This is a genomic window from Pseudomonas mendocina (genome assembly GCF_003008615.1).
GTDB lineage: Bacteria > Pseudomonadota > Gammaproteobacteria > Pseudomonadales > Pseudomonadaceae > Aquipseudomonas > Aquipseudomonas mendocina_C.
The window spans coordinates 4,532,644-4,763,329 of the sequence record NZ_CP027657.1 but is presented as its reverse complement, the minus strand read 5'-3'; the positions used below and the strand labels follow the sequence as shown (position 1 = coordinate 4,763,329).

The 230,686-nt window shown below is 61.2% G+C and carries 202 protein-coding genes and 7 tRNA genes (2 of these 209 running past the window's edge); 84 read left to right on the top strand and 125 right to left on the bottom strand.

Annotated features, from left to right (window positions below; translation table 11 throughout):
* Positions 1-497 carry the 5' portion of a 3-hydroxyacyl-CoA dehydrogenase gene (locus C7A17_RS22020; protein ID WP_106740528.1) on the bottom strand. It extends 271 nt beyond the left edge of the window, so only the first 497 of its 768 coding nucleotides appear in the window; the start codon lies at positions 495-497; its stop codon lies beyond the left edge, outside the window.
* Positions 498-584: 87 nt separating this feature from the next.
* Here C7A17_RS22020 and C7A17_RS22015 point away from each other — a divergent pair, with 87 nt between their 5' ends.
* The 8 genes from C7A17_RS22015 (at position 585) to C7A17_RS21980 (ending at position 10,834) form a co-directional block, all read left to right on the top strand.
* Positions 585-965: a MerR family transcriptional regulator gene (locus C7A17_RS22015; protein ID WP_106740525.1), complete on the top strand. Its 381-nt coding sequence runs from the start codon at positions 585-587 to the stop codon at positions 963-965.
* 49 nt (positions 966-1,014) lie between these two features.
* Positions 1,015-2,178 carry an isovaleryl-CoA dehydrogenase gene (locus C7A17_RS22010; RefSeq protein WP_106740523.1) on the top strand — a complete coding sequence of 388 codons (1,164 nt, stop codon included), beginning with the start codon at positions 1,015-1,017 and terminating at the stop codon, positions 2,176-2,178.
* Positions 2,179-2,279: 101 nt separating this feature from the next.
* Positions 2,280-3,887: a carboxyl transferase domain-containing protein gene (locus C7A17_RS22005; RefSeq protein WP_106740521.1), complete on the top strand. Its 1,608-nt coding sequence runs from the start codon at positions 2,280-2,282 to the stop codon at positions 3,885-3,887.
* Positions 3,888-3,981: 94 nt separating this feature from the next.
* Entirely contained in the window at positions 3,982-4,776 is a 795-nt protein-coding gene (locus C7A17_RS22000) for a gamma-carboxygeranoyl-CoA hydratase (protein ID WP_106740518.1), read from the top strand.
* A gap of 2 nt (positions 4,777-4,778) precedes the next feature.
* The gene (locus C7A17_RS21995) at positions 4,779-6,719 is read left to right on the top strand and encodes an acetyl/propionyl/methylcrotonyl-CoA carboxylase subunit alpha (RefSeq protein WP_106740516.1); all 1,941 of its coding nucleotides are present in this window, start codon (positions 4,779-4,781) and stop codon (positions 6,717-6,719) included.
* A gap of 224 nt (positions 6,720-6,943) precedes the next feature.
* Complete coding sequence (locus tag C7A17_RS21990) at positions 6,944-7,846, top strand: hydroxymethylglutaryl-CoA lyase (RefSeq protein ID WP_106740513.1); 903 nt, start codon at positions 6,944-6,946, stop codon at positions 7,844-7,846.
* Positions 7,847-8,059: 213 nt separating this feature from the next.
* Positions 8,060-10,015 (top strand): acetoacetate--CoA ligase, encoded by a 1,956-nt coding sequence (locus C7A17_RS21985; protein WP_106740510.1) that lies wholly within the window; start codon positions 8,060-8,062, stop codon positions 10,013-10,015.
* Between the two features lie 69 nt (positions 10,016-10,084).
* Positions 10,085-10,834 (top strand): substrate-binding periplasmic protein, encoded by a 750-nt coding sequence (locus C7A17_RS21980; RefSeq protein ID WP_106740507.1) that lies wholly within the window; start codon positions 10,085-10,087, stop codon positions 10,832-10,834.
* Here C7A17_RS21980 and C7A17_RS21975 read toward each other — a convergent pair.
* Positions 10,831-12,054 (bottom strand): PilT/PilU family type 4a pilus ATPase, encoded by a 1,224-nt coding sequence (locus C7A17_RS21975; RefSeq protein WP_199796356.1) that lies wholly within the window; start codon positions 12,052-12,054, stop codon positions 10,831-10,833. The two genes, C7A17_RS21980 and C7A17_RS21975, sit on opposite strands and share 4 nt — an antisense overlap.
* Positions 12,055-12,271: 217 nt before the next feature.
* Here C7A17_RS21975 and C7A17_RS21970 point away from each other — a divergent pair, with 217 nt between their 5' ends.
* On the top strand, positions 12,272-12,550 hold the full coding sequence (locus tag C7A17_RS21970; protein ID WP_031302901.1) for a peptidylprolyl isomerase: 279 nt from the start codon (positions 12,272-12,274) through the stop codon (positions 12,548-12,550).
* Between the two features lie 6 nt (positions 12,551-12,556).
* Here C7A17_RS21970 and C7A17_RS21965 read toward each other — a convergent pair whose 3' ends face one another.
* From C7A17_RS21965 to C7A17_RS21930, 8 genes are all read right to left on the bottom strand, one after another.
* A complete protein-coding gene (locus C7A17_RS21965; RefSeq protein ID WP_106740502.1) occupies positions 12,557-13,468 on the bottom strand; it encodes a LysR family transcriptional regulator in 912 nt (303 codons plus the stop codon).
* A gap of 68 nt (positions 13,469-13,536) precedes the next feature.
* Positions 13,537-14,016, bottom strand: coding sequence for a nuclear transport factor 2 family protein (locus tag C7A17_RS21960; RefSeq protein ID WP_106740500.1), 480 nt, complete (start codon positions 14,014-14,016; stop codon positions 13,537-13,539).
* Positions 14,017-14,025: 9 nt separating this feature from the next.
* Entirely contained in the window at positions 14,026-14,616 is a 591-nt protein-coding gene (locus C7A17_RS21955; RefSeq protein ID WP_106743102.1) for a TetR/AcrR family transcriptional regulator, read from the bottom strand.
* 150 nt (positions 14,617-14,766) lie between these two features.
* The gene (locus tag C7A17_RS21950) at positions 14,767-15,666 is read right to left on the bottom strand and encodes a bile acid:sodium symporter family protein (RefSeq protein WP_106740497.1); all 900 of its coding nucleotides are present in this window, start codon (positions 15,664-15,666) and stop codon (positions 14,767-14,769) included.
* A 170-nt stretch (positions 15,667-15,836) separates the two neighbouring features.
* Positions 15,837-16,598, bottom strand: coding sequence for an SDR family oxidoreductase (locus tag C7A17_RS21945; protein WP_106740491.1), 762 nt, complete (start codon positions 16,596-16,598; stop codon positions 15,837-15,839).
* A gap of 351 nt (positions 16,599-16,949) precedes the next feature.
* Complete coding sequence (pyrF, locus tag C7A17_RS21940; RefSeq protein ID WP_199796355.1) at positions 16,950-17,651, bottom strand: orotidine-5'-phosphate decarboxylase; 702 nt, start codon at positions 17,649-17,651, stop codon at positions 16,950-16,952.
* Between the two features lie 151 nt (positions 17,652-17,802).
* Complete coding sequence (locus tag C7A17_RS21935) at positions 17,803-18,717, bottom strand: response regulator (protein WP_106740486.1); 915 nt, start codon at positions 18,715-18,717, stop codon at positions 17,803-17,805.
* 1 nt (position 18,718) lies between these two features.
* Positions 18,719-20,020: a sensor histidine kinase gene (locus C7A17_RS21930; RefSeq protein WP_106740484.1), complete on the bottom strand. Its 1,302-nt coding sequence runs from the start codon at positions 20,018-20,020 to the stop codon at positions 18,719-18,721.
* 243 nt (positions 20,021-20,263) lie between these two features.
* On the opposite strand from C7A17_RS21930, the gene C7A17_RS21925 reads away from it, so the two are divergent.
* The 4 genes from C7A17_RS21925 (at position 20,264) to C7A17_RS21910 (ending at position 23,472) form a co-directional block, all read left to right on the top strand.
* On the top strand, positions 20,264-21,658 hold the full coding sequence (locus tag C7A17_RS21925) for an ethanolamine ammonia-lyase subunit EutB (RefSeq protein ID WP_106740481.1): 1,395 nt from the start codon (positions 20,264-20,266) through the stop codon (positions 21,656-21,658).
* On the top strand, positions 21,658-22,422 hold the full coding sequence (gene eutC / locus C7A17_RS21920) for an ethanolamine ammonia-lyase subunit EutC (RefSeq protein ID WP_106740478.1): 765 nt from the start codon (positions 21,658-21,660) through the stop codon (positions 22,420-22,422). Before C7A17_RS21925 ends, eutC begins: the two co-directional genes overlap by 1 nt.
* Before the next feature lie 55 nt (positions 22,423-22,477).
* Complete coding sequence (locus tag C7A17_RS21915) at positions 22,478-22,645, top strand: DUF2897 family protein (protein WP_106740475.1); 168 nt, start codon at positions 22,478-22,480, stop codon at positions 22,643-22,645.
* Between the two features lie 68 nt (positions 22,646-22,713).
* Positions 22,714-23,472 (top strand): CPBP family intramembrane glutamic endopeptidase, encoded by a 759-nt coding sequence (locus tag C7A17_RS21910; RefSeq protein ID WP_106740472.1) that lies wholly within the window; start codon positions 22,714-22,716, stop codon positions 23,470-23,472.
* On the opposite strand, the gene C7A17_RS21905 is transcribed toward C7A17_RS21910, so the two are convergent.
* Together C7A17_RS21905 and C7A17_RS21900 are read right to left on the bottom strand one after the other, a co-directional pair.
* On the bottom strand, positions 23,423-24,241 hold the full coding sequence (locus C7A17_RS21905; RefSeq protein WP_199796354.1) for a type 2 periplasmic-binding domain-containing protein: 819 nt from the start codon (positions 24,239-24,241) through the stop codon (positions 23,423-23,425). The two genes, C7A17_RS21910 and C7A17_RS21905, sit on opposite strands and share 50 nt — an antisense overlap.
* Before the next feature lie 187 nt (positions 24,242-24,428).
* Positions 24,429-25,052 (bottom strand): TetR/AcrR family transcriptional regulator, encoded by a 624-nt coding sequence (locus C7A17_RS21900; protein ID WP_106740470.1) that lies wholly within the window; start codon positions 25,050-25,052, stop codon positions 24,429-24,431.
* A 221-nt stretch (positions 25,053-25,273) separates the two neighbouring features.
* On the opposite strand from C7A17_RS21900, the gene C7A17_RS21895 reads away from it, so the two are divergent.
* From C7A17_RS21895 to C7A17_RS21860, 8 genes are all read left to right on the top strand, one after another.
* The gene (locus tag C7A17_RS21895) at positions 25,274-27,061 is read left to right on the top strand and encodes an acyclic terpene utilization AtuA family protein (protein WP_106740468.1); all 1,788 of its coding nucleotides are present in this window, start codon (positions 25,274-25,276) and stop codon (positions 27,059-27,061) included.
* Positions 27,062-27,247: 186 nt separating this feature from the next.
* Complete coding sequence (locus tag C7A17_RS21890; RefSeq protein WP_106740465.1) at positions 27,248-28,117, top strand: SDR family oxidoreductase; 870 nt, start codon at positions 27,248-27,250, stop codon at positions 28,115-28,117.
* Between the two features lie 4 nt (positions 28,118-28,121).
* The gene (gene atuC, locus C7A17_RS21885; RefSeq protein ID WP_106740462.1) at positions 28,122-29,738 is read left to right on the top strand and encodes a geranyl-CoA carboxylase subunit beta; all 1,617 of its coding nucleotides are present in this window, start codon (positions 28,122-28,124) and stop codon (positions 29,736-29,738) included.
* A gap of 25 nt (positions 29,739-29,763) precedes the next feature.
* A complete protein-coding gene (atuD, locus tag C7A17_RS21880) occupies positions 29,764-30,924 on the top strand; it encodes a citronellyl-CoA dehydrogenase (protein WP_106740460.1) in 1,161 nt (386 codons plus the stop codon).
* A 55-nt stretch (positions 30,925-30,979) separates the two neighbouring features.
* Positions 30,980-31,777, top strand: coding sequence for an isohexenylglutaconyl-CoA hydratase (gene atuE, locus C7A17_RS21875; RefSeq protein ID WP_106740457.1), 798 nt, complete (start codon positions 30,980-30,982; stop codon positions 31,775-31,777).
* Positions 31,778-31,862: 85 nt separating this feature from the next.
* Positions 31,863-33,851 carry an acetyl/propionyl/methylcrotonyl-CoA carboxylase subunit alpha gene (locus tag C7A17_RS21870; protein WP_106740454.1) on the top strand — a complete coding sequence of 663 codons (1,989 nt, stop codon included), beginning with the start codon at positions 31,863-31,865 and terminating at the stop codon, positions 33,849-33,851.
* A gap of 88 nt (positions 33,852-33,939) precedes the next feature.
* Positions 33,940-34,764: an SDR family oxidoreductase gene (locus C7A17_RS21865; protein WP_106740451.1), complete on the top strand. Its 825-nt coding sequence runs from the start codon at positions 33,940-33,942 to the stop codon at positions 34,762-34,764.
* 290 nt (positions 34,765-35,054) lie between these two features.
* Entirely contained in the window at positions 35,055-36,881 is a 1,827-nt protein-coding gene (locus C7A17_RS21860) for a long-chain-acyl-CoA synthetase (RefSeq protein ID WP_106740449.1), read from the top strand.
* A gap of 41 nt (positions 36,882-36,922) precedes the next feature.
* Here the strand turns inward: C7A17_RS21860 and C7A17_RS21855 are convergent, their stop codons facing one another.
* The 8 genes from C7A17_RS21855 to C7A17_RS21820 all read right to left on the bottom strand — a co-directional run bounded on the left by C7A17_RS21855 (position 36,923) and on the right by C7A17_RS21820 (position 44,153).
* Entirely contained in the window at positions 36,923-37,423 is a 501-nt protein-coding gene (locus tag C7A17_RS21855; protein WP_106740447.1) for a hypothetical protein, read from the bottom strand.
* Positions 37,424-37,501: 78 nt separating this feature from the next.
* Positions 37,502-38,176 (bottom strand): hypothetical protein, encoded by a 675-nt coding sequence (locus tag C7A17_RS21850; protein WP_106740445.1) that lies wholly within the window; start codon positions 38,174-38,176, stop codon positions 37,502-37,504.
* Entirely contained in the window at positions 38,173-38,745 is a 573-nt protein-coding gene (locus C7A17_RS21845; RefSeq protein WP_106740442.1) for an RNA polymerase sigma factor, read from the bottom strand. The genes C7A17_RS21850 and C7A17_RS21845 overlap by 4 nt, the downstream gene beginning before the upstream one ends.
* Positions 38,742-40,442, bottom strand: a complete 1,701-nt coding sequence (locus C7A17_RS21840) for a vWA domain-containing protein (protein ID WP_106740440.1) — start codon at positions 40,440-40,442, stop codon at positions 38,742-38,744. Before C7A17_RS21840 ends, C7A17_RS21845 begins: the two co-directional genes overlap by 4 nt.
* An 85-nt stretch (positions 40,443-40,527) precedes the next feature.
* Complete coding sequence (locus tag C7A17_RS21835) at positions 40,528-41,973, bottom strand: aminotransferase-like domain-containing protein (protein ID WP_106740437.1); 1,446 nt, start codon at positions 41,971-41,973, stop codon at positions 40,528-40,530.
* Positions 41,974-42,150: 177 nt separating this feature from the next.
* Positions 42,151-42,963, bottom strand: a complete 813-nt coding sequence (locus C7A17_RS21830; RefSeq protein ID WP_106740435.1) for an OmpA family protein — start codon at positions 42,961-42,963, stop codon at positions 42,151-42,153.
* Positions 42,963-43,316 carry a DUF4398 domain-containing protein gene (locus C7A17_RS21825; protein WP_394337074.1) on the bottom strand — a complete coding sequence of 118 codons (354 nt, stop codon included), beginning with the start codon at positions 43,314-43,316 and terminating at the stop codon, positions 42,963-42,965. The genes C7A17_RS21830 and C7A17_RS21825 overlap by 1 nt, the downstream gene beginning before the upstream one ends.
* A gap of 3 nt (positions 43,317-43,319) precedes the next feature.
* On the bottom strand, positions 43,320-44,153 hold the full coding sequence (locus C7A17_RS21820; protein WP_106740430.1) for a substrate-binding periplasmic protein: 834 nt from the start codon (positions 44,151-44,153) through the stop codon (positions 43,320-43,322).
* A gap of 112 nt (positions 44,154-44,265) precedes the next feature.
* Between C7A17_RS21820 and C7A17_RS21815 the strand changes: the two genes are divergently transcribed.
* Positions 44,266-45,192, top strand: coding sequence for an alpha/beta fold hydrolase (locus tag C7A17_RS21815; RefSeq protein ID WP_106740428.1), 927 nt, complete (start codon positions 44,266-44,268; stop codon positions 45,190-45,192).
* Between the two features lie 60 nt (positions 45,193-45,252).
* Here C7A17_RS21815 and C7A17_RS21810 read toward each other — a convergent pair whose 3' ends face one another.
* Positions 45,253-46,182: an electron transfer flavoprotein subunit alpha/FixB family protein gene (locus C7A17_RS21810; RefSeq protein ID WP_106740426.1), complete on the bottom strand. Its 930-nt coding sequence runs from the start codon at positions 46,180-46,182 to the stop codon at positions 45,253-45,255.
* Positions 46,183-46,932, bottom strand: coding sequence for an electron transfer flavoprotein subunit beta/FixA family protein (locus tag C7A17_RS21805; RefSeq protein ID WP_012018936.1), 750 nt, complete (start codon positions 46,930-46,932; stop codon positions 46,183-46,185).
* A 323-nt stretch (positions 46,933-47,255) separates the two neighbouring features.
* Here C7A17_RS21805 and C7A17_RS21800 point away from each other — a divergent pair, with 323 nt between their 5' ends.
* Positions 47,256-48,920 carry an electron transfer flavoprotein-ubiquinone oxidoreductase gene (locus C7A17_RS21800; RefSeq protein ID WP_106740424.1) on the top strand — a complete coding sequence of 555 codons (1,665 nt, stop codon included), beginning with the start codon at positions 47,256-47,258 and terminating at the stop codon, positions 48,918-48,920.
* Positions 48,921-49,015: 95 nt separating this feature from the next.
* On the opposite strand, the gene C7A17_RS21795 is transcribed toward C7A17_RS21800, so the two are convergent.
* The 15 genes from C7A17_RS21795 to leuC all read right to left on the bottom strand — a co-directional run bounded on the left by C7A17_RS21795 (position 49,016) and on the right by leuC (position 66,440).
* Positions 49,016-49,792, bottom strand: coding sequence for an SDR family oxidoreductase (locus C7A17_RS21795; RefSeq protein ID WP_106740421.1), 777 nt, complete (start codon positions 49,790-49,792; stop codon positions 49,016-49,018).
* A gap of 2 nt (positions 49,793-49,794) precedes the next feature.
* Positions 49,795-51,006, bottom strand: a complete 1,212-nt coding sequence (locus C7A17_RS21790; RefSeq protein WP_106740419.1) for an O-succinylhomoserine sulfhydrylase — start codon at positions 51,004-51,006, stop codon at positions 49,795-49,797.
* Positions 51,007-51,146: 140 nt separating this feature from the next.
* Positions 51,147-52,655 (bottom strand): amidophosphoribosyltransferase, encoded by a 1,509-nt coding sequence (gene purF, locus C7A17_RS21785; RefSeq protein WP_106740416.1) that lies wholly within the window; start codon positions 52,653-52,655, stop codon positions 51,147-51,149.
* 75 nt (positions 52,656-52,730) lie between these two features.
* A complete protein-coding gene (locus C7A17_RS21780; protein WP_106740414.1) occupies positions 52,731-53,252 on the bottom strand; it encodes a CvpA family protein in 522 nt (173 codons plus the stop codon).
* 85 nt (positions 53,253-53,337) lie between these two features.
* Positions 53,338-53,955: an SPOR domain-containing protein gene (locus C7A17_RS21775; protein WP_106740411.1), complete on the bottom strand. Its 618-nt coding sequence runs from the start codon at positions 53,953-53,955 to the stop codon at positions 53,338-53,340.
* A gap of 80 nt (positions 53,956-54,035) precedes the next feature.
* Positions 54,036-55,313, bottom strand: coding sequence for a bifunctional tetrahydrofolate synthase/dihydrofolate synthase (gene folC, locus C7A17_RS21770; protein WP_106740408.1), 1,278 nt, complete (start codon positions 55,311-55,313; stop codon positions 54,036-54,038).
* On the bottom strand, positions 55,310-56,194 hold the full coding sequence (gene accD, locus C7A17_RS21765) for an acetyl-CoA carboxylase, carboxyltransferase subunit beta (RefSeq protein ID WP_106740405.1): 885 nt from the start codon (positions 56,192-56,194) through the stop codon (positions 55,310-55,312). Before accD ends, folC begins: the two co-directional genes overlap by 4 nt.
* A 122-nt stretch (positions 56,195-56,316) precedes the next feature.
* Positions 56,317-56,970 carry a phosphoribosylanthranilate isomerase gene (locus C7A17_RS21760; RefSeq protein ID WP_234035830.1) on the bottom strand — a complete coding sequence of 218 codons (654 nt, stop codon included), beginning with the start codon at positions 56,968-56,970 and terminating at the stop codon, positions 56,317-56,319.
* Positions 56,971-57,012: 42 nt separating this feature from the next.
* A complete protein-coding gene (gene truA / locus C7A17_RS21755; RefSeq protein ID WP_106740401.1) occupies positions 57,013-57,876 on the bottom strand; it encodes a tRNA pseudouridine(38-40) synthase TruA in 864 nt (287 codons plus the stop codon).
* Between the two features lie 7 nt (positions 57,877-57,883).
* On the bottom strand, positions 57,884-60,706 hold the full coding sequence (locus C7A17_RS21750) for a motility hub landmark protein FimV (RefSeq protein ID WP_106740398.1): 2,823 nt from the start codon (positions 60,704-60,706) through the stop codon (positions 57,884-57,886).
* 155 nt (positions 60,707-60,861) lie between these two features.
* Positions 60,862-61,872: an aspartate-semialdehyde dehydrogenase gene (locus tag C7A17_RS21745; protein ID WP_106740395.1), complete on the bottom strand. Its 1,011-nt coding sequence runs from the start codon at positions 61,870-61,872 to the stop codon at positions 60,862-60,864.
* A 143-nt stretch (positions 61,873-62,015) separates the two neighbouring features.
* A complete protein-coding gene (gene asd, locus C7A17_RS21740; RefSeq protein WP_106740393.1) occupies positions 62,016-63,128 on the bottom strand; it encodes an aspartate-semialdehyde dehydrogenase in 1,113 nt (370 codons plus the stop codon).
* 56 nt (positions 63,129-63,184) lie between these two features.
* Entirely contained in the window at positions 63,185-64,267 is a 1,083-nt protein-coding gene (leuB, locus tag C7A17_RS21735; RefSeq protein ID WP_106740391.1) for a 3-isopropylmalate dehydrogenase, read from the bottom strand.
* A gap of 86 nt (positions 64,268-64,353) precedes the next feature.
* Positions 64,354-65,001: a 3-isopropylmalate dehydratase small subunit gene (gene leuD / locus C7A17_RS21730; protein WP_106740388.1), complete on the bottom strand. Its 648-nt coding sequence runs from the start codon at positions 64,999-65,001 to the stop codon at positions 64,354-64,356.
* Positions 65,002-65,012: 11 nt separating this feature from the next.
* On the bottom strand, positions 65,013-66,440 hold the full coding sequence (gene leuC / locus C7A17_RS21725) for a 3-isopropylmalate dehydratase large subunit (RefSeq protein WP_106740386.1): 1,428 nt from the start codon (positions 66,438-66,440) through the stop codon (positions 65,013-65,015).
* A 220-nt stretch (positions 66,441-66,660) separates the two neighbouring features.
* Here leuC and C7A17_RS21720 point away from each other — a divergent pair, with 220 nt between their 5' ends.
* Both C7A17_RS21720 and C7A17_RS21715 read left to right on the top strand, forming a co-directional pair.
* The gene (locus tag C7A17_RS21720; RefSeq protein WP_003461102.1) at positions 66,661-67,542 is read left to right on the top strand and encodes a LysR family transcriptional regulator; all 882 of its coding nucleotides are present in this window, start codon (positions 66,661-66,663) and stop codon (positions 67,540-67,542) included.
* A gap of 103 nt (positions 67,543-67,645) precedes the next feature.
* Positions 67,646-70,945 carry a sensor domain-containing protein gene (locus tag C7A17_RS21715; protein WP_106740383.1) on the top strand — a complete coding sequence of 1,100 codons (3,300 nt, stop codon included), beginning with the start codon at positions 67,646-67,648 and terminating at the stop codon, positions 70,943-70,945.
* Positions 70,946-71,021: 76 nt separating this feature from the next.
* On the opposite strand, the gene C7A17_RS21710 is transcribed toward C7A17_RS21715, so the two are convergent.
* A complete protein-coding gene (locus tag C7A17_RS21710) occupies positions 71,022-71,477 on the bottom strand; it encodes an Hsp20 family protein (protein ID WP_106740380.1) in 456 nt (151 codons plus the stop codon).
* Between the two features lie 159 nt (positions 71,478-71,636).
* The gene (locus C7A17_RS21705; protein ID WP_106740377.1) at positions 71,637-72,584 is read right to left on the bottom strand and encodes a tRNA dihydrouridine synthase; all 948 of its coding nucleotides are present in this window, start codon (positions 72,582-72,584) and stop codon (positions 71,637-71,639) included.
* Positions 72,585-72,681: 97 nt separating this feature from the next.
* On the opposite strand from C7A17_RS21705, the gene C7A17_RS21700 reads away from it, so the two are divergent.
* Positions 72,682-73,077: a hypothetical protein gene (locus C7A17_RS21700; protein ID WP_106740374.1), complete on the top strand. Its 396-nt coding sequence runs from the start codon at positions 72,682-72,684 to the stop codon at positions 73,075-73,077.
* Positions 73,078-73,083: 6 nt separating this feature from the next.
* Here C7A17_RS21700 and C7A17_RS21695 read toward each other — a convergent pair whose 3' ends face one another.
* Positions 73,084-73,524 (bottom strand): acyl-CoA thioesterase, encoded by a 441-nt coding sequence (locus C7A17_RS21695; protein WP_106740372.1) that lies wholly within the window; start codon positions 73,522-73,524, stop codon positions 73,084-73,086.
* A complete protein-coding gene (locus C7A17_RS21690; protein ID WP_106740370.1) occupies positions 73,521-74,171 on the bottom strand; it encodes a bifunctional 4-hydroxy-2-oxoglutarate aldolase/2-dehydro-3-deoxy-phosphogluconate aldolase in 651 nt (216 codons plus the stop codon). The genes C7A17_RS21695 and C7A17_RS21690 overlap by 4 nt, the downstream gene beginning before the upstream one ends.
* A 147-nt stretch (positions 74,172-74,318) precedes the next feature.
* Between C7A17_RS21690 and C7A17_RS21685 the strand changes: the two genes are divergently transcribed.
* Positions 74,319-76,196 (top strand): sensor domain-containing diguanylate cyclase, encoded by a 1,878-nt coding sequence (locus C7A17_RS21685; protein WP_234035829.1) that lies wholly within the window; start codon positions 74,319-74,321, stop codon positions 76,194-76,196.
* Here the strand turns inward: C7A17_RS21685 and C7A17_RS21680 are convergent.
* The 10 genes from C7A17_RS21680 to C7A17_RS21635 form a co-directional block, all read right to left on the bottom strand.
* Positions 76,166-77,005 carry an alpha/beta hydrolase gene (locus C7A17_RS21680; protein ID WP_106740367.1) on the bottom strand — a complete coding sequence of 280 codons (840 nt, stop codon included), beginning with the start codon at positions 77,003-77,005 and terminating at the stop codon, positions 76,166-76,168. The genes C7A17_RS21685 and C7A17_RS21680 overlap by 31 nt on opposite strands.
* Before the next feature lie 23 nt (positions 77,006-77,028).
* Positions 77,029-77,568 carry a TetR/AcrR family transcriptional regulator gene (locus C7A17_RS21675; protein WP_106740364.1) on the bottom strand — a complete coding sequence of 180 codons (540 nt, stop codon included), beginning with the start codon at positions 77,566-77,568 and terminating at the stop codon, positions 77,029-77,031.
* Between the two features lie 244 nt (positions 77,569-77,812).
* Positions 77,813-77,888 (bottom strand) — tRNA-Glu (locus C7A17_RS21670).
* A 48-nt stretch (positions 77,889-77,936) separates the two neighbouring features.
* Positions 77,937-78,012, bottom strand: a tRNA-Ala gene (locus C7A17_RS21665).
* A gap of 47 nt (positions 78,013-78,059) precedes the next feature.
* A tRNA-Glu gene (locus C7A17_RS21660) sits at positions 78,060-78,135 on the bottom strand.
* Between the two features lie 48 nt (positions 78,136-78,183).
* Positions 78,184-78,259 (bottom strand) — tRNA-Ala (locus tag C7A17_RS21655).
* Positions 78,260-78,307: 48 nt separating this feature from the next.
* Positions 78,308-78,383: transfer RNA gene (locus C7A17_RS21650), tRNA-Glu, on the bottom strand.
* A gap of 60 nt (positions 78,384-78,443) precedes the next feature.
* Positions 78,444-78,519 (bottom strand) — tRNA-Ala (locus C7A17_RS21645).
* A 201-nt stretch (positions 78,520-78,720) separates the two neighbouring features.
* Entirely contained in the window at positions 78,721-80,202 is a 1,482-nt protein-coding gene (gene gltX, locus C7A17_RS21640) for a glutamate--tRNA ligase (protein WP_106740361.1), read from the bottom strand.
* 33 nt (positions 80,203-80,235) lie between these two features.
* On the bottom strand, positions 80,236-81,156 hold the full coding sequence (locus tag C7A17_RS21635; RefSeq protein ID WP_106740358.1) for a LysR family transcriptional regulator: 921 nt from the start codon (positions 81,154-81,156) through the stop codon (positions 80,236-80,238).
* Between the two features lie 107 nt (positions 81,157-81,263).
* Here C7A17_RS21635 and C7A17_RS21630 point away from each other — a divergent pair, with 107 nt between their 5' ends.
* Positions 81,264-82,313 (top strand): HlyD family secretion protein, encoded by a 1,050-nt coding sequence (locus C7A17_RS21630; RefSeq protein WP_106740356.1) that lies wholly within the window; start codon positions 81,264-81,266, stop codon positions 82,311-82,313.
* Positions 82,303-83,856: an MDR family MFS transporter gene (locus C7A17_RS21625; protein WP_106740353.1), complete on the top strand. Its 1,554-nt coding sequence runs from the start codon at positions 82,303-82,305 to the stop codon at positions 83,854-83,856. The genes C7A17_RS21630 and C7A17_RS21625 overlap by 11 nt, the downstream gene beginning before the upstream one ends.
* A 350-nt stretch (positions 83,857-84,206) precedes the next feature.
* Here C7A17_RS21625 and uvrB read toward each other — a convergent pair whose 3' ends face one another.
* Entirely contained in the window at positions 84,207-86,222 is a 2,016-nt protein-coding gene (uvrB, locus tag C7A17_RS21620; RefSeq protein WP_106740351.1) for an excinuclease ABC subunit UvrB, read from the bottom strand.
* Positions 86,223-86,468: 246 nt separating this feature from the next.
* Between uvrB and C7A17_RS21615 the strand changes: the two genes are divergently transcribed.
* Positions 86,469-87,665, top strand: coding sequence for an amino acid aminotransferase (locus C7A17_RS21615; RefSeq protein WP_106740348.1), 1,197 nt, complete (start codon positions 86,469-86,471; stop codon positions 87,663-87,665).
* A gap of 333 nt (positions 87,666-87,998) precedes the next feature.
* Positions 87,999-88,074 (top strand) — tRNA-Asn (locus C7A17_RS21610).
* A 310-nt stretch (positions 88,075-88,384) separates the two neighbouring features.
* On the opposite strand, the gene C7A17_RS21605 is transcribed toward C7A17_RS21610, so the two are convergent.
* The 32 genes from C7A17_RS21605 to mtnA all read right to left on the bottom strand — a co-directional run bounded on the left by C7A17_RS21605 (position 88,385) and on the right by mtnA (position 125,078).
* On the bottom strand, positions 88,385-88,708 hold the full coding sequence (locus tag C7A17_RS21605; RefSeq protein ID WP_106740346.1) for a ComEA family DNA-binding protein: 324 nt from the start codon (positions 88,706-88,708) through the stop codon (positions 88,385-88,387).
* An 89-nt stretch (positions 88,709-88,797) separates the two neighbouring features.
* Positions 88,798-90,783 carry a polysaccharide biosynthesis protein gene (locus C7A17_RS21600; protein WP_106743095.1) on the bottom strand — a complete coding sequence of 662 codons (1,986 nt, stop codon included), beginning with the start codon at positions 90,781-90,783 and terminating at the stop codon, positions 88,798-88,800.
* A gap of 96 nt (positions 90,784-90,879) precedes the next feature.
* On the bottom strand, positions 90,880-91,431 hold the full coding sequence (locus C7A17_RS21595) for a sugar transferase (protein ID WP_106740343.1): 552 nt from the start codon (positions 91,429-91,431) through the stop codon (positions 90,880-90,882).
* 22 nt (positions 91,432-91,453) lie between these two features.
* The gene (locus tag C7A17_RS21590; protein WP_106740340.1) at positions 91,454-92,389 is read right to left on the bottom strand and encodes a UDP-glucose 4-epimerase family protein; all 936 of its coding nucleotides are present in this window, start codon (positions 92,387-92,389) and stop codon (positions 91,454-91,456) included.
* A 2-nt stretch (positions 92,390-92,391) separates the two neighbouring features.
* Positions 92,392-93,534, bottom strand: a complete 1,143-nt coding sequence (locus tag C7A17_RS21585; RefSeq protein WP_234035828.1) for a glycosyltransferase family 4 protein — start codon at positions 93,532-93,534, stop codon at positions 92,392-92,394.
* The gene (locus tag C7A17_RS21580) at positions 93,527-94,423 is read right to left on the bottom strand and encodes a glycosyltransferase family protein (RefSeq protein WP_106740335.1); all 897 of its coding nucleotides are present in this window, start codon (positions 94,421-94,423) and stop codon (positions 93,527-93,529) included. The genes C7A17_RS21585 and C7A17_RS21580 overlap by 8 nt, the downstream gene beginning before the upstream one ends.
* A 29-nt stretch (positions 94,424-94,452) precedes the next feature.
* Positions 94,453-95,205: a glycosyltransferase gene (locus C7A17_RS21575; RefSeq protein WP_106740333.1), complete on the bottom strand. Its 753-nt coding sequence runs from the start codon at positions 95,203-95,205 to the stop codon at positions 94,453-94,455.
* Positions 95,198-96,166 (bottom strand): GDP-L-fucose synthase, encoded by a 969-nt coding sequence (gene fcl / locus C7A17_RS21570; RefSeq protein WP_106740330.1) that lies wholly within the window; start codon positions 96,164-96,166, stop codon positions 95,198-95,200. Before fcl ends, C7A17_RS21575 begins: the two co-directional genes overlap by 8 nt.
* A gap of 2 nt (positions 96,167-96,168) precedes the next feature.
* The gene (gene gmd, locus C7A17_RS21565; RefSeq protein WP_106740327.1) at positions 96,169-97,287 is read right to left on the bottom strand and encodes a GDP-mannose 4,6-dehydratase; all 1,119 of its coding nucleotides are present in this window, start codon (positions 97,285-97,287) and stop codon (positions 96,169-96,171) included.
* Between the two features lie 109 nt (positions 97,288-97,396).
* Positions 97,397-98,497: a glycosyltransferase family 4 protein gene (locus C7A17_RS21560; protein WP_106740325.1), complete on the bottom strand. Its 1,101-nt coding sequence runs from the start codon at positions 98,495-98,497 to the stop codon at positions 97,397-97,399.
* Positions 98,494-99,306 (bottom strand): class I SAM-dependent methyltransferase, encoded by an 813-nt coding sequence (locus C7A17_RS21555; protein WP_199796353.1) that lies wholly within the window; start codon positions 99,304-99,306, stop codon positions 98,494-98,496. Before C7A17_RS21555 ends, C7A17_RS21560 begins: the two co-directional genes overlap by 4 nt.
* Positions 99,296-100,270, bottom strand: a complete 975-nt coding sequence (locus C7A17_RS21550) for a glycosyltransferase (protein WP_106740320.1) — start codon at positions 100,268-100,270, stop codon at positions 99,296-99,298. Before C7A17_RS21550 ends, C7A17_RS21555 begins: the two co-directional genes overlap by 11 nt.
* A 25-nt stretch (positions 100,271-100,295) precedes the next feature.
* Entirely contained in the window at positions 100,296-101,225 is a 930-nt protein-coding gene (locus tag C7A17_RS21545; protein ID WP_234035827.1) for a UDP-glucuronic acid decarboxylase family protein, read from the bottom strand.
* A 103-nt stretch (positions 101,226-101,328) separates the two neighbouring features.
* On the bottom strand, positions 101,329-102,576 hold the full coding sequence (locus C7A17_RS21540) for a glycosyltransferase family 2 protein (protein ID WP_158704696.1): 1,248 nt from the start codon (positions 102,574-102,576) through the stop codon (positions 101,329-101,331).
* Positions 102,566-103,369: a class I SAM-dependent methyltransferase gene (locus C7A17_RS21535; RefSeq protein ID WP_158704695.1), complete on the bottom strand. Its 804-nt coding sequence runs from the start codon at positions 103,367-103,369 to the stop codon at positions 102,566-102,568. The genes C7A17_RS21540 and C7A17_RS21535 overlap by 11 nt, the downstream gene beginning before the upstream one ends.
* Positions 103,370-103,433: 64 nt before the next feature.
* Complete coding sequence (locus C7A17_RS21530; protein WP_106740310.1) at positions 103,434-104,087, bottom strand: CatB-related O-acetyltransferase; 654 nt, start codon at positions 104,085-104,087, stop codon at positions 103,434-103,436.
* A gap of 117 nt (positions 104,088-104,204) precedes the next feature.
* Positions 104,205-105,044 carry a glycosyltransferase gene (locus tag C7A17_RS21525; RefSeq protein WP_106740307.1) on the bottom strand — a complete coding sequence of 280 codons (840 nt, stop codon included), beginning with the start codon at positions 105,042-105,044 and terminating at the stop codon, positions 104,205-104,207.
* Positions 105,041-105,829, bottom strand: a complete 789-nt coding sequence (locus C7A17_RS21520) for an FkbM family methyltransferase (protein ID WP_158704694.1) — start codon at positions 105,827-105,829, stop codon at positions 105,041-105,043. The genes C7A17_RS21525 and C7A17_RS21520 overlap by 4 nt, the downstream gene beginning before the upstream one ends.
* Positions 105,826-107,121, bottom strand: coding sequence for a flippase (locus C7A17_RS21515; RefSeq protein WP_106740303.1), 1,296 nt, complete (start codon positions 107,119-107,121; stop codon positions 105,826-105,828). Before C7A17_RS21515 ends, C7A17_RS21520 begins: the two co-directional genes overlap by 4 nt.
* Positions 107,118-108,287 carry a nucleotide sugar dehydrogenase gene (locus C7A17_RS21510; protein WP_106740300.1) on the bottom strand — a complete coding sequence of 390 codons (1,170 nt, stop codon included), beginning with the start codon at positions 108,285-108,287 and terminating at the stop codon, positions 107,118-107,120. The genes C7A17_RS21515 and C7A17_RS21510 overlap by 4 nt, the downstream gene beginning before the upstream one ends.
* Entirely contained in the window at positions 108,284-109,732 is a 1,449-nt protein-coding gene (locus C7A17_RS21505) for a mannose-1-phosphate guanylyltransferase/mannose-6-phosphate isomerase (RefSeq protein ID WP_106740297.1), read from the bottom strand. The genes C7A17_RS21510 and C7A17_RS21505 overlap by 4 nt, the downstream gene beginning before the upstream one ends.
* Positions 109,733-109,862: 130 nt before the next feature.
* Entirely contained in the window at positions 109,863-111,356 is a 1,494-nt protein-coding gene (locus C7A17_RS21500; RefSeq protein ID WP_106740295.1) for an MBL fold metallo-hydrolase RNA specificity domain-containing protein, read from the bottom strand.
* Between the two features lie 228 nt (positions 111,357-111,584).
* Positions 111,585-111,869 carry an integration host factor subunit beta gene (gene ihfB, locus C7A17_RS21495; RefSeq protein WP_003243558.1) on the bottom strand — a complete coding sequence of 95 codons (285 nt, stop codon included), beginning with the start codon at positions 111,867-111,869 and terminating at the stop codon, positions 111,585-111,587.
* A 337-nt stretch (positions 111,870-112,206) separates the two neighbouring features.
* Positions 112,207-113,889 carry a 30S ribosomal protein S1 gene (gene rpsA, locus C7A17_RS21490; protein WP_106740292.1) on the bottom strand — a complete coding sequence of 561 codons (1,683 nt, stop codon included), beginning with the start codon at positions 113,887-113,889 and terminating at the stop codon, positions 112,207-112,209.
* A gap of 149 nt (positions 113,890-114,038) precedes the next feature.
* Positions 114,039-114,704, bottom strand: a complete 666-nt coding sequence (cmk, locus tag C7A17_RS21485) for a (d)CMP kinase (protein ID WP_106740290.1) — start codon at positions 114,702-114,704, stop codon at positions 114,039-114,041.
* Positions 114,701-116,941 (bottom strand): bifunctional prephenate dehydrogenase/3-phosphoshikimate 1-carboxyvinyltransferase, encoded by a 2,241-nt coding sequence (locus tag C7A17_RS21480; protein WP_106740288.1) that lies wholly within the window; start codon positions 116,939-116,941, stop codon positions 114,701-114,703. The genes cmk and C7A17_RS21480 overlap by 4 nt, the downstream gene beginning before the upstream one ends.
* Positions 116,938-118,047: a histidinol-phosphate transaminase gene (gene hisC, locus C7A17_RS21475; RefSeq protein WP_106740285.1), complete on the bottom strand. Its 1,110-nt coding sequence runs from the start codon at positions 118,045-118,047 to the stop codon at positions 116,938-116,940. Before hisC ends, C7A17_RS21480 begins: the two co-directional genes overlap by 4 nt.
* Before the next feature lie 39 nt (positions 118,048-118,086).
* Positions 118,087-118,623 (bottom strand): adenylyl-sulfate kinase, encoded by a 537-nt coding sequence (cysC, locus tag C7A17_RS21470; RefSeq protein ID WP_394337073.1) that lies wholly within the window; start codon positions 118,621-118,623, stop codon positions 118,087-118,089.
* Between the two features lie 60 nt (positions 118,624-118,683).
* Complete coding sequence (pheA, locus tag C7A17_RS21465; protein ID WP_106740281.1) at positions 118,684-119,778, bottom strand: prephenate dehydratase; 1,095 nt, start codon at positions 119,776-119,778, stop codon at positions 118,684-118,686.
* A gap of 1 nt (position 119,779) precedes the next feature.
* Positions 119,780-120,865 carry a 3-phosphoserine/phosphohydroxythreonine transaminase gene (gene serC, locus C7A17_RS21460; RefSeq protein WP_106740278.1) on the bottom strand — a complete coding sequence of 362 codons (1,086 nt, stop codon included), beginning with the start codon at positions 120,863-120,865 and terminating at the stop codon, positions 119,780-119,782.
* A 143-nt stretch (positions 120,866-121,008) separates the two neighbouring features.
* Positions 121,009-123,777, bottom strand: coding sequence for a DNA gyrase subunit A (gene gyrA, locus C7A17_RS21455; RefSeq protein WP_106740276.1), 2,769 nt, complete (start codon positions 123,775-123,777; stop codon positions 121,009-121,011).
* Positions 123,778-124,001: 224 nt separating this feature from the next.
* Positions 124,002-125,078 carry an S-methyl-5-thioribose-1-phosphate isomerase gene (gene mtnA / locus C7A17_RS21450; RefSeq protein ID WP_106740273.1) on the bottom strand — a complete coding sequence of 359 codons (1,077 nt, stop codon included), beginning with the start codon at positions 125,076-125,078 and terminating at the stop codon, positions 124,002-124,004.
* A gap of 160 nt (positions 125,079-125,238) precedes the next feature.
* Between mtnA and C7A17_RS21445 the strand changes: the two genes are divergently transcribed.
* The 5 genes from C7A17_RS21445 (at position 125,239) to C7A17_RS21425 (ending at position 130,197) form a co-directional block, all read left to right on the top strand.
* Positions 125,239-126,558 carry a TRZ/ATZ family hydrolase gene (locus C7A17_RS21445; RefSeq protein WP_106740271.1) on the top strand — a complete coding sequence of 440 codons (1,320 nt, stop codon included), beginning with the start codon at positions 125,239-125,241 and terminating at the stop codon, positions 126,556-126,558.
* Positions 126,559-126,832: 274 nt separating this feature from the next.
* Positions 126,833-127,531 carry a bifunctional 2-polyprenyl-6-hydroxyphenol methylase/3-demethylubiquinol 3-O-methyltransferase UbiG gene (gene ubiG / locus C7A17_RS21440; protein WP_106740268.1) on the top strand — a complete coding sequence of 233 codons (699 nt, stop codon included), beginning with the start codon at positions 126,833-126,835 and terminating at the stop codon, positions 127,529-127,531.
* Between the two features lie 5 nt (positions 127,532-127,536).
* Positions 127,537-128,208, top strand: a complete 672-nt coding sequence (gene mupP / locus C7A17_RS21435) for an N-acetylmuramic acid 6-phosphate phosphatase MupP (protein WP_106740266.1) — start codon at positions 127,537-127,539, stop codon at positions 128,206-128,208.
* Positions 128,209-128,293: 85 nt separating this feature from the next.
* Positions 128,294-129,034 (top strand): YciK family oxidoreductase, encoded by a 741-nt coding sequence (locus tag C7A17_RS21430; RefSeq protein ID WP_106740263.1) that lies wholly within the window; start codon positions 128,294-128,296, stop codon positions 129,032-129,034.
* A gap of 236 nt (positions 129,035-129,270) precedes the next feature.
* Positions 129,271-130,197 carry a GGDEF domain-containing protein gene (locus C7A17_RS21425; RefSeq protein ID WP_106740261.1) on the top strand — a complete coding sequence of 309 codons (927 nt, stop codon included), beginning with the start codon at positions 129,271-129,273 and terminating at the stop codon, positions 130,195-130,197.
* A 77-nt stretch (positions 130,198-130,274) separates the two neighbouring features.
* Here the strand turns inward: C7A17_RS21425 and rluB are convergent, their stop codons facing one another.
* The 6 genes from rluB to C7A17_RS21395 form a co-directional block, all read right to left on the bottom strand.
* The gene (rluB, locus tag C7A17_RS21420; protein ID WP_106740258.1) at positions 130,275-131,432 is read right to left on the bottom strand and encodes a 23S rRNA pseudouridine(2605) synthase RluB; all 1,158 of its coding nucleotides are present in this window, start codon (positions 131,430-131,432) and stop codon (positions 130,275-130,277) included.
* A 217-nt stretch (positions 131,433-131,649) separates the two neighbouring features.
* Positions 131,650-131,832, bottom strand: a complete 183-nt coding sequence (locus C7A17_RS21415; RefSeq protein WP_106740255.1) for a DUF1289 domain-containing protein — start codon at positions 131,830-131,832, stop codon at positions 131,650-131,652.
* A gap of 96 nt (positions 131,833-131,928) precedes the next feature.
* Positions 131,929-132,720, bottom strand: a complete 792-nt coding sequence (scpB, locus tag C7A17_RS21410) for an SMC-Scp complex subunit ScpB (RefSeq protein ID WP_106740253.1) — start codon at positions 132,718-132,720, stop codon at positions 131,929-131,931.
* The gene (locus C7A17_RS21405) at positions 132,717-133,541 is read right to left on the bottom strand and encodes a segregation and condensation protein A (RefSeq protein ID WP_106740250.1); all 825 of its coding nucleotides are present in this window, start codon (positions 133,539-133,541) and stop codon (positions 132,717-132,719) included. The genes scpB and C7A17_RS21405 overlap by 4 nt, the downstream gene beginning before the upstream one ends.
* A 31-nt stretch (positions 133,542-133,572) precedes the next feature.
* A complete protein-coding gene (locus tag C7A17_RS21400) occupies positions 133,573-134,202 on the bottom strand; it encodes an L-threonylcarbamoyladenylate synthase (protein ID WP_106740248.1) in 630 nt (209 codons plus the stop codon).
* A gap of 13 nt (positions 134,203-134,215) precedes the next feature.
* The gene (locus tag C7A17_RS21395; RefSeq protein ID WP_106740245.1) at positions 134,216-135,082 is read right to left on the bottom strand and encodes a PHP domain-containing protein; all 867 of its coding nucleotides are present in this window, start codon (positions 135,080-135,082) and stop codon (positions 134,216-134,218) included.
* 119 nt (positions 135,083-135,201) lie between these two features.
* On the opposite strand from C7A17_RS21395, the gene C7A17_RS21390 reads away from it, so the two are divergent.
* The 5 genes from C7A17_RS21390 to C7A17_RS21370 all read left to right on the top strand — a co-directional run bounded on the left by C7A17_RS21390 (position 135,202) and on the right by C7A17_RS21370 (position 138,538).
* A complete protein-coding gene (locus tag C7A17_RS21390) occupies positions 135,202-135,501 on the top strand; it encodes a YciI family protein (RefSeq protein WP_106740243.1) in 300 nt (99 codons plus the stop codon).
* A 37-nt stretch (positions 135,502-135,538) separates the two neighbouring features.
* Entirely contained in the window at positions 135,539-135,919 is a 381-nt protein-coding gene (locus tag C7A17_RS21385) for an SH3 domain-containing protein (protein ID WP_106740240.1), read from the top strand.
* A 4-nt stretch (positions 135,920-135,923) separates the two neighbouring features.
* Positions 135,924-136,601 carry a response regulator transcription factor gene (locus C7A17_RS21380; protein ID WP_106740237.1) on the top strand — a complete coding sequence of 226 codons (678 nt, stop codon included), beginning with the start codon at positions 135,924-135,926 and terminating at the stop codon, positions 136,599-136,601.
* 131 nt (positions 136,602-136,732) lie between these two features.
* Entirely contained in the window at positions 136,733-137,146 is a 414-nt protein-coding gene (locus C7A17_RS21375) for a Spy/CpxP family protein refolding chaperone (RefSeq protein WP_106740235.1), read from the top strand.
* A gap of 63 nt (positions 137,147-137,209) precedes the next feature.
* On the top strand, positions 137,210-138,538 hold the full coding sequence (locus tag C7A17_RS21370) for a sensor histidine kinase (RefSeq protein WP_106740233.1): 1,329 nt from the start codon (positions 137,210-137,212) through the stop codon (positions 138,536-138,538).
* A gap of 82 nt (positions 138,539-138,620) precedes the next feature.
* Here C7A17_RS21370 and C7A17_RS21365 read toward each other — a convergent pair whose 3' ends face one another.
* Together C7A17_RS21365 and C7A17_RS21360 are read right to left on the bottom strand one after the other, a co-directional pair.
* Complete coding sequence (locus tag C7A17_RS21365; protein ID WP_106740230.1) at positions 138,621-139,181, bottom strand: nitroreductase family protein; 561 nt, start codon at positions 139,179-139,181, stop codon at positions 138,621-138,623.
* A 251-nt stretch (positions 139,182-139,432) separates the two neighbouring features.
* Positions 139,433-139,804, bottom strand: a complete 372-nt coding sequence (locus C7A17_RS21360; RefSeq protein WP_106740227.1) for a YkgJ family cysteine cluster protein — start codon at positions 139,802-139,804, stop codon at positions 139,433-139,435.
* A 152-nt stretch (positions 139,805-139,956) separates the two neighbouring features.
* Here C7A17_RS21360 and C7A17_RS21355 point away from each other — a divergent pair, with 152 nt between their 5' ends.
* Positions 139,957-141,411, top strand: coding sequence for a TrkH family potassium uptake protein (locus C7A17_RS21355; protein ID WP_106740225.1), 1,455 nt, complete (start codon positions 139,957-139,959; stop codon positions 141,409-141,411).
* A 3-nt stretch (positions 141,412-141,414) separates the two neighbouring features.
* On the top strand, positions 141,415-142,869 hold the full coding sequence (locus C7A17_RS21350) for a TrkH family potassium uptake protein (RefSeq protein WP_106740222.1): 1,455 nt from the start codon (positions 141,415-141,417) through the stop codon (positions 142,867-142,869).
* Between the two features lie 4 nt (positions 142,870-142,873).
* Here C7A17_RS21350 and C7A17_RS21345 read toward each other — a convergent pair whose 3' ends face one another.
* Positions 142,874-143,887, bottom strand: a complete 1,014-nt coding sequence (locus C7A17_RS21345) for an AraC family transcriptional regulator (protein ID WP_106740219.1) — start codon at positions 143,885-143,887, stop codon at positions 142,874-142,876.
* Positions 143,888-144,022: 135 nt separating this feature from the next.
* Here C7A17_RS21345 and C7A17_RS21340 point away from each other — a divergent pair, with 135 nt between their 5' ends.
* The 3 genes from C7A17_RS21340 (at position 144,023) to C7A17_RS21330 (ending at position 146,606) form a co-directional block, all read left to right on the top strand.
* The gene (locus tag C7A17_RS21340; RefSeq protein WP_106740217.1) at positions 144,023-144,340 is read left to right on the top strand and encodes an Mpo1-like protein; all 318 of its coding nucleotides are present in this window, start codon (positions 144,023-144,025) and stop codon (positions 144,338-144,340) included.
* A gap of 131 nt (positions 144,341-144,471) precedes the next feature.
* Positions 144,472-145,059 carry an HD domain-containing protein gene (locus tag C7A17_RS21335; protein ID WP_106740215.1) on the top strand — a complete coding sequence of 196 codons (588 nt, stop codon included), beginning with the start codon at positions 144,472-144,474 and terminating at the stop codon, positions 145,057-145,059.
* 158 nt (positions 145,060-145,217) lie between these two features.
* Positions 145,218-146,606, top strand: a complete 1,389-nt coding sequence (locus C7A17_RS21330; protein ID WP_106740212.1) for an adenylate/guanylate cyclase domain-containing protein — start codon at positions 145,218-145,220, stop codon at positions 146,604-146,606.
* A gap of 59 nt (positions 146,607-146,665) precedes the next feature.
* On the opposite strand, the gene C7A17_RS21325 is transcribed toward C7A17_RS21330, so the two are convergent.
* Complete coding sequence (locus C7A17_RS21325; protein ID WP_106740209.1) at positions 146,666-147,694, bottom strand: glycosyltransferase family 4 protein; 1,029 nt, start codon at positions 147,692-147,694, stop codon at positions 146,666-146,668.
* Entirely contained in the window at positions 147,691-148,509 is an 819-nt protein-coding gene (locus tag C7A17_RS21320) for a UDP-2,3-diacylglucosamine diphosphatase (protein WP_106740207.1), read from the bottom strand. Before C7A17_RS21320 ends, C7A17_RS21325 begins: the two co-directional genes overlap by 4 nt.
* Positions 148,510-148,643: 134 nt before the next feature.
* On the opposite strand from C7A17_RS21320, the gene C7A17_RS21315 reads away from it, so the two are divergent.
* The 3 genes from C7A17_RS21315 to C7A17_RS21305 all read left to right on the top strand — a co-directional run bounded on the left by C7A17_RS21315 (position 148,644) and on the right by C7A17_RS21305 (position 150,776).
* Entirely contained in the window at positions 148,644-149,390 is a 747-nt protein-coding gene (locus tag C7A17_RS21315) for a helix-turn-helix transcriptional regulator (protein WP_106740204.1), read from the top strand.
* A gap of 202 nt (positions 149,391-149,592) precedes the next feature.
* The gene (locus tag C7A17_RS21310; protein WP_106740202.1) at positions 149,593-149,928 is read left to right on the top strand and encodes a tRNA-binding protein; all 336 of its coding nucleotides are present in this window, start codon (positions 149,593-149,595) and stop codon (positions 149,926-149,928) included.
* Complete coding sequence (locus tag C7A17_RS21305; RefSeq protein WP_106740201.1) at positions 149,925-150,776, top strand: DMT family transporter; 852 nt, start codon at positions 149,925-149,927, stop codon at positions 150,774-150,776. The genes C7A17_RS21310 and C7A17_RS21305 overlap by 4 nt, the downstream gene beginning before the upstream one ends.
* A 77-nt stretch (positions 150,777-150,853) precedes the next feature.
* Here C7A17_RS21305 and C7A17_RS21300 read toward each other — a convergent pair whose 3' ends face one another.
* Together C7A17_RS21300 and C7A17_RS21295 are read right to left on the bottom strand one after the other, a co-directional pair.
* Positions 150,854-151,342, bottom strand: a complete 489-nt coding sequence (locus C7A17_RS21300; protein ID WP_106740200.1) for a hypothetical protein — start codon at positions 151,340-151,342, stop codon at positions 150,854-150,856.
* A 114-nt stretch (positions 151,343-151,456) separates the two neighbouring features.
* Entirely contained in the window at positions 151,457-151,741 is a 285-nt protein-coding gene (locus C7A17_RS21295) for an Rdx family protein (protein ID WP_106740199.1), read from the bottom strand.
* A gap of 71 nt (positions 151,742-151,812) precedes the next feature.
* On the opposite strand from C7A17_RS21295, the gene C7A17_RS21290 reads away from it, so the two are divergent.
* A complete protein-coding gene (locus C7A17_RS21290) occupies positions 151,813-153,999 on the top strand; it encodes a patatin-like phospholipase family protein (protein ID WP_106740197.1) in 2,187 nt (728 codons plus the stop codon).
* A 51-nt stretch (positions 154,000-154,050) separates the two neighbouring features.
* Here C7A17_RS21290 and C7A17_RS21285 read toward each other — a convergent pair whose 3' ends face one another.
* From C7A17_RS21285 to recQ, 4 genes are all read right to left on the bottom strand, one after another.
* Entirely contained in the window at positions 154,051-156,135 is a 2,085-nt protein-coding gene (locus tag C7A17_RS21285) for a FimV/HubP family polar landmark protein (RefSeq protein WP_463604505.1), read from the bottom strand.
* Between the two features lie 282 nt (positions 156,136-156,417).
* A complete protein-coding gene (locus C7A17_RS21275) occupies positions 156,418-156,849 on the bottom strand; it encodes a MarR family transcriptional regulator (protein ID WP_106740192.1) in 432 nt (143 codons plus the stop codon).
* Between the two features lie 132 nt (positions 156,850-156,981).
* Positions 156,982-158,142, bottom strand: a complete 1,161-nt coding sequence (locus C7A17_RS21270) for a GGDEF domain-containing protein (RefSeq protein ID WP_106740189.1) — start codon at positions 158,140-158,142, stop codon at positions 156,982-156,984.
* 101 nt (positions 158,143-158,243) lie between these two features.
* The gene (recQ, locus tag C7A17_RS21265) at positions 158,244-160,376 is read right to left on the bottom strand and encodes a DNA helicase RecQ (protein ID WP_106743089.1); all 2,133 of its coding nucleotides are present in this window, start codon (positions 160,374-160,376) and stop codon (positions 158,244-158,246) included.
* A gap of 172 nt (positions 160,377-160,548) precedes the next feature.
* Between recQ and C7A17_RS21260 the strand changes: the two genes are divergently transcribed.
* From C7A17_RS21260 to lapD, 4 genes are all read left to right on the top strand, one after another.
* Positions 160,549-161,133 carry a UPF0149 family protein gene (locus C7A17_RS21260; RefSeq protein ID WP_106740186.1) on the top strand — a complete coding sequence of 195 codons (585 nt, stop codon included), beginning with the start codon at positions 160,549-160,551 and terminating at the stop codon, positions 161,131-161,133.
* 15 nt (positions 161,134-161,148) lie between these two features.
* Positions 161,149-161,547 carry a YbaN family protein gene (locus tag C7A17_RS21255; protein ID WP_106740183.1) on the top strand — a complete coding sequence of 133 codons (399 nt, stop codon included), beginning with the start codon at positions 161,149-161,151 and terminating at the stop codon, positions 161,545-161,547.
* 164 nt (positions 161,548-161,711) lie between these two features.
* Positions 161,712-162,392, top strand: coding sequence for a cysteine protease LapG (gene lapG / locus C7A17_RS21250; protein WP_106740181.1), 681 nt, complete (start codon positions 161,712-161,714; stop codon positions 162,390-162,392).
* 10 nt (positions 162,393-162,402) lie between these two features.
* Positions 162,403-164,343 carry a cyclic di-GMP receptor LapD gene (gene lapD, locus C7A17_RS21245; RefSeq protein WP_106740178.1) on the top strand — a complete coding sequence of 647 codons (1,941 nt, stop codon included), beginning with the start codon at positions 162,403-162,405 and terminating at the stop codon, positions 164,341-164,343.
* A 99-nt stretch (positions 164,344-164,442) separates the two neighbouring features.
* On the opposite strand, the gene C7A17_RS21240 is transcribed toward lapD, so the two are convergent.
* Both C7A17_RS21240 and C7A17_RS21235 read right to left on the bottom strand, forming a co-directional pair.
* Positions 164,443-164,784, bottom strand: coding sequence for a tryptophan synthase subunit beta (locus C7A17_RS21240; RefSeq protein ID WP_106740175.1), 342 nt, complete (start codon positions 164,782-164,784; stop codon positions 164,443-164,445).
* Between the two features lie 152 nt (positions 164,785-164,936).
* Positions 164,937-175,997, bottom strand: a complete 11,061-nt coding sequence (locus C7A17_RS21235; RefSeq protein WP_106740173.1) for a retention module-containing protein — start codon at positions 175,995-175,997, stop codon at positions 164,937-164,939.
* Between the two features lie 447 nt (positions 175,998-176,444).
* On the opposite strand from C7A17_RS21235, the gene C7A17_RS21230 reads away from it, so the two are divergent.
* The 3 genes from C7A17_RS21230 (at position 176,445) to C7A17_RS21220 (ending at position 181,553) form a co-directional block, all read left to right on the top strand.
* Entirely contained in the window at positions 176,445-177,800 is a 1,356-nt protein-coding gene (locus C7A17_RS21230) for a TolC family outer membrane protein (RefSeq protein WP_106740170.1), read from the top strand.
* Positions 177,801-178,031: 231 nt separating this feature from the next.
* Positions 178,032-180,182 carry a type I secretion system permease/ATPase gene (locus tag C7A17_RS21225; RefSeq protein ID WP_106743086.1) on the top strand — a complete coding sequence of 717 codons (2,151 nt, stop codon included), beginning with the start codon at positions 178,032-178,034 and terminating at the stop codon, positions 180,180-180,182.
* A gap of 12 nt (positions 180,183-180,194) precedes the next feature.
* Positions 180,195-181,553 (top strand): HlyD family type I secretion periplasmic adaptor subunit, encoded by a 1,359-nt coding sequence (locus tag C7A17_RS21220; protein WP_106740167.1) that lies wholly within the window; start codon positions 180,195-180,197, stop codon positions 181,551-181,553.
* Positions 181,554-181,693: 140 nt separating this feature from the next.
* Here the strand turns inward: C7A17_RS21220 and C7A17_RS21215 are convergent, their stop codons facing one another.
* The 3 genes from C7A17_RS21215 to C7A17_RS21205 form a co-directional block, all read right to left on the bottom strand.
* Entirely contained in the window at positions 181,694-182,287 is a 594-nt protein-coding gene (locus C7A17_RS21215) for a tRNA-uridine aminocarboxypropyltransferase (RefSeq protein ID WP_106743084.1), read from the bottom strand.
* An 85-nt stretch (positions 182,288-182,372) separates the two neighbouring features.
* Positions 182,373-183,938 (bottom strand): methyl-accepting chemotaxis protein, encoded by a 1,566-nt coding sequence (locus C7A17_RS21210; RefSeq protein ID WP_106740165.1) that lies wholly within the window; start codon positions 183,936-183,938, stop codon positions 182,373-182,375.
* A gap of 121 nt (positions 183,939-184,059) precedes the next feature.
* A complete protein-coding gene (locus tag C7A17_RS21205) occupies positions 184,060-184,953 on the bottom strand; it encodes a LysR family transcriptional regulator (RefSeq protein WP_106740162.1) in 894 nt (297 codons plus the stop codon).
* A 425-nt stretch (positions 184,954-185,378) separates the two neighbouring features.
* On the opposite strand from C7A17_RS21205, the gene C7A17_RS21200 reads away from it, so the two are divergent.
* The 8 genes from C7A17_RS21200 to C7A17_RS21165 all read left to right on the top strand — a co-directional run bounded on the left by C7A17_RS21200 (position 185,379) and on the right by C7A17_RS21165 (position 194,768).
* The gene (locus C7A17_RS21200; RefSeq protein ID WP_106740160.1) at positions 185,379-186,221 is read left to right on the top strand and encodes a sugar phosphate isomerase/epimerase family protein; all 843 of its coding nucleotides are present in this window, start codon (positions 185,379-185,381) and stop codon (positions 186,219-186,221) included.
* A gap of 9 nt (positions 186,222-186,230) precedes the next feature.
* The gene (locus C7A17_RS21195; RefSeq protein ID WP_106740157.1) at positions 186,231-187,271 is read left to right on the top strand and encodes an isopenicillin N synthase family dioxygenase; all 1,041 of its coding nucleotides are present in this window, start codon (positions 186,231-186,233) and stop codon (positions 187,269-187,271) included.
* Positions 187,272-187,316: 45 nt separating this feature from the next.
* On the top strand, positions 187,317-188,123 hold the full coding sequence (locus C7A17_RS21190; RefSeq protein WP_106740155.1) for an ABC transporter substrate-binding protein: 807 nt from the start codon (positions 187,317-187,319) through the stop codon (positions 188,121-188,123).
* Positions 188,124-188,232: 109 nt separating this feature from the next.
* A complete protein-coding gene (locus C7A17_RS21185; protein WP_106740153.1) occupies positions 188,233-189,747 on the top strand; it encodes an amino acid ABC transporter permease/ATP-binding protein in 1,515 nt (504 codons plus the stop codon).
* Positions 189,744-190,466 carry a class II aldolase/adducin family protein gene (locus tag C7A17_RS21180; RefSeq protein WP_106740150.1) on the top strand — a complete coding sequence of 241 codons (723 nt, stop codon included), beginning with the start codon at positions 189,744-189,746 and terminating at the stop codon, positions 190,464-190,466. Before C7A17_RS21185 ends, C7A17_RS21180 begins: the two co-directional genes overlap by 4 nt.
* Positions 190,467-190,636: 170 nt before the next feature.
* Positions 190,637-191,596, top strand: coding sequence for an agmatinase (speB, locus tag C7A17_RS21175; RefSeq protein ID WP_106740148.1), 960 nt, complete (start codon positions 190,637-190,639; stop codon positions 191,594-191,596).
* A gap of 91 nt (positions 191,597-191,687) precedes the next feature.
* Complete coding sequence (locus C7A17_RS21170; RefSeq protein ID WP_106740145.1) at positions 191,688-193,070, top strand: sodium:solute symporter family protein; 1,383 nt, start codon at positions 191,688-191,690, stop codon at positions 193,068-193,070.
* A 96-nt stretch (positions 193,071-193,166) separates the two neighbouring features.
* Positions 193,167-194,768, top strand: coding sequence for a 5-guanidino-2-oxopentanoate decarboxylase (locus tag C7A17_RS21165; RefSeq protein ID WP_106740143.1), 1,602 nt, complete (start codon positions 193,167-193,169; stop codon positions 194,766-194,768).
* A gap of 168 nt (positions 194,769-194,936) precedes the next feature.
* Here C7A17_RS21165 and C7A17_RS27215 read toward each other — a convergent pair whose 3' ends face one another.
* Together C7A17_RS27215 and aceK are read right to left on the bottom strand one after the other, a co-directional pair.
* Complete coding sequence (locus C7A17_RS27215) at positions 194,937-195,068, bottom strand: PA1414 family protein (protein ID WP_267895731.1); 132 nt, start codon at positions 195,066-195,068, stop codon at positions 194,937-194,939.
* A 93-nt stretch (positions 195,069-195,161) separates the two neighbouring features.
* A complete protein-coding gene (gene aceK, locus C7A17_RS21160) occupies positions 195,162-196,880 on the bottom strand; it encodes a bifunctional isocitrate dehydrogenase kinase/phosphatase (protein ID WP_106740140.1) in 1,719 nt (572 codons plus the stop codon).
* 225 nt (positions 196,881-197,105) lie between these two features.
* On the opposite strand from aceK, the gene C7A17_RS21155 reads away from it, so the two are divergent.
* Positions 197,106-197,996 carry a DMT family transporter gene (locus C7A17_RS21155; protein ID WP_106740138.1) on the top strand — a complete coding sequence of 297 codons (891 nt, stop codon included), beginning with the start codon at positions 197,106-197,108 and terminating at the stop codon, positions 197,994-197,996.
* 12 nt (positions 197,997-198,008) lie between these two features.
* Here the strand turns inward: C7A17_RS21155 and C7A17_RS21150 are convergent, their stop codons facing one another.
* A complete protein-coding gene (locus tag C7A17_RS21150) occupies positions 198,009-198,491 on the bottom strand; it encodes a GAF domain-containing protein (RefSeq protein ID WP_106740135.1) in 483 nt (160 codons plus the stop codon).
* A complete protein-coding gene (locus tag C7A17_RS21145) occupies positions 198,488-199,378 on the bottom strand; it encodes an ATP-binding protein (protein WP_106740133.1) in 891 nt (296 codons plus the stop codon). The genes C7A17_RS21150 and C7A17_RS21145 overlap by 4 nt, the downstream gene beginning before the upstream one ends.
* Positions 199,379-199,488: 110 nt before the next feature.
* Here C7A17_RS21145 and C7A17_RS21140 point away from each other — a divergent pair, with 110 nt between their 5' ends.
* A complete protein-coding gene (locus C7A17_RS21140) occupies positions 199,489-201,810 on the top strand; it encodes a response regulator (protein WP_106740130.1) in 2,322 nt (773 codons plus the stop codon).
* Here the strand turns inward: C7A17_RS21140 and C7A17_RS21135 are convergent.
* The 3 genes from C7A17_RS21135 to pdxB form a co-directional block, all read right to left on the bottom strand.
* Positions 201,800-202,258, bottom strand: a complete 459-nt coding sequence (locus tag C7A17_RS21135) for a MarR family winged helix-turn-helix transcriptional regulator (RefSeq protein WP_106740128.1) — start codon at positions 202,256-202,258, stop codon at positions 201,800-201,802. The genes C7A17_RS21140 and C7A17_RS21135 overlap by 11 nt on opposite strands.
* Entirely contained in the window at positions 202,255-202,740 is a 486-nt protein-coding gene (locus C7A17_RS21130) for a glutathione peroxidase (protein WP_106740126.1), read from the bottom strand. The genes C7A17_RS21135 and C7A17_RS21130 overlap by 4 nt, the downstream gene beginning before the upstream one ends.
* Before the next feature lie 265 nt (positions 202,741-203,005).
* Complete coding sequence (pdxB, locus tag C7A17_RS21125) at positions 203,006-204,136, bottom strand: 4-phosphoerythronate dehydrogenase PdxB (protein WP_106740123.1); 1,131 nt, start codon at positions 204,134-204,136, stop codon at positions 203,006-203,008.
* Between the two features lie 130 nt (positions 204,137-204,266).
* Here pdxB and C7A17_RS21120 point away from each other — a divergent pair, with 130 nt between their 5' ends.
* On the top strand, positions 204,267-205,634 hold the full coding sequence (locus C7A17_RS21120) for an MATE family efflux transporter (protein WP_106740121.1): 1,368 nt from the start codon (positions 204,267-204,269) through the stop codon (positions 205,632-205,634).
* 105 nt (positions 205,635-205,739) lie between these two features.
* Here C7A17_RS21120 and tusA read toward each other — a convergent pair whose 3' ends face one another.
* Entirely contained in the window at positions 205,740-205,991 is a 252-nt protein-coding gene (tusA, locus tag C7A17_RS21115; protein WP_106740119.1) for a sulfurtransferase TusA, read from the bottom strand.
* Positions 205,992-206,204: 213 nt separating this feature from the next.
* Positions 206,205-207,260: a 23S rRNA (cytidine(2498)-2'-O)-methyltransferase RlmM gene (gene rlmM, locus C7A17_RS21110; RefSeq protein ID WP_106740116.1), complete on the bottom strand. Its 1,056-nt coding sequence runs from the start codon at positions 207,258-207,260 to the stop codon at positions 206,205-206,207.
* A gap of 269 nt (positions 207,261-207,529) precedes the next feature.
* Between rlmM and acnA the strand changes: the two genes are divergently transcribed.
* The 10 genes from acnA (at position 207,530) to C7A17_RS21060 (ending at position 216,378) form a co-directional block, all read left to right on the top strand.
* Positions 207,530-210,280, top strand: a complete 2,751-nt coding sequence (gene acnA / locus C7A17_RS21105; protein WP_106740113.1) for an aconitate hydratase AcnA — start codon at positions 207,530-207,532, stop codon at positions 210,278-210,280.
* Between the two features lie 178 nt (positions 210,281-210,458).
* Positions 210,459-212,024, top strand: coding sequence for a methyl-accepting chemotaxis protein (locus C7A17_RS21100; RefSeq protein WP_106740111.1), 1,566 nt, complete (start codon positions 210,459-210,461; stop codon positions 212,022-212,024).
* A 250-nt stretch (positions 212,025-212,274) separates the two neighbouring features.
* Positions 212,275-212,544, top strand: coding sequence for a hypothetical protein (locus C7A17_RS21095; protein WP_106740109.1), 270 nt, complete (start codon positions 212,275-212,277; stop codon positions 212,542-212,544).
* Between the two features lie 90 nt (positions 212,545-212,634).
* Complete coding sequence (locus C7A17_RS21090; RefSeq protein ID WP_106740107.1) at positions 212,635-213,201, top strand: hypothetical protein; 567 nt, start codon at positions 212,635-212,637, stop codon at positions 213,199-213,201.
* Positions 213,202-213,290: 89 nt separating this feature from the next.
* Positions 213,291-213,527 (top strand): helix-hairpin-helix domain-containing protein, encoded by a 237-nt coding sequence (locus tag C7A17_RS21085; RefSeq protein ID WP_079783468.1) that lies wholly within the window; start codon positions 213,291-213,293, stop codon positions 213,525-213,527.
* 31 nt (positions 213,528-213,558) lie between these two features.
* The gene (locus tag C7A17_RS21080; protein ID WP_106740105.1) at positions 213,559-213,921 is read left to right on the top strand and encodes a VOC family protein; all 363 of its coding nucleotides are present in this window, start codon (positions 213,559-213,561) and stop codon (positions 213,919-213,921) included.
* Between the two features lie 257 nt (positions 213,922-214,178).
* Positions 214,179-214,880 carry an SDR family oxidoreductase gene (locus tag C7A17_RS21075; RefSeq protein ID WP_106740102.1) on the top strand — a complete coding sequence of 234 codons (702 nt, stop codon included), beginning with the start codon at positions 214,179-214,181 and terminating at the stop codon, positions 214,878-214,880.
* Positions 214,881-214,894: 14 nt separating this feature from the next.
* On the top strand, positions 214,895-215,458 hold the full coding sequence (locus tag C7A17_RS21070) for a GNAT family N-acetyltransferase (protein WP_106740100.1): 564 nt from the start codon (positions 214,895-214,897) through the stop codon (positions 215,456-215,458).
* Positions 215,459-215,480: 22 nt separating this feature from the next.
* On the top strand, positions 215,481-216,017 hold the full coding sequence (locus C7A17_RS21065; RefSeq protein ID WP_106740098.1) for a DinB family protein: 537 nt from the start codon (positions 215,481-215,483) through the stop codon (positions 216,015-216,017).
* A gap of 25 nt (positions 216,018-216,042) precedes the next feature.
* Positions 216,043-216,378 (top strand): hypothetical protein, encoded by a 336-nt coding sequence (locus C7A17_RS21060; protein ID WP_199796352.1) that lies wholly within the window; start codon positions 216,043-216,045, stop codon positions 216,376-216,378.
* A gap of 105 nt (positions 216,379-216,483) precedes the next feature.
* On the opposite strand, the gene C7A17_RS21055 is transcribed toward C7A17_RS21060, so the two are convergent.
* The 5 genes from C7A17_RS21055 to C7A17_RS21035 all read right to left on the bottom strand — a co-directional run bounded on the left by C7A17_RS21055 (position 216,484) and on the right by C7A17_RS21035 (position 221,241).
* Positions 216,484-217,191 (bottom strand): type 1 glutamine amidotransferase, encoded by a 708-nt coding sequence (locus tag C7A17_RS21055; RefSeq protein WP_106740093.1) that lies wholly within the window; start codon positions 217,189-217,191, stop codon positions 216,484-216,486.
* Positions 217,192-217,427: 236 nt separating this feature from the next.
* Complete coding sequence (locus C7A17_RS21050) at positions 217,428-217,772, bottom strand: ribonuclease E inhibitor RraB (RefSeq protein ID WP_061242478.1); 345 nt, start codon at positions 217,770-217,772, stop codon at positions 217,428-217,430.
* Positions 217,773-218,091: 319 nt separating this feature from the next.
* The gene (locus tag C7A17_RS21045; protein ID WP_106740091.1) at positions 218,092-218,853 is read right to left on the bottom strand and encodes an SDR family oxidoreductase; all 762 of its coding nucleotides are present in this window, start codon (positions 218,851-218,853) and stop codon (positions 218,092-218,094) included.
* On the bottom strand, positions 218,853-219,782 hold the full coding sequence (locus C7A17_RS21040; protein ID WP_106740088.1) for an alpha/beta hydrolase: 930 nt from the start codon (positions 219,780-219,782) through the stop codon (positions 218,853-218,855). Before C7A17_RS21040 ends, C7A17_RS21045 begins: the two co-directional genes overlap by 1 nt.
* Complete coding sequence (locus C7A17_RS21035; protein ID WP_199796351.1) at positions 219,766-221,241, bottom strand: flavin-containing monooxygenase; 1,476 nt, start codon at positions 221,239-221,241, stop codon at positions 219,766-219,768. The genes C7A17_RS21040 and C7A17_RS21035 overlap by 17 nt, the downstream gene beginning before the upstream one ends.
* A gap of 98 nt (positions 221,242-221,339) precedes the next feature.
* Here C7A17_RS21035 and C7A17_RS21030 point away from each other — a divergent pair, with 98 nt between their 5' ends.
* The 3 genes from C7A17_RS21030 to C7A17_RS21020 all read left to right on the top strand — a co-directional run bounded on the left by C7A17_RS21030 (position 221,340) and on the right by C7A17_RS21020 (position 223,976).
* Positions 221,340-222,359, top strand: coding sequence for an AraC family transcriptional regulator (locus tag C7A17_RS21030; RefSeq protein ID WP_199796350.1), 1,020 nt, complete (start codon positions 221,340-221,342; stop codon positions 222,357-222,359).
* 237 nt (positions 222,360-222,596) lie between these two features.
* A complete protein-coding gene (locus tag C7A17_RS21025; protein WP_106740083.1) occupies positions 222,597-223,475 on the top strand; it encodes a DNA-3-methyladenine glycosylase family protein in 879 nt (292 codons plus the stop codon).
* A 3-nt stretch (positions 223,476-223,478) separates the two neighbouring features.
* Positions 223,479-223,976, top strand: coding sequence for a methylated-DNA--[protein]-cysteine S-methyltransferase (locus tag C7A17_RS21020; RefSeq protein WP_106740081.1), 498 nt, complete (start codon positions 223,479-223,481; stop codon positions 223,974-223,976).
* A 35-nt stretch (positions 223,977-224,011) separates the two neighbouring features.
* Here the strand turns inward: C7A17_RS21020 and C7A17_RS21015 are convergent, their stop codons facing one another.
* From C7A17_RS21015 to aroC, 4 genes are all read right to left on the bottom strand, one after another.
* Complete coding sequence (locus C7A17_RS21015) at positions 224,012-224,203, bottom strand: PLDc N-terminal domain-containing protein (protein ID WP_106740079.1); 192 nt, start codon at positions 224,201-224,203, stop codon at positions 224,012-224,014.
* A gap of 67 nt (positions 224,204-224,270) precedes the next feature.
* Positions 224,271-224,810 carry a cupin domain-containing protein gene (locus tag C7A17_RS21010; protein WP_106740077.1) on the bottom strand — a complete coding sequence of 180 codons (540 nt, stop codon included), beginning with the start codon at positions 224,808-224,810 and terminating at the stop codon, positions 224,271-224,273.
* 16 nt (positions 224,811-224,826) lie between these two features.
* The gene (locus C7A17_RS21005) at positions 224,827-225,987 is read right to left on the bottom strand and encodes an MFS transporter (protein WP_106740075.1); all 1,161 of its coding nucleotides are present in this window, start codon (positions 225,985-225,987) and stop codon (positions 224,827-224,829) included.
* Positions 225,984-227,075, bottom strand: coding sequence for a chorismate synthase (gene aroC / locus C7A17_RS21000; protein WP_106740072.1), 1,092 nt, complete (start codon positions 227,073-227,075; stop codon positions 225,984-225,986). Before aroC ends, C7A17_RS21005 begins: the two co-directional genes overlap by 4 nt.
* Positions 227,076-227,373: 298 nt before the next feature.
* On the opposite strand from aroC, the gene C7A17_RS20995 reads away from it, so the two are divergent.
* Positions 227,374-228,366 (top strand): alpha/beta hydrolase, encoded by a 993-nt coding sequence (locus C7A17_RS20995; protein WP_106740070.1) that lies wholly within the window; start codon positions 227,374-227,376, stop codon positions 228,364-228,366.
* A gap of 35 nt (positions 228,367-228,401) precedes the next feature.
* A complete protein-coding gene (locus C7A17_RS20990; RefSeq protein ID WP_106740067.1) occupies positions 228,402-229,202 on the top strand; it encodes a hypothetical protein in 801 nt (266 codons plus the stop codon).
* A 74-nt stretch (positions 229,203-229,276) separates the two neighbouring features.
* On the opposite strand, the gene prmB is transcribed toward C7A17_RS20990, so the two are convergent.
* Positions 229,277-230,197, bottom strand: coding sequence for a 50S ribosomal protein L3 N(5)-glutamine methyltransferase (gene prmB / locus C7A17_RS20985; RefSeq protein ID WP_106740065.1), 921 nt, complete (start codon positions 230,195-230,197; stop codon positions 229,277-229,279).
* 355 nt (positions 230,198-230,552) lie between these two features.
* Here prmB and C7A17_RS20980 point away from each other — a divergent pair, with 355 nt between their 5' ends.
* A protein-coding gene (locus tag C7A17_RS20980) for a cysteine hydrolase family protein (RefSeq protein ID WP_106740063.1) crosses the window boundary here: on the top strand, positions 230,553-230,686 show its start. The gene runs 463 nt beyond the window's last position; only the first 134 of its 597 coding nucleotides appear in the window; the start codon lies at positions 230,553-230,555; its stop codon lies off the right edge, out of view.

Genomic DNA, 230,686 nt, shown 5'->3' with positions numbered 1-230,686 from the left:
CCCTTGGAAGCCGCATAGGCAGCCTGCCCCATCTGTCCGTCGAACGCCGCCACCGAGGCGGTATTGATAATGACGCCGCGCTCACCACCAGCGTTCGGCGTGTTCTGCGCCATGGCCTCGGCGGCCAGGCGCAACAGATTGAACGTGCCGATCAGGTTGACCTCGACGGTACGCCGAAAGCTGTCCAGGCCATGAGCGCCATTACGCCCCAACACCTTCTCGGCCGGCGCGATACCGGCGCAATTGACCAACCCATGCAGGGCGCCGAAAGCCGTCAACGCCTGGGCCACGGCGGCGTGACCATCCTCTTCGCGAGTGATATCGGCGCGCACGAAGCGCGCAGCGTCGCCCAGCTCGGCGAGGGCCTGCTGGCCCGCTTGCGCGTTGATGTCCAGCAGCAGCACCTTGCCGCCCTGCCCGACCAGCTCACGGGCAGTGGCCAGGCCCAGGCCGGAGGCGCCGCCACTGATCAGGAATACCGATTCGTCGATACGCATGCTCAACCTCTGTGATTGTTGTGCGGTGAGATTGACAGGCAGATTTGCACAGGTTTACGTTAACGTAAAGGTAAACGAGCAATGACCATGGCAACCACCTACTCCATCTCCGACCTGGCCCGCGAACTGGACATCACCACGCGTGCCATCCGCTTCTACGAGGAGCAAGGCATGCTCGCGCCGGAGCGGCGCGGCCAGGAGCGCATCTACAGCGCCAAGGACAAGGTGACGCTGAAACTCATCCTGCGTGGCAAGCGCATCGGCTTCTCGCTGGCCGAATGCCGCGAGCTGATCGAGCTGTACGACCCGGAAACCGGCAGCCGCAAGCAGCTGGAGACCTTCATGGGCAAGATCGCCGAACGCCGCCTGCAGCTTGAACAGCAGTTGCTGGATATCCAGCAGATGCAGCTGGAACTGGATACCGCCGAGGAGCGCTGCCTGGCTGCCTTGGCCGAAACTCAAGCGTAGGGTGCGCCATGCGCACCGCCCCACAACAAGAACAACAGCAGGTGACCCCATGAGCTACCCCACCCTCAACTTCGGCCTCGGCGAAACCCTCGACATGCTGCGCGATTCGGTGCACCAGTTCGCCCAGAACGAGCTGGCGCCGCGCGCCGCGCAGATCGACCGCGACAACGAATTCCCCATGGACATGTGGCGCAAGTTCGGCGACATGGGCCTGCTCGGCATGACGGTCAAGGAGGAATACGGCGGCACCGACATGGGCTACCTGGCGCATGTGCTGGCCATGGAGGAGATCAGCCGTGCCTCGGCCTCGGTGGGTCTGTCCTACGGCGCGCACTCCAACCTCTGCGTCAACCAGATCCACAAGAATGGCAGCGAGGCGCAGAAGCAGAAATACCTGCCCAAGCTGTGCTCCGGCGAGCACATCGGTGCACTGGCCATGAGCGAGCCCAACGCCGGCTCCGACGTGGTGTCGATGAAACTGCGCGCGGAAAAACGCGGCGACCGCTACATCCTCAACGGCAACAAGATGTGGATCACCAACGGCCCGGATGCCCACACCTACGTGATCTACGCCAAGACCGACATCAACGCCGGCTCGCGCGGCATGACCGCCTTCATCGTCGAGCGCGACTTCAAGGGTTTCTCCCGTCACCAGAAGCTGGACAAGCTGGGCATGCGCGGCTCCAACACCTGCGAGCTGCTGTTCGAGGGCTGCGAAGTGCCGGAAGAGAACATCTTAGGCAGCGAGGGCGGTGGCGTGCGCGTGCTGATGAGCGGCCTGGATTTTGAGCGCACCGTGCTCTCCGGCGGCCCGACCGGGATCATGAGCGCCTGCATGGACGTGGTGCTCCCCTACGTGCACGAGCGCCAGCAGTTCAAGCAGTCCATCGGCGAGTTCCAGCTGGTGCAGGGCAAGCTCGCCGACATGTACGCCGGCATGAACGCCTCCAAGTCCTACCTGTACAACGTGGCCAAGGCCTGCGACCGCGGCGAGGAATCGCGCAAGGACGCCGCCGCGGTGATTCTCTACACCGCCGAGATGGCCACCAAGATGGCGCTCGACACCATCCAGCTGCTGGGCGGCAACGGCTACACCAACGAATACCCGGCTGGACGCCTGCTGCGTGATGCCAAGCTCTACGAGATCGGCGCCGGCACCAGCGAAATCCGCCGCATGCTGATCGGCCGCGAGCTGTTCAACGAAACGAAATAACAACGGCCACTGACCCGTAGGGTGCGCCACGCGCACCACCCACAACGACTTGGTGCGCACGGCGCACCCTACAGGCGGTAGCCAGAAACGGAGCGCGCCAGATGGCCATCCTGCATACCCAGATCAACACCCGCTCACCGGAGTTCGCCGCCAATCAAGCGTCCATGCTCACCCAGGTGGACGAACTGCGCGCCCTGCTCGCCCGCGTCCACGAAGGCGGCGGCGCCAAGGCACAGGAGCGCCATACATCACGTGGCAAGTTACTGCCGCGCGAACGCATCAACCGCCTGCTCGATGCCGGCTCGCCCTTTCTCGAGATCGGCCAACTCGCCGCCCATGAGGTCTACGGCGAAGACGTGCCCGCCGCCGGGGTGATCGCCGGTATCGGCCGCGTCGAAGGCGTCGAATGCATGATCGTGGCCAACGATGCCACGGTTAAGGGCGGCTCCTACTACCCGCTGACGGTGAAGAAGCACCTGCGCGCCCAGGCCATCGCCCGCGAGAACCGCCTGCCGTGCATCTACCTGGTGGATTCCGGCGGCGCCAACCTGCCGCGTCAGGACGAGGTGTTCCCGGATCGCGAACACTTCGGCCGGATCTTCTTCAACCAGGCCAATATGAGCGCGCTGGGCATCCCGCAGATCGCCGTAGTGATGGGCTCGTGCACCGCAGGCGGCGCCTACGTTCCGGCCATGTCTGATGAAACCATCATGGTGCGCGAGCAGGCCACCATCTTCCTCGCCGGCCCGCCGCTGGTGAAGGCCGCCACCGGCGAAGTGGTGACCGCCGAAGAACTGGGCGGCGCCGACGTGCACTGCAAGACCAGCGGCGTGGCCGACCACTACGCCGAGAACGACGAACACGCCCTGGCCCTGGCCCGGCGCTGCATCGCCAACCTCAATTGGCGCAAGCTCGGCCAGCTCGACAGCCGCGCGCCCATTGCCCCGCGCTACCCGGCCGAAGAGCTGTACGGGGTGATCCCGGCCGACGCCAAGCAACCTTTCGATGTGCGCGAGGTGATCGCACGGATCGTCGACGACTCGCAACTGGATGAATTCAAGGCACTGTTCGGCACTACCCTGGTTTGCGGTTTCGCCCGCATCAACGGCTATCCGGTGGCAATCCTGGCCAACAACGGCATCTTGTTTGCCGAGGCGGCGCAGAAAGGCGCGCATTTCGTCGAACTGGCCTGCCAGCGCGGCATTCCGCTGCTGTTCCTGCAGAACATCACAGGCTTCATGGTCGGCAAGAAGTACGAGGAAGGCGGTATCGCCAAGCACGGCGCCAAGCTGGTCACCGCCGTGGCCTGCGCCCAGGTACCGAAATTCACCGTGATCATCGGCGGCAGCTTCGGCGCCGGCAACTACGGCATGTGTGGCCGTGCCTATGACCCGCGCTTTCTGTGGATGTGGCCCAACGCGCGTATCGGCGTGATGGGCGCGCAGCAGGCTGCCGGCGTGCTGGTGCAGGTCAAGCGCGAACAGGCCGCACGCGCCGGCCAGCCCTACTCCGACGAGGACGAACAGCGTTTGAAGCAACCCATCGTCGAGCAATACGAGCAGCAGGCACACGCCTTCTACTCCAGCGCCCGACTGTGGGACGACGGCGTAATCGACCCGGCGCAGACCCGCCAGGTGCTGGCCCTGGCCCTGTCCGCCAGCCTCAACGCCCCCATCGAGCCGACTCGTTTCGGGGTGTTCCGCATGTAATCCGTGGGAGGGGCTTTAGCCGCGACAGCCACAGCAAAGCTCGCGGCTAAAGCCCCCTCCCACCAGAGCCAGCGCATATTTCGAGCCTGACACCATGACCGACTTCACCACCGTACAGCTTGAGAAAGATCCACGCGGCTTCGCCACCCTGTGGCTGAACCGCCCGGAGAAGAACAACGCCTTCAACGCCGAGATGATCCGCGAGCTGATCCTCGCCCTCGACGCCGTCGGTGAAGACAAGAGCCTGCGTTTTCTCCTGCTGCGTGGCCGTGGCAAGCACTTCTCCGCAGGCGCCGACCTGGCCTGGATGCAGCACGCCGCGACTCTCGACTACAACGCCAACCTGAGTGATGCCCGCGAACTGGCCGAGCTGATGTACAACCTGCACGGCCTGAAGATCCCCACACTGGCCGTCATCCAGGGCGCGGCCTTCGGCGGTGCGGTGGGCCTGGCCAGTTGCTGCGACATGGCCATTGGCGCCGAAGATGCGCTGTTTTCCCTATCCGAGGTACGCATCGGCCTGGCCCCGGCGGTGATCAGCCCCTTCGTCGTGCAGGCCATCGGCGAGCGCGCCGCCAAACGCTACGCGCTCACCGCCGAGCGTTTCGACGGCAAGCGCGCCCGCGAACTGGGTCTGCTCGCCGAGTGCTTCCCGGCCGATGAGCTGAAGGCGCAGGTCGAGGCCTGGGTCGCCAACCTGCTGCACAACAGCCCGCAAGCCATGCGCGCCAGCAAGGATCTGCTGCGCGAAGTCGGCAGCGGCGAGCTGACCCCGGCCCTGCGCCGCTATACCGAAAACGCAATCGCCCGCCTGCGCGTCAGCGCCGAGGGTCAGGAAGGCCTGCGCGCCTTCCTGGAAAAACGCCAACCAAGCTGGCAGGAGCAATGACCATGATCGATACCCTGCTGGTCGCCAATCGTGGCGAGATCGCCTGCCGCGTGATGCGCACGGCCAAGGCCATGGGCATTCGCACTGTCGCCGTGCACAGCACCATCGATGCCCATGCACGGCATGTGCGCGAAGCTGACATCGCGGTGAACCTTGGCGGCGCCAAACCCGGCGAAAGCTACCTGCTGATCGACAAGATCATCGCCGCCGCCAAGGCCAGCGGCGCGCAAGCCATTCACCCCGGCTACGGTTTTCTCTCGGAGAACGCCGGCTTCGCCCGCGCCATCGAGCAGGCCGGTTTGATCTTCCTCGGCCCTCCCGCCTCGGCCATCGATGCCATGGGCAGTAAGTCGGCGGCCAAGTCGCTAATGGAGGCTGCCGGCGTGCCGCTGGTGCCGGGCTATCACGGTGACAAGCAGGATCTCGACACCTTCCGCGAGGCCGCCGCACGTATCGGCTACCCGGTGCTGCTCAAGGCTGCTGCTGGCGGCGGTGGCAAGGGCATGAAGGTCGCCGAGTCCGAGGCGCAGCTCGCCGAAACGCTGGAGTCGGCGCAGCGCGAAGCGCAATCGGCCTTCGGCGACTCGCGCATGCTGGTGGAAAAATACGTACTCAAGCCGCGCCATGTGGAGATCCAGGTATTCGCCGACCAGCACGGTAACTGCCTGTATCTGAATGAGCGCGACTGCTCGATCCAGCGCCGCCACCAGAAGGTGGTGGAAGAAGCGCCAGCGCCGGGCCTCAGCCCCGAACTGCGCCGCGCCATGGGCGAAGCGGCGGTCAAGGCCGCGCAGGCCATCGGCTATGTCGGTGCCGGCACCGTGGAGTTTCTGCTCGATGAGCGTGGCGACTTCTTCTTCATGGAGATGAATACCCGCCTGCAGGTGGAGCACCCGGTTACCGAAGCCATCACCGGGCTCGATCTGGTGGCCTGGCAGATTCGTGTCGCCCGTGGCGAGGCGCTGCCGATCAGCCAGGCACAGGTACCGCTGAACGGCCACGCCATCGAGGTGCGGCTGTACGCCGAAGACCCGGATCACGATTTCCTCCCTGCCACCGGCACCCTGGCGCTGTACCGCGAGGCCGCCAGCGACAATGGCCGGCGTATCGACAGCGGCGTGACCGAGGACGACAGCGTGTCGCCCTTCTACGACCCCATGCTGGGCAAACTGATCGCCTGGGGCGAGAACCGCGAGCAGGCACGCCTGCGCCTGCTGGCGATGCTCGACGACACCCTGGTCGGCGGCGTGAAGACCAACTTGGCCTTCCTGCGCCGCATCCTCGCCCACCCGGCGTTCGCCGCGTGCGAGCTGGATACCGGCTTTATCCCGCGTCATCAGCAGCAGTTGCTGCCTGCACCCAGCGAGTTGCCGGAAACCTTCTGGCAACTCGCGGCCGATGCCTGGGCGCAGAGCGAAACGCCCCTGCAGCGCGACGATGACCCGCATTCGCCCTGGTCAGCCCGCAGTGGTTGGCGCGCCGGCGGCGCAGCGGAAATCGAGCTGCACCTGAGCTGCCAGGGCGAGAGCCACAAGGTGCGCGCGAGCAACCAGGCCCGCTTGCAGGGCGAAGAGCTGCTGGCGGAAATCGACGGCACGCGCCAGCGTCTACGCGCCATTCGCCGTGGCGAAACCCTCTACCTGCAATGGCAAAGCGAACTGCACGCCATCAGCCGCTTCGACCCCATCGCCGCCGCCGAAGCCAGCCATGCCCAGCAGGGCGGACTGAGCGCCCCCATGAACGGCAGCATCGTCCGTGTACTGGTCGAGCCCGGCCAGGCGGTCGAGGCCGGCACCGCGCTGGTGGTGCTCGAAGCGATGAAGATGGAGCACAGTATCCGCGCGCCCGAAGCCGGCACGGTCAAGGCGCTGTATTGCCGCGAAGGGGAAATGGTCAGCGAAGGCGCAGTGCTGGTTGAGCTCGAGATACAAGGGCAGACGTAGGGCGGTCTCGCGAGCGAAGCGAGCAGCCAGCCGGTTTATGTCGAGTCGCACGCCCTCCAACGGCGTGCTGCTTCGCGACGACTGCATGGATGCAGGAGGTAGAGCGACGCAGGAAGCCAAAGCCGAGTACGCCCTACCGCACTGCAATCACCGCTCCCCCGTCTTGCCTCTGGCGGTGCGCACGGCGCACCCTACGCTCAACCGGATAAATACGAGGAAACCTGATGACCCTGCCCCACTCCGTACGTTTGGTCGAAGTCGGCCCGCGCGACGGCCTGCAGAACGAGAAACAGCCGATCAGCGTCGCCGACAAGGTGCGCCTTACCGATGACCTCACCGCCGCCGGCCTGAGCTACGTGGAGGTGGGCAGCTTCGTCTCGCCCAAGTGGGTGCCGCAGATGGCTGGCTCCGCCGAGGTGTTCGCCGGCATCCAGCGCAAACCTGGAGTCACCTACGCCGCACTGGCGCCCAATATGCGCGGCCTTGAGGCAGCGCTTGAAGCCAAGGTCGAGGAAGTCGCAGTCTTCGCCGCCGCCAGCGAGGCCTTCTCGCAGAAGAATATCAACTGCTCCATCGCCGAAAGCCTGCAGCGTTTCGTGCCGTTGATGGAGGCGGCCAAAGCGGCAAACGTGCGCGTGCGCGGTTATGTGTCCTGCGTGCTCGGCTGCCCCTACGATGGCGAGGTCGATGCCGCCCAGGTCGCCAGCGTCGCCCGCGAGCTGTACGCCATGGGCTGCTACGAGGTTTCGCTGGGCGACACCATCGGCACCGGCACCGCGGGGCAGACCCGCCACCTGATCAACGTGGTCGGCCGCGAGGTGCCATGTCACCTGCTCGCCGGGCACTTTCATGACACCTACGGCCAGGCACTGACCAACGTCTACGCCAGCCTGCTCGAAGGCATCAGCGTGTTCGACAGCTCGGTCGCCGGCCTGGGCGGCTGCCCCTACGCCAAGGGTGCCACCGGTAACGTCGCCACCGAAGACGTGCTCTACCTGCTGCAGGGGCTGGGTATCGAAACCGGCGTGGATATGGACAAGCTGATCGACGCTGGCACACGCATCTGTGAAGTGCTGGGCAAGGCCAATGGCTCGCGCGTAGCACGTGCCCGACTGGCGAATCGCTGAGCGCCCACCTGCATGTAGGAGCGGCTTTAGCCGCGAAAATCGCGGATGAATACGCTCCTACAGGTAGATGCTCTGTATCGAATCACTGCTTGCAACTTGCCCCGAGCGCATGAAAAGGTCGGCGCAATGGCAACAAAGGTCGCCTGGGTTATAGGCCTGACACCCCGCGACCACTAAGCTGAAGCATACGAACAAGAACGACGAGGATTCAGCATGTCGCAACCTCTGTGGACACCTTCCGCCGAGCGTATCGCCGCCAGCCGAATGGATGCCTTCCGCCGCTTCGTCAACCAGCGCCATGCCTTGCAATTGACTGACTACCCGGCCTTGCACGCCTGGAGCGTCGAGCAGCGCGAAGCCTTCTGGCAGGCCGTCGCCGATTTCTTCGACATTCGCTTCCACACCCACGCCAAATGCGTGCTGCACGAAGGCCCGGCAATGCCGGATGCGCAGTGGTTTCCCGGTGCCACGCTGAATTTCGCCGAGCACCTGTTGCGCCGCCACGACGGTCACCCGGCGCTGGTTGCCATTGGCGAAGGTGGCAGCCGTGAACAGCTCAGCTACGCGCAACTGGCAGCGCATGTCGCCGGTCTGCAACGCGCCCTGCGCGAAGCTGGTGTCGGTGTCGGCGACCGTGTCGCCGCGTTCATGCCCAACACCTGGCAGACCGTGGTCGGCATGCTCGCCACCACCAGCCTCGGCGCCACCTGGTCGAGCTGTTCGCCGGACTTCGGTACCCAGGGCGTGATCGACCGCTTCGGCCAGATCGAACCCAAGGTGCTGATCGCTGCCGCCGGTTATCGCTATGCCGGCAAGCGAATCGACCTGACCGACAAGCTAAACGAAATCCTCCCGCAACTGCCCAGCCTGGAGCGGTTGGTTATCGTGCCCTACTCACGCGACGAGGCCAGCCCTACTGATTACAAGTCAGTTGCTCTAGCGACCCTCTGGCAGGATTTCTACCAACCCGGCGGTACCCCCCAGTTCACGCCAGTCGCCTTCGGCCAGCCGCTGTATATCCTCTACTCCAGCGGCACCACCGGGGTACCCAAGTGCATCGTCCATGGCGTCGGCGGCACCCTGCTGCAGCACGTCAAGGAGTTGGGACTGCACACCGATCTGGGCGCCAGCGACACCCTGTTCTACTACACCACCTGCGGCTGGATGATGTGGAACTGGCTGGTCGCCGGTCTGGCCCTGGGCGCAACCCTTGTGCTCTACGACGGCTCGCCCTTCCATCCTGAGCCAGCCCGATTGATCGACCTGATCGACGCCGAGGACATCTCCATCTTCGGTACTAGCGCCAAGTTCATCGCCGCCCTGGAGAAGGCAGGCGTCAAGCCGCGTGAAAGCCATAAGCTGACGCAGCTGAAGGCCATCCTCTCCACCGGCTCGCCACTGGCCCACGAGAGCTTCGAGTACGTTTACCGCGACGTGAAGCGTGACCTGTGCCTGTCATCGATCTCCGGCGGTACCGACATCGTCTCCTGCTTCGCCCTGGGTAACCCAACGCTGCCCGTCTGGCCTGGCGAACTGCAGTGCAAGGGCCTGGGTATGGACGTGCAGGTGTGGAGCGACAACGGCCAGCCGGTAACGGTCGACAAAGGTGAACTGGTCTGCGCCCACCACTTCCCCTCCATGCCGGTGGGATTCTGGAACGACGCGGACGGCGCGAAATTCCGCGCCGCCTATTTCGACACCTTCCCCGGTGTTTGGGCCCATGGCGACTATGCCGAGGAAACCGCGCATGGCGGCCTGATCATCCACGGCCGTTCCGACGCCGTGCTCAACCCCGGTGGCGTACGCATCGGCACCGCGGAAATCTACCGTCAGGTGGAAAAGGTACCGCAGGTGTTGGAATCCATCGCCATCGGCCAGGATTGGCAGGGCGACGTGCGCGTAGTGCTGTTCGTGCGCCTGCGTGAGGGGGTAACGCTGGACGACGCACTACGTCGTGAAATCTGCCAGGTGATCCGCGCCAACACCACCCCGCGCCACGTACCGGCGAAAGTCGTTCAGGTCGCCGATATCCCGCGCACCATCAGCGGCAAGATCGTCGAACTGGCAGTGCGCAATGTCGTCCATGGCCGTCCAGTGAGAAATACCGATGCCCTGGCCAACCCGCAGGCGCTGGAACTGTATCGCAACCTGCCGGAACTGCAGCAATAGCCCGACAGCGATTGCCTGGTAAACACCTGAGCCATACGGGCTCTATACTGCCTCGACCAGAGCAACAGGATGTTCGCCGTGCTCAAGCTTGTCTGCCTGCTTTTCGCCTTGCTGTTCATGGGCGCCGCTTCAGCCAGGGAACCACTGAAGCTCTACATGCCGGATGCACCGCCGCTGACTCTGCATCATTACGCGGGTGGCCACGGCATGGTCGGCGACGTGGTGCTGACAGCGCTGGCACGTCTGGGCAGGCTCACTCAGATCGTCGCCGAGCCATGGCCACGGGCTCAGCTTCGGGTTACCAACGGCAAGAACCTGTTGATCATCCCGCTTTCACGCACCCCAGAGCGTGAAGATCAGTACACCTGGGTCACGTCGATCATGGTGCTGGAGCGCGCCTTTTTCACCCTGGACGAACCGGTCAACAGCTTCGCCGAAGCGCGCCAGCGCTATAAGCGCATCGGCGTGGGGATGGGCACGGCGCAGGTGGCCATCCTGCAGCGCGAAGGCTTCGACGATAGTCAGATCGTTCAGCTGAAACTTGGCGAGAACCCGGCTCGACTGCTGACGCTGGGGCGGATCGACGCCTGGTTCACTGGTGTGCCGGAGGCCCTGTACATCTGGGAAGGATCGGAGCATCGCCGGCAGAACCTGCGCAAGAGCGCGACACTCGCCAGCACCGGCCTCTATCTCGCCTGCTCGAAGGACTGCGATGCGCAACTGGTCGAGGAGCTACGCACCGCCATCGGTGAACTGGAGCAGGAAGGCGTCAGCCAGCGCTTGCGCGAGGCCTACATGCCCTTGCAGCCTGATCCTTAGATACCCTGCCGCCCCGGATCCTCTGGTGGCTGCTCCTCTTCGATATCCTCCAGCTTCAGCTCCAACCCCCAATCCACGGAGGCAGCGACTTTCGGGGCTGCTGCCGGGGTCGTGACGGGCGCAGCAGGCGCCGCTGGCGCAGGCCTGGCATTGGCTGGATTGTCGCGATGCAACTTGAGTTTCAGACGCACGTTGTTTGCCGAGTCGGCGTTCTTCACCGCTTCCTCTTCGTCGATAGCGCCTTCGTGTACCAGATCGATCAGCGCCTGATCGAAGGTCTGCATACCGAGATTCTTCGACTTTTCCATGATTTCCTTGATCTCGGAAAACTCGTTGCGCTTGATCAAGTCACGAATGGTCGGCGTGCCCAGCAGCACCTCCACCGCAGCGCGGCGCTTACCGTCCACGGTCTTGACCAGGCGCTGGGAGACGAAGGCCTTGAGGTTGTTGCCCAGGTCGTTGAGCAACTGTGGGCGACGATCTTCGGGAAAGAAGTTGATGATGCGATCCAGCGCCTGATTGGCATTGTTGGCGTGCAACGTGGAAATCGCCAGGTGCCCGGTGTCGGCGAAAGCCAGGGCATGCTCCATGGTTTCACGGTCACGGATCTCGCCGATCAGGATCACGTCCGGCGCCTGGCGCAGGGTGTTCTTCAACGCAGCATGGAAGCTGCGGGTGTCGACGCCCACCTCACGCTGGTTGATGATCGACTTCTTGTGCCGGTGCACGTACTCCACCGGGTCTTCGATGGTGATGATATGGCCGCCGCTGTTGCGGTTGCGGTAGTCGATCAGTGCCGCCAGCGAGGTCGACTTGCCCGAACCGGTGCCGCCGACGAACAACACCAGGCCGCGTTTTTCCATCACCGTACTGAGCAGCACCTCGGGCAGCTTGAGGTCTTCGAAGCGCGGGATATCCAGCTTGATGTTGCGCGCCACGATGGAAACCTCGTTGCGCTGCTTGAAGATATTGATGCGAAAGCGCCCGACGCCAGACAGGGAAATCGCCAGGTTCATTTCCAGCTCGCGCTCGAACTCCTCGCGCTGCGCGCTATCCATGATCGAGTCGGCGATGGCGGCCACCTCACCGGACTTCAGGGGCTCCTGGCTGAGCGCCTTGAGCATGCCATTGAACTTGGCGCAGGGCGGCGCCCCGGTGGACAGGTAAAGGTCGGAGCCGTCCTGGCTGGACAGCACTTTCAGCATTGCGTGGAGATCCATGACGGCGTTTCCGTGGGCGCGATTGAAATACCATAGGCCATGTTCTGTTGCCTGCCATCCCGAGCGACCCCGAGGGGTCGCTGCAGACGAGTCGAGAATCGCTCCCGACCGTTTCTGCCGACATCGCAGGCAATGCATAACCGTAAATTTGGCGCCATTCTGCTGGCGCAACGATTGCTGGCACAATAGCGCCCCAGCAAAAATGAGGAATCCATCAATGGCAAAGGCAATGGCCCGCCACATCCTGGTCAAGACCGAAGCGGAGGCCGCTGCGCTGAAGAAGCGCATTGCCGCTGGCGAGGCCTTCGACGTCCTGGCGCGCAAGTACTCCACCTGCCCCTCCGGCAAGAAAGGCGGCGACCTCGGTGAAGTGCGTCCCGGCCAAATGGTGCGGGCGGTCGATCAGGTAATTTTCAAGAAGCCACTGCGTGAAGTGCATGGCCCGGTGAAGACCCAGTTCGGCTATCACCTGATCCAGGTGTTCTACCGCGACTGAACGGCCTCAGACGCCTGGCTCGCCCATGTGCTCGACGATCTTGCCCCGTAGCCAACGCTCGGCAGGATCGTTGTCGGTCACCCCACTCCAGACCATCGACAGATCCGAGTTGACCAACTCGAATGGCGGGTCGTCCGCACGCAGACGGGTGCCTTCGATCAACGCTGCCGCCGCGAAATCCGGAACCGTGGCAAGCATTTCGGTACCGGCGATGATCGAGCGCAAGCCACTGAACTGCGGCACCGCCAACACCACGCGACGCGAACGGTTCAGACGCGCCAGGTCGTTGTCGATGTTGCCGCACAGATCGCCCGAGAACGACACCAGCGCATGGGGACGCGAGCAGTACTCATCCAGTGTCAACGGCCCAGGCCGGTCGTCGCCGCGCAGCACCTTGACCTTCATCTCGCGCAGCTTGCGGCGCTTGGCATTGGCCGGCAGCTCGGTGGTATAGCTGACGCCGACGGAGATTTCCCCCGAGGCCAGCATCGACGACATCAGCAGGAAATTGACCCGCCGCACGACGATCACCACCTCCGGTGCTTCTTCGCGAATCTGGTTGAGCAGTGCCGGGAACAGGCCAAACTCGGCATCGTCCGAGAGGCCGATGCGGAAGGTGTCGCGGTTGGTCGCCGGGTTGAACTCACGCGCCCGGCTGACAGCGCCGGAGATGGTATCCATCGCCGGCTGCAGTTCCTTGAGAATCGCCAGCGCTCGCGCCGTCGGTTCGAACGTCCGGCCATTGCGCACCAGCAGCGGGTCATCGAACAGATCACGCAAACGAGCCAACGCCGCACTGACCGCGGGCTGACCGAGAAACAGCTTCTCGGCCGCACGGGTCAGGTTCTTCTCGAACATCAGCGTCTCGAAGATCACCAGCAGGTTCAGATCGACGCGGCGCAGGTCGTTGCGATTCATCCAGAGGCCTCGGAGCACAGATTGGTTGGCGCATTAAAGCAGCAACGTCCGTGCCCATATAGCCCGGATCAGAGCCCGAGGTCGGACAAGCCCGGATGATCGTCAGGACGGCGCCCCAGCGGCCAGCGGAACTTGCGCTCGGACTCCTTGATGGGCAGGTCGTTGATGCAGGCGTAGCGATTGACCATCAGACCATCGGCGCCGAACTCCCAATTCTCGTTGCCGTAGGAACGGAACCAGTTGCCGGAGTCGTCGCGCCACTCGTAGGCATAGCGCACGGCGATGCGGTTGTCGGTGAACGCCCAGAGTTCCTTGATCAGGCGGTACTCCAGCTCCTTGGCCCATTTGCGCTCGAGGAACCCACGCGCCTGATCACGGCCGTTGGCGAACTCGGCACGGTTGCGCCAGCGCGTGTCCAGGCTGTAGGCCAGGGCGACCTTGGCGGCATCACGGCTGTTCCAGCCATCTTCGGCCAGGCGGACTTTCTCGATGGCACTCTCACGCGTGAACGGCGGCAGTGGGGGGCGGATTTCAGGATTGAACGACATGACGACACCTCAGGCTTGCGGGGGATTGAGCCCATCATTGGGCGACAGGGTTTGCAGGAGCAGTTGTGCGGTTCGGGCAGCGCTATCGGCCGCCTCGACCTGGCCAGTGACCATGGCCACGGCCGTGGCGCCATCGATCAGCAGGAGAAACTGCGCGGCCATTTGTTCAGGCTCGGCAAAGCCGCAGGCAGCGGTCAGTTCCTGCAGATAGGCCAGCAAGCGTTGCTTGTGCAGCAGGGAGACCGCGCGGATTTCGCTGTCGGGATCACCGATCTCGCCTGCCGCATTGATGAAGGCGCAGCCGTGGAAATCAGGCGAAGCGAACCACCTGCGCAGCAGTGGAAACACCGCCAGCAGGCGCTCACCTGGCGCGCCCTCGCCGGTTCCGTCGATGAACCAGTTCATCCAGCGTTCATCGCGGGCACGCAGCGCAGCCGCTACCAGAGCCTCCTTGGTCGGATAGAGACGGTAGATGCTCTTTCGCGCCACACCCGAGGCCTTGACGATGGCATCCATACCAGTGGCATTGATGCCTCCGGCGTACACCAGGCTCTCGGTGGCCTGCAGCAGTCTGAGTTCGGTGGATTGATCGTCGAACATGAGCATCGCCCTTGAGAATGATCGTTCTCAATAAGGTAGAACGATCATTCTCCAGTGGCAAATCTTTTTTGCGGATCATGACGAGCGGTAGAAAAAAATAGCCCGGATCAAGTCCGGGCCATTCGTGCAGCTTGGAATGTCGCGAGCGCCTCAGCCCTGCTCGGCCGCCTCTTCACGGGCCAGCGAAGCACCATGCACACGATTCACCCACCAGCCAAAGATGCCTGCGGTGAAGAACATGATGATGCTGTAGATCGCCGCCGGAATGGCCATGGTCGGGTTGTTCAGCAGCATCGGGCTCAGCGCCAGGGCGATGGCCAGGGTGCCGTTGTGGATGCCGATCTCCATGCCGATGGCCACCGCCTGGCGTTGCGAGAGCTTGAGCAGGCGCGGCACGAAATAACCGACGCCCAGGCTGAGCAGATTGAAGCTCAGCGCTGCCAGGCCCACCAGTGGCGCGTAATCGACGAAGGTCTGCCAATCCTTGACCACCGCCAACAGCACGATCAGCGCCAGGAACAACGCGGAGATGATCTTCACCGGCTTCTCCATGCGTGCCGCGAAGCTGGAGAAGCGGCTGCGAATCCACATGCCGATGGCCACCGGCCCCAGCACGATGGCGAACACCTGGACGACCTTGGCGAACTGCAGCGGAATGGCCTGATCGCCGTCCATGAAGTACATCAGCGACAGGTTGACGATCAGCGGCATGGTGAGGATGGCAATCACCGAATTGACCGCCGTCAGGGTGATGTTCAGCGCCACGTCGCCATGCGCCAGGTGGCTGTAGAGGTTGGCCGTGGTGCCGCCCGGCGAGGCTGCCAGCAGCATCATGCCGACGGCCAGCGCCGCCTCCAGCTGGAACCCCTTGACCAGGAAGAAGCAGGCCAGCGGCAGCAGCAGGATCTGGCAGCCGAGACCAATCATCACCGGTTTGGGGTATTTCACCACGCGGGTGAAATCCGCCAGGGTCAGGGAAAGCCCGAGACCGAGCATGATGATGCCCAGCGCCAGGGGAAGGAAAACGGTGCTCAGAAGGCTTGCGGTCATCTTGTTGTTCTCTGTCTAGGTAGGGACCTGCAGCCGATTCTGCGTAACCCGTCACGCTAGCGATAGTGGCTTCGCGCGCCAGAATCGGGACACACTTGTAACAAAATGCGAGTGACCGAGAGGTCACGAAAACCGCAAGCTAGAGCCCTGCAGCACCCAGCTACAAGCGTTTATATCGCGGTGGCGCCACCGTCCACCGCCAATGCCTGGCCAGTGGTAAAGGCCGCGTGATCGCTGCACAGGTACAACACGGCGGCGGCGATTTCCTCGACCTTGCCGATACGCCCGACCGGGTGCATGGCGGCGGCGAATTCAGCCTTCTTCGGATCGGCCTCATAGGCGCGGCGGAACATATCGGTGTCGATCACCGCCGGGCACACCGCGTTGACCCGTACCTTCTTCTTGGCGTATTCGATTGCCGCCGACTTGGTCAGGCCGATCACTGCGTGCTTGGAGGCCGCGTAGATGCTCATTTTCGGCGCCGCGCCGAGGCCGGCCACCGAGGCGGTATTGACGATGGCGCCGCCACCCTGAGCCAGCAGCAACGGGATCTGGTGCTTCATGCACAGCCAGACGCCTTTGACGTTGACGCCCATGATGGCGTCGAACTCGGCTTCGCTGCCGTCTGCCAGCTTGCCCTTCTCGATCTCGATACCGGCGTTGTTGAAGGCGTAGTCCAGGCGACCATAGGCAGCCATGGTGCCGGCCATCAGCGCCTGCACATCGGCGTCACGGGTCACGTCGCAGCGCACGAAATGCGCATCACCGCCAGCAGCGCGAATCAGCTCGACGGTGCCTTCACCGCCAGCGCTGTCGACATCGGACACCACGACCTTGAGCCCTTCTGCTGCGAAAGCCAGAGCCGCAGCACGACCAATACCGGCAGCACCGCCAGTGACCAGGGCGACCTGCCCGGAAAACGTCAAACTCATGTCTGCTTCCTCGCAGTGATTCTTATTGAAGTTGCGAGGAGTCTAGCCAGCCGTGCAGCCGGCGAGCAGCACTATCAGGGTTTGGAGTGCGAGGTCATGCGAATTGGTGATGAAACGGAGCTGAATATCTACCGCGGCCAACATCTGTAGGGTGCGCCGTGCGCACCAACGACGGCGTCTCAGGGATACGCGAGGGCTTCAAGCAACCAGGCAAGCTACAGCCTACGGGGACGCCGTAGCGGGTAACGCCAGCCGCTTGCCACGGTGAAAAGCGACTAACCCACCCTGCGAAAAATCGTCAGTTGACTGCCGATCCCACCAGCGACGCATCCTGCCCTTACCCCGCCCGTTTCAGCCGCGCAGTTCGGCGACCACGGCAGCCAGCGCCTGGGCCGGGTCGGCAGCCTGGCTGATCGGGCGACCGATCACCAAATAATCGGAGCCCGCATCCAGCGCCTGGCGTGGGGTGAGGATGCGCTTCTGATCGTCCGCGCTGCTGCCGGTCGGACGAATACCTGGCGTCACCAGTTGCAGGCGCGGCTGGGCAACCTTCAGTGCCTGAGCCTCCTGTGCGGAGCAGACCAGGCCATCGAGCCCGGCATCCGCAGCCAGGCCGGCCAGGCGCAGCACCTGCTCCTGCGGCGGCACTTCCAGGCCGATGCCGGCCAGATCCTGCTGCTCCATGCTGGTCAGCACCGTCACGCCGATCAACAGCGGTTTGGCGCCTGCGAGCTTGTCCAGTTCGTTACGGCACGCCGCCATCATCCGCAGGCCGCCGGAACAGTGCACGTTGACCATCCACACGCCCAGCTCGGCAGCAGCCTTGACCGCCATGGCGGTGGTATTGGGAATGTCGTGAAATTTCAGGTCGAGAAACAGCTCGAAACCCTTGGTCTGCAACGCTTCGACCACTTGCGGGCCGCTACGGGTGAACAGCTCCTTGCCGACCTTGACCCGACACAGCGCCGGATCGAGCTGGTCGGCCAGGCGCAGAGCGGCTTCGCGGCTGGGAAAGTCGAGGGCAACGATGATCGGGGTCTGGCAGGCGGACATTGGGCGGGTCTCAAACAGGATAAAAACGCCGCGCATTGTAACGCAAAGCCACCCGGCGCTGGGATGAACCGCCCGCCTGTAGCCCGGATGAAATCCGCGGCAGTTTCGCGGCAGATGATCCCGGACTTCATCCGGGCTACCTCGCTGACTCTCAGGCGATCAACCGCTCACGCAACCGCCCGAGCATCCCCAGCAGGCTGCCGACCTTCTCCTGCTCGCGCTCATCTCGCGGCACCTCGGCCAGGCGGGTCACGACCTGTTGCGGCTGTGCACGCCAGATCAGCGCCTGTTCGGCAGCGGCCTTCAGGCCCTTCTCGAACAGGCCGCGACGCACCGGTTTGGGCAGGTAGCGAAAGATCTGCGCCTCGTTGACCAGACGCAGCAAGGCCTGGGTGTCGCGGAACGGCGTCACCACCAGGCTGAGCAGGCGCGGATGAGCTTGCGCCAGGCTCTTGAGCAACGGCGCGGTGTCTTCGCCTGCGAGCTTCAGGTCACTGACCAGAATATCCACCGCCTCATTGTTGAGCTGCAGCATGGCTTCGGCCAGATTGCGCGCACGCAGCAACTGGTGCCCGCCAGCCACGCAGAACTCGTCGACCACTGCCTGGGTGTCCGCGTCGTCGTCGAGCAACAATACGGACAACGGTGCGGCCAATGCGCTGCTCATCAGAGCGCTGGCCTGGGGCGTATGCCGCGCGGCCATTTCGGCAGCCTGGCGCAGGGTGAACGCCATCTCCTGCTGATCCCAGGGCTTGGTCAGATAACGGAAGATGCCACCGCTATTGAGCGCGTCCACGGCAGCATCCAGATCGGAATAGCCGGTCAACAGAATGCGCAGAGTATCCGGAGCGATTTCCCGGGCCTGGGCGAGCAACTGCGATCCGCTCATCAGGGGCATACGCTGGTCGCTGACGAGGATATGCACCGGCTCCTCGCGCAGTCTTTGCAACGCACGCAGCGGGTCACTCTCGGTCAGCACCTGGTACTGGCGACGAAACTGCATGGCAAGGCTGCGCAGAATGCGCTCCTCGTCATCGACGAACAGAATGCGGATGGGGGCAGTCATTTCAGGCGCTCCTTTTCATGATGGCGGCAGGCAACGGCAGGCTGACGAGAAAGCGCGTACCGCGGCCAGGCTCGGAGGCGACGCGGATCTGGCCGCCGTGGTCGCGAACGATCCTGTAGCTGATGGACAGGCCCAGACCGGTGCCCTGCCCGACTGGCTTGGTGGTGAAGAACGGATCGAAGATCTTCGCCATGACCTGTGCGGGCATGCCACGACCGTTGTCCTGCAAAGAGATGTGAATGCCCTGCTCGTCCGCCCAGCTGCGGATCTGAATCCGCCCGGCCACATCGATGGCCTGCGCCGCGTTGGTCAACAGATTGAGCAACACCTGATTGATCTGCGACGGCGCGCAGGCGATGCGCGGCAGCTCACCGAGTTGTTGGATCACCTCGACCTTATCCTTGAGGTGGTTGCGGGCGATCAACAAGGCGCTGCGAATGCAGTCGTTGAGGTCGATCTCCTCGCTCAGGGCGCGGTCGACCCGGGCAAAATCCTTGAGCCCCACGACCAGCTCGGCGATCTGCTCGAGGCCATACAGGGTGTCACCGTAGAGCTGCTGCAGGTCTTCGGCCAGCAACTCCGGAGCGGCTTGCTGACGCGCCAGCTCGGCGGCCTGCAGGGCTTCGCCGAGACGCGCTTGATCACAGACCGGGTCGTTCAGGCACTGCCCCAACCGGGCCTGCGCCGCCGCCAGGTCGAACAGTGGCTCGCTCAACTCTCGCAGTAACTGCACGTTGTTCTTCACGTACCCCAGTGGCGTGTTCAGCTCGTGGGCGACACCGGCGACCATCTGCCCCAGGGAGGCCATCTTCTCGGACTGCAGCAACTGCGTCTGCGACTCCTTGAGATCCACCAGCGCCTGGCGCAGCACGCGATTGCGCTGGGCGATGCGCGCTTCCATGGCCTTGAGCAGGTCGAGTACAGTGCCCAGGCCGCAATAGCGACCCTGCCCGTCGACCAGGATGAAGTCCTCGGTGATGGGGTATTGCAGCTGTCCGGTGACCTGCTTGGCCGCTGCTTCCAGGTCGGCCTCCAGGCTGACGATAAGCGGCTCGCTGTTCATCACTTCACTGACCGGATGGCGGCCCCGCAGGTCGCGGCCGAAACGCTGCATGAAGATGTCCTGCAAACGTGTACGGCTGACCAGACCGAGAGGCTGGCCACCGGCATCCACCACCGGCAGCGACAGAAAGGCCTTATGTTCGGGTGTGAGCAAACGATCCGCCACTTCGCTGATGCTCATTTGCGGCGTCAGCGGCGTGACCGCTCGAAGCAGGGACTGCAGAGCGCTGGCACGGCTCATGGGGCGGTCTCTCCCTGTGATCGGAAAGTCGCCATTCAAACAGTGCCAGGTTGCCATCATGTGACAACCCTCCCCGCGCGAATCAGCCCGGTGCAACTCAGCGCATCGCGCACCAGCGTGGATCGACTTCTATACTGCCGTTGTCGCTGAACGCCCATACAGACGCCACTTGCCCAGCCTGGCATGGGCGCTGCACGGAAAAGGACGTCGCCAAACTCATCCTTCTCAACATGGGCTGCAGCCATGTCCTACCAGACCACCATCGGTGATCTCATCTACCGTTTCGCCGACCTCAAGACGCTGCTGGCCAAGGCCAGTCCTGCTCGCTCCGGTGACTATCTGGCCGGACTCGCCGCCGCTACCTATGAAGAACGTATGGCCGCCAAACTGGCCCTGGCCGAGGTGCCGCTCAAGCGTTTTCTCGAAGAGGCGCTGATCCCTTACGAGCAGGACGAAGTCACCCGCCTGATCATCGATCGTCATGACGCTGCCGCTTTCGCCCCGATCAGTCACCTGACCGTGGGCGACCTGCGCGACTGGCTGCTGCTGGAAAAGACCGATAGCGCCCGGCTTACTGCCGTTGCCGCTGGCCTGATACCGGAAATGGTCGCCGCGGTGAGCAAGCTGATGCGCAATCAGGATCTGATTCTGGTGGCGCGCAAATGTCAGGTAGTCAGCCGTTTCCGCAACACCCTGGGCCTGCCCGGCCACCTCGCCGTGCGCCTGCAGCCCAACCACCCCACCGACGACGTGCGCGGCATCGCCGCGAGCATGCTCGACGGCCTGCTTTACGGCTCCGGCGACGCCGTGGTGGGCATCAACCCGGCCAGCGACTCGCTGCCGACGCTGATGCGTCTGTGGCAGATGATGGACGAGGTACGCCAGCACTTCGAAATCCCCATGCAGAGCTGCGTGCTGACTCATGTCACCACGCAGATCCAGGCCATCGAAGCCGGCGCACCAATCGATCTGGTGTTCCAGTCCATCGCTGGCACCGAGGCTACCAATACCGGTTTCGGCGTATCCCTGGCGATCCTTCGCGAGGCGCACGAGGCGGCGCTATCACTGAGCCGTGGCACGCTCGGCGACAACGTCATGTACTTCGAAACCGGCCAGGGCAGCGCACTCTCGGCCGGCGGTCACCATGGCGTCGACCAGCAGACCTGCGAAGCTCGCGCCTACGCCGTGGCCCGCGAATTCCGACCGCTGCTGGTCAATACCGTGGTCGGCTTCATCGGACCGGAATATCTCTACGACGGCAAGCAGATCACTCGCGCCGGGCTGGAGGATCACTTCTGCGCCAAGTTGCTCGGTCTGCCGATGGGCTGCGACGTCTGCTACACCAACCACGCCGAAGCCGATCAGGACGACATGGACAACCTGCTCACCCTGCTCGGTGCGGCGGGCATCAACTTCATCATGGGCATCCCCGGTGCCGACGACATCATGCTCAACTACCAGAGCACCTCGTTCCACGACGCGCTGTACCTGCGCAGCGTGCTGGGCCTCAAACGCGCACCGGAATTCGACGCCTGGCTGGCGCGCATGGCCATCACCGAGCCGGGAGGCCGACTGCGCGATATCGGTCGTGGTCACCACCTGCTCAAGCAGTTGCCACATATCTCGGGAGCCGCCTGATGGCCAACGACCTGATCCAGCACAATCCCTGGGACGAACTGCGCGCGCATACGTCGGCACGCATCGCCCTTGGTCGGGTCGGCTGCAGCCTGCCTACCACCGAGGTGCTGAAATTCGGCCTGGCCCATGCTCAGGCACGCGACGCCGTGCACCGCCCGCTGGACTTCGCCGAGCTGCAGACCCAGTTGCAGAATGCTGGTTTTCGCTCCCTGCAGGTGCGCAGCAACGCCGAGGATCGTCAGGCCTACCTGCTACGCCCGGATCATGGTCGGCAACTGCACGAAGAATGTCGCCAGCGGCTGCTGCAGGAAGCACCGGCGCCGGAACTGGTGATCGTGCTGGCCGACGGCCTCTCGGCCATTGCCGTGCAACGTCATGCCCTGCCCCTGCTGCAAGCCTTCCGGGCGCACTTCGACACCGACTGGGCCAACACCCCGGTAGTACTCGCCGAACAGGGCCGTGTCGCCATCGGCGACGGCATCGCCGAGGCGCTACGCGCACGCCTGGTGATCGTGATGATCGGCGAACGCCCAGGCCTGACCTCACCGGACAGTCTCGGCCTGTACCTGACCTACGCGCCGCGGATCGCCTGCCCGGACAGCGCGCGCAACTGCATCTCCAACGTGCGCCCCGAGGGGCTGCCCTACGCGCTGGCGGCGCACAAGCTCGACTACCTCACCCGCCAGGCGTTGCGCCTGCAACTCAGCTGCGTGTCGCTCAAGGACGACAGCAACCTGCAGCCGGTGCGCTCGCAACCGGCCTGACAAGCCGGTTGCGAGCGGGTATGGTGGAAGTCCCTACCCGCAAGAGGAATCGATCATGCCCTGGTACGCCTGGCTCATCCTGATCCTGGCCTTGGGCTCCATCCTCGGCAGCCTGCTGATGCTGCGCGATACAGCCAAGAAACTGCCGCTGACCGAGGAACAGCTCAAGCGTATCCACGAGCGCAACGTCGAACAGGACGCTAAGGACAGCCAAGAACGCTGATTCGTCCTGTGCGTCATCTCTACTCTGACAGCCTGCTAGACTGCGCCTCCTTCTCCTGAGGAGGCGCCATGCCCCTGCATCTGCGACTGCTGCTACCGGCCTTCACCCTGGCGCTGGGTCATGCCTTGGGTTTTATCCAGCCAATCGGTCTGTTGCTTGGTACAGGTGCCTGCGTCCTGATCCTGTTTGGCGAACAGCGCCTGCCGACCTGGCTGTGGCAAGCGCTGGTGCTTGTAGCTGGCGTCACACTGGTGGCCCACTTGCTACCTGGCTTCAGCCCCTGGACTCTATGGCAACCACGCCAGATCAGCCCTGACGCACCGCCCTATGCGTTGCGTCTGTCCTGGGACAAGTTGCTGCTCGGCACGGCGCTGCTGGCCTGGTGGCTGGGGCAGCCCTCCAGACCGGTCATTTCTCCAGCACGTGCATTGTGGGTCTGCTTACTGACCTTGCTGGCGGTGCCGGTGCTGGCAATCGCAGTAGGGCTGGTGGCCTGGCAACCGAAATGGCCGGAAGGCCTGCTGCTGTGGTTGCTGGTGAATCTGGGCGTGGCCGTGCTGGCCGAGGAACTTCTGTTTCGCGGCGTATTGCAGCCGGCTCTGGTGCAGCGCTTAGGGTCTTGGCCAGGGCTGTTGCTGACGGCTGCAATCTTCGGTGCGGTACACCTGCCCTTCAGCCCATTGTTCGCCATGCTGGCGACCCTCGCAGGCCTGGGTTATGGCCTGGTCTTTCACTACAGCGGCTGCCTGAGCCTGGCGGTCGCGTTGCATGGCGCGGTCAATCTTCTACATCTATCGCTGTTGAGTTATCCGCTACGACTGGCATGACTGCGATGCGATAAGGCGAAAAAATTCGCGCCAGCTCGCCTTTGAGCCGAAGGTCTTCTAGCAGCTCGGCGAAACGCTCGGGAGTGATCGGCGCACCGGTACGAATCATCGCGTGATGACGATAGACCTGGTCGGCCCGCTCGGAAATCAGCAACGCGCGAGCATGCTCACGATTGCGCTTGATGAAGTCATAGAGATTGGAGCGCGTGACCAGAGCGACATCGGCACGCCCGCGCAGCACCATCAGCAGATTGCTGTCATGCGAATGGCCAAGGTTGGCATTGAAGGTTTGGGTCAGGTATTCGGGGTCACTGTTGAAACCCGCAAACCCGTAGTGATAACCGCGGTACAGTGCCAGGCGCTTACCCTGTACCCGTTCGAAATAGCCCTGGTCGCGCCCTTGCTCGTCACGCGCGACGAACAACTCGGCGTCCTCCAGGCCCATGTCGACAGCGGCTACGTCGATTCCCTGCCAGCCCCATTTCGGGTTTTCGAAGATGGCCATGTCGATGCGCCCACGTTGCAGATCGCTGAAGCGACGCACTATAGCGGTGGGCAACATGGTGAAGTGGTAGTCGTCTTGCGCCTGATTGAGTGAATCGAGCAACTGCGGCAGCAGTCCACTGGACTCGTTCAGATTGGACTTGATCACATAGGGCGGAAAGTGTGCACCGCCAACTCGGACAACTTCTGCGGCATACAGCAAGCCGGTCGACAGCAAGCAGATAGCGGCCAGCCATCCATGATTCCAGCACCCCCAATGCCGCATCTCGCACCCCCAAAAAATCCTTCTTCTAGTGCGAAGCAGCCTACTCCAGTCTTACCCTGACCGACTAGATGGTTTTTCAGTCTCATGTCGCTTTCCAGACCGCGTCTGACGACAACCCACGCCATTACCATGGTGCCCGAAAAATGGCGTCATCCAAGCGCCACGGAACCGCTGGCGACTCGCTTGCTCAAGCGCCCTTGCACACCAGCGACAACGCTTCCTCGGCCAGTTGATCCAGGCTCATCGGCCCTTCCGGACGGAACCAGGTAGTGCTCCAGCTCAGAGCGCCGGTAAGGAAACGGCGCTGAATGAACGGATCGCCCTTGAAGTACCCCGCATCACGGGCTTCGGCCAGCACCTGCAGCCAGATCTGCTCGTAAGTGTCTCGCAACGCCAATACCTGAGCTTGGCCCTGTGTCGACAGCGATCGCCATTCGTAAACCAACACCGCCATGGCCTCACCGGTACCGCCCATGATCGATTGCAGCTCGCAGCGAATCAACGCCAGCAGGCGCTCACGCGTGCCCTTGGCTGCAGCAAGATCAGCGCGCATCAGCGCGGTGTTATAGACGATGGTTTCCTCCATCACCGCACGCAGGATCTCGTCCTTGCTCTTGAAGTGGTGAAAGATGCTGCCCGACTGGATGCCGATGGCGCTGGCCAGGTCACGCACCGTGGTGCGCTCGTAGCCCTTGCTGCGGAACAGGTGGGCCGCCATCTGCAGCAGCTTGCCGCGTGCGCTCTCCGGGTCGGTGAGCTGGCCGCTGCCGACCAGCGCCTGCATCACCGCCTGGGCATTTTGTTCATCCACGCTGGCTTCTCCCCATTTCTTGGCCTTGCCCGCAGTTACCCGTAATTCGAGCAACTGCCAGCAAGTGCTTGTCGTTGTTGGTGAAATTTATGCCTGGCGGATGAACCAAGCAAGCGCTTGGCCGCACTTTTGGCCAGTTTGTCGTGTTTTGCCACTTTTCAACCAAGCGCTTGCTTGGTAGTGTGAGCTCACCTTCTCAAATGTGTGACGGGCCAATTCCAATGACCAAAACCGTACGCATCGGCTGCGCCTCCGCTTTCTGGGGCGACACCTCCACCGCTGCCGCTCAACTGGTTCGCGGCGCCGAACTGGATTACCTGGTGTTCGACTACCTGGCCGAGATCACCATGTCGATCATGGCCGGCGCCCGCATGAAGAAGCCGGATGATGGCTATGCCCGCGACTTCGTCGAAGTGCTCGCGCCTCTGCTCGGCGAACTGGCGGCGAAGAAAACCCGCGTCATCAGCAACGCCGGCGGGGTTAATCCGATGGCCTGCGCTGCGGCTCTGAGCGCCGCCTGCGAGCAGGCCGGGGTGAACCTGAAGATCGCCGTGCTGCACGGTGACAACCTGCAACCCAAGCTCGGCGAGCTGGTCAAGGCCGGCACCCGCGAGATGTTCACTGGCGCCGCATTGCCGCCCTTCTGCGTCTCGGTCAACGCTTACCTGGGCGCGCCGGGCATCGTCGCCGCGCTGGAACAGGGCGCCGACATCGTCATCACCGGCCGCGTGGTCGACAGCGCCGTAGTCAGCGCCGCTCTGGTGCACGAGTTCGGCTGGGCCTGGAGCGACTACGACAAGCTGGCCCAGGCCGCGCTGGCCGGACACATCATCGAATGCGGCGCGCAGTGCACCGGTGGCAACTTCACCGACTGGCGCGACGTGCCGGACTACGAGCACATCGGCTTCCCCATCGTCGAAGTCGAAGACGATGGCCGTTTCGTCGTGACCAAGCCGGATGGTTCCGGCGGCTTGGTCACGCCTTTTACCGTTGGCGAGCAGATGCTCTACGAGATCGGCGATCCGCGCGCCTATCTGCTGCCGGACGTGATCTGCGACTTCACCCAGGTCGAGCTGAGCCAGGCCGGCGACAACCGCGTGCAGCTGCAGGGCGCACGCGGCCTGCCGCCCACCGACCAGTACAAGGTCAGTGCCACCCATCCGGACGGTTTCCGCTGCACCGCCAGCTTCCTGCTCGCCGGTATCGATGCCGTGGCCAAGGCCGAACGGGTCAGCGAGGCGATCATCAAGAAGACCGAAGAGCTGTTCGCCGAGCGCGGCTGGGGCCGTTACCAGGAAGTCAGCGTCGAGCTGCTCGGCAGCGAAGCCACTTATGGCGTCCATGCTCACCGCAAATACAGCCGCGAAGTGGTGGTGAAGATCGCCGCACGGCATGCCAAGAAGGAGGCGCTGATCCTGTTCTCCCGCGAGATCGCCCAGGCCGCCACCGGCATGGCTCCGGGCCTGACCGGCATTGTCGGCGGCCGCCCCACCGTCTACCCGGTGATCCGCCTGTTCAGCTTCCTGGTGGACAAGAGTGCCTGCGCCCTGAGCGTCGAAATCAACGGTGAGCGCCAGCCGGTCGCCCTGCCCCAGATCGATACCTTCGACCCAGCCCAGCTTCGTGCACCGGCCGCTCTGCCCGTGCCAATGGGTGAAGCCGACTCCGCCGTACCCCTGATCCGCCTGGCCGTGGCCCGCTCCGGCGACAAGGGCAACCACAGCAACATCGGTGTGATGGCCAGAAAGCCCGAATACCTGGCATGGATCGCTGCTGCGCTGACGCCCGAAGCCGTGGCCAACTGGATGGCGCATACCCTGGATGCCGAGCAGGGCCGCGTCAGCCGCTGGTATCTGCCGGGCAGCCACAGCCTCAACTTCCTGCTGGAAAACGCGCTGGGCGGCGGCGGCGTCGCCAGCCTGCGCATCGACCCGCAGGGCAAGGCTTTCGCTCAGCAGTTGCTGGAATTTCCAGTGCCAGTACCAAGAGCGCTGGCTGAAGCGCTGTAGATGCTAATCGTAGGGTGGATGACGCTTCATCCATCCACCGGCTTCTGGTGGAAAACGCTCCACGGTTTTCCACCCTACATCTTGTAGGAGCGGCTTCAGCCGCGATTGGGCTTAGACAAAAGCATCGCGGCTAAAGCGGAATGCCGCCCAGCCGCTCCAACGGAACCGAGAAGGACAACAAGAACAATGAGCTACGACTCCGTATTCAAACCTGGCCTGTTCAATGAACAGACCATCCTGGTCACCGGTGGTGGCAGCGGCATCGGTCGCTGCGTGGCCCACGAACTGGCCCACCTCGGCGCCCATGTGGTGCTGGTCGGGCGCAAGCAGGAAAAGCTGGAGAAGACCTGCACCGAGATCACCGAGGACGGCGGCAGCGCCAGCTTCCAGGTTTGCGACATCCGTGACGAAGAAGCCGTGAAGGCCATGGTCGGCGCGGTGATCAGGGAGCACGGGCGCATCCATCAGCTTGTGAACAACGCCGGCGGCCAGTTCCCCGCACCGCTGATCGGCATCAACCAGAAAGGCTTCGAGGCCGTGGTACGCACCAACCTGGTGGGCGGATTTCTGGTGGCCAAGGAAGTCTTCCTGCAGAGCATGAGCAAGCACGGCGGCAGCATCGTCAACATGCTCGCCGACATGTGGGGCGGCATGCCCGGCATGGGCCATTCGGGGGCGGCGCGGGCCGGCATGGAGAACTTCACCAAGACCGCCGCCTACGAGTGGGGCCACGCCGGTGTGCGGGTCAATGCCGTAGCGCCGGGCTGGATCGCCTCCAGCGGCATGGACACCTACCCCGAGTCGATGAAGAACATGATCCGCAACCTCAAGGATCACGTGCCGTTGCAACGCATCGGCACCGAGTCCGAGGTGGCTGCGGCGATCGTCTTCCTGCTCAGTCCCGGCGCCAACTTCATCAGCGGCAACTCCATTCGCATCGATGGTGCCGCCAGCCAGGGCACCCGCGCCTGGACGCTGGGCAAGGCGAAAAACAGCGAGTCCTACAACGGTTTCCACCGGGCCTACGTGCCCAACGTACTGAAAGATCAGGAGTAAGGCGATGCCCGTGATCCAATCGGAAATCGATGTCCATGGCGAAGCCTTCGCGCAGAACCGCGAAGCCATGCTGGCAGCCATCGCGACCTTCCGCGACGTCGAACAAAAGGTGCTCGACAAGGCGCAGGAAGCCAAGGCCAAGTTCGAGAAGCGTGGCCAGTTGCTACCGCGTGAACGCATCAACCTGTTGCTCGATGCCGGCGCGCCCTTCCTCGAGCTGTCCTCGCTGGCCGGCTACAAGCTGCACGACGACAAGGATGGCAGCCAAGCCGGTGGTGGAATCATCGCCGGCATCGGCTACATCGCCGGCATTCGCTGCCTGGTGCTCGCCAACAACAGCGCGATCAAGGGCGGCACCATCTCCCCCACCGGACTGAAGAAGTCCCTGCGCCTGCAGCAGATCGCCGTCGAGAACAAGCTGCCGGTGGTGACCCTGGCCGAGAGCGGCGGCGCCAACCTCAACTATGCCGCCGACATCTTCGTCGAAGGTGCACGCGGCTTCGCCAACCAGGCACGCATGTCCGCCATGGGCCTGCCGCAGGTCACCGTGGTGCATGGTTCCAGCACCGCTGGCGGGGCCTACCAGCCTGGCCTGTCGGACTACGTGGTAGTGGTACGCGGCAAGGCCAAGATGTTCCTCGCCGGCCCGCCTCTGCTGAAAGCCGCCACCGGCGAGATCGCCACCGACGAGCAACTCGGCGGCGCCGAGATGCACGCTCAGGTCGCCGGCACCGCCGAGTACCTGGCCGAGAACGACGCCGACGGTGTACGCCTGGCGCGCGAGATCCTGGGCATGCTGCCATGGAATCAACAGTTGCCGGCGCGCCCGGCGAAAAGCTGGCGCGAGCCGCTGTACCCGGCCGAGGAGCTGCTCGGCCTGGTGCCAGCCGACGCCAAGAAGCCCTACGACGTACGCGAGATCATCGCGCGCATCGCCGATGGCTCGGAGTTCCTCGACTTCAAGAACGAGTTCGACAGCCAGACCGTCTGCGGCCACCTGCAGATCGAAGGTCAGGCCTGCGGTTTCATCGGCAACAACGGCCCGATCACCCCGCAGGGTGCGGCCAAGGCGGCGCAGTTCATCCAGCTGTGCGAGCAGAGCAACACACCGATCCTGTTCTTCCACAACACCACCGGCTTTATGGTCGGGACGGAATCGGAACAGAACGGCGTGATCAAGCACGGCTCGAAGATGATCCAGGCCGTGGCCAACGCCACCGTGCCCAAGCTCACCATCGTCGTTGGTGGCTCCTACGGCGCCGGCAACTACGCCATGTGCGGCCGTGGCCTCGACCCACGCTTCATCTTCGCCTGGCCCAACAGCCGCACCGCCGTGATGGGCGGTGCCCAGGCCGGCAAGGTGCTGCGCATCGTCACCGAGGACAAGCACGCCAAGGAAGGCAAGGAAGCCGATCCGAAAATGCTCGACATGCTCGAGCAAGTCACTGCGCAGAAACTCGACAGCCAGTCCACCGCCCTCTATGGCACCGCCAGCCTGTGGGATGACGGCCTGATCGACCCACGTGATACGCGCAAGCTGCTGGGCTTTTTGCTGGACATCTGCGCCGAAGCCAATCTGCGGCCTCTGAAATCCAACCGTTTCGGCGTCGCCCGTTTCTGACCCTCATCATCGGAGCACAACAACAATGATCTTCACCCAGGAACACGAAGAACTCCGCCGCACCGTCCGCAACTTCGTCGACAAGGAAATCAACCCGCACGTCGATGAGTGGGAAAAGGAAGGCCGCTTCCCCATCCATGACATTTTCAAGAAAGCCGGCGAACTGGGCCTGCTGGGCATCTCCAAGCCGGAGAAATTCGGCGGCATGGGCCTGGACTACAGCTACTCCATCGTCGCAGCCGAAGAGTTCGGCACCATCCATTGCGGCGGCATCCCGATGTCCATCGGCGTGCAGACCGACATGTGCACCCCTGCCCTGGCCCGCTTCGGCTCCGATGAGCTGCGCGAAGAATTTCTGCGCCCGGCCATCAGCGGCGAGATGGTTGGCTGCATCGGCGTCTCCGAAGTTGGCGCCGGCTCCGACGTGGCGGGCCTGAAGACCACTGCGCGCAAGGACGGCGACGACTACGTGATCAACGGTAGCAAGATGTGGATCACCAACTCGCCGTCGGCCGACTTCATCTGCCTGCTGGCCAACACCAGCGACGACAAGCCGCACGTCAACAAGTCGCTGATCGTGGTGCCGATGAAGACCCCAGGCGTCAGCGTCAGCCCGCACCTGGACAAGCTAGGCATGCGCAGCTCCGAGACCGCCCAGGTGTTCTTCGACAACGTACGCGTGCCGCAGCGCTATCGCATCGGCCACGAAGGCGCCGGTTTCATGATGCAGATGCTGCAGTTCCAGGAAGAACGCCTGTTCGGCGCGGCCAACATGATCAAGGGCCTGGAGCATTGCGTCGACACCACCATCGACTACTGCAAGCAGCGCCACACCTTCGGCCAACCGCTGATCGACAACCAGGTCATCCACTTCCGCCTGGCCGAACTGCAGACCGAGATCGAGTGCCTGCGCGCACTGGTCTACCAGGCAACCGAGCAGTACGTGAAAGGCCGCGACGTGACCAAGCTGGCGTCAATGGCCAAGCTCAAGGCCGGGCGCCTGGGTCGCGAGGTGTCCGACGCCTGCCTGCAGTACTGGGGCGGCATGGGCTTCATGTGGGACAACCCGGTGTCGCGCGCCTACCGCGACGTGCGCCTGGTCAGCATCGGCGGCGGCGCCGACGAAATCATGCTCGGCATCATCTGCAAGCTGATGGGCATTCTCCCAGGGAAAAAGAAAGGCTGACCCGCCACTCATACCGTTGCGGCGGGTTTCACCCGCCCTACATCGAGGCTATGCGATGAACGATCTGCCCCACTGCGAAACCCTGCTGCTGAACGTCGTCGGTGGCGTGCTGCACATCACCCTCAACCGACCGGACAGCCGCAACGCCATGAGCCTGGCCATGGTCGGCGAGCTGCGCGCCACCCTGGAGGCCGTGCGCCATGATCCGAGCGTGCGTGCCCTCGTTCTGCGCGGAGCCGGCGGCCACTTCTGCGCCGGCGGCGATATCAAGGACATGGCCGGTGCGCGTGTCAAGGGTGGCGATGCTTACCGCGAGCTGAACCGCGCCTTCGGTGCGCTGCTGGAAGAAGCCCAGGCCGCGCCGCAGGTACTGGTGGCCGTGCTGGAAGGTGCCGTACTGGGTGGCGGCTTCGGCCTGGCCTGCGTATCCGACGTGGCCATCGCTGCCAGCGGCGCCAAGTTCGGCCTGCCGGAAACCACGCTGGGCATCCTCCCGGCGCAGATCGCCCCCTTCGTCGTGCACCGCATCGGTCTGACCCAGGCACGCCGCCTGGCCCTGACCGCTGCCCGTTTCGACGGTACCGAGGCCCTGCGCCTGGGTCTGGTGCACTACTGCGAGCACGATGAAGCTGCACTGCAGCAGCGCCTGGACGAAACCCTGGAGCAGATTCGCCAATGTGCGCCACAGGCTAACGCGCAGACCAAGGCACTGCTGCTGGCCAGCGAACGCGAAGCACTCGGCCCGCTGCTCGACCGCGCGGCTGAGCAGTTCGCCGCCGCCGTGACCGGTGCAGAGGGCGCCGAGGGCACCATGGCTTTCGTGCAGAAACGCAAGCCCAAGTGGGCCCAGTAGTAGCTCCCCTCTCCCGCTGCGGGAGAGGGAACAAATAGACCGTAGCCCGGATGCAATCCGGGGAGCGCCCCACAGGAGCACAAAGATGCCCGCATTCAACAAGATCCTGATCGCCAACCGCGGCGAGATCGCCTGCCGGGTGATGCGCACCGCCATCGAGCTCGGCTACCGCACCGTGGCCGTGTACTCCGAGGCCGATGCCGACGCCCGCCATGTGCAGATCGCCGACGAAGCCATGTGCATCGGCCCGGCCCAGGTCAACCAGTCCTACCTGCGCATCGACGCCATCATCGAAGCCGCACGCAAGACCGGCGCCGACGCCATCCACCCCGGCTATGGTTTTCTCTCCGAGAACGCCGATTTCGCCCGCGCCTGTGAAGCCGCCGGCATCGTCTTTATCGGCCCGACCGTGGAAGCCATCCACCTGATGGGCAGCAAGCGCCTGTCGAAGATAGCCATGCTCGAAGCCGGCGTGCCCTGCATTCCCGGCTTTGAGGGCGCCGCCCAGGATGACGAAACCCTGGCCAGCGAAGCCGAACGCATCGGCTATCCGCTGATGATCAAGGCCAGCGCCGGTGGCGGTGGTCGCGGCATGCGTCTGGTGCATGAGTCCTCCGAGCTGCTGGGGCAGATCCGCACCGCCCGTTCCGAAGCGCAGAACGCCTTCGGCTCCGGCGAGCTGATCCTCGAACGCGCGGTGATCCGCCCTCGCCACGTGGAAATCCAGGTCTTTGGCGATCAGCACGGCACTATCGTCTACCTCGGCGAGCGCGACTGCTCGGTGCAGCGTCGTCACCAGAAGGTGGTCGAGGAAGCGCCCTGCCCGGTGATGACGCCCGAGCTGCGCCGCGCAATGGGCGAGGCGGCGGTCAAGGCTGCAGCCTCGGTGAGCTACGTCGGCGCCGGCACCGTGGAATTTCTGCTCGACGCCAGCGGCGAGTTCTTCTTCCTGGAAATGAACACGCGCCTGCAGGTCGAGCATCCGGTCACCGAGCTGATCACCGGGCAGGATCTGGTGGCCTGGCAGATTCGCGTTGCCGAGGGCCAGCCCCTGCCGCTGCAGCAGGACGACATTCGCCTCACCGGCCACGCCATGGAGGTGCGCCTGTACGCCGAGGACTCAGCCGCCGGTTTCCTGCCGCAAACCGGCCAGGTGCTTCGTTGGGAGCCCGAACTGCTGGCCGGCGTGCGCATCGACCACGGCCTGGTCGAAGGCCAGGCCGTCACCCCCTTCTACGATCCGATGCTGGCCAAGGTCATCGCCTACGGCGAAACCCGCGACGAAGCCCGGCGCAAGCTGGTACGCGCCGTCGAGCAATGCGTGCTGCTCGGCGTCAACGGCAACCAGCGCTTCCTCGCCAACCTGCTCAAGAACCCGGAGTTCGCTGCCGGCAACGCCACCACGGCGTTCATCGCCGAGCATTTCGCAGATGACCCCAGCCTGCATCCGCATACCGCCAGCCTGGCCGAGCTGGCCATGGCCGCTGCCCTGCTCTACCAGGTTTCGGCCGACGCCCGTGCGCACCAGCCCGGCCTGTCCGGCTGGCGCAGCGCTGGCAGTGCGCCTTGGCGTTTCGTCCTCAAGCAGGGCGAACACAAGCACGCCGTGGAGCTGGACGTGCTCGCCAGCGGCGCCCAAGCGCACCTTTGCGTGCGTCGGGGCGAAGAACAGCTGTCCCTACGCCTGCTGGCCAGCGACGGTCGTTGGCTGACCCTGGAACTAGACGGCGTGCGCCGCCGCCAGGCCTACCACATCGAAGGCGAGCACCTGTGGCTGTATGGTGAGCACGGTAACCTGGAACTGGTCGATGTCACCCACGAGCCGGCCGGCGGCCAGAACGCCGCCAGCAGCGGCGCGGTGAAGGCACCGATGGATGGCGCCATCGTCGACGTACTGATCGCCGAGGGTGCCAGCGTGAGCAAGGGACAACTGCTGGTGGTGCTGGAAGCGATGAAGATGGAGCACCCGCTCAAGGCTGGCGTCGACGGCATCGTTCGCCGCGTCGGCGTAAGCCAGGGCGACCAGGTGAAGAATCGCCAGTTGCTGGTGGAAATCGAAGCTGTAGGGGCCTGAAATATCGCTGTGGGAGGGGCTTTAGCCGCGACGGAAACTCACAATTAGAGTCCCTCTTCCCTCATAACAACAATACCGGAGCACGCCCATGTCACTTTCCGGCAAGACCCTGTTCATCACTGGCGCCAGCCGTGGCATCGGCCGCGAGATCGCCCTCAAGGCCGCCGCCGATGGCGCCAACATCGTAATCGCAGCCAAGAGCGCCGAGCCCCACCCGAAACTGGAAGGCACCATCTTCAGCGTCGCCGCCGAGGTCGAAGCCGCAGGCGGCAAGGCCCTGGCCCTGCAACTGGACGTGCGCGACGAACAGGCTGTGGCAGCCGCCATGGCCCAGGCCGCCGAGCATTTCGGCGGCATCGACGCGCTGGTCAACAACGCAGGCGCGATCAAGCTGGTAGGTGTGGAGAAGCTCGAACCCAAGCGTTTCGACCTGATGTACCAGATCAACACCCGCGCGGTGATGGTCTGCAGCCAGGCGGCCCTGCCCTATCTGAAGAAGAGCGCGGGCGGGCATATCCTCAACCTCTCCCCACCGCTCAACCTAGACGCCAAGTGGTTCGCCCAGCACGGCCCCTACACCGTCACCAAGTACGGCATGAGCATGCTCACCCTGGGCATGAGCGAGGAGTTCAAGAAGTACGGCATCAGCGTCAACTCGCTGTGGCCGAAGACCATGATCGCCACCGCCGCCATCGAGTTCGAGCTGGGCAGCCGCGACGCCTTCAAGCGCGCGCGCATCCCGGCGATCATGGCCGACGCAGCCCATGCGATCCTCGCCAGCCAGGGCCGCAGCATCACCGGGCGCCTGCTGATCGACGAGGACATCCTGCGTGAACAGGGCGTCACTGACTTCGAGCAATACCGCTTCGATCCCGCCGGCGGCAGCCTGGTGCCTGATCTGTTCGTCGATTGAAGTCTCGGATGCATTGGCTTCATAGCCCGGATGCAATCCGGGGATCCCATGCGCGGATCTCCCCGGATTTCATGCGGGCTACGGGGCGCCTTGACCCGTAGGGTGCGCGGCGCGTACCGAGACAACATTGGGATTTGTGCCTGGTTCGGTGCGCACAGCGCCCCCTACGAGCGGCAAGGCTATTTGCCGATCTGCCCGCCGAGGAGCGCACCAGAGCCATGGCTGGTGCGCGCTGGGCTGACTACAGTCATGACTCGCCTCCAATTCATAACAGCCCACGTGCGAGCCCTATGAGCCAAGCCGATCTGATTTCGCCCTTCCGCTTCCTGGCCCACCTGCCGCAACACCTGCCGCGTGTGCCGCGCATGCTGCGTGGCCTTTACTACGCCGGCATCCGCAACCGCGAGAAGAATCTGTCACTGGCCTGGGCGCTGCAGCGCACCGCCGAACGCCACCCCGAGCGTCCGGCGCTGATGGATGAACACCGCCAGCTCAGTTATCGCACGTTCAATGCCTGGGCCAACCGACTGGCCTGGACGTTCAAGGCCGAAGGTGTCGGCCATGGCGACGTGGTCGCGGTAATGCTGGAGAACCGCCTGGAACTGCTGACGATCCTCGCCGCGCTGAGTAAGCTCGGTGCGGTCGGCGCCCTGATCAACACCACCCAGCGCGGCAAGGTACTGGCGCATAGCTTCAATCTGGTAAAGCCCGGCTTTCTGGTCATCGGTGACGAACTGCGCGACGCCTTCGACGAAATCGCGGCACAACTTCACAACCCGCAGGCGTGCCGCTACTGGATCGCCGACCAGGATTGCCTGCGTGATCCCGGCCAGGCGCCAGATGGCTGGCTCAACCTCATGCAGATCGCCAGCGGCCAGGCCGAGGACAACCCGCCGGACAGCCTGAGCGTGCGCATGAAGGACGCTTGTTTTCTGATCTACACCTCCGGCACCACCGGCCTGCCCAAGGCCTCGATCATGAGCCATGGCAAGTGGATCAAGGCCTATGGCGGCTTCGGTCATTCCGGCCTGACGCTGAACGAACGCGACGTGCTCTACCTCACCCTGCCCTGCTACCACAACAACGCCGTCACTGTGTGCTGGAGCGCGGTGCTGGCCGGCGGCGCGGCCATCGCCCTACGCCGCAAGTTCTCTGCCAGCGCCTTCTGGAGCGACGTGGCGCGCTACCAGGCCACTTGCTTCGGCTACATCGGCGAACTGTGCCGCTATCTGCTCAACCAGCCCGTACATCCAGCAGAACGAGGTAACAGCCTGCGCTGCATGATCGGCAACGGGCTGCGCCCCTCGATCTGGGCCGAGTTCAAGCAACGCTTCGGCGTCGAGCAGATCACCGAGTTCTATGCCTCCAGCGAAGGCAACATCGGCTTCACCAACGTCTTCAACTTCGACAATACCGTCGGCTACACCCCAGCCACCTACGCCATCGTCCGCTACGACCTGGAGAACGACCGCCCCGTGCGTGGCAGCAACGGCTTCCTGCAGAAGGCCGACAAGGGCGAAGCCGGCCTGCTGATCAGCGAGATCAGCGCCAAATGGCCGTTCGATGGCTACACCGATCCGGCCAAGAGCGAGGCGGCGATCCTGCGTGACGTGTTCAAGAAGGGCGACGCCTGGTTCAACACCGGCGACCTGATGCGCGACATCGGCTGCAAGCATGCGCAGTTCGTCGACCGCCTCGGCGATACCTTCCGCTGGAAAGGCGAGAACGTCTCCACTACCGAAGTGGAAAACGTGCTCGGCGCCTTCCCCGGTGTGGAGGATGCCGTGGTCTACGGCGTGGAGATTCCCGGCACCAATGGCCGCTGCGGCATGGCCGCGCTACGCCTGGCGTCAGGTTGCGTGCTGGATGGCGCAGCGCTGGCCGCCCACCTCGATGCCGAACTGCCCGCCTACGCCGCGCCGTTATTCGTTCGTCTGCTCGGCGAAGTCGAGACCACCGGCACCTTCAAATACAAGAAGACCGATCTGAAGCAGGCCAGCTATGACCCGAGCCAGGTCGATGGCCCGCTCTACGTGCGCCTGCCCGGCGCGGACAGCTTCCAGCCGCTGAGTCACGAAACCCATGCAGCCATCGAGCAGCAACACTACCGATTCTAAGCAGCCTGGGGCCACGCCCTGGTCAGGGTGCGCCGCTCCGGCTACTGCTTGAACTCGAACTGCAGCTCAGCACCTTCGATGGAATCCCAGTAGTCGTCCACACGCTCGTTGCTGATCAGCCGACCGCTGATCTGGAACGGGCTCTGGACTTCGGGTTTCTCACCAAACAGCGGCGGCAACACCGGCGCCAGATCCTCGCGGGTTTCGCTTTCCAGCGCCTGCTCGAACAACTCCTGCGGCACGCTCAAATCCAGCGCCAGTTTCGGTTCGGGCTCCGCTGGCTTGGGCTGTGGCACTGCAGCAGGCTTGGGCTTGGCGGCGACAGGCGGTTTGGCGGGGGGCACGGGTTTGCTTTCGACCACCTTGGCAGGCGGCGCGGGTTCGACAGGCTCAGGCTTGGCGACCTCGGCAACGGGTGCAGGCTCAGGTGCTGCAGCCACTGCCGGCTTTGCCTCAGGTTGCTGCGCAACGGGCTCTGGCTCACGCTCACAGGCGCTCAGCCAACCCAGGCACAGCAAGAGGAGAATGGACTTACGTATCATGGGACAAGGGTAGCTCGATCAGTAACGCGCCCATGCTCCTCCGCCTGGGCGCGCCTGACAAGCCGACTTACATGACTTTTACTTCGGTGGCTCCGCGGCCAGGTGTGCAAGTTCGGCCTCGATATCCAGTTGCGGATAATCGGCCTTGAGCTGCTCCAGCAACTGCTGCGCCTGTTTCTGCTCGCCCGCCTTACGCAGCGCCAGCAACTGCAGCAGTGCCTCACGCGGCTCACTCTGGATCACCAGCTCGGCCATGGGGGCAATCACCGCTGAACTGGCCATCGGCGCATCCGCCATCGCGGCCGGTGGCGCCGAGCGAGCCATGGCCTCGGCTTTCATCTGCTCCTGAGGTACGGCCATGCGCGCCACCGACTCGCCCTCGGTAGCACGCTTGGCCGCCATCGGCGCGGGGGCTGGCGCTGCAGGGCTCATCGCCACGCTGGGCGGCACGGCATCGAAGGCATCCGGCGTCTGCTCCAGCGTACGCCAGGTCAGGCTGACACCAATCCCGACACAGGCCAGCCCGGCCACGGCCACCGACCAGCGCTGGCGGCCGCTGCCGAACAGCCATTGGTACAGGCGCTGCGCCCAGCCAGCTTCAACCTTGGCAGCCTGATGCGTTTGGCGAGCCGCCGCACTGGCCGCCGCCAGAATACGCGCATCCAGCTCGGCCGAGGGCTCGCCGCTAGCATGGGCACGGAAATGCGCCAGCAGCGCCTGTTCGTGATCCAGCGGTTCTCGTTCATGGGTCATGCGGACAACTCCTCGGTGGCCAGCAGCCGGCGCAGTTTCTGCAGGGCATAGCGCAGACGGCTCTTGACCGTCTCGGCCGGCGTGCGGGTCAACTCGGCAATCTCGTTCAGTTCCAGGTCGCCATGGGCGCGCAGCAGGAACACCTCGCGCTGGTCTTCCGGCAGGTCGGCCAGCGCCGCCTGCAGCCGCTCGCTATCGCGGCTCAGGCTCCACTGCTGCTCGGGGCCCGGCTGCGGGTCGGCCTGGGCGTGCTGGCCTTCGTCATATTCGTCATGCCCTGTCTGATGACGGCCCGTCTTGCGCCAGTGGTCGATCAAACGGTTGCGGGCGATCTGGTACAGCCAGGTCTTGAACAGCACCGCCTCGCGCTGCTCGCTCTGGCTGCGGATCAGACTCATCCAGGTTTCCTGGAACACTTCCTCGGCCAGGGCATGGTCGCCACACAGGCCGAGCAGAAAGCGGAACAGCCCCAGCCGATGGCGCTGGTACAGCACGTTGAAGGCCGCGGCATCGCCGCGGCGGTAACGCCGCAGCAAGGCGGCGTCGTCATCCGTGAGAGGTGCGTTCACTGCTGAACTCGTTCAGGGGTGGAACCGGAAGTGTGCAGGCTCTGGGCAATTTCGGCCAGTTGGATGAATTCGCCGCGCAGGCCGAAGCGATCCTCGCCCTTGGCCGAGCGCGCCAGCGAGATGCTCTGCGCCAGATCGAAGTCGCCGGTGTAGCGACCGTCCTTGAGCTGTTGGGCGAAGGCCGCGACCGCAGCGGCGAACCTCAGATCCTCGCTGGCAGCCGCTACCGGCGTCGCCTCGGCACGCGCAATGGGCCGCTCCAGCATCCGGCTGGACGCCTCCCCCGGCGTCTTGTAGCGAATCCGCAACCAGGCCAGTTCGCCACTATTGCTCGCGGGCTGGGCACTGGTCTGATAACGCAGCGGCTCCAGCCAGCCCTTGGCACCGGCCGGGACGATCTCGTACAGCGCGGTAACGGTATGCCCTGCGCCGATATCGCCGGCATCGACCTTGTCATTGCTGAAATCCTCACGCTTGAGTGCGCGGTTCTCGTAGCCCAGCAAGCGGTACTCGCTAACCTCGCTCGGGTTGAATTCCAGTTGCAGCTTCACATCGCTAGCCACAGTGGCCAGGGTCGAGCCGAGCTGATCCACCAACACCTTGCGCGCCTCGCGCAGGTTGTCGATATAGGCGTAATTGCCATTGCCGGCGTCGGCCAACTGCTCCATCAGTCGTTCGTTGTAGTTGTCCACGCCGAAACCCAGGGTAGTCAGCGAGACGCCGCTCTTGCGCTTGTCGGCGGCCAGTTGCTTGAGGCTGTCGAAGTCGCTGATGCCGACGTTGAAGTCGCCATCGGTGGCCAGCAGGATGCGGTTGATACCGCCGTCGATCAGGTGCTTGCTCGCCTGCTGATAGGCCAGCTGAATGCCCGACTCGCCTGCCGTCGAGCCACTGGCAGTGAGTTGATCGATAGCCGCACGGATCTTCGCCTTGTCACTGCCGGGTGTGGAGTCCAGCACCACCTGACTGTCACCGGCATAGGTGACCAGCGAGACACGATCCTGCGGGCGCAACTGATCGACCAGCAACTTCAGCGTGCCCTGCACCATCGGCAGGCCTTCGCGGCGATGCATCGAACCAGACACGTCGACCAGAAACACCAGGTTGGCTGGCGGCAGTTCATCAACGCTGCGATCCGATGCCTTGATGGCGATGCGCAGCAGACGCGTCTGCGGGTTCCACGGCGTCACCGCCAGTTCGGTGCTGACGCCGAAAGGCACATCCCCCTGCGGCAACGGATAGGCATAGGGGAAGTAGTTGACCAGTTCCTCCAGGCGCACGGCATCCTTCGGTGGCAGTTGCCCGTCATTGAGGAAGCGACGCACGTTGGCATAGCTGCCAGTATCAACGTCGATGCTGAAGGTGGACACCGGCGTCTCGGCAACGGCGAACACCGGGTTGTCGGCATAGGCCTGGTACTGCTCGCGCGACTCGTCACGGTAGCTCGGCGGCAGGATATCGGCGATGGGGGCCGGCGCGTAGGCCATCGGCGCCATGCGCTTCTGACTGGCCTCGGCATGCATCTCGGCAGCCGCAGGCGCAGCCAGCCGCTCGTGGACGAGTGACGCCGCCGGCTCCGAGTTTGCCTGGGCTTCCGGCTCCGGGCCAGAGGCGCTACAGGCGGCGAGCAGAAGCAATGTGCCCGCCGAAAAACCGACGGTGAACGGACGAATTAGCAGCGAGGAATAAACGGACATAGTGCATCTCCTGAGTAATGGCACGAGACCTTCGCTCAGGTAGACGCAGACCTTCGATGAACCGGGTTAAGCCAGGAAGGTTATTTCAATCTTCCCAGGAACCGCCCGCCTCCTGGCATAGCTGCGTCGCCAGCATGCCCAACGTCATCAGCGCACGCTCCGCCTCGCGGTTCCACGGGATGCCGCAGTTGAGCCGTACGCAATGGTTGAACTGCTCGGTATTGCTGAAGATCAGCCCCGGCGCGATGGAAATGCCCTGCTGCAGCGCGCGCACGTGCAGATCCTTGGTGTTGACCCGCGCCGGCAGGCTGACCCAGAGGATGAAGCCGCCCTTGGGCCGGGTTATCTGCGTACCAGTCGGGAAGTACTGCTGTACCGCCAATTGGAAGGCACTGAGGTTCTTGCGGTACTCCTGACGGATATGTCGCAGATGACGGTCATAACCACCATTTTCCAGATAAGCCGCCACTGCCATCTGGGTGACGCTGCACGCCGAATGAGTGGAAAAGGTCTGCAACCGCTGAATCTCGTCCTGATACTTGCCGGCGACGATCCAACCAATGCGCACACCGGGCGAAAGCGTCTTGGAGAAACTAGAGCAATAGATCACCCGACTGTCGCGATCATGCGACTTAAGCGCCTTGGGCGGCCCCTGCTCGAACATCAGTTCACCATAGATATCGTCCTCGACGATCTGGAAATCGTAATCGCCGGCCAGACGCAGCAACTGACGCTGACGTTCCTCGGGAATGGTGCCGCCGAGCGGGTTGGATAGCCGAGCGGTCAGCACCAATGCCTTGATCGGCCACTGGTTGGCCGCCAGTTGCAGTGCTTCGAGGCTGATGCCGGTTGTCGGGTCGCAGGGAATCTCGATGACCTTGAGGCCGAGCAGATCGGCCAGTTGCAGCAGGCCGTAGTAGGTCGGCGACTCCACCGCGATCAGATCGCCCGGCTTGGTCAGCACGCGCAGGCTCATCTGCAGCGCATCGACGCAGCCGTGGGTGATCACCACCTCGGATGGATCGACCACCACGCCGGCATCACGCATGCGGATCGCCACCTGGCGACGCAGCGGCTCGAAACCAGGGCTGAACATGTAGCTGAAGGCACGCGGGCTGTGGAAACGAGTGACCTTGGCCAACTGCTGGTGCAGTGCACGAACCGGCAGGTAGTCCACATGCGGCACTGCAGCACCCAGTGGGAACACACCCTCGCGGCGCGACTCGGTGAGCACCTGATTGATGATGCTGGAACGGGTGACCAGACCCGGACGCTCGACCTTGGCGATATCCGGCGTCGGTGCCGTCAGCGCTGGCGTCTGGTGCACATAGAAGCCGGATTGCGGGCGGGCACGAATCAAGCCCTGGTCTTCGAGATTGGCGTAGGCCTGCAAAACCGTGGCATGGCTGACGTTGAGCTGCGCACTCATCTTGCGCACCGAGGGCACGCGCTCACCCGGCTGATAGACGCCACGACGAATATCCTCGGCCAACTGCCCGGCGATACGTTGATAAAGCAACAGATTGGTCATGGCGGCCTCCTCCGGATCACTGAACCATAACAGTAACCTATTGCTACAAAATTGTACCGGCACAGATCGCAACAGTCTTCGCCATACAGCCCTTAGCCAGCAGCTGTATTCCCGATACGACTATCGAGTAGACATAAAAAACCCCGGACAAAGCCGGGGTTAGGGGTTACACCAAAATCAGCGCTCAGCGCCGAGCTGGCCTCGCTCATCGGAGAAGACGATCTCCACTCGACGGTTCTGCGCACGCCCCCGCGCCGAAGCATTCTCTGCCACGGGGAAGTCGACACCGTAGCCGACCACCTGAATACGCTTGGGGTCGACGCCAAGGTCGACCAGCAAGTCAGCCACCGCCTGCGCACGGGCGCGTGACAGCTCGAGGTTTTCCTCAGCACTGCCGGTGTTATCGGTATAACCCTCTATACGCACACGGCGCTGCGGGTTGATCTGCAGGAATTGCACGAGCTTGAGTACCGTACGATTGGCCGCTGGCTGCAACTCGGCACGACCTGCATCGAACAGCATGTCGCCCAGGGTCATGACCAGCCCGCGCTCGGTCTCGCTGGTGGCGAGGCTGACCATCTGTTCTTCGAGCCATCCACTGTGCTGCTGCACGCTGAGCAACTTGGCTTCGCGCAAGGTCAGTTGCAGACGTTGGCGCTCCAGCTCCAGCTTGGCAGCACGCTCTTGATTGAGACTGATCTCGCTGTGCTGCCGGGCGATTTCGGCATAGCGCTGGCTGAGGTAGGCGTAATGCCGTACATCCTCCGCACTGCCCCAATAGCTCGACAGTCGCTCGGCACGCCCCAGGGATTCGCCAGCGCGAATCACATCCTTGGGTGCAGCGCGCAGTACATTGGGATCTTCCTTGACCGACTGGAAGCTGATGCGAGCCGCCTCCAATGCCTGCTCGCTTGCCGGCTGGTGAGCCGCACAACCGCCAAGCACGGCACTGGCCAGCAACAGGCTAGAGATTGCTTTCAAGCCACCCATCACATGGCCCCCAGTTGCTGACGCAGGCGGCTGATACGATGATTCAGTTCCGCCAGTTGTTCACGCCCCTTGCCATTGAGGTGCTCGGCCTCAGCCAAGCGCACATCCAGTTCAGCCTGCTCGGCCAGCAAACGCGCCTCCTTGTTCTGCCCGTCCTGCAGTGCAGCTTGCGCTCGCACGAACTTGTCTTCGGCCAGACGCAGCGACTCCGATTGTTCGCCGTCCACACCGAGCGCCTTCGCCTGGGTCAGTGCCTGCTCGGTCAGACGCAGCTGTTCATTGGGGGCCGGGTCGCTGGCGCAGGCGGTCAGGCCCAATGCCAGCAGCACGAGAAGAAATCGATTCACAAAAATATCCTACTGATTGATGTCGCCGACCGGATCGGGCTGCATCTGCTGGGCTTTCCACAGTTCCAGATTGCGCTGTAGCAATTGCTCGGGCAGCCCGGCGGCGACCAATTCTGTCATTTTCCGCGCCAGCTGTCCGCGCAGCCAGGGCTCGTTGCAAGCCGAGTTGTGCGACAGGGTCAGATAAAGACCCTCACTGGAAATCGGCGGATCCAACACTTCGAGGTCATCTTCCATGCCCAGGGTTTCGGCCAGGGCCAGGCCGGGATAGCGCTCGTAAAGCACATAGTCGGTGCGCCCGAGCATGAGCTTCTGGAACGCCTGGGTCAGGCTGGACACTCCTTCCAGGGTGAGATTCTGCTTGGCGAAAGCATCGAATTGCTGACCAAAGCTGTTGCCCACCAGGGTGTCGCCGGTATGCCCCTGCAGATCGATCCAGCTGCCGTAGGGAAATGCCTCACCCTTGCGCACCCAGACCACGCTGGGCGTGAAGAAGAACGCCGGGTGCACGTAATCCATGCTATCCAGGCGCGGCAGCGTCAAGAAGGCGCCAGCGATCAGGTCGACCCGGCCGGTGCGCACCTCGTCCTGCGCACGAGACCAGGGGCCGGTATAGATCACATCCACCACGACACCCAACTCTTTGGCCAGGTGCTTGAGCAGATCGGCATTCGCGCCAATCAGCTGCTGCGGATTCTGCGGATCGCGCCATAGGTAGGGTGGATACTCGGGGTTACCGGTCGCCACCAGGCGCTCGCATTTACCCACGGCCAAGGCAGTTGCCGGCATCAGCGCCAGGGCACACCACAGCAACAGTGACTTAAACAGACAACGCTCGGGCATTGGCTACTCTCGGTTCGTGCGGTGATCGGTAAGGTTGGGACAGCTCCGGAAAGCTTCCGTGTTCATGCTAGCTTAATGGCGCCGCAATAATAATTCGCGATAAGGACGCGCCATGAAAAAACTGCTCTTTGGTCTACTCGTACTGCTCATCGGCATCGCGACAATACTGTACTGCTTCCCGGCGACTCAGTTGGCCAGCCTGCGACTGATCGAACAACAGCGCGCAGGTCTCAGCCCTCAACAGCTACATGTCCGCGATCTTAACATCCATTACTACGAGGGAGGATCGGCAAACGGCGAAACCCTGGTGCTGCTTCACGGCTTTGCTGCTGACAAGGATAACTGGCTACGCTTTTCCCGCCACCTGACCGACGGCTATCGAGTCATCGCTCTCGATCTGCCGGGCTTCGGTGAGAGTGATCGTCCAGCCGGCAGTTACGATGTCGGCACCCAGGCCGAACGCCTGGCCGACATTCTCGACGCCTTGGGAATCGAGCAGGCGCATCTGCTGGGTAATTCCATGGGCGGGCATATTGCCGCGCTCTTTGCCGCGCGCTATCCAGATCGCGTGCGCTCACTGGCGTTATTTGCCAATGCCGGGATCGACACGCCAAACAAGAGCGAGCTTTTCAAGCTGGTGGAGCGCGGCGCTCCAAACCCGCTGGTGGTCAGACGGCCGGAGGATTTTCAGCGCTTGCTGCAGTTCGTCTTCGTCGAGCCACCCTATCTGCCAGCGTCGCTCAAGGGGTATATGGCCGAGCGCGCCATGGCCAACGCAGCGCATTACGAGCAGGTGTTCCAGCAACTGATCGAGCGCTATATCCCCCTGGAGCCCGAACTGCCCAAGATTCAGGCACCCACTCTCTTGTTATGGGGCAAACAGGATCGTGTGCTGGATGTCTCGAGCATCGAGGTTATGTACCCGCTGCTGCAAAAGCCCAGCGTGACGATCATGGAAGGTGTCGGTCATGCCCCGATGCTCGAGCGCCCCGAGGAAAGCGCCCTGCTCTACCGACGTTTTCTACAGGCGCTGGACTGATTGCAGGCAACAAAAAACCCGCTCTCAGGAGCGGGTTTTTCGTAGCGAAGAAAGCGGTTTTTACACCAGTTTCTCCAGCTCCGGTACAGCTTCGAACAGGTCGGCAACCAGACCATAGTCGGCAACCTGGAAGATCGGCGCCTCTTCGTCCTTGTTGATCGCGACGATCACCTTGGAGTCTTTCATACCGGCCAGGTGCTGGATCGCGCCGGAGATACCGACGGCGATGTACAACTGCGGCGCAACGATCTTGCCGGTCTGACCGACCTGCATGTCGTTCGGCACGAAGCCGGCGTCGACCGCAGCGCGGGAAGCACCAACGGCAGCACCCAGCTTGTCGGCCAGCGCGTACAGATGCTTGAAGTTGTCACCATTGCCCATGCCACGACCGCCGGAAACGACGATCTTGGCAGCGGTCAGCTCCGGACGGTCGGACTTGGCCAGCTCTTCGCCAACGAAGGCGGACTTGCCGGCATCGGCCGGGCCGGAAACGGCCTCAACGGCAGCGGAGCCGCCTTCGGCAGCAGCGGCATCGAAACCGGTGCTACGCACGGTGATCACCTTGATGGCAGCCGAGGACTGCACGGTCGCGATGGCGTTACCGGCATAGATCGGGCGCTTGAAGGTGTCAGCGCTCTCAACGGCGATGATCTCGGAGATCTGATCGACGTCCAGCGCGGCAGCGACGCGCGGTAGGATGTTCTTGCCGTTGCTGGTGGCGGCAGCCAGGATGTGGCTGTAGCCCTTGCCCAGCTCGGCTACCAGCGGAGCGACGTTCTCCGGCAGTTGGTTGGCATAGGCAGCGTTGTCTGCAACCAGAACCTTGGCCACGCCAGCGATCTTGGCAGCAGCTTCGGCAGCAGCGCCAGCGTTGGCACCGGCTACCAGAACGTGAATGTCGCCACCGATCTTCTGCGCAGCTGCAACGGTGTTCAGGGTAGCGGCAGCCAGAGCGGCATTGGTGTGTTCAGCGATAACCAGGATAGTCATTTAGATTACCTTCGCCTCGTTCTTCAGTTTCTCGACCAGTTCAGCCACGGACTTGACCTTGATGCCAGCGCTGCGAGCAGCCGGCGCTTCGACTTTCAGGGTCTTGACGGTGGAAGCGGTGGAAACGCCCAGTGCGTCCGGGGTAACGGTTTCCAGCGGCTTCTTCTTGGCCTTCATGATGTTCGGCAGCGACGCGTAGCGCGGCTCGTTCAGGCGCAGGTCGGTGGTGACGATCGCCGGCAGATTCAGCGCAACGGTCTGCAGACCGCCATCGATCTCACGGGTGACGTTGACCTTGTCGCCAGCCACTTCGACCTTGGAGGCGAAGGTGCCTTGGCCGAAGCCAGTCAGGGCGCCCAGCATCTGGCCGGTCTGGTTGTTGTCGCTGTCGATGGCTTGCTTACCCATGATGACCAGCTGCGGCTGCTCCTTGTCGACCACTGCCTTGAGCAGCTTGGCCACGGCCAGGGAGTTCAGCTCGTCATTGGACTCGACCAGGATGGCACGGTCGGCACCGAGGGCCAGCGCGGTGCGCAGTTGCTCCTGGGCAGTGGCCGGGCCGATGGAGACGACGACGATTTCGCTCGCCACGCCTTTCTCCTTCAGGCGTACGGCTTCTTCCACGGCGATTTCGCAGAAGGGGTTCATGGACATCTTGACGTTGGCGAGGTCGACGCCGCTGTTGTCCGCCTTGACGCGAACCTTGACGTTGTAGTCAACCACTCGTTTGACAGCTACAAGAACCTTCATGGATTCCTCGTTACTCTCCGGTGAATAAGAATGTCGCCAAGGCGAGCCTGGCCGGTGATGCAAAATCGGCCGCATCCAACCTTTCAGCTCAGACGGCGAGCGCAAAACCGCCCGTATCTTGACCCCGCGGCATGGCCCGGTCAATACAGCGAACTGGCCGGTCATCCGCGATGTAGTACGATTCTAACAGGCCTACAGAAAATTCAAACAAACGTTTGTATTGGCCCGTTGAGAGGGTGTAGATATAATGCGCACGCCGTGCTTAGGGAGCGAGCCGCGTCCTCCCACATAAAACATCGAAGAGCCTGAGTAGGAGATAGCCTGTGGAACGCGAATTTATGGAGTTCGACGTCGTCATCGTCGGCGCCGGCCCGTCTGGCCTGTCCGCCGCCTGCCGACTGAAGCAGAAAGCCGCTGAGGCGGGCCAGGAGATCAGCGTCTGCGTGGTCGAAAAAGGCTCCGAAGTCGGTGCTCACATCCTCTCTGGTGCGGTATTCGAGCCGCGCGCCCTGAACGAACTCTTCCCCGACTGGAAAGAACTCGGCGCTCCGCTCAACACCCCGGTCAAGCGCGATGACATCTACCTGCTGCGCGACGCCGACAAGGCTACCCGAATTCCCGACTTCTTTGTGCCGAAAACCATGCACAACGAAGGAAATTACATCATTTCCCTGGGCAACCTGTGCCGCTGGCTGGCCCAGCAGGCCGAGAACCTGGGCGTCGAGATCTATCCGGGCTTCGCCGCTCAGGAAGCGCTGATCGACGAGAGTGGTGTCGTACGCGGCATCGTCACCGGTGACCTGGGTGTCGACCGTGAAGGCCATCCGAAGGAAGGCTACTACACCCCCGGCATGGAACTGCGTGCCAAGTACACCCTGTTCGCCGAAGGCTGCCGTGGCCACATCGGCAAACAACTGATCCAGAAGTACAACCTCGACAGCGAAGCCGACGCCCAGCACTACGGTATCGGCATCAAGGAAATCTGGGACATCGACCCGGCCAAACACGAACAAGGCCTGGTGGTTCACACTGCCGGCTGGCCGATGGATATCATGGGCACCGAAAACACCGGCGGCTCCTTCCTTTATCACCTGGAAAACAACCAGGTCGTGGTCGGCCTGATCATCGACCTGTCCTACGCCAACCCGCACCTGTCGCCGTTCGATGAATTCCAGCGCTACAAGCATCACCCGGTGATCGCCAAGTACCTGGAAGGCGGCAAGCGCGTTGCCTACGGTGCACGTGCCATTGCCAAGGGCGGCATCAACTCGCTGCCGAAGATGGTATTCCCCGGCGGCGCGCTGATCGGTTGCGATCTCGGCACCCTGAACTTCGCCAAGATCAAGGGCAGCCATACTGCCATGAAGTCCGGCATGCTCGCCGCCGACGCCATCGCCGAAGCCCTGGCTGCCGGCCGCGAGGGTGGCGATGAACTGACCAACTACGTCGATGGCTTCAAGGCCAGCTGGCTGTACGACGAGCTGTTCCGCAGCCGCAACTTCGGCGCAGCCATCCACAAGTACGGCGCCATCGTTGGCGGTGGTATCAACTGGCTGGATCAGAACATCTTCGGCGGCAAGATTCCCTTCACCCTGCACGACAACAAGCCGGATTACGCCTGCCTGAAACCGGCCGCAGAGAGCAAGAAGATCGCCTACCCGAAACCGGACGGCAAACTGAGCTTCGACAAACTGAGCTCGGTGTTCCTGTCCAACACCAACCACGAAGAAGAGCAGCCCTGCCACCTGAAGCTCACCGACCCGAGCATCCCACTAGCGAAGAACCTGCCGCTCTACGACGAACCGGCACAGCGCTACTGCCCGGCCGGCGTATACGAGGTAGTGACCCAGGAAGACGGCGAGAAGAAGTTCCAGATCAACGCGCAGAACTGCGTGCACTGCAAGACCTGCGACATCAAGGATCCGGCTCAGAACATCACCTGGATCGCACCGGAAGGCACTGGCGGCCCGAATTACCCCAACATGTAATTCGCCTCAGACGAAAAAGGCTCCCTAGGGAGCCTTTTTCGTTTTTGCCAAATCTGCAACAGCATCCAGCCACAGCCTGGCAAGGGGCAGGATACTCAGTCCTGGTAGATCATCTTGCGGCTCATGCCGCCATCAATCACGAACTCTTGCCCGGTGACGAAACCAGCCCCATCGGAGAGTAGCCAGGCGACCTGCGCCGCGACATCTTCCACCGTACCGACGCGGCCGACAGGATGCTGCGCGTGATCGAACACCGACAATGGCTCCAGACGTTGTTGCGAAGGGTCACGGGCATCGATCCAGCCAGGGCTGACGCAGTTCACCCGCACCTCCGGCCCCAGGCTGACCGACAGCGCATGAGTCAGCGCCACCAGCCCGCCCTTGCTCGCAGCGTAAGCTTCGCAATCGGCTTCAGACTGGTTGGCCCGGGTCGAGGCAATGTTGACGATGGCGCCACGATGGCCGCGCAGATAAGGCGCGCAATGCTTGGCCAGCAGCATGGGCCCGGTCAGGTTCACCGCCAGCATGCGATTCCAGCGCCGCAGATCGAGCGATTCCAGCGGCGGTGTATAAGGATCGGAAATGGCCGCGTTGCACACCAATGCATCGAGGCGGCCGAACTGACCGAGTATCTCGGCAACGCCGACACTGACCTGATCCTCCTTGGCTACGTCCATGGCGACGAACCAGGCGTTGTCACCCAGCGCACGCGCTACCTTGGAGCCCCGCTCACGGTCGACGTCCGCCAGCACCACCTGCCAACCCTCGGTGATCAACCAGGCACTGATGCCCAGACCGATGCCGCGCGCGGCACCGGTGACCAACGCGACACGCCCGTTGTTGGGCGTGCCATTCGTCCCCCACTCCAGCATGCTCAGAGCGAGGCCAAGCCGCGCGCCAGATCCGCCTTGAGGTCTTCGAGCTCTTCCAGGCCTACGGCAACGCGGATCAGGCTGTCGCTGATGCCAGCGTTGGCACGCTCCTGGGGCGTCAAACGGCCGTGCGAAGTGGTGGCCGGATGAGCGATGGTGGTCTTGGTGTCACCCAGGTTGGTGGTGATCGAAATGACGCGAGTGCCATCGATTACCTTCCAGGCAGCATCACGCCCGCCCTTGACCTCGAAACTGACCACCGCGCCGAAGGCGCTCTGCTGCTTCTTCGCCAACTCGTGCTGAGGGTGGCTGGGCAGGCCAGCGTAGTACACGCGTTCGACCTGAGGCTGCTGCTCCAGCCACAGCGCCAGCTGCAGGGCACTGTCGCTTTGCGCACGCATGCGAATACGCAGGGTTTCCAGCCCCTTGATGAACAGCCAGGCGTTGAATGGGCTGAGCGTCGGGCCAGCAGTACGCAAGAAGCCGACTACAAGCTCCATCTGCGCCTTGCGGCCAGCGACCACACCACCCAACCCACGACCCTGACCATCGATGTACTTGGTCGCCGAATGCATGACGATATCAGCACCAAGCTTGAGCGGCTGTTGCAGGGCTGGGGTGCAGAAGCAGTTGTCCACCGCCAGCAGCGCACCACGCGCATGAGCGATTTCGGCCAGTGCCGCGATATCCACCAACTCGGCCAAGGGGTTCGACGGAGACTCGACGAACAACAGCTTGGTGTTTGCCTTGAAGGCCGCCTGCCAGGCATCGAGATCAGCCAGCGGCACGTAATCGACAGAGATACCGAAACGCTTGAGGTACTTCTCGAACAGGCTGATGGTCGAACCGAACACGCTACGCGACACCAGCACATGATCACCGGCGCTGCACAGGCTCATGACGATGGCGAGAATGGCCGACATGCCGGAAGCAGTGGCCACCGCCTGCTCGGCCCCTTCCAGGGCGGCGATACGCTCCTCGAAGGTGCGCACGGTGGGGTTGGTGTAACGCGAATAGACGTTGCCCGGCACTTCACCAGCAAAACGAGCGGCCGCATCGGCTGCGGTACGGAACACATAGCTGGAGGTCAGGAACAGCGCCTCGCCATGCTCGCCCTCGGGCGAACGGTGTTGGCCAGCACGCACCGCCAGGGTATCGAAACCTACGCCATCCAGGTCGCTGTCGAGCCGACCGGCATCCCATTCCTGGGTCATATCGCTACCTCACGAAAAGTAGCCCGGATGCAATCCGGGAAATTCAATGTGATATTCCCCCGGATTGCATCCGGGCTACGGACTTTAGGGGGCGCCATGCGCGCCCTCGAAACGGACAGGGTCACCCCTGCCCGCCTGCGTCAATTGTTGTACAGGTCGATGATCGCGCTGACCGCTTGCGACTTGACCTTGCTCGCATCGTTGCGCGCTTGCTCGATACGGTTCAGGTAGGCCTCGTCGACATCACCGGTCACGTACTTGCCATCGAACACCGCACAGTCGAAGTTGTCGATCTTGATCTTCTTGCTGCCACTGACCGCCTCGATCAGATCCGGCAGATCCTGGTAGACCAGCCAGTCGGCGCCAATCAGTTCACAGACCTCTTCAGTGGTACGGCCGTGAGCGATCAGCTCATGAGCGCTGGGCATGTCGATACCGTAGACGTTCGGGTAGCGCACTGCTGGCGCCGCCGAGCAGAAGTAGACGTTCTTCGCGCCGGCTTCGCGCGCCATCTGGATGATCTGTTTGCAGGTGGTACCGCGAACGATGGAGTCATCCACCAGCATCACGTTCTTGCCACGGAACTCCAGTTCGATGGCATTGAGCTTCTGTCGCACGGATTTCTTGCGCGCCGCCTGGCCGGGCATGATGAAGGTACGGCCGATGTAGCGGTTCTTGACGAAGCCTTCGCGGAACTTCACACCCAGGTGGTTGGCCAGTTCCAGCGCCGCGGTGCGGCTGGTATCAGGGATCGGGATGACCACGTCGATGTCGTGCTGCGGACGCTCGCGCAGAATCTTGTCGGCCAGTTTCTCGCCCATGCGCAGGCGTGCCTTGTAGACCGAGATGCCGTCCATGATCGAGTCCGGACGCGCCAGATAGACGTGTTCGAAGATGCACGGAGCGTATTTCGGATTCGTCGCACACTGACGGGTGAACAGCTTGCCGTCTTCAGTGATGTACACCGCTTCGCCCGGCGCCAGATCGCGGATCAGGGTGAAGCCGAGCACGTCCAGCGACACGCTCTCGGAGGCGATCATGTACTCGACGCCCTCGTCGGTGTGGCGCTGACCGAATACGATCGGACGGATGCCGTTGGGGTCGCGGAAACCGACGATGCCATAGCCGGTGATCATCGCCACCACGGCGTAACCACCCAGGCAGCGCTCATGCACATGCGTGACGGCGGCGAACACGTCCTCCTCGGTGGGCTGCAGTTTGCCGCGCTGGGCCAGCTCATGAGCGAACACGTTGAGCAGCACTTCCGAGTCGGAATTGGTGTTCACGTGGCGCAGGTCGGACTCGTAGATTTCCTTGGCCAACTGCTCGACGTTGGTCAGGTTGCCGTTGTGCGCCAGGGTGATGCCGTACGGTGAGTTGACATAGAACGGCTGCGCTTCGGCCGAGCTGGAGCTGCCAGCAGTCGGGTAGCGCACGTGGCCAATGCCCATGTGACCGACCAGACGCTGCATGTGACGCTGCTGAAACACGTCACGCACCAGGCCATTGTCCTTGCGCAGGAACAGGCGGCCATCATGGCTGGTGACAATACCGGCAGCATCCTGGCCGCGGTGCTGGAGGACGGTCAGCCCGTCATACAGCGCCTGATTGACGTTCGATTTACCGACGATACCGACGATGCCACACATGTGCCACGACCCCTGCTAGATAGTTCAGGCTAATTCAGCGACCGATGCAGCGGTTACTCCGCACCGGTCACTCTTTTAAAGCAGATCAGCTGGGTGAGCCGACCTACCGGTAAACCACTGATCGGACCACCCCAGAATGAGGTTCTTCGACCAGTCGGCAACCATCAGAAAATGCGGCACCAGTTGCGACTGCTGCCACCACGTATCCTGCTCCACCGGCGCCAGGCTGATCAGCCCCACCAGCAGCACCACCAACAAACCACCACGTGCGGCGCCGAATACCATGCCGAGAAAACGGTCGGTACCGGACAGGCCAGTCACGCGAATCAGCTCACCGATGAGGAAATTGACCAGAGCGCCCACCAGCAAGGTGGCGATGAAGAGAATGGCACAGGCCGCGATCACCCGCGCAGAAGGCGTTTCGATAAATTCGACGAGGTGCTGAGCCAGAGCACCGCCGAACATCCAGGCGACCACACCTGCAATGATCCAGGTCAGCAGCGACAGGGCTTCCTTGACGAAACCGCGCTTAAGGCTGATCAAACTAGAAATGGCGATGATGGCGATGATCGCCCAATCGACCCAGGTGAATACCACGGTGCGGCCTACCAGCGGAAAAGGCGGAGCATTTTAGCAGAGCCCGGCGAATCGGGTAACCGGGCTTTGCATGCCAACGACGGGTTCAGCCCGCCTCAGGCTGGAAGCGCACCACGAAACCGCTGAGCTTGTGCTGGCGATTGAGCTGGTCACGCAGACGCTCGGCCTCGGCCCGCTCGATCAGTGGCCCAACAAACACTCGGTTCATGCCGTCGAACGTACGGATGTAGGCGTTGTAGCCCTGGCTGCGCAGGGTTTTCTGCAGGTTTTCTGCTCCGACGCGACTGGACAGGCTGGCCAACTGCACGGACCAACTGATTGGCAGGTTGTTGGCATCCAGGCGATTATCAGGCTTGGCTGGTGCGCTCGTAGCCACCTGTTCGGTCTTGGCTGGCTCGGGCTTGCTCGGCTCGGCAACAGGCGGCGAAGTCGGCTTGGGCTGCTCCGGCACTTCGACAATCTGCGGATTCACCTCTTCGACGGGAACCGGCTCCTGCGGTAATTCCTCAGGCTCAACGACCTCTGCAGGCTGCACGATGATCTCGGCAGTAGCCGGCGCTTGCGGCATCGCCGGCGCATCCACCACTACGCGACGCATCTCGTCTTCGCGCGACAGCAGCATGGGCAGGAAAATCACCGCCAGCGCCACCAGCACCAGAGCACCGACCATGCGCTGCTTGAGCCCCTTGTCCAACAATGCCATCCCCTACTCCACAGTATCAAAGCCCGAGGCTGCGATACTGCCATCGCAATGCCGTATGGCGCCAGACCCGACAGCCAAACTCAGCCCTGTCCGGCCAACCAATCCAGCGCTTCGGCCACACAGAAGAACGAACCGAACACCAGGATTTCGTCCCCGCTCGCAGCCTTGTCACACTGCCCTACCAGCGCGGCATGTACACTCGGATACTGCACGACGCGAGTGGCAAAACCCTGCAGGTGAACAGCGAGTTCTGCAGCCGGGCGTGAACGCGGCGTATTCAGCGGGGTAACACCCCACTGAGACACCTGGGCCAGCAGCGGCGCTACGACACCCGGTAAATCCTTGTCCGCAAGCAGACCGAACACCGCCAAGCGTTGCCCAGCAGGTGGCCGGGCCTCCAGGCGCTGGGCAAGGTAGTTCGCGGCGTGAGGGTTATGACCGACATCCAGCAGCAAGGTCAGGGATTTGCCCTGCCATGTCAGCACACGCCGATCCAGACGGCCCGCTACGCGCGTCGCCAACAACCCACGGGCGATGGCCTGCTCATCCCAGGGCAGATTCAGCAAGGCATAAGCCTGCAGTGCCAGTGCCGCATTTTCCATCGGCAAATCCAGCAGCGGCAGGCCCTGAAGCCTCAGCACCTGGCCGGCGGCATTCAGGCCGAACCAGCTCCACTCCGTCTCCGAGAGGGCCATATCGTAATCCCGCCCGCGCAGGAACAACGGCGAATCCAGCGCCACGACCTGCTCGAGCAAGGGCGACGGCGGATCGAGATCTCCACACAAGGCTGGTTTACCCGCCCGCATGATGCCGGCCTTCTCGAAGGCTACCGACTCCCGGGTATTGCCCAGCCAGTCGGCATGATCCAGGCCGATGCTGGTAATCAGCGCGAGATCGGCATCGATCAGATTCACCGCATCCAGGCGTCCGCCCAACCCGACTTCGAGCACCACAGCATCAAGACCGGCACGCTCGAACAACCAGAAGGCTGCCAAGGTACCCATCTCGAAGTAGGTCAGGGAAATCTCGCCTCGCGCCGCCTCGACCGCCGCGAAGGCCTGGCACAGCTCAGCGTCGCTCGCCTCGCGACCATCGAGCACGACACGCTCGTTGTAGCGCAGCAGATGCGGGGAGCTGTAGAGCCCGACACGCTGGCCCTGCTCATGCAGGAGGCTGGCGAGAAAGGCGCAGGTCGAGCCCTTGCCGTTGGTACCGGTCACGGTGACCGCCAACGGCGCGGGCTTGCCCAGGCCGAGGCGCTTCGCGACTTCGCGCGAGCGCTCCAGGCCCATGTCGATGGCCGAGGGATGCAGCTGTTCGAGGTAGGCGAGCCACTCGCCCAGACTGCGCTCGGTCATGCAGTGGCCGGCAGGGAAACCGGAGACGGACGATTCATCAGTTGCGCCAGCAGGCGCGCCAGACGCGGGCGCAGCTCGTTACGCGGGATGATCATGTCGATGGCGCCGTGTTCCAGCAGGAACTCGCTGCGCTGGAAGCCTTCCGGCAGTTTCTCGCGCACGGTCTGCTCGATCACGCGCGGGCCGGCGAAACCGATCAACGCCTTCGGCTCGGCCACGATCACATCACCGAGCATCGCCAGGCTGGCGGAAACGCCGCCGTAGACCGGGTCGGTCAGCACGGAAATGAATGGCAGGCCCTCTTCACGCAGGCGCGCCAGTGCGGCGGAAGTCTTGGCCATCTGCATCAGAGAGATCAGCGCTTCCTGCATGCGCGCACCGCCGGAGGCGGAGAAGCACACCAGCGGGCAACGTTTTTCCAGTGCGACATTGGCCGCCTGCACGAAACGCTCGCCGACAATGGCGCCCATGGAGCCGCCCATGAAGGAGAACTCGAACGCGCAAACAGCGATCGGCATGCCTTCGAGGGTGCCGCTCATGGCGATCAACGCGTCCTTCTCGCCGGTCTGCTTCTGCGCAGCGCTCAGGCGATCCTTGTACTTCTTGCTGTCGCGGAATTTCAGACGGTCGACTGGCTCCAGGTCAGCGCCCAGCTCCTCGCGGCCATCGACATCAAGGAACAGATCGATACGGGCACGGGCGCCGATACGCATGTGATGGTTGCACTTGGGGCAGACATCGAGCGTCTTTTCCAGCTCGGGACGATAAAGCACGGCCTCACAGGACGGGCACTTGTGCCACAGGCCTTCGGGTACCGAGCTTTTCTTCACCTCGGAACGCATGATCGAGGGAATGAGTTTGTCTACCAACCAGTTGCTCATGCTGTCATTTCTCCATAACCGTTGGTTCGGGTGAGCGACTCACGATGGACGCCCACCTCCAGCAATTCTTGTCCGCCGTATCGGCAGGTCAGTTCAGGACTACCTGCTGGCGGTGTGACAGGCTAATTGACGGCCCCGCTCGAGTCGCCGTCACATCGCAGATCATGCACGGCCTGAATGAACGCGCGAATCTTGCCTGCATCCTTTATGCCTTTACTGACCTCCACCCCACCGCTGACATCAACGGCATAGGGGCGCACCTGGCTAATCGCCACGGCGACATTGCCTGCATCGAGGCCGCCGGCCAGGATGATCGGCTTGCCAGCATTTTCCGGCACCAGCGACCAGTCGAATGAAGCGCCTGTGCCACCCGGAACACCCTCGACGAAGGTATCCAGCAAAATGCCTCGCGCACCGCTGTAGGGCGCCATGGCTGCCGATACGTCCTCACCGGGGCGAACCCGCAGCGCCTTGATGTAGGGGCGGCCATGGCCCTCACAATCGGCCGGCGACTCATCGCCGTGGAACTGCAACAGATCCAGCGGCAGACGTTGCAACAACTGCTGCAACTCATCGCGCGGCATGTCGACGAACAGCCCGACAGTAGTCACGAACGGCGGCAACGCCTGCAAGATTGCGGCGGCCTGCTCGATGCTGACTGCTCGTGGGCTTTTCGCATAGAACACCAGACCGATAGCGTCGGCCCCCGCCTCCACCGCAGCCAGGGCATCCTCAATGCGGGTGATCCCACAAATCTTGCTGCGTACGACCGTCACGTTCACACCTCTCGCCATGCGGGTTCGGATGGTAGCAAAGGGTTATGGCTGCCGCACGTCCGGAAGGCCGGAGAGAAAATGCGGCCCAAGATAGCGCGGCGGCAATTCGAACTCTTCCGGGTAGTCGACCTGTACCAGATACAGACCATAAGGATGCGCAGTCACCCCACCGCTGTGCCTGTCACCACGTTCGAGCACCTCGCGCGCCCACTCCGGCGGCCGCTCACCCGCACCGATGGTCATCAACACGCCGGCGATGTTACGCACCATGTGGTGGAGAAAAGCATTGGCGCGAATGTCCAGAACGATGAAGCGGCCATGCTCGATCAACTGCAGATGATGCACGGTCTTGACCGGCGATTTGGCCTGACAACGCGTCGCCCGGAAAGCACTGAAATCATGCGTACCGACCAGCGCCTGGGCGGCTTCGCGCATGCGCGCTACATCCAGTGGACGATGGTTCCAGGTCACTTCCTCAGCCATGTGCGCCGGGCGAATCGGGTCGTTGTAGATCACGTAGCGGTAACGCCGCGCCATGGCGGAGAAGCGCGCATGAAAATGCGCCGGCATCACCTTCGCCCAGGTCACACTGATGTCATTGGGCAGGTTCATGTTGGCGCCCATGATCCAGGCATGCAACGAGCGCTCGACAGTGGTATCGAAGTGCACCACCTGACCACTGGAATGTACGGAGGCATCGGTGCGCCCTGCGCAGAGAATGCTCACTGGCGCACCCCCGGCGACCTTGGACAAGGCCGCTTCCAGGTACCCCTGGATCGACGGAACATTCGCGCTCTGGCGCTGGAAACCACGATAGCGTGCGCCCTTGTATTCGAGGCCCAGGGCGATTCTGGAAAAGCCAGCGGCCGCCATTTCGGCGGCCGCTACAGGTACTGCGTCAGACATGTATCAATCAAACCATCTTGGTAATCATCTCGCGAGCTTCCTGCTGCTGGGCATCGCTGCCCTCGGCAATCACTTCATCAAGAATGTCGCGTGCACCTTCGGTGTCACCCATATCGATGTAGGCCCGCGCCAGATCCAGCTTGGTCGCAGTTTCATCGGTACCGGACAGGAAGTCGAAGTCGTCGTCACCATCCAGATCACTGGACAGGCTGTCGAACGACTGCGGCACCGCTTCCGGCTGCCCAAGGTCACCTGACAGCTGATCAAGCTCTGCCGTCACTTCATCCAGCTGTGCTGCGAAGCTATCGGCATTGGCAACAGGTTGAACTGGCGCCTCATCCTCCAGAGACAGGTCGAAGTCTGTTGGCAGATCAAGGTCGACAGCAGGGGTTTCGTCCGGTAGATCCAGTCCCAGATCACCCAGCTCGTCCACAGGCTGGACAGTTGCAGCGACATCATCATCGAGGCTCAGCAGGAAGTCATCAGCCTCGTCGCTCGCGGCCGGAGCAGGCTCGTCCAGATCGAGGCTGAATTCAGAAAGATCGCTCGCAGACTGGGACAGCTCGACCTTGTCGTCATCCAGCGACAGATCGAAGTCCAGATCATCGCTGGCAGCTGCCGGCGATGCAGTCGGCTCGTCGACTAGCCCGAAGTCCAGGTCATCGTCCAGCGACAGGGCCGCGGCGCCATCCTGAGCCGACGACGCGTCACGCCCAAGATCGGACTCAAGATCATCCAGGCTCAGATCGAAGGCATCGTCCATATTGTCGGCGGCAACCGGAGCATCTTTGCTCGGCTCGTCCAGCGTCAGGTCATCGAGGCTGAACTCACCGAGGTCATCATCAGCTGCGGCAACCGCAGCGACAGTGCCGGCGCCCACGAAAGCAGCCATAGCCGGGTACTTGGACTTCAGCTGCTCGGCTTCGGCATTGACGCCACCAATTTCACGCAGTTCGTTGTCCTGACGGGCAAAGCCCTCGCGATCACCCAGCTCGGCATAGACCTCCATCAGCTTCAGACGCAGGTCGCTGCGCTGCGGCTCGTCATTGATGGCGTTCTGCAGCAGCTCTGCCGCCTGGTTGAAGCGACCATAGGCAATGTAGATATCCGCCTCACCCAAGGCATCGCCGGTTTGCGCCGTGACGCGCTCTTCGCCAGCGAGCGGGCTTGCCTGCGGAGCATCATCGACCAGGTCGGCAAAGCTGTCTTCCGGCATATCGAGGTCAGAAGCGAAAGCGTCTTTCTCGGCCAGATCGTCGGCCAGCTCTTCATGCAGCTCGGCCTCTTTCATGGCATTGCGACGCGAAAGCGCCATCAACGCAACCAGCAACAGCAGCAACGCGCCACCACCAGCCAGACCCAGGGTCATGGGGTTGGCCATCAGGTCATCGACGAAGCTCTGCGGTGCTGGAGCGGGTGCCGGCGCTACCGGAGTGGCGGGCTTGGCAGGTTCCTCGGCAGGTGCCGCCGGAGCGACCGGCGCAACGGCATCAGCCGGCTCACTGGCCGGCTGTTCGGTGGCAGCGCTGTCTTCGACTGGCGCTGCTGGCTCCTCGGAGTAGTTATAGTCTGGCGCCGCCTCCTCGGGCGGCGAAGCAGGCGGAGTCGCAGCCTCCACAACGGGCGGCGCAGCTTCGGACGCCGCAGCGGCGGGTTCTTCAGCGGCAACTGGCGCTGCCGGAGCGGCGGGAGCGCCAGCCATTTCGGCCTGCATCTTGGCCAGCTGACTGTCCTTCAGCTCGATCAGACGCTGCAGCTTGTCCAGCTGGCTCTGTAGATCGCCAACACGGCTCTGCAGTTCGGCATTCTCACGACGGGTCGAATCGAGGCTTTCCTGGGTAACCGCCAGCTTGTCGGTCAGTGCCTTGCTATCGGCAGAACCCGCTTCACTGCCACGGGTAGAACGACCGGAGTCGCCAGCCACCAGCTTCAGGCTATCGCCACTTTCAGCGGTTGCCGGTGCCGAGCCGGCTGTGGTGCGACGGGTGGCGTCGAGCTGACGCGAAGCCACTGCACGGCCTTCACGCCAGGCCGCAGTCTGTTCCGCGACCTGAGCGATGGCCTCGGCATTGCTGCGACGGCGAATCTGCTGCTCATCGGGCAGACGCAGTACCTGGCCACTCTTCATGCGGTTGATGTTGCCGCCAATGAACGCATCAGGGTTCAGATCCTGAATGGCCAGCATGGTCTGATTGACCGAACCACCACCGACACGCTGGGCGATTTCCCATAACGTATCATTGGCAGTGGTTCTGTATTCGTTGCCGGAAATGGCGCGCGAAGAAGGTGCTGCCGGTGCGGGTGCGAGCGGACGCGGAGCCGGTGCAGGCGCTGCATTGCTGGGTGCGGGAGCGACAGACGGGCGAGGAGTTGGCGCCGGAGCCGCGATCGGCAGTTGCGGGGCAGCAGCGACCGTGGTTTGCGGGGAATACAGCGGCGGGTCGAGCAACAGGGTGTATTCACGCAGCAACCGACCATTCGGCCAGAGCACTTCCACCAGGAAGTTCAGATAAGGTTCGCGTACTGCCTTGCTGGAAGTGACGCGAATCACACTCTTGCCGTTGGGTTTGAGTACCGGCGTAAACTTAAGGTCGGTCAGGAAATACTGACGATCAACGCCAGCCTTAATGAATTCTTCAGGGGTCGCGAGGCTGGGAATCACTTCATTGGAGGCCAGGTCACGCACCTCCAGCAGTTCAATTTCCGCTACCAACGGCTGATTCAGCGAGGATTGCAGGGTGACTTCACCCAACCCCAACGCATGCGCCATACCGGAAGACAGCGCCGAAGCAGCCGCAATTGCCAGCACCAGTTTGCGAACCCGAACCATAGCGTTATCCCTTGTTTTATCTTTTTTCTCGGCGCGCGAGAAGGTCTTGAGAATTGCTGCCTGCCTCCGTTCCAAGAACGGTTCCCCATTCAGCAATCAACTCAGCCAGTATTGCCAAGCTAGAAAGATTCTTCAAATTTCTTGGTAAGTATCTTTTACAGATAGTGTTTTATCAATAACTCCGCTATTTGCACAGCATTCAGGGCGGCGCCTTTTCTTACGTTATCAGACGCAATCCACAAATTGAGTTGCCGCGGATCACTTACTCCGGCACGAACGCGACCGACATATACCTGATCCTGACCCACCGCATCCCCCACGGCAGTCGGATAATCGCCCGCCTCTACCAGTTCTATACCTGTCGCGGCCTCCAGCGCCTGCTGCGCTGCCGTCACGTCAACTGGCGAATCGCATTGCACGCTGAGCGCCAGACTGTCACCGAAAAATACCGGCACCAGAGCGCAAGTTGCTGACACTGGCAAGTCTGGCAATGCAAGCAGTTGCGGCAATTCAGCAGCCAGGCGTTTCTCGAGTTCAGCGTGTCCTTGTTCGTCAACACCACCAACCTGCGCCAGCAGATTGAAGGCGACCTGGCGATCGACACCCTTGGGCTCCAAGGGGCGGCCATTCAGCAACTCGGCGGTTTGTCGCGCCAACTCCTGCACACCGCTACGACCAAGGGTGGACATCGACAACATGGCCGTGAGCTGCAATTGACGTGGTTGCACGACCGGACGAAGCGCAGCTAGCACCAGAGCACATGCCACTGCAGAGGGCGTCGGCGCACTGACCTGAAAAGGCGCTTTCAGCACCGGCAAGCCTTCGTATCCCAGTTCGGGCAACACACAAGGCGCCTGCGCCAGTGGTAAGGCTGCACTCATATCGATCAAGGAACAGCCAGCTGCCAGGACGCGCTCACGGCATGCCTTCGTCACTTCGCTGCCAGCAGCGAAAAAAGCCAGCTGCACCTGAGAGAAATCGAAAGTATCGAGCGAGCGAACCCGCACCTGACGCCCACGAAATGACAAGCTCTGCCCCACCGACTCACTACTGGCCAGCAGGTGCAGATCCTTGAGGGGAAAATCGCGCTCTTCTAGCAACTCGACCAGCGCCTCACCGACGCTACCGGTGGCGCCAATCAGGGCAATATTGATGGACTGGCTCATGGAGTGGACCTGTGACGCAGAGGGAGCGGCACTGTACCCGCGCCCTTGCGCCCAAGCAATCAGGTTCGCCTCCCAGAAAAGACAAAGCCCTTCTGCTGTTGCAGAAGGGCTTTGTCTTGACGCTCGACGCCGGTTTTGCGCGCTTAGCGCTCCAGCAGAATCCGCAGCATGCGGCGCAGCGGCTCGGCAGCGCCCCACAGCAGTTGGTCGCCAACAGTGAAGGCACCCAGATACTGCGAGCCCATGTTCAGCTTGCGCAGACGACCGACCGGAACACTCAGGGTGCCAGTGACGGCAGTCGGGCCGAGATCGCGAATGGAGTCTTCACGATGATTCGGCACCAGCTTGACCCAGGGGTTGTGCTGACTGATCAGGCCTTCGATATCGGCCATCGGCACGTCTTTGTTCAGCTTGATGGTCAGCGCCTGGCTGTGGCAACGCATGGCACCGATGCGCACGCAAATGCCATCGACCGGGATCGGGTTCTTGAAACGACCGAGAATCTTGTTGGTTTCGGCCTGCGCCTTCCACTCTTCACGGCTCTGCCCGTTCGGCAGTTCCTTGTCGATGTACGGGATCAGGCTACCGGCCAGAGGCACGCCGAAGTTGTCGACCGGGAAGCCTTCGCCACGCATGGCTTCAGCGACCTTGCGATCAATGTCCAGAATGGCGCTGGCCGGATCAGCCAGGTCATCGGCAACAGCGCCATTGATCGCGCCCATCTGCTTGATCAGCTCGCGCATGTTCTGTGCACCGGCGCCCGAAGCAGCCTGATAGGTCATGGCGCTCATCCACTCGACCAGGCCGGCCTCGTACAGACCACCCAACGCCATCAGCATCAGACTGACGGTGCAGTTGCCGCCAATGTAGTTCTTGCCACCGGCATCCAGCGCCTGGTCGATCACCTTGCGGTTGACCGGGTCGAGCACGATCACCGAGCTATCGTCCATGCGCAGGCTGGAGGCAGCATCGATCCAGTAGCCCTGCCAGCCCGCTTCGCGCAGTTTGGGGAAGACTTCGTTGGTGTAGTCGCCACCCTGGCAGGTCAGGATCACGTCCAGGCCTTTGAGGTCGTCAATGCTGTAGGCATCTTTCAGCGCAGCGATGTCCTTGCCAATGGCAGGGCCTTGGCCACCGACATTGGAAGTGGTGAAGAACACCGGCTCGATCAGGTCGAAGTCCCGCTCTTCCAGCATGCGCTGCATGAGCACGGAACCGACCATGCCACGCCAACCGATCAGACCTACACGTTTCATAACGACTACACCTATATAAACAGCCCACCGGAACCACCCCGGCGGGGCTGGGAAGATTACAGACTACGCAGCGCTTCGACTACTGCATCACCCATCGCAGCGGTACCGACCTTGGTCTTGCCCTCGGACCAGATGTCACCGGTACGCAGGCCTTGATCCAGCACCAGGCTCACCGCTTGCTCGATGGCGTCAGCAGCAGCGACCTGGCCGAAGCTGTAACGCAACATCATGGACACTGAAAGAATGGTGGCCAGCGGGTTGGCGATGCCCTTGCCGGCGATGTCCGGCGCGGAGCCGTGGCACGGCTCGTACATGCCCTTGTTGTTGGCGTCCAAGGATGCCGACGGCAGCATGCCAATGGAACCGGTCAGCATCGAAGCCTCGTCGGACAAAATGTCACCAAACATGTTGTCGGTGACCATTACGTCGAATTGCTTGGGCGCACGCACCAGCTGCATCGCGGCGTTGTCGACGTACATGTGGCTCAGCTCGACGTCCGGGTAGTCCTTGGCCACTTCCTCGACCACGGCGCGCCACAGCTGGCTGGAAGCCAGGACGTTGGCCTTGTCCACCGAGCACAGCTTCTTGCCACGCACACGCGCCATGTCGAAACCGACCTTGGCGATACGACGAATTTCGCTTTCGCTGTACGGCAGCGTGTCGTAAGCCATGCGCTCGCCGTTCTCCAGTACCTTGCTCTCGCGCGGCTGGCCGAAGTAGATGCCACCGGTCAGCTCACGCACGATGAGGATATCCAGGCCAGCGACCACTTCCGGCTTGAGACTGGAAGCCTCGGCCAGTTGCGGGTAGAGGATGGCCGGACGCAGGTTGCCGAACAGGCCGAGTTGCGAGCGAATCTTCAGCAGGCCACGCTCCGGGCGGATGGCCGGGTCGATACCGTCCCACTTCGGCCCGCCAACGGCGCCGAGCAGCACGGCATCGGCAGCGCGAGCACGCGCCAGGGTCTCGTCGGCCAGCGGCACACCGTAACGGTCGATAGCCGCACCACCCAGATCATCGAAGCTCAATTCAAAGCCCAGGGAGAACTTGTCATTGGCCAGGTTCAGCACCTTCACGGCCTCGGCCATGATTTCCGGACCGATACCGTCGCCAGGGAGAACCAGAATCTGCTTGCTCATCACATCCTCATCGAACCGTAGGGTGCGCCATGCGCACCGCTTAAATAGTGATTTATCGGGTGCGCACAGCGCCCCCACTGCGCGCGTTACTTGATCGCGCCGAACAGCCAGGGACTGCTCTGCTGATATTTGCCTTCGAACGACTTGATCGCATCCTGATCCTGCAGGGTCAGGCCGATGTCATCCAGGCCATTGAGCAGGCAGTGCTTGCGGAAGGCATCGATTTCGAAGCTGTACTGCACGCCATCCGGACGAGTCACGGTCTGCGCCTGCAGATCGACGGTCAATTGATAACCTTCGGTCGCCTCGGCCTGTTCGAACAGCGCATCGACCTCCTCATCCTTGAGGACGATCGGCAGCAGGCCGTTCTTGAAGCTGTTATTGAAGAAGATGTCGGCGAAGCTCGGCGCGATCACCGTGCGGAAGCCATACTCGTCCAGCGCCCACGGCGCATGCTCGCGGCTAGAACCGCAACCGAAGTTCTCGCGCGCCAGCAGCACGCTGGCGCCCTGATAACGCGGGAAGTTGAGCACGAACTCCTTGTTGATCGGGCGATTGGAATTGTCCTGGTTCGGCTGACCGATATCCAGGTAACGCCACTCGTCGAACAGGTTCGGGCCGAAACCGGTGCGCTTGATCGACTTGAGAAACTGCTTGGGAATGATCTGGTCGGTGTCGACGTTGGCACGATCCAGCGGGCAGACCAGGCCGGTGTGTTGGGTAAAGGCTTTCATCTGTTTACTCCTCAGGCCTGGATCAATTCGCGCACATCGATGAAGCGACCAGTCACCGCGGCAGCGGCAGCCATGGCCGGGCTGACCAAGTGGGTACGACCGCCCGCGCCCTGGCGGCCTTCGAAGTTGCGGTTGGAGGTCGAGGCGCAATGCTCGCCGCTACCGAGTTTGTCAGGGTTCATCGCCAGGCACATGGAGCAGCCCGGCTCACGCCACTCGAAACCAGCCTCGATGAAGATCTTGTCCAGCCCTTCGGCCTCGGCTTGCGCCTTGACCAGACCGGAACCCGGCACCACCAGCGCCTGCTTGACGGTGCTGGCGACCTTGCGGCCCTTGGCCACCTCGGCGGCGGCGCGCAGGTCTTCGATGCGCGAGTTGGTGCACGAGCCGATGAACACGCGATCGAGCTGGATATCGGTGATCGGCTGGTTGGCGGTCAGACCCATGTATTTCAGCGCGCGGGAGATGGAATCCTTCTTCACCGGGTCAGCTTCGACGGCCGGATCCGGCACGTTCTGGTCGACGGCCAGCACCATTTCCGGCGAAGTGCCCCAGCTGACCTGCGGCTTGATATCTTCGGCCTTCAGCTCGACCACGGTGTCGAACACCGCGTCGGCGTCGGAGACCAGATTCTGCCACTGCGCCACGGCCTTGTCCCAGTCGCTGCCCTTGGGCGCGAACGGACGATCCTTGACGTAGGCGATAGTTTTCTCGTCCACCGCCACCAGGCCCACACGGGCGCCGGCTTCGATGGACATGTTGCAGATGGTCATGCGTCCTTCCAGCGACAGGTCGCGAATCGCGCTGCCGGCGAACTCCAGGGCATGACCATTGCCGCCAGCGGTGCCGATCTTGCCGATCACGGCCAACACGATGTCCTTGGCGGTAACACCGAACGGCAGCTTGCCTTCGACGCGCACCTGCATGTTCTTCATCTTCTTGGCCACCAGACACTGGGTGGCGAGCACGTGCTCGACCTCAGAGGTGCCGATGCCGTGGGCCAGGGCACCGAAGGCGCCATGGGTGGAGGTGTGCGAGTCGCCGCAAACGACGGTCATGCCCGGCAAGGTAGCCCCCTGCTCCGGGCCGACGACGTGGACGATGCCCTGGCGCACATCGTTCATCTTGAACTCGAGGATGCCGAAGTCATCGCAGTTCTCGTCCAGGGTCTGTACCTGGATGCGCGAAACTTCGTCGGCGATGGCTTCGAGGCCACCCTGACGCTCGGCCTTGGTGGTCGGCACGTTGTGATCCGGGGTGGCGATGTTGGCGTCGATGCGCCACGGCTTGCGCCCAGCCAGACGCAGGCCTTCGAAAGCCTGCGGCGAGGTCACTTCGTGAAGAATGTGACGATCGATGTAGATCAGCGAGGAACCGTCGTCACGACGTTTCACTTCGTGCATTTCCCAGAGCTTGTCGTAGAGCGTCTTGCCAGTCATCAGCCTTACCTCATCAGCGCTTTTCGGACACATCCGGAACTGCCTGGTTATCACCGCCCGGCGCCGGAAGTGTCCTTTCTATGCCAGGGCGCAAATGGCCCTTCGGCTTATGGGGAGAATGCTATGGCCAGGCACGAAATAACTCAAATTCATATTTTTTATTCAAAGGATTCCGCAATGGAATGTATGCTCAAATCATCCTTCCACCCCGGAGCACTTCATGGATCTGGCCAACCTCAATGCCTTTATCGCCATCGCCGAAACCGGCAGCTTTTCCGAAGCTGGCGAACGCCTGCACCTGACCCAGCCAGCCGTTAGCAAGCGCATCGCCGGCCTGGAACAGCAGCTGGGCGTGCGCCTGTTCGACCGACTCGGTCGTGAAATCGGCCTCACTCAGGCCGGCCGTGCCCTGCTGCCACGCGCCTACCAGATCCTCAACGTACTGGACGACACCCGTCGCGCGCTGACCAACCTGTCGGGTGAAGTCAGCGGCCGCCTGACCCTCGCCACCAGCCACCATATCGGCCTGCATCGCCTCCCTGCCTTGCTGCGCGCCTTTACTCGCGCTCACCCGCAGGTGGCATTGGACATCCAGTTCCTCGACTCGGAAGTGGCGTATGAGGAAGTCCTGCATGGCCGTGCCGAACTGGCAGTGATCACCCTCGCCCCGGAAACCCGTGAACCGATTCGCGCCGTCGCCGTGTGGGACGACCCCCTGGACTTCGTCGCCGCGCCAGAACACCCGCTGGCCCGCAGCCAGGTGATCAGCCTGGCCGATGTCGCGCAGCACCCGGCGGTATTCCCTGGCGGCAACACTTTCACCCATCACATTGTCCAGCGCCTGTTCGAGGCTCAGGGCCTGACACCCAATATCGCCATGAGCACCAACTACCTGGAAACCATCAAGATGATGGTGTCCATCGGCCTGGCCTGGAGCGTACTGCCACGCACCATGCTCGACGATCAGGTGGCACGCCTGCCGATACCGGGCATACAGCTGACCCGGCAACTAGGCTACATCCTGCATACCGAGCGAACCCTGTCGAATGCCGCGCGCGCCTTCATGGATCTGCTCGACAGCCAACGGGACGACCTTGCATAGGCAATCGACCTGACGCTAACGTGGCGCTACAACGATAAGAAAGTCCCCTGCATGCCTCTAACGCCCGTAACGCGCATCGCGCCTATCAGAGGAAGGTCAGGACATGGCCAGATCGACTGACCAGACTCCGCCCCTGCCACACATACCAGCGATGGATCCCGCCGAATTCGAGCAAACCTGGCAAGACGCACCGCGCCTGCTGGCTGCGCTCAACGGCGCACATCTGGGCACCTGGTACTGGGACATTCGCAGCGGCCAGGTGAACTGGTCGCGCGGCGCTCAGGCGCTGTTCGGCCTCGACCCCAACCGCCCGGTCACCCGCGAGCTGAATTACATCGAGCTGATTCCCGAAGAGGAGCGCGCGGAAGTCCTGGCAACCTTCCACGCCATTCTCCAGGGCGAACAGATCACCAATGCGCTGCGTCATCGCATCCGCTGGCCCGACGGCAGCCTGCACTGGCTGGAGATCACCGGCAGCCTGCAGTACGAAGCCGACGGGCGGCCGCGCATGTTCGGCGTTATCCGCGATATCAGCGCCCAACAGGAACGCGCCGAGGCGCTGCGCGCATCGGAGGAGCGCTTCGTCAGTCTGTTCCGCCTGAGCCCGGACATCATGATGCTGGCGCGCTATGACAACAGCGAAATCATCGAGGTCAATCAGCACTTCACTCAGGCCTTTGGCTGGACTGCCAGCGACATTCTCGGCCGCCCCACTCATGAACTGAATCTCTGGGTACACGCCCAGCAACGCGATCACCTGCGCCAGCAGGCGCCGCTGAGCCAGGAGCCGGTGATTCAGGAAGTGCAGTTGCGCACGCGCAGCGGCGACATCCTCGACGGGGTACTGTCGAGCCAGTACATCGAGCTGCAGGGCGATCGCCTGATGCTCTGCACCTTCCTCGACACCAGCGCGCGCAAACGTGCCGAGAATGCCCTGCGCTTCAGCGAGGAGAAGTTCGCCAAGGCCTTCATGCATACCCCCGACGCGGTCTCCATCACCGAGCGCGCCACGGGCCGGTTCATCGAGGTCAATCCCAGCTTCGAGCAGCAGTTCGGCTGGAGCTGCGCCGAAGCCGTCGGCCGCACCTCGCTGGAGCTGGGCATCTGGGCCGATCCCGAAGACCGCCAGCGCATGCTCGAAGCCCTGCGCACCGGCCATCTGAACAACCTTGAAGTACGCCTGTTCAGCCGCGACGGCAAAGCCAGCATCAACCTCCTGTTCGGCGGCGAGATCGAACTCGACGGCAAAACCTGCCTGGTACTCACCGTGCGCAACATCACCGAACAACGCACGCAGGAACTGGCGTTGCAGGAGAGCAAGCAGCGCCTGAAACTGGCACTGGAGTCCGCCGATCTCGGCACCTGGGACTGGCACATTCCCAGCCGCCGACTGTTCGCCAGCACCCGCGCATCGCAACTGCAGGGGCTGGAGCCGGCACCGTTCGAGGGTGATTTCCTGGCGTTCTTCCGCCAGGTGCCCATGGAGGATCGCCAGAGCCTGCGCCGGAGCTACCTGCAACTGGTCGAACAAGGCAAAACCCATTACCAGGTGACCTACCGGGTACAGCAGGGCAAGGGCGACCTGCGCTTTCTGGAAAGCACCGCCAAACTGCAGTTGGACGACGCCGGCCAACCGCTGCGCATGGTCGGCACCCTGGTGGACATCAGCGAACGCGTGGAGCGCGAGCAACGCCTGAAAGGCTCCGAGGAAAAGTTCGCCAAGGCGTTCCACTCCAGCCCGGACGCCATCACCATCACCGAGCGCGACACCGGCCGCTACATCGAGGTCAACGAAGGCTTCACCCGCATTACCGGCTACCAGGCCTGGGAAGTGGTAGGCCGCAGCGTGCATGAACTGAACATCTGGGCCTACCCCGAAGAGCGCACGCAGATGATCGAACACCTGCTGCAGCACGGTCAGGTTCTGCGCATGGAGATGCATGGGCGACACCGCGAAGGCGAAGTGCGCCTGGTGGACGTCTCCGTCCAGCCGATCGAACTCAACGGCGTGCCCTGCCTGCTGCTCACCGCGCGCGATATCAGCGAACTGAAGCAGGCGCAGGCCCAGGTGCAGCACCTGGCTTATCACGACGCCCTGACCAACCTGCCCAATCGCGCCCTGCTGATGGATCGCCTGACCCAGCAGATTTCCCTGCTCAAACGCCATGAGCTGCGCGGCGCCCTGCTGTTTCTCGACCTCGACCACTTCAAGCACATCAACGACTCGCTCGGCCATCCGGTCGGCGATAGCGTGCTGCGCCTGGTCACCGCACGCCTGGAGGCCAGCGTGCGCCTGGAGGACACCGTGGCGCGTCTCGGCGGCGATGAATTCGTCGTGCTGCTGTCCGGCCTGGAAGGTAAACGCTCGGAAGTGACCCGCCATGTCCGCCAGGTCGCCGACAAGCTCCGCCAGTTGCTGGCCGAGCCAATGCTGCTGGACGGCCACCGGCTACAGGTCACGCCCAGTATCGGCGTCGCGCTGATTCCCGATCACGGTAACACCCCGGCGGATCTGCTCAAGCGCGCCGATATCGCCCTCTATCGGGCCAAGGACTCCGGCCGCAACGCCATCCAGCTGTTTCGCACCACCATGCAGGACGCCGCAAGCGCACGCTTGCGCCTGGAGAACGACCTGCGCCTGGCCCTGGCCCGCGGCGAATTCGAACTGCATTTCCAGCCCCAGGTCGATGCTCGCGATGGCCAGGTAGTCGGCGCCGAGGCCCTGTTGCGCTGGCAACATCCGCAGCTGGGCGCGCAATCGCCCGCCCAGTTCATCCAGGTACTCGAAGAAAGCGGCCTGATCGTCGAAGTCGGCGGCTGGGTACTGGTCGAAGCCTGCCATTTCTGCTCGCGCCTGATGGCCGATGGATTGATCGACGGCGAGCGCTTCAGCCTGTGCGTCAACATCAGCCCGCGACAATTTCGCCAACATGACTTCGTCGACCGAGTCGCCAGCAGCCTGCGCAACAGCCAGCTACCCAACGCCATGCTCAAGCTGGAGATCACCGAAGGCATCGTCATCCAGAACATCGACGACACCGTCGGCAAGATGCTGCGCCTGAAGAAGCATGGCGTGAGCTTCGCCATGGACGACTTCGGTACCGGCTACAGCTCGCTGACCTACCTCAAGCGCCTGCCGGTGGACATGCTGAAGATCGACCAGTCGTTCGTGCGCGACGCGACCTGCGACCCCAACGACGCCGAGATCATCCGCGCCATCGTCGCCATGGCACGCAGTCTGGGGCTGGCACTGATCGCCGAGGGCGTGGAACAGCAGGATCAACTGGACTTTCTACAAGCGCAGGGTTGCCACCTCTATCAGGGCTACCTGTTCAGCAGGCCGCTGCCGCAGGAGGCATTTCGCGAGCTGCTGGACAAGCAGCGCCGAAAACCGGCCAGTTGAACGCTCCAGAGCGAATGAAAGCGCACGGGTGAAACGAAGAAGGCGCCCCGCAGGGCGCCTTCTGGTCATGCATCCATCACTGCCCGCTTTCCAACGCTGGGCGCTGGTTGCCGATGGGGATGCGCTTGGCCTTGGCCTCTTCCGGCACGATACGCTCCAGCTCGACATGGAGCAGACCGTTGGCCAGGTTGGCGCCTTTGACCTCGATATGATCCGCCAGGCGGAACGACAGCTTGAACGCACGCTGGGCGATACCCTGATGCAGGTAACTGATGCTCTCGGCACTGCGGTCACGCTTGTTGCCCACCACGGTCAATACGTCGCGCTCGACCTGCAACTCCAGGTCATCTTCCTGGAAACCGGCAGCCGCCACCACGATGCGGTAGTGATCCTCGCCATGTTTCTCGACGTTGTAGGGTGGGTAGGAGCTGCCAGCATCGTTGCTACGCAGGGCAGACTCGAAAAGATCATTGAAACGGTCGAAACCGACGGACTGGCGGAACAGAGGGGCCAGAGACAGTACGTTGCTCATGAATATTCTCCTGAAATTTCAGCAAGTGTCATATTGCGGAACCCGACTTCGGCATCCCGCAGTCACTTATCTGAGGTCGGTCGGAAATTTTTCAAGTGCAAAAAACAGTAAGGTGCGCCGTGCGCACCAACGTTTGGCAGGCGGTGCGCACAGCGCACCCTACACGGAGAACGCCAGCAACTGGTCAATGCGCGCGCAATCCTGCTCACGCCGCACCTCGGCGAACAGCGCCACGGCCTCCGGATAGGTGCGCGTAAGCATCGCCAGCCACTGCTTCAAACGCCCCGGTGCGTAACGCGGCGCCAGCTTGCGCCGCGCCTGCTGCCAGAAATCGAACAACAGGGGCTGAAGTTCTGCCCAGCTCATTTCCTGCGGTTCTTCACCATCCCTGACCGCCGCAATCTGTCGCGCCAGACCAGGGCGAGACACCAATCCGCGGCCCAGCATGATGTCGTCCACACCACTGACCTCGCGGCAGCGGCGCCAATCCTCCAGCGTCCACACCTCGCCATTGGCGAATACCGGCACGCCAACCACATCCTGCACCCGCGCCACCCACTCCCAATGCGCCGGTGGTTTGTAGCCCTCCACCTTGGTGCGCGCATGCACGACGATCTGGCTGGCCCCGCCCTCGGCGAGTGCGCGCGCACAATCCAGCGCGCCCTCCTTGCCTTCGAAGCCCAGACGCATCTTGGCCGTGACAGGAATCTCGGCCGGTACCGTGCGCCGCACTTCGCGGACGATGGCATGCAATAACTCCGGCTCCTTGAGCAGCACGGCACCGCCGCGCGACTTGTTCACCGTCTTGGCCGGGCAACCGAAGTTGAGGTCGATCACCGGCGCGCCAAGGCTGCAGGCAAAAGCGGCGTTGTCGGCCAGGCATTGCGGATCGGAGCCGAGAAACTGCACGCGCATCGGCGTGCCGGCTTGCGTGCGAGCGTCCGTGAAGAGTTCAGGGGCGAGCTTGTGATAGGTGGCAGCCGGCAACAAACGCTCGCTGACGCGAATGAACTCGGTCACGCACCAGTCGATGCCACCAATGCGGGTCAGTACGTCGCGCAGAATCTCGTCGACCAACCCCTCCATGGGCGCCAGGGCGATTTGCATGAGCTTGTCCGGAAAAATGGGGCGCACAGTTTAAGGGCTCGCACGCGCCGCGCAAGATGGGCCACACTGGCCACATCGCCAAAATAGGAGACGCGCCATGCGCCATCTCGCGCTGATTGCTCTCGGCCTGTGCTGCATGAACCTACAAGCCAGCGACGGGCTGTCTGCTGCTATCGAACCGGCGCCCGCAGATCCCGTGGCCGACGCCCCGGCCCGGCTGATCTTCAGTCGGGACAACAACGCGCCGAACGCCTGCGACGTGGAGCTTTACGTCAACCAGCAGGTAGTGGCGAAACTGGGGCCCGGCGAACACACCAGTCTGGATCTGCCCAGCGGCGAACTGAGCGTCGCCGTGGCCATGTCACCAGACGGCTATTGCGGTGGTCGCGGGCCGGATGTCGCGCAGTCGGTCATCCTGCGCCCCGGTGAAACCCGTCAGTTCGCCATCACGGTCGAACCTGAGCAGGTATTTCTCGCGCCAGTGCTCGACTGATCGCCGTTACAGCTCCGGCGGCAACAACGCCTTGCCGTAGCCCTCTACGAATTCCGCAGGCATGCGCTTGGGACGCCCACTGGAAAGCTCGATGCAGACGAAGGAGGTCTTGGCCCGCAGCAGCGTTGCCCCGTCCTCGGGGCGTACCAGTTGAAAGCGTCGATCCATCTTCAGGCGCTGATCGGACTCGACGATCCAGGTCGCCATCTGCAGATCCTGCCCCTCATAAGCACTGGACAGGTAATCAATCTCGTGGCGCACCACGGCCATGGCGCGATCCAGGCGCCGGTACTCGACCAGATCCAGCCCAAGAAACTGCGAATGACGCCAGGCACAACGCTCCAACCAACTGACATATACCGCGTTGTTGGCGTGACCGAGCCCATCGATATCATCAGCGCCGACCTGGATGTCGATGACGAAGGGACTTGGCAGATCCCAGTTCATGGCTGCGCCTCCAGGCTACCAGCCAATGCCCGGGCCTCAGCGGCAAGCTGGGTAATCTGATCCCAGGCACGCGCACGCACCAGATTGCTCGGCGCCACCCAGGTACCGCCAACGCAGGCGACATTGGGCAAACGCAGGAAACTCAGCAGGTTGTCAGCAGTGACGCCGCCCGTTGGGCAGAAACGAATGCCCGTGAATGGCCCCTTGAAGCTCTTGAGCATCTTCACGCTGGAGGCTCCATCGGCCGGAAACAGCTTGAGCGAGCGATAGCCATGCTCCAGCGCCAGCAATACCTCGGAAGGCGTCATCACTCCCGGCAAATAGGGCAGTGCCGCGTCCTCCGCAGCCAACGCCAAGCGCTCGGTGAAACCCGGACTCACGGCGAACTGCGCCCCGGCATCGCGCGCCTCCTGAAACTGCTCGGTGTGGATCAGCGTGCCGGCGCCCACCAGCAACTGCGGCAGCTCACGGCGGATGGCAGCCAGCGCATCCAGCGCCCGTGGCGTACGCAGGGTCACTTCCAGCACGGTTATCCCTCCGTCCTGCAGCGCCCGAGCGAGATCCAGCGCCAGCTCGATTTCCTCGATCACCAGAACGGGCATTACCGGGCGGGCCTGGCGCAGCACCTCATCCATCGTCAGCTTCATTTCTCAACTCCCAGGTCGGCATCACATCGACGGGCGGACTCCCCCGCCAATGCCGCGCATGATACGCCGCTGTTTTTTTCTCTGCAGCGCCGCCCTTTCATCGCATCTGGTCGGCGCGCCATAATTGCACCGCGCTCGCCCGAGCACATGAGAACCGAGCAATTGATTGCCACCTTGCGCTTACTGATGCTTCTGCTGCTACCCGTTCTCGCCTGGGCGGACAGCCTGCCGTTGCCGGCTGGACAGGCCCAGGTTCTGCCCGGCCCTTACATGCAGCTCTGGAAAGACCCGCAAGGCGATACCGATTTCCACACGGTGCGCGCCCTACCCGATGCAGCCTGGCAGGCGGTGGGCCGACGCGACGCCAGCTTTGGCTACGACAGCAGCACCTACTGGCTGCGCCTGGATGTGCACAATCCTCACGCACGCGCCTTGAGCTGGGTACTGCTGATCGGCAACCCATTGCTGGATCAGCTGGATGCTTATGGCCTGGACGGTGAGCGCGTGTATCGATCCGGCGACCAGCGCCCGTTCGACTGGCGCTGGGTCGACAATCGTCAGATGGTGCTACCGCTGAACATCGCGCCGGGCGAACAACGACGGATCTGGCTACGCATGCAGACCAACGGCTCGGCCAACCTCAGCGCCAGCCTGATGACCCACGAGGCCTTCGACCATCAGGAGCAGCGCAGCTTGCTGTTTCAAGGGCTGTTCTTCGGCGCGCTGCTGGCGATGTTCGTCTACAACCTGTCGATCTTCTGCATCACCCGCGACCGCAACTACCTCTGGTATTGCCTGTTCGTCGCCAGCTTCAGCCTCTATGAATTCATCCAGCTTGGTTTTGCCTTCCAATGGCTGTGGCCCAACGCCCTGGCCTGGCAGCAGCTGAGTTTCCCCCTCAGCTCGGCGCTGGCCACCTTGTTCGGTATCCAGTTCACCTATGGCGTGCTGGCGCTACGTGAAGCGCCCGCCGCCTATCGCTGGGTCGCTCACAGCCTGAAAGCCTGCGCCTGGCTGGTACTGGTCATGGCCCTGCTCGGCCCCTACCAGCCGGCACTGATCGCCAGCTTCGTCCTCATCGTCGCCTGTGCCCTCGCTGCCTTCATCATCACCCTGCTGCGCTGGCGCGCCGGTTACACCGCAGCACGTCTGTTCGCTCTGGGCTGGTTCGTGCTGATTAGCGCCAGCCTGGCCAGCATCCTCACCGGAACGGGCGTGCTGCCCTATTCGCTGCTGACGCTACATGCCCAACAGATCGGCGGCGTGATCGAGATGACGGTCTTCTCCATCGCCCTGGCTGCCCGTATCCGCCAGGTGCAGGAGGCCGAGCGCATAGCCCAGGCCAAACTGATCACCCAGGCGCGCCAGCTCAGCAACGAGCAGGCCAAACACCTGGAGCTGCAAACGCAGATCAGCGAGAACCTGGAACAACGCGTGAAGGAGCGCACGGCAACACTGGAGGAAACGCTGCAACAGCTGTCCAGCGCCAACCTGCGCCTGGCCGAACTGAATCGCCGTGACGGCCTGACCAATCTGTTCAATCGCCAGACGCTGAGTGAGGAGCTGGCGCGCGCCTGCGCCCGTGCCGAACGCAGCCGCCAATCGCTAGCCGTACTGATGCTGGATCTGGATCACTTCAAGCAGGTCAATGACCGCTATGGCCACCTCGCCGGAGACGCCTGCCTGCGCCACGCCGCCCAACGCATCCAGCAACGCCTGCGCAGCAGCGACCTGCTGGCGCGATTCGGCGGAGAGGAATTCGTCGCCCTGCTCGACAGCACCGACCTGACTGGCGCGCTCGACCTGGCCGAGCAACTGCGTGACGACCTGGCCCGCCATCCCTGCCTCTATCAGCAACAGTCGATCCCGTTGAGTATCAGCATCGGACTGCATGCGGGAATCCCCGACACCCCGGACTGCGGCGAAAGCTGGCTCGACTTCGCCGACAGAGCCCTATACCGCGCCAAGGCGGCAGGCCGCAACCGGGTTGCCAGCTACGAAGCCAGCGCCCTCGACGACGCCTGACGCACCTCGCCGAGCAGAGCGAGCACCGCCTGCAGAACCTGAGCGTCACCGAGTAGACGCTGATGACCACCTGTGGGCAGGCGTAACAGCTGGCTATCGAGCCAGGCCCGGTGAATCAGCTCCGCCTCGCCCACCGGCACCAGCGGATCATCTTCGGCATGTACGATCAAACCCGGCAACTGCAGTTGATAGCGCTGCACGTCGAGATGTGCGGCCGGAATTCCTGCCGTGCGCTCCACCTGGCTGATGAAATGCGCACGCGCCCGATCCGGCAACCCCATGAAACGGGCGAAACCGCGCAGCATGGTGAGAATCCTGCTCGGTGCTGAAATACATACCAATGTTTCAGTACGCAGCCCCATCTGCGTCGCCAGCAATGCACTGGCTCCGCCCATGGAGTGACCGATGACCGCATGCAACGGCGGCAACTCGCTAGCAGCTTCCAGCAGCGCCCTGGCGAACAACACCACATTCGCCTCTCGCCCCGGCGATCGACCATGCGCTGGCGCATCCAGTGCGACCACGCCATAGCCGGCCTCCACCAGGCCACTGATCAGCCTTGCGAATTGCGTCGGCCGCCCCTCCCAGCCATGCATCAACAACACGGTGGGGCCACTCCCCCAACGCAGCGCCGACAGGCCGAAGCGCAACGTAATACGCTCGGCACTGGCCAGCAGCGGCAGCTCCCAGTCCCGAGGTGGCAAGCTGCGCGGCGTCATGAAGCGCTCACGCAAACGGCCCGCCAACATTTGCGGGGCCAGTCGCCCCAATGCCGCATTGACACCACGCACCCAGATCATCTGGTTCATCGCACTCTCCTACGCGCCTGATTTCACTTGATCGCCGACTTGGCAGAACGCAGCAGGCGATCGGACAGCTCACCTGGCCCCAACGCCCTGGCCAAAGCCAGGCCACCCACCATCAAAGCCAGATCAGCCAACGCGATGTCAGCCTCCTCCGGTGCCTCACTCATTTGTGCAGCCAGCAACTGAACATGTTCTGCAAGCGCCTGGCGAAAGCCCTCCGGCAAGCGCTCGATCTCACCTATAGAGCTGGGTACGGGGCAGCGCTCATCGAGTGCATCGCGGTGTTTGCGCGACAGATAGAACGCCGCCAGCAACGCCCGGCGCTCCACACCATTGAGACCTGCGTCGACCGCGGCAAGGCGATCACGGCGGCGCCCCAATAGCTGGCGGAAGGCCTCCAGCATCAGGGCATCCTTGCTGGCAAAGTGTGCATAGAAGCCACCGACCGTCAGTCCAGCGGCAGCCATCACCTCCGCTACAGCCGGATCAGCGGGCCCGCGCTCCACAAGCAGGCCACTAGCAGCCTCAAGAATGCGTTGACGAGTTTCAGCCTTGCGCTCACTCATGGCATTGCCCCTTCATATGATGAATACAATATTACATTCATCATATTAAAAGACAAGACGACTCCCAAGCGTCAGCCAGCCCCGAATAAAGCCAGCACTTCAATATGAAAGCGGCGGCTACATGCCACGAACGACACAGAAGCAGCACTGGCATCATCGGCAGCAGCCAGCAGAAACGACGGGCAATAAAAAAGGGCCACTTCCGAAGAAGCAGCCCCTGGTTCCGCAAATGCGGCAAGAAAAATGGCGTCCCCTAGGGGACTCGAACCCCTGTTACCGCCGTGAAAGGGCGGTGTCCTAGGCCACTAGACGAAGGGGACGAAACCTTCGAACGACAAGGCCAGCGCTAGGCTGGCCTTGTGTGTGATTGGTGGAGCTAAACGGGATCGAACCGTTGACCTCTTGCATGCCATGCAAGCGCTCTCCCAGCTGAGCTATAGCCCCGAAACCTTGCGGTCGGCTCGCAACGCCTGCGCGCTGCGACTGGAATATGGCGTCCCCTAGGGGACTCGAACCCCTGTTACCGCCGTGAAAGGGCGGTGTCCTAGGCCACTAGACGAAGGGGACAAAACCTTCGAAGAACAAGGCCAGCACTAAGCTGGCCTTGTCAGTGTTTGGTGGAGCTAAACGGGATCGAACCGTTGACCTCTTGCATGCCATGCAAGCGCTCTCCCAGCTGAGCTATAGCCCCGAAACCTTGCGGTCGGCTGCAACGCCTGAGCGCTGCGGCTGGAAATAGTGGCGTCCCCTAGGGGACTCGAACCCCTGTTACCGCCGTGAAAGGGCGGTGTCCTAGGCCACTAGACGAAGGGGACGCAAGACCCTGATCGTGAATCGACTCACATCGATTCTGGCACTCCCGAAGGAGCCGAGATTGGTGGAGCTAAACGGGATCGAACCGTTGACCTCTTGCATGCCATGCAAGCGCTCTCCCAGCTGAGCTATAGCCCCATCTCGAGGACGGGGCGCATGTTAAGAGCGCCCCGATTGGCTGTCAACAACATTTTTCCTGTCAGCCCAAATTTTTTGCCACTAGAACAATTACTTAGAGTCTCACCCGTGGAGAGTTAGCTGCAACCGTGGGAGGCGCTTCAGCGGCGACAAAATCAAATCATCGCGGCTAAAGCCCCTCCCACAGTTGCACGCCTCGACTTAGCCGATGCTCGCCAGCAGCTTCTCCCACTCCTTGGCCTCTTTCTTCGAGGTGCCGCCGAGCAGCTCAAGCGCCTGGCGTAGGCGGAAGCGGGTCAGATCCGGGCCAAGGATTTCCATGGCATCGAGTACCGATACCGAGCTGGCCTGGCCGGTGATGGCGGCAAACATCAGCGGCATGGCATCACGCAGTTTCAGCTCCAGATGCTCGACCACGGCCTGAATGCAACCGGTGATGCGCTCCTTTTCCCACTGACGCAACGATTCGAGTTTCCACAGAATCAGCTGCATCAACTGGCGCACCTGATCAGCAGAGAGCTTCTTGTGCTCGAACAGCTTGGCGTCCAGGTTGAGGCCACCAGAGAAGAAGAAACCGGCCAGCGGTGCGATCTGGCTGAAGGTTTCCACCCTGCCCTGCACGTGCGGTGCGATCTTCATCAGGTATTCAGGATTGAGCGCCCACTTCTGCACTTCGGCAGCGAAGGTTTCCACAGGCAGCTCACGCAGCCACTGGCCATTGAGCCAGGACAGCTTCTCCAGATCGAAAATCGGCCCGCCCAGCGACACACGGTTGATGTCGAAGTGTTCGATCATCTCGGCCAGCGAAAACTTCTCGCGCTCGTCCGGCATCGACCAGCCCATGCGCCCCAGGTAGTTGAGCATGGCCTGCGGCAGGTAGCCCATACGCTCGTAGAAGGTGATGCTGGTGGGGTTCTTGCGCTTGGACAGTTTGCTCTTGTCCGGATTGCGCAACAGCGGCATGTAGCACAGCGCCGGCTGCTCCCAACCGAAGTATTCGTAGAGCTTGATCAGCTTGGGCGCCGACGGCAGCCATTCCTCACCGCGCAGCACATGGGTGATGCCCATCAGGTGATCGTCAACCACGTTGGCCAGGAAGTAGGTCGGCAGGCCGTCGGCCTTCATCAGCACCTGCATGTCCATGCGATCCCACGGGATCTCGACATCGCCACGCAGCATGTCCGGCACCACGCAGACGCCCTCGCCCGGCACCTTCATGCGCACCACGTGCGATTCGCCAGCGGCGATGCGGCGCTGCGCCTCGGCCGGCTCCAGATGCATGCAATGGCCGTCGTAACGCGGGGTTTCCTTGTTGGCCATCTGCTGCGCGCGCACCTCATCGAGGCGCTCGGCGGAACAGAAGCACGGGAAGGCATGGCCCTTGCCGACCAGCTCATCGGAGTACTTCTTGTAGATCTCGCCACGCTCACTCTGCCGGTACGGGCCGTGCGGGCCGCCAACGTCCGGGCCTTCGTCCCATTCGATACCCAGCCAACGCAGCGCGTCGAAAATCTGCTGTTCGGACTCACGCGTGGAACGAACCTGGTCGGTGTCCTCGATGCGCAGGATGAACTGGCCACCATGCTGACGGGCAAAACACAGGTTGAACAACGCGATATAGGCGGTGCCGACATGGGGGTCGCCGGTTGGCGATGGCGCGATACGGGTACGAACGGTGGTCATGAATGCTCTCGGATGGAAGACACGAGGTTTGAATCAAGCGGGCGATGTTAGCAGGCCGGCGGCCCCTGGCTCCAGCAACCCGCCACGGGTGATCGGCAAGCTGGCGATGAGGAAGTCGAGGAAAGTCTTGACCTTCATCGCCTGGAAGCGCCGCGACGGGTAGATGGCATACACCTCGCCTACCGGCAAGCGTGCCTCGGGCAACAGCTCGACCAGGCGGCCGCTGCGCACCGCCTCTTCGCTGATCATCACCGGCAACCCGGAAATCCCGGCGCCCGCCAGCGTCGCCTCACGGGCAAAGGTGATGTTGTTGCAGGTCATCACCCGCTGACACGGCAGGTGCTCGCCCAGCAACGGCCAGTAGCGCGGCGCGTCGTGCTGCAACAGTATCGCCCGATGCCCCTCCAGTTCGGCGACGCTACGCGGCGTACCGTGCGCCGCGAGGTACGCAGGGCTTGCACACAATCGTCGACCGCTTTCGAACAGCTTGCGCGCGATCAGGGTGGAATCTTGCGGTTGGCCGACCTGGATGGCGATATCCACGCCCTCCTCCAGCGGATCCACCAAGCGCGAGGTCAACTCCACCTCGGCGTCGATCTGCGGGTACTGGCGCATGAACTCACCCAGCACACGCCCGAGAAACAACTGACCGAACTCGATCGGCGAAGTAATGCGCAGCAGCCCGGAGGGTTCGCGTTGCAGCTGCATCACCGCCTGCTCGGCCTCGGCGAAGTCGAGCATGATCTGCCGGCAGCGCTCGTAATAAGCCTGGCCGACTTCGGTGAGGCGCAACTTGCGCGTGGTGCGATTGAGCAGACGCACGCCCAGGCGCTCCTCAAGCAGTGCGATACGCCGACTCACCGTCGACTTCTGCATACCCAGGCTGGTCGCGGCCTGCGTGAAACTGTGGCAATCCACTACCCGGGTAAAAATCAAAGCATCATCCAGCCCCATGATTGTTCCTCATACGCAACAAAGCATGCCAGGCCTAGAGTCTACTAGCGCAAAGGGAACACTGTTAAATTTACTTACATTTCCTTGCCGCATCTCGAGCCTCAAGCATGCCTGCCAAACTGCAACGTCGCCTTTTCGTCTTCGTGATCCTGCTGGTGCTGATTGCCGGCGCCCTGCTCGCCCATTGGCTGCTGGTCGGTCGCTACCATGAAAGTACCGACAACGCTTATGTGCAGGGCGAGATCACTCGGGTCTCCAGCCAGTTGAATGCGCGCATCGAAAAAGTGCTGGTGCGCGACAACCAGCATGTAGAAGCCGGCCAGCTCCTGGCAGTACTGGAAGACGCCGATTTCCGCCTGGCCCGCCAACGCGCCCTCGCCGCACTGGAAACCCATCAGGCCGAGCGCACACAAGCGCAGAGCAAGCTTGACCAGCAGGCCAGCCTGATCGCCGCCAGCCAGGCCGACGTTTCTGCCAGCCAGGCCACCCTCGAGCGCGCCAAGCTCGACCTGGGCCGCGCCCAGACCCTGCGCAAGCCGGGTTATGTCTCCGAGGAGCGCGTCACCACCCTGGCCGCCGACAACCGCGTGGCCCGCTCGCAGGTAGCCAAGGCGCAGGCCGACCTGCAGGCGCAACGCCAACAAGTCGCCAGCCTTGAAGCCGAACTCAAGCGCCTGGACGCGCTGATCCTCTCCTCCCAGGCCGACCTGGAACAAGCCGACCTCAACCTCTCGCGCACGCAGATTCATGCGCCGATCAGCGGCCTAGTCGGCCAGCGCTCGGCACGCGAAGGCCAGGTGGTACAGAGCGGCGCCTACCTGCTGTCGCTGGTGCCGGATCAGGACATCTGGATCCAGGCCAACTTCAAGGAAACCCAGATCGGCCGCATGCGCCCGGGGCAGAAAGCCGAGCTGCTGTTCGACAGCTATCCGGACACGCCTATCGAAGGCCGCATCGACAGCCTGTTCGCCGCCTCCGGCGCGCAGTTCAGCCTGCTGCCGCCAGACAACGCCACCGGCAACTTCACCAAGGTGGTGCAGCGCATCCCGGTCAAGCTGACCTTCGCCGCTGACAACCCGTTGCGCGGGCTGATCCGCCCCGGCATGTCGGTGGAGGTCACCGTGGATCTGCGCAGCGACGATAGCCATGGTGGGTGATGCGCTGATCCGCCCGACGGCGGAACCCAGCCGCCGCGACTGGATCGCCGTGATGAGCGCCATGCTCGGCGCCTTCATGGCGGTGCTGGATATCCAGATCACCAACTCCTCGCTGAAGGACATCCAGGGCGCGCTGTCCGCAACGCTTGAGGAAGGCTCGTGGATTTCCACGTCCTACCTGGTGGCCGAGATCATCATGATCCCGCTGACCGCCTGGCTGGTGCAGTTGCTCTCGGCACGCCGCCTGGCCGTATGGGTGTCGGTGGGCTTTCTGATCGCCTCGCTGCTGTGCTCCCTCGCCTGGAGCCTGGAAAGCATGATCGTGTTCCGCGCGCTGCAGGGCTTCACCGGCGGCGCGCTGATCCCGCTGGCGTTCACCATGACGCTGATCAAGCTCCCCGAGCACCACCGGGCCAAGGGCATGGCACTGTTCGCCATCACCGCCACCTTCGCCCCCTCCATCGGCCCAACACTCGGTGGCTGGCTGACCGAGAACTGGGGCTGGGAGTACATTTTCTACATCAACGTGCCGCCTGGCCTGCTGATGATCGCCGGTCTGCTCTATGGCCTGGAGAAGAAGGCGCCGCACTGGGAGCTGCTGAAGACCACCGATTACGCAGGCATCGTCACTCTGGGTATGGGCTTGGGTTGTCTGCAGGTTTTTCTCGAAGAAGGTCATCGCAAGGACTGGCTGGAATCGCAACTGATCGTCGGGCTGGGCAGCGTGGCATTGGTCAGCCTGATCCTGTTCGTCATCCTGCAGATATCCCGCCCCAACCCGCTGATCAACCTCGGCGTACTGCGTGAGCGCAACTTCGGCCTGGCCAGCATTTCCAGCCTGGGCCTCGGCGTCGGGCTGTACGGTTCGATCTATGTGCTGCCGCTGTACCTGGCACAGATCCAGGGCTACAACGCGATGCAGATCGGTGAAGTGATCATGTGGATGGGCGTGCCGCAGCTGTTCCTGATCCCGCTGGTGCCCAAGCTGATGAAGATCATCTCGCCAAAATGGCTGTGCGCCCTGGGCTTCGCCCTGTTCGGCGCGGCGAGTTTCTTCTCCGGCGTGCTCAACCCGGACTTCGCCGGCCCGCAGTTCAACCATATCCAGATCGTGCGAGCACTCGGCCAGCCGCTGGTGATGGTCACCGTGTCGCTGATCGCCACGGCCTACATCCTGCCGCAGGATGCCGGCTCGGCCTCCAGCCTGTTCAACATCCTGCGCAACCTGGGTGGAGCCATCGGTATCGCCCTGCTGGCCACCCTGCTGGATGCCCGCGCCAAGGTCTATTTCGACTATCTGCGCGAATCCATCGTGCCAACCAACCCGCAGGTAGAGGAACGCCTGCACCTGCTGACGCAGACACTGGGCAGCGAGCAGGCGGCCCTGGCCAAGCTCAGCCAGATCGTCCATGAGCAAGCGATCATCATGGCTTACAACGATGCCTTCCACTTCATCGGCATCGCCCTGGCGGTGAGCATGCTGGCGATCCTGCTGACGCGAAAGCTGCCGCAGAACATGGCGGGCGGTGGCGCGGCGCATTGAGTCCTGACAGAGATACGCCGCCCTGTCGTAGGGTGGATGCCGTTTTCGCCTCCACCGAGGCGATGGATCGATGAGGCGTGATCCACCCTACGCCGGCGCCTCATCCGTAGGAGCGGCTTCAGCCGCGAATTCAGTCGCAGAGTGGTTGCCGTTTTACATCCGCCGCGGCAATGGATCGATGAGGCTTGATCCACGCACGGGAACACGTAGAACCGTGGGAGGGGCTTCAGCCGCGACCATCGCCGCTACGGCTGCATGGATGCAGGAGGCAGAACGAAGCAGGATGCCAGAGTCGAAAGCGCCTCCCACAATAGTCCGGATGCATCCGGTAATCGGCTTCCTACCGCTAGTTACACCTGCAACAACCGATCCCGCAGTTTCTGGATCTCGTCGCGCAGTTGCGCCGCGGCCTCGAACTCCAGGTCGCGCGCCAGGGCGTACATCTTCTCTTCCAGCTGACGAATACGCTTGGTGATCTCGCTCGGCGAGCGCAGTTCGTTCTCGTAGCGAGCACTCTCCTCCGCTGCCTTGGCCATGCCCTTGCGCTTGTTGCTGCGCGCGCCCGGCACCACGGCGCCTTCGAGAATGTCCTTGACGTCTTTCTGCACGCCCTTGGGCACGATGCCGTTGGCTTCGTTGAAGGCGATCTGCTTGGCACGGCGGCGCTCGGTCTCGCCGATGGCACGCTGCATCGAGCCAGTCATATTGTCGGCGTAGAGAATCGCCTTGCCATTGAGGTTGCGCGCCGCGCGGCCAATGGTCTGGATCAGCGAACGCTCACTGCGCAAGAAACCCTCCTTGTCCGCATCGAGGATCGCCACCAGCGATACCTCGGGCATGTCCAGGCCCTCACGCAGCAGGTTGATACCCACCAGCACATCAAAGGCGCCGAGACGAAGATCACGGATGATCTCGACCCGCTCCACCGTATCGATGTCCGAATGCAGGTAACGCACCTTGACGTCATGGTCACCCAGGTAATCGGTCAGATCCTCGGCCATGCGCTTGGTCAGGGTGGTGACCAGCACGCGATCCCCCACCGCCACGCGCAAGCGAATCTCCGAGAGCAGATCATCGACCTGGGTACGCGCCGGGCGCACCTCCAGATCAGGATCGACCAGGCCAGTCGGCCGCACCACCTGCTCGACGACGCGACCGGCATGCTCGCCCTCGTATGGCCCGGGCGTGGCGGAAACGAAAATGGTCTGCGGGCAAGCCGCCTCCCACTCCTCGAAACGCATTGGCCGGTTATCCAGCGCCGACGGCAGGCGGAAGCCGTACTCCACCAGCGTTTCCTTGCGCGAGCGGTCGCCCTTGTACATGGCCCCGACCTGCGGCACCGAGACGTGGGACTCGTCGATCACCAGCAGCGCTTCATCCGGCAGGTAGTCGTACAGAGTGGGCGGCGGCGCCCCCGCAGGGCGGCCGGACAGGTAGCGCGAGTAGTTTTCGATGCCGTTGCAGTAGCCCAGCTCGAGGATCATCTCCAGATCGAAGCGTGTGCGCTGCTCCAGGCGCTGCGCCTCCACCAGCTTGTTCGCCCCACGCAGGTACTCCAGACGCTGCTGCAGCTCGACCTTGATGTGCTCCACCGCCTCCAGCAGGGTTTCGCGCGGGGTGACGTAGTGGCTCTTGGGGTAGAAGGTGAAACGCGGCAACTTCTGGATCACCTCGCCGGTCAGAGGATCGAAGGCGCTGATGCTCTCCACTTCGTCATCGAACAGTTCGACGCGAATGGCCTCCAGATCCGACTCTGCCGGAAATACATCGATCACATCGCCGCGCACACGAAACGTCGCGCGGGCAAAATCCATATCGTTGCGCGTGTACTGCAGCTCGGCCAGGCGCCGCAGCAGCGCACGCTGATCCATCTTGTCGCCGCGGTCGAGGTGCAGCACCATTTTCAGGTACTCCTCGGGGCTACCCAGGCCGTAGATCGACGACACCGTGCACACCACGATCACGTCCTTGCGCTCGATCAGCGCCTTGGTCGCCGAAAGGCGCATCTGCTCGATGTGGTCATTGATCGAGGCATCCTTCTCAATGAAGGTGTCGGACGACGGCACGTAGGCTTCGGGCTGGTAGTAATCGTAGTAGGAGACGAAATACTCCACGGCGTTGTTAGGGAAGAACGCCTTGAACTCACCGTAGAGCTGAGCGGCCAGGGTCTTGTTCGGCGCCAGCACCAGGGTCGGGCGCTGCACTTGGGCAATCACGTTGGCAATGGAAAAGGTCTTGCCCGAGCCGGTCACGCCGAGCAGGGTCTGGTGCGAAAGACCGGCCTCCAGCCCCTCGACCATCAGGCGGATCGCCTCGGGCTGATCGCCGGCAGGTTTGAAGCGGGTCACCAACTGAAACTCGGACATGCAGCACCTCGACAAAATGGCTGTGACGCATCCGTTCGGACTGCGTCAAAAGCCATGAATTGCGGGGCGATCTGGCGATAGGTCCAAGTAGAGTCGAATTACCTGGCAACAGGCCTTAATTCAGGGCTTTGCGCTGTCGCCCCCTGGATTCAGGGTCGTTATACTAACGCCCCGTTTACGCGCCCCCTAGCGCTTTTGTCGGGGACGCCTGGCCACCCACCCCTCACTCGAGTTGCCGCATCCATCATGAGTCTCTTCTCTGCCGTCGAAATGGCTCCGCGCGATCCCATCCTGGGCCTCAACGAAGCATTCAACGCGGACACCCGCACCACCAAGGTCAACCTTGGCGTGGGCGTCTACTACAACGAGGAGGGGCGAATTCCGCTGCTGCGCGCCGTCGCAGAAGCCGAAAAAGCGCGCATTGAGGCGCACGCTCCGCGTGGCTACCTGCCGATCGAAGGCATCGCCGCTTACGACAAGGCCGTGCAGGAACTGTTGTTCGGCAAGGGCGCGGCGCTGATCGACGCCGGCCGCGTAATCACCACCCAAGCCCTCGGCGGCACCGGCGCGCTGAAGATCGGCGCTGACTTCCTCAAGCGCCTGCTGCCGGACGCCACCGTGGCCATCAGCGACCCAAGCTGGGAAAACCACCGTGCCCTGTTCGAGTCCGCCGGTTTCCCGGTGCATAACTACCGCTACTACGATCCGTTCAGCAACGGCGTAAACCGCGGCGGCATGCTCGAAGACCTGCGCAACCTGCCGGCGCGCTCCATCGTCGTGCTGCATGCCTGCTGCCACAACCCCACCGGCGTCGACCTGCAGCTGGAAGACTGGAAAGCCGTACTGGAAGTGCTGCGCGAGCGCGAGCATGTGCCGTTCCTCGATATCGCCTACCAGGGTTTCGGTGACGGCATCGACCAGGACGCCGAAGCCGTGCGCCTGTTCGCCGAGTCAGGCCTGGAATTCTTCGTCTCCAGCTCCTTCTCCAAGTCGTTCTCGCTGTACGGCGAGCGCGTCGGCGCCCTGTCGCTGGTCACCGCTAGCCGCGAAGAGTCGACTCGCGTGCTGTCGCAGCTCAAGCGTGTGATCCGCACAAACTACTCCAACCCGCCGACCCACGGCGCTACCGTGGTCGCCAGCGTGCTCAACAGCACCGAACTGCGCGCCATGTGGGAAGCCGAACTGGGCGAAATGCGCGACCGCATCCGCAGCATGCGCCTGGCCATGGTCGAGCAACTGGCCGCATTGGGCGCCAAGCGTGACTTCAGCTTCGTCGCCGAGCAGCGCGGCATGTTCTCCTACTCCGGCCTAACCGTGGAGCAAGTGGAACGCCTGAAGGAAGAGTTCGGCATCTACGCCGTCGGCACCGGCCGCATCTGTGTCGCCGCGCTGAACAACGGCAACCTGGATAGCGTCACACGCGCCATCCACGCCGTGCTTTAAGCCTCTGTGATAGACAAAAACGCCGGCCCTTGGGCCGGCGTTTTTGTATGCGCCAACAGTCACTGTAGGAGCGGCTTCAGCCGCGAATCGTTCGGTAGAACACCGCAAAAGCTAAAGCCACGCCCTGCGACAAGGCCCCATACCCAGGCACCGCCGACCTTGGAACGATTAGGAGGCCATCTGCCTCAACCTCGATCCGTCCCGATCTGGCTGCTGTCGCGGCCAAAGCCCCCTCCCACAATAGCGCCGCCGAATCTGCCGAATCCCAGTCGAGCAGAAGTCACGGCAAAGTATTGACTTCTCTTTTTTAATCAGTAACATACGCGCCGTTGTTCCGCGATAGCTCAGTCGGTAGAGCAAATGACTGTTAATCATTGGGTCCCTGGTTCGAGTCCAGGTCGCGGAGCCAAATTCAAAGCCTCGGTTCATACCGGGGCTTTTTCGTTTTCGGCGGACTCTCACCAGGGACTGCGTCCCAGGTTATTCGCTTCGCTCCCCCCTTTGGGGCCGCGCTGAAGCGCGTTCAGCTGCGCTGTCGAGTCCAGGTCACGGAGCCAAATTCAAGAAACCCAACCTAAGAGCTGGGTTTTTTATTGCCTGAAGAAGGCTTTTCGTGGGGCGCACCATGCGCACCGACTCCTCCACACAGCAATGCCTTGCACGCCAAAAACGCAAAAGGCCGGTCAAAAGACCGGCCCATATGGAAACGCCGCCCGGCGTCAGTTAACACTCAACTTATCGCGATTTTTCTCTAGCGTCGCCTCACCGATACCCTTGACCTCAAGCAACTCATCGACCGAGGCAAAGTTACCGTGCTCTTCCCGGTAAGCCACAATCGCTTGCGCCTTTGTCGCTCCAATACCCAAAAGCTCGCGCTGCAAGGTTGCAGCATCAGCGGTATTCAGATTGACCACAGCAACCTGCGCCACCTGAACAGCAGCCGGTTTGGCACTTTCGGTTTTCGGAGTTTCAGCTGCGGTTGCAGCCAGAGAGAAGAAAGCAAGAACAGCGAACAGCAGAGAGGAAAGACGGACTTTCAGCATGGGAAACACTCCTTTGTTTGTAAAAAGCAAGGCAGCCATGGCCTCGCTTTTTAAACTAGACGCTATCTCCCGACTGTCAAATCCCTGATTCAACGCTCCCGGTTTCTGAGATGAATCCAGTCGACAATCTCACCCTCCGGCACATAACCATGCACTGTTTCACGCAGCAGCATACGCACGCGCGCATAATCATCTTCATCGACTGCTGCCACTAACTCCTGCAGGCGCACCTTGAGCTCCTCCCAAGGCAACATGTCTTCTTCGGCGCGCATGATCATCGGATGCTCAGTCGGCTTCACATCCTCGCCAATCAATAGCTCCTCATAAAGCTTCTCCCCAGGGCGCAACCCAGTGAACTCGATAGCGATATCCCCATGAGGATTACGCTCGTCACGCACACTCAAGCCGGACAGCCGAATCATCTTCTCAGCAAGATCAGCGATCTTCACCGGCTCCCCCATATCCAGCACGAACACATCACCACCCAGCCCTAACGAACCGGCCTGAATGACCAGCTGCGCCGCCTCAGGGATCGTCATGAAATAGCGCGTGATATTCGGGTGAGTCACCGTCACCGGCCCGCCTTGCTTGATCTGCTCCCTGAACAGCGGAATAACCGACCCAGAAGAACCAAGCACATTACCGAAGCGCACCATAGTAAAACGGGTCTTGTTGACGTGATGAACACCTGATTCATCACCGAACAGCAACGGCGCAGACTCACGACTCAGCGCCTGCAGCACCATCTCAGCCAAGCGCTTGGTACTGCCCATGACATTAGTGGGTCGTACTGCCTTGTCGGTTGAGATCAGCACAAAATTGGCAACACCCGCCTTGATCGAAGCCTGCGCCGCATTGAGTGTGCCGACCAGATTATTAAGCACACCCTCAGCGACGTTATGCTCAACCATCGGCACATGCTTGTACGCAGCGGCGTGATAAACGGTATTAACGCGCCAAGTCTGCAGGATGTCGAACAACCGCTCAAAGTGACGGATAGACCCCAAAATCGGCACTAGCTTGATCGGTAGCGACTCCCGCTCGATTCGCTGCTGCAACTCGCCATGGATGTTGTAAAGATTGAACTCGCTGTGCTCGAAAAGCAGCAAGGTTCGAGCCCCGCTCACCAGAATTTGCCGACATAGCTCCGAACCAATTGAGCCACCAGCGCCGGTGACCAGAACCACCTGATTCTTGATACAGCGCTCGAACAATTCTTGCTGAGGCGGCACAGCATCGCGACCCAAAAGATCAGCTATATCGACCTCCTGAATATCCTCGACCTTCACTCGCCCACTGGCCAGATCGGTGAACCCAGGCACGCTGCGGACATGCAATGCATAAGGTTCTAACGCATCAAGGATCTCGCGCCGTCGCGCTCGCGAAATAGACGGCATCGCAAGCAGAATCTCGTCAGCCCCCGTCTCGTCGATCATCTGCTGAATATGCTTGGGTGTATAAACTCGCAACCCGGCAATAACTCGATTGGCAACTCCAGCATCGTCGTCCACGAATGCTACCGCCCGCATCGCACGCCCCAACCGTAAAGCGGCGACCAACTGATTGCCGGCCGTTCCAGCGCCGTAAATAGCAACCCGGGATATGCCTGCTACAGCATCACGTTGTCGGGCAAAAGGCTCAAGCCAATCGCCAGTGAAGAATTGGCGCATCCCAAGACGCAGACCGCCCAATAGCAACAGACTGAGCCACCAGTAATTGAAAACCATAGAGCGCGGCACAATCGCCGTGGGCCCCCTGTACCAGTAAACCGCAAGCGCCAACACCAGCGCCGAGAGAGATACGGCTTTTGCGATAGTAATGAGCGCATCACTACCCACATAACGCATCACAGCCCGATACATGCCCAACCTGATGAAAATAGGCAGAGCAATCAGCGGAGCGACAATGAACAACCAGCTATGCCCAGAAAAGGGCTTGGCCGCATCGATTTCCCCTAAACGAACGGCAAACGACAGCCAAAGCGCAACCCAGACGAGAATGATATCGGCCAATAACTGCAACAAACGCTTCTGACGCCTGGGCAAACTCACCAGAAACTGGCGCAAACCGTTCATCTTCATCCCTCTGGCTACCTCGTTAGCATTTAAATGGAGCTGCCTGCTCCAGACACATCAAACATCACCTCTCCTGTCGCAACAGACACGCCAGGTTCAATGCACCACTCGGTCGCCAGCACCTTTTCCCAAGGCTGTTTGCATAATCAGGCTGAAATAGAGAGAGATCGACATTGACCGGATCATCTGCTGGTCAGTTTCGGCAAGCAAAGCCGGCGTAGACATATCGATCCCCTGCACTTGGGCCAACCCCGTTATGCCAGGGCGAACATCATACACAGCGCGCAATTCGCGCTCGGCAATCAGCTCTTCCTGATTGAATAGATTAGGCCTAGGCCCAACCAGACTCATTTCCCCCCTGAGCACATTCCAGAGCTGCGGTAGCTCGTCCAGCTTGGTCTTGCGCAGAAAAGCGCCCAAGCGCGTGATCGACGCGCTGGAGGCCAAGTGGCTTGCCACAGAGGCCGTATCAACCGCCATCGTTCGAAACTTGACTAACGTAAACGGCCGCTTACCACGCCCCACACGCGCCTGACGAAACAGGGGCGCACCTGTATCCAACAAGCCAAGAACATAGATTAAGATCAATACTGGAAAGCCGAAGAGCAACCCCAGCAAGGACAGAACAACATCAAAAACACGTATCACAGACCCAACCTCTGAAAGCCAGTCAATCCGAAGACAGGAAACAACGCTTTAACCCCTCTTCAACCGTGAAAGGCGGCTGCCAATCCAGTGTCTCGCATGTTTGCGAGATATCTACCTGCAAAGACCCCAGCAAGCGCTGCGCCATAGCCTTCCGCCCCAACAATGCCGCGCTCAGCTTCAGAACGCCAGCAGGCACAGGAATCAACCGTGCAGGCCGCCCCATTGCATCTCCCACTAAACGCAACAGCTCCGTAGTCGATAGATCGCGACCATCACCCGCAAGAAAGACTTGATTGGCAGCAGCAGGATGATCGATGCAGCGAACGATCAAATCGACAAGATTGTCGATGCCAATTAGTGAACGCTTGTTATGGATTGACCCGAGCGGTAGTGGAATCCCTTTACCAATCCAGCGAACCAGACTCCCAAAGTTACCCGGAGCCTCGGGGCCATATACCAAGGGAGGACGAATGATCACCAGTTCCATCCCTGCCTCCTGCTGGATGCGCCAAAGCCCCTGCTCAGCCTCCCATTTGGACTGGGCATAGGGCTCCAATGGGAGCGGAGCGTCGCCGGCATTAAACGGGCGAGTATTAATATTCCCGTTAACGCCGATAGAGCTGATGAAAACGAAACGCTTCACCCCGGATATCGCGGCTTGCCGGGCAAGATTCAACGTACCCTCCACGTTGACCCCCCGATACTCAGCCAGCGGGTCACTACTTACCTCCTGAGAAATATGGGCTCGGGCAGCGGTATGTACTACTACGGTAATACCCTCTAGAGCGGAGGCCCACTGCGTGTCTGCACTTATATCTCCCACCTCAAATACATGCTCAGAAAACCTCCTAGTTCCGCCTGAACGCACAGCGGCCACCACACACGCACCTGCAGTAGATAGATAACGCAACAAAGCATCACCAACGAAACCGGTGGCCCCAGTCAGCAAAACTTGCATAATTAAAGAAGTGCCTCTTCATAAACCGCGATGGTTTTATTCAGCATTAGAGAAAACGTAAAATCGGATTCATATCGAAGCCGTCCTGCCTCGCCCATTCGCCGCCTCATCTCAGCGTCCGCAAGCAGTAGACCAAGGCGTTCTACTAGTAGGCCTGTAGCGTCACGCTTGATCAGATAGCCCGTCTCACCGTCCTGTACAGCTTCGGCGACGCCTCCTACATCGGATGCGATAACTGGCAGGCCAGCACGCATTGCCTCAAGAATAGTCAGCGGCAATCCTTCCCAGCGAGAGATCAAGATAAACACGTCTGCTGCTGCAAGCCGTGAAGAAACATCGATGCAAGCTCCCGAAAAAATGACGTTGTCAGCCAAGCCAAGGCTTGTCGCAAGATCGATCGCAGCTTGCATCTGCGGCCCATCACCAATCAGCTCAAGGCACCAACGCTCTGAGGGAAGCGCTGCGAAGGCGCGTAACAATGACAACTGATCTTTAGGCGCCTCAAAACGAGCGACCATGACAAAGCGTACGATATCTCCCACTGCACCCCGCTGAGCCCGCATCTCGGCAGGAATATCTGGCATGCCGTTATGCACCACGACGAGCTGGCCTGGTGGCGCAACCCACTCCGCCAAGGCGAGGCTCCTGTCATAGTCAGAGACAGTAATGATCCGTTTTGCCAACGGGGCAATGAGCCGTTCGATAAATCGATATAGGAAGCGGCGACTTGGAGATACGCCTTCGGTAAATGCCCAGCCATGGGCCGTAAATATGCAAGGAACAGTCAATCCTATAGCGCAGATACGCCCGATAATTCCGGCCTTAGAAGAATGCAAGTGAATCAGATCTGGCTTCAAGCGCTTTAGCACGCCACGCAGCTCGGATATCGCTTTAACGTCAATAATCAGGTCAATCTCTCTGACCAAATACTTCAGAGAAATACAACTTAATGATCGATTCCGCGCATGCTGCAGAAACACGCCCTGCCCACCGACCAAAATAGTTATGTCATAACCACAAGACTGAAGGCCCGCAGCAAGATCAAGAAGGTGGACACTGGCCCCCCCCATCACGTCAGAACGGGTTATGACAAAAACCACTTTCATAGAAAAGCCAAAAAATCCATTAAAAGCACCATCACTCACGCAAACTGGAGATAAAACTTAAAAATCCTGATCGCTCGAGCATGCTATCCCACATAAATTCAGATGCATCGAAAAAACAATCATCGCCGATACAACCGGAGGAAATATCGATATAACGCTGCAATTCATCAAGCCATAAAAAACGCACACCGTAATCGCTGGAAAACCTCGAAGCCCAATGATATTTATTACTAAAAACAACCAACCCACTCGCCAAGTACTCTAGCGTTTTCGTACTAGTCTGGACATTAAATGGATATAAATCCGGCGTATAATTCAACCCAGCCCACGCTCGGCTGTATAATCTGGGCAGGTCATCGCGAGAAACCCTCCCCACAAACTCGACTTTTGTATTTTCACGAAACAAATCACGTACTGAAGCAGCGACTTCACCAACAATAAGAAGCTTATATCCAAGCGCCGACAAACGCTGGAATTCTTCAAGCAGCCCATTACGCCCAGCAATAGAACCTGAATAGACTATGTCGAAGTCTGGACAAGCATTTGGCTTCTGAAAAAGTGCAGCATCTACGCCCATATCTCGCAATATATAGGGAACGCCTGACGCAAACCCCATACCCTCTCGAACGACTTCATTCAAGAAAATGCGCCCATTAGGCTGGCCGTTAACAATCTTTTTCACGGTGTCCTTCAATACCGGGTACGGAGCCACGGAAAGACTTTGATACTCATGCACCTCAGCGGCACCAGAGGCCTTTCTCCGCCAAAAAGGGCGTAAGCCCATAAAGTAAATATTTACCTCGTTATCAGGACAGAGCTCTTCCTCCGGCGCCAGCTGAACCTCGACATTGGATTGCTCGAGAAATTTCTTGTACGCATAAGCCTCAGGAGTATAAGCATGCTTTTTTAACCCAATACCAACCTTCATCAAACACCTTCTCCTGACGGCGCGAACAATTATCTAGCGACCGGTCGGCCTCGAGCACGAAGCAACTTTAGCGAATACCACCCCAAACGAGCACAGCACAAAATTGTTTGACCTATGACATCATGTCCAACCTGGACCTGAACTCGGTAAAGCTCCGTAATAGACCCAAGCAGATCATAAGAACTTAATCCACCAGTACCAAAGTAGCCAACCACCTTGCGGCTAACAGTGATTGTCGCCCCACCTTTTACAGCGGCCAGCAAAAACAATTGATCTGCCGCTATAGGGTAGCGCCTGGAATAGAATCCAAATTTATCATGCAGCGCTCTCTTGATAAGCACACCGACGGCATGACTGGAAAAATAAGCAAACTGCCCTACGCGCCATGCACTGCCTCGTCCCGCGGCCTTCACATGGCCATCAAAACTGACAGAAGCGGTTACGAAATCGGTATTCTCTTTCAAAGACTCTCTGTAGATGCTTATTGCTTCCGGGTACAGCCCATCATCGGCCCCCACGACCAGATAATAATCACCAGAACTTGCTTTAACACCACGATTCAATGCATCGTAAATACCAAAATCTTCTTGAGAAACAATTTTAAGATTCAAGTCTTTAATCGAACGAAGCAGTTCCAAGGTTCCATCGGTCGATGCCCCATCCGCAACTACCCACTCAAAATCCTGGTCTATCTGCGCACGCAAAGAGGCTACAAGCTCAGGCAAAACATCGGCAGCATTGTAGGTGGCGGTGATTATACTAATCGTAGCTCGTTCATTCATAAGCGTGAGACTTCAAAAAATCGTTGTAGGCTTTGCCAAGCCCCTCCTCCAACTGAACCAGCGGCTGCCAAGCAAGCGACAACAGCTTGGCGCTACTCATCAGTTTGCGCGGAGCGCCATCAGGCTTGGAGGTATCGAAGTGGAGGGTTCCGGAGTAGCCAACTACCGCAGCAACCAACTCAGCTACTTCGCGAATACTATGGTCGCACCCAGATCCCACATTAATGTGCGAACACATAGGCGTTACGCACTGCTGCCATTTATCAGCCGGCAGTTTCATGACATGAACACTCGCAGCAGCCATATCATCGACATACAGAAACTCGCGACGTGGCTCACCGGTTCCCCAAACAACTACCTGTGCATCTCCACGCAGCTTAGCCTCGTGAAAACGCCGGATAAGCGAGGGAATAACGTGACTATTTTCAGAGTGATAGTTATCACCGGGGCCATAAAGATTGGTGGGCATTACACTGCGGTAATCACGACCATACTGCCGATTGTAGCTTTCGCAAAGTTTGATACCTGCAATTTTTGCGATTGCGTAGGGTTCATTCGTCGGCTCAAGCAACCCAGTAAGCAACGCATCCTCAGACATTGGCTGAGGAGCAAATTTTGGATAAATGCAGGACGATCCCAAGAAAAGCAATTTATTCACATCGGCCAAATGCGCGCTATGAATAACATTAGCTTCGATTATCAAGTTCTCATAGATAAACTCAGCGGGGTAGGTATTATTGGCATGAATACCGCCTACTTTAGCAGCGGCCAAATAGACGTGTTTTATGCGGTTAGCCTGAAAGTAACGCTGCACGGCGGCTTGATCAAGCAGGTTTAATTCATCACGAGTAGCGGTGAGGATATTCTCGTAACCCAGCGTTTTGAGATGTCTGACAATCGCCGAACCAACCATTCCCCGATGGCCGGCAACGAAAATCGTCTGGTTCAGATCATGCGCCACGCTCAATTCTCCACCGACACCGGCACATCGTGGCCATGGGTCTTAAGCAAAGAATGGCGTTGCGCGACCTTGAGATCTTCACTGACCATCTCAGCACACATTTCCTGCACCGTAATTTCTGGAACCCAGCCGAGCGTCTGCTTGGCTTTGGTAGGATCACCCAACAGCGTTTCTACCTCGGCAGGGCGGAAATAGCGAGGGTCAACACGCACCACGACGTCGCCCACGTTGAGCGCCGGAGCCTTATTGCCCTCAACGGCCTCTACGATTGCAACCTCTTCAACACCTTGCCCTTCAAAACGAAGCGTAATGCCGAGCTCCGCTGCAGACCACTCAATGAACTGACGCACCGAATATTGAACGCCGGTCGCAATAACAAAATCTTCCGGCTGATCCTGCTGCAGCATCATCCACTGCATCCGCACGTAGTCCTTGGCATGGCCCCAATCGCGCAAAGCATCCATATTACCCATATACAGGCAACGCTCCAGGCCTTGACCTATATTTGCAAGGCCTCGAGTGATCTTACGGGTCACGAAGGTTTCACCGCGACGCGGCGACTCATGATTGAAGAGAATTCCGTTGCAGGCATACATACCGTACGCCTCACGATAATTAACGGTGATCCAATAGGCGTATAGCTTGGCTACGGCGTAAGGCGAACGCGGATAGAAAGGCGTCGTTTCCTTTTGCGGAACTTCCTGCACCAAACCATACAGCTCAGATGTGGAAGCCTGGTAGAAACGTGTCTTTTTCTCCAACCCTAACAGGCGAATAGCCTCCAGCAGCCGCAACGTCCCCATGGCATCGACATCTGCCGTATATTCCGGAGACTCGAAACTGACTGCGACGTGCGATTGAGCGCCCAGGTTATAAACCTCGTCCGGCTGAACCTCTTGCAGAATGCGAGTGAGGTTGGACGAATCGGTTAGATCGCCATAATGAAGTACGAAATTCTGATGTTCTACGTGGGGGTCTTGATAGATATGGTCCACACGCTGAGTATTGAAAGACGAAGCGCGCCGTTTGACGCCATGCACCTCATAACCCTTTTCTAACAAAAGCTCGGCGAGATAAGAACCGTCCTGACCGGTTATTCCAGTGATAAGAGCTTTTTTCATTTTTTATTTCCTGGCCATCTAATGAACGTTCCAGAAGAATAGCCTCTAGGCACATAGCACATATGAAGTGATCCGTTTTTTTGACCACTGATGGCAAAAACTTGCACAGTCATGATAGGACTCGCTGATAGATAGCGTGAGTTTCTAAAGCGCAGCGATGCCAAGAAAACTCATTCACCCGCAATAGTCCGAGCCGCCTTAGTTCTTGACATGCTTCTGGCCTCTGCAAGACCTCTAACAAAACGACAGCCAAAGACTCTGTCGAACTAGGATCAAACATTCTAGCGGCAGCACCCACGACCTCAGGAATGGAACTGGTATTGCTACAAACGACAGGACAGCCATAACTCATAGCCTCCAACGGAGGAATACCAAAACCTTCGTAGAGAGAGGGATAGACAAAAAGAGCAGCCTGCTTGTAACGCGCAGCCAAAACCTGATCGCTTCCACCCTGCTGATGAACTTTGGCAACAATACCCAGTCTCGCGATCAAAGCACGTTCATATGCAGTGAAGCCCCCTCCTCCAAACGCCACAAGATCAAAATTCTCTTTCAGCCATGGCTGGCTGGCATATGCCTGAAGCAATGTCTCAAAGTTTTTATAGCCACCGCGCATTCCGACATAGAGCAAATAAGGACGTGCTGGCACGTCCACTGCCTCAATGTCAGAAGTAGTGAGAGAGAAACCATGGTGAACAACCGATGTTTTATCAAGCGGCACATCAAGCAGACGAACCAAATCCTGTCGCGTCTGCTCGGAGACACAGATCACATGATCAGCCCTCTTGACAGCCTGGCGCTTGAGCTCCCACGTTTTATCCTGCTCTGGAAAAGACTGCGGAAATAGCTCGTGAATCATATCATGTACGGTAATAACGGTACGACTGGAACGAGGAGCCGAGGGGCGACTGGAATAATACGTCTCGTGCACGATATCAGGCCTCAGCGCCCCCATAATCACAGGCGAAAGCACTGTGTTAGCTGCGCAACAAATTCTTTCCGCCCCACGGAACACAGGCAAATGATGCCCAAGTACTCCTAAAGAAGAAGATGCACCAGATAAATAACCATTCACATAGAGAGGACTATTAACATTAACCGTAGCATCAGCAGCAACCTCCGCCACCCCCTTAGCCAACTCAAAAAAATAACGAGAAATACCGCCATAACGTTGAACAGAAAAAATTTGGTGATCGTAGACAACTTTCATGACTTTGAAACCGAGTCCAAAATCTTACGATGATCATCCATTGTTTTTGACCTCAAAAGACGCCGCAGCAAAGGAGCAGTAATTTTTGAAAAATAAGAGCTTGTAATAACGCGCAGCCACTTTGCATTCAAGCTTCGTCTTGTCAGTATATGGATACCATTGGCAGTATAGAAATTAACGCCCAATTTTTTAGCCAGCGCCTGCAGCGTCCGATGTTGGAAAAAACCAATATGCTGCCCAGTTGGAAACGAATAATACCACCATTCATCTGGCTTCGGCGGTACGCCTTCATAAAGTTCAGTGGTAAAAATCAAAGTATCTGTTGTAGGAGAATTTAAAATGTCCTCCACGTGGCCGACAGGGTCAATCAGGTGCTCTAGGACTTCCATTGCCGTAACAGCAAGACACCCACCATTTTCAGCTCTAAACTCAAAGCCGCGCGCCAAAAAATTCTCACAGTACTTATCGGCCCAATAAAAGTCGAAGCCATAGTCCCTCATAAGTCTAGTTAGCATTCCATAGCCACCAGCAGAGTCTAGATAACGCCCGTTACCACGCTCTGCCATTCCCCAGAACAATAACGAGGAAAGCTTTTCGGCAATCCGCATATTTCGTGCTACCAAACCAGTATCTGCATCGGCAATCGCGGAAGAATATGCCTCTTCAAGCCAGTGGGGACTAGCAACTCGCAGATATCCACAAGAATCGCAAGCCTCGTACCTAGCCTCGTATTTTCGTAAAACCTCAGCGGAAAATACATAAGACATTCGACTGGCGCATATTGGACAAATCGACGAATCATCCTGCACGAAGAACCCTCCGTTTCACATAATTCATGGCTCGTAGCGGTAGCCGCAATAAGTTATACGGAAAACGCAAGCGCGCGCCCTCTAGATGGTAATCGAATGTATAACGGTCAGCTAATACATCTCTCTCTACATTCACTGGATGGGTCATGCTCCCTAGACCCTGCACCTCCATCTCAGCAAATTGGCTAGCATCCGAGATCGTATGAGTAGCCCCGGTGCCAAAACCAATGTTACTAACCAAATTAACATTTGGCGTTGCAACAAGACCGGCATAACGCCAAATGCAAGCGGTCCACTGATAATCCCAGGTATTAATTTGGCCTTCATGGGTTTTATTAAAAATATTTTTCCAAAAAGCGCGCTCAACACTGTCCGGCGCGTTCTCAATCCAGTCGGCTGAGCGAGACCACTCAGGCCAGTAAGAAAGTGATACGTCATAGTTTCGCCAGGCGCGCCGCCAGGAAGCCCAGCCCCAGCAGTGAAAATATTTTGAGAAATAGTAAGAACCGCTACCGCGGACCATCCCATTCTGAAAGTTGTTACCTGTTATTCCCCAAACACGCTCGTCATTAGCATAACGCTGCAATAACTCCTGACAATAGGAGAAGAACTCCGGGTGCGGCAAACAATCGTCCTCTAAAACGATACCGCACTCCTCGTTCTCAAAAAACCAAGTGATTGCCTGACTTACCGCTTTCCTACATCCTAAGTTATCATTTCGGAAAAGGGTCTTTACCTCGCACCCCCAATCGACATGTTTGATAATTTCTCGAACCTCAGCCACCACCTCAGCCTCGCCCAAACGGTCGGGTCTCGGACCGTCTGCCGCTACATACAAGCGAGGCGGTTTAGCCTGCCTAATGGCCTCAAATACTTGCCGAGTAGTGTCCGGACGATTAAAGACAAGGAAAAGCACTGCAGTATCTAAGGTCTGAATTATTGGTAAATTTTCAGTAGCGGACATTGAGCGAAACCCTACAAAGCCATAGTTAATCAGCTAGTAACTTCTTGAAATAGCAAACAGTCTCAGAAAGACCATCGTCCAATGAAACTTTAGGTGTCCAGTTAAGCTGTTCCTTGGCAATAGATATGTCCGGTTGACGCTGCCTGGGGTCATCCGCAGGCAGCGGGTGAAAGCTCAGCTTCGACTTCCCACCGACTAATTTAATAACCTTCTCCGCCAACTCGAGCATTGTGAACTCACCAGGATTCCCCAGATTCATTGGGCCGGTAAAACTTGCATCGGAATTCATGAAACGTACGAAGGCCTCGATTAAATCATCTACATAACAGAACGAGCGCGTTTGCTGGCCATTTCCGTATATAGTAATATCTTCGCCCTTAAGCGCTTGGACAATAAAATTACTCACCACCCGACCATCATTAGGATGCATTCGTGGGCCATAAGTATTGAAAATACGTGCAACCTTAATCTCTAGATGATGCTGACGCCAGTAATCAAAGAACAGGGTTTCTGCACAACGCTTTCCCTCATCGTAGCAAGAGCGAATGCCAATTGGATTAACACGCCCCCAGTAATCCTCGGTTTGCGGATGAATCTCAGGATCACCATATACCTCACTAGTTGATGCCTGAAAGATTCTGGCCTTAGTTCGCTTAGCTAAACCAAGCATATTAATAGCGCCATGGACACTAGTTTTGGTAGTTTGTACAGGGTCATGCTGATAGTGTACTGGGGATGCAGGACAAGCCAGATTGTAAATCTGGTCTACCTCCACATAAAGCGGAAATGTCACATCATGCCTCATCAGCTCGAAAGCTGAGTTACTCAATAAATGTTCAATATTGCGCTTTGAACCAGTAAAAAAATTGTCCGCACAGATTACATCAGCACCACCGTTCAAAAGTTTCTCACAAAGATGGGAACCGAGAAATCCTGCACCACCAGTAACCAACACACGTGAACTCAAACTAGACCTTGACATTATAGACATCCCGCGAGCGATGTAAAAATTAGATCATATTATACTAACGACAATTTCAGTACAAAATATATTCAAATTAAACATTCAAATATCGCAAGTATGGAGAAATTATTTTTGAGACTTTTTTAGAAGCATCTTCAGGCAAAATATCTGGAAATTCGCTTCTGTTTATTCGCAAGGAAACCACCTTTCTGCCAAACAAAATAGAGCATAGCTTCCTAAATACTCTGTAAACTAAAAATCCACCCTTACATATAAGAACCAAAAAAACCATTAAAATGCAAACTGGAATTAATGCTTTTGGATTTAGGCCATTTGCATAAATTATCCCCGCAAGCATTTTTTTCTTTTTGCTTTTCGGCCTCCAGGTACGAATCAACAATAATGAGAAAAAAATCATCCCAAAAACACGTGAGTTTAGAACTTTGTTTATCCATTGGCTGCGCAAGCTCGATGTTTCTATTAGTGCCTGCCAAAAATAAATTGGTAAATCAGAAAGACCAAAATCACCTGCACGAGAATTATATCTTAGCTTACTTTTTTTAATTTTTTCCTCGTAGTCTACCTTCAGCTCCTTTAGCACCGAAGCACCCTCAAGAGTGTCATCGGTAGCCGCAACAGCCATGCCTGCACTTTTGGGGGACGACCCTACCCAACCCAGAGGGATATAGGACTTTAAAAATCTTGGCTCTAAGCTACAAGCAATAGCAGCTAAATTCGCATCTTGCGGATGGCACGAGAACACTTTTCCATTTTGCTTTTTTTTAGCCTCTTCTAGCAAATCTCTATGAAATAGCGAGGTTGTATACATTTGAGGAAGCTCGAAATAATCCACCACTCCTAATAGTGCTTTAGCTGACTCCAACGCTGAATTTAAGACCCTAACCTTGGGAGAGGCAATATAAGAAACTGATACGTCGCCATATATAACCTGACAGCCATCCCAAAAGAAATACGCTCTTTCAGACATGATCGATCTAATACCTTGATCACTGGCAAAATTGGTCAAATTTTCTGCCAAACTGAAAAAATATGGCTGCAAAGCATCATCCTGCCCAACAAAAATCAGCCACTCTCCCGCAGCATGAGATAATGCCCATTCCCAGTGCTCAGCCATGCTCAAGCGTTCACTTGGAGATATAATTCTAATTTTTGAATTACTGGAAATTGTTTGCAGGTATGATACGGTAGAGTCTACAGAATGATCATCACTAATGATCAATTCGTAATTCTCATAATCTTGAGAAATGATGGAGGATACGCATGATTTTAAGTATTCCCCTCCATTATAAGAGGGGAGAATTATAGAATATTTAACTTTCACGCCTCTTTCCTCTAAGTACACGAATAATCTCTCCAGCCAATCTCCGCCTACGAGTTCCTGCAGGAAAGAGAAGATTCAGCATATCATTACCTTTGATCACCCTTAATGGCTGATCTACACTCTCCCATCCAAGATCCATAGCAAGGATGTTTTTAGAACGTAAATTCGGCTCATGGGTTAAACTCGGCCTAGCGATAAAAATATACTGAAATATATAAGACCGAGGATTTTTCTTTATGTATTTTTTCACACTATAAGGTAAGTCAAATAAAAACTTATCAATCAAACCGACTGTCGCGCTGCAATCAGTAACTTTAAGCGCGGCACTGGAAAACAAATTAGCTATGGTATTAAATGTATAAAAACGAATGTGTGTTTTGTCTAAAACCCCAACCTCTGTGTATTCGAAGTTATCATGCAACAACTTACCCTTCACCTCTCCGAAAGAGGCATTAGGCAACGAAACTACAAACACCCCTTCCGGTTTAAGAAAAAATTTCAAACTTTCAATTACTGCTTCGGGACTGATCGTATGTTCCAATACGTCGATCAATGCCACTACGTCAAATTTTCCGTGAAGGTCTGAATAGGCATGCGCATCAAAGAAATTCAAATCAACTTGCGACAGGGATTTATATATCCCTTTTGACGCCGCTTGTTCTAGGCTTTTTCTGTCATATTCAAACCCATGGATTTGAACATTCTTTACTTTGTGCAAAAATTCACCAAAGTCACCACATGCACATCCTACATCAAGAACCAGTGAACCAGGCTCAATCCATTTGCTTGCCATGACCCTGGCGTCATTAAACATGTCCGACTGGAGCTCGACTTTATACACATAGGATCTTCCCTCATTATTCATTTTTGACACCGCCCAAACCAAATCTTCCCTCTAGAGACAAAATCGTTTTTTCAGTAAGAGGCTCATATAATAGGTCAATATTTTCTATCAATGCAGCTTTATTAAATCCAGATAAGTCAATCTTCACCAATCTACTAATTATTTCTTCATCAAATCTTTTCTTAACTACTCTAGCAGGTACACCAGCAACTACACTGTAAGGCGGAACATCTTGCACAACGACAGATCCAGTCGCAATTATCGCACCTTTCCCAATTACAACCCCAGACAATATCGTAACTCTTTGACCAATCCAGACTTCATCCCCAACACATATATTCCCTTTGGATACAGCATCCGCCGAGAATTGTCTTTTATGTAAAATTGATTTAAATGGGAATGTGCTATACGTTTTTGTTTGGTGATTTTCGTCAAGAAGGAATCTAACGTCATCTGAAATAGAAACAAAATTACCTATTATTACTTTATCTTTGCACTCTTCATTATAGGTGACGATATCAAGTTTTCCGTAGGAGTAACGCCCCACTTCCACCCGTTCCACGGGGAACACTCTTTGCGGCACCGTAGCATTGTGCTCATTTGAGACTCGCCATTTCCGCTGAAATTTTTCCAACTCATTGCCAAATATAAGCTGTAGAATTTTCACTTCAGCCCTCCATTTTAGTTATCTCGCAATAACTCACGCCAATACAAAAAACTTCACACAAAACATAACTGCATAAATTATTTACTCATCAGAATGGGTTGTCATTAAATGCAATTTCTACTGAATAAAACTTTTAATTTTCTGTTTTATTTTCTGAAAAATATTTGGGCCTAGATAAGGACTTCCACCCATACCAACCCAAGCAGCGTAGTTATCCTCCCATTGCTCGTTGCGAAGACCATTCCAAAACTTTGGCTGTCCATATGCATGAATAATTTTTGCATCTTTCGCATATATACTATCTGTCGGGTGCGGGGCGAAGACTCTGCGATCCATAGGCTCCACCTCCACACTAAATTCCTGCAACATGAAGTCGAAAATCGCCTGTTCCGGTAAATATAAAAGCTCTGCATACTCATCTAACTTCTTGTAGCAGAATTTATACATCTCATAAAAATCTTTTAAGTTATCCTGAAAAACAAAAGTACCGGCACTCATTCCTTCAGCGCTCATATTATATTCCTGAACATCAGAATACAGTTGCTCTCTAACTTTCACGCCAGTTGGCATCATTTTCACGCCAACCTTAGAGGGCGCAAGAAGATCATCAAGGTTTTTTTGGATCACAATATCGTAATCCAACCATACGACATTCTTATATTCGCCAAGCAATTTGAGGCATTCAAATTTTGTAAACACCATCTTCGTAAACTGCTTAACTGCACTAGACGTCAACACACGGTCACTTTCATTCAATGGAAAATCATACTCAACAAAACGAACAGGGAGGATAGACGAAAGTAGCTCTTTATCTTTCTCAGCAATGCCATCATGAATAATCACCACATCATCGGCTAATCTTGGAGATAGTCGCTTGAGGTCCATCATCACACAAGCAACCGCGAAAACGTGATCGGCGGTAAGCCCAAAGACCACCGCATTTTTTTTATCATTCATGTTTTTTTAAAACCAGAAAGATATTGTTTTTGCACCCAGAAAGAGTCCGACTGAATACCATCATCAGAAAGAGAAAAATACACCAATTCAAAATCGTTCTTTTTAAGAAGCAGTGCCATATCCCAATAAAGCTTTTGGCCTTCCCAGTACTCCTTGTACTCGCCCTCTACCTGCACCGCCTTTACCTTAGAAAGTTCTTCACCAAATCCGTCGATAACCTCAAAATTTGCCCCTTCGACATCAATCTTAAGAAAGTCAATTGATCCTATCCCCTCCCTGTGCATGAAAGTATCCATTCTGATTACATCAACTTCAGTATCAACGAAATTTCTTTTATCTGTAAAAAGCCCCTCCTTAAGAGACGATATACCGCTATTTTTATATTCATTATTTTCAACATCTATAGCATGAAAAACAGCCTTGCCATCATAATTTGAAATAGCGATGTCATAACTATTAAACCCATACATACTATTCACCTCCCGAATAATCGAAGGGTGCGGCTCAAATATATATATATCTTTATCCTCAAGCCCAAACCGTTTTCTCAGATACTCAGCGTCCTGGGCATAATTCGCTCCGACTTCAAAGACATTAGATGGGCTGAACGTACAAAATTTTTCTACTAAGTCGGCGTAAAGAGCCATTGACTGACCATTAGTCACCGCATTTTTATGAAGTTTTACATTCACTATTGGGCGAAGAGTTATGAAGATCTCTTTTCCAATTAGCCTACTGATAACCACTCGAGCCTTTTCCAAAAACCATTTTGTACTTTTTTTCAATTTTTTCTCCTTCCAAAGAATATTCCAACTTTCACATTCAAAATGAACAATGAAAGTAGAGTGGAGCATATGGTTGTAATTAAGGTGGCAAGAGCCGCCCCCTCTCCGCCAAATAAAGGAATCAACAACGAATTCAGTAAAATATTTGAAAAAAGAGAAAACACAGAAACCGCAAAGGCTATTTTTAACAAACCTTCAATATAAAACATTTGATTAACAACAAAAAAAATAAGATATGGCACGCCGGTCCATATATATAAGCTTAGATAGCTTCCTGCAGAGGAGTACTGCCCACCAAAAACAAGAAGAATTATTTCATCAGAGAAAATAGAAATAACTGTTGCCACGGGAACAACAAGCGCGGCCATCACACCGGTTATTAACAATAATCTATAACGATACAATTGCTCACTTATACCTTTTGCTTCAATGATAGCCGGATATACCGACGCACCTATAACACTAGGAATCATCAGCCAAACCTCTGCAAGACGCACGGCCGCAGAGTAGTTTCCAACAACATGGCTACTCACCATCGACCCTAGCATGGCCTGATCCATACGCATGTTGATCATTGAGGCGACTGCACTAAGAATTAGAGGCCAGCTTTCTAACAAGAGCGCTTTTGCTCGAAGAAAATTAAATCTCCAGTCAATTATTGGCCCGCTGTTACGCTTGTAGATAAGTAGGAGTCCGCCAGCAACCAATACGGCTTCTATCAATGTAATCCAGACAAAACTCATCAGGGAGGCTTGGACCAAAATTAAATATATTCGGGCAGCGGCCATTACAAGAAAAATGCCATTCTCTACCAGTACTGAATATTTAGATTTAACCTGTGATTCAAACCAGTACTTAACTACGTCTGCGGATTTAAATATGATCGCAAACCCGAGAACCGCAACTATCAGTCTAATCTGATCATCTGCAGGCCGAACAATTGAAATCACTACGACGGTAAGAATAAAAGCTAGAAGACCTCCTAACGATTGCAGTACAAAAGCCGTCCCAAGAGTAGTATATGTATCTGCTGGCCGCTGCACTAAATCTCGAACAATAATCCCATACAGCCCCAGGCCAGCTATTGATCCGCACATAGCGACAATCGCCATTGCATAACTTACTAGCCCAAATTGATCTGGACCTAAATAGCGCGCAACCCAAGCGCCTACAAATAGGCCGATCCCCATGCGTAGAATTTTGTCAAAAAACAACCAGCCAATATTATCGATAATTTTCCGAAGACTTGAGTTTCGTTTTAGACGGTCACGATTTAAGAGAAGAAGGCTCATGCGTCGCAGCCGAACAAATCACGTGTATACACTTTATCGACAACATCCGCCAAGGCTTCGGAGTAACGATTAGCAATGATTACACACGCTTCCTTTTTGAAAGAGGCTAGATCCTCAACCACACGAGAACGGTAAAACTCTGTATTATTGAGAACCGGTTCGAATACAATCACCTCAATACCTTTAGCTTTAAGTCTCTTCATGATGCCTTGAATAGCAGAGGCTCGAAAATTATCGCTGCCGGCTTTCATAACAAGCCTATAAATCCCTACAGTTTTTGGATTACGCTTCAAAATATCCTGTGCAATGAAATCCTTCCGCGTGGTATTCGCCTCTACAATTGCATGAATCAAATTTTGGGGCACATCTTGATAATTCGCTAAAAGCTGCTTTGTATCCTTGGGCAGACAATAACCTCCATAGCCGAAACTTGGATTATTGTAATGACCGCCAATGCGCGAGTCCAAACACACGCCATCGATAATTTGACGCGTATCCAAATCATGTGTTAGTGCGTATGTATCTAGCTCGTTAAAAAACGCGACACGCATCGCCAGATAGGTGTTAGCAAATAATTTAATTGCTTCCGCCTCGGTACTATCAGTGAATAGTACCGGGATACCCTGCTTAACCGCGCCCTGCTGCAGGAGCCCTGCAAATACCTCAGCCCTGGTTGATCGCTCGCCCACAACGATTCGCCCTGGATAGAGATTGTCATAGAGCGCCCTGCCCTCACGAAGAAACTCGGGAGAGAAAATGAGGTTTTCCGTGTTGAACTCCTGTCGAGTTCTTGCCGTATACCCCACCGGTACTGTCGACTTGATGACCATCAACGCCTCGGGGTTGATGGCAACGACATCACGGATAACAGCCTCAATGGACTGCGTATTGAAGTAATTGGTCTTCGGGTCGTAGTCGGTCGGCGTCGCAATGATGACGAAATCAGCTCCCTCATATGCATCGCTCTTATTGAGAGTCGCGCGAAAATTGAGTGGTTTGTTATCCAGGAACTCCTGAATCTCCGCATCTTCGATGGGTGATTGGCGGAGGTTCAGTAGGTCAACCTTTTCTGGGACTAGATCTACAGCCACGACTTCGTTGTACTGTGCCAACAGAACGGCATTGGCCAGGCCGACGTAACCAAGGCCAGCGATGGCGATTTTCAATGATTTCTCCCGTACTGGTCATCAAAACGTACGATGTCGTCCTCGCCCAGGTAGCTGCCAGACTGCACTTCAATGATCTCCAACGGGATGTTGCCTGGATTAGAAAGGCGATGAAGGTCGCCCAAGGGAATGTAGGTGCTCTGATTTTCGCTGAGTAACAGCGTTTCACTGCCCCGGGTGATTTCTGCTGTGCCTTGCACCACGACCCAGTGTTCGGCGCGATGATGATGTTTCTGCAGACTCAAGCTGGCTTTAGGGTTGACCTGTATGCGCTTGACCTTGAAGCGCCCACCCTCGTCGATACTGTCATACCAGCCCCAGGGGCGATGGACTTTACGGTGGAGCGTGTGCTCTTCACGAGACTGCTGGTTAAGCTGGTTCACAATCTGCTTAACCTCTTGGCAGCGGCTCCTGTCCGCGACCAGAACCGCGTCTGCTGTTTCAATCACCACGAGGTTCTCAACGCCGGCCAGTGCTACAAGACGGCTGCTAGCATGTACAAACGAATTACTGCTTTCAGTTATCAGCACATCGCCATAAAGGGCATTACCTTTTTCATCCTTGGGCGACACGCTCCATACGGCATCCCAGGCACCCAGGTCACTCCAACCGGCATCCAGCGCTAGCATCTTGATGGGTAAGGCACTTCCTGGGCATTTCTCCATGACGGCGTAATCGATCGATTCACTAGGGATCGCCGTAAAAGCCTCTTTATCGGGTCGAATGAAAGCGCCATCGATTCGCTTGCCCATCCAGCTCGTCAAGGCCGCCTGAAGAATGTCGGGTCGAAAGCTCTCCAGGGCCGCTAGCCATACCGAGGCCCTGAGTACGAATAAGCCGGCATTCCAGTAGTAGCCGCCCTCATCCAGGTAGGCTTGAGCCGTGTCCAGATCGGGCTTTTCTACAAAACGCTCAACGGTAGCAACTGCCTCTTTGTCAGAGGCCACCTTGATATAGCCATAGCCCGTTTCAGGCCTGTCAGGCGTAATGCCAAGGATGACAATGTTTCCTTCAACCGCAGATTCAACCGCCCGATACATCGCAACACGAAAAGCCTTGTCGTCAGTGATAGCCTGATCCGCCGGGGTAACCACCAGTATTGGATCTGTGCCTGCATCGCGCGCAGCTAAAGCAGCCAGGGTCAGCGCCGGGGCAGTATTATGGCCGACGGGTTCTAGCAGGAATGTTGCATTGTCAACCCCAATCTCCCTGAGTTGCTCTTGTGCCAAAAAGCGGTGTTCTTCATTGCACACGATGTAGGGCGAAGAAGGCACATCGTTTGACTCACTACCACCCAAAAGACGCTTGATGGACTGCTGGAACAAACTTTCGTTGCCTACCAAGCAAAGGAACTGCTTTGGAAAACCTGACCGCGATAACGGCCACAGTCGCGTACCTGATCCGCCGCACAGTACTACTGGTTGAATAGGGTTAGTTGACGTCATGAAACATTGAACCTGTGTGGTGGGTACTGATCAAGGCAATGGCAAGCCAATTTTCCGGCCCAACCAAACTCTAGGTAGAGCGACAAAGCCGCAAATTTACTGGGCGTCTCCGCAAAGGAATGGCAAAGGCTCACCCCATCCCTGTCTCCTCATCAATGCCCGGCAACAGGATATTCACATCACTACCCTGTTCTATATAGCGCTCTCGCAATGCATCAGCCAAAGCACGTCGAGCCGGTTTATCGCCATGCACCAGACGAATCTCATTTGGCCACGCGCTCATGCGGGTGACAAACCTTACCAGCCCTAACTGATCCGCATGAGCTGAATAACCACCCATGGTATGCACCTGAGCCCGAATGTCATAGCGCTGCCCGTCAAATTCCACATAGCCACTACGCGAACCAAAGCGCTGAATCTGTCTCCCGGGCGTGCCGTCCGCCTGGTAGCCAACAAAGAGAACGTCGTGCCGCTCATCACCGAGCATAGTTTTGAGGTAGTTGACGATACGCCCACTGGAACACATGCCGTTACCCGCGATGACGATGGCTGGTTGAGCGGTTTGGGCCAGACGATTGACCATAGCCAGGTGAGCCTGGTGGCTGTCGACCGTGAGCAAGTTACGAAAAGCCAGTGGGTTACGGCCTTTGGCCAGGCGCACCCTCGCCTCTGCATCCCAAAAGTGATTAAGCTCGCGATACACAGCCGTAAAACGACTGGCCAGCGGGGAGTCGAGGATGATGGGCAAATTCGTCCAGTCGAGCGCTGTCGCTTTGCTGGAGCGAGTCTTTGCAGCAGCGGGCTGTACCTTGCCAGCCTCTTTGAGCGCTCTGCGATGGATGATGTCTTCGAGTTCGTAGAGCAGCTCTTGAGTGCGCCCAATGCTGAACGCCGGAATCAGAACTGTGCCCTGGTTGCTCAGCGCATGCTCGAGCACCTTCTCCAGACGCGTACGACGACTGCGGCGATCTTCATGCAGGCGGTTGCCGTAAGTGCTTTCGATGACCAGGATATCGGCTTTGTATGGGGCTTTCGGCGTCGGGAGAATTGGCGCATGAGATGCGCCCAGGTCGCCAGAGAACACGATGCGTTTCTTCTCGCCCGTCTCGGGGTACTGCAGGTCTACTTCGACATAGACCGAGCCGAGGATACGACCAGCGCGCTGTAGACGAATGCGTGCAATGAGCTGAGGTGTGTCGATCAGAGTGAACCACTGCTTGTAGGGCAAGGCGACGATGCGCTGCCCGATCAATTTGAGGTAGCGTTCGACTTGTTTCTGACCGCGGCTAAAACCGAGTTTGAAGGCATCTTCGAGGACGATGGGGAGTAGCCTGGCCGACGGTTCACTACAGAGGATCGGGCCTTTGAAGCCGGCTGCTAGCAGATAGGGGATGCGGCCAACGTGGTCGATATGAACATGGGTCGCAACCAGTGCCTTGATGCCGTCTAGGGAGAAGTCGATTGCGAGGTTGCCAGCGTCTGCCCGACCTTCAGGAGAGGTTTCGGCGCCTTGAAAAAGGCCGCAGTCAATCAGCAGTGCATGCCCATCATCCATCTGTAGTTGATGACAGGAGCCCGTAACGCCTGTTACGGCACCGTGATGAACAATCGAGGGGTACCGCACGAGTCAATCCTTTAACACTGGCAAATCTAAAGGGGCTCAGCCCAGTAGTGCGGAAGACGGCTCAGAAAATCGCAACTATCTGAACCAACTGGAAATCTGGCAAGGGCACGCCTTGTGAAAGCCCGCACATTTTGCCGATTTTCCATGATTTCGCAAGCATGACAAAAGCGTGACGCCAGGCCATCGCCTAATCAGGAGAATTCCACCAGCGAGAAGGACGAAGCGCAGTCACTCGTCTTCATTGACCCGATCACGCAGCTCTTTACCCGGCTTGAAATGCGGCACGAACTTGCCATCCAGACGCACCGACTGCCCGGTTTTTGGGTTACGCCCTACCCGCGGCGCGCGATAGTGCAGCGAGAAGCTCCCAAAGCCGCGAATCTCGATACGATCCCCCGTGGCCAATGCCTGGGACATTTGCTCTAGCATGGTCTTGATGGCCAATTCAACATCCTTGGAGGACAGCTGACCTTGATGAGTGACAATTCTTTCGATCAACTCCGACTTGGTCATGGTTTTCCCTTCTTTTTCAAGCGGCTAGAAGACTCGACGGTTCGGTTTTAGCACGCTGATCAGCTTTTGAACAGCCCAAAAAACAAGGTGTTAGCGCAACATCGGGAGTAACCGCCCATATAGCGATTTCTTCAGCGCAGAAACAGGCAGATGCCAAGCAGATATTTAGCGTTACGGCACAGCCAGAATCACACAGCGCAGTGACACTCAGACGATCTCTTCTAGACAGAAGCCGGACTCTAGAAGAGAGGTCTGTGAGCGATTTCAATACGCCAAGAACAGCAAAAACAAAAAAGGCGACCCGAAGGTCGCCTTTTCTTGGATGAATTACCCGAACTTAGTTCTGGTTTTCCATCTGAGCACGGATCAGATCACCAATGGTGGTCGGGCCGGTGCTTTCAACGTCTTGCTTGTTACGCAGTTCCTTCATCGCGTCCTTCTCGTCTTCAACGTCTTTCGACTTGACGGACAGGCTGATGACGCGGGACTTGCGGTCGACGCTGATGATCTTCGCTTCTACTTCGTCGCCTTCTTTCAGGACGTTGCGCGCGTCTTCAACGCGATCACGGCTGATTTCGGAGGCTTTCAGAGTAGCTTCGATCTCGTTACCCAGGTCGATGATGGCGCCCTTGGCGTCTACTTCTTTCACAACGCCACGGACGATGGTGCCCTTGTCGTTGATGGAGACGTAGTTGCTGAACGGATCGTCTTCCAGCTGCTTGATGCCCAGGGAGATGCGCTCGCGCTCCGGGTCAACCGACAGGATGACAGTTTCCAGCTCGTCGCCCTTCTTGAAGCGACGCACGGCTTCTTCGCCGGCTTCGTTCCAGGAGATGTCGGACAGGTGAACCAGGCCGTCGATGCCACCGTCCAGACCAATGAAGATACCGAAATCGGTGATCGACTTGATGGTGCCGGAGATCTTGTCACCCTTGTTGAACTGGCCGGAGAAGTCTTCCCACGGGTTGGTCTTGCACTGCTTGATACCCAGGGAGATACGACGACGCTCTTCGTCGATGTCCAGAACCATGACTTCCACTTCGTCGCCGACGTTAACGACTTTCGACGGGTGGATGTTCTTGTTGGTCCAGTCCATTTCGGAAACGTGCACCAGGCCTTCCACACCCTCTTCCAGCTCGGCGAAGCAGCCGTAGTCGGTGAGGTTGGTGACGCGGGCAACAACGCGGGTGTTTTCCGGGTAACGAGCCTTGATGGCAACCCATGGGTCTTCGCCCAGTTGCTTCAGGCCCAGAGATACGCGGTTACGCTCGCGATCGTACTTCAGAACCTTGACGTCGATCTCGTCGCCAACGTTGACGATCTCGGACGGGTGCTTGATGCGCTTCCAAGCCATGTCGGTGATGTGCAGCAGGCCATCTACGCCGCCCAGGTCAACGAACGCACCGTAGTCGGTGAGGTTCTTGACGATACCTTTGACTTGCTGGCCTTCCTGCAGGGATTCCAGCAGAGCTTCGCGCTCGGCGCTGTTCTCGGCTTCCAGGACGCTGCGACGGGAAACGACAACGTTGTTGCGCTTCTGGTCGAGCTTGATGACCTTGAATTCCAGCTCTTTGCCTTCCAGGTGAGTGGTATCACGCACCGGACGGACGTCAACCAGGGAACCCGGCAGGAACGCGCGGATGCCGTTGACGTCAACAGTGAAGCCGCCTTTGACTTTACCGTTGATAACGCCCTTGACCACTTCTTCAGCGTTGAACGCAGCTTCCAGAACCAGCCAGGATTCAGCGCGCTTGGCTTTCTCGCGGGACAGCTTGGTTTCACCGAAGCCATCTTCAACCGCGTCCAGCGCGACGTGGACTTCGTCACCGACCTTGATGGTCAGCTCGCCTTGTTCGTTGAAGAACTGGTCGAGCGGGATGACGCCCTCGGACTTCAGACCGGCGTGAACGGTAACCCAGTCACCGTCGATGTCGACCACGATACCGGTGATGATGGAACCCGGCTGCATGTCGAGGGATTTCAGGCTTTCTTCAAATAGTTCTGCAAAGCTTTCGCTCATGTTGATTCCTGTTGATCAAGGGCGGGGATTCGCCCAAACCACATTCCAGACCATGTGGGTTCGTTCATGTAAAAAGAGGCCTACGGGACAAGGACTGGTCTCCCGTATGCCTCCTTGCGAGTTCATCGATTTAAGGCAACCGAGAACCCTTAACCGGCAAGATCGCGATCAGCGACCTCGCGCAGAATTCGTTCTAACACTTGCTCGATGGAAAGCTCGGTGGAATCCAGCAGGATTGCGTCGGCTGCCGGCTTGAGCGGCGCCACCGCGCGCTGGGTATCACGCTCGTCGCGCGCCCGTATCTCGTCGAGAAGACTCGCGAGATTAACATCATCACCCTTCGACTTCAACTGCAAGTAGCGGCGACGGGCACGTTCCTCGGCACTGGCGGTGAGGAAAATCTTCAGCGGGGCATCGCTAAACACCACCGTGCCCATGTCGCGCCCGTCGGCCACCAGACCCGGCATTTCCTGAAATGCACGCTGACGCTGCAACAGCGCCTCACGCACCGCCGGCAAGGACGCGACCATCGAAGCCCCCGCCCCTACCTGCTCATTACGAATGGCATCGGTCACTTCCTCGCCCTCGAGGATGATGCGCTTTTCGATGAACTGCACATCCAGATGCGCAGCCAACTGCTTGAGCGCTTCTTCATTGGTCAGGTCGATACCGTGATTACCCGCAGCGAAGGCCAGCAGACGATAGAGCGCGCCGGAATCGAGCAGATTCCAGCCCAGTTGCTTGGCCAGCAGGGCGCAGAGCGTGCCCTTGCCAGAGCCGCTCGGCCCGTCGACGGTGATTACCGGGGCGCTCATGCCTTGCCCTCTTCGGCCACCTGGATGCCGACTTCAGCGGCCAGGGAGAGGAAGTTGGGGAAGGATGTGGCGACGTTGGCGCAGTCATGGATGCGGATCGGCGCGCTGGCACGCAGCGAGGCGACGCTGAAGGACATGGCGATACGGTGGTCGCCGTGCGCCCAGACCTCACCACCACCCATGGCGCCGCCTTCGATGACGATACCGTCCGGCGTCGGCTCAGCCTTGACGCCCAGAGCGATCAGACCATCGGCCATGACTTGGATACGGTCAGACTCCTTCACGCGCAGCTCCTCGGCGCCGCGCAGCACTGTACGGCCCTCGGCACACGCCGCCGCCACGAACAGCACCGGGAATTCGTCGATAGCCAGTGGCACCAGGTTTTCCGGAATTTCGATGCCTTTGAGCTTCGCCGCGCGCACACGAATGTCAGCGACCGGCTCACCGCCGACTTCACGCTGGTTCTCCAGGGTGATGTCGCCGCCCATCAGCTTGAGGATATCGATGACGCCGGTACGGGTCGGGTTGATGCCGACATGTTCGAGCACCAGCTCCGAACCCTCGGCGATGCTCGCCGCCACCAGGAAGAAGGCCGCCGATGAGATATCGGCCGGCACTTCGATACGGGTGGCACTGAGTTTGTGACCGGACTCGACAGTGGCGGTACTGCCCTCGACATCGACTGGGTAGCCGAAGCCGCGCAGCATGCGTTCGGTATGGTCACGAGTCGGAGCCGGCTCGGTCACCGAGGTCTTGCCCTCGGCATAAATACCGGCGAGCAGCAGGCAGGATTTGACCTGGGCACTGGCCATCGGCATTTGATAGTCCATGCCCGTCAGGCGCTGACCGCCCTTGATGGTCAGCGGCGGACGCCCCTCCGGGCCGGTCTCGATCACTGCGCCCATCTCGCGCAGCGGCTTGGCAACGCGATTCATCGGGCGCTTGGACAGCGAAGCGTCGCCAGTCAGGGTGGTGTCGAACGACTGCGCAGCCAGCAGGCCAGAAAGCAACCGCATCGAAGTACCGGAGTTACCCATGTACAAAGGGCCAGCCGGCGCTTTAAGTCCATGGAGACCGACGCCATGAATGGTCACACGACCGTGATGCGGCCCTTCGATCACCACACCCATGTCGCGAAACGCCTGCAGTGTAGCCAGCGCATCTTCACCCTCGAGGAAGCCTTCTACCTCGGTAGTGCCTTCGGCCAGTGAACCTAACATGATCGAACGGTGCGAGATGGATTTGTCACCGGGTACGCGGATACGTCCGGACAGGCTGCTACCGGGTTTTGCCAGGAAAATCAGATCGGTCGAGTGCATAGCGTCCACATAGGCCCTGCGGGCCAGAATTTTGCTGAAATGTTCTCGGGCAACGCGAGCGCGGGTAAACACGCCCAGCAGTTGATGCCCATCCCCGGCGTCGACCGCGTCGCGTAGGGCGTCGAGGTCGTCGCGAAACGTATCCAGTGTGCGCAGCACAGCCTCGCGGTTGGCGAGGAAGATATCGTGCCACATCACCGGATCACTGCCGGCGATCCGCGTGAAGTCGCGGAAACCGCCAGCGGCATAGCGGAAAATTTCCAGGTTCTCGCTGCGCTTGGCCAGCGAGTCGACCAGGGTAAAAGCCAGCAGGTGAGGCAGGTGGCTGGTGGCAGCCAGCACTTGGTCATGGTGCTCCACCTCCATCACCTCGACATCCGCACCCAACTCGCGCCACAGGCCTTCCACCAACGCCAAGGCCGCGTCATCACTGTGCTCGCAAGGCGTGAGAATGACCTTGTGACGACGAAACAGCTCGGCGTTCGCAGCCTCAACCCCACTCTGTTCGGAGCCGGCAATCGGGTGGCCAGGCACCAGACGCACGGACTTGCCGGTAAACGCCTGGCGCGCGGCGCGCACTACATTGCCCTTGGCGCTGCCAACATCAGTGAGCACGGCATTGCCGAGATCGAGTTTAGCCAGCTCGGCAAGCAGCCTCTCCATGGCCAGGATAGGGACTGCCAGCTGGATGACATCCGCCCCCTGACAGGCGGCACCCAGGTCGCTCTCGCAACGATCCACGACGCCCAACTGAACGGCCAGGCGACGCGACTCGGCATCCAGATCGACGCCCACGATCTCACGACACAGGCCTCGCTCGCGCAAGCCTTTGGCGAAGGAGCCGCCGATAAGCCCGAGACCGACCACCACCAGGCGGCCGATCTTAGGGGCTTTCGATTGCACTGCAGTGACAGTCACGCCGACAGCACCTTGGCCAGCGCCTCGAGGAAGCGAGCATTCTCTTTCGGCAAACCGATGGAAACCCGCAGGAAATTAGGCATGCGATAACCGGCCATCGGCCGCACTATCACCCCTTCACGCAGCAGCGCCTGATTGATCGCGGCAGTGTCGCGCCCAAAATCGACAGCGATGAAATTGCCTTTGGAGGGAATCCAGCTCAGCCCCAACTCACGCAGGCCGTCCTGCAACTGCTGCATGCCGACGTCATTGAGGCGGCGCCCTTCTGCCAGGTACTCGGTATCCGCCAGCGCTGCACAGGCAGCCGCCAGAGCCAGGCTATTGACGTTGAAGGGCTGGCGTACGCGATTGAGCACATCGGCAATGGCTGGCGAGCTGATGGCGTAACCCACACGCAGCGAAGCCAGGCCGTAGGCCTTGGAGAAGGTGCGCGAAACCAGCAGGTTGGAATGACGCGCCAGGTAGTCCAGCCCATCCGGTAATTCATCGCCTTCGGCGTATTCGATATAGGCCTCGTCCAGCACCACCAGCACCGACTCCGGCACCCTGGCCAGGAAGGCTTCAAGCGCCTCAGGGCCAAACCAGGTGCCCGTCGGGTTGTTGGGGTTGGCGATGAATACCACACGAGTGTGGTCATCGATGGCCGCCAGCATCGCGTCCAGATCGTGACCGTAATCCTTGGCAGGCACGATCTTGCCTTGCGCACCAACGGCCTGAGTGGCGATGGGATAGACGGCGAAGGCATAGTCGCTGAACACGGCATTGAGGCCGGGCGCCAGATAAGCACGGGCGACCAGCTCGAGAATGTCGTTGGAACCGTTGCCCAGCGTGACTTGCGCCGCCTGCACGCCATAGCGCGCAGCCAGGGCAGCCTTGAGGGTGAAACCGTTACCGTCGGGATAGCGGGTCAACTCGTCCAGCTCGGCACGAATTGCAGCAAGCACCTTGGCGCTGGGACCAAGCGGGTTCTCGTTACTGGCCAGCTTGACGATGCCGGCAGGGTCGAGCCCCAGCTCGCGAGCCAGCTCATCGACTGGCTTGCCAGGTACGTAGGGGGACAGTTTTTGCACGCCTGGCTGAGCCAGGGCTAGGAAATCGCAACTCATGACAGGAGGCTCTTCTCTAACGCAATACGATTGACGAACTCACAGGGCATGATGGCTCCTGAGGTAGTCGTGGATCTGCTGCACGGCCTCTTCAACCGAACAGCTGCTGGTGTCGAAACGCAACTCGGCAGCCTGCGGTGCCTCGAATGGAGAATCAAGCCCCGTGAAGTTCTGGATCAGACCGGCTCGCGCCCGCCGGTACAGTCCTTTCGGATCACGGGCCTCGCAAACGTGCAGAGGCGTATCAATGAAGACCTCGACGAATCGGCCGGGCAACAATTGACGCACAGCATCGCGATCAGCGCGAAAAGGCGAAATGAACGCGGCCAGCACGATCAATCCTGCCTCGGCCATCAATGCGGCCACCTCACCAGCACGGCGAATATTCTCCTGCCGATCTTGCTCGGAGAAACCCAGATCACGATTCAGACCGAGGCGCAGGCGATCTCCATCGAGCAGATAAGTATGCAGGCCCGCGGCTTGCAGGCTGCGCTCCAGCGCCTCGGCCAGGGTCGACTTACCCGCACCGCTGAGCCCTGAGAACCAGACGACGCAGGGTTTCTGCCGCGTACTCAGTGTCCGTTGGTTGCACTCTAGGAGCGAGGAGCCCTGCGGCACCTGAAGCTCAGGCTCCACTCAAAGCACCGCCTTCGGATAAGACCCCAGCACCTTCAGCGCTACGGCTTCCTGGGCGAGCTTCTCCAGCACGTCCTTGATCAATGGGTCGCGATGATGGCCGACGAAATCAATGAAGAACACGTAGGTCCACTTGCCGCTGCGCGAGGGGCGCGTTTCGATGCGCGTCAGGTCGATACCGTTGTTGTGGAAAGGCACCAGCAGCTCATGCAGCGCGCCCGGCTTGTTGCGCATCGAGACGATGATCGAGGTCTTGTCATCGCCGGTCGGCGGCACTTCCTGGCTGCCAATGATGAGGAAACGCGTAGAGTTGTCCGGGCGATCCTCGATCTTCTCTGCCAGCTTGGTCAGCCCATACAGATTGGCCGCCATGTCGCCGGCGATGGCCGCGCTGTTCCACTCGCTCTTGACCCGTTTGGCCGCGTCGGCGTTGCTGGAAACCGCCACACGCTCGACATTCGGATAATGCGCATCCAGCCACTTGCGGCACTGGGCCAGCGACTGGGCATGGGAGTAGATGCGGGTGATCTTGTTGGTCTGGGTCGTTTCGCCCACCAGCAGGTGATGGTGAATTCGCAGTTCGACTTCACCGCAGATCACCATGTCGTGCTCGAGGAAGCTGTCCAGCGTGTGGTTGATCGCGCCCTCGGTGGAATTCTCCACCGGCACCACGCCAAAGTTCACCGCACCGGCAGCCACTTCGCGGAACACTTCGTCGATGGCTGCCATCGGCACGCTGATCACCGCATGACCGAAGTGCTTCATCGCCGCAGCCTGGCTGAAGGTACCCTCAGGGCCGAGATAAGCGACTTTCAGCGGGTTTTCCAGCGCCAGGCAGGAGGACATGATTTCCCGGAACAACCGCGCCATTTCCTCGTTGCCCAGCGGCCCCTGGTTGCGTTCCATGACGCGCTTGAGCACCTGGGCCTCGCGTTCGGGGCGGTAGAAGACCGGCGACTCGCCTTCCTTCAGCTCCTTCATCTTCACCCGCGCCACTTCTTCGGCGCAGCGCGCGCGGTCGCTGATCAGCTCGAGGATGCGTTCGTCGAGGTTGTCGATGCGCACCCGCAGCGCTTGCAGTTCCTGCTCGGACATATCAGCCGTGCTCCTTCTCGAACTCAGCCATGTAGGCTACCAGCGCCTCGACCGCATCCAGGCCAACGGCGTTGTAGATGGAGGCACGCATGCCGCCGACCGAACGATGCCCCTTGAGGTTGAGCAGTCCGCGCTCATCGGCACCCGCCAGGAAAGCCTTGTCCAGCTTTTCATCGGCCAGACGGAACGGCACGTTCATCCAGGAGCGCGCGTTGTGGGCAATGGGGTTGCTGTAGAAGTCGCTGTTGTCGATGGTCTTGTACAACAGATCCTTCTTGGCACGATTGACCCGCTCCATGGCCTCGACACCGCCCTGCTCCTTCAGCCACTGGAAAACCAGGCCGGACAGGTACCAGGAATAGGTCGCCGGAGTGTTGTACATCGAGCCGTTATCAGCGGAGATCTTGTAATCAAGCATGGTCGGGCAGGCGCTGCGGGCGCGACCGAGCAGGTCTTCACGCACGATCACCACCACCAGGCCGCTGGGGCCGATGTTCTTCTGCGCGCCGGCGTAGATCAGGCCGAACTGCGACACGTCCATAGGCCGCGACAGGATGTCCGAGGACATGTCCACCACCAGCGGGGTATCACCGGTCTGCGGCACCCAGTCGAACTGCAGACCGCCGATGGTCTCGTTGCTGCAGTAGTGCACGTAAGCGGCATTCTTCGACAGTTGCCAGTCGTTCTGCCCGGGAATGGCGAAGTAGTCGTGCGCCTTGGCACTGGCAGCCACATTGACGGCGCCATAGCGACGCGCTTCTTCGATAGCCTTCTTCGACCAGATGCCGGTCTCGACATAGTCAGCCACACCATCTTCCGGCAACAGGTTCAGCGGAATCTCGGCAAACTGCTGACTGGCACCGCCCTGCAGGAACAGCACCTTGTAGTCATTGGGCACCGCGAGCAGATCACGCAAATCCTGCTCTGCCTGGCTGGCAATCGCTACGTATTCATCGCTGCGATGGCTCATTTCCATGACCGACAGACCTCGACCTTGCCAGTCGAGCATTTCGGCCTGGGCACGCTCCAGTACGGCAGTTGGCAGGGCGGCAGGGCCGGCGCAGAAGTTAAAAGCTCGCTTGCTCACGTCTGTCTCTCTCAGATTCACAGAACGCCACCACCAGGCGATGGCATGTCCAAACTGTCATGCCGTGCTTGTGAGAGGGGCCTTAACGACGCCATTCGCAACCGATGCGGAACGTCGCCCGACCCCTCCTACAATCTTCGGCTTTACTCTTCGCTGCCTTCCTCGGCATCGGCGACCGGCGCTTCGGCGTTTTCGGCGACTTCAGCCCCCTCTTCACCTTCCACCAGTTCGTCATCTTCTACCGGAGTCGGCTCCTGTACACGCTCCAGGCCGACCAGCGTCTCGTCCTTGGCCAGCTTGATCAGGGTCACACCCTGAGTGTTACGGCCGGAACTGGAGACTTCGTCGACACGGGTACGCACCAGGGTGCCCTGGTCGGAAATCAGCATGATTTCCTCGCCGTCCTGCACCTGGATGGCACCGACCAACTTACCGTTGCGTTCACTGGTGACCATGGCGATCACGCCCTGGCCACCACGACCGCGGCGCGGGAACTTGCCAAGGCCGGTGCGCTTGCCGAAGCCGCGTTCGGAGGCGGTAAGGATCTGCGCACCGGACTCCGGAATCAGCATGGAGATCAGTTGCTGATCCTTGCCCAGGCGCATGCCACGTACACCGCGAGCAGTACGACCCATGGTGCGCACCTTGCTCTCGGCAAAGCGCAGCACCTTGCCGGCACTGGAGAACAGCATGACTTCCTTGGCGCCATCAGTGATGGCGGCCGCGATCAGGGTGTCGCCCTCTTCCAGCTTCAGCGCGATCAGGCCGGCGCTGCGCGGGCGGCTGAACTGCACCAGCGGAGTCTTCTTCACGGTACCGAAGGCAGTGGCCATGAAGATGAATGCGCCAGTCGGCTCAGCGACCAGTTCGGGAGTTTCACCCTCGACTTCTTCGACTTCCTCGACCTCGACCACCTCGGTGACTTCGCCCTCGATCACTACGCCTTCGTCGTCCAGGTCTTCGTCGGCGCCGGCGCTCTGCTGCAGGGCTTCGAGGTCGATCTGCAGCATCGCGGTGATGCGCTCGCCCTCGTCCAGTGGCAGCAGGTTGACCAGCGGACGACCACGCGCAGCACGCGAAGCCTCGGGAATCTCGAAAGTACGCAGCCAGTACACCTTGCCCTTGCTGGAGAACAGCAGCAGGGTCGCGTGGCTGTTGGCGACCAGCAAGTGCTCGACGTAGTCCTCGTCCTTCACCCCGGTGGCAGACTTGCCCTTACCACCGCGACGCTGCGCCTCGTAGGCGGCCAGCGGCTGGCTCTTGGCATAGCCTCCGTGGGAGATGGTGACGACACGCTCTTCCTCGGTGATCAGGTCAGCGATGGTCAGATCCTGACGCGACGCGGTGATTTCGGTACGACGAGCATCACCGAACTCGGCCTTGATCTTCTCCAGCTCCTCGCGGATGACTGCCATCAAGCGTTCGGGGCTGGTCAGGATGTGAATCAGCTCGCCGATCAGGTTGAGGATTTCCTGGTACTCGGACAGCAGCTTCTCGTGTTCCAGGCCGGTCAGGCGGTGCAGGCGCAGCTCGAGGATGGCCTGAGCCTGTTCCGGCGAGAGGAAGTACTTGCCATCACGCAGGCCGTACTGCGGATCGAGGCCCTCAGGACGGCAGGAATCAGCACCCGCGCGCTCGACCATGGCCTCGACCGCACTGGATTCCCAGGCAGCAGCGATCAGGCGCTCCTTGGCCTCGGCCGGCGTCGGCGAGTTCTTGATCAGCTCGATCACCGGGTCGATATTCGACAGCGCGACAGCCTGACCTTCGAGGATGTGACCACGCTCGCGAGCCTTGCGCAGCTCGTAGACGGTACGCCGGGTCACCACTTCACGGCGGTGACGGACGAACACCTCGAGCATGTCCTTGAGGTTCATGATCTTCGGCTGACCATCGACCAGCGCCACGACGTTGATACCGAACACGCTCTGCATCTGGGTCTGAGCATAGAGGTTGTTCAGCACGACATCCGGCACTTCACCACGACGCAGCTCGATCACCACGCGCATGCCGTCCTTGTCGGATTCGTCACGCAGCTCGGTGATGCCTTCGATCTTCTTCTCTTTGACCAGCTCGGCGATCTTCTCGATCAGACGCGCCTTGTTCAGCTGGTAGGGCAACTCGGTAACGACCAGTTGCTGGCGGTTGCCCGCCTTGTCGATGTCCTCGACCTCGACTCGGGCACGCACATAAATGCGACCACGGCCGGTGCGGTAGGCCTCGATGATGCCGGCACGACCGTTGATGATGCCCGCGGTCGGGAAGTCCGGGCCGGGGATGTATTGCATAAGGTCATCGACGGTCAGCTCGGCGTTGTCGATGAGCGCCAGGCAACCGTCGATCACCTCGGAAAGGTTGTGCGGCGGGATGTTGGTGGCCATACCCACGGCAATACCGGAAGAGCCGTTGACGAGCAGGTTCGGCACCTTGGTCGGCATGACCGCCGGAATCTGCTCGGTGCCGTCGTAGTTGGGCACCCAGTCGACGGTTTCCTTGTCCAGGTCGGCCAGCAGCTCGTGCGCCAGCTTGGTCATGCGCACTTCGGTGTATCGCATGGCTGCGGCGTTGTCGCCGTCCACCGAACCGAAGTTACCCTGGCCGTCGACCAGCAGGTAGCGCAGAGAGAAGTCCTGAGCCATCCGCACGATGGTGTCGTACACCGCGGTGTCGCCGTGCGGGTGGTATTTACCGATCACGTCACCGACCACACGGGCGGATTTCTTGTACGGCTTGTTCCAGTCGTTGTTCAGCTCGCTCATGGCGTACAGCACACGGCGATGCACCGGCTTCAAGCCATCGCGCGCATCCGGCAGCGCACGCCCGACGATCACGCTCATCGCGTAGTCGAGGTAGGACTGTTTCAGCTCGTCTTCGATATTGACCGGGAGAATTTCTTTGGCCAGTTCGCCCATGAGAAGCCTGGTTCCTTTTTCTGGTGAAACTCCGCGCCATTCTTCCTGAACGCTACGGAGCTCGTCGCTATGGCCTCAGGCCACTAACGACTCACGACAAATCAACGAGTTATGCCACGATTCGATGCTGTGAAGGTGGCTGTAGTCAGCCCCCTTGGAAACTGGCGGAGATTACCACAAAGCGTGCCACACACCTACCCCGCGACCACCTTCGAATCGGCTGATCAGTGCAGGCGCTTGCGGCACATCAGTTGCGCCAGCTTGGCTGCATCCGGCCTCTCGACCACGCCCTTTTCGGTCACGATGTAATCGACCAGATCTGCCGGCGTCACATCGAACACCGGATTGACCACCGGCACATCAACCGCAACCCGCTGCCCGGCGATCTCCAACAGCTCATCGCTGCTGCGCTCCTCCAGGAGGATGTCCTCGCCGCTTTCCAGGCTCATGTCGATGCTCGAACTGGGCGCCACCACCATGAAGCGTACGCCGTGGTGCATGGCGTTGACCGCCAGCTGATAGGTACCAATCTTGTTGGCCACGTCGCCATTGGCGGCAATCCGCTCGGCACCGACGATTACCCAGGTGATGCCCTTGGTCTTCATCAGGTGAGCCGCCGCCGCATCGGCATTGAGGCTCACCGGCACCCCATCGCCCGCCAATTCCCAGGCGGTGAGGCGCGCCCCCTGCAACCAGGGTCGTGTTTCATCGACATAAACGAGTTCGATCAATCCCTCCAGATGCGCCGCACGAATCACTCCCAGGGCGGTACCAAAACCGCCCGTAGCCAGCGCACCGGCATTGCAGTGGGTCAGCACGACCTGCGAATTGCCCTGATGCTTGCGGATCAGCTCCATGCCCAGCTGCGCCATGGTCAGGTTGGCCTCGCGGTCACTGACATGAATGCCAATGGCTTCGGCTTCCAGCAGCGCCAGAATGTCATCACCATCCTTGAGCCGCGCCAGACGCTCGCGCATGCGTTGCAAGGCCCAGAACAGGTTTACTGCGGTGGGGCGCGATTGTTCGAGGCGGGCGAAATCCGCATCCAGCGACTCACGCCAGTCGCCACCGGCCTGCAGCCTGGTACGCGCCGCCAGCACCAGGCCATAAGCAGCAGCGATACCGATGGCCGGAGCACCGCGCACAACCATGTCACGAATCGCCTCGGCCACCGCCGCAGCCGACTCGAAGCGCAGCCAGGTCTGCCGGTGCGGCAACAGGCGCTGATCGAGCAAATACAGGGCGCCATCACGCCAGTCGATCGCCTGAACCTTCTCCACCGCCAGCAATTGCTCGCGCATCGCGCACTCCATCCTTCACGGCCAAAAAATCGCGGATTATACGCAGAGAAGCAGGCGCAGACCGAACAATCCAGCAGAGCCCACGACTTCAAGCAGCGGACGTTCATCTATACACTGACGCACTTCTTATGCAGCCTTCACGCCATACGGACACTCGATCATGCCCGAAGCCCCTCTCGACCTCCTGCTCCTGCCCACCTGGCTGGTGCCCGTGGAGCCGGCTGGCGTGGTGCTGCGCGAGCATGGCCTGGGCATTCGTGACGGCCAAATCGCCCTGATTGCGCCGCGCAGCGAGGCGCTGCGCCACCCGACGACAGAGATACGAGAGCTGCCGGACTGCCTGCTTGCCCCCGGCCTGATCAACGCGCATGGACACGCAGCCATGACCCTGCTGCGCGGCATCGCCGACGACCTGCCGCTGATGACCTGGCTGCACGAGCATATCTGGCCCGCCGAGGGCAAATGGGTCGACGAGGATTTCGTCCGCGACGGCACGGAGCTGGCCATCGCCGAACAGGTCAAGGGTGGCATCAGTTGCTTCTCCGACATGTATTTCTACCCGCAGACAGCCGCCGAGTGCGTGCACAACGCTGGCGTTCGCGCACAGATCACCGTGCCCGTTCTGGATTTCCCGGTGCCCGGCGCACTCAATGCCGCCGAGGCACTGCGCAAGGGCCTGCAGCTGTTCGATGACCTCAAACAGCATCCACGCATTCGTATCGCCTTCGGCCCGCACGCCCCCTACACGGTCAGCGACGACAAGCTCGAGCAGATCCGCGTCCTGGCCGACGAGCTGGACGCCGGCATCCACATGCACGTGCATGAAACCGCTCAGGAAGTGGCCGAGGCCGTCGCCAAGCACGGCGAGCGCCCACTGGCACGCCTGGCCCGTCTCGGCCTGCTCGGCCCACGTTTCCAAGCCGTGCACATGACCCAGATCGACGACGACGATCTGGCCCTGCTGGTCGAACATAACTGCAGCATCGTCCACTGCCCGGAGTCCAACCTGAAACTGGCCAGCGGCTTCTGCCCGGTCGAACGCCTGTGGCAGGCCGGCGTCAACGTCGCCATCGGCACTGACGGCGCCGCAAGCAACAACGATCTCGACTTGCTCGGTGAAACCCGCACTGCTGCACTGCTGGCCAAGGCAGTTGCCGGCTCGGCCACCGCCCTGCATGCCCACAGCGCGCTGCGCATGGCCACGCTCAATGGCGCCCGCGCCTTGGGCCTGGAGAGCCAGGTCGGCTCGCTGGAGCTGGGCAAGTTGGCCGACCTGGTCGCGTTCGATCTTTCCGCCCTGGCCCAGCAACCGGTCTATGATCCGGTTTCACAACTGATCTACGCCAGCAGCCGCGACTGCGTGAAACACCTGTGGGTAGGCGGCAAGCAACTGCTGGATGATGGCCGCCTGACCCGTATGGACGAAAACGATCTGATCGCCAAGGCCAAGGACTGGGGAACCAGGATCGCCAGCAAGTAATACCGCTTATTCTCCCCTCTCCCGCTTGCGGGATAGGGGCCGGGGGAAAGGGCTGCCAGGCAGGCCCTCTCCCCAACCCTCGCCCATAAATGGGAGAGGGAGCAGACCGAGTATCAACGAAGTAGATGAGCCGCCGATAACCCTTGGGCGCTACAACATTCCCAAGCCACTGCGACAAACTGACATACATTGAACGAATCCACGCCGCCCCACGCCGAGTCTTAAACTGGCAACATGGCGGCGATACGCTTTCCATGCTTTCAAAGAGATGCTTATGAGCAACGTCGACCGCGCCGAAATCGCCAAATTCGAGGCACTGGCACACCGCTGGTGGGATCTTCAGAGCGAGTTCAAACCTCTGCACGACATCAACCCGCTACGGGTGAACTGGATCGACGAGCGCGTCGGCCTGGCCGGCAAACGCGTGCTCGACGTCGGTTGCGGCGGCGGCATCCTCAGCGAGGCAATGGCCCAGCGTGGCGCCACTGTCACCGGCATCGACATGGGCGAAGCACCGCTGTCCGTGGCCCAACTGCATCAACTGGAGTCCGGCGTCGAAGTCGAATACCGGCAGATCACCGCCGAAGCCATCGCCGAGGAAATGCCGGGCCAGTTCGATGTAGTCACCTGCCTGGAGATGCTCGAGCACGTACCCGATCCGTCCTCGGTGATCCGCGCCTGCCACAAACTGGTCAAACCCGGCGGTCAGGTGTTCTTCTCCACCATCAACCGCAACCCCAAGGCCTATCTATTCGCGGTGATCGGCGCCGAGTACATCCTGCGCCTACTGCCACGCGGCACCCATGACTTCAAGAAATTCATTCGCCCCTCAGAACTCGGCGCCTGGAGTCGCGCGGCAGGACTGGAGGTCAAGGACATCATCGGCCTGACCTACAACCCCCTGACCAAGCACTACAAACTGGAAGCTGACGTGGACGTCAACTACATGATCCAGACGCTGCGCAAGGAGTGACACGCATGCGTTTGAAAGCGGTTCTTTTCGACATGGACGGCACCCTGCTCGACTCGGCGCCGGACTTCATCGCCATCACCCAGGCCATGCGCACCGCGCGTGGTCTGCCGCCCCTGGCGGACAAGGTGATTCGTGACCAGGTCTCCGGTGGCGCGCGCGCCATGGTCAGCTGTGCGTTCGACGAAGCCCCGGACTCGCCCGCCTTCGAGGCGCTGCGCCAGGAGTTTCTCGAGCGCTACCAGGAACATTGCGCAGTGCTGACCCGTCCGTTCGACGGTATCGAAGAGCTGCTCAGCGATATCGAGCAGGCGCGCCTGCTGTGGGGCGTTGCCACCAACAAGCCGCTGCGCTATGCCGAGCCGATCATGCAACGCCTGAAGCTGGCAGAACGCTCTGCGGTACTGGTCTGCCCTGACCATGTCGAGCAGAGCAAACCGGCCCCGGACATGTTGCTGCTCGCCTGCCAGCAGATGGGCGTCAAACCGGAGGAAGTGCTGTTCATCGGCGATGATGCGCGCGATATCGAATCTGGCCGAGCCGCTGGCTGCCGCACTGCTGCAGTGACATACGGCTATATCCACCCCGAAGACAACCCACGCAACTGGGGCGCCGATGTGGTCGTGGATCACCCTCAGGAACTGCGTGCCGTCCTCGACCGCGCCATTTGCAGCTGTTGATCTCACAGGGCGTGTGAAACCCGCCACTCCCCCATTTGGCGGGCGTCCCCCGCCCTACCCTTAGAGCTCTCCGAAGGATTCTCACATGTTCGACTACACCGCCCGCCCCGATCTGCTCAAGGATCGGGTCATCCTGATCACCGGCGCAGGTCGCGGCATCGGCGCGGCAGCCGCCAAGAGCTTCGCCGCACACGGCGCCACCGTGCTGCTGCTGGGCAAGACCGAGGCCAACCTGAGCCAGGTCTACGACGAGATCGAGGCCGCCGGCCATCCGCAGCCAGTGGTGATCCCCTTCAACCTGGAAACCGCCCTGCCGCATCAGTACGACGAACTGGCGGTGATGATCGAGAACGAATTCGGTCGCCTCGACGGCCTGCTGCACAACGCCTCGATCCTCGGCCCACGGACACCGCTGGAACAGCTGTCCGGTGACAACTTCATGCGCGTGATGCATGTCAACGTCAACGCCATGTTCATGCTCAGCAGCACCCTGTTGCCGCTGCTCAAGCTGTCCCAGGATGCCTCGGTGGTCTTCACCTCCAGCAGCGTCGGCCGCAAGGGCCGCGCCTATTGGGGCGCCTATGCCGTCTCCAAGTTCGCCACCGAAGGCCTGATGCAAGTCATGGCCGACGAACTCGATGGCATCAGCAACGTACGCGCCAACAGCATCAACCCTGGCGCCACACGCACCGACATGCGCGCCCAGGCCTATCCGGGGGAAAATCCGGCGACTCGCCCGCTGCCGCAAGACATCATGCCGGTCTATCTCTACCTGATGGGATCGGACAGCGCCGGCGTCAATGGCCAGGCTTTCGACGCCCAGTAACACCACCCGCCCGGCGCCAGGCGCCGGGTGGCCCGCGACAGAAATCCGCCACGCCCATCACCAAGCGGCAGCACATTGCCAGTATTGCCGTCAGACAACCGGCAAAAGCCTGCCACTTGCCAGCCAAAGAAACACCCAAGCCACTGAAATAAAAGGATTTTCATCAATCCTGAACCAGCTGGCATGAAATTCGCTCTAACCCTCTCGTCGCACCATCGCGCCAGAGGTTCAGCTCCATGGTTCCCCCCAGCCAATCCAACACCATCGATTTCGACGCCGCCAAACTGCAGCGCCTTGGCTTTACTGGCAGTCGCAGTCTGCCGCTAAAGCCGGCTAGTCTGGTGGAGCTGCGTCATCAACTGAGCCTGCAATTGCAAACCAGCCTGGATGTCGAACGCATTCTCGGTCTGTTCTTCCGCGAGGTGCAGCGCCTGGTGCCTCTCGATGCCCTGGCCTTCCAGCACCCGTCCCACGACCTGCGCCTGGAACTGGGCGATCGGGCACCACACTCGGCCGGCTACCGTCTGAGCCACGAAGGAGAATACCTGGGCGAACTGATCTTCCGTCGCAAGCAGCGCTTTGCCGAAGAAGAGCTGATGCAGCTGGAGTCGCTGCTGGCCAGCCTGCTGTTTCCACTGCGCAACGCCCTGCTCTACCGCACCGCCCTGCAAAGCGCCCTGCGCGACCCACTGACCGACACCGGCAACCGCATCGCCATGGATCAGGTGTTGCAACGCGAGGTGGATCTGGCCCGCCGCAACTTGCAACCGCTATCCATGCTGATGCTGGACATCGATCACTTCAAGACGATCAATGACAACCACGGCCATGCACTGGGCGATGAAGTGCTGAAAGCCGTCGCTCAGACCCTCAAGAGCCAGTTGCGCAACATCGACATGGTGTTCCGCTATGGCGGTGAGGAGTTTCTGGTGATCCTCTCCGGCACCAATCGCGAAGGCGCCGCCCTGGTAGGCGAACGCCTGCGTTTTGCCGTGATGGAACTGCAATGCCTGGATGCCGGCCGCCCAATCGATGTTTCGATCAGCCTCGGCTGCTCCAGCCTGCTGCCGGGTGAATCCGCCGAAAGCCTGCTACGCCGCGCCGATAGCGCCTTGTATGTCGCCAAGCGCGAGGGCCGCAACCGCCTGTCCATGGCGGGCTGAGAGACGGCTTTTCGTCTGCCGAATGAAATCCGGGCCAGAATGAAAAAGGGACTCCGCAGAGTCCCTTTTTTCGTCGATCAGCGTTTACGTCCGAAACCCGGACGCTGGCCGTCACCAGCAGGCGGACGCTTGCTTGGCGAGGCCGGACGCGGTTTGCGGGCCGGACGGTCAGCCAGCTCGACCGCCGGACGCGGCTGACGCTTCTTCACATCACTCGGACGCTCGGCGACCGGCGTGCCACGGCCATTTTCCCGACGCTCGCCACCCTCTTTGCGCGGTGCACGCGGCGTGCGCTGCTCACCCTCGTCACGACGTGGCGCACGACTCGGACGGGAGCCCTCTGCAGCCGCCTCATCCTTTGCCGGACGCAGTACGCGCTTGCCACGCACTTCCACCGGCTTGGCCGACTTGCGCTGCAAGCGGTCGAGCTTCTCGCGGGTCTTTTCCTTCATCGCTGGCAGTGCCTGCGGCGTCAGGCCGACTTCAGCACTGAGAATGTCCACTTCGCGCTGATCCATCTCACGCCAGCGGCCCATGGTCAGATCGGAGGTCAGGAATACCGGACCGAAGCGCACGCGCTTCAGGCGGCTGACAACCAGCCCCTGGGACTCCCACAGACGACGAACTTCGCGGTTACGCCCTTCCATCACCACGCAGTGGTACCAGTGGTTGAAGCCTTCACCGCCTGGTGCTTCCTTGATGTCGGTGAACTTGGCCGGACCGTCTTCGAGCATGACCCCGGTCTTGAGGTTCTCCAGCATTTCTTCGGTGACTTCACCGCGCACACGCACGGCGTACTCACGATCCATCTGGTAGGACGGGTGCATCAGGCGGTTGGCCAACTCACCATCGGTGGTGAACAGCAGCAAGCCGGTGGTGTTGATGTCGAGGCGGCCGATATTGATCCAGCGTCCTTCTTTAGGGCGCGGCAAACGGTCGAATACGGTAGGACGGCCTTCCGGATCGTCACGGGTGCAGATCTCACCATCCGGCTTGTTGTATATCAGCACACGGCGTACCGAGCCGGCGATCTCTTCGCGCTTGAGCAGGCGGCCATCAAGGGCAATGGCGTCATGACTATCGACGCGCTGGCCGAGCGTGGCGGCTACGCCATTGACCTTGACGCGGCCTTCGCCGATCCAGGTCTCGATCTCGCGACGCGAGGCAAGACCCATACGGGCCAGGACTTTCTGCAGTTTCTCGCCTGCAGGGCGTGGTTGTTCGTGCTCAGTCATCAAAGGCACCTCCCGGTGTAGTAGTGGATGATCGAAGGGCGCGCATCATACGCGCTGCAAAGCCCTTAGGGTAGACGATACTGACGCTTGCGCACGCACAGTCGAGTATCCCGTTGAACCGCAGCTCACAGGAGGAGCTTTGTAGTAGTGCTTGGTATTGGGCAATCGCTGGCATTCACCGCAGAGCACGACGCCTGCAAGCAGTGCGGGCATACGCCTAGCGCTTGCGGCGGCCAGTCGCCTCCAGCACCAGCAGGCGCATATCGGCCTCGGCCAGCAAGACCCGGCGCTCACTCTTGTCCAGGCGCTTCCAGCCTTTGATTTCCTGACGACTGCGACCACAGCCCAGGCAAATGTCCCGCTCGAACTCGCAGACCTTGATGCAGGGATTCTTGCTCATTGAACCGCCTCGACAGGAAGTATCGGATGGGCGCAAGAATAGAGGCCTGGCGGCCGAGGGCGAGATTGAAGTATTCGATGAACGGCTTAAACGATCTCAATGCAACGTTTCGTCGTCATCCAGATCGGCCGTGTTGGCCACGGACTCGTCTTCATCGTCCGCCAGGCGCAGATCGTCGAAATCGGTCTTGAGCCCCTGTTCCATGGTGTCCAGCTCGGCCAGCAGGCTGCGGAAGCTGGTTTCTTCGCGAGGCTCGGCCGGCTCGCCGTCTTCCTGCAAAACCAGATCGGCCCTCGCCTGCAATCCCGCCGGCACCTCGGCATCGTCGTCCAGCGCCAACTCGGGTTCCGGCTCCAGCTCCCGCAGAGCAGCCAATGGCGGCAATTCATCGAGGCTCTTGAGATTGAAATGGTCGAGAAAGCCCTTGGTGGTGGCGAACATCGCCGGACGGCCGGGCACGTCGCGATAACCCACTACCCGAATCCACTCGCGCTCGAGCAGGGTCTTGGTGATGTTGCTGTTGACCGCCACACCACGCACATCTTCGATTTCACCGCGGGTGATGGGCTGGCGATAGGCGATCAGCGCCAGCGTCTCCAGCAGCGCACGCGAGTAGCGTTGCGGGCGCTCCTCCCACAGCCGGCCGACCCAGGGTGCGAAACGCTCGCGCACTTGCAGACGATAGCCGGAGGCGACTTCCTTCAATTCAAAAGCGCGGCCCTCGCAGGACTGACGCAGAACGTCCAACGCCTCCTTGAACTGCTCGGGTTCCGGCCGCTCCCCTTCCTCGAAAAGTTCGAAGAGGCGCTCCAGGGACTGCGGCTTGCCGGACGCAAGAAGAAAGGCTTCGAGCAGTTGGGCCAGCTCGCGGGGATCGGTCAGGTTCATTCAGCACGGGCTCGGACGTGGATGGCGGCGAAGGGCTCATTTTGCACCAGCTCGACCAGAGATTCCTTGATCAATTCGAGCACGGCCATGAAGGTCACCACCACGCCCAAGCGCCCTTCATCGGCACCGAACAGTTCGATGAAAGGCACGAAAGCACCGCCCTTGAGACGTTCGAGCACTTCGCTCATGCGTTCGCGGGTCGACAGCGCTTCACGGGTGACCTGGTGGCTCTCGAACATGTCGGCGCGGCGCAGCACCTCGGCCATCGACAGCAGCACCTCTTCCAGACTGACATCCGGCAGCAGCTTGCGCGCACGCGCCTCCGGCGCGTCCAGGCGCGGCACCGTGACATCGCGGCCCACACGTGGCAATTCGTCCAGGCCTTCGGCAGCAGCCTTGAAACGCTCATACTCCTGCAAACGGCGAATCAGTTCGGCGCGCGGGTCGTCCTCTTCCTCTTCCGCCTCGCTCGAACGCGGCAGCAGCATGCGCGACTTGATCTCGGCGAGCATGGCCGCCATCACCAGGTACTCGGCAGCCAGCTCCAGACGCACCGTATGCATCAGTTCGACGTAGCCCATGTACTGACGGGTAATTTCCGCCACGGGGATGTCGAGAATGTCGATGTTCTGCTTGCGGATCAGGTACAGCAGCAGGTCGAGCGGCCCTTCGAAGGCTTCGAGAAACACCTCCAGCGCATCCGGCGGGATGTACAGATCCAGTGGCAGCTCGGTAACAGCCTCACCATAGACCAGAGCGAACGGCAGCTCCTGCTGCGCGCCGGCCTGGCTGTCTACGGCCGCCACAAGGTTCTCGCTCATTGCCTACGGCCTCGGACAGAGAGGCGAACCATCACTCATCACCTTCGAATGGCGACGGGTCGCCACAACCGACCCGGATGATCTCCGGCGAATCGTCTGCCAGATTGACCACGGTGGAGGCCTCCAACCCGCCAAAGCCGCCGTCGATGATCAGATCGACCTGGTGCTCGAGCATCTGACGCATCTCGTACGGGTCGGAAAGCGGCAGATCGTCACCCGGCAAAATCAGGCTGACGCTCATCAGCGGCTCGCCCAATTGCTCCAGCAACGCCAGAGCGATGGGATGGCTCGGCACACGAATGCCGATGGTGCGGCGCTTGGGATGCAAGAGCATGCGCGGCACTTCGCGCGTGGCATTGAGAATGAAGGTGTAGGGGCCTGGCGTATGGTTCTTCAGCAAACGGAAGGCCGCGGTATCGACCTTGGCGAACAGACCGATCTGCGACAGATCACGGCAGACCAGGGTGAAGTTGTGCTTGTCGTCGAGCTGACGCAGGCGCCGAATGCGTTCCACCGCATTCTTGTCGCCGATCATGCAGCCCAGCGCGTAGGACGAATCGGTGGGATAGACCACCACGCCGCCGCTACGAATGATCTCTACCGCCTGTTTTATCAGGCGAGCCTGGGGGTTCTCCGGGTGAACCTGGAAGAATTGACTCACACTTGCTCCCTGCTCATGGGGTGACAGCGGATGACTGTACATGGTCGAAGCGCTCCCAGAGCGCTGTTAGGTCATCGGGTAGCGGGCGATACATGCCCAGTTCGGACCAGTCACCCGGCGCATGAAAATCGCTGCCGACACTGGCCATCAAGCCGAATTCACGCGCCAGAATCGCCAGACCGCCGACCTGCTCGGCCGGTTGCATGCCGTTGACCACTTCCAGGGCATGCCCACCTGCCGCGGCAAAATCGGCCACCAAACGCCGACGCTTACTGCGAGTAAAGTCGTACTGCCACGGATGTGCCAGGCTGATCCAGGCGTTAGCGGCCCGCAAGGTGTCGACGGTCTCTTCGAGAGCAGGCCAATGCTGTTTGACATCGCCCAACTTGCCCGAGCCCAGCCACTTGCGGAAGGCTTCGGCACGGTCGCGCACGAACCCTGCGCGCACCATGAATTCGGCAAAATGCGGTCGTGCCGGCGCGTTGCCGCTATCGCCCAGCTCGCGCTGAATCGCACGGGCGCCATCCAATGCACCCGGCATACCCTTGGCGGCCAGACGCCGGTCAATTTCCTCGGCGCGCTGCCAGCGACCATGGTGCAAAGCCTCGATGGCCTGGCGCAACGCCAGCGCCTCACGCTCGAAGGCATAGCCCAGCACGTGAATGGTCGCCCCGCCCCAGGTGCATGACAGCTCGATGCCATTGACCAGTTGCATGTCCAACGCTGCCGCTGCTCTACGTGCCTCTTCGAGACCTTCGAGGGTGTCGTGATCGGTCAACGCCAGCAACCGCACGCCACGCGCATGCGCCCGAGCCACCAGTACGGAGGGGGCCAGGGCGCCATCGGAGGCGGTGCTGTGGCAGTGCAGATCGACAATCATGGCGGCGCTTTCGTTGAGATTGATGTTTGTTATTATGCCCCACATCCGTCTTCTAGCTGCCGTTGTCTGGCATAAATGCTTGCCCTTCCCTCCCTAGGTCGATCCAAATAAGGACTGAGATGCTCTACGCCATCATCGCCACCGACGTCGAAAATTCCCTGGAAAACCGTCTGGCCGCGCGCCCGGCTCACCTCGCGCGTCTTGAGCAGCTCAAGCAGGAAGGTCGCGTCGTAGTGGCCGGCCCACACCCGGCAATCGACAGCAATGACCCAGGCCCAGCAGGCTTCAGCGGCAGCCTGATCGTCGCTGAATTCGACTCGCTGGAAGCCGCGCAAGCCTGGGCCGATGCCGATCCTTATCGCGCGGCTGGCGTATACGCCAGTGTCATCGTCAAGCCCTTCAAGAAAGTCTTCCCCTGATCCCAGCCCAAGCTGCTTTCGCATACAAGGAATCGCGATGCGCCCGATCCCGCTGCCCCTGCTGGTCACCCTGCTGTTGACCTGTGCACTTGCGCAGGCCGAGGAAGATGCCACGCCCCCCTCTACCACGGAGGCCGCAACAACGGCGCAGAGCGAAGTGCTGCAACAGCGCCTGGAGCAAAGCGAGCAATTGCGCAGCGAGCAGCAAGCCAATAGCGCCGTGCAATTGCAGCGTCTGCGCCAGGAAAACCAACGCCTGCGCCTGCAACTCAAGGAGAGCCAGGCCCAGGCCCAACCAAGACTGCTCAGCGAGGAGCAGACCTGGTTCGCCCTCGGTGCCGGCCTCAGCCTGATTTCCGTGCTGGTTGGCGCTGTACTGCGCGGCCGGCGCAAAACCCGTCGCGAGTGGATCAACTGAGCCAATGAGCCGTTTACTGCTGATCGATGACGACCAGGAGCTGTGCGAACTGCTGGCCAGTTGGCTGACCCAGGAAGGGTTTCAGGTCACAGCTTGTCATGAGGCCGGCAGTGCCCGCCAGACCCTCGCCACGCAGGCACCGGATGCCGTGGTACTGGATGTGATGCTGCCCGATGGCAGCGGTCTGGAGCTGCTCAAGCAACTGCGCAACGAACATCCGGAACTCCCTGTGCTGATGCTTTCGGCGCGCGGCGAACCACTGGATCGTATTCTCGGCCTGGAACTCGGCGCCGACGATTACCTGGCCAAGCCCTGCGATCCGCGCGAGCTGACCGCACGCCTGCGCGCCGTATTGCGCCGCACCGCACCAGCACCAATCAGCAGCCAGCTGGAACTGGGCGACCTGAGCTTCAGCCCCAACCGCGGAGTGGTCAGCATCGGCGAACATGACATCCCGCTGACCATTTCCGAGAGCCGCCTGCTCGAAGCCTTGCTACGCCAGCCCGGCGAACCACTGGACAAGCAGGAACTGGCGCAACTGGCTCTGGGCCGCAAGCTGACACTCTATGACCGCAGCCTGGACATGCATGTCAGCAACCTGCGCAAGAAGCTCGGCCCGCATCCTGACGGTCGTCCACGCATCCTCGCCCTGCGCAGCCGCGGCTATTACTACGCGCCCTGACGTCCGCTTGCGTAAATGCCTCGAAACATCGCCTTTACCTAAGCTTTACCCACGCCTGACTGCCCTTGACCTTGACCGCCGCATACTGAGCCCATCCGGTCGTTACCGGTTTCGAGACAAGGAGAAACACCATGCGTAAGACCCTCACCGCCCTGCTGCTCGCCGCTGCCCTGCCGACCCTGGCCATCGCCATGCCGATGGATGAAGGCGGCCCGCGCCATCACGACCGTGGCCCAGGCATGTTCAAGGAGCTGAATCTGAGCAAGGAGCAACGCCAGGAGTTTCGCAAGCTGATGGGCGAGCAGATGAAATCCCATCGTGAAATCACCAAGCGCTACCTGGACAAACTGCCAGAAGCCGAAAAGCAGGCCATGAAGAAAGAGCTGGAAACCGCCAGAGCCGCGCAACACAAGGCCCTGCGTGACCTGCTCAACCCGGAGCAACAGAAAGCCTTCGACGAACACCAGAAAAAAATGGAAGCTCGCCGCGCCGAAATGGCCGAGTTCAAGGCCTGGAAAGCCGAGAAGGAAGCCAAGGCCAACTGAACCTCCAGCCCATTACCCGACCGCCGCGCCTTTGGCCCGGCGGTTTTTGCATGAGGAGACACCGTGCGGTCATTGTTCTGGCGCATTCTTGCCACTTTCTGGTTGGCCATCGCCCTGGTGGCGGGGCTTTCCATGCTGCTCGGCCGCGCCCTGAACCAGGACGCCTGGATTCTCAACCAGCACCCGGGACTCGACGAGCTCGACCGACAATGGACCGAGCGCTACGAACAGGAAGGCGAGCGCGCCGCTCAACGCCTGCTCGAAGAACGTAAACGCGAATACCGCATCGATGTGCAGGTGCTCGGCGAGAGCGGTCAGCAGGTAGTCAAGGGCACCTTCCCATCGCGCGCAGCTGCGTTCGAGGCTCGCCACGGCGACGATCGCCGCCTGCCCTGGCGTCGCCTGACAGCCGAGTACACCAGCCCTACGAGCGGCGAGAGCTACCTCTTCATCTATCGCATTCCTCATCCGGAACTGGCCGCCTGGCACCGTGGCAGCCTGTTCTGGCCGCTCAGTGCCCTGGCCATCGCCCTGGTGGTACTGACCCTGTTCAGTCTGTTCCTGACACTGTCCATCACCCGTCCGCTGGATCGGCTGCGCGGCGCCGTGCACGACCTTGGTCAAACGGCTTATCAGCAGAACAGCCTGGCTCGCCTGGCCACTCGGCGTGATGAGCTGGGGCTGTTGGCCAAAGACTTCAATCGCATGGGCGAGCGCCTGCAAGGGCTGATCGGCAGCCAGCGTCAGTTGCTACGCGATGTCTCCCACGAACTGCGCTCACCGCTGGCGCGTCTGCGCATTGCCTTGGCTCTTGCTGAACGTGCCGAAGCGGCCGAGCGAGAGAAGCTCTGGCCGCGCCTGAGCCAGGAGTGCGATCGCCTGGAAGCGCTGATCAGCGAGATTCTCGCTCTCGCCCGCCTCGATGCAGACCCCGGTGCCGCGCAGCCAGTCGACCTCTCCGCCATGCTGAGCAAACTGCAGGAAGATGCACGACTGACCGCTCCCGAACAGCAGTTGCAGATCCATGTCGATCCGGACGTGCGTCTGCAAGGCTGGCCGGACATGCTGGAACGTGCATTGGACAACCTGCTGCGCAACGCATTGCGCTTCAACCCAGGTAGCCAGCCCATCACCCTCACCGTGCGCAATCAGGGCCAGCGAGTGGAACTGAGCGTGCACGATCATGGCCCAGGGGTCGCGGTCAAATACCTGCAGCAGCTGGGTAAACCCTTCTTTCGCGCCCCAGGGCAAGGCGGCTCGGGTCATGGCCTCGGGTTGGCCATCGCTCGCCGGGCAGCGCAGCGTCATGGTGGCGAGCTGTTGCTGGCCAATCACCCGGACGGTGGATTCATCGCCACGTTGAGCCTGCCGCTCAGACAACAGGCGAGCTGAGCGAACCTAGCCAAAGGCATCCGGGAGAGTAAGTGCGGGCACCCCCGGATTGCATCCGGGCTACGACTACACCGCTAATCGATCAGCCGTTCCAGGCGCTGACGAATTCCTCAGGCGCCAATTCCGGCGCCCGGCGCAACTCACGCTCCGGCGTACCGAGGTAGAGGTAGGCGATGATCTGTTCACCTGCCGCCAACCCCAATCCCTTGGCGACATGGGCGTTGTAGGCCATGTCGCCGGTACGCCAGACAGCGCCGATCCCTTGAGCATGGGCTGCGAGCAATATGCCGTGAGCAGCGCAGCCAGCGGCGATCACCTGCTCCGACTCGGGCACCTTGGGATGCGCCTGGGTGCGCGCTATCACCACCACCAGCAAAGGCGCACGCAGCGGCATGCCACGCGCCTTGGTCAGCGCCTCATCGGATACTTCAGCATCGGCGACACGCAGCGCCTCGGCGAACAGCTCACCCATGCGCGTACGCGCATCGCCCTCTACCGTCAGAAAGCGCCAGGGCCGCAGTTGCGCGTGATCCGGTGCGCGCAAGGCCGCGCGAAACAGCAGCTCGCGCTGCGCCGCATCCGGGGCTGGATCGACCAGACGAGGAACGGAAACACGGTTGAGCAGAGCGTCGAGAGCTTCCATCGGCCACCTCCGAAAACAAAGAGGCGCATTCTCAAGCGACTGGCGGCAGGCTGCAAGGACAAAGCCGCCAAGGCCCGGGCAAACGACCGTGCCAGGGATCGCCTGAAATAGTCGTCATGCCCACGCAGGCGGGACAGCGGCTTCATCGCTGAACAGCGCTTGCGCTGGCCCGAAGGGGAATCATCCAACCCCGCAGTAACTGGACTCCCGCCTTCGCGGGAGTGACGGAGTGGGGCTTTTTCAGAGGTTCCCTAGGCGACGCGATCCGGCGATATCACCGGCTGCACGGGCGGCGTCAGCGGCGGCAGGCCATGAGCCTTGCGCGCGTCGTCGCAACGCGGGTTGTGCACACCATTCTCCCAGGACGCCTCGAACTCACGACAACTGCTCGAACGCTGTTCATACATGGTGCAGCGCACGCCACAGCCGACATCGCCCAGCAGTTGGGTGCAACGTGCCGGCTTGCTCTCGGTACCACGCATGGCCACATAGTGAGGGCTGACCTGGATGACCTGTTCATCCGGAACGCTTCCGCCCGCGGATTGGCACTCGCCCCAGAAGAAGGACACACGAAAGAACGCGCAGCAGGCGCCGCACGTAAGGCAGGGATTAGCTTCGGACATGATAGGGGGCTCGGAAACCGACGGACGCCGGCAACTGGCGGCTATTCTATGCTTGGCCATGGCCTTGTAAAGCCCCCACCGTTGCAGGTTTACACGCTCAGGCCCGCAGGTAGAATGGCGCCTTTTCCATAACTCGCCAGAGTCCCCTCCACATGGCCTTGCCGACGCTGCGCATCATTGGTTTCATCATCGGCATATTCCTGATTACCCTGGCGGTGAGCATGGCCATTCCCATGCTCACACTGCTGATCTTCGAACACCCGGAAGATCTCTCGGCATTCCTCTGGTCGAGTCTGATCACCCTGATCACCGGGCTGGCCCTGGTCATTCCCGGCCGCCCGCAGCATGTACAGTTCCGCCCACGCGACATGTACCTGCTGACCACTGCCAGTTGGGTCGTGGTGTGTTGCTTCGCGGCACTGCCAATGGTGTTCATCGCCCACATCACCTACACCGACGCCTTCTTCGAGACCATGTCCGGCATCACCACCACCGGCTCGACCGTGTTGGTCGGCCTGGATGACATGTCACCGGGCATCCTCATCTGGCGCTCGATGCTGCACTGGCTCGGCGGCATCGGCTTCATCGGCATGGCCGTGGCGATTCTGCCGCTGCTGCGCGTCGGTGGCATGCGCCTGTTCCAGACCGAATCGTCGGACTGGGGCGAGAAAGTGATGCCGCGCTCGCACATGGCGGCCAAATACATCCTGCTGATCTACCTGGGGCTGACTGGTCTGGGCTTCCTGGCCTTCTGGGTCGCTGGCATGTCACCTTTCGACGCCATCAACCACTCGATGGCCTCGATCTCCACAGGAGGCTTCTCCACGTCCGATCTGTCGCTGGCGCACTGGCCACAACCGGCGGTGCACTGGACAGCCGTGGTGTTCATGATTCTCGGCAGCCTGCCCTTCATGCTCTTCGTGGCGACCCTACGCGGCAATCGCAGGGCGCTGCTGCGTGACCATCAGGTGCGCGGTTTCCTCGGTTTCCTGCTGCTGACCTGGCTGGTGTTCAGCACCTGGCTGTGGCTCAACTCGGAGTACGACTGGCTGACGGCCTTTCGCGTCGTGGCCGTCAATGTCACTTCGGTGGTCACCACCACCGGTTTCGCCCTCGGCGATTACACCACCTGGGGCAACTTCGCCCTGCTGCTGTTCTTCTACCTGACGTTCGTCGGCGGCTGCTCCGGTTCCACCGCAGGCGGTCTGAAGATCTTCCGTTTCCAGGTCGCCTACGTGCTGCTCAAGGCCAACCTGATGCAGCTGGTACACCCGCGGGCGGTCATCAAGCAGCAATACAACAACCACAACCTGGACGAAGAAATCGTCCGCTCGCTGATCACCTTCTCGTTCTTCTTCACCATCACCATCGGCGTGCTGGCTCTGGCGCTGACCCTGGTCGGACTGGATTGGGTCACTGCCCTGACCGGCGCCGCCACAGCGGTATGCAACGTCGGCCCAGGCCTCGGCCCGATCATAGGCCCGGCCGGCAACTTCGCCAGCCTGCCGGACTCGGCCAAATGGCTGCTGACCGTCGGCATGCTGCTTGGACGCCTGGAAATTCTCACCTTGCTGGTGCTGGTCACCCGCAGTTTCTGGAAGCACTGACCGATGCCTCTGTCGAGCCTGCGCATCATTGCCTTCGTCAACGGCATATTCCTGATCACCCTGGCACTGAGCATGCTGGTACCAGTGGTCACCCTGCTGGTCTTCGAGCGACCGCAGGAGATCAATTCCTTCCTCTGGTCCAGCCTGATCACCGCCCTGAGCGGCATCGCCATGATTGCCCAGGGCCGCCCACAACAGACCCATCTGCGCCCGCGCGACATGTACATGCTGACGGTCTCGAGCTGGGTGATGGTGTCGATCTTCGCCGCCCTGCCATTCCTCTTCGCAGAGCGCGCCAGCATCACCGATGCCTATTTCGAGAGCATGTCCGGCATTACCGCCACCGGTGCCACGGTATTCAGCGGCCTAGACGACATGTCGCCCGGCACGCTGATCTGGCGCTCTCTGCTGCACTGGCTTGGCGGTATCGGCTTCATCGCCATGGCCGTGGCGATCCTGCCCATGCTGCGAATCGGTGGCATGCGCCTGTTCCAGACCGAATCATCGGATCGTTCGGACAAGGTCATGCCGCGCTCGCACATGGTCGCCAAATTCATGGTGCTGGCCTACATCGGTCTCAGCAGTGTCGCCGTGCTGGCGTTCTGGCTGGCGGGCATGAGCCTGTTCGACGCGATCAACCACGCCATGTCATCCATCGCCACAGGCGGTTTCTCCACCTCGGACGCCTCACTGGGTCACTGGCAGCAGCCCGCCGTACATTGGGTCGCCGTCCTGGTGATGATCTGTGGCAGCCTGCCATTCGTACTGTATGTTTCGGCGCTGCGAGGCAACTACAGCGCGCTGCTGCGTGACGAACAGGTGCGTGGGTTCTTCGTGCTGTTGCTGAGTTGCTGGCTGATGCTCACGCTGTGGAAGTGGAGCACGTCCGATCTGCATTGGCTCGATGCATTGCGCCTGGTGGCGGTGAACATCACCTCGATCATGACCACCACTGGTTTCGCCCTGGGCGACTATCACCTGTGGGGCCCGTTCGCCAGCATGATGTTCTTCTACCTGGGCTTCGTCGGCGGTTGTTCCGGCTCCACCGCCGGCGGACTGAAGATCTTCCGTTTCCAGGTCGCCTATATCCTGCTCAAGGCCAACCTCAAACAACTCGTGCATCCGCGTGCAGTGATCAAGCAGCAGTACAACCGCCATCGCCTGGACGAGGATATCGTCCGCTCGATTCTGGCCTTCGCCTTCTTCTACACCATCACCATCGCCACTCTGGCGCTGGCGGTGGCCATGTGCGGAGTGGACTGGATCACCGCCATGACCGGCGCCGCCGCCATGGTGTCCGGCGTCGGCCCGGGCATGGGTGAAATGGTCGGCCCAGCCGGCAACTACGCCGGCATTCCGGATCTGGCCAAGTGGCTGTTGACCCTGGGCATGCTGCTGGGCCGCCTGGAGATTCTCACCGTGCTGGTGCTGCTGTTCCCGGCCTTCTGGCGGCACTGAGGCCTCAGGAAGCGATGCCCAGACGCGCCCGGTATTCGCCGGGCGTTTCGCCGAACCAGCGACGGAAGGCGCGAAAGAAGTTGCTCGGGTCGGCGAACCCCAGCAGATAGGCGATTTCCAGCAGCGTCAGGCTGACCTGGCCAAGGTACTGCTCGGCCAATTCGCGACGCGTATCGTCGAGCAGTTGCTGATAGCTGGTGCCCTCCTCCTGCAAGCGTCGCTGCAGCGTACGCTGCGACAGGTGCAGGGCTTGTGCGACCACCTCGCGTCGCGGCTCACCCTGTGGCAACAGGCGGCACAGCACCTGGCGCGCCTGATGCGTGACCCGGGTGCCGGAAAAACGCGCCAGGTATTCACCCGCGAAACGATCATGCAGTTGCGCCAGCGCCTCATTGGCGCTGGGTAGCGGCGCATCCAAATCCGCGCGGTCGAAAATCAGCCCATAGTGCTCGGCATTGAACTTGAGCGGCGCCTGGAACACCTGCTGGTAGGGCGCAAGATCCTCGGGAGGCGGCCCCTGGAAGCGGATCTCGCGTGGGCGCATCGGTTTGCTGGTCATCCAGCGGCAGAACGCCAGGCAGTAGGCCAGCGAGGCCTCGGCGCTCTGCCGGGCCGGCAGCAGGCGGTCGCCGTGGATCGCCAGGGTCAACGCATAGCCGTCGGGCTGCGGCAGGAAATTCAGATCAGCACCCTCGCCGATGATGCGCTGATAACGCACCAGCCGCGTAAAGCCATCGCGCAGATTACGGCTGGACATCAGCGCATATCCCACCACGTGGAAAGACGCCGGGCGCACCACCTGCGCCATGTTCAGACCGATCGCCGGGTTGCCCGAGAGCGCCACCGCACGCTGCCACAGGCGAGTCATGGCGTCCTGCGGGAAGCGCGCGTCGGGATCGTTCAACGCGGCGTAATCCATGCCCAGCTCGGCGAACAGGCTGGCACAGTCGACGCCGCCCAGTTCCAGTGCCTGTACGATGGCCAAGGCCCAATTGGAAGATGTGGTTCTTTCGCTCATCGTCTTGTTCTTATGGTCAATCAAGCCAGCAAGGTCAGGGTTGGCGGCGCAAGGATACTAGACTGGCACCTTAAGTCAGTGGCCTATGGAGACAGCCACCCTACACTCTACAGTGACAATAACAGGAGGTGCGCCATGACCGCCCAGACCACCGAACGCTACCAGAGCTTCGCCGAGTTCTATCCCTACTACCTGCAGGAGCACAGCAATCCCGTGTGCCGCCGCCTGCACTACGTCGGCAGCCTGCTGGTGCTGGCGATCCTCGCCTATGCCCTGCTCACCCAGCAATGGTTGTGGCTGCTGGCCATGCCACTGGCCGGTTATGGCTTCGCGTGGGTCGGTCACTTCATCTTCGAGAAGAATCGACCGGCCACCTTTGATTACCCGCTGTACAGCCTGATGGGCGACTGGGTGATGCTCAAGGACGCCTTTACCGGCCGTATCCGTTTCTGACCACAAGTGCATCTGGAAGCATTACCGTCACTAGGTCTTCTGGGTTCCCGCCTGCGCGGGAATGACGGTGGTTTAGCCTATCGTTGGCAGTGTCTACACGATTTCCCAGAACAACAAGAACGAGAAAAGCCATGAATAGCCGAGCCCGCTTCACCCATATGCAAGATGGCCAGGCCGAGGATTGGGCCATCATCGCCCAGGATTTCGCCGCCTACGCCGCCCAGCTACCTGCCCGCATCCTCGCTCACCTGCGCCTGCTCGACGGCGATTTCGGTGGTTTTCCGGTCGATCGCCTGACCCACTCGCTGCAAACCGCCACCCGTGCCTATCACGACGGCCGTGACGAGGAGTACGTGATCTGTGCGCTGCTGCATGACATCGGCGATACCCTCGGCAGCTACAACCATCCGGACATCGCCGCGGCCATCCTCAAGCCTTTCGTCAGCGCCGAGAACCACTGGATGGTGGAAAAGCATGGCATCTTCCAGGGCTATTACTTCTTCCATCACCTGGGCATGGATCGTCACCTGCGCGAGCAGTTCAAGGCGCACCCGCAGTACCAGGCGACCATCGAGTTCTGCGCCAAGTACGATGCTGCCGCCTTCGACCCGGGCTACGAAAGCCTGCCGCTGAGCTTCTTCGAACCCATGCTGCAGCGGGTCTTTGCCCGGCCGAAGAACTCCATCTACCTGGCCGCCATGGACAGTACCAGCGCCTGACCACTGGCCACTGTTGCGCCACCGTTCGGCGGCCGTGCTTGGCTGGCCGCCACCCCCTTGGTTATGATCCCCGCCCAACGAGCCTTTGGCTCAGGTCTTGCAGACCAGCCAGGCGTCCAGCAGAGACGCCAGAAATCCAGCAGGGACAGTTCCAGCAGATGAAGCCAGCAACCATCAGCCGTGCCAACGGGCTGCCGACGCCGCCGTTGCGCGAATACTATTCGCGCGTGCTGGCCTATATCGCCACGGCCGCCAGCATTGCCGCCGGCACCTACGTGGGGCACTTCACCTACGACATCCTCTGGATGGTGCCCTACGCCCTGCTCTACCCCCACCTGGCGCACAATCTGAGCCGCCGCTTCAAACGCGACTACCCCGGACAGACCGACCTCGCCCTGCTGTTCTTCGATGCCCTGCATGCCGGCGCGGCCTGCGTGCTGCTCGGTTTCTCCGCCGTGCCCAGCCTGATGTTCCTGTTGATCCTGTGTTTCAGCGCCCTGGTCATCGGCGGCCTGCGCTACCTGGGCCTGGGTCTGCTGGTGGCCGCCAGCGGCATGGCGCTATGCGCCGCGCTGGTCGAGGTTCATCCCAAGCCAGATACCCCAACCCCGGTGGCGCTGGTCAGCATCCTCTTCGCCACCCTGTACATCTGCATCACCGCCTATTTCGTCAACCAGCAGGGCCTGCGCCTGGCCCAGGTGCGCAGCGAGATCAAGCGCGAACAGGAAAAGGCCGCGCGCCTGGCGCGCAACCTGGCCAAATACCTCTCACCGCAGGTGTGGGAATCGATCTTCACCGGCAAGAAGAGCGTGCGCCTGGAGACCCAGCGCAAGAAGCTCACGGTGTTCTTCTCCGACATCAAGGGCTTCACCGAGCTGTCCGAAGAGCTGGAAGCCGAAGCGCTGACCGACCTGCTCAACACCTACCTCAACGAGATGTCGAAGATCAGCCTGAAATACGGCGGTACCATCGACAAGTTCATTGGCGACTGCGTCATGGTGTTCTTCGGCGACCCCAGCAGCAACGGCGCCAAGAAGGATGCGGTCGCGGCGGTTTCCATGGCCATCGCCATGCGCAAGCACATGAAAGTGCTACGCCAGCAGTGGCGCGCCCAAGGCATCACCAAGCCGCTGGAAATCCGCATGGGCCTGAATACCGGCTACTGCACGGTGGGCAACTTCGGCGCCGATACGCGCATGGACTACACCATCATCGGCCGCGACGTGAACCTCGCCAGCCGCCTGGAGAGTGCCGCCGAATCCGGCGAAATCCTGATTTCCCACGAGACCTACTCACTGGTCAAGGACGTGATCATGTGCCGTGACAAGGGCCAGATCACCGTCAAGGGCTTCACCCGCCCGGTACAGATCTACCAGGTGGTGGACTTCCGTCGCGACCTGGGCGCGACGTCCAGCTACGTCGAGCACGAGCTGCCGGGCTTCTCCATGTACCTGGACACCAACGGCATCCAGAACTTCGACAAGGAGCGCGTGATCCAGGCGCTCAACCAGGCCGCCGAGAAGCTGCGCGACAAGGTGATTCTGTAAGGACACCGAGGTGTAGTGCGGAACCCACCGGCCGCTTATAGCCCTACCGCCAATACACCCTATGCCTCCAGTGCATCAGTCAACGCCGGCTCGCCATCGATCAGCGGCTGCAAAGCCAGGAACTCCAGCGCTGAAGCGCACCAGGACTGCGCCGCAGCCAGCTCCGCGCAACGCCCACGCTCCAGCTCCAACGCGGCCAGGCAGGCAGCGTGCAGATCCTCGTCCATCACGCCACTGAGTCCCTGCTGCAGCACATCCAGCGGCCCGGCCACGGGAAACGCAGCCACGGGTGTACCGCAGGCCAACGCCTCCAGCATCACCAGACCGTAGGTATCGGTACGCGAAGGAAAGACCAGCACCGAGGCGTCCCGGTAGGCCTCGGCCAGCTCCTGGCCATGGCGATAACCGAGAAAACGTACCAGCGGATAGTGCTGCTGCAGCGCTGCGCGCTGCGGCCCGTCACCCACCACGCGCTTCTCGCCGGGCAGATTCAGATCGAGAAAGGCCTGCAGATTCTTTTCCGGGGCGATGCGCCCAACGTAAAGGAACACCGGACGCACGGGCCGAGGGCGCGTCTCGTCCGGCCGAAACAGGCGGGTATCCACGCCTTTGCGCCACAGCTGCAGTCGTTGCAAATCCCAGCTGGCGAACTCCTCGCGCAGGCGCTCGGTGGTTACCAGTACGGCCTGGCTCGGACGATGGAAGGCACGCAGGAAGACATAACCGAAGCGCAGTGCGATCCACGGCCAGCGCGTGCTGACATACTCGGGAAAACGCGTATGGATCGCCGTGGAGAATGCCATCCCGCGCTTGACCAACCAGCGCCGAGCCGCCCACCCCAATGGCCCCTCGGTCGCGAGATGCACGCAGTCGGGGCGAAAGTCGCGAATCGCCGCCCCGACGCGCCACAGGTTCCACACCAGCGGAATCTCCGGGTAGGTAGGACACGGCACGGCGCGAAAATCGGCAGGCGACAGCAGTTTGACCTTATGCCCCAGCCCACGCAGTTCTGCAACCAGAGCAGCCAGGCTGGTGACCACGCCATTGACCTGAGGCGCCCAGGCGTCGGAGACGATCAGTATTCTCATGCGCCAGTCTCGAGGGCGACAGCCTGCTCCTTGCTAGCCTGCTGCGCCTGCGCTTCAGCCAGGCGATAGAGTTCGATCTGCCCGTCCCAATGCTCGATCAACGCCGTGCAGGACTCCACCCAGTCGCCGCAATTCATGTACTCCACCCCGCCCACCTGGCGAATCTCGGCATGATGGATATGGCCGCAGACCACGCCCTGCAGGCCGCGCTTGACGCACTCGTGGGCGATGGCTTCCTCGAAGTCGCTGATGAAGTTCACCGCAGTCTTGACCTTGTGCTTGAGGTAGGCCGATAGCGACCAGTAGCCGTAGCCCCAGCGGCTGCGCCAGTGATTGAGCCAACGATTGAGGGTCAGGGTGAATTCGTAGGCCGAGTCACCGAGAAAGGCCAGCCAGCGGTGGTAGCGGGTGATCACATCGAACTGATCGCCATGGATCACCAGCAATTGGCGGCCATCGACGGTGACGTGCACGGCCTCGTCCACCAGTTGGATATTGCCCAGCAGCAAGCTGGAGTATCGGCGCAGGAATTCGTCGTGGTTGCCGGTGACGTAGATCACCTCGGTGCCACGCTTGCTCATGGTCAAAAGACGGCGGATGACGTTGGTGTGCGCCTGCGGCCAGTAGATGCCACCACGCAGTTTCCAGCCATCGATGATGTCGCCCACCAGGTAGATACGGTCGGCGTGATAGCGCTTGAGGAACGCCGCCAGGTGCTCGGCCTGGCAATCACGAGTGCCAAGGTGCACATCGGAGATCCACAGGGTGCGAACACGTTGCTTGCGGCTGGGCTTGGCGAGCTGGGCGCTGGTCATGGGCGGCCTCCGGCTGGGTTTAGTCGAGCTTGAGGCGTCGCGGTGAAAGGCTTGTGACGGGAAAAAGACCGTTCCATGACACGGCATTGCGGCGCCCGAGGCGTTACACTGCGGCGGTTGCCGAGGAAGCCGCCATGCCCCCGATCCTGTCCCTGCGTCACTACAGTCACGAAGTGCTCAGCCATAGCCATGAACATGCGCAGTTGGTCTTCGGCCTGGCGGGCGAGTTGCAGTTCGAAGTGGATGGCCAGGGCAGTCGGGTGCTGCGCCATCACCTCGCAGTGGTGCCGGCCGAAGCGCGCCATACCTGCGGCAGCCCCCGCGGCAGCCAGTGCCTGGTGCTGGATCTGCCGGCCAACGACTGGCTAGAGCGACAACTTGGCCATCACGCGAACGACATCCAGCGCCTGCTGGACAAGCCCAACGCACTGCAACTCGAGCCCTCCCAGGGCCAATTGCTCAACTGGCTGGCAAGCAGTCCGATCAACGACCCGGTGATCGCCGGCCAGGGTGCGGCCTTGCTGCTGGGCAGCCTCGCCTGTAGCCACCAGCAACGCGAACCGGCCGGCTTGCCCCTGGCCGCGCTCGATCACTACATCGATCAGCATGCCGCTCACCCGCTGCAGGTGGCAGACCTGGCACGCCTGGCCGGTCTTTCCGTGGCGCGTCTGCATGCCCGTTTTCTCGCTGAAACCGGCAGTACCCCCATGGAGCACATCCGTCAGCGGCGCCTGCAACTGGCCGAGCAGCTGTTGCGCGGTAGCGACCTGGCGGTTGGCGAAATCGCCGCACGGGTCGGCTACAGCTCGCAAAGCGCCTTCACCGCCGCCCTCTCCCGCCATCTGGGCATGACGCCGAGACAGTTGCGTCGCGCTCGCTAGCGATCTTATTGGCGCTATTACCCCAGTAATCCCCTGGCTACAGCTAGATCGTAGGGTGCGCCGTGCGCACCGCAAAACTATCGGTTGCCCCCGGCGCACCCTACGCGCAGGCGAGAGTCTGGCGACAAAACGCCTCACTCGCGCGACAGACAGCAGCTGCCTGCGACGCCTAGACTGCGCGGCATCTTCGAAGGAGTACCCCATGCAAACCATCGAATGGCAGGATTTCGAGAAAGTGGAGCTGCGCGTCGGCACCATCCGCAGCGCCCGTCCCAATGAAAAAGCGGTGAAGCCGTCCTACGTGCTGGAAGTCGATCTCGGCGAGCTGGGTATCAAGACCTCCAGTGCCCAGATCACCGCGCACTACGGTTGTGACGAGCTGATTGGTCGTCAGGTGCTGTGCGTCTGCAACTTCGCGCCCAAGCGTATCGCCGGGGTGCGCTCGGAAGTGCTGGTGACCGGCGTCTATGACAGCGATAACCGCGTCGTACTGGCAGGCTTCGACAAGCCGCTGCCCAACGGTGCACGCCTGGCATGACGGAACGTAACGCTCTGCTGGCGATTCACCTGGGCGCCCTGCTGTTCGGCCTGTCGGGCATCTTCGGCAAACTCGCGGCGACCACACCGAACATGATTGCAGGCGGACGCGCCTTCTTCGCCGTGCTCGCCTTGGGCCTGGCTGCGACGCTCTGGCGTAGCCGCGACGCAGCTCGGCCGAGCCTGCGGCAGATGGCCCAGCTGGTACTCGGTGGCCTGCTGCTGGGCACGCATTGGGTCACGTTCTTCGAGGCGGTGAAAATCTCCGGCGTCGCCATCGCCACCCTGGGTTTCGCCAGTTTTCCGGCCTTCACCGTCCTGCTGGAGGGCCTGCTGTTTCGCGAGCATACCCGCCCCAGCGAGTTCGCCATGGTCGGCGTGGTGTGCGTGGGGTTGATCCTGGTCACCCCGGAGTTCAGCCTTGATAGCAGTGCTACCACCGGCCTGCTGTGGGCAGTGCTGTCGGGCTTTCTGTTCGCCCTGCTGTCGCTGCTCAATCGCGCCAGTACGCGCGGCCTCGATCCGGTAAAGGCCGCGCTGTACCAGAACATCGCCGTATTGATCTGCTTCCTGCCGCTGGCCTGGCCGCTGCTGCCCAGCGTACGCCCGGTGGACTGGCTGTGGTTGGCGATGCTCGGCATCTTCTGCACGGGCCTGGCGCACAGCCTGTTCGTCGCCAGCCTGCGCGTGCTCAAGGCGCGCACCACGGCCGTGATCTTCGCTCTGGAGCCGGTCTACGGGATTCTGTTCGCCTGGTGGCTGTTCAGCGAGCAACCGACGCTGCGCATGCTGGCTGGCGGCATGCTGATCGTCAGCGCCATCTTCGTGTCGGCGCGAATGGCGCGTTGACGCCTGTCGGTATAACGCGCCCCCTGAACACAGGCCACCGAGCGACGCCAGCGCAAGAGCCTGCTTGCTTCGCCCGATCAGTTGACGCTGTAACCACGTCCCGTCAGGCAGGCGCCCAGCGCCCGACGATAGCGCTCGGTGGAATCGGCCCCCACCGGACGCGTTGCGGTAGCAGGATCGAAACCGCTCTGCCCCACGGCCCAGCTGTGGCACTCATAACGATCACGCCCCTGCTGCTCGACACTCTGGCCGCTGGCTGGATAGGCGATCACTTCATAGCTGGCGACACTATTGCCTTGTATTGCCGGAGGCGGCGTGACGATCTCATAGCGCTGGGCATTGGCGTTCCATAGGTAGTAGGTACCTGCTGCGACGAAGTACAGCGCACTCCCGATCCACAATTCACGTGCACCTTCCGGCAAACCATGGTGATGACCGCCAGGTTTCCACTGCCCCCAACCCGGGCCGCCTGGAGCTGGCCCACCCGGCCCGGGTGGGCCAGCCAGTGCCTGGGCAGAAAGCATCAGGGTCATCAATGCCAGGATCATGGAGCGTTGCAGCGACATACTTCACCTCTCACGGAATGGCCATATCGGCTCGAGGCAAATTATTCGCGCGCACTCGCAGGAGCGGGGTAAGCCCTGTGTAAAGAGGGGGTAAAGCTTCTGATACGTGTCTGCTCAAGCGCGGTCGTTGTGACCCAGATCGCGGGCGGGGTCGATCAGGTCGCGCACCCGCTGCTTGAGCACCTTGGCTTCCGGGAAGCCGCCATCGACCTTGCGTTCCCAGATCTGCTGACCATTGCAGAGGATACGAAAAACGCCGCCAGTACCTGGCTCCAGGCTGACCCGGCCCAGTTCATCGGCAAAGGTGCTGAGCAGTTCCTGGGCCAACCAGGCGGCGCGTAGCAACCACTGGCACTGGGTGCAATAGGTGATGACGATTTCAGGCTTCTGATCGGACATGGCAGCGGCTCTACGGTGGGGCTTGATGCCTATAATAACGGCCTTTGTCTCTGCTCCTGCCGGAAACCACCATGCGCCGCCTGTTCTTTTCGCTGATCTGCCTGTTCGCCCTGTCCAGCCTGCCCACCATCGCCGCCGAACGTGTCGGCCTGGTGCTGTCGGGTGGCGCCGCCCGCGGCCTGGCGCATATTGGCGTACTCAAGGCACTGGAAGAACAAGGCATTCGCATCGATGCCATCGCCGGCACCAGTATGGGCGCCATCGTCGGCGGGCTCTACGCCGCAGGCTATTCGGTAGCGGAGCTGGAACGCCTGGCACTGGAGCTGGACTGGCAACAGGCGCTGTCCGACTCACCGCCACGCGAGGACATCCCCTTTCGTCGCAAGCAGGACGACCGCGACTTCCTGATCAAGCAGAAACTCAGCTTCCGTGACGACGGCAGCCTGGGCCTGCCACTGGGCGTGATCCAGGGCCAGAATCTCGCGCTGCTGCTGGAAAGCCTGCTGGTTCACCGCAGCGCCACCCGCGACTTCGACCATCTGCCGATCCCCTATCGCGCTGTGGCCACCGACGTGGTCACCGGCGAACAGGTGATCATGGGCACTGGCCACCTGCCGCAGGTAATGCGCGCCAGCATGTCGATTCCCGCCGTGTTCGCCCCGGTGGAAGTGGACGGCCGCCTGCTGGTCGACGGCGGTATGGTCAACAACGTGCCAATCGACGTCGCGCGGCAGATGGGGGTCGATCACGTCATCGTCGTCGACCTCGGCATGCCGCTGAAACCTGCCAAAGAGTTACTCACCGTGGTCGACGTGATGAACCAGTCGATCAACCTGATGATGCGCAAGAACTCCGAAGCTCAGCTCGCCACGCTGGAAGCGGACGACGTACTGATCCTGCCACCTCTGGCCGGCTTCGGCGTGGCCGACTTCAACCGTGGTCAGCAGATGATGGAGGCCGGCTACCGCGCCACGCAGATTCAGGCCGAGCGCCTGGCCCGTTTACGTACCAGCAGCGCCGGCAACCCGGCACTGGCCATGGCACGCTCGCGCGAGCAGCGCACCCCGGTGATTCGCGAGATTCATGTGGAGAACGACTCGAAAGTCGGCGACGCGGTGATTCGCCGGCATATTCGCCAACCACTGGGCGAACCACTGGACGTGGATCGCCTGCAGAAGGACATGGGCACGCTGTATGGCCTGGACTACTTCGAACGCGTGCAATACCGCATAGAGCCTATGGATGAGCGCGGCAGTGCGCTGGTGATCGATGCCCGCGGCAAGCGTACCGGCACCGATTACCTGCGCCTGGGCCTGAACCTGTCGGATGACATGCGCGGCGACAGCGCTTTCAACATAGGCGCCAGTTACCGCATCAACGGCATCAACGAACTCGGTGCCGAGTGGCTGACACGCCTGCAACTGGGCGACCGTCAGGAACTCTACAGCGAGTTCTATCAGCCGCTGGACGCCGGCTCACGTTACTTCGTTGCACCCTACCTGTTCGGCGAAGCGCAGAACGTCGAAGCGATTCTGGACAACGACCCGATCGCCGAATACCGCCTGGAGCGCTATGGCTACGGCCTCAATCTCGGTCGACAGATCGCCAACAACGGCGAGATCCGTTTCGGCATCGCACAGGCCTGGGGCGAAGCGGATGTACGCGTCGGCGAGCGCGACCTGCCCAGCTTCAGTTTCAGCGAGGGGTATTACGAGCTGTTGTACTCCTTCGACACCCTGGACAACCTCGACTTCCCGCGCACCGGCGAGGATATCGGCCTGATGCTGCGCAAGTACGATCGCGGACTGGGTTCGGACGAGGAATATCGGCAATGGCAGCTGAAGCTGGATAAGGCCTACAGCCACGGCCCCAACACCTGGCTATTCGGTGGGCGCTACGGGCGCACGCTGGATCAGGCGGAGGTGGTTACCTCGGGCTTCATTCTCGGTGGTGCCCAGGAATTGTCGGGCTTTCGCCAGGACTCGCTGAGCGGCCAGAACATGGCCTTGGCGCGGATGATCTACTACCGGCGCATGACGCAAACCTCCATGCTGCCGCTGAACTTCCCGCTGTACCTGGGCATGTCGCTGGAGCGCGGCCGCGCCTGGAACAACGACAACGCTTTCGACAGCGGCTATATCAATGCGGCCAGCATCTTCCTCGGTCTGGATACCCCGCTCGGCCCGCTGAACTTCAGCTATGGCTTCAACGACGAGCGGGAAAAAGCGCTGTACCTGAACCTGGGCAAGAGCTTCTGAAACGACGAGGCCGCGCATGTGCGCGGCCTCGTCGGATACAGCGGCAGAAGGTCAGGCGATTTCCGCCAGCAACTGACGGGCAGCTTTTCTCTGCTCGTCGTCACCATGGTCGATCACGTCGTTGAGGATGTCGCAGGCGGTGGCGATGTCGCCCTGCTTGATGTAGGCCAGCGCCTGATTGAGCTTGGTCATGTGCTCGGGGTCGGTCGCCAGCTGGTCGATATCACCCTGCAGCGCCGCGGTGGCATCGGCATCCCCGGCGAACGCGTCGAGGAAGTTGTCATCCAGCCCCTGCACTTCGTCACTGAGCACCATTTCCATCTCGCCGAAAGCGCTCAACTGCTCATCTTCATGATGCAACTCGAACACTTCCGGCAGTTCCTGCAGGTTGCTGGCGAACGATGCGTCGAACTCCGGCTCGGCAGCCGGCTTGGCTTTGGCCTTGGCGGCAGCCGGGAACGGGCTGACCAGATCCCAGTCGGCGTCTAGTGACAGGTCGTCGAGATTGAGCTGGAAATCCTGCTCGGCCAGCGGCTCGGCAGCTGTCGGCAGCAGCGCGACCGGCTCTTTCGGCGCTTGCTGGGACATCTGCATGTTCGGGTGACGCGCTTTCACCGCGTCGATGCGCGCGACATCGAACTCCTCGGCACGCAGCACCGCCTCCTCACGGGCGAAGGCAGAACCATCCCCCAACTGGGCCAATACTTCCAACAGGCGGAAACGCAGATCGCTGCGTTGCGGCTCCTGAGCCAGCGCCTTGTCGAGCACTCCGCGAGCCTCGCTGAAACGGCCGTAGGCGATGTAGACATTGGCCGCCTCCAGCGGATCGACCGGCCCCTGCGCACGCTGCTGGACAGGTGCAGATACCGCAGCCGGGTTAGCCGCAACCAGTGGAGCGGCTACAGCGGCAACGGGGGGCCGAGCAGGCTGTGCGTGACGCTGAGCGTTGGGCTCCACCTGCACGACCGGCGCAGGTTTTGCACGGCGCCGCACGGCCCACAACAGAGCACCCAGCAGCAACAGCAAGGCGATGCCACCGGCCAGCAGCGTGGAGAACCAGCCGCGTTCGGCAGGTGCCTCCTGAACAGCCGGCGCAACGGCTACCGGGGCTTCAACGGGGGCTGCAGGAGTTCGCTGCTCGGCAAGCTCAGCCAGTTGCGCATCTTTCTGCGCCAGTTGCTCCTGCAACTGCTGGAGTTGCACTTGCAGTTGCGCCAACCCCTGCTGCAGCTGCAGGTTTTCTGCCGCTTGGTTGGCCAATTCCAGATCGACCTGGCGCTGCCTTTCCAGCACTTGCTGCAGGCTTTCTGTCTGCTCGGACACCGGCTCAACAGCCGCCAGCGGTGCACTCACGGGAGCTTCGGCGCTGGCCGCGGGCGCAGAGACGGGTATTTCAGCGACAGCAGGGGCATCAGGTTGGGCGGCGGTCGAGCGGGACGCGTCAGGCAGCAACAAATCAGCGCCGGCCTGCAAACGGCCAGGATCGCCGCCACTGAACGCGTTCGGATTGAGCGCCAGAATGCCTTCCATCAGCGCCTGTTGCGACAAGCTGCTGCCCTGTTCACGCAGGCGAGCGGCAATCGACCACAGGCTGTCACCACGCACCACCTGGTGGCGATGCCCCGCTGTCGCACTGGGTGGCGCCACGGCACGTACCGATGTCGCAGGCGCAGCCGCCGGGCTGGCAGGACGAGAATCGAGCGCAGCAGCAGACGCAGCCACTGCCGTATAGGCAGACGAACCTGGCGGATCGAGCAGAACCGTATATTCACGCAGCAGCTGGCCGTTCGGACGTGCCACCTCGACGATGAAGTTCAGATAGGGTTCGCGCACCGGGCGACTGGATACCACCCGAATCACGCTACGCGAACCGCGTAGCAGAGGGGTGAAACGCAGATCGTTGAGAAAATAGAGGCGATCGACACCCGAACGGTTGAACACCTCGGTCGACGCCAACCCCACGCGTATGTCCTGCGCACCGAGATCGGCAACTTCAAGCAATTCGATCTCGGCCTCGAAAGGCTGATTCAAGGCCGAATGCAGGGTGATCTCACCCAAACCAAGCGCCGGAACCATTCCCGAATAGAGGGCGGAACCCGACGCCAAACCCAACATCAACTGACGCACCCGAGCCATGTGACCTCCAGGGTTATCCAGGCTCGAACGCAGCCTCCTCAACATCCTGTATGAGCACTCCATAACCGGAGGCTGCGCCCTGAACAAAAAAATCGAGCACGGTCGATACAATCCCTGTCGAGGCCGGCTCGTACTGCATTATGGCTACTAATTCACAAAGTAGCGTGTTGGGCGCCAGTTTGCCGACGAAGCACAGTGCCATCAAGCGCCACAAGTCAAAAGTTAGGCACAAGAAAGCAATCATTCAAATAATGATCGGAAAATTGACAGTGGTGGTACGGATTACTTCAGCAAGTTACCCAACACCCGCGCATGCACCTGCTGACAACGACGCAGATCGTCCTCGTCGATGCCGGCAAAGACCTCCTGGCGCAGTTGAGTGGAGATCGCTTCGATCTTCTCGATCAACGGCTGCGCCTTGGGTTGCAACGCGATCTTCTTGGCACGGCGATCCTCCGGCACGGCTACGCGCGTGACCAACTCCTGGCTTTCCAGGCTGTCGAGCAATCGAGCCAGGGTAGGCCCTTCCACGCCCACACTCTGAGCCAACTCACGCTGTGTGGGCATCTCGGTGAAACGCGCCAGGTGCAGCAACACCAGCCAGCGAGCCTGCGAAAGCCCAAGGCCGACCAGACGCCGGTCGAGCTCGGAGCGCCAGGCTCTGGACAGTTGGGCAACTTGCATGGCGAAGCGATGTTGATCGGGGTAGGACATGGGCAAGCGGACTCGTACAAAGGTCAAAAACTAATTATTAGCTAGCTAGCCATAACCCGGTACGCAGGGCAAGCCCTGTTTGTGGCCGGGCATTTCAGAATGCGACCACGTCACCACGCCGACCACTGTTTTTCAGATGGATACCTGGTTGCGACCGAAGGCCTTGGCTTCGTAAAGGGCACGATCAGCCTGCTCGTACAACTGGCTCAGTTCAGCCTGGGTTCCAGGGTTCAGGCAGGCAATACCGATGGACATGGTCAGCACCTCGGCACTGTCGGAGCCACGATGCGCGATAGCCGCGGCCTGCAGAGATTCGCGCAACGCCTCGGCCCGGCGCTGAGCCTCCTCGGCATTGATATCGAACAGCAGCAAAGCGAATTCTTCACCGCCCAGCCGCACCCCCATATCCAGAGGACGCCGCGCCGCCTGCTCGATCAATGCCCCTACCCGCTGCAACGCAGCGTCGCCGGCCTGATGGCCATAGCAGTCGTTGTATGCCTTGAAATGATCGATATCGCACAGCAGCAACGCCAGCGACTGGTCATTACGCTGCGCTTGGCGCCACAGGCGCTCGAACTGTCGGTTGAAGCTGCGCCGATTGTGCAGTCCGGTCAGGCTGTCGTGGTAGGCCAGCAGCCGCATCAACCTGCTGATCAGAAAATGCTCGCGCGACTTGTATTCCAGAAGATAACAGCCGACGGCACCGCTCAGGTTGCCGAAGCCAAGGAACAGCACATTGTTGATCAGCCGTGGCACAGGCAGACCGGCGAACCATTCCGCCGCGACATACACCAACAGGATCACCAGGGAACAAGCCAGGGCCTGGCTCAGGCGCAGACCTACCAGAAAGTAGGCTGCCATGCTTACCAGCAGCAGGCCTTCATAGGGATAGCCGGGGTCAGCGCGATGAGCAATACCGACGATCAGCGCAGCCCCCACACCAAGCCCGAGGATGCAAGCCATGCTCAGCGGCAACAACAGATGAATATGTCGCCGCTGCAGCATCAGCGCCGCGCATACCAGCAAGATGAGCAGCACCAGCACGCGTATGGCAATGACCCAACCCAGGTACGACGCAGGCACCACCAACATGTCGAGCACAGCCAGCGCCAGCCAGATGAGCGTCGCGACACTCAGCGCGATGCGCTTGAGATCGAAACTGTCTTCCAGCATATAGGCACGGTACTCGCGCTCCAGTGCTCGGGAAAAACGCAACCCGCGAAAACCCAAGTTCAACTGGTCGGCGTAGGGGCTCGGGCGAACTTCATCGAGCCAAGCATGATAATTAGGCACCGTTACCTCGTTCTGTGGCGACCTGCCCCACACCTTAGCTGCGTCAGCGAGATGCCGCTAGAATCATGCCGGCCAATTGCCTTCACGCCACAGCGCAGGGCTTACATTTCGAACTCGGCCTGCAGTGCGGCACGCACGCAATAGAGCACCGCTTCGTCGACCCGGCCGGCGAACAGCGGCGCAATTTCGCTCACCGCCGGCAGCTCACCCTCGCCGTCGAGGAAGGTTTCCTGAATCTCGCCGAGCAATTCTTCAGGCAGATCCAGCGCCTGCTCCAGGGTCAGTTGCTGCTGGGCGATGGCCTCGGCCAGCAGGCTGTAGACATTCTTCTCGCTACAGCCCAGTTGCCCGGCGATCTGCGCTGGGGTCATGCCGGCGCGAGCCAGGCTGACCAGTTCATGACGTAGATCGGCAACGGGAGCTGGCGCCTCGTCTGCCGCGCCGCCATTGAGCACCTCCAGGAAGGCCTGGCCGTAACGTTCGAGTTTGCGCGCACCGACGCCACTGACTTCGGCCATCTCGCTCAGCGAGCCGGGCTGGCTGCGCAGCATCTCCAACAACGTGGCATCGGGGAAAATCACGTACGGCGGCACGCTGTGCTCCTCCGCCAACTTACGGCGCAGGCTACGCAGTGCTTCCCACATCTCCCGCTCGTGGCCGCGTACCAGTTGGCTGGCTGCGCTGCTGGAGGCCTTGGCCGCCTGCGCCGGCTTGGGCTCACGGCGCAGTTGCAGGCTGACCTCGCCACGCAACAGCGGTCTGCAACTCTCGGCCAGGCGCAGGCCACCAAAACCGTCCAGGTCGACATCGGCCAGACCACGCGCGACCAACTGACGAAACAGCGTGCGCCACTCGACTTCGGAAAAACCCTTGCCGACGCCAAACACCGCGAGGTGCTGGTGGCCGGCAGCGCGGATTTTCTCGTTGTCGCGGCCGAGCAGAATGTCCACCAGATGGCCGACGCCATAGCGCTGACCACTGCGATAGACGGCCGACAACGCCTGACGGGCCGGCTCGGTGGCATCCCAGGTCTCGACGCCGTCGATGCAGTTGTCGCAGTGGCCACAAGGGTTGGGCAACTCTTCATCGAAGTAGGCCAGCAGCGCCTGACGACGGCAGCGCGTCTCCTCGCACAGGGCGAGCATGGCATCGAGCTTGTGCTGCTCGATGCGTTTGTGGCGCTCATCGCCCTCTGAATTGTTGAGCATCTGCTTGAGGAAGATCACATCCTGCAGGCCGTAGGCCATCCAGGCATCGGCCGGCAGACCGTCACGACCGGCGCGACCGGTCTCCTGGTAGTAGGCCTCCAGCGACTTGGGCAGATCCAGGTGGCAGACGAAGCGCACGTTGGGCTTGTCGATGCCCATGCCGAAGGCGATGGTGGCTACCATGATCAGGCCTTCCTCATTGAGAAAGCGCTTCTGATTGAAGGCACGCAACTCGTTGGGCAGACCGGCGTGATAGGGCAAAGCCGGGAAGCCCTGGCTGCTGAGAAAGTCGGCAACCTCCTCGACCTTCTTGCGCGACAGGCAGTAAACGATACCGGCATCACCCTTGCGCGCGGCGAGAAAACCCAGCAGCTGCTTGCGCGGCTGATCCTTGGGCTGGATACGGTAGAAGATGTTCGGGCGATCGAAGCTCGAGAGAAAACGCTCGGCGTTGTCCAGATGCAGACGCTGAACGATCTCTTCGCGGGTGCGCTTGTCCGCCGTGGCGGTCAGGGCGATACGCGGCACCTCGGGAAACAGCTCCGCCAGTTGGCCTAGCTGCAGGTATTCCGGACGAAAATCGTGGCCCCACTGCGAAACGCAATGCGCTTCGTCGATGGCGAACAGGGCGATGTCCAGTCCCTGCAGGAAACTCAGCATGCGCGGCTGAACCAGACGTTCAGGCGCCAGGTAGAGCATCTTGATCTGCCCACGGCGGATACGGTCGGCAATCTCACGCTGCTCATCGACGCTCAGGGTGGAGTTCAGCGCAACGGCGGCAACCCCCAGTTCGTCGAGAGTGGCCACCTGATCGTCCATCAACGCGATCAGCGGCGAAACCACCACCGCCAGGCCTTCGCGCATCAGTGCCGGCACCTGGAAGCACAACGACTTGCCGCCACCGGTAGGCATCAGCACCAGAGCATCGCCGCCCGCGGCCACGCGCTCGATGATCGCGGCCTGGTTGCCGCGAAAGGCGTCGTAGCCGAAAACGTCTTTGAGAATGCGCTGGGCGTGGTCGAGCATGAAGGCCTCCAAATCGAGCCGCGCATTATGCCGCAGGATGAACACCAACAGGGCGCCTACCCGTCCGAAGCCGCTGAATCGCAGCCCTGAGCGCGCGCCGCGCTGGCCGCAGGGGCAGTGGTGGACTAGAATCCACCCTCGTTTATCCCCTAAGCCTCAAGGTAACCCCACGATGTCCTTCGCTGAGCAACTGTCCCGCCTGCAAGCCTTTCTCGATGCCGATGAGCTGCACGAAGAGGCGTTGGACTACGTGGCCGCCCATGGCTACCTGACCGCCCTGGCCATCTGCCCCGAGCAGGTGCCCGAGCGCGAATGGATCGACGCGCTGTTCGCCGAGCCTCCGCACTACCGCAGCGATGCCGAACGCGAAGAGATCGAGAGCACGCTGATTCACCTGAAAGCTCACATCGCTCGTCAACTGGCCGGAGAGGAAGAGCCGGAGCTGCCGTGCGACCTCGACCTGGGCGACGAACCGGACGACTCCGACCTGCGCGGTTGGTGCATCGGTTTCATGGAAGGTGTGTTCCTGCGTGAATCGATCTGGTTCGAGGATGCCGAAGACGAAGTCAGTGAGCTGCTGCTGCCGATCATGGTGGGTTCCGGCCTGTTCGACGAACAACAGGAGTTCGCCGAAATCGCCCGTGACCACGACCTGGTGGACAGCATGATCGACCAGATTCCCGAGTTGCTCACCGCCCTCTTCCTGCTCTGCCAGGCTCCGGAAGAAAAACCTGCCCTGCTCAAGCCGCGCCACTGATAACGCCGTTCGGCCATGCCCCGCGAAATCCGCGAGAGCCGTCACCGCAGCGTGCGCTACGCGCTACTGGCGGTGGGCTGGCTGAGCGTAGCACTGGGCGTCATCGGCATCTTCCTGCCGGTGTTGCCAACCACTCCCTTCCTGCTGCTGGCTGCCGCCTGCTTCGTCAGAAGCTCGCGGCGCTTCTATTTGTGGCTGGTGATGCACCCGCGCCTCGGCCCATGGATTCGAGACTACCTCGACGGCCAGGGTATTCCGCGCAAGGCCAAGGTCTATGCGTTGAGCCTGATGTGGGCGAGCATCGCGTTCTCCTGCTACCTCGTGCCGATGTTCTGGGCACGCACCTTCATGCTGACCAGCGCCGTGCTGGTCAGCATCTACATCCTGCGCCAAAAGACGTTGCCCAATCCCTGAGACGCCGTGTAAGTGGCAGTCCGCCCCGGGTTGTATACGGGCTAAGAGTGGCGAACGCCTCATCGACAACCTTTTGACAGTACCCTTCCATTCCAGCGAAGCGGCCGGCAAAAAGCCGACACCTCGCCTAGACTCTGCGCATCAAGCCTGGAGACAACGATCCCATGCGACGGCTGCGTACTCAGGGATGGCGCTGGCATCTGTCAATCCTATGGATCGGCGGCGTGCTGCTGGCTGGCCTGGCGCTGGCCAACTGGGACTTCGCCGTGGTTCTGAAAAACGCGGAAAGTCGCTACGGCGAACTCGGCCCGGCACGCAAACGCATCCTCGACTGGGAAGAGCTGATCAAGACCAGTAGCGCATTGACCGAAGCCGACAGGCTTACTGAAGTCAATCGCTTCTTCAACCGCACCGTGCGCTTCGTCGATGATATCCAGCTATGGCGCGAGAATGACTACTGGGCCACCCCGGTGGAAACGCTGGTCAAGGGTGCCGGTGACTGCGAGGACTACTCCATCGCCAAGTACTTCACCCTGCGTCGCCTCGGCATACCCAGCGAAAAGCTGCGTATCACCTACGTCAAGGCGCTCAATTACAACCAGGCGCACATGGTTCTGACCTATTACGCCAGCCCGAGCGCCGAGCCGTTGGTACTGGACAACCTGATCAACGACATCCGCCCCGCCTCGCAGCGCAAGGACTTGTTGCCGGTCTACGCCTTCAACGCCGAAGGCCTCTACCTGCCAGGCTCGAACACCCGCAAGAGCGACTCGAAGAAGCTCTCGCGCTGGCAGGACATCCTGAAAAAAATGCATGCCGAAGGTTTCGCCGTGGGCGAAGGCTAGGAGAAGACACATGTCCCTATTGAAACAACTGTTCCTCGCCATCTGCCTGTTCCTGGTCGTCGCCTTCACCGGCAGTTTCATTGCCAGTGTCGAGAGTTCGCGCGAACAGTCACTCAGTCAACTGCGCTCACACGCACAGGATGCCGCCACGGCGCTGGGCCTGTCGCTGACACCGCACGTGGATGATCCGGCGATGGTCGAGTTGATGGTCAGCTCGATCTTCGACAGCGGCTATTTCGCCAGTATCCGCGTAGTGAACATCGCCGACGGCACGGTGATGGTCGAGCGCACGACCAGCATCGAGACGGAAAACGTGCCGGACTGGTTCGCCAATCTGGTCGACCTGCATCCGCAAGGCGGTGATGCACTGATCATGCGCGGCTGGGAACAGGCCGCACGGGTCGAAGTGCTCAGCCACCCGCAATTCGCCCTCGCTCGACTGTGGGACAGTGCCATTGGCAGCTTGCTCTGGCTATTGCTCTGCGGCCTGGTCAGCGCCGTGCTCGGTGGCTGGCTGCTGCGCACCCAGCTGCGCCCGCTGGACAACATGGTGCAGCAGGCCCAGGCCATCAGCCGCCGCGAGTTCCTAACCCTGCCCCGCGTGCCGCGCACGCCAGAACTCAAGCGCGTGGTACTGGCCATGAACCAGATGGTCGACAAGCTCAAGACACTGTTCGCCGAAGAGGCCGCGCGCAGCGAAAAACTGCGCGAAGAAGCCTACCAGGACAGCCTCACCGGCCTGGCCAACCGCCGCCAGTTCGACATTCGCCTGAACAATCAACTGCTGCTCAACGAGCAGAACGCAGAGGGCTACCTGCTGCTGCTGCGCGTCAACGATCTGGGTGGCCTCAACCAGCGTCTTGGCGGCCAGCGTACCGATGCACTGATTGGCGCACTGGGTGAACTACTCAAACGACTGTTGGACGGCCCAGGACGCAGCGAGTGGCTGGCCTCGCGCAGTCGCGGCGGCGAATTCACCCTGCTCGCGCCGGGCCTGAGTAGCGACGATGCGGATCGCCTTGCCGAAGAGATCAGCGAACACCTGAACAACCTGCGCCAGACCGGCGCCAGTGACTGCAATCCAGTTGCCCATCTCGGTATCGCGGCGTTTCGTCCGGGAGAAGAGCCTGGCAACGTGATCGGTCGCGCCGATCAGGCATTGGCTCAGGCGCAGAGCAATGCTGCCAGGTGCTGGGAGCGCCTCGATGACTTCACGGCCCAGAACGGCCAGGGCCTGCACGACTGGCGCGGCTGGATCGACGATGCGTTGAATCAGGGCAAGTTGCAGCTGTACTTCCAACCGGTAGTCGAATGCGTTTCAGGCAAGCTCCTGCAACGCAAGGTACTCGCGCGCCTGCTCGATCCGGAGGGCGAAGCCATCGCTGCCGGACGCTTCCTGCCCTGGATCGAACGCCTCGGCTGGAGCGCTCGTTTCGACCTGGCAATGCTCGAGCATGCCCTCACCCACCTGAGCGATCACCCCGAGCCACTGGCTCTGAGTCTGTCCGCCGCGATCCTGCGTGAACCTGCCAAGCGGGCAAAGCTTCTGGCACTGCTCAAGGAGCATCCGGAACAGGCCAGCCTGCTGACCCTGGAGGTCGACGAGCGCCACCTGCCACCGCCAGCGGAGCTGGAAGCCCTGAGCCAGAGCCTGCGCGAAGCCGGCTACGGTCTGGGGCTACAGCACTTCGGTGGGCGTTTCAGCCTGATCGGTAACCTCACCCACCTTGGGCTGGCCTACCTGAAGATCGACGGCACCTATATCCGCGCCATCGATCAGGAGGGCGACAAACGGCTGTTCATCGAGGCGATTTTCCGCGCGACCAACAGCATCGATCTGCCGCTGATCGCAGAAATGGTGGAAACGCAGGGGGAACTGGAAGTGTTGACCGAGTTGGGCGTGCACGGCGCCATGGGCCGCCTGATTGGCGCTCCAGCACCCTGGCAGTGAGCCAGCTGACTATGCTGATACGGTGATTCTTCGCGGATCGTTTCGGCGAGACCGCCGTAAACGGCCTAGACGGCCCCACACCCACCTAAGCTCGTGGATCTACACCAGATGGTGATCATCATCACCAAGCAGGCCACTCAAGCCTTCGATCTCGGCACGGGCAATGGCACGCTGATCGAGTTTCTGGCGGGCTGCTTCGGGCAGGTCGGTATAACGAATGACGCCGCGTTCTACCAGTACGCTGACCACGTCTTCCAGCACGCGCACCAGCTCCAGGTCGGATTGTTTCAGGCTGTCCAGACGCGCCTTGACCTCCTCCTTGGCTGTCAGCCAGGTCAGCAACTCCTCGCTTTCGACCGCCAGGTTTTCCGTCATCCCTTCGAAGGGCTCATGCTCAACCCGCAACAAACGCCCGGCAGCGTCACGCTGTACGTAAACCATCGGTGCCTCCAGCAAACGCCATAAAAAAGCCCGCCACCCGAAACGGGTAGCGGGCTTACTCTAGTTGAGTGCTCGAACTAAGGAAACTCTGATAAGCATTTCCTTGTATCTGAGCAGCCGCCAGCACAACGCTGGCAGCTTTCTCTCATGCCTCAGGCAACCAGTTGGTCGTTGTCCAGCATGCCCTGGATGACCTCCGCTGCATTTCCACCGGACAAAATGGTGTTTTCCAGGGTGATGGTCTGATCCACCGGTGCACCACTGCCTGCGCTGGCGATGTTGATCACCGTACTGCCCGGCTCGCTGACGAAGTCGAAGCTGAGGTACTGGGTCAACACATCGGCGCTCCCAGGATCAGTGACGCCCTGCAACAGTTGCGACAGATCCAGCTTGTCCTCGCCATTACCGAAGTCCTTGACGATGTCGTGATAGTTGCCACCACGATCATCGGCGTTCCACACGAAGGTGTCGTTGCCGGCACCACCAATGAGGATGTCGTTGCCCTTGCCGCCGATCAGGGTGTCATTGCCATCACCGCCCTCCAGACGATCATTGCCACCCAGACCATGGAGCGTATCGTTACCGCCCAACCCCAGCAGCACGTCACTGCCTTCGCTTCCCAACAAGGTGTCGTTGAGCGCTTCATGACCCATAACCACATTGGGCTGCACCGCGACGCTGGAGCCGATACCGACCACCAGGCGCGCCGTGCTGACGTCGCCATCAGGCTGGGTCAACTGGTAGGTGAAGACATCTTCCTTGCCTAGGTTGGCGTAGTCGGGATCCGGCGTGTAGGTGTAGGAGCCGTCGCTGTGCAACAGCAGGCTGCCCCACTGCCCGTCGATGGTTTTCGAGGTGCTCACGGCCACGAAGCTGCCGTTATCCAGCACGCTGAGCGTCGCCCCCTCACTACCCTTGCTATCCACCGCACCCCATGGATGGTCGCTGTAGAGGTAATTGTTGGCATCGGTCAGCACGTTGCCCGCTACCGCCGTGGCAGTGTCGACCAGCATCGCGGCTGCCACGGTGATCAGCGTGATGTTGTCCACCCGGACACGGAAGCTGCTGCTGTTGTTGGTGCGATCATTAACCTCGAAGTAAAGGCGATAAATACCCTCGCCCACGCTGTTGCTGGTGACAGTAGTCGAGTTACTGGATGCATGGGTGCCGCTCTGCACCGGCGTCCAGGCACTGCCGTTCTGCTTGTACAACGTCCAGGTGAACTGGTCTCCCGAGCCACTGCTACTGAAGTTGCTGATGCTGCCCAGATCGAAGGAGACCTTAGCCGTACTGCCCTCGGCCACTTCGAAGGTCGGTGTTGCAGCCTTGGTACTGACACCGGCGCTCCGATCGCTGTCGATGAGCTGAAGGGCATTGCCCTGCACGCTGACGCCATTGGACGAGTTGACAGCGGTAACACCCCACTTGCTGCCCACCACAGCCATCACATCGGCCTGCGGGATCACCGTGGTTTCATTGCCACTCACGTTGCCGTTGTCGGTGGTATCGAATATCCAGGGGTTGTAGTTGGGCCCGGACGAGGCAGGATTGCTGGTACTGGAAAAATCCGCCAGCACCTTGGTTACCGGGTCGGGCGTGACCCATTTCTGCCCAACGATGGCCTGGTTGTAGTTATCGTAGGCATAGACCTCGCTGCTGTCGGTAATGGTCAGCTTCAGGTCAGCGGACACTGCATCGCCATCCCGATCGATCAGGGTGTAGCGGATGGTATCCGTCACATCCTCGGCGACATCGCCGTTGAAGTTATAGGTGTAAGCCCCGGTGTCCAGGTTGACGCTGAACGAGCCACCACCTGCGGTGGTGAAGGTCAGCGTATGGCTCGTGGCATCGTAGGCAGCCGACTCGCTGGTGTACGTCACACCGTTGTGAGTGATCGCGGCAACCGGCTGCAGAGCCGGGCCATCGGCACCGAAGCCATTGCTGCCTTCGCTGATCAGGTTGCCGGAGATCACCGTACCCGTCACCGTGCCCTGCAGGGTGTCGTTGAGCTGGTTGAGGTTGGAGACCAGGATGCCATCGGTGTTGGCGCCCGCCTTGCCGTCATAGGCGATGGGGTTGAGCAGGGTCTTGTCGAGGTCACTGCCCAGCCCCATGCCCAGCGCATAGGACTTGATGCCCTTGGCCGTGAGGAAGGCGATCCAGTCCGCCTCCTCGCCCGCACCAATGCCATCGCCCAGTTCCGGGTTGTACTGGCTGCCACTGTTGTTGCTGCCCGGGTTGGCGTTGGACAGGGTTGGTTGACCATCGGAGAGGAAGTACGAAACGTTCTGTACCCCTGCGCCGGTGAGCTTGCCGGACGAATCGTAGGCATTCATCGCCTTGATCAGCGCATCGTCATAGTTGGTCGAGCCATTGCCGGCGTTGTTGGCCAGGTCGGTGAGCCAGGCCTTGGCATCGACGGCGGTCATCCAGACATTGCCCACAGCACTCGCGCTGTTGGAGAAGGTCACGATGCGCACCATCACGTCGCCGAGGTTGTCGTAGCTGTCGATAAGACGCTGCACGGCATCCTTGGCCAGCGCCAGCTTGCTGCTGAAACCACTGACACCCGACGGGGCATCGTCCATGCTGCCGGACAGATCCAGCACCACCATGAGGTTGGTGTGGATGCCTTGCGGTTCGCTGGCGGACTTGGCGATGTCATCGGGCGTGGCCGGCGAGTCGTCATCCACCGTGATGGTCAGGCTACCCGTGGCCGGAGCCGAAGGTGCAGCGGAATCCCAGACCTTGTAGGAGAAGGCCAGGTTCAGGTCGTTCTCGTCTGCCGTACCGGCAATGCTCGGTGCCGGATGATCGAGCGGTTTGAACAGCTTGAAGCTGTATTGCCCGGTATCCGAGTTGGTCAGGCTGAGAGTGAAGACCGGATTGCCACCGGTATCGAAGGCGTTCAGGGTCTTGCCATCGGCACTGAGCTGGTAATTAAGCGCAGAGCCTCCTGAGGACAGGCTGCCAAGCCCACTGGCATCCCAGGCGAAACCACCGAAGCTGTCCACCTGATAACCGAGCGCCCCACTGGCCGTGGTGGCTTCGCCAGGCAGGTCGTTGGGACCTCCGGCCAAGCCATGGGGCAAGCCATCCTCGTCGACGCTGCCGAAGGCCTGGCCACCGACCGGGTCATTGCCAGCAAGCGTGAGGGTCACGGTGGCCGTGGAAACGTCGCCATCGCCGTCAGTAATCTGATAGGTGAACACCTCCGTACCTGCGCTGGCACCACTGCCGGCGCTGTAGACCAGATTGCCATTGGTGTCGATGACCAGCGTACCGCCCTGACTGCCCTGGCCGATGATCTGTACCGGCGCGACGCTGGCCTTGCCATCGTTGCCAAAGCTGTCGTTGCCGGTGAGGTCGTTGATGTTGCCGACCACCTGATCGACTGCCGTACGTGAGACCTCACCGACGATCTCATCGTTGACCGCCATCGGTGCGTCATCACGGAAGCCCAGCACCTTACCCAGGTCGATACTGGACGAATCCTGATCGCCGTCTGCATCGGTGATGGTGGCCTGCAGCCCGATCTTGTCACTGCCCAGCAGGTGCAATTCATCCGGTTGGGCGGTGGGATGAAACACGGCCCTTAGCTGCGTCAGGGTCACCAGTCCTGCGGCATCGACGCTCAGGGTGAAGACCAGTTGGTTACCGTTTTCCGTACGGCCCTCCAGCACCGAGCCGTTGAACGCCAGCTTGACCGCTTCATCGCTCTCGGTATCGACCAGCCCGGAGTTCGGCGATTTGATCACCAGTGCGTAGACCAGAGAGCCTGGGCCGTCGGCACCATACTCGGCATTGAAGGCCGAGCTGAAGTTGCGGCTGACCGTTGCATCCGGCGTGCCCAGATAGGTCTCGTCCACCTGCAGCGGCATGCCCCAGGTCACGTTGGTGTTGACGTCGTTGTAGTCATAGTCGGGAGCGGCGGTGAGATCCTCCCAGTTCTGGTTCCCTGGTTCGCCGTTGTCCTGCAGATGCGAGCCGCCAGGGTTGAACTCGGCGCGGTCGAACAGCACGTTGGCACCGCCGGCACCGGTCAGTGGCACCCCGCCCAGCAAGGCCTGCCAGTTGCCATCGGCGTCCTGCTGGAAGATCAGTTCGGCGCCATTGCTCAAGGCAGCATTGGCGGCACCATTGGGGATGATGAAGAAGCCGACCTCACTCGGATCGAGCCCATCCAGATCGAAGGTGGTTCCCGCCGCCTGCGCCTTCACATCAGCCCAGATCACCTTGCCCACGGATGGATTACCGTCGGCATCTCGCGAGTAATAGCCATAGCTGTTGTGATAGCCAGCGTCGCTGCCGAGGAAGGTGGCCTGCGACTCGAAGCCCGGCTGCATGGCCTGAATGGTCGGGGTGTCGTCGTCGACAGTGACCACAAGCTTGCCCTCGGCGGTATCACCGTCACCGTCGGTCACGGTGTAGCCGATCTGCAGCGTGATGTCGTTTTCGTCCTGGCCAGTCGCGTGCATCAGGGGCTGATGCAATTCCAGCTCGTACTTGCCAAGCGCCGGGTCGGTCAGCACCACGGTCACCAGCGTACCGCGCGCGGCGCTGCTGATGGTCAGCGTTTTGCTGTCGGCATTCCAGGTCGAGGTGACGTTCTCAGTGCCCAATACGCTCGGCCCAGACAAGGAGATGCCACGCAGGCCATCGGAGCCGGCGTCGAATACCAGCGTGCCAGAGACCGTGGTGTTCGTCCCCGTTACATCGCCCTCACCACCGTTGATGCCATTGGGCAGACCTTCATCGTCCAGCGCGTAGGCGGCATTGGTGATGCCTGCGGAGGGGCCATCGTCCTCGAAACCGACTACCTTGCCCAGATCCAGACTGGCACTGTGAGAATCGCCATCCTTGTCATAGACGGTCACACCGAGTTTCAACACGCCGTCTTTGATCAACGCCAGTTCGTCATGGTTGCTGGTATTGCCATGGGCGATGGCCTCGTATTGCACGAGGGTCACACTGCCACTGCCGGCATTGACGCTGACCTTGAATACCGTGACGCCGTTGGCCACACCCAGCACGTTGCCGTCGGCATCCTTGTACAGGCGAATATCACCACCTGCGGTAGCATCCAGCCCGGAGTCCACGCCGTCCTGGCTCAGATTCAACTCGTAACGAGTACGCGACGTGTCCTGGCCATCCGAACCTGCATCCACCGTGAGCTTGAACAGATCCTTGCCGTCGATGCTGGCATAGCCGAGCACATCGCCATGGCCTTGCTCATCGTTCGGCGCGACCTGGCCATTCTCGTTCTGGCTGGAACCTGTGGTTCCCAGCGATTCGTCGACATACAGCTTGGTGCCATGCTGCAGCTCGAACTTGGTGATTTTCGGGCCGTCGTCCTCGAAGCCGACCACCTTGCCCAGATCCAGGCTGGCGCTCTGCGGGTCGCCGTCCTTGTCATAGACGGTCACGTTCAGTTTCAGCACGCCATCCCTGAGCAGCGCCAGCTCGTCATGGCTGCTGGTGTCGCCATGAGCGATGGCCTTGTACTGCACCAGGGTCACGCTACCGTCAGCGGCATTGACGCTGATCTTGAACACCGTAACGCCATTGGCTTTACCCAGAATGCTGCCATCGGCTTCCTTGTACAGCAGGATGTCGCCGCCGGCCGTGGCATTCAGCCCGGAGTCCACACCATTGCTGGCAAGACTCAGGGAGAAGCGGGTACGGCCGCTGTCCAAGCCATCCGAACCACCATCGGCGATCAGCTTGAACAGATTCTCGCCGTCGATCCGGGCGTAACCCAGCACATTGCCGTGGCCCTGCTCGTCATTCGGTGCAGCCTGGCCGGGTTCATTCTGGTTGGAACCAGCAGAACCAACCGACTCATCGACATATAGCTTGACGCTGTGGCCCAGCTCGAACTTGATGATTTTCGGGCCGTCGTCCTGGAAGGAGAAGTAGGACGAATTGCCGCCGGCAAGCTCGACCTTCGCGGTACGGGTCACCGCGTCACCATCACCATCGACACGGGTGACCTGATACTGCAGCTGCAGCGAGCCCTGATGTTTGATCAGCAGATCGACCGCCTCGTCGAAACGCTGATCGTTGTCCGGATGACGGATCGCTTCGAACAGCGTGGTCTGCAGTTGCGGCTGACCATCGACAGTGACGATGGCGATGGTGAAGACCGTATCGCCAGTGGCATCGACACCCCTGACCACCTGGCTGTTGGCCGGGTCGACGAACAGGCGGATGGCACCGCCATCGGTGGCCGACAAGCTAGTGGCCAACCCTTGGGGCGGCACTCCGGAGAAGCTCAGCTTACCGTTGAGCGAAGCCTCGCCATCCGCCCCGGCTGCCCCCCCGATGGTGAACAGCGAGGTCAGGCCACCCGCAAGCTGAGTGGTGACCTTGGCCAACGCGCCATTGTCGTCGTTCACGTAGCCCTGACTCTGGTTATCGTTGGCAGCGTAGCGATCCTGATTGCCACGGGTTTCGTCCAACGCTACTTCCAGCTGAGCCAGCGCCTGCGTATTGACCCCGAGACTCAGGGTCGGCACATCGTCCTCGATATTGATCACGAACAGGCCGCCAACACCTTCGGGGATGTTCAGCGGATCGCCGTCGCCATCGGTGATGTCCAGCAGGTGAGTGAAGTCGATGCCGATCTGGCCAGCGCTCGACCACAGCTCACTGTCATTGCCGTCGGCCTGCGGATGGTCGATCGGCCCTTGCAGGGTGAAAGTGAAACTGCCATCGGCATTGATCACCAGGCTGAATACCGGATAGCCACCAACGTCCGCGGCAGCCGTAGCGGTCAGCGTGGTGCTGAGCAGATTGCCGTCGTCATCGAAGCTTTCGCTGACCGTATAGACCAGCGGCTTATCGCCGGAGGTCAGCCCCTGCTCGTTCAGCTGCGAAGCAACCGTGGCGCTGTCTACCAGACCGAAACTACCGGGCCCGTCGGCACCGAAGGCCACTAGCGAGGCCAGCGTGCCGGCACCGCCAGCCGTGCTGATGACCAGCGTCTGCCCAGACTCCTGATTACCGACATTGGGGGCCATCAGCTTGTCTTCATGCACCGTGCCACCGATGGCAGGCGGCGTCTTGGCCGTCCAGGTGGCCTGGATATTGACGTCGTTGTAGTCGTTGTCGCTGTTGCCGTTGTTGACGTCTTCCCAGTTCTGGTTGCCGGGCGCGGCGTTATCCTCGACATGGGGTTTGCCATTGGGATTCAGCGCCGGGTTGTCGAAGATCACCGGCGCGCCACCGCCACCATTAAGTGCGCTGCCGCCGACAAAGGCCTGCCACTGGCCATCGACCAGTTGGAAGGTAACCTCAGTACCGTTACTGACACCATTGAAGGCGCCGTTGGGGATGATGAAGAAGCCGACGCTATCCGGATCGAGCCCTTCCAGCGTGGTGGTGGTGCCAACTCCAAGGAAACGCGTATTGCTCCAGATGATCTCTCCACTGGCCGGCGTACCGTCTGCGTTCTTGATGTAATAGCCGTAGCTATTGAACATCGACGCATCACCGCCCTTGTAGGTCAGGGTCAGGCTGTAGTCCGGCTCGCTGACGACCAATTCCGGCACGTCATCCTGGACATTGATGACGAACAGGCCAGTGGTGCCCTCCGGCAGTTGCAGGCGGTCGCCGTCGCCATCGGTGGCGGTGAACAGCTGGGTGAAGTCGATGCCGAACGCCCCGTCGTTGGCCCACAGCTCACCGTCGTTGCCGTCGGCAACCGGGTGATCGATCGGCCCCTGCAACGTGAAGCTGAAACTGCCATCGGCATTCACCACCAGAGTGAACACCGGGTAATTGCCCAGACTGTCAGCGGAAACTGCAGTCAGCGTGGTGCTGACCAGTTTGCCGTCGACGCGGGTTTCAACCACGTCATAGACCAGACTTTCCCCGCCCGAGGTGAGCCCCTGAGCATTGAGCAGCCCTGTCGCAGTACCGCTTTCGACCAATCCAAAGGCCCCCGGGCCATCGGCTCCGAAGGAAACCAGTGAACTCAGATTACCGGCGCCACCTTCGGTGCTGACAACCAGCGTCTGCGTACCGCCATCCGGGTTGCCCGCGTTCGGACTGGTCAACAGATCCTCGTGCACGGTGCCGCCCAGAGCAGGCTGCTGCGGATCGATCGTCTTGAGAATCGGCACGTCATCTTCCACGTCGATGACGAAGCTGCCAGGCGGGAAACCTGCGGCAATCGGGTCGCCATCGCCATCGGTGGCCACCAATACACCAGAGAAATCCAGCGCCTGGTTGTTGTCGCCCAGGGTTTCCGAGTCGATACCGCTCGGATCCTCGTGATCCAGAGCCCCCTTGAGGGTGAACAGGTAGCTACCATCGGTGCCGACCTGCAGGGTGAAGACCGGAGTGCCACCCTCACCCGCGCTGGCGGTCAATGTGGTGCCGTCCGCCGACACGGCGTAGAACAGCGCCACACCACCGGAGGTCAAGCCGAGCGCCTGCAAACCGGACAGCGCGCCGGGCTCCTGGCTCAGGTGGAAACCACCGCGACCATCGGCGCCGAAGTTGACCAGCGCATCCAGCGTGCGCGGCCCGCCTTCGGCGGTCAGGGTTTGTTGCGGTTCACTACCGGGTTCGGCATTGCCGCTACCCAACGCATCTTCATGCACCAGGCCACCGACCACCGGCTGTTGCGGGTTGGGCTGGGCTGGCAGCGGCACATCATCCTGAATATTGATGACGAACAGGCCTTTCGCACCTTCGGGCAGTCGCAGCGGATCACCGTCACCATCGGTGGCGGTGAACAGTTGAGTGAAGTCGATACCGATACCGCCCTTCGACGACCACAGTTCGCTGTCGTCACCATCGGCGCGCGGATGATCGATCGGCCCCTGCAACTCGAAGCTGAAACTGCCATTGGCATTCACCACCAGCGTGAATACCGGGTAACCGCCCACGCCCTCGGCCGCCGTGGCGGTCAGCGTGGTACTGAGCAAATTGCCGCTGTCATCGAAACTCTCGCTGACCGTATAGACCAGCGCCTGGCCACCCGACTTGACGCCCTGAGCGGCAAGCTCGGCAGTCACTGCGGTACTGTCTGCCAAGCCGAATGCACCGGGGCCGTCAGCACCGAACTTGACGAGTGCCATGAGGCTGCCGGCACCGCCATCGGTGCTGATCACCAGACGCTGGCCAGCTTCCGGGTTGCCTTGATTCGGCGCTTCCAGTTGATCCTCGTGCACGGTGCCGCCGACCGGTGCCTTGGTCGTCCAGGTGGCCTGGATGTTGACGTCGTTGTAATCGTTGTCGCCACCGGCGTTGACGTCTTCCCAGTTCTGGTTGCCCGGAGCGCCGTTGTCCTCGACATGGGATTTGCCGTCGGGATTGAGCGTCGGATTGTCGAATATGACATTGGCGCCGCCCTCGCCGACCAAAGGCGTATCGCCAATGAAGGCTTGCCACTGGCCATCCACCAGTTGGAAGGTCACTTCGGCGCCATTGGCGATCTCGTTGGCCGCGCCATTGGGAATGATGAAGAACCCCACCTCGCTAGGATCGAGCCCGTGCAAGGTCACCGAATCACCATCACTGAGAGCGGAGGTATTGTTCCAGACGATCTGGCCACTGACCGGAAGCCCATCCGCCCCCTTGATGTAGTAGCCATAGCTGTTGCCGTAGCCAGCATCACCTCCTTGATAGGTCAGAGTCAGGCTGTTGTCGATGCCATCGTCGACCAGCACCGGCACGTCATCCTCGACATCGATCACGAAGCTGCCGGCGTTGAAACCGCCCGGTACCGCGTCACCATCGTAGTCGGTGGCGATCAGCAGTTTGGAGAAATCCAGCGCCAGGCTAACGTCGCCTAGTCGCTCGGAATCGTCACCATCGGCACGTGGGTGATCGATCGGCCCCAGCAGGGTGAATACGTAGCCACCATCGGGGTTCACCTGCAGGGTGAAGATCGGAGTGCCTCCTGCCTCGGTTATGGCCGTCAGGGTCGTGCCATCCGTGGAGACGGAATAAACGAGTTTATCGCCGCCAGACTTGAGCCCCAGCGCCTGTAGATCGGCCAACGCGTCAGGGTTCGTGCTCAATTGGAAGCCACCACGACCGTCAGCGCCGAAGTTGACCAGCGCATCCAGGGTGCCGGGGTCGCCGATGATCTGGGTCTTCTGCTCCGGAATGCTGCCAGGCTCGGCATTGCCACTGCCCAGGGCGTCTTCGTTGACCACTTCCCTGATGAACGGACGCTCCTCACCACCTGCCAGCGCAGGGCTGTCATCGTCCACCAGAATACTCAGGCTGCCGCTGGCTGGCGTGCCGTTGCCATCTGTGATGGTGTAGTTGAACAGGTAGAGGATGTCGTTTTCGTCGCTGCCACCAAGCGGCGGAGCCGCATGGTCGAGTGGCGCGAACAGTTCGAACTGGTAGGCACCGGTTGTCAGGTTGGTGACCTGAGCGACGAACACAACCGTTTCTCCGGCGTAAGCAGTGAGGGTCAGGCCATTCGCGCTCACCTGGTAGGTCAGCGGCGTGCCGCCCGAGCTGATGTCCATATCCGCCAATCCAGCGGTCGACCAGGTGAAACTGCCCGGCCCATCGGGGCCAAAACTGTAGCCGAGCAAACCAGTGACGACCGTCGCCTCGCCATCCAGATCGTTCACCCCACCGACGATACCGTCCGGCAAGCCATCTTCGTCGACCGTGTTCGAGGCAGTGCCGCCCGTGGGAATGCCATCCACTTCAGGGTCGGCGGTAGCGATTGGCAGAGCCTCTGGAAATTCCGGCCCTCCTGGCAACCCTGCAGTGGGGAAGCCGATCACCGGGTCGAGTGCCCCGCCTACCTCGCTGAGCAGCACGAACGAGTGGCCACCGCCTGCGCCGCCGGCGCCACCCGCACCAGCCCCGGGGCCAGCCGCCGTGGCCTCACCTTGCTGGGTCGGGTCATCGCCCGCTTCGATGGCAGCCTGCAGACGCTCGACATCGGTGAGGTCGTCATCACTGGGGGCAGTCGGTGGGGTTTCGACGACCGGAGCCTGAGACTCGCCACGATCCGCGATCATCTGCGTATCGAGGCTGATACTGCTGTCCCGACCCAGGGTCAGTTGCTGCCCGTTGGTCATGGCCACCGCAACCGCACCAGAAACTCCGGTGACCAGTTGCTCGCCCGCATAGACCCGATCACCTTCGCTGATTGGCCGGCGCGATCCGTCGCTCGCTACTGCGAACACCTCGCCGACAACCTGACTGACGACACCAATTAGAGTAGCCATGATTCCATCCTCACTACAGCTGCCGACCACCGCCGACACGTACCTAGCAAAAGGGTCAGAACACCTTTTCGCAGCCGAGGAGAGAATCAAGACAACTGATTGAAATGGAACGGCGCAAAATCCCAAAAACGCTACCGACAAAAAAATGTCACCACAGCATGCGTCGAACTACTCCATCAGATGAATCCCCGCCCTTTCGATGCCTGACTACCCATTTCAGCCGTGCAAGCCACAAGGAATGAGGACTTGCGCAGCTCATAGGCTCAAACAATGTGCTGCTTTTCGCAGACTTCATAAGATTTTTTCTGAATATGGCTTGTGAAAAAATCTTCTTAGCTTCTCAAAAAGTTGTTCTTAGCTGTGATGTTACAAGCCTGAAACGGTTTGATAGGCAAAAGAGCCATTTTTTTGGCGACACGATAAGAACATCAGTAAGGAGAAACGCCAATGCGCACACTCAACATCCTGTGGAGCGCCATGCTTTTGGCGACGGTTTGCAGTCAGGTGCAGGCCATGAACTTGACGGAGGCTATCCAAAGCACGCTGGATAACCACCCTGAGATCCATGCGGCTGCCAACAGCCGTCTTGCGTCGGACGAAGACGTGAAGTTCGCCAAAGGCGGTTATCTACCCACCGTCGATCTGTTGGTGGGCTATGGCCGCGAGCGCACGGACAGCCCCAGCACCCGTGCTCTGGGCGATCACAACAAAGAGACCCTGAATTACCGTGATGCCGAGCTACGCCTACGGCAGATGCTGTTCGACGGTTTCAACACGCCCAACGAAGTGGCGCGTACGCAAGCGGTGGTCAACTCCCGCGCTTATCGCCTGCTGGGTACCTCCGAAAGCCTGGCACTGCGCACCGTCGAGGTGTATCTCGACGTGCTGATGCGCCGTGAAATGGTCACCCTGGCACGCAACAACCTGCAGGCTCACCAGCGCATCAACGATCAGATCGGCATGCGCAACCGTCAGGGCGTCGGCAGCACGGCGGATCTGGATCAATCCGAGGCCCGTCTGGCCCTGGCGCAGAACAACCTCTACACCGAAGAGGTCAACCTGGCCGACGCCGAAGCCAACTTCTTCAGCGCGGTCGGCCGCCTGCCGGATCAGCTGGAGTCGCCCGCCTCGGTCAAGGGCAACATGCCGGCCGACCTGCTCGCTGCCCGCCAGACCGTGATGGATAACAACCCCTTCCTGAAATCCGCGCAGGCCGACGTCAACGCGGCCGAGAAGCAGTACGAGGTCGCCAAGTCACCCTTCTACCCGCGCTTCGACCTGGAGCTGGCCACCAATGCCAACGACAACGTGCAGGGGGACGAGGGCCACTACAACACGTGGCGAGCCGCGGTGGTGATGAACTACAACCTGTTCAATGGCATGCGCGACAAGGCCCGCCTGCAGTCAGCCGCACACCAGATCAACGAATCGATGGACATCCGCAACAACGCCCTGCGCGTGCTCAACGAGAACCTCTCGCTGGCCTGGAACGCCATGGAAAACGCACGCCTGCAAACACCCAAGGCACGTGACTACGCCGACTACACCTCAAGGGTTCGCGAGGCCTATCAGCAGCAGTTCAGCCTGGGCCAACGCACCCTGCTCGACCTGCTCGACAGTGAAAACGAACTGTTCACCGCCAACCGCCGCTACACCGAGGTTCGTTACGGCGAAGAGTTCTCGATGTACCGCGTCGTTGCTGCGATGGGTGATCTGCTGCGCCAGCAACAGGTCGTCGCCCCGGCGGAAGCGGTAGCCCTCTCCGAAGTGAAGAGCGAAGCACGCTTGCCGGACATGAAGTAGTCGCGGCTCAAGGGCTCACGCGAATGCACGTGGGCCCGATGCGCAGCAGACCTTGTACAGCCAGGTCTCGCGAGCTAGAGCCAGGCAAGGCGAAATCGGGCGAAGAACAGACTGGGCTCGCACTCGAGTTTACGTGCTGTAAATGAGCGTCCTGAGCCCGATCTAAACGCAGCATGGCCGACGCGCAGCAGACCTTGCACAAGCTCTGAGGAGTAGTAGAAATTGACCACCATGGAACGGCCAGGGCCGGCCAGCGATCCACGTCTCAGCCATGACGACCCGTTGCTCGATGGCCTGTTGATCCTGTGCAGGTTGCATGGCTGCTCCGCCAGCCGCGGCAGCCTGAGCGCAGGGCTGCCTCTGCCGGCGCAGCGTCTTAGCCCCGACCTGCTGGCCCGCGCCGCCGCCCGGGCAGGGTTGCAAGGACGCTTGCTGCAACGTGATCTGGCCAGCATCTCACCGCTCAACCTGCCGGTACTGCTGCTGCTCAAGGACGGCCGCAGCGCCGTGCTGCGCCAGTGGGGGCCTAAACAGCAGGCACAGATCCTGCCCTGCGAAACGGATGGCGGCGAGCAATGGGTCAGCCGCGAACAACTGGCCGCCGAGTACAGCGGCCAGGCCTTCTTCGCTCGCCCACGGCATGAGCTGGAGGAAGCTCGTACGCCACTGGTACCACGCATCGAAGCCTGGTTTCGCGACACCCTCAAACTGTCGCGCTGGCTGTATACCGATGCCGTGCTCGCCAGCCTGCTGATCAACCTGTTGGCTCTGATGGTGCCGCTGTTCGTGATGCAGACCTACGACCGCGTGGTACCCAACCAGGCCACTTCGACACTCTGGGTGCTGGCCGTGGGTCTGCTGATCGGCACAAGCTTCGAACTGCTGCTGAAAGTGCTGCGCGCCCACCTGCTGGACACCGCCGGCAAAAAGACCGACGTGGTGCTCTCCGCCACCCTGTTCGAGCGCATCACCGGCATGTCGATGAAGGCACGGCCGGCGACCATCGGCGGTTTCGCCCAGAGCATCCACGATTTCCAGGGGCTGCGCGACTTCCTCACTGCGGTCACCCTGACCAGCCTGATCGACCTGCCCTTCTCCCTGCTGATGCTGCTGGTGATCGGCCTGATCGGTGGGCCGCTGGTGTTCATCCCCCTGCTGGCCTTCCCCATTACCGCGCTGTTCGCCTACATCATCCAGGTGCGCCTGCGCGACACGGTGCAGAAGAGTCTGCAACTCGGCTCGCAGCGCCAGGCGCTGCTGATCGAAACCCTCGGAGGCCTGGAAACCCTCAAAGCCTGCGGCGCGGAGAGCGAACGTCAGCATCAGTGGGAGCAAACCCACGGCGCCCTCACCCGCCTGGACGGCCATGCAAAATTCCTCGCCTCACTGGCCACCAACGGCACTCTGTTCCTGCAACAGTTCGCCGGCATGACCACCATCGTCGCCGGGGTCTACCTGATCATCGCCGGCAACCTCAGCGTCGGTGCGCTGGTGGCCTGCTACATGCTCGGCAGTCGCATTCTCGCGCCGCTGGGGCAAATCGCCGGCCTGATCACCCGTTACCAGCAGGCGCGCCTGACCATGACCAGCACCGACGCGCTGATGGCCTTGCCGCAGGAGCGCCAGGACAAGCAGCGGCCGCTGGATCGTACCCAGCTCAAGGGCGCCCTCGACATCCGTCAGATCAGCTTCACCTACCCTGGCCAAAGCGCGCCGGCGCTGAACAACGTCAGCCTGCGCCTAGGTGCGGGCGAGCGCCTCGGTATCATCGGCCGCAGCGGTTCGGGCAAGAGCACCTTGGCGCGGCTGCTGATGGCCTTCTACAGCGCCGACGAAGGACAGATTCTGCTCGACAACCTCGACCTGCGTCAGCTCGACGTCGCCGACCTGCGCCACCAGATCGGCTACGTCGCCCACGACCTACCGCTGCTGGCCGGCAGCCTGCGCGACAACCTCACCCTCGGTGCCCGCTACATCAACGATGCGCGCATGCTCGAAGTCGCCGAACTGACTGGCGTGGTCGACCTGGCGCGGCAACATCCACAGGGCTTTGACCGCCCGGTGGGCGAGCGCGGCCAACTGCTTTCCGGCGGCCAGCGTCAGGCCGTGCTGCTGGCCCGCGCACTACTGCTCGACCCGCCGATCCTGGTACTCGACGAGCCCACCAGCGCCATGGACAACACCAGCGAAGACCTGCTGCGCCAGCGTCTGCACCCATGGGTGCAGGGCAAGACGCTGATCCTGATCACCCATCGCGCCTCCATGCTCAGCCTGGTGGATCGCCTGGCCGTGCTGGACAACGGCCATGTGGTGGCGGACGGGCCGAAAGAATCCGTGATCGAAGCCTTGCGCAAGGGCCGTGTCGGCCCGGCCAGCCTGTAGGAGCGAAGCCTGATGCAATTGACCCAGAGCCTCGGCAATTACTTCGGCAGCCTGCGCGAGAAACGCCAGGACACCGAATTCATGCCGGAAGTGGAAGGCGCCATTCTGGAAGACTCGCCCTGGCTCAGCCGCATCACGGTGTGGGCGGTTAGCGCCTGCCTGCTCGCTGCGCTGGGCTGGGCGCACTTCGCCGTGCTGGAGGAGGTCACCACGGGTGAAGGCAAGGCCATCCCCTCGAGCAAGGTGCAGGTGATTCAGAACCTGGAGGGCGGCATCGTCAGCGAGATCTTCGTCCGTGAAGGCCAGGTGGTGGACAAGGGCGATACGCTGCTGAGGCTGGATGACACCCGCTTCCTGTCCAATCGCGGTGAAACCGAGGCTGACCGCCTGGCACTGGTCGCTCGTCTGGAACGGCTCGGCGCGGAAGCTGAAGGACGCGAGCCGAAACTACCCGAAGAGGTTACCCAGAGCGCACCTCGGTTGGCAGAAGACGAGTTGGCCCTGTATCGCTCACGCCAACAGCGCCTCAAGAGCGAGCAACGCACCCTAGGCGAGCAACTGCGGCAGAAGGAACAGGAACTCGCAGAATTCCGCTCCAAGGCACAGCAGTACCGCTCCAGCCTGGGCCTTCTGCAGCAGGAACTGAACATGTCACAACCATTGGTAGCCTCCGGCGCCATCTCCGAGGTCGAAGTACTGCGCCTGCGCCGTAGCGTTGTGGAACTGCGTGGTTCGCTGGAAGCCACCAACCTGGCCATTCCCCGTGCCGAAGCGGCGATGAGCGAAATCAAGAGCAAGATGGAAGAGTCCGAACTGGGCTTTCGCTCGGATGCCTTCAAGGAGCTCAACGAAGTGCGCACCGAGCTGCAGAAGATCACCGCCACCAGCGTCGCCATTCAGGACAAGGTGACCCGCACCACCGTGACCTCGCCCGTGCGCGGGGTGATCAAGCAACTCAAGGTCAACACCATCGGCGGCGTGGTACAGCCTGGCAGCGACATGCTGGAAATCGTGCCGCTGGACGACAGCCTGCTGATCGAGGCCAAGGTCAGGCCGCAGGACGTGGCCTTCCTGCACCCGGGCCAGAAGGCCATGGTCAAGTTCACCGCCTACGACTACACCATCTACGGCGGCCTCAAGGCCAACCTGGAGCTGATCAGCGCCGACACCATCACCGACGAGGAAGGCAACAGCTTCTACCTGATTCAGGTGCGCACGGACAAAAGCCACCTGGGCAGCGAAGAGCATCCGTTGCTGATCATCCCCGGCATGGTCGCCACGGTGGACATCATCACCGGCGAGAAGAGCGTGCTGGCCTACCTGCTCAAACCCGTGCTCAAGGCTCGTTCGGAAGCCATGCGCGAACGTTGAAGCGGTTGCAGCCGGGCCAACGCAAACCGTAGGGTGCGCCATGCGCACCAGACCCAAAACCGACACCGTGAAAATCGTCAGCCCTGGTGCGCGCAGCGCACCCTACCTATCAATGCCTCGTGCTGTAGGGTGCACCGCACCTAACGCCGATGGTTGCGGATAAAGACCTCTTCACCCATCGCCGCGATCTGCCCTTCGATCAACGCATCGAACGGCTTGAGCAGCGCATCGAAACGCTGTGGCGCTTCCAGAGTATCCAATGCCGTGGCAATTGCCTCGATGGTCGACAGCGCCCCTTCCTCCGGCGCCTTGCGCAGGCGATAACGCGACGGGGCCACCGCGCCCAGACTGACGCGCGGCAGTGCCGCCAGAGACGGGTTGAGGTGCAACAGCTTGCGCGCCTTGCGCCAGGTGCCATCGGGCAGCACCAGCAGCAGCGGCTGCTCATTGGCGACATAGGCCGTCAATGCCGCGGCCTCATCACCGGGAAACAGCAGGCACGCTCGATACCCCGGCTGCGCCAGCAACTGCGGCAGATCATCGAACACCTCCCCCACCCGCAACTCGGCGTTGCGCAGTCCAAGCGCTGCCAGGCGAGCGGTATTGAGGGCATGACCGACCTCGCTCGGGTGCTGCAGGATGAGCACACGGGTACGGCTGTCGAGGTCAGGAATCAGCGCGCACAAGCAATGGCTGAGCGGGCGCTGGCAGCGGGGGCAGGTCAGGCGAGGCATGCCGCGCAGTGTGCCAGAACGCAGCGCGCCCGCGTAGAGCAGCTGCAATCGAGGCCGTGTTCAATTCGCCCCGATTGCACGCCGATCAGCGGTTGAAACGCTCCGCCAGGCTGTGCAGGTAGTCGGCCATTTCTTCCAGCTCGCGGCTGATAGCCGCGCCCTGATGCGCCTGGCCGGCACTGTGGTCGGAGAGCTGGGCAATGCGGGTGATCTGCCGGCTGATGTCGTCGGCCACGTGGCTCTGCTCCTCGGAGGCCGCCGCCATCTGCTGGCTCATGCCGGTAATACGCGTGACCGCCGAGCTGATGCCCTCCAACGCATCGCGTACCGACTCGACGCTCTGCACGCTGCCACGGGAAATCTCCTCGCCCTTGCCCGCCGTCGCCACCGCACGCTCGGCGCCCGCACGCAGGTCAGCGATGATCTGGTGAATCTGCTCAGTGGACTGCCGCGTACGCGAGGCCAGCGAACGCACCTCATCGGCCACCACCGCGAAGCCCCGGCCCTGCTCGCCTGCGCGCGCCGCCTCGATGGCAGCGTTGAGCGCCAGCAGGTTGGTCTGCTCGGCAATCGAGGTGATCACGTCGGCAACGCTGCCGATCGACTGCGTGGAGTTGGCCAGTTCATTGACCGCCTGGCCGATATCGTTGACCGCCTTGGCCATCTGCCGCATCGAATCCAGGCTGCCAACGGCCAAATCGCGCCCTTCGCGGGCCAGGCGATCCGCTTCCTCGGCGGCATGGGAGGTGTTCTGCACGTTGTGCGCGACTTCCTGAATGGTCGCCGCCATCTGGTTGATCGCGGTGGCCGACTGATCGGTTTCGGCGCGCTGCTGGTCGAGCAACTGGGCGCCCGAGCGCGAGAGTTCGGCCGACTGCGTGGCACGCTTCTTGACGTTCTCGCCGGCATCTTCCAGCCGTGTCAGTGCCGTCTGCAGCCGCGCCTCCTCGCTGATCATGGCCATGTCCAGCAGCGCCTGGGCGCCACGGTTGTCACTGTAGGTGAGTGCCACCAGGCCACTGGTGAAGGCTTTCGGGTGCTCGTCCAGGGTGCCGCGAATGAGTTGCCGCGTGCGGTACAGCTGGTAGGAACCAAGGGCGAACAGGGTGAGCAGGATGAAGGCCATCAACCACGGGCCGGACAGCACCCAGTGCGAGGCCAGGATCAGCAGTGACGCGGCGATCAGCGGCCAGGAGCGCACCAGATCGTACGTCCAGTACTCCAGCCTCGGCACCGGTGACTTGCCAGCCCGCAGGCGGGCATAGAGGGCTTCCGCCCGACGCTTCTGCGCGTCGCTGGGCAGCGAGCGCACCGACTCGTAACCGGCGATCCGACCATTCTCGTAAATGGGCGTGACATAGGCACTGACCCAGTAGAAATCGCCATTCTTCGAGCGGTTCTTGACGATGCCCATCCAGGGCTTGCCCTGCTTGATGGTCTCCCACATATGGCCGAATACCGCCGGTGGCATGTCCGGGTGGCGCACCAGGTTATGCGGCTGACCGACCAGCTCTTCTCGGGTGAAACCGCTGATTTCGACGAAGGCATCGTTGCAGTAGGTGATCTTGCTGTTGAGGTCGGTGGTAGAAATCAGGCGTTCATCAGCGGGAAAGGTTCTTTCCCGCTGAGTCACGGGGAGGTTCTGGCGCATCGAGGCATCCCTGGTCGAAATTTTAGGGGGTGATACAGGCGTATGATTAAGTACTAGCACAGCCTAATAAGCGCGCCAGCCGCTGGCTTTACGTCTTTCGGAGGATAAAGGCGACCCTGTTTCAGGTCTGATTCAGTTGCGTCTTGAGCAGATCACGAAACGTCTGAATGAGTGGCTCACGTGTCCGCCCGCGCCGCAGGATCAGCGAGAACGGTGCCTGGTAACCGAAGGTGGCGGGCAGCAGCACACGCAGTTTGCGCTGATCCACCCAGGGCTGGGCGTAATGTTCCGGTAGATAACCGATATAGGCACCGGAAAGCACCAGGATCAGCTGCGCTTCCATCGACTCCACGGTCGCCGCGCTGTGCTTGAAACCGTGTCGGGCCAGCTCGGCCTGGCTCCAGTATCCGCGGCCAACCATGCGCTGCTGGGTGATCAGCTCTTCGGGAATCCGCCGCTGCTCGAACAAGGCGTGCCGTTCACTGCAGTACAGCCAATGCTGCTCACGGTACAGCGGCTGGTAGACCAGGCCGTTCATGCGCGTGGAGAAAGCGCCGATGGCCAGATCAAGACGGTTGTCCAGCACCGCCAGTTGCAGCTCGTAAGGGCTCATCACCGACAGGTGCATATGCACGCCCGGGTGCTCCTGGCTGTAGGCACCGATCACCTCGGCCAGCGGCAGGGCCGGGTCGCTGACGGTGGAGTCCAGCACACCAAGATTGAGCGTGCCGCGCAATTCACCCTTGAGCGCCGCCGAGTAGCGCTCGAAGCCCTCGAGCTCGCCAAGCAGGCGCAGGGTTTCCTGGTAGAACAGCTCGCCCTTGCTGGTCAGGCTGAAGCCACCGCGACCACGATGACAAAGCACGATGCCGAGCTGGCTTTCCAGCTGGCTCATGTAGGTGCTGATCGCCGAGGTGGACAGGTTCAGCTCCTGCTGCGCAGCGGCAAAACCCTGGTGGCGTACCACGCAGGCGAAGATCTTCAACAGTTTCAGGTCGGGCAAGGCGAAGGACATGAGGGCGCACGGCGGATTAACAGAGCGCCAGTGTAGCGCCATACAAGCACCGCCGGCATCCAGAGCAGCGCAGCGTTCAGAGCAGCGCAGCGTTCAGAGCGGGTTTGTCCGCGCCTTTCGCGATTGAAGCCGCTCCTACATCGCCCAGTTCCATGCACCGGCCGGCGTAAAAACCGGTGCGCACGGCGCACCCTACAGAACGGTATTGGCTTGGTAGCCCGGAGGAAATCCGGGACAACGTGCGGAACATCGATAGTTCAGTAATCGCTGAACTAAGTATTTGCTCAACGCGATTTAACCCGTTCGCGCGCTGAGCCAACAATGCAGCCATAACCAGGCGCCGGCTCGAACCGGACGCCACCGGGCGCCACACCACGCCCCTTTGCCAATCTGCCGCTGACCTTCGCCCTCTCCAGGAGACGGCCATGCGACTGGAAATCTTCCGCACCCTCTGGGGTTATCGCGGCAGTTGGCAGCAAGCGCTCGACGAAGCGCTCGGTGCCGGCTTCGACGGCATCGAGGCACGTATCCCCGAGACGACCGCACAACGCAGTGCAAACGCCCGCCTGCTGCGCGAGCAGAGCGTCCCCTATATCGCCACCCTGTTCACCTCCACCCCGGTACTGCCGCGTCAGAGCGACAGCCCTCAGGCGCACCTCGAAGACCTGCGCAGAAAGCTCGACTGGGCTGCCGAACTCGAGCCGCGCCTGGTCAATGTACTGCCCGGCAACGACCGCTGGGCACTGAGCGAACAGGTCGACTTCTTCGCCCGTGCCGTCGAACTGGCCTCGGCCTGCGGCCTGCACGTCTGCTTCGAGATTCATCGCGGGCGCTCGCTGTACAGCCCATGGGTGACCCTCGATGTGATCCGCCAGGTGCCCGAGCTGCGCTTCACCAGCGACATCAGTCACTGGCTGGTGACCTGCGAGCGCCTGCTGGATGATCCCGCCGACGACCTCTCGCCCTTCATCGAGCGCGTCGACCATATCCAGGCCCGCGTCGGTTATGACCAGGGCCCGCAGGTACCGCACCCCGGCGCGCCGGAATACGCCGAGGTGCTGGCCTTCCATCAGCGCCACTGGGAAAGCATCTGGAGCAGCCAGGAAAAACGCGGCCTGCAGAGCACCACCCTGACCCCCGAATTCGGCCCCGATGGCTACCTGCACCACCTGCCCTTCACCGATGTACCGGTGGCCGACCTGTGGCAGCTCAACCAGTGGATGGCGCGTTGCGAACGCCAGCACTTCCACCGTTTCACCAGTCGCTGAGGAGCCGTGATGAACAACAACGCCAAGCATTTCACCGAAATCCCCGTGGTCGACATCGCCGGCCTGTTCAGCAGTGACCCGGTCGCGCGTCTGGCCGTGGCCGAGAACCTGGGCCGCGCCGCACGTGACGTGGGCTTTCTCTACATCAGTGGCCATGGCATCGAGCAGGCGCTGATCGACGGCCTGCACCGCGCCGCCGAGGATTACTTCGCCCAGCCGCTGGACGCCAAGATGCGCCACTACATCGGCACCTCGGCCAGCCACAAAGGCTTCGTACCCGAGGGCGAAGAGCGCTACAGCGCCGGCAAGCCGGATCACAAGGAAGCCTTCGACATCGGTTTCGAAGTCCCCGCCGACAACCCGCTGGTGCTGGCCGGCACGCCGCTGCTGGGGCCGAACGACTGGCCAACCCTGCCCAACTTCAAGGAGGCGGTGCAGGCCTACTACGCGCACATTTTCCAGCTTGGCCGCACGCTGTTCCGTGGCTTCGCCCTGGCACTCGGCCTGCCGGAAAACACCTTCGACGAGATGGCCAAGTTCCCACCGTCGAAACTGCGCCTGATCCACTATCCCTTCGACGGCGACGCGCAGGACGCGCCCGGCATCGGCGCCCACACCGACTACGAGTGCTTCACCATCCTGCTCGCCGACCGCCCCGGGCTGGAGGTGATGAACGACCTCGGCCAGTGGATCGATGCCCCGCCTCGCGAAGGCACCTTCGTCGTCAACATCGGCGACATGCTCGAAGTGATGAGCGCCGGCACCTTCGTCGCCACCTCGCACCGCGTGCGCAAGGTCAGCCAGGAGCGCTATTCGTTCCCCTTCTTCTATGCCTGCGACTACCACACGCAGATCCGCCCGCTGCCGCAGTTCGAAGCCACCGGCCAGAGCTACGAAACCATCAGCATCGGCGAGCACATGTGGAGCCAGGCGCTGCAGACCTACCAATACCTCAAGAAGCGCGTCGAGGACGGCCAGTTGCAGCTGCCCGAACGCGCCCGCCGGCCGTCCAGCTTCGGCCATCTGAAGCACCAGCCGAGCGCGCTGTGACTTTCCCCCCTGCCAACACAAAAAATTGATCCGGAGATAAGCACAATGGCAACCCGTACCCCGCTGCGTACCACCGCCCTGGCCCTCGCGTGCACCCTCGCTGGCCTGTTCGCCACCGCACACGCCGCCGAAACGCCCAAGACCCTCGCCAGCGGCGAGCTGAAGGTGGGCATGGAGATTTCCTACCCGCCGTTCGAATACTACGAAGGCGACAAGGTGCTCGGCTTCGACCCGGAAGTCTCGGCCGCTCTGGCCAAGCGCCTGGGCCTTACCGCCAGCTTCAGCGATATCAGCTTCCCCAACCTGATCCTCGGCCTCGACGCGGGCCGTTTCGACACCATCATTTCCGGCATGTACATCCTCCCCGAGCGCCTGGAGAAAGCCGACGCCATCCCCTACGCCAAGACAGGTGCGGCGATCATGGTGCGCAGCGACGCCGAGAAGAAACCAGCGACGCCCGAAGAGCTGTGCGGCCTGACCGTCGGCCTGCAACAGGGCACCTCGTGGATTCCGGCGCTGCAAAAAGTCTCCGACGGCTACTGCAAGGAGCAAGGTGCGGGCGCCATCACCATCAACCAATACCCGACCACCGCCGAAACCACCCAGGCGCTGCTTTCCGGCCATATCCAGGCGCACCTGGAAATCGACGCTGCCTCGCTGCGCATCGTCGAACGCGCCAAGGGCCGCATCGCTATCAGCTCCAAGGGCTCGATCTACCCGCAGGTGCTGGGCATCTACGTGAAGAAAGGCAATGCCCAGTTGCTCGACGCCTTGAAAGCCGCACTGGACGAGTTCAAGGCCAGCGGCGAGTACGCCGAGCTGCTGAAGAAATACAACCTGGAAGAAGCCTGAAACAAAAACCTGGGCGGGTGATACCGCCCTGGCATGACCGCTTCACCCCGCTGGCCGGTACTCGCTCCGGCCAGCGGCCTTTTTTCGGCTTGAGTCGCAGGTGCCCCATATGCCGTTCGAATGGAGCTATTTCTTCTCCCTGTTTTCCATGCCGGCCTTCTGGGCCGCGTGCTGGACGGTGGTAAAACTCAGTAGCCTGGCCTGGCTGCTCGGCCTGGTGCTGGGTTTCGGTCTGGCCAGTGCCAAGCAGGCCACCAGCCGCTGGCTCAGCGCGCCGGCCGCGATCTACGTGTGGTTCTTTCGCAGCGTGCCGCTGTTGGTGCTGCTGATCTTCGTCTACAACCTGCCGCAACTCATCCCGGCTAGCGGCAAGGTGTTGTCCAACCCGTTCTATGCCGGCCTGTTCGCCCTGGTGCTGACCGAAGCGGCGTACATGGCGGAGATTCACCGCGGCGGCCTGCTCTCGGTGGCCAAAGGTCAACGCGAGGCGGCCCGCGCCCTGGGCATTGGCCGGCTCGGCGCGCAGCGGCTGATCGTGGTGCCACAAGCCTTTCGCATCGCCCTGCCGACACTGACCAACGAGTACGTCACCATCGTCAAGCTGACCTCACTGGTCTCGGTGATCTCCCTCAGCGAGCTGCTGCTGGTCGGCCAGCGCCTCTACGCACAGAACTTCCTGGTGCTGGAGACCCTCGGCGGCGTGGCCGTGTACTACGTGCTGATCGTCAGCCTGTTCGGTTGGGGCCTGCAGTATCTGGAACGCCACCTCGACCTGGGCCGCCGCAAGCCGAGCACCCTCGGCGATACACAGATCGCAGAGCTACGTAGCAGCCTGCCGCGGGTCACAGCCGGCAGCGCCCAGGCTCGCCAGCCCGGGGAACCGGCGGCGCTGCACCTGAGCAATATCCACAAGCACTATGGCGATCACCATGTGCTCAAGGGCATCGACCTGAGCGTACAGCCCGGCGAGGTGATATCCATCATCGGCCCGTCCGGCTCCGGCAAGACCTCGCTGATCCGCACCATCAATGGCCTGGAAAGCATCGACCAGGGCGAGATCGTGCTGTTCGGCGAAGCCTTCATCCAGGCCGGTGACCGCCCCGAGAACCGCCGCCAGCGCGAAGGCGTGCGACGCATCGGCATGGTGTTCCAGAGCTTCAACCTGTTCCCGCACCGCACCATCGTAGACAACGTACTGCTCGCGCCGCGCTACCACGGCCTGGGCGATACCGCCGACCTGCGCCAGCAGGCCCTGGCGCTGCTCGACAAGGTCGGCCTGCTGGCCCATGCCGACAAGTACCCGCACCAGCTCTCCGGCGGCCAGCAGCAGCGCGTGGCCATCGCCCGCGCCCTGGCAATGAAGCCGGACGTCATGCTGTTCGACGAACCCACCTCGGCGCTTGACCCGGAACTGGTTGGCGACGTGCTCGCAGTGATCCGCGACCTGGCCCGTGAGGGCATGACCATGCTGATCGTCACCCACGAGATGGACTTCGCCCTGTCGATTTCCGACCGCGTGCTGTTCATGGAAAACGGCCACGTCCAGCTCGACGCCTCGCCCGACGCCATCCGCACCGGCAACCACGAACGCGTACGCCGCTTCATCGGCCTGGAGAACGCATGAACGACATCGCCACCCTGCGCCGCGATCTTGCTGCGGCCTATCGCCTGGCCGCCCTGTTCGGCTGGGACGACACGCTCTACACGCACTTTTCCGTGCGCCTGCCCGGCGACGGCGAGCCGCGCTTTCTGATCAATCCGTTCGGCTTGTTCTTCGAGGAGATTCGCGCCAGCGACCTGATCGTGGTGGATATGCACGGCAAGGTGGTCGAGGGCAATGCCGACTACAACGTCGCCGGTTTCACCATCCATAGCGCCGTACACATGGCCCGCGACGACGCCCACTGCGTGATCCACACCCATACCCTGGCCGGCATGGCGGTGGCCGCCCAGGACGCCGGCCTGCTGCAGCTCAACCAGATCAGCACCGAGTTCCACGGCCGACTGGGCTACCACGCCTACGAAGGCGTGGCACTCGATCTGGACGAGCGCGTGCGCATCCAGGCCTCGCTGGGCGACAACATCGCCCTGCTGCTGCGCCACCACGGCCTGCTCAGCGTCGGCGCCAGCGTCGCCGATGCCTTCTACGTCATGCATTACCTGAATCGCGCCTGCGAGATCCAGCTCGCCGCCACCGGCGGTGGCCAGCCCTGCAGCGAGATTCCTACGCACCTGGCGCAGCACGCCTGCGAGCAGTTGCAGGGCGCCGAATGGCAGCGCCAGCTGATCTGGAAGGCCTGGCTGCGCAAGCTCGATCGCCTAGATCCCAGCTACCGGCAATAGGCGGCAGTGTGCGCACCACAACCTTCTGCATCACCACAAAACGCAGCAAACACGTGGCTTACAGCCTTACTTCAAACAATCCTGAAGTAAGTTTTTGCCCCAGCCGATTTTTCCCCGCACCTGGCCGGCCAAGAATCCGGCCACAACCAGAACGAGCCTGAGGCCTACCCATGGACAAGACCTTTCACCAGCCCCTGGGCGGCAATGAAATGCCCCGCTTCGGCGGCATCGCCACCATGATGCGCCTGCCGCACATCCAGAGCCCCGAGGAAAAACGCCAGCTCGACGTCGCCTTCGTCGGCGTGCCGCTGGACATCGGCACCTCGCTACGCTCCGGCACCCGCTTCGGCCCGCGCGAAATCCGCGCCCAATCGGTGATGATCCGCCCGTACAACATGGCCACCGGCGCCGCCCCCTTCGACTCGCTGAACGTGGCCGATATCGGCGACGTGGCGATCAACACCTTCAACCTGCTCGACGCCGTGCGCATCATCGAAGAGGCCTACGACGAGATCGTCGAGCTGGATATCAAGCCGTTGACCCTGGGCGGCGACCACACCATCACCCTGCCGATCCTGCGCGCCTTGCACAAGAAGTACGGCAAGATCGGCCTGGTGCACGTCGATGCCCATGCGGATGTGAACGATCACATGTTCGGCGAGAAGATCGCCCACGGCACCACCTTCCGCCGCGCCCAGGAAGAAGGCCTGCTCGACAGCGAGCGCGTGGTGCAGATCGGCCTGCGCGCCCAGGGCTATACCGCCGAGGACTTCAACTGGAGCCGCAAGCAGGGCTTTCGCGTGGTGCAGGCCGAAGAGTGCTGGCACCAGTCGCTGGCGCCGCTGATGGCCGAGGTGCGCGAGAAGGTCGGCGGCGGCCCGGTGTACCTGTCCTTCGATATCGACGGCATCGACCCGGCCTGGGCGCCCGGCACCGGCACCCCGGAAATCGGCGGCCTGACTACCATCCAGGCGATGGAGATCATCCGCGGCTGCCAAGGCCTGGATCTGATCGGCGGCGACCTGGTCGAGGTCTCGCCGCCCTACGACACCACCGGCAACACCTCGCTGCTCGGCGCCAACCTGCTCTACGAAATGCTCTGCGTCCTGCCCGGGGTTCAACGCCGCTAAGGCGCCCCCCCTACAGCCCGGCGCCTCGCCTGAGCGCCGGGTGGATCCTTGCTGCTCAGGCCACAACAACTACAAGAACTGGAGAGCCAACATGGCTTTAGATCTATTCGTCGTTCTGCTTTACGTCGCTGCCATGCTCACGCTCGGCTGGTACGGCATGCGTCGCGCCAAAACCCGTGAAGACTATCTGGTCGCCGGCCGCAACCTCGGCCCAGGCTTCTACCTCGGCACCATGGCGGCCACCGTGCTCGGCGGCGCGTCGACCATCGGCACCGTGCGCCTCGGCTATGTGCATGGCATTTCCGGCTTCTGGCTGTGCGCCGCACTGGGCCTGGGCATCGTGGGCATCAGCCTGTTCCTCGCCAAGCCACTGCTGAAACTGAAGATATACACCGTCACCCAGGTGCTGGAACGCCGCTACAACCCCACGGCGCGCCATGCCAGTGCCGTCATCATGCTGGTCTACGCACTGATGATCGCGGCCACCTCGACCATCGCCATCGGTACTGTGATGCAGGTGCTGTTCGGTATGCCGTTCTGGGTCGCCATCCTGGTCGGCGGCGGTATCGTGGTCGCCTACTCCACCATCGGCGGCATGTGGTCGCTGACGCTCACCGATATCGTCCAGTTCATGATCATGACCGTCGGCCTGGTATTCATCCTCATGCCACTGTCGATCAGCGAAGCTGGCGGCTGGGATGCGCTGGTCGCCACCCTGCCATCCAGCTACTTCTCCTTCACCAGCATTGGCTGGGACACCATCGTCACCTACTTCCTGATCTACTTCCTGGGCATCTTCATCGGCCAGGACATCTGGCAGCGCGTGTTCACCGCCCGCAGCGAGCGTGTGGCCCGTGTGGCCGGTACCGCAGCTGGTCTGTACTGCGTGCTCTACGGCCTGGCCGCCGCGCTGATCGGCATGGCCGCCAAGGTGTTGCTACCAGAGCTGGACAACGTCAACAACGCCTTCGCCAGTATCGTCCAGCACAGCCTGCCGGATGGCATCCGCGGCCTGGTCATCGCCGCCGCCCTGGCCGCGCTGATGTCCACCGCCAGCGCCGGCCTGCTGGCCGCCTCGACCACTGCCGCGCAGGATCTGTGGCCGCTGTTCGGCGGCAGGGACGAAGACGGTGACGTGCACAAGAATCGCGCCTTCACCCTGCTGCTCGGTATCGTCGTGCTGGCCATATCCCTGGTCGTCAGCGATGTCATCAGCGCCCTGACCCTGGCCTATAACCTGTTGGTCGGAGGCATGCTGGTGCCGCTGCTGGGTGCGATCTACTTCAAACGCGCCAGCACCTTCGCCGCCATCCTCAGCATGCTGCTCGGCAGCCTCACCGCCGCGCTGTTCATGTTCCTCGACGGCCTGGATGCCAATACCCCGATCTACTACAGCCTGGCCGTCGGGACGACGACCTTCTTCGTCGCCAGCCTGTTGTCGCGGCGCAGTGCCACAGTCAGCCATGCGCTCTGATACAGCTCGTGCAATGCCCGCCTTCGGGCGGGATTTGGCGAAGGTGATGCACTCACCCTCGCCCCTTTACTCTCTCGGTGCGGAAGGAAGCAGCCCATGACCACCTGCGGCGAATTTCTCGTCAAACAACTCGAAGCCTGGGGCGTCGACACCGTGTTCGGCATCCCCGGCGTGCACACCGTCGAGCTCTACCGTGGCCTACCGGCCAGCGGCATCCGCCACGTCACCCCGCGCCACGAACAGGGCGCCGGCTTCATGGCCGATGGTTATGCGCGCGTCTCGGGGAAACCCGGCGTGTGCTTCATCATCACCGGGCCGGGGATGACCAACATCCTCACCGCCATGGGCCAGGCCTACGCCGACTCGATCCCGATGCTGGTGATCTCCAGCGTCAACGAGCGCGAACGCCTGGGCCTGGGCAAGGGCTACCTGCACGAGCTGCCCAACCAGCGGGCGATGACGGCAGGCGTCACCGCCTTCAGCCATACCCTGATGAGGGTCGAGGAGCTGCCCGCCATTCTCTCCCGCGCCTTCACCGTGTTCGAGGGCGAGCGACCACGTCCGGTGCACATCGAGCTGCCACTGGACATCATCACCGCCGACGCCTCGCACATGTCCCTGGCGCCACGCCCTACGGTGCGCCGCCCGGCGCCGAACCGCACGCTGATTCGCGAGGCCGCCGGGCTGCTCAAACAGGCCGAACGCCCGTTGCTGCTGCTCGGTGGTGGTTGCGTCGCCGCCGAGGCCGAGGCGCGCGCCCTGGCTGCCGCGCTGGATGCACCGACGGCGCTGACCATCAACGCCAAGGGCCTGCTGCCACCGGGCCATCCGCTGCTGCTGGGCAGTAACCAGTCGCTGCGCCCGGTGCGCGACCTGGCGCTGGAGGCCGACGTGGTACTGGCCATCGGCACCGAGCTGGGCGAGACCGACTACGACGTGGTGTTCGACGGCGACTTCCGCCTGCCTGGCCGGCTGATCCGCATCGATATCGACGGCCAACAGCTGCAGCGCAACTTCACCCCGCACCTGGCGATCCAGGGCGATGCGCGCCTGGCCATGCGCATGCTGCTGGCCGAGTTCGATCCCCGTCAGCCAGGCGAACACAGCCCCGGCGCCCAGCGCACTGCCGCCGTGCAGAAGCATCTGGCCGATAATTTCAAGGCTTGGGCGCACTACCGACAGCTGTTCGACTGCATCCTCGATGCCCTGCCCGATGCTCGCTTCGTCGGCGACTCGACGCAGACCGTCTACAGCGGCAACCACCTGGTGGAGCTGGACGGCGCGCGGCGCTGGTTCAACGCCTCCACCGGCTACGGCACCCTCGGCTACGGCCTGCCGGCGGCCATCGGCGCCAAGTTGGCCGAACCGTCTCGCCCGGTGATCAGCCTGATGGGCGACGGCGGCATCCAGTTCACCTTGCCCGAGCTGGCCAGTGCGGTCGAAGCCAGGGTCGGCATCATCGTGCTACTGTGGAACAACAGCGGTTACGGCGAGATCAAGCGCTACATGCAGCGCCGCGACATCACCCCGATTGCCGTGGACATCTACACGCCGGATCTACTGGCCATCGCCCGCGGCTTTGGTTGCGCCGCCGAGCGCGCACGGGATCATGCGCACCTGGCCGAGTTGCTGCGCCAGGCGCCTACGGATAGACCGCTGCTGATCGAAATAATGGAAGAAGCGCCGTTTCACCCCTGAGGTGAAACGTAGTCGCGGCCAAAGCCCGGCCCACCAAGGATGTGGGCAAGGCTTTGGCCGCGATCATCAAAGAGGTTGGCGGACTCGTAGGGCGAGTGCAACCCGCCGTTGTCAGGCCGGCGGGTTTCACCCGCCCTACGCGGGGCGATCCGGTCGATGAAGGGATGCTCAGCGGCGCTGACGCGCCTCACGACGCAGGCGTTCCTGCTCGGCCTGGCTGATGCGGATCGGTTGGGGTTGCGGGGCGAGCCCAAGGGCCTGCAGCAGGTTTTGCACTTGTTCTTGCAGCTTGGCGAGCATGGATACGACCTCCTGCCAAGTGAGTGGAATCACCAGCGCTGCTGGCTCACCTATGAGATTAGGCCTGCCAAAGCGGATTTCAACCGGTACAGGTCAAATAACGGGACTTTTGCGCCGGTATGGGAACACGTCGATCACCTTGCCCGCCCGAATCGCCTCCTGCAAGCCCTTCCAGTAGTCGGCGTCATACAGATTGCCGTGCAGTTGGCTGAACAGACGGCGCTGCTTGATATCGGCGAACAGAAAGGGCGGAAACTCTTCGGGGAACACATCCATCGGCCCCACCGAGTACCAGGGCTCGGAACTCATTTCGTCCTCGGGGAAACGCGGCGGCGGAATGTGGCGGAAATTCACCTCGGTGAGAAAACAGATCTCGTCGTAGTCGTAGAACACCACGCGACCATGACGGGTAACGCCGAAGTTCTTCAGCAGCATGTCGCCGGGGAAGATATTGGCCGCCGCCAGTTGCTTGATGGCCAGGCCGTAATCCTCCAATGCCTCACGCACCTGCGCCTCGTTGGCACTTTCCAGATAGAGGTTGAGCGGGGTCATGCGCCGCTCCGTCCAGCAATGGCGCACCAGCACGGTATCGCCCTCCACCACTACGGTCGATGGCGCCACCTCCAGCAGCTCGGCCAGACACTCCGGCTCGAACTTGGCCTTGGGGAAACGGAAGTCGGAGAATTCCTGGGTGTCAGCCAGACGCCCCACACGGTCGACACTTTTCACCAGACGGTACTTCTCGATCACCGTGTTGCGATCCACCGTCTTGGCGTGGGCAAAACGATCCTTGATGATCTTGAACACCGTATTGAAGCCCGGCAGCGTAAATACGCTCATCACCATGCCGCGCACACCGGGCGCCATGATGAAACGATCGTCGGTGGTTGCCAGGTGACCGATCAAGGCGCGGTAGAACTCCGACTTGCCGTGCTTGTAGAAACCGATCGAGGTGTACAGCTCGGCGATGTGCTTGCCCGGCAGAATGCGCTTGAGGAAGCCGACGAACTCCGCCGGGATCGCCACATCCACCATGAAGTAGCTGCGGGTGAAGGAGAAGATGATCGACACCTCGGCCTCGTCCGTGATCACCGCATCGGCCTGGATGCCATGCCCCTCCTGATGCAGCAACGGGATCGCCAGTGGCCATTGCTCGTCGTGGGTGTACAGACGGCCCACCAGGTAGGCGCCCTTGTTGCGATAAAGCACCGAAGAGAACAGCTCGATGCACAGCGCTGGATCCTTGCAGATCCAGTCCGGCAGGCTGGCGCGCAGTTGCATCTCCAGGCGCTGCAGGTCTCGCGGTAGATCCTCGTAGGGTACGTCGAAACGGTAATCCTCGAAGATCGCCTGCAAGGCCTCGCCCAACTCGCCCATGGGTCGATAGCTGCGCGTCTGCGCGGCCGATGGATGGCTGCGCAGCGAGGGTCGGGTGGTATGGATGAACATGCAGCCATCGCTGATCAGGTCATGGCTGAACAGGCTGCAGAAGATCGAGTTGAACCAGGTTTCCGCCAGTTCGTCATCGAAGCGCAAATCGATCAGGGCGATATAGGCGCTCTTCACCAACGGCCACTGCCCAACCTCCAGCAGCGTCGCATCGAAACCCTGACCCAGCCGCTCACGGGTTTGCGCGACTTTTTCCTCGTACAGGTTGATCCGCGCGGCCGAAGCGCGCTGCGCCTCCTGCCACTGTGCCTGCTCGAAGCGGGCGCGCGCGCCATCGGTGATCTGGCGAAAATGTTCGCGGTAATCGTCGAAACCCTCGAGGATCAAGCGGGCGATCTCGCCAGCCGGCCATTGTTGCCCCATACGAATGCCTCGCTGCGCAATGAGTGAACCGAGCTTAGCCGTAAAGCCAACAAAACGTAGCCTGGATGTAATCCGGGGAAGGATCCGCACCGTAAAACCGCTCCCGGGTTGCATCCGGGCTACGAAGCTGTAAGCGCCCCAGGCACGACTTCGAAAGCACAATGCGGATTGCCAGAACCACGGCCAACGGCAACACTCTCGCTCCCGACCTGCCGGATGCCTGTCTTGCGTATCGCCGACCTCCTTCGCCTGCTCCTGCTCGCCGCCATCTGGGGCGCCAGCTTCCTGTTCATGCGCGTCGCGGCGCCAGAACTGGGCAGCATGCCCACCGCCTTCTTCCGTGCCAGTGTCGGCACCATCGGCCTGCTCGTACTGCTTCTGGTACTGCGTACGGACTGGGATTTTCGCGGCAAATTTCGCATCTGCCTGCTACTCGGCGTCATCAACGCGGGCCTGCCCTCAGCGATGTACTGCCTGGCGGCGTTGATCCTGCCGGCCGGTTACTCGGCGATTTTCAATGCCACCACGCCATTGATGGGCGTGCTGATCGGTGCACTGTTCTTTCAGGAAGGCATCACCGCGAGCAAGGCCGTCGGTGTCGCACTCGGTCTGTTCGGCGTAGCCGTGCTGACCCGCACCGGCCCGATAGCCTTCGACATGCAATTGTTGCTGGGCGCCGGTGCCTGCCTGGTGGCCACCACCTGCTACGGCTTCGCGGGCTTCCTGACGCGGCGCTGGATCGGCCAGCAGGGCGGCCTGGACAATCGCCTGACCGCCTTCGCCAGCCTGGTGGGCGCCAGCCTGTTCCTGTTGCCGTTGTTCGCTGGCAGCCTGGCATTGCAACCGCCTGCCAGCTGGGGTGGGATCGAGGTGTGGCTATCGCTGGCAGGCCTCGGCCTGGTGTGCACCGCCTTTGCCTACGTTCTTTACTTCCGGTTGCTGGCCGATGTCGGACCGATCAAGGCGAGCACCACCACTTTCCTGATCCCACCTTTCGGCGTCCTGTGGGGCGCCCTGCTGCTGGGCGAACCCCTGAGCTGGGATTACCTGCCCGGCAGCGTGCTGATCGCCCTGGCACTCTGGCTGGTGGTGCGACCGAGCGCCGTCAGAGGCTGATCAGCAGACAATTCAGCAGTCGCTGGCCGCCAGGAAGATCGCAGCCAGCGCCTCGATCCCCGCCTGATCCACCTCGGTGAAACGCCCAATCAGCGGGCTGTCCAGATCCAGCACGCCAATCAGACGGCCGTCCTTGAGCAATGGCACCACCAGCTCGCTGTTCGACGCGCTGTCACAGGCAATGTGCCCGGGGAAGGCATGCACATCCTCGACCCGCTGCGTCTGCAGGCTGGCCGCCGCCGCACCGCAGACGCCTCGACCGAAGGCAATGCGCACGCAGGCCACCTTGCCCTGGAACGGGCCGAGCACCAGCTCGCCGTCCTTGACCAGATAGAAGCCAGCCCAGTTCAGATCCCCCAGCTCGTGAAACAGGAAGGCCGAGAACTGTGCAGCATTGGCGATGAAGTCACGCTCGCCGGATAGCAGCGCCTGCAGTTGCGCGCTCAACAGCGAGTAACCATCGAGCCCTGAGCCTGTCTGGGAAAGATCGATCATGCCTGTTGCTCCAGCAGTTGCAGCCCGACCCAGTGGCGGGCGAACTGGTAGGCGCAGCGGCCGTTGCGGTTGCCACGACCCAGTGCCCAGCGGATGGCGGCCTTTTCCAGCGCCTCGTCCCAGCTCCATTGCAGGCCGACCTGGCGGGCCTGCACGTCCACCCAGTGACGCACGACGATCAGGAAGTGCTCCTGACTGAAGGGATAGAACGACAGCCAGAGGCCAAAACGGTCGGACAACGCGATCTTGTCCTCCACCGCCTCATTGGGGTGTAGTTCGCCATCGACCATCTTCCAGTTCTCGTTGTCGCTCTGACGCTCGGGCACCAGGTGACGACGGTTGGACGTGGCGTACAGCAGGACGTTATCGGGAGCCTGCTCCAGCGAGCCATCGAGCACGCTCTTGAGCACCCGGTAATCGCCCTCGCCCGCCTCGAACGACAGGTCGTCGCAGAACAGCACGAAACGTTGCGGCAACCCGGCCAGCAACTCCACCACCCTTGGCAGATCAGCCAGGTGATCGCGCTCGATCTCGATCAGGCGCAGGCCGGCCTTGGCATGCTCGGCGAGCAAGGCACGCACCAGCGACGATTTACCGGTGCCGCGAGCGCCCCAGAGCAACGCGTGGTTGGCCGGCAGGCCGCTGACGAACTGACGGGTATTGCGCGCCAATTGTTCGCGCTGGGCATCCACGCCTAGCAGGTCGCTCAGCGACAGATCCAGACTGACATCCAGCGGCTGCAGGAAGCCGCTACGGCCATCACGCACCCAACGCGCGGCCACACTGCGGTTCCAGTCCACCACGGGACGCAGTGCAGGCAGCAGGGGTTCAATGCGCTCCAGTACCTGTTCGGCACGGGAAAGAAAATCGAGCAAACGGGAATCCACGATGTACTACTCCTTTTGCGCAGAACCGCACGTTGCAGGCTCTGCCGATACAGGGTCGCTATCAGCTATGCTTGGCAGGCGCCCAAGGATCAGAGACTACGCACGCCTTTATGGATATATCGCTCACCCATCGCCTGTCATTCAAACAGGCCGGCCTGACCGTCCTGGTGGCGTTTATCCTTGGCACGCTGCTCAGCATCACCCAGGTAGCGGTCGATTATGCCAGCGAAGAGGCCTCCATCAACCGCGAGATTCGGGCGTTACTGGAAATCAGCCACAACCCTGCAGCCCGAATCGCCTACAACATCGACGCCGAACTCGCACAAGAGCTGGTGCTCGGCCTACTGCGCTCGCCAGCGGTCACCCGCGCCGAACTGATCGACAACAGCGGTCTGGTTCTGGCCAGCGTCAGCCGGCCGCGCAGCGAAAGCCGCTACCGCGTCTTCAGCGACAGCCTGTTTGGTGCTCAGCGCGAGTTCCAGGATCCGCTCCACGTCTCCCACGCCCCCAACGAAGCCCTCGGCATACTGCGCCTGGAAGTCGACACCTATGCCTTCGGAAGCCACTTTCTCAAGCGTTCGCTGATCACCCTGCTGACCGGCTTCGCCCGCAGCCTGCTGCTCTCACTGATTCTTCTGGTGATGTTCTACTTCATGCTGACCAAGCCGCTGACCGGGGTGATCCGAGCGCTCAGCCAACGCAATCCGCAAGATCCGCAGCACCGACCAGTGCCCTGCCCGAAGGGGCACGAACGCGACGAAATCGGCACTCTGGTCGAGGTCACCAACCGCCAGCTGTCGAGCATCGCTCAGGAAATCGAGCAGCGCCGTAATGCCGAAGATCGCCTGACTCAGTACCTGAGCGAACTGGAGAACATCGTCTCGGCACGCACCGCTGAACTCAAGGCCACCAACGTCCGTCTCAGCCAGTCCAACAGCGAGCTGGAAGTGGCGCGTACCACCGCGCTGAACATGGCGCAGGCACGCTCGGCCTTTCTCGCCAACATGAGCCACGAGATTCGCACCCCACTCAATGGCCTGCTGGGCATGCTCGCCCTGGCACTGGATGGCCCGCTGAGTGCCGAACAACGCCAGCAGTTGGGCATCGCTCACGACTCCGGCAAGGTGCTGGTGGAGCTGCTCAACGACATCCTCGACCTATCCAAATTCGAAGCCGGGCAGTTGGAGCTGGAGCAGATTCCCTTCGACCTCGGCGTGCTGGCCGAAGAAACCGCCAGCCTGCTGTCGCAGAACGCCGCAAGCGCAGTGGAGCTGACCTGTCTGATCGACCCGGCGCTGCCGGCGCAGGTGCTGGGCGACCCGACGCGGGTGCGCCAGATCGTCAGCAACCTGCTGTCCAATGCGCTCAAGTTCACCCGTTTCGGCCGAGTCGATCTGCTGGTGGGGCGTACCGCGAAAGGCATCAGCATCCGTGTACGCGATACCGGCATCGGCATCGCCGAAGACGCGCAGAACCGTATCTTCCAACCCTTTGCCCAGGCCGAAGTAGGGATTACCCGCGAATATGGCGGCACCGGCCTCGGCCTGGCGCTGACCCGTCGACTGTGCGAAGCGATGCACGGCACCCTCAGCCTGCAATCGAAAGAAGGCTTCGGCAGCGAATTCTGCGCGGAGCTGCCGCTGCCGGCACATATCGAGCAAGCCGTGCGGCCCAACCTGCAAGGCCGCATCGTGGCGCTGACCCCAGCCAGCAGTGGTTTGCAGCAGATGCTTGGCCAGTGGCTGCCGGTCTGGGGGTTGGAATACCAGCGTCTGGACACCGACACCAGCCTGCAGGGTATCCATGCCGACCTGCTGATCAGTGACGCCCCGGAGTGCCTGCAAGGCATTCGTCCCGAGCTGAGCACACCCGTGTTGCTGGTCACCGCCTATGGCAACTTCCTGCCTCAGGAGCAGGCCCAGCGCCTTTCGCCGCTGCTGCAGATCGCGCGACCGTTGGCCCGCAACGGCCTGCTCCAGGTGCTGCGACACATCCTCCACAGCGACGCGGCCGAGACGCAGGACAGCGCCCAGGCGCATTCGCCCCGCACAGGCTCCAACCGAGTGCTACTGGTGGAGGACAACCCGGTCAATCAGATGGTCGCCAAGGGCATGCTGGCCAAGCTGGGCTGCCAGGTGCTGGTCGCCGGGCACGGCGGCGAAGCCCTGGAGATTCTGGAACAGGAGGACGTCGACCTGGTGTTGATGGACTGCAACATGCCGGTGATGGACGGCTACGAAGCAAGCCGGCGCATCCGTGACAACGGCCGCTGGCCCGATCTGCCCATTGTCGCGCTGACCGCCAACGCGTTGTCCGATGAACGCGAGCGTTGCCGCGCCGCCGGCATGAACGACTACCTGGCCAAACCCTTCCGCCGCGAGGAGCTGGCCGCCATGCTCGACACCTGGCTGCCCAGCGAAGTCACTCGCTGAGCCTTGCCAGCAGACGATCCAGACTGCGGCGCAGCCCTTCCATCTCCAGTAGCTCCTGATCACCGAACTGGCACAGGAGCTGCGCCTTGAGCGGCACTACCTGCGCCCGTAGCGCTTTGCCCTCTTCGCTCAGAGCCAGATGCACCTCACGCTCGTCATGCGCCGCACGACGGCGCAGCACCAGGCCCATCTGTTCCAGACGTTTGAGCAACGGCGTGAGGGTGCCTGAGTCCAGTTGCAGGCGCTGGCCGAGCGCCTTCAGCGTCGGTTGCTCGGGAGCCCTCTCCTGCCACTCCCACAGCACCAGCATCGCCAGATACTGCGGGTAGGTCAGGCCGAGTGCATCGAGCATCGGCTTGTAGCCACGAATCACCGCACGGGATGCGGCGTAGAGCTTGAAGCAAAGCTGGTCGTCCAGCTCTAGCCGGACATTGTCGAAGGCTGTCATTTGAGCAGGGCTTCAATCTCGCTGCCCAGCTCTTCCGGCTTGGTGGTCGGGGCGAAGCGCTTGACCACCTGACCGTCCTGGCCGATCAGGAACTTGGTGAAGTTCCATTTGATGCCCTGGCTGCCGAGCAGGCCGGGGGCGCGCTTTTTCAATTGGACGAACAAGGGATGGGCATCACTGCCATTGACGTCGACCTTCTTGAACAGCGGGAAGCTGACACCGAAATTCAGCTCACAGAACTCGGAAATCGCGCCTTCGTCACCCGGCTCCTGCTTGCCGAACTGGTTGCAGGGAAAGCCCAGTACCACCAGACCGCGATCCTTGTACTGCTGCCAGACGCTCTCCAGCCCCTTGTACTGCGGGGTGAAACCACATTTGCTGGCGGTGTTGACCACCAATACGGCCTTGCCGCCGAAGTCGGCCAGGGTTTTCTGCTCGCCCTTGATGGTGGTGACCGGGATATCGAAAAGTGCATTGCTCATGGAGATCGTCCTGAAGAGGCTGGAAGTGCCGAACAACATAGCGAGCAATTAAATTGCATGCAATTTAATTGACGCAAAATAAGGCATGCAGATATCGCACTATCCGCAGGGTGGGTTAGCGGCGCTGAGCGCCGTGCTTACTGTCATCGACAAGTACAGCGCGCCGCGTAACCACCAGACGATATATCGCGTTGTATCGGTGGCAGGTTACGCGGCGCCTGGCGTAGCGAACTGATCGACAAAGGTAACAGACGGCTAATCCGCCCTACAGGAGGTTAGCGCCTAGCGCTCGTACCAGCGCGGCGAGCTGAGGCGCATCGCCCTGCAGCCGCACACGCAGCCCCTCAGTCTCGCGGCGCATCGGGTAATGCTTGCGCAAGTGGTCGAAAGCAGCGCGGCGGCTGCCGGCGTCGCCGACCAGGCTGCGGCGAAAATCGGCATCGTCGCGGCGCGGGTCGTACACTGCACGGCACAGGATGGTCAGGGCCCAGGCCAGATCGGCACTGGCGTCCAGCGTCACCTCGCTCAACCAGGGCGCTGGCAGCAGATCATCCAGGCGCACCCGCTCGGGCACGCCAAGTACACGGCAGCAGGCCTGGTAGATCTGCGCCGTACCGCGCAGCTTGCCGTCCAGGCTGTAGCCGGCGATGTGCGGCGTTGCCAACTGACACAGTGCGGCCAGCTCGACATCAGCCTGTGGCTCGCCCTCCCAGACATCCAGTACGGCCTTGAGATCGCCTCGCTCAGGCAGCAATGCACGTAGTGCGGCGTTGTCGACCACCGCGCCGCGGCTGGCGTTGATCAGCCAGCTCCCGGTTCTGAGCGCCGCCAGACGCGCGGCATCGAACAGGTGACGTGTCGACGCATCCAGCGGCGTGTGCAGGCTGATCACATCGCATTCGTCGATGATTCGCTCCAGGCTGACGAAATCGCCGCCCTCGCGGGCCTGACGCGGTGGGTCACAGACTCGCACCTGCCACCCCAAGCCACTTAGCACCTGCACCAAGCGCCCGCCTACCTGCCCCGCTCCGACCACACCATAAACCCGCGCAGCCGGGTCGACGCCTTCGCGCTCGGCCAGGGTCAGCACGCTGCCCAGCACGTAGTCCACAACGCCACGGGCGTTGCAACCCGGTGCGCTGCTCCAGGCGATGCCAGCCTCGGCGAAGTAATCGAGATCCAGGTGGTCGGTGCCGATGGTGCAGGTGCCGACGAAGCTCACCTGGCTACCGGCGAGCAAGGCGCGATCGACCCGCGTCACCGAACGCACCAGCAGCAGGTCGGCGTCGCGCACGTCCTGTGCGGTGATGGCGCGGCCTGGCAGGCGGCGAATGGTGCCAAAGTCGGCGAAGAACTCATCGAGCAGGGGAATGTTTTCGTCGGCAACGATATGCATGGCAGGCTCCGCAGGTCAGGGCGCCATTCTATGCCAGCAGCCCGCTGGCGTCCTCCCACACGGGCTTTTCTGACCGAAGCGTCAACGCGTAGACTAGGCGGTTTTCCCTCACCTCTAACGAAGAGTCGACATGTCCGCCGAAACCCGCCTGGGGCGCGTGCGCAAGGAACTGCGCGAGCTGCTCGCCCTGGCCACCCCGATCATCATCGCCCAGCTGTCCTACACCTCGATCAGCTTCGTCGATACCGTCATGTCCGGCCGTGTCAGCCCGCGCGATCTGGCCGCCGTGGCGTTGGGCAACTCGATCTGGGTACCGGTGTTCCTGCTGATGACCGGCGTACTGCTGGCCACCACGCCCAAGGTGGCGCAGCGCTTTGGCGCGGGCCAGGAGGCAGAGATCGGCCCGCTGGTGCGCCAGGCCCTGTGGCTGGCACTGTTCGTCGGCCTCTGCGCAGCGACCTTGTTGTGGAATGCGGAAATCGTCCTGCGCCTGATGAAGGTGGACGAGGATCTGATCGCACCGGCCATGGGCTACCTGCGCCCGGTTGCCTGTGGCTTCCCCGCCGTGGCGCTGTATCACGTGCTGCGCTGTTTCAGCGATGGCCTGGGTCATACCCGACCGAGCATGGTGCTGGGCATCTTCGGCCTGCTGCTGAACATTCCGGCCAACTACGTGCTGATCTACGGCAAGTTCGGCGTACCGCCACTGGGCGCGGTCGGCTGCGGCTGGGCCACCGCGCTGGTCATGACCTGCACCCTATTGGGCATGCTGGTGTGGATTCGCAAGGCGCCTTACTACCAATCCAGCAGGCTATTCGAGCGTTTCGACTGGCCCGAGTGGGCGACCATCAAGCGCTTGCTGGGCATTGGCGTACCAATCGGCGTGTCAGTATTCGCCGAGTCGAGCATCTTCGCGGTGATCGCCCTGCTGATCGGCGGCCTCGGCGCCACCGTGGTGGCCGGCCACCAGATCGCCCTGAATTTCAGCTCGCTGGTGTTCATGATCCCCTACTCGCTGGGCATGGCCGTGACCGTCCGCGTCGGCCAGGCGCTGGGCCGTGGGCAACCGCGCCAGGCACGCTTCGCTGCGGGGGTCGGCATGGCCACCGCACTGGCCTATGCGTTCCTATCGGCCAGCCTGATCCTGTTGCTGCGCGAGCCCATCGCACGCATCTACACACCAGATGCCGAAGTGATCGCGATTGCCGCCATGCTGATCGTCTACTCGGCACTGTTCCAGCTTTCGGACGCCATCCAGGTCACCGCTGCCGGCGCCCTGCGGGGTTATCAGGACACCCGGGTGACCATGCTGCTGACATTGTTCGCTTATTGGGGCATCGGCCTGCCGGTGGGTTACGCGCTGGGGCTGTCCGACTGGTTCGGTGAACCGAGCGGACCCAGCGGTCTGTGGCAAGGGCTGGTGGTGGGGCTGACCTGCGCGGCGATCATGCTGTCGATCAGGCTGACCAGCAGCGCGCGCCGGCGCATCCACAGGTAGGGCGGGTGCAACCCGCCAGGGCGCCAATGGCGGGTTTCACCCGCCCTACTTGGGTTATGTCTTCGTTAAGTTGGTGCAAAAGCCCGTAGGGTAAGTCCGCCGCGATCAATCGGTCTTCTTGCGAATCCAGTACAGATAGCTGCCATCTTCTTCAGCCTGGCCAAGCAGTTCGTGGCCGAGGAAAACGCAGAACTTAGGGATATCACGGCGGGTCGACGGGTCGGTGGCGATCACCTTGAGCAGGCCGCCAGGGGAAAGGTCGCGCACCTTGTTGTGCAGCATCATCACCGGTTCTGGACAATGCAGGCCGCTGGCATCTAGCAGGTCATCGTGATTCAGGGTCAGGGCTTCGGACATAGGGGGCTCCACAGGCAGGCGCGCATTGTCGCGCAAAGCTGACCTCCAGGTCACCCTGCAGGCACAACCTTGGATGGGCAGCGTGCATCAGCCAACTGCGGCAAAGTGCTCGCGCTCTGGCGAGTCATGGATGGCACGCACGCCAGCTTCGGGCGGAGCCTGGAGCGACGCGGGAGTCCGGGCCGGACGGATGTCCGCGCCCGGTTCACTTTGTCACTTGCCGTGCCGGCGCAGGTGGCAGGTCACTTCTTCACGGTCGTGATAGAGCTGCTTGCAGCCGATGCTGACCTTCAGGCCGCGCTCCGCCAACCCCGACTCGATACGATCGAGCAGGCGCCGCACTTCAGCGTAGCGCTGTTTCATCGGCAGTTTGAGGTTGACCACCGCCTCGCGGCACAGCCCCTCGCCCAGCCAGGTTTCGATCATCGCGGCCGTGCGCGCCGGTTTCTCGACGATATCGCAGACCATCCAGTGCACCGGATGCCGCGGGCGGAACAGGAAACCATCGGCGCGCTGGTGCACGACGAAACCGGAATACATCAGGCTTTCGGCCATCGGCCCGTTGTCCACGGCAGTGACGCGAATCTCCCGATTGACCAGTTGCCAGGTCCAACCTCCGGGCGCGGCGCCCAGATCCACGGCGGTCATGCCCGGCGCCAGGCGCTGATCCCACTGCTCACGCGGAATGAAATGGTGCCAGGCTTCCTCAAGCTTGAGCGTGGAGCGGCTCGGCGCCTCGCGCGGAAACTTCAGACGCGGAATGCCCATCGGCCACATCGCCTGGTTATCCGCCTCGGCGATACCAGCGAACACCTCGCGACCGCTCTTGAAGGTCAGCAGCAGGCGTGGCTTCTTCGCATCGTCCACCAGCTTGCCAGCCTTGAGCAGCGCCTTGCGCAGGGGCGCCTCGAACTTCTTGCAGAAGGTCGAGAGTTCCTTGCCGTCGTTGGTATCCACCACTTCCAACCACAGACTGCCGCACACCGGATAATCGGCCAGAGCCTCGAGCAGCACGCTGATGCGATCGCTCTCTGGCAACATGACGAAACCACCGCGCGCCCATTGCCGCGGGAATATCAGGCTATTGAAGCGCACACTGCGCATCAGACGCTCGCTGCCATCGGCCTCACTGCAGACGAACTCGGCGCACGCGCTGCCAGGCTTGGTTCTGGAATAGCCGGACACATCCAGACGCGCAGCGAGGTCGGTGATCTCGGCGCAGACCTCACCCTCGAAACCGGGGCGGCAATGCAGAAACAGGGTATTCATCAAAGGGTCTCCTCGAGTCGCGCATGATACCCGAGACCGGAACCCCGAGCCGTTAAACCTGTCCAGCTATACATGTGCTGCCAACAGATACGGATCGGCAACCAGGCCGCTGGCGAATGCGCCTCGATGAAGCCCGGCCATCCAATAAACAGGCAGCGCATGGCAACCCCTAAAGGATATGCGCTAGCCAGACCGCCCAAGCCGAACTAGCTTGAAGGTCTGCCGCCATCAGACACAGCCCGAACCGTGCGGGCCCAAGGAGATGTGCAATGCCCTCCCTCGATAGCCTGAACTGCCGCCGCGAACTGAAGATCGGCGACGCCACCTACCACTATTTCAGCCTGCCCGAGGCCGCCCAGCGGCTCGGCAATATCGACCGCCTGCCCATGTCGCTCAAGGTTCTACTGGAAAACCTGTTGCGCAACGAAGACGGCAAGACAGTCATGCCCGAAGACCTGCAAGCCATGGTCGACTGGCTCGACAAGCGCGCCTCCGATCGTGAGATCCAGTACCGCCCGGCGCGTGTACTGATGCAGGACTTTACCGGCGTACCCGCCGTGGTCGACCTGGCAGCCATGCGCGATGCCATGGCCAAGGCCGGCGGCGATCCGCAGCGAATAAACCCGCTGTCGCCGGTGGATCTGGTCATCGACCACTCGGTGATGGTCGACCGCTACGCCTCCTCCAGCGCCTTCCATGACAACGTCGAACTGGAAATGCAGCGCAACGGCGAGCGCTACGCCTTCCTGCGCTGGGGCCAGCATGCCTTCGACAACTTCAGCGTGGTGCCGCCGGGCACCGGCATCTGTCACCAGGTCAACCTCGAGTACCTGGCGCGCACCGTGTGGACCAAAGAAGAGGACGGCATCACCCTCGCCTACCCCGACACCCTGGTCGGCACCGACTCGCACACCACCATGATCAACGGCCTTGGCGTACTCGGCTGGGGCGTCGGCGGCATCGAGGCGGAAGCGGCGATGCTCGGCCAGCCGGTGTCGATGCTGATTCCCGAGGTGATCGGCTTCAAGCTCAGCGGCAAGCTCAAGGAAGGCATCACCGCTACCGACCTGGTACTCACCGTCACCCAGATGCTGCGCAAGAAAGGCGTGGTGGGCAAATTCGTCGAGTTCTATGGCGACGGCCTGGCCGACCTACCACTGGCCGACCGCGCCACCATCGCCAACATGGCGCCGGAATACGGCGCCACCTGCGGCTTCTTCCCGGTGGACGATATCACCCTCGGTTACCTGCGCCTGTCCGGTCGCCCGGACGCTACCGTGCAACTGGTCGAGGCCTACAGCAAGGCCCAGGGTCTGTGGCGCGAGCCAGGCGCCGAGCCCGTGTTCACCGACAGCCTGAGCCTGGATCTGGGCAGCGTCGAGGCCAGCCTGGCCGGCCCCAAGCGCCCTCAGGATCGCGTCTCGCTGGGCCAGGTCAGCCAGGCCTTCGACGACTTCGTCGGCCTGCAGCTCAAGCCCACCGCCAAGGAAGACGGCCGCATGCTCAATGAAGGCGGGGGCGGCACCGCTGTAGGTGGCGACAAGCAAAGCGGTGAGATCGACTACCAGGACGAAGGCCACACCCATCGCCTGAAAGATGGCTCCGTGGTGATCGCCGCCATCACCTCCTGCACCAACACCTCCAACCCCAGCGTGATGATGGCCGCCGGCCTGCTGGCCAAGAAAGCCGTGGAAAAGGGCCTGCAACGCCAGCCCTGGGTGAAGAGTTCGCTGGCCCCTGGCTCCAAGGTGGTCACCGAATACTTCAATGCCGCCGGCCTAACGCCTTATCTGGAGAAGCTCGGCTTCGACCTGGTGGGCTACGGCTGCACCACCTGCATCGGTAACTCCGGCCCACTGCGCGAGCCCATCGAGAAAGCCATCACTCAGGCCGACCTCACCGTCGCCTCGGTGCTGTCCGGCAATCGCAACTTCGAGGGCCGCGTACACCCGCTGGTGAAGACCAACTGGCTGGCCTCGCCGCCCCTGGTGGTCGCCTATGCCCTCGCCGGCAGCGTACGCCTCGACCTGACCCAGGATGCCCTCGGTACCGGCAAGGATGGCCAGCCGGTGTACCTGAAGGACATCTGGCCGACCCAGGCCGAGATCGCCGACGCCATCGCCAAGGTCGACACCGCCATGTTCCGCAAGGAATACGCCGAAGTCTTCGCCGGTGACGAGAAGTGGCAGGCCATCGATGTGCCCAAGGCCGATACCTATGCCTGGCAAGGCGATTCCACCTATATCCAGCATCCACCGTTCTTCGAGGACATCGCCGGTGACCCACCGCGCATCACCGATATCCGCCAGGCGCGCATCCTCGCTCTGCTCGGCGACTCGGTGACCACCGACCACATCTCCCCGGCCGGCAACATCAAGGCCGACAGTCCGGCAGGGCACTACCTGAGCGAGCACGGCGTGGACAAGGCCGACTTCAACTCCTACGGCTCGCGCCGCGGCAACCATGAAGTGATGATGCGCGGTACCTTCGCCAATATCCGCATCCGCAACGAAATGCTCGGCGGCGAGGAAGGCGGTAACACCCTGCATGTGCCGAGCGGCGAAAAGCTGGCGATCTACGATGCGGCCATGCGTTACCAGGCCGAAGGCACACCGCTGCTGATCATCGCCGGCAAGGAATACGGCACCGGTTCCAGCCGCGACTGGGCGGCCAAGGGCACCAACCTGCTGGGAGTCAAGGCGGTGATCGCCGAAAGCTTCGAGCGCATCCACCGCTCCAACCTGGTGGGCATGGGCGTGCTGCCGTTGCAGTTCAAACCCGGCACCGACCGCAACAGCCTCAAGTTGACCGGCCAGGAAGTGCTGGCCATCGAAGGCCTGGAAGGCGTGGAAGGCGTGGAACTGCGCCCGCAGATGCCGCTGACGCTGATCATCACCCGCGAAGACGGCCAGCACGAGGAGGTCGAGGTGCTGTGCCGCATCGACACCCTCAACGAAGTCGAGTACTTCAAAGCCGGCGGCATCCTGCACTACGTACTGCGCCAGATGATCGCCAACTGATGCACCTGCCCTGCCGTACCATGCAGCAGGGTTGCTCCGTCGGGCCAGGGATGGCCAACGTCGTGACAAAAATGTGACGCCATTCAAAAAGCGTTTACACTCGCCAAAAAACGGATTCGCCCTCAACTTCGCCGTTCGTCGGCCGATGAACAGGGCATTACAACGACGGATACCTGCCATGCGTAACAACCAGCCGGTCACTCAGCGTGAGCGCACCTTTCCTGCGCAACAACGCCTGATATCCACCACCGATCTCAAAGGGCAAATCACCTACTGCAACGACGCCTTCGTCGACATCAGCGGCTTCACCCGTGAAGAATTGCTGCGTTCGCCGCACAACATCGTGCGCCATCCGGACGTCCCGTCGGCCGTTTTCGAGCATATGTGGACGACCCTGAAAAAGGGCCGCCCGTGGATGGGCATCGTCAAGAATCGCAGTAAGAATGGCGACCACTACTGGGTCAACGCCTACGTCACGCCTGTGACCGAAAACAATCAGGTCGTCGGCTACGAATCCGTCCGTGTCAAACCGACCGCCGAGCAAGTACGCCGCGCCGAAACGCTGTACGCCCGCATCAACGCCGGCAAGTCGGCCGTTCCGGCAAGCAATCAGTGGCTGCCGATCGTCCAAGCGTGGATGCCCTTCATCCTGGTCAGCCAGATCGGCTTCATGATTGGCCACTGGATGGGCAGCAACTGGGGCTTCATCCTCGCCGCCCTGCTCTCCGTACCGCTGGGTCTGGCCGGCATCGCCTGGCAGACACGCGGCGTCCAACGCCTGCTGCGCCTTGCCGAGCAAACCACTTCAGATCCGCTGATCGCGCAGATGTACACCGACAGCCGCGGCGCCGAAGCTCGCCTGGAAATGGCCATGCTCAGCCAGGAAGCACGGCTGAAAACCTGCCTCACCCGCCTGCAGGACACCGCCGAGCAACTGACCCAGCAAGCGCGTGAAGCCGACAAGCTCGCGCACAACAGCTCGGCCGGCCTCGAGCGCCAGCGCAGCGAGACCGAACAGGTCGCTACCGCCGTCAACGAAATGGCCGCCACCACCCTGGAGGTGGCCAGCAATGTCGCGCGTACGGCCATCGCTACCCAGGAAGCCAACCGCCTGACCGGCGAGGGACGCGGTATAGCCGCGGAAACCCGCGAAGCCATCCAGCGCCTGTCGCAATCGGTGGGCGACACCGGCGAGACCGTTACCCGCCTGGCCCAGGACAGCAATGAAATCGGCGGTGTGGTCGACGTGATCAAAGGTATCGCCGACCAGACCAACCTGCTCGCCCTCAACGCTGCCATCGAAGCCGCCCGCGCCGGTGAAATGGGCCGCGGCTTCGCCGTGGTGGCCGACGAGGTTCGCTCGCTGGCGCAGCGCACCGCCGAGTCCACCGAACAGATCCACGCCCTGATCGCCAAACTGCAGCGCACGGCCGAAGAAGCCGTACTGACCATGGAAATCGGCCGCAAGCAGGCCGACGAAGGCGTCGAGCGCGTTCTGCAAGCCGATCAGGCGCTGGCCGGCATCAGCGAGTCAGTCGCCAATATCGCCGACATGGCCAACCAGATCGCCGCGGCGGCGGAAGAGCAAAGCGCGGTTGCAGACGAAATCAACCGCAACATCACCACCATCGCCCAACTGGCCGACCAGACTGCAGGCGAAGCCAACGACACCGCCAAACTCAGCGAAGCCCTGACCAACACCGCACAGGGCCAATACGCCCTGGTCGAACGTTTCAACCGCTGAAACAAAAGGCGCAGCGGCTGAGCCGCTGCGCCTTTGCTCACCTGTCACCACACGCAAACCGCCGCCGGCTCTCTACCTCGCGCCGGCGCGCGCCATTGCCACTTGCCAGTCGTTATATGGACTGGTGTATAAACTGCCCGCGGCCTCACTTGTTGATGCTAATACCCTTGCAGACGGATACGCGGAACGCTGTCCATCCTGCTAGCGACGCACCCAACTAAGAAGTAAACGTCACAGGGACTTTTCTCGCATGGACACCAGCGAAGACAAAAACTACGTGCTCATTTTTTTCAACTCGATACTCGTGCTTCTGTTGGTCGCACTCATCATCTGCGCAGTTGCATTCTGGTTCAGCAGCTATGAAAGGAGCTTCGCCATCGCGAACACCGGTGCGTCGGTAGGCATCCTTCTCGCCGCACTGTCGGCACGCTCAGCCAAAAGCTTCACAGACAGATCCCTCGTCATCATCGGACTATTCTGCTCCGTCGGGTTCCAAGTCTGGTCAATGGCGACAGCATGATGCTGCGCTTCACTCGCGGACGCCATTGCGGGTGGCTAAGCACAGCGCTTTCCCCCTTGCTTGCTCGTCAGACCTCATGAGGAACACCGGATGACTGAGCTCATCTCCAAATACAAACATATATGGGGCGACGACCCCAGGGCATTACTGGACGAGTACAGCTACCAGGGCGAGTTGACTACGAAGCTTGATACGCTCAAACCAGAAGATCTTGATATCAAAACCTTCTACGAAATCGTTCTGTGGAAGCTCAATCGCTTTCCGAATATCCAGAATGATCTGCTGGACGAACTCAAGTGTGTCGGGACACTTAAAGCTACAGAACACCGGCAAGCCGAACCTGTCCTGCAAAAGCTGTTGAAGACCTCCGGAATCGCACTGCCAATGGCCTCGACGATTCTCAGGTTCTTGAATCCGTCGGTATTTCAGATCATCGATGATCGCGTCTATCGAATCATCCATCCCGGCAAAGCCAAATACCCAACCAAGCCTCAGAAGCTGAACAAGCGATACTTGAGCATCTCCTGCGACATCTACTTCGACTATCTCGACGCCTTACACAGGCTAGCCAGTCCAAAATTACCGTTCGAGGAGGCCGACCGTATTCTGTACGAGCTGGATATAAAGCTCGGTAACAAGATCGGTAGTGGAATCTGATTTCCCACTGCTCTCGGCCACAAACTGATAGCCCTTCGGGTGGGTAGCGCTCCGCTTAACTCCCCGACTCATTATTCGGTCCCAGCCCAATGCCCTTCCCAACCGATGAACACCAAGCCCTTCTGAACGTTAAAGGCGTAGGCCCGACCGTCGTACAGCGCCTTGAACAGATCGGCATCAACTCGCTTCAGGAACTGGCCGAAGCCAGCGTCAGCGATATCGTCACTGCAGTAGCCGGTCAGCTTGGCTCGACCTGCTGGAAAAACAGTCCGCAAGCACGTGCAGCTATCCAGGCCGCCATCGACCTGGCCAAATCACGTCAGTAACTCCCACTCTTTCACTGCCAAGGAACCCGGCATGCCTGCCCACGAGAAGATCAACTACGTCGAATACCCAACCCGCGATCTGCCGGCTACCAAAGCCTTCTTCCAGGCCGCATTCGGCTGGCGATTCACGGATTACGGCCCCGAGTACGCAGCCTTCGCCAACGAAGGCCTGGATGGCGGTTTCTTCAGCGCCGAGATGTCCGCACGCAGCGACAACGGCAGCGCACTGATCGTGTTCTACAGCGCCCAATTGGAAGACACCCTGGCCAAGGTCGAAACCGCCGGCGGGGAAGTCGTCAAACCGATCTTTTCCTTCCCCGGAGGCAGACGCTTTCACTTCGTCGAGCCGGGCGGCAACGAGTTTGCCGTATGGTCGGAGCCGGACGGTCAGTAGTCGCCACCATCTGCGAGCCTGTATCACCTGCAGCGACCGTCGTTCCCGCGCAGGCGGGAACCCAGAACAGCTCTCTGGGCTCCCGCCTGCGCGGGAGTGACGGTGAGAGCAATCCTCACACGATAAGTGCTTGCCTGGCATATCCCGTTTGACCCGTCGCCAGTTCCACCATTAACGTCCCAGCCCTTCCCTTCTCGGGCGAGCAACGCTTTCGCCTGAGTCATGGATGATCCACGAACCACCCAAGGAGTCATGCGATGCGAATCATGGTGATCGGTGCGAGCCGAGGTCTCGGCCGTGCGTTGGTAGAAGGTTTGGCACCAAGCCACGAGCTGATCGGGATTTCGCGTAGCCGCCCGGCCGACCTGGCCACGGATATCCAGTGGATCGAAGCGGACATGAGTGATCCTCTGCGGGCAGTGGACGCCATCGAAGCCCAGGCGCCACAGCATCTGGACGCGATCATCTACAACCTGGGGATCTGGGAAGCTCGTGCGTTCGAGGATGATTACAGCTTTCTGCTGGACGACGACGCACAGATTCTCGAGATGGTCAGCGTCAATATCGGCGCGACCTTGCTGCTGCTCAAACGCCTGCTACCGCGCCTGCTCGGCGGCGCCAAGCCGCAACTGATCCTGACCGGCTCCACCTCGGCCCTGCCGCAAAGTGGCCGCCCGGAAGTCACCTTCGGCGCCAGCAAGTTCGCCCTTAAAGGCATCGCAGAGAGCCTGCGCGAGGGCTTTCGCGATCAGCGTCTGGCCGTCACCTGCCTGCAGCTGGGCTATCTCAACACCCAGGATGGTCTGCAAACCCCGGTCGAACAGGCTGCGCAAAACGGCGAAGGCCAGCTGATTCCGCTGCACGATGTCGTCGCCCTGGTGCGAACCCTGCTGAGCCTTTCCGATGCCAGTTACGTGCGCGAGCTGGTGCTGCCCGCCATTGCCGACGAGCGCTTCTGAATACAAGGGAACCCATGCCTGATCTTTCCGTGACACTGACAACCAATCGCCTCCAGCTGCGCCCTCTGCAAGCAGCGGACGCTTCGGCGCTGTTCGCGATTTTTTCCGATCCTCAGGTCATGCAGTACTGGAACACGCCACCCTGGAACTCCGAAGCCGTAGCGCAGGATTTCATCCGCGCCGAGCAACAGGCCATGCACGATGGCCAACGCCTGACCCTGGCTATCGTCGACAGGGAAAGCGCCGAGCTGATCGGCAAATGCCTGCTGTTCAACTACCAGCCGGAATCGCGTCGTGCGGAGATCGGTTTTGGCATCGCATCGTCTGCCTGGGGCAAGGGTTACGTTCAGGAAGCGGCTGGCGAGCTACTGCGCCATGCTTTCGAAACCCTGGGTCTGAATCGCGTCGAGGCTGAAATCGACCCAACCAACAGCGCCTCCGGTCGTGCTCTGCAGCGCCTGGGCTTCAGCCAGGAAGGGTTGCTGCGCCAGCGCTGGATCATCGACGGGCAAGTGTCGGACTCGGCACTCTACGGGTTGCTGAAAGAAGACTGGCGCAGCCGCCATAGCCACCGGTAATTCGTGAACAACAGGTGAATCCATGCAGAGAATCGACCATATCCGCCTGATGTCCCGCTACAACGCCTGGATGAACGAACGGCTCTACGCTGCTGCATCCAGCCTGTCCGACGAGGCGCTGAGCGCCGAGCGTAATGCATTCTTCGGTTCGATTCTGGGCACACTCAATCATCTGGTGGTGGCCGACCGGATCTGGCTTGGTCGTTACACCTTTCATCCAGCCGGTTACCAGGCGCTAGCGGCACTCGACACGCTGAACAAACCAGAACGCCTGGATCAGCCGATGGCAGCGGATATCCGTGAACTGCGGGTACTGCGCCAACGACTGGATGCCTGCATCGAAGCCTTGGCGCAGGAAATTCGCGAAGAGCAACTGGATCAGCCGCTCAGCTATCGCAATATGAAAGGCGTGGAAGCGCGAAGGAATTTCTTCGCCCTGTTGATGCACCTGTTCAACCATCAGACGCATCACCGCGGCCAGGTCACGACGCTACTGAGCCAGGCGGGTGTGGATGTCGGGGTGACCGATCTACTGATGTTGATCCCTGAAGAGCTATGAAATCGAGCAAGCTCTGCAGCCAATGATGCGAGCACTCAAGTATCTGCTGATCGTCCTCGGCGCCGCTCTTGTGATTGCAGTGGCGTTTTTGCTGGTGAACATCGCCTCTACCGATGCGGATGCCACTTATGAGCTCAGAGGCCGCTACAAGCCATCCACGGACGGCAAGACGTATCTGGTGATTGAACACGATAACGGTGGTGGCTGCGGGCCGCTCTCGGTAGATGGCAATCGCTGGCCTCACCTGCTTCACGAGGCAGGGGAAGTCATGCCGGGGACGCGCACGATCAAGTGCGGCGGGGAGATCGATATCGAGATCAAACCCGGCAACATCTACTACTTCAATTATTGGGGGCCGTAGAAGCTGGAAACGCCAGCGCGCGGCAAAGACTTCACACCGATGTTGGGCCCCTGCGGCATAGCCTCAGGCCGATCTTTAGGCGTCGCGCCCCGTGACTAACAGACGTCAAAGCTCGGCCAGTTTCAGCCAGTGCGTGTAGAAACCCTCGGCGACCTGATTCAGCGCCCTGACCTTCCCAGTCAAGTCTTCCCGCATGTCGGCGATGCTCTGCTGACTGGGCTGGCTGGCATCGAGCAGATGTGCCCAATCGTCGAGCCAGAGCTCGATCAATGCCTGGGTCATTTCCGGATGCCCTTGCAACGCCAGCACCTTGTCCCCCCACGCGAAGGCCTGATTGTCGCACCAGCGGCTGCTCAGCAGCGGCTGAGCGCCGTCTGGTAGCGCGAAGGTGTCGCCATGCCACTGGAAAATGCCGAACGCTTCAGGCAAATGCGCCAACCAGGGGCTATCGACGGCCTCCGGGCGACGCTGCATGAGCTGCCAACCCGCTTCGGTATAAGGCATGCGACGAATGCTGGCACCCAGTGCCTTGGCCAGCAACTGGCCGCCCAGGCAGTGACCGATGAGGGGGATATCGCGCTCGATAAAACGCTGCAGCGCCGCCACTTCGTCGGCGATCCAGGGCAGTGGGTCGTTGACGCTCATCGGCCCACCCATCACGGCAACCGCCTTGGACCGCTCCAGGTCGTAACCGTGCAGTTCACCCAGATCGACACGCAACACGTCGAAGCTGCAGCCACGCGCCTGCAGCACCTGCGCCAGGTGAGCGGGCGGGCAATAATCGATATGAGTCAGGATCAGAACATCGGCCATGAGCACCTCCGCCGCGAAGTCTGCGCGAGAAGGATTGGCAAGTCGAGGTGGGCTGGAGTTTGAAACCATCGGCCGGACAACCGGCCGATGGTCTGAGCTGATGGACGCCGCTGCATCCGCACTTGTGGATGTACTGAAAAAGTCATCTATCGTCACTCCCGCGAAGGCGGGAGCCCAGATAATTCGCGGGTTCTGGATGCCCGCCTGTGCGGGCATGACAACTTTTCAGTGTTTCCCTAACGCATGGCTGACGCTTTCACCTCCTGGGTAACGCCCCAGCCATCCATCTTGCCGCCCAGCGGGACGACGATGGACTCCAGGTCATGTTCGAACTCGCCGATACCGGCATGGGTGGCGTACATCACCTTGCTGATTTGCAGGTGCCAGATACCGTCCTCGCGGGCGGATATCTGGGCGTTGAGCGACTCGCCGCGAAAGTTTCTGGCCGCCATTCTGGCCCGTTCTTCGTCGGGAAAGATGGCGTAGAACTCGATCGGGTGAAACTGGGCGAAGTCGAATCCCCCTTCTTTCATCCGACGCAGCACCGACGTGCTGGAGTCTTCGTGGAAGGCTGTGCTCATAAACGACCCCCTCTCAGGCTATGGATGGATTAACCGCTTTCCCAATGCGACCGCCCTTTGGACGGTGTCGCGGCTCCTACCAGGAAACCCTGAAAACGGCCTGCGTTTTCAGAGGCACCCAATTGGCGCCGCCCCGAGAATCGAGCAGGTGCTCGATGTGTCTACTGCAAGCGTATCGACGACTGCCCGGCAGAACACCGGGCTGAGAACCGTCACCTCAAGAGTAGCCGCTAAACGCGAGATTGGTGTCGTCCAGAAAGCCTTTGTGACAAAGCCGACGACCGGCGGCAATTGGCCAGCCTGAACGCCTCGCCCGAACTCATGGGCGACTGAGCCAGCCCATTAGCAACCTGTTGATCCAGCCAGGCGTGATCTGCCCAAGGGAAAACAGCAGCCCGAACTGCAGCCCCACCGGGCGATGCACGATGCTGGCGTGGGCCTGCTTCCAGGCCGCTTCGGCGATCTGCACAGCGTCCAGGCGCACGCCCAGACGACGCATCACTGGCGGACGCTGCGCCTGGCTGCGCACCATCGGCGTGTCGACGAATGGCGGCATCAGGTCACCCACGCGGATGCCGTATTCGCGCCATTCCAGCTCCAGCGCCTCGGTCAGGCCGCGTACGGCGAACTTGCTGGCCGAGTAACTGGCGAGCTGTGGCACGCCGTAGAGCCCCGAGGCCGAGCCCATGTTGATCACCTGCGCCTCTGGCGTTGCCTTGAGATAGGTGAATGCCGCATGGCAGAGGTTGAGCACGCCGAGCACATTGATCTGTACCAGGCGCGTGTGCTGCTCCAGTTCGATATCGGCGAAGGCACCGGTGCGCAGAATGCCCGCGCCGTTGAACAGCAGGCGCAACTGGCCGCCGCTCTGCGTGCAGAAGTCGGCCAGCGCGACTTTCACAGCCGCGGCATCGACTACATCCAGCGACGCATGCCAGGCACCGCCCAGTTCGGCGGCCAAGGCCTCCAGTGCCTTTTCATCAACATCCAGTAACCCGACCCGCCAGCCCCGCGCGTGAAACAGCCGCGCGGTGGCGGCGCCAATGCCCGATGCAGCGCCGCTGATGAGGATGTTGTTCATCACATGCCCCGCTCACGCAGAAAGGCCACCACGCGGGCAATGGCGTAATCCGCCGCACGCAACATACCGACGTGCGCCTGGAACACGTGCCACAGCCCCGGATAACGCTCCAGGCGCACGTTCACCCCGGCCGCCTTGGCGCGCTCGGCCAGGCGCAGGCTGTCGTTGAGCAACAACTCGTCCTCCCCCACCTGAATCAGTGTCGGTGGCAGGCGGCTGAGGTCGGCGAACACCGGCGACATGCCTGGGTCGTTGCGCGGCAGATCGGCCGGGCAATACAGCTCGGCAGCCTGTTCGATCCAGCTGGGGTGGATCAGCGGATCGCCGGCTGGCGGCTCGTGCATCTGTTCGCCAGTGAAATCGGTGGCCGGCGAGAAGCACACCAGCGCGGCGGGCGCCGGCAAGCCGAGCTCGATGAGGCGCAGGCAACCGACCAGGCTCAGGTTGCCGCCAGCCGAATCGCCACCAATGGCGATCTGCTGCGGTCGATAGCCCGCTTCCAGCAGCGCCTGGTAAGCCGCCACCACATCATCGCGCGCCGCCGGATAGGGATGCTCCGGCGCCAGGCGGTAATCCAGCGCGCAGACCTCCAGAGCACCGCGCTTAGCCAGACTGGCGCAGATGCCGCGGTGCGTATCCGGCCCACCGATCATGAAGGCGCCGCCGTGCAGGTAGAGCAGCACGCTGCCGTTGCTGGCAGGCGGTCGATGCCACTCGCAGGGGCGTCCGGCCAAGGTCGCAGCACTGCGGCTGACCCCGCGCGGCGTCAGAGTGATGGTGGTGAGTGCACGCAGCACCCGACGCTGCCCGGCCACCGGCATCGGCGGCCGCACCAGGCCGCGGAAGAACAGGCGCAGAAAGCCGCGCAACAGGCCGCGCAGCAGCATCTGCTCGGCAGCGGGGGCTTTGAAGTCAGCGGACGCAGTCATAGTCGGCAAGCTCCGGAGTACGGGTCATGAGGCGATAGGTGAAGGTGAAGCCCGGCCAGTTGTTGGTGTTCTTGCCGGTAGCGGTCTTGTACCAGCTGTCGCAGCCCTGTTCCCATATCGTTCGATGAGTCGCCTGTTGCAACTCGGTGTTGTAGAGCCGTTGCACCGCCGGGCGCAGGTCGAGGTAGCGCAGGCGCTGTTCGCGCAGCGCCTGCAGGCAGCCCAGCACATAGGCGTACTGGCTTTCCAACATATAGAGAATGGAGTTGTGGCCGAGGTTGGTGTTCGGCCCGTAGAGCAGGAACAGGTTGGGAAAGCCGCTGACACTGATGCCCTTGTAGGCCTCGGCGCCCTCCCTCCAGGCCTGGTTCAGCTCCAGCCCACCGAGGCCACGAATGCGCATCGGCGCGAGGAAGTCGGTGGCAGTGAAGCCGGTACCGTAGATCAGCACGTCGCAGGGATGCTCGCGGCCATCGGCGGTCACCAGCGAATGCTCGCGCACCTCGCGGATCGCCGCGTCGACGACCTCGACATTGGCCTGCGCCAGCGCCGGGAAGTAGTCGTTGCTGATCAGGATGCGCTTGCAGCCCATGGGATAGTCCGGCTGCAATTGCGCACGCTTGCCGGCATCGGGCATCTGCCGTTGCAGATGGCGGGTGAAGCTGTGGCGAAACAGACGCATCAGCCAGGGAAAGCGGATGAAGGCCAACGCCCGGCCCTCGTGATGCAGGTACTGCAGGAGGCGGTCGGCGCGCTGCCAAAGAGGCAAACGACGCTTCAGGGCCATCTCCCAAGCGCGGTAGGGACGATCCGGCTTGGCCAGTACATAGGCCGCCGAACGCTGGAAAAGGCTCAAGCTGGCGACCTTGGGCTGGATCTGCGGCACGAACTGGATCGCCGAAGCGCCGGTGCCAATCACCGCCACGCGTTTGCCGGTCAGATCGAGGTCATGGCGCCAGCGCGCCGAGTGAAAGGCCTCGCCACGGAAATGCGAAAGGCCGGGCAGTTTCGGGTAGGCCGGCCGATTGAGCTGGCCGCAGGCACTGACCAGCGCCTGTGCCTCGATTACCTCGCCTGCCGCCAGCTCGACACGCCAAATGCCGCGCTCGGCATCGAACTCAGCACCGAGCACTTCGCTGTTCAGGCGGATGTGTGGGCGCAGCCGGTGCTTTTCCACGCACTGCAGGATGTAGGCGTGGATTTCCGCCTGCGGCGCGAACTTGCGCGACCAGTCGTGCTTGGGCTCGAAGGAAAAGGAATACAGGTGCGAAGGCACATCGCAGGCGGCGCCCGGATAGCTGTTGTCGCGCCAGGTGCCGCCGACCTCGTCGGCCTTCTCCAGCAACAGGAAGTCGTCGTCACCGGCCTTACGCAACTGCATGGCCAGGCCCAGACCGGCAAAACCGCTGCCGATGATCAACACGCGCCAGGGCGCGTTCGTACGGGGGTTGTTATGCATTGTAGTAACCCGTTTATGGTGATGAGCTGATGCTACTTGCGTCCCCGCACTCAGGTTATGGCATAGTCGGCCATGATATTGTGATTTTCGGACAATCTATGTCAGCCCCCTGGCCCGCACGCCGTAGCATCATCAGCATTCAGTTGCTCACCCAACTCGGGCTCGACCTTGGCCTGAGCCTGGACAGCTGCCTGCAGAAGACAGGGCTCAGTCCAGTGCAGCTCGCCAGTCTGAACGGGGAGATCGAAGCGCAGCGCGAACTGCAGCTGATCGCCAATCTGATCGAGGCGCTACCGGCAATCGAAGACCTGGGCCTGCATGCCGGGCGGCGCTACCACCTGACCACCTATGGCGCCTGGGGTTACGCCATTCTCAGCAGCGCCACGGTGCGCCAGGCCGCCGAGCTAGGCTTGCGCTACCACGGCCTGACCTACGCTTTTACCCGTATCAGCCTGAGCGTGGATGACGCCGTCGCCAGCCTGAATTTCGACGACAGCCCCCTACCCCCGGCGCTGCATGACTTCATCGTGCAGCGCGACATGCTCGGTGCCCTGGTGGTCGTGCGCGAACTGCTCGGCAGTTCGCTGCAATTGCTGACCGTGGAACTGCGCCAAACTGCGCCGGCTGATCTGGCACCATTCATCGCCGCCTTCGGCCAGGTGCCGCGCTTCAGCGCGCCTTGCAATCGCATGGGCTTCGCCGCCGAGCTGCTGGACAACCCATTGCCACGCGCCAACCCGCAACTGGTCAGTGCCTGCGAGCAGCAATGCCAGGCATTGCTGGCGCGCCATCAGTGGCATCAGGGCCTGGCCGGGCGTGTGCGCCAGTTGCTGCTGCAATCGCCGGGGCAGCTCGCCGACATGGAGCAGGTCGCAGAGCGTCTTCACCTGAGCAGCCGTACCCTCAGGCGCCGCCTGATCGAGGAAGGCACCAGCTTTCGTGCGCTGCAGGACGAAGTACGCCAGGCGCTGGCCGAAGAGCTGCTGGCTGCCGGCGGCCTGAGCCTGGAGGAAATCGCCGAGCGCCTGGGTTATGGCGAGCTGTCCAATTTCATTCACGCTTTCAAACGCTGGAAAGGCATCACACCAGGGCGTTATCAACGGGAGGCGATGGTGTAGCCGTACGCGCGGGTGGACTGTTCGCTAACGCTCCTGAGCCCCCTACGAACTGTAGAGTCCCTGGTGCCCGCGGCGCACCCTACTTAGAGCCCATGCGCCTGGATCTTGGCCCTTCGATACGCGCTTCATGTAGGGTGTGCCATGCGCACCGAACACCCGCACAAAGGCAAGGTCTGTCGCAGTTTGAAAGTCATCTTCACGCTGACAACGCCCGAACGCCGCGCTAGGGTGCGAGCCATGAACATCATCACGCTGCTTCTGCCCTACCAACCGCCCTGGGACTGGCAACAGTTCCACAGCCACTTCGCCTTGCGTGCGATTCCTGGGCTGGAGTCATTGAGCGCGGACAGCTACAGCCGCGGCTTCAGCATCGACGGTACACCCGGCTGGTTTCGAGTTGCCCCGCTGCCGGAGCAGAACGCGCTGGAATTGCGCTGCCGCCTGGCAACGCCCGCCTATCTCGATCAGCTCGAACAACGCGTACGGCGCATGTTCGATCTCGACAGCGAACCGGAGTCGATTGCCCAGCACCTCAGCAGCGACGCGCTCCTCGCGCCGCTGCTGAGACGCAATCCCGGCCTGCGCCTGCCGGTGGCCTTCGATCCGTTCGAGCAGGCGGTGCGCGCCATCGTCGGCCAGCAGGTCACGGTCAAGGCTGCAGTCACCATCGTCGGGCGCTTGGTGCAGCGTGTCGGCACACGGATCGAAACGCCAGAAACACTGGGCATCAGCCATCTGTTTCCCTCGCCGCAAGCACTTGCCGAAGCTGATCTGGCAGGCATCGGTATGCCCGGCAAACGCGTGCAGTGCCTGCAGCACTTCGCCGCACGTATCGCCGATGGCAGCCTGAAGCTTGATCTGGAAGAAGGCAGCGCGGCACTGATCGAGCGATTGTGCGCCCTGCCCGGTATTGGCCCGTGGACAGCGGAATACATCGCCCTACGCGCGTTCGGTGAGGCAGACGCGTTTCCCGCCAGCGACCTGGGCCTGCTCAAGGCACCTGTCTGGGGAGTGGAAGGTATCGATGCGCGTCGTCTGAAAGCGCGCGCCGAAGCCTGGCGCCCGTGGCGCGCTTATGCGGCGGCGCATCTCTGGCACAACTATTCGGGAGGCTGAACCATGCACTACCGTTACCACGACAGTCCCATCGGCCCATTGTTTCTGGCGGCCGATGACAGCGGCCTGCAACTGCTGTTGATGGAACTGGATAGCCGGCCCTGGCGTATCGAGGAAGACTGGCAGCCCGCCGGCCGCCAGCTTGACGTCGTGTGCAGCCAGCTCGATGAGTACTTTGCCGGTAAGCGCCGTGAGTTCGAACTGCGCCTTGCGCCCAAGGGCACGGCCTTCCAGCAGGCGGTCTGGCAGGCGCTGCTGGCCATCCCATACGGCCGCACCTGCAGCTATTCGGAGCTGGCGAATGTCATTGGCAGGCCGCAGGCCGTGCGTGCGGTGGGAACGGCCAACGGCGCTAACCCGATCTCCATCATCGTGCCCTGCCATCGCGTGATCGGCCGCGACGGCAGCCTCACCGGCTATGCCGGCGGACTGCCACGCAAGCAGCAATTATTGGAACTCGAGGGTGTGTTGCAGCCAACGCAGACGCAACTGGCATTGTGAGCGAGATCTCCCCGAATTTCAGAGCGCAGATTAGGTCAGATCCTGACGTTGCCGCGCGGCCCCATCAGCGCCCAGATGATCAGACCGATCACCGGCAACAGCACGATCAGCAGAATCCAGAGAATCTTGATACCGGTCTCGGCGTTGCTCTTGACCACGTTGATGATTGCCCAGATATCCAGAGCAAGGATGATCAGGCCGACCAGGCCATTGAGGGTGGAACCCATGATGACACTCCTGTGAGAAGGGTTGCCTTCTTAGGATAGTCGCCGGCGGGAGTGGGTTCCCTTCAGATCAATCATCCAGTCGTGGAAAACGACTGGCAATATCGTCATCGGTGCGCACGGGGGATTCGTCACTGGCACTCAGGCGCACCACTAGCGCATGCGGCTCCTCCCCCAGGTCGAACCAGTAACGCGTGCAGGCCGGCAGCGACAACAGGTCGCCCTTCTCGCCCTGCAGCATGTAGACGTGGTCGTCGAGGTGCAGGCTGAGCTGGGCGAAGCCACCGAGGAACAACCAGGCGCTGGCCGTCGATTGCGACTGCTCATCCAGATGACGCGCACGCAATTCCAGCTTCTGCGGATGGTTGCGCTGCAGGTTGAACAACTCCTGCTGCACGTGGCCTTCCTTGCCCATGAACGCCTGCAGCCACAGGCCATAGGCTGCATCGAACTCGGCCTGCTCGCAGCCAGGGCGCAACGCAGCCGGCAGCTCCACCTGGCGATAGTCGATGCCCACCGCCGCCAGGGTGCTGGCGATGTCGTCGGCGTGGTTCAGTACCTTGTTCGGCAGTTCCGGAGCGGTGTGCAGGTAGACGGCGAGGCTGCTCATGACGGGTTCACTCGATTCAGGGCCGCTCGGGCGGCAGACGGGTGGCAATGATGAAGGCGGCCAGCAAGGCTACCAGACTGGCAATGGCAAACGTCCAGGCCGGGCCCAGGCTCTTCCAGCTATAACCGGCATACAGCGCGCCAAGCGCACCGCCGATCCCGGCCAGGCTGACATACAGCGCCTGGGCCTGGCCTTGTTGGCGGTCGGCGAAGCTGCGTTGCACGAAGTGGATGCACGCGGCATGGAAAGCACCGAAGGTGGCGGCGTGCATGCACTGCGCCAGCAGCAGCACCGGCAGGTACTGGGCCAGGTTACCCAGCAGAAGCCAGCGTACGGCGGTGATCAGGAAGCTGGCCAGCAACACCGCGCGCAGCGAGTAACGCTGCAGCAGCCGCGCCATGACCAGAAACAGCAGGATCTCCGCCACCACTCCCAGCGCCCAGAACAGGCCGATGGCGCCGCGGCTGTAGCCAATACCCTCAAGGTGCAGGGTCAGAAAGGTGTAGTACGGGCCGTTACTCAACTGCATCAGCCCGACGCTGAGGTAGAACGCGAGGATGCCGGGGCGGCGCAACTGGCGCAGAAATCCCTCAGGTTCCAGCGTGCTCGGGCGCAGCAATGGCTGCGCATTGGGCACCCAGAAACTGCTAACGACGATACCGGCCATGATCACCAGCAGCGCCGCCGGATAGGCATCCAGGCTCAGCCACTCGAACAGCAGGCCGAGGCCGACCACAGCGACGATGAAACCGATGCTGCCCCACAGGCGGATTTGACTGTAACGCGCCGCCTGCTCGCGCAGATGGGCCAGGGTGATGACCTCGAACTGCGGCAACACCGCATGCCAGAAGAAGGCGTGCGTGGCCATGATCAGCGCCAGCCAGGCATAGCTCTGGCTGAAGAAGATACCGGCGAAGCAGACCAGGGTGCACAACGCGCCGAAACGCACGATGAGCAGGCGCTGGCCGGTGTGATCGCCCAGCCAGCCCCACAGGTTGGGCGCCAGGCAGCGCATCAGCATGGGAATGGCGATCAGCTCGCCGATTCGCGCCGGGGCAAAGCCCAGATGGTCGAAGTACAGCGCCAGAAACGGCGCCGTACCCCCGAGCAGGGCGAAGTAGAAGAAGTAGAAGCCGGACAGCCGCCAGTACGGCAGGGCCGCGCGCGCCCAGGTCACAACTGCGGCAGCACCGGCGTGGTGACGCGCACGTCGGCGTTCTGCGCGCGATGACGCAGCAGGTGATCCATCAGCACGATGGCCATCATCGCCTCGGCGATTGGCGTGGCGCGGATGCCGACGCAGGGGTCGTGACGGCCCTTGGTGATCACGTCCACCGGGTTGCCGTCGACGTCGATGGAACGTCCCGGCGTGGTGATGCTGGAGGTCGGTTTGAGCGCCAGGTGAGCGACGATCGGCTGGCCGCTGGAAATGCCGCCGAGAATGCCGCCGGCGTTGTTGGAAAGGAAACCTTCCGGGGTCAGCTCGTCGCGGTGCTCGGTACCGCGCTGGGCGACACTGGCGAAGCCGGCGCCGATTTCCACGCCCTTGACCGCGTTGATGCTCATCAAGGCATGGGCCAGTTCGGCATCGAGGCGGTCGAAGATTGGCTCGCCGAGGCCCGGCATGACGCCTTCGGCGACCACGGTGATTTTCGCGCCGACCGAATCCTGGTCGCGGCGAAGCTGATCCATGTAGGCCTCCAGCTCCGGCACCTTGTCCGGATCGGGGCTGAAGAAGGCGTTCTCCTCCACCGAATCCCAGGTCTTGAACGGAATCTCGATGGGGCCGAGCTGGCTCATGTAGCCACGGATGACGATGCCCTGGCTGGCCAGGAACTTCTTGGCGATGGCGCCAGCGGCCACACGCATGGCGGTCTCGCGCGCCGAGCTGCGGCCACCACCACGGTAGTCGCGCAGGCCGTACTTGTGGTGGTAGGTGTAATCGGCATGGGCCGGGCGGAACAGATCCTTGATCGCCGAGTAGTCCTTGGACTTCTGGTCGGTGTTGCGGATCAGCAGGCCGATGGAGCAGCCGGTGGTCTTGCCCTCGAACACGCCAGAGAGGATTTCCACCTCGTCGGCTTCCTGGCGCTGCGTGGTGTGGCGGCTGGTGCCGGGCTTGCGGCGGTCGAGGTCGCGCTGCAGGTCTTCCAGAGAAATCTCGACACCGGGCGGGCAACCGTCGACGATGGCGACCAGCGCCGGGCCATGGCTTTCGCCAGCAGTGGTGACGGTGAACAGCTTGCCGTAGGTATTGCCGGACATGGGAAGACGCTCCGCGAAATTCAGCTCCGACCTGCCGCAGCGCAGGCCCGATTCACAAGGTGGGCGAGTATACCTGCCACCCACTTGCAGTTCACCCCGAACGGGCATTTCTAAAAACGTAGGCGAGGCAGTCAGCAAAATACCGATGGCGGCCCCGCAAAAAATAGGCGAGGAGCGACCGGAGTCGCGTTCGACTTTACAGGCTGTAAATGAGCATTTGAGCGTGTTTTCTAACGCAGTGATGACAACGCAGCTAGTTTTTAGAAGTGCCCGAACCTTGGTCAACCGAACGCGTCCAATGCCAGTCTGCCACTACCCTATCCTCATCATGCTACGAGCCCTGCTCTTGTCCCTCACTCTGATCACCGGCCTGGCCCAGGCCAGCACCACCCAGCAACTGCCCATCAGCCTCGACACCGACCAGGGCACCCTGTACGGCAGCCTGCTGCTACCGCAAAGCGACAAGCCGGTGCCGGTGGTGCTGCTGATCGCCGGCTCCGGGCCCACCGACCGCGATGGCAACAACCCCGAGGGCGGCCATAACGACGCACTGAAGAAGCTGGCGCAATTTCTGGCGCGCAATGGCATCGCCAGCCTGCGCTACGACAAGCGCGGCGTGGCGGCCAGCCGCGCCGCCACGCCAAACGAAAAGGATCTCAGCGTCGAGCGTTATGTGGCCGACGCCGAAGGCTGGGCCAGGCTACTCAGGAGGGATCCGCGCTTCGACCGTCTGATTCTAATCGGCCACAGCGAAGGCGCGCTGATCGCCAGCCTGGCAGCACCCGCCAGCCAGGCCGATGCATTGGTGTCCATCGCTGGCCCGGCCTACCCGATTGGCCAGGTGCTGGACATGCAACTGGCCATGCGCCTGCCGCCGCCGTTGCTGGACGAAAGCCGGCACATCCTCGCCAACCTGATCCGCGGCAAGCTGCAGCTCAAGGTGCCCAAGGAACTGCAAGCGATCTATCGCCCCAGCGTGCAGCCCTACCTGATCAGCCTGCTGCGCCAGAATCCGGCAGAAAACTTCGCCGCGCTGCAGATTCCCGCGCTGATCGTGCAAGGTACCCACGACGCCCAGGTCAGCCCGGACAACGCCGAGGTGCTCAAGCAGGCCAAGCCCGATGCCGAACTGGCGCTGATTCCTGAGATGAACCATGTCATGCGCATCACCCCCGCAGCGTGGAACGAACAGGTAGCCTCCTACAACGATCCGCAGCTACCCTTGGCCCGTGCACTGGGCGAACGGATCGTTGCCTTTATTCGCTCCAGTGCTGAGCAAAACGGTCGATAACAGATTGACGACACGATCAAGCACACAGGACGCCCATGAGCGAAAACCCAGCCCCGGAGGCGCAGGCCCCCGACGCCGAAGCAGTGGCAGGTGAAACACCTGCCGCGCCGCACCCCTGGACTGACCTGCCAGCCGAGCAGTTCAGCCTGCTGCGTCTGGCGCCGCTGCCGGTCGACCGGGAAACCGGGCCGAGACCGCTGCGTTTCGTCCAGCTCGGCCGGGTCGAGCGTCACGCCAAGGATCTGAGCCTGCTGCGCCTGACCATCCAGGTTCCGGGTCAGCGTCTACACCGGCAGAACAACCTGCTGGAGGTGTGGGCCGATCACCAGCGCAAGGAAGTCCGCTTCGGCCCGGACAAGGGCTTGAGCGTGGAGCCCGCCAATCGTGGCCTGGGGCGTTTTCTGATGGCTCAGGGCATTGCCTGGGCACGCCAGCAATACGCGCACTATCAGGTCGAGGGCGGCGCCCTGCCGACCAAGGACAACTTCAACGAAGCCGCCCGCGCCCGTCGTGACCACGCGCTGAAGGCGCAGGGCTTCACCATCGAGTACAGCGACCCATTGCAGCTCAAACCCTTCTACAGCGCACCGCGGGTCAGCTCGCTGCATGGCGACTGGCATGCCGAGAAGGTACAGATCATCGAGTTGCTGGATGCCGCCGCGATGCTGCAACAGGCCGACCAGAACCTGCAGGAGCAGGACGTCAAGCTACGCAAGCTGGAAGACCGGGTCGAACGCTTCAAGCGCGAGGACAGCGGTCTGCGTTTCACTATCACCTGTCTGGTGGCATTCAGCCTGTTTCAGGCGGGATTGCTGATCTGGATCGCCACACGCTAAAGGCCCTTGGTGCGCGCGGCGCATATCCTACGTCAGCCGCAACTCCAGTAGGGTGCGACGTGCGCACCGGGGAATCAGCCATTGATACGCGAACGAAACAAGGCCTGATGCTCACGGCACTGCTTGGCCGCCAACAGGAATACGCCATGACCACCGTGCTTGAACTCCAGCCAGGTGAAATCCACCTCGGGGTATAGAGCCTGCACGTGCACCTGGCTGTTGCCCACCTCGACGATCAACACACCACGCTCGGTGAGGTGATCGGCGGCTTCGGCCAGCATGCGCCGTACCAGATCCAGACCATCATCGCCACAGGCCAGGCCCATGGCCGGTTCGTGCTGGTATTCGGCCGGCATCTCGGCGAAGTCCTCGGCATCGACATAAGGCGGGTTGGAGACGATCAGGTCGAAACGCTGCCCCGGCAGTTCGGCAAAACCATCGCCCTGCACGCAATACACGCGCTCTTCCAGACCATGACGCTCGATATTGAGACTCGCCACCTCCAGTGCATCGAACGACAGATCGGCCAGCACCACCTCGGCTTCGGGAAATTCATAGGCGCAGGCGATGCCGATGCAACCGGAGCCGGTACACAGGTCGAGAATGCGCGCCGGTTCGCTCGGCAGCCAAGGGGCGAAATGGCGGTCGATCAGTTCGGCAATCGGCGAACGCGGCACCAGCACACGCTCATCGACCACGAAAGGCAGGCCGCAGAACCAGGCTTCGCCCAGCAGATAAGCGGTGGGGACACGCTCTTCGATACGACGCTTGAGCAGCGCCTGCAGGTGAGCGTGCTCGTCGTCCTCCAGGCGGCAGTCGAGGTAGGCGTCAGAGATTTCCCAAGGCAGGTGCAGGGCACCGAGCACCAGTTGGCGCGCCTCATCCCAGGCGTTGTCGGTGCCGTGGCCAAAGAACAGTTGCTCGGCCTGAAAGCGGCTGACGGCCCAACGGATGTAGTCACGCAGGGTGCGTAAACGGGTAGTGAGAGCAGTCACGGGCGGCCTCCGGGTGAAAAGTGCGGAAGTGTAGCCCAGCGCGACAGAAGACACATGAAGCAGGTGGCAATCAATGTTCTGGTCGTGTCGGATCAGTCGCCATCCTTGCCCGGACGGCGCAGCTCACGCAGCACGGCAATCGCGACGATGATGGAAAACAGTAGCCAGAAGAACGGGGAAAACTGCGGCAAGAACGACATGAGCAACTCCTTTTGCGTACGACTCCGAGCCCTTCGAAGTGGTTCCGATTCTGCTCCGGCAGGGGTGCCTGAGCAAGGAATGGCGCAATAGAGGTTCACAGACTGCGCTGGCAAGGGGACAATGGCACATCATCACCATCAGCCAGGAGCCCGAGATGTCCCATCCGCAAACCATGTTCCAGCTAACCGGTCGTGGCCACGCACCGGCCAGCCTGAGCAATGCGACCCTGCTGATCATCGATGCCCAGGAAGAGTACCGCAGCGGCGTGCTTGCGCTCCCTGGTCTGGA

What these genes read in the sequence shown, in the direction of transcription:
- C7A17_RS21405 (WP_106740250.1), bottom strand. Translation starts at nt 133,541, where the DNA reads ATGAGCGAGAACCTTGTGGCGGCCGTAGACAGCCAGGCCGGCGCGCAG.
- rluB (WP_106740258.1), bottom strand. Translation starts at nt 131,432, where the DNA reads ATGACTGAGCACGAACAACCACGCCCTGCAGGCGAGAAACTGCAGAAA.
- C7A17_RS21320 (WP_106740207.1), bottom strand. Translation starts at nt 148,509, where the DNA reads ATGACCAGCGCCCAGCTCGCCAAGCCCAGCCGCAAGCAACGTGTTCGC.
- C7A17_RS21120 (WP_106740121.1), top strand. Translation starts at nt 204,267, where the DNA reads ATGTCCGCCGAAACCCGCCTGGGGCGCGTGCGCAAGGAACTGCGCGAG.
- C7A17_RS21790 (WP_106740419.1), bottom strand. Translation starts at nt 51,006, where the DNA reads ATGACCCAGGAATGGGATGCCGGTCGGCTCGACAGCGACCTGGATGGC.
- C7A17_RS21630 (WP_106740356.1), top strand. Translation starts at nt 81,264, where the DNA reads ATGCCTGCCAAACTGCAACGTCGCCTTTTCGTCTTCGTGATCCTGCTG.
- C7A17_RS21395 (WP_106740245.1), bottom strand. Translation starts at nt 135,082, where the DNA reads ATGATTGTCGATCTGCACTGCCACAGCACCGCCTCCGATGGCGCCCTG.
- C7A17_RS21995 (WP_106740516.1), top strand. Translation starts at nt 4,779, where the DNA reads ATGATCGATACCCTGCTGGTCGCCAATCGTGGCGAGATCGCCTGCCGC.
- C7A17_RS21015 (WP_106740079.1), bottom strand. Translation starts at nt 224,203, where the DNA reads ATGGGTTCCACCCTCAATGGCCTGGTCGGCCTGATCATCCTTGCTCTG.
- recQ (WP_106743089.1), bottom strand. Translation starts at nt 160,376, where the DNA reads ATGCTCGACCACGCCCAGCGCATTCTCAAAGACGTTTTCGGCTACGAC.
- lapG (WP_106740181.1), top strand. Translation starts at nt 161,712, where the DNA reads ATGCGACGGCTGCGTACTCAGGGATGGCGCTGGCATCTGTCAATCCTA.
- C7A17_RS21775 (WP_106740411.1), bottom strand. Translation starts at nt 53,955, where the DNA reads ATGGCATTGTTGGACAAGGGGCTCAAGCAGCGCATGGTCGGTGCTCTG.
- C7A17_RS20990 (WP_106740067.1), top strand. Translation starts at nt 228,402, where the DNA reads ATGAGCGAAAACCCAGCCCCGGAGGCGCAGGCCCCCGACGCCGAAGCA.
- C7A17_RS21870 (WP_106740454.1), top strand. Translation starts at nt 31,863, where the DNA reads ATGCCCGCATTCAACAAGATCCTGATCGCCAACCGCGGCGAGATCGCC.
- C7A17_RS21240 (WP_106740175.1), bottom strand. Translation starts at nt 164,784, where the DNA reads ATGGTTTACGTACAGCGTGACGCTGCCGGGCGTTTGTTGCGGGTTGAG.
- C7A17_RS21095 (WP_106740109.1), top strand. Translation starts at nt 212,275, where the DNA reads ATGGACACCAGCGAAGACAAAAACTACGTGCTCATTTTTTTCAACTCG.
- uvrB (WP_106740351.1), bottom strand. Translation starts at nt 86,222, where the DNA reads ATGTCCGAGTTTCAGTTGGTGACCCGCTTCAAACCTGCCGGCGATCAG.
- pheA (WP_106740281.1), bottom strand. Translation starts at nt 119,778, where the DNA reads ATGTCCGAGCAGGAACTGCAAGCGCTGCGGGTGCGCATCGACAACCTC.
- C7A17_RS21025 (WP_106740083.1), top strand. Translation starts at nt 222,597, where the DNA reads ATGAACATCATCACGCTGCTTCTGCCCTACCAACCGCCCTGGGACTGG.
- C7A17_RS21935 (WP_106740486.1), bottom strand. Translation starts at nt 18,717, where the DNA reads ATGACTGCCCCCATCCGCATTCTGTTCGTCGATGACGAGGAGCGCATT.
- C7A17_RS21255 (WP_106740183.1), top strand. Translation starts at nt 161,149, where the DNA reads ATGCCCCGCGAAATCCGCGAGAGCCGTCACCGCAGCGTGCGCTACGCG.
- C7A17_RS21805 (WP_012018936.1), bottom strand. Translation starts at nt 46,932, where the DNA reads ATGAAGGTTCTTGTAGCTGTCAAACGAGTGGTTGACTACAACGTCAAG.
- C7A17_RS21285 (WP_463604505.1), bottom strand. Translation starts at nt 156,135, where the DNA reads ATGGCTCGGGTGCGTCAGTTGATGTTGGGTTTGGCGTCGGGTTCCGCC.
- leuD (WP_106740388.1), bottom strand. Translation starts at nt 65,001, where the DNA reads ATGAAAGCCTTTACCCAACACACCGGCCTGGTCTGCCCGCTGGATCGT.
- C7A17_RS21220 (WP_106740167.1), top strand. Translation starts at nt 180,195, where the DNA reads ATGCAATTGACCCAGAGCCTCGGCAATTACTTCGGCAGCCTGCGCGAG.
- C7A17_RS21985 (WP_106740510.1), top strand. Translation starts at nt 8,060, where the DNA reads ATGTCGCAACCTCTGTGGACACCTTCCGCCGAGCGTATCGCCGCCAGC.
- C7A17_RS21210 (WP_106740165.1), bottom strand. Translation starts at nt 183,938, where the DNA reads ATGCGCCAGAACCTCCCCGTGACTCAGCGGGAAAGAACCTTTCCCGCT.
- C7A17_RS21050 (WP_061242478.1), bottom strand. Translation starts at nt 217,772, where the DNA reads ATGAGCACAGCCTTCCACGAAGACTCCAGCACGTCGGTGCTGCGTCGG.
- C7A17_RS21675 (WP_106740364.1), bottom strand. Translation starts at nt 77,568, where the DNA reads ATGAGTGAGCGCAAGGCTGAAACTCGTCAACGCATTCTTGAGGCTGCT.
- C7A17_RS21810 (WP_106740426.1), bottom strand. Translation starts at nt 46,182, where the DNA reads ATGACTATCCTGGTTATCGCTGAACACACCAATGCCGCTCTGGCTGCC.
- C7A17_RS21855 (WP_106740447.1), bottom strand. Translation starts at nt 37,423, where the DNA reads ATGATACGTAAGTCCATTCTCCTCTTGCTGTGCCTGGGTTGGCTGAGC.
- C7A17_RS21215 (WP_106743084.1), bottom strand. Translation starts at nt 182,287, where the DNA reads ATGCCTCGCCTGACCTGCCCCCGCTGCCAGCGCCCGCTCAGCCATTGC.
- tusA (WP_106740119.1), bottom strand. Translation starts at nt 205,991, where the DNA reads ATGTCCGAAGCCCTGACCCTGAATCACGATGACCTGCTAGATGCCAGC.
- C7A17_RS21080 (WP_106740105.1), top strand. Translation starts at nt 213,559, where the DNA reads ATGCCTGCCCACGAGAAGATCAACTACGTCGAATACCCAACCCGCGAT.
- C7A17_RS21315 (WP_106740204.1), top strand. Translation starts at nt 148,644, where the DNA reads ATGCCCCCGATCCTGTCCCTGCGTCACTACAGTCACGAAGTGCTCAGC.
- C7A17_RS21365 (WP_106740230.1), bottom strand. Translation starts at nt 139,181, where the DNA reads ATGGAAGCTCTCGACGCTCTGCTCAACCGTGTTTCCGTTCCTCGTCTG.
- C7A17_RS21615 (WP_106740348.1), top strand. Translation starts at nt 86,469, where the DNA reads ATGAGTCTCTTCTCTGCCGTCGAAATGGCTCCGCGCGATCCCATCCTG.
- mupP (WP_106740266.1), top strand. Translation starts at nt 127,537, where the DNA reads ATGCGTTTGAAAGCGGTTCTTTTCGACATGGACGGCACCCTGCTCGAC.
- C7A17_RS21815 (WP_106740428.1), top strand. Translation starts at nt 44,266, where the DNA reads ATGAAAAAACTGCTCTTTGGTCTACTCGTACTGCTCATCGGCATCGCG.
- aroC (WP_106740072.1), bottom strand. Translation starts at nt 227,075, where the DNA reads ATGTCCGGCAATACCTACGGCAAGCTGTTCACCGTCACCACTGCTGGC.
- C7A17_RS21290 (WP_106740197.1), top strand. Translation starts at nt 151,813, where the DNA reads ATGCGCCGCCTGTTCTTTTCGCTGATCTGCCTGTTCGCCCTGTCCAGC.
- C7A17_RS21955 (WP_106743102.1), bottom strand. Translation starts at nt 14,616, where the DNA reads ATGTTCGACGATCAATCCACCGAACTCAGACTGCTGCAGGCCACCGAG.
- C7A17_RS21375 (WP_106740235.1), top strand. Translation starts at nt 136,733, where the DNA reads ATGCGTAAGACCCTCACCGCCCTGCTGCTCGCCGCTGCCCTGCCGACC.
- C7A17_RS21055 (WP_106740093.1), bottom strand. Translation starts at nt 217,191, where the DNA reads ATGGCCGATGTTCTGATCCTGACTCATATCGATTATTGCCCGCCCGCT.
- C7A17_RS21135 (WP_106740128.1), bottom strand. Translation starts at nt 202,258, where the DNA reads ATGACAGCCTTCGACAATGTCCGGCTAGAGCTGGACGACCAGCTTTGC.
- C7A17_RS21180 (WP_106740150.1), top strand. Translation starts at nt 189,744, where the DNA reads ATGAACGACATCGCCACCCTGCGCCGCGATCTTGCTGCGGCCTATCGC.
- C7A17_RS21685 (WP_234035829.1), top strand. Translation starts at nt 74,319, where the DNA reads ATGAGAACCGAGCAATTGATTGCCACCTTGCGCTTACTGATGCTTCTG.
- ihfB (WP_003243558.1), bottom strand. Translation starts at nt 111,869, where the DNA reads ATGACCAAGTCGGAGTTGATCGAAAGAATTGTCACTCATCAAGGTCAG.
- C7A17_RS21700 (WP_106740374.1), top strand. Translation starts at nt 72,682, where the DNA reads ATGCGCCATCTCGCGCTGATTGCTCTCGGCCTGTGCTGCATGAACCTA.
- pdxB (WP_106740123.1), bottom strand. Translation starts at nt 204,136, where the DNA reads ATGCATATCGTTGCCGACGAAAACATTCCCCTGCTCGATGAGTTCTTC.
- ubiG (WP_106740268.1), top strand. Translation starts at nt 126,833, where the DNA reads ATGAGCAACGTCGACCGCGCCGAAATCGCCAAATTCGAGGCACTGGCA.
- C7A17_RS21830 (WP_106740435.1), bottom strand. Translation starts at nt 42,963, where the DNA reads ATGGGTGGCTTGAAAGCAATCTCTAGCCTGTTGCTGGCCAGTGCCGTG.
- speB (WP_106740148.1), top strand. Translation starts at nt 190,637, where the DNA reads ATGGACAAGACCTTTCACCAGCCCCTGGGCGGCAATGAAATGCCCCGC.
- C7A17_RS21895 (WP_106740468.1), top strand. Translation starts at nt 25,274, where the DNA reads ATGACCAAAACCGTACGCATCGGCTGCGCCTCCGCTTTCTGGGGCGAC.
- C7A17_RS21340 (WP_106740217.1), top strand. Translation starts at nt 144,023, where the DNA reads ATGACCGCCCAGACCACCGAACGCTACCAGAGCTTCGCCGAGTTCTAT.
- atuC (WP_106740462.1), top strand. Translation starts at nt 28,122, where the DNA reads ATGCCCGTGATCCAATCGGAAATCGATGTCCATGGCGAAGCCTTCGCG.
- C7A17_RS21715 (WP_106740383.1), top strand. Translation starts at nt 67,646, where the DNA reads ATGGCCAGATCGACTGACCAGACTCCGCCCCTGCCACACATACCAGCG.
- C7A17_RS21235 (WP_106740173.1), bottom strand. Translation starts at nt 175,997, where the DNA reads ATGGCTACTCTAATTGGTGTCGTCAGTCAGGTTGTCGGCGAGGTGTTC.
- C7A17_RS21260 (WP_106740186.1), top strand. Translation starts at nt 160,549, where the DNA reads ATGTCCTTCGCTGAGCAACTGTCCCGCCTGCAAGCCTTTCTCGATGCC.
- C7A17_RS21045 (WP_106740091.1), bottom strand. Translation starts at nt 218,853, where the DNA reads ATGAACAACATCCTCATCAGCGGCGCTGCATCGGGCATTGGCGCCGCC.
- C7A17_RS21325 (WP_106740209.1), bottom strand. Translation starts at nt 147,694, where the DNA reads ATGAGAATACTGATCGTCTCCGACGCCTGGGCGCCTCAGGTCAATGGC.
- C7A17_RS21795 (WP_106740421.1), bottom strand. Translation starts at nt 49,792, where the DNA reads ATGCTGGAGTGGGGGACGAATGGCACGCCCAACAACGGGCGTGTCGCG.
- C7A17_RS21835 (WP_106740437.1), bottom strand. Translation starts at nt 41,973, where the DNA reads ATGACCAATCTGTTGCTTTATCAACGTATCGCCGGGCAGTTGGCCGAG.
- C7A17_RS21305 (WP_106740201.1), top strand. Translation starts at nt 149,925, where the DNA reads ATGACGGAACGTAACGCTCTGCTGGCGATTCACCTGGGCGCCCTGCTG.
- C7A17_RS21820 (WP_106740430.1), bottom strand. Translation starts at nt 44,153, where the DNA reads ATGCCCGAGCGTTGTCTGTTTAAGTCACTGTTGCTGTGGTGTGCCCTG.
- C7A17_RS21840 (WP_106740440.1), bottom strand. Translation starts at nt 40,442, where the DNA reads ATGTCCGTTTATTCCTCGCTGCTAATTCGTCCGTTCACCGTCGGTTTT.
- C7A17_RS21750 (WP_106740398.1), bottom strand. Translation starts at nt 60,706, where the DNA reads ATGGTTCGGGTTCGCAAACTGGTGCTGGCAATTGCGGCTGCTTCGGCG.
- C7A17_RS21905 (WP_199796354.1), bottom strand. Translation starts at nt 24,241, where the DNA reads ATGCGGCATTGGGGGTGCTGGAATCATGGATGGCTGGCCGCTATCTGC.
- C7A17_RS21065 (WP_106740098.1), top strand. Translation starts at nt 215,481, where the DNA reads ATGCAGAGAATCGACCATATCCGCCTGATGTCCCGCTACAACGCCTGG.
- C7A17_RS21415 (WP_106740255.1), bottom strand. Translation starts at nt 131,832, where the DNA reads ATGAGCAAGAATCCCTGCATCAAGGTCTGCGAGTTCGAGCGGGACATT.
- C7A17_RS21865 (WP_106740451.1), top strand. Translation starts at nt 33,940, where the DNA reads ATGTCACTTTCCGGCAAGACCCTGTTCATCACTGGCGCCAGCCGTGGC.
- C7A17_RS21745 (WP_106740395.1), bottom strand. Translation starts at nt 61,872, where the DNA reads ATGAGCCAGTCCATCAATATTGCCCTGATTGGCGCCACCGGTAGCGTC.
- C7A17_RS21350 (WP_106740222.1), top strand. Translation starts at nt 141,415, where the DNA reads ATGCCTCTGTCGAGCCTGCGCATCATTGCCTTCGTCAACGGCATATTC.
- C7A17_RS21130 (WP_106740126.1), bottom strand. Translation starts at nt 202,740, where the DNA reads ATGAGCAATGCACTTTTCGATATCCCGGTCACCACCATCAAGGGCGAG.
- C7A17_RS21550 (WP_106740320.1), bottom strand. Translation starts at nt 100,270, where the DNA reads ATGTCCGCTACTGAAAATTTACCAATAATTCAGACCTTAGATACTGCA.
- pyrF (WP_199796355.1), bottom strand. Translation starts at nt 17,651, where the DNA reads ATGTCCGCCTGCCAGACCCCGATCATCGTTGCCCTCGACTTTCCCAGC.
- C7A17_RS21010 (WP_106740077.1), bottom strand. Translation starts at nt 224,810, where the DNA reads ATGAGCAGCCTCGCCGTCTACCTGCACACCGCTCCGGAACTGCCGAAC.
- C7A17_RS21930 (WP_106740484.1), bottom strand. Translation starts at nt 20,020, where the DNA reads ATGAGCCGTGCCAGCGCTCTGCAGTCCCTGCTTCGAGCGGTCACGCCG.
- C7A17_RS21525 (WP_106740307.1), bottom strand. Translation starts at nt 105,044, where the DNA reads ATGAATGATAAAAAAAATGCGGTGGTCTTTGGGCTTACCGCCGATCAC.
- C7A17_RS21605 (WP_106740346.1), bottom strand. Translation starts at nt 88,708, where the DNA reads ATGCTGAAAGTCCGTCTTTCCTCTCTGCTGTTCGCTGTTCTTGCTTTC.
- C7A17_RS21425 (WP_106740261.1), top strand. Translation starts at nt 129,271, where the DNA reads ATGGTTCCCCCCAGCCAATCCAACACCATCGATTTCGACGCCGCCAAA.
- C7A17_RS21560 (WP_106740325.1), bottom strand. Translation starts at nt 98,497, where the DNA reads ATGAAAGTTGTCTACGATCACCAAATTTTTTCTGTTCAACGTTATGGC.
- C7A17_RS21195 (WP_106740157.1), top strand. Translation starts at nt 186,231, where the DNA reads ATGAACAACAACGCCAAGCATTTCACCGAAATCCCCGTGGTCGACATC.
- C7A17_RS20995 (WP_106740070.1), top strand. Translation starts at nt 227,374, where the DNA reads ATGCCAGTCTGCCACTACCCTATCCTCATCATGCTACGAGCCCTGCTC.
- C7A17_RS21860 (WP_106740449.1), top strand. Translation starts at nt 35,055, where the DNA reads ATGAGCCAAGCCGATCTGATTTCGCCCTTCCGCTTCCTGGCCCACCTG.
- C7A17_RS21720 (WP_003461102.1), top strand. Translation starts at nt 66,661, where the DNA reads ATGGATCTGGCCAACCTCAATGCCTTTATCGCCATCGCCGAAACCGGC.
- C7A17_RS21850 (WP_106740445.1), bottom strand. Translation starts at nt 38,176, where the DNA reads ATGACCCATGAACGAGAACCGCTGGATCACGAACAGGCGCTGCTGGCG.
- C7A17_RS21225 (WP_106743086.1), top strand. Translation starts at nt 178,032, where the DNA reads ATGGAACGGCCAGGGCCGGCCAGCGATCCACGTCTCAGCCATGACGAC.
- C7A17_RS21975 (WP_199796356.1), bottom strand. Translation starts at nt 12,054, where the DNA reads ATGGATCTCCACGCAATGCTGAAAGTGCTGTCCAGCCAGGACGGCTCC.
- C7A17_RS21445 (WP_106740271.1), top strand. Translation starts at nt 125,239, where the DNA reads ATGCCCGAAGCCCCTCTCGACCTCCTGCTCCTGCCCACCTGGCTGGTG.
- C7A17_RS21680 (WP_106740367.1), bottom strand. Translation starts at nt 77,005, where the DNA reads ATGAACCAGATGATCTGGGTGCGTGGTGTCAATGCGGCATTGGGGCGA.
- leuC (WP_106740386.1), bottom strand. Translation starts at nt 66,440, where the DNA reads ATGACTGGCAAGACGCTCTACGACAAGCTCTGGGAAATGCACGAAGTG.
- hisC (WP_106740285.1), bottom strand. Translation starts at nt 118,047, where the DNA reads ATGAGTTGCGATTTCCTAGCCCTGGCTCAGCCAGGCGTGCAAAAACTG.
- C7A17_RS21150 (WP_106740135.1), bottom strand. Translation starts at nt 198,491, where the DNA reads ATGATCGATCTTTCCCAGACAGGCTCAGGGCTCGATGGTTACTCGCTG.
- C7A17_RS21925 (WP_106740481.1), top strand. Translation starts at nt 20,264, where the DNA reads ATGTCCTACCAGACCACCATCGGTGATCTCATCTACCGTTTCGCCGAC.
- C7A17_RS21690 (WP_106740370.1), bottom strand. Translation starts at nt 74,171, where the DNA reads ATGAAGCTGACGATGGATGAGGTGCTGCGCCAGGCCCGCCCGGTAATG.
- accD (WP_106740405.1), bottom strand. Translation starts at nt 56,194, where the DNA reads ATGAGCAACTGGTTGGTAGACAAACTCATTCCCTCGATCATGCGTTCC.
- C7A17_RS21185 (WP_106740153.1), top strand. Translation starts at nt 188,233, where the DNA reads ATGCCGTTCGAATGGAGCTATTTCTTCTCCCTGTTTTCCATGCCGGCC.
- C7A17_RS21970 (WP_031302901.1), top strand. Translation starts at nt 12,272, where the DNA reads ATGGCAAAGGCAATGGCCCGCCACATCCTGGTCAAGACCGAAGCGGAG.
- C7A17_RS21100 (WP_106740111.1), top strand. Translation starts at nt 210,459, where the DNA reads ATGCGTAACAACCAGCCGGTCACTCAGCGTGAGCGCACCTTTCCTGCG.
- C7A17_RS21070 (WP_106740100.1), top strand. Translation starts at nt 214,895, where the DNA reads ATGCCTGATCTTTCCGTGACACTGACAACCAATCGCCTCCAGCTGCGC.
- C7A17_RS21355 (WP_106740225.1), top strand. Translation starts at nt 139,957, where the DNA reads ATGGCCTTGCCGACGCTGCGCATCATTGGTTTCATCATCGGCATATTC.
- gltX (WP_106740361.1), bottom strand. Translation starts at nt 80,202, where the DNA reads ATGACCACCGTTCGTACCCGTATCGCGCCATCGCCAACCGGCGACCCC.
- C7A17_RS21165 (WP_106740143.1), top strand. Translation starts at nt 193,167, where the DNA reads ATGACCACCTGCGGCGAATTTCTCGTCAAACAACTCGAAGCCTGGGGC.
- C7A17_RS21580 (WP_106740335.1), bottom strand. Translation starts at nt 94,423, where the DNA reads ATGAAGGTTGGTATTGGGTTAAAAAAGCATGCTTATACTCCTGAGGCT.
- C7A17_RS21345 (WP_106740219.1), bottom strand. Translation starts at nt 143,887, where the DNA reads ATGAGCGAAAGAACCACATCTTCCAATTGGGCCTTGGCCATCGTACAG.
- C7A17_RS21360 (WP_106740227.1), bottom strand. Translation starts at nt 139,804, where the DNA reads ATGTCCGAAGCTAATCCCTGCCTTACGTGCGGCGCCTGCTGCGCGTTC.
- cmk (WP_106740290.1), bottom strand. Translation starts at nt 114,704, where the DNA reads ATGAGCGCCCCGGTAATCACCGTCGACGGGCCGAGCGGCTCTGGCAAG.
- C7A17_RS21990 (WP_106740513.1), top strand. Translation starts at nt 6,944, where the DNA reads ATGACCCTGCCCCACTCCGTACGTTTGGTCGAAGTCGGCCCGCGCGAC.
- C7A17_RS21945 (WP_106740491.1), bottom strand. Translation starts at nt 16,598, where the DNA reads ATGAGTTTGACGTTTTCCGGGCAGGTCGCCCTGGTCACTGGCGGTGCT.
- C7A17_RS21380 (WP_106740237.1), top strand. Translation starts at nt 135,924, where the DNA reads ATGAGCCGTTTACTGCTGATCGATGACGACCAGGAGCTGTGCGAACTG.
- C7A17_RS21230 (WP_106740170.1), top strand. Translation starts at nt 176,445, where the DNA reads ATGCGCACACTCAACATCCTGTGGAGCGCCATGCTTTTGGCGACGGTT.
- C7A17_RS21965 (WP_106740502.1), bottom strand. Translation starts at nt 13,468, where the DNA reads ATGAATCGCAACGACCTGCGCCGCGTCGATCTGAACCTGCTGGTGATC.
- purF (WP_106740416.1), bottom strand. Translation starts at nt 52,655, where the DNA reads ATGTGTGGCATCGTCGGTATCGTCGGTAAATCGAACGTCAATCAGGCG.
- C7A17_RS21950 (WP_106740497.1), bottom strand. Translation starts at nt 15,666, where the DNA reads ATGACCGCAAGCCTTCTGAGCACCGTTTTCCTTCCCCTGGCGCTGGGC.
- C7A17_RS21515 (WP_106740303.1), bottom strand. Translation starts at nt 107,121, where the DNA reads ATGAGCCTTCTTCTCTTAAATCGTGACCGTCTAAAACGAAACTCAAGT.
- C7A17_RS21590 (WP_106740340.1), bottom strand. Translation starts at nt 92,389, where the DNA reads ATGCAAGTTTTGCTGACTGGGGCCACCGGTTTCGTTGGTGATGCTTTG.
- C7A17_RS21980 (WP_106740507.1), top strand. Translation starts at nt 10,085, where the DNA reads ATGTTCGCCGTGCTCAAGCTTGTCTGCCTGCTTTTCGCCTTGCTGTTC.
- C7A17_RS21705 (WP_106740377.1), bottom strand. Translation starts at nt 72,584, where the DNA reads ATGCAAATCGCCCTGGCGCCCATGGAGGGGTTGGTCGACGAGATTCTG.
- gyrA (WP_106740276.1), bottom strand. Translation starts at nt 123,777, where the DNA reads ATGGGCGAACTGGCCAAAGAAATTCTCCCGGTCAATATCGAAGACGAG.
- C7A17_RS22000 (WP_106740518.1), top strand. Translation starts at nt 3,982, where the DNA reads ATGACCGACTTCACCACCGTACAGCTTGAGAAAGATCCACGCGGCTTC.
- C7A17_RS22005 (WP_106740521.1), top strand. Translation starts at nt 2,280, where the DNA reads ATGGCCATCCTGCATACCCAGATCAACACCCGCTCACCGGAGTTCGCC.
- C7A17_RS21910 (WP_106740472.1), top strand. Translation starts at nt 22,714, where the DNA reads ATGCCCCTGCATCTGCGACTGCTGCTACCGGCCTTCACCCTGGCGCTG.
- mtnA (WP_106740273.1), bottom strand. Translation starts at nt 125,078, where the DNA reads ATGCGCGAGCAATTGCTGGCGGTGGAGAAGGTTCAGGCGATCGACTGG.
- C7A17_RS21390 (WP_106740243.1), top strand. Translation starts at nt 135,202, where the DNA reads ATGCTCTACGCCATCATCGCCACCGACGTCGAAAATTCCCTGGAAAAC.
- C7A17_RS21505 (WP_106740297.1), bottom strand. Translation starts at nt 109,732, where the DNA reads ATGACGTCAACTAACCCTATTCAACCAGTAGTACTGTGCGGCGGATCA.
- C7A17_RS21385 (WP_106740240.1), top strand. Translation starts at nt 135,539, where the DNA reads ATGCGCCCGATCCCGCTGCCCCTGCTGGTCACCCTGCTGTTGACCTGT.
- C7A17_RS21330 (WP_106740212.1), top strand. Translation starts at nt 145,218, where the DNA reads ATGAAGCCAGCAACCATCAGCCGTGCCAACGGGCTGCCGACGCCGCCG.
- C7A17_RS21040 (WP_106740088.1), bottom strand. Translation starts at nt 219,782, where the DNA reads ATGACTGCGTCCGCTGACTTCAAAGCCCCCGCTGCCGAGCAGATGCTG.
- C7A17_RS21430 (WP_106740263.1), top strand. Translation starts at nt 128,294, where the DNA reads ATGTTCGACTACACCGCCCGCCCCGATCTGCTCAAGGATCGGGTCATC.
- C7A17_RS21020 (WP_106740081.1), top strand. Translation starts at nt 223,479, where the DNA reads ATGCACTACCGTTACCACGACAGTCCCATCGGCCCATTGTTTCTGGCG.
- C7A17_RS21625 (WP_106740353.1), top strand. Translation starts at nt 82,303, where the DNA reads ATGGTGGGTGATGCGCTGATCCGCCCGACGGCGGAACCCAGCCGCCGC.
- C7A17_RS21915 (WP_106740475.1), top strand. Translation starts at nt 22,478, where the DNA reads ATGCCCTGGTACGCCTGGCTCATCCTGATCCTGGCCTTGGGCTCCATC.
- C7A17_RS21075 (WP_106740102.1), top strand. Translation starts at nt 214,179, where the DNA reads ATGCGAATCATGGTGATCGGTGCGAGCCGAGGTCTCGGCCGTGCGTTG.
- C7A17_RS21060 (WP_199796352.1), top strand. Translation starts at nt 216,043, where the DNA reads ATGCGAGCACTCAAGTATCTGCTGATCGTCCTCGGCGCCGCTCTTGTG.
- C7A17_RS21310 (WP_106740202.1), top strand. Translation starts at nt 149,593, where the DNA reads ATGCAAACCATCGAATGGCAGGATTTCGAGAAAGTGGAGCTGCGCGTC.
- C7A17_RS21890 (WP_106740465.1), top strand. Translation starts at nt 27,248, where the DNA reads ATGAGCTACGACTCCGTATTCAAACCTGGCCTGTTCAATGAACAGACC.
- C7A17_RS21575 (WP_106740333.1), bottom strand. Translation starts at nt 95,205, where the DNA reads ATGAATGAACGAGCTACGATTAGTATAATCACCGCCACCTACAATGCT.
- rpsA (WP_106740292.1), bottom strand. Translation starts at nt 113,889, where the DNA reads ATGAGCGAAAGCTTTGCAGAACTATTTGAAGAAAGCCTGAAATCCCTC.
- C7A17_RS27215 (WP_267895731.1), bottom strand. Translation starts at nt 195,068, where the DNA reads ATGCTCGCCAAGCTGCAAGAACAAGTGCAAAACCTGCTGCAGGCCCTT.
- leuB (WP_106740391.1), bottom strand. Translation starts at nt 64,267, where the DNA reads ATGAGCAAGCAGATTCTGGTTCTCCCTGGCGACGGTATCGGTCCGGAA.
- C7A17_RS21275 (WP_106740192.1), bottom strand. Translation starts at nt 156,849, where the DNA reads ATGTCCTACCCCGATCAACATCGCTTCGCCATGCAAGTTGCCCAACTG.
- acnA (WP_106740113.1), top strand. Translation starts at nt 207,530, where the DNA reads ATGCCCTCCCTCGATAGCCTGAACTGCCGCCGCGAACTGAAGATCGGC.
- truA (WP_106740401.1), bottom strand. Translation starts at nt 57,876, where the DNA reads ATGTCTGACGCAGTACCTGTAGCGGCCGCCGAAATGGCGGCCGCTGGC.
- asd (WP_106740393.1), bottom strand. Translation starts at nt 63,128, where the DNA reads ATGAAACGTGTAGGTCTGATCGGTTGGCGTGGCATGGTCGGTTCCGTG.
- C7A17_RS21300 (WP_106740200.1), bottom strand. Translation starts at nt 151,342, where the DNA reads ATGTCGCTGCAACGCTCCATGATCCTGGCATTGATGACCCTGATGCTT.
- scpB (WP_106740253.1), bottom strand. Translation starts at nt 132,720, where the DNA reads ATGAACCTGACCGATCCCCGCGAGCTGGCCCAACTGCTCGAAGCCTTT.
- C7A17_RS21600 (WP_106743095.1), bottom strand. Translation starts at nt 90,783, where the DNA reads ATGAACGGTTTGCGCCAGTTTCTGGTGAGTTTGCCCAGGCGTCAGAAG.
- eutC (WP_106740478.1), top strand. Translation starts at nt 21,658, where the DNA reads ATGGCCAACGACCTGATCCAGCACAATCCCTGGGACGAACTGCGCGCG.
- C7A17_RS21035 (WP_199796351.1), bottom strand. Translation starts at nt 221,241, where the DNA reads ATGCATAACAACCCCCGTACGAACGCGCCCTGGCGCGTGTTGATCATC.
- atuD (WP_106740460.1), top strand. Translation starts at nt 29,764, where the DNA reads ATGATCTTCACCCAGGAACACGAAGAACTCCGCCGCACCGTCCGCAAC.
- C7A17_RS21200 (WP_106740160.1), top strand. Translation starts at nt 185,379, where the DNA reads ATGCGACTGGAAATCTTCCGCACCCTCTGGGGTTATCGCGGCAGTTGG.
- folC (WP_106740408.1), bottom strand. Translation starts at nt 55,313, where the DNA reads ATGACCGAGCGCAGTCTGGGCGAGTGGCTCGCCTACCTCGAACAGCTG.
- C7A17_RS21190 (WP_106740155.1), top strand. Translation starts at nt 187,317, where the DNA reads ATGGCAACCCGTACCCCGCTGCGTACCACCGCCCTGGCCCTCGCGTGC.
- C7A17_RS21205 (WP_106740162.1), bottom strand. Translation starts at nt 184,953, where the DNA reads ATGTCCTTCGCCTTGCCCGACCTGAAACTGTTGAAGATCTTCGCCTGC.
- C7A17_RS22015 (WP_106740525.1), top strand. Translation starts at nt 585, where the DNA reads ATGGCAACCACCTACTCCATCTCCGACCTGGCCCGCGAACTGGACATC.
- rlmM (WP_106740116.1), bottom strand. Translation starts at nt 207,260, where the DNA reads ATGAATACCCTGTTTCTGCATTGCCGCCCCGGTTTCGAGGGTGAGGTC.
- C7A17_RS21695 (WP_106740372.1), bottom strand. Translation starts at nt 73,524, where the DNA reads ATGAACTGGGATCTGCCAAGTCCCTTCGTCATCGACATCCAGGTCGGC.
- C7A17_RS21335 (WP_106740215.1), top strand. Translation starts at nt 144,472, where the DNA reads ATGAATAGCCGAGCCCGCTTCACCCATATGCAAGATGGCCAGGCCGAG.
- lapD (WP_106740178.1), top strand. Translation starts at nt 162,403, where the DNA reads ATGTCCCTATTGAAACAACTGTTCCTCGCCATCTGCCTGTTCCTGGTC.
- C7A17_RS21090 (WP_106740107.1), top strand. Translation starts at nt 212,635, where the DNA reads ATGACTGAGCTCATCTCCAAATACAAACATATATGGGGCGACGACCCC.
- atuE (WP_106740457.1), top strand. Translation starts at nt 30,980, where the DNA reads ATGAACGATCTGCCCCACTGCGAAACCCTGCTGCTGAACGTCGTCGGT.
- C7A17_RS21710 (WP_106740380.1), bottom strand. Translation starts at nt 71,477, where the DNA reads ATGAGCAACGTACTGTCTCTGGCCCCTCTGTTCCGCCAGTCCGTCGGT.
- C7A17_RS21635 (WP_106740358.1), bottom strand. Translation starts at nt 81,156, where the DNA reads ATGGGGCTGGATGATGCTTTGATTTTTACCCGGGTAGTGGATTGCCAC.
- C7A17_RS22010 (WP_106740523.1), top strand. Translation starts at nt 1,015, where the DNA reads ATGAGCTACCCCACCCTCAACTTCGGCCTCGGCGAAACCCTCGACATG.
- C7A17_RS21140 (WP_106740130.1), top strand. Translation starts at nt 199,489, where the DNA reads ATGGATATATCGCTCACCCATCGCCTGTCATTCAAACAGGCCGGCCTG.
- C7A17_RS21170 (WP_106740145.1), top strand. Translation starts at nt 191,688, where the DNA reads ATGGCTTTAGATCTATTCGTCGTTCTGCTTTACGTCGCTGCCATGCTC.
- C7A17_RS21030 (WP_199796350.1), top strand. Translation starts at nt 221,340, where the DNA reads ATGTCAGCCCCCTGGCCCGCACGCCGTAGCATCATCAGCATTCAGTTG.
- C7A17_RS21295 (WP_106740199.1), bottom strand. Translation starts at nt 151,741, where the DNA reads ATGTCCGATCAGAAGCCTGAAATCGTCATCACCTATTGCACCCAGTGC.
- C7A17_RS21960 (WP_106740500.1), bottom strand. Translation starts at nt 14,016, where the DNA reads ATGTCGTTCAATCCTGAAATCCGCCCCCCACTGCCGCCGTTCACGCGT.
- gmd (WP_106740327.1), bottom strand. Translation starts at nt 97,287, where the DNA reads ATGAAAAAAGCTCTTATCACTGGAATAACCGGTCAGGACGGTTCTTAT.
- C7A17_RS21085 (WP_079783468.1), top strand. Translation starts at nt 213,291, where the DNA reads ATGCCCTTCCCAACCGATGAACACCAAGCCCTTCTGAACGTTAAAGGC.
- C7A17_RS21535 (WP_158704695.1), bottom strand. Translation starts at nt 103,369, where the DNA reads ATGGCAAGCAAATGGATTGAGCCTGGTTCACTGGTTCTTGATGTAGGA.
- aceK (WP_106740140.1), bottom strand. Translation starts at nt 196,880, where the DNA reads ATGGGGCAACAATGGCCGGCTGGCGAGATCGCCCGCTTGATCCTCGAG.